The 230,686-nt window shown below is 59.0% G+C and carries 164 protein-coding genes, 3 tRNA genes and 2 rRNA genes (1 of these 169 running past the window's edge); 101 read left to right on the forward strand and 68 right to left on the reverse strand.

The window, feature by feature from the left end; translation table 11 throughout:
• Positions 1-2,116, forward strand: the 3' portion of a protein-coding gene (locus TBK1r_RS15980) for an FG-GAP-like repeat-containing protein (protein ID WP_419581398.1). Its footprint begins 953 nt before the window's first position; the window shows 2,116 of its 3,069 coding nt (coding positions 954-3,069); its start codon lies beyond the left edge, outside the window; the stop codon is at positions 2,114-2,116.
• A 63-nt stretch (positions 2,117-2,179) separates the two neighbouring features.
• On the opposite strand, the gene TBK1r_RS15985 is transcribed toward TBK1r_RS15980, so the two are convergent.
• The 6 genes from TBK1r_RS15985 to TBK1r_RS16010 form a co-directional block, all read right to left on the reverse strand.
• Positions 2,180-5,233 carry a CRTAC1 family protein gene (locus tag TBK1r_RS15985; protein WP_145212539.1) on the reverse strand — a complete coding sequence of 1,018 codons (3,054 nt, stop codon included), beginning with the start codon at positions 5,231-5,233 and terminating at the stop codon, positions 2,180-2,182.
• A gap of 10 nt (positions 5,234-5,243) precedes the next feature.
• Complete coding sequence (locus TBK1r_RS15990; protein WP_419581399.1) at positions 5,244-8,240, reverse strand: FG-GAP-like repeat-containing protein; 2,997 nt, start codon at positions 8,238-8,240, stop codon at positions 5,244-5,246.
• A 359-nt stretch (positions 8,241-8,599) separates the two neighbouring features.
• Positions 8,600-11,575 (reverse strand): FG-GAP-like repeat-containing protein, encoded by a 2,976-nt coding sequence (locus TBK1r_RS15995; RefSeq protein WP_145212545.1) that lies wholly within the window; start codon positions 11,573-11,575, stop codon positions 8,600-8,602.
• A 136-nt stretch (positions 11,576-11,711) separates the two neighbouring features.
• Complete coding sequence (locus TBK1r_RS16000; RefSeq protein WP_145212548.1) at positions 11,712-12,995, reverse strand: DUF1559 domain-containing protein; 1,284 nt, start codon at positions 12,993-12,995, stop codon at positions 11,712-11,714.
• Positions 12,996-13,629: 634 nt separating this feature from the next.
• On the reverse strand, positions 13,630-13,827 hold the full coding sequence (locus TBK1r_RS16005; protein ID WP_145212551.1) for a hypothetical protein: 198 nt from the start codon (positions 13,825-13,827) through the stop codon (positions 13,630-13,632).
• 224 nt (positions 13,828-14,051) lie between these two features.
• On the reverse strand, positions 14,052-14,834 hold the full coding sequence (locus TBK1r_RS16010; RefSeq protein ID WP_145212554.1) for a hypothetical protein: 783 nt from the start codon (positions 14,832-14,834) through the stop codon (positions 14,052-14,054).
• A gap of 492 nt (positions 14,835-15,326) precedes the next feature.
• On the opposite strand from TBK1r_RS16010, the gene TBK1r_RS16015 reads away from it, so the two are divergent.
• From TBK1r_RS16015 to TBK1r_RS16035, 5 genes are all read left to right on the forward strand, one after another.
• Positions 15,327-16,436 carry a multiheme c-type cytochrome gene (locus TBK1r_RS16015; protein ID WP_419581400.1) on the forward strand — a complete coding sequence of 370 codons (1,110 nt, stop codon included), beginning with the start codon at positions 15,327-15,329 and terminating at the stop codon, positions 16,434-16,436.
• Entirely contained in the window at positions 16,433-17,881 is a 1,449-nt protein-coding gene (locus tag TBK1r_RS16020) for a tetratricopeptide repeat protein (protein ID WP_419581401.1), read from the forward strand. Before TBK1r_RS16015 ends, TBK1r_RS16020 begins: the two co-directional genes overlap by 4 nt.
• Before the next feature lie 84 nt (positions 17,882-17,965).
• Positions 17,966-19,030 (forward strand): vWA domain-containing protein, encoded by a 1,065-nt coding sequence (locus TBK1r_RS16025; protein WP_145212564.1) that lies wholly within the window; start codon positions 17,966-17,968, stop codon positions 19,028-19,030.
• A 113-nt stretch (positions 19,031-19,143) separates the two neighbouring features.
• Positions 19,144-20,286, forward strand: coding sequence for a glycosyltransferase family 4 protein (locus tag TBK1r_RS16030; protein ID WP_145212567.1), 1,143 nt, complete (start codon positions 19,144-19,146; stop codon positions 20,284-20,286).
• 53 nt (positions 20,287-20,339) lie between these two features.
• Positions 20,340-21,122 carry a class I SAM-dependent methyltransferase gene (locus TBK1r_RS16035; RefSeq protein WP_161501396.1) on the forward strand — a complete coding sequence of 261 codons (783 nt, stop codon included), beginning with the start codon at positions 20,340-20,342 and terminating at the stop codon, positions 21,120-21,122.
• Between the two features lie 103 nt (positions 21,123-21,225).
• Here TBK1r_RS16035 and TBK1r_RS16040 read toward each other — a convergent pair whose 3' ends face one another.
• Positions 21,226-22,509 (reverse strand): glycosyltransferase family 4 protein, encoded by a 1,284-nt coding sequence (locus TBK1r_RS16040; protein WP_145212570.1) that lies wholly within the window; start codon positions 22,507-22,509, stop codon positions 21,226-21,228.
• 251 nt (positions 22,510-22,760) lie between these two features.
• On the opposite strand from TBK1r_RS16040, the gene TBK1r_RS16045 reads away from it, so the two are divergent.
• On the forward strand, positions 22,761-23,822 hold the full coding sequence (locus TBK1r_RS16045; protein WP_145212572.1) for an ROK family protein: 1,062 nt from the start codon (positions 22,761-22,763) through the stop codon (positions 23,820-23,822).
• Positions 23,819-25,618 (forward strand): translation elongation factor 4, encoded by a 1,800-nt coding sequence (lepA, locus tag TBK1r_RS16050; RefSeq protein WP_145212576.1) that lies wholly within the window; start codon positions 23,819-23,821, stop codon positions 25,616-25,618. Before TBK1r_RS16045 ends, lepA begins: the two co-directional genes overlap by 4 nt.
• 107 nt (positions 25,619-25,725) lie before the next feature.
• Here the strand turns inward: lepA and TBK1r_RS16055 are convergent, their stop codons facing one another.
• The gene (locus tag TBK1r_RS16055) at positions 25,726-27,201 is read right to left on the reverse strand and encodes an O-antigen ligase family protein (protein ID WP_419581402.1); all 1,476 of its coding nucleotides are present in this window, start codon (positions 27,199-27,201) and stop codon (positions 25,726-25,728) included.
• A gap of 558 nt (positions 27,202-27,759) precedes the next feature.
• Between TBK1r_RS16055 and TBK1r_RS16060 the strand changes: the two genes are divergently transcribed.
• Positions 27,760-29,076: a transposase gene (locus TBK1r_RS16060; RefSeq protein ID WP_419581403.1), complete on the forward strand. Its 1,317-nt coding sequence runs from the start codon at positions 27,760-27,762 to the stop codon at positions 29,074-29,076.
• 161 nt (positions 29,077-29,237) lie between these two features.
• On the opposite strand, the gene TBK1r_RS16065 is transcribed toward TBK1r_RS16060, so the two are convergent.
• A complete protein-coding gene (locus TBK1r_RS16065; protein WP_145212585.1) occupies positions 29,238-30,542 on the reverse strand; it encodes a replication-associated recombination protein A in 1,305 nt (434 codons plus the stop codon).
• Between the two features lie 100 nt (positions 30,543-30,642).
• Between TBK1r_RS16065 and TBK1r_RS16070 the strand changes: the two genes are divergently transcribed.
• The 6 genes from TBK1r_RS16070 to TBK1r_RS16095 all read left to right on the forward strand — a co-directional run bounded on the left by TBK1r_RS16070 (position 30,643) and on the right by TBK1r_RS16095 (position 39,840).
• Entirely contained in the window at positions 30,643-31,122 is a 480-nt protein-coding gene (locus TBK1r_RS16070) for a DUF1499 domain-containing protein (protein WP_419581404.1), read from the forward strand.
• Positions 31,123-31,198: 76 nt separating this feature from the next.
• The gene (locus TBK1r_RS16075; protein WP_145212588.1) at positions 31,199-34,762 is read left to right on the forward strand and encodes a PSD1 and planctomycete cytochrome C domain-containing protein; all 3,564 of its coding nucleotides are present in this window, start codon (positions 31,199-31,201) and stop codon (positions 34,760-34,762) included.
• Positions 34,763-34,774: 12 nt separating this feature from the next.
• Positions 34,775-36,247, forward strand: coding sequence for a DUF1501 domain-containing protein (locus tag TBK1r_RS16080; RefSeq protein WP_145212591.1), 1,473 nt, complete (start codon positions 34,775-34,777; stop codon positions 36,245-36,247).
• A 20-nt stretch (positions 36,248-36,267) separates the two neighbouring features.
• The gene (locus TBK1r_RS16085; RefSeq protein ID WP_145212594.1) at positions 36,268-37,686 is read left to right on the forward strand and encodes an APC family permease; all 1,419 of its coding nucleotides are present in this window, start codon (positions 36,268-36,270) and stop codon (positions 37,684-37,686) included.
• 153 nt (positions 37,687-37,839) lie between these two features.
• Positions 37,840-38,982 carry a helix-turn-helix domain-containing protein gene (locus TBK1r_RS16090; protein ID WP_145212597.1) on the forward strand — a complete coding sequence of 381 codons (1,143 nt, stop codon included), beginning with the start codon at positions 37,840-37,842 and terminating at the stop codon, positions 38,980-38,982.
• A gap of 21 nt (positions 38,983-39,003) precedes the next feature.
• Positions 39,004-39,840 carry a class I SAM-dependent methyltransferase gene (locus tag TBK1r_RS16095; RefSeq protein ID WP_145212600.1) on the forward strand — a complete coding sequence of 279 codons (837 nt, stop codon included), beginning with the start codon at positions 39,004-39,006 and terminating at the stop codon, positions 39,838-39,840.
• 58 nt (positions 39,841-39,898) lie between these two features.
• Here TBK1r_RS16095 and TBK1r_RS16100 read toward each other — a convergent pair whose 3' ends face one another.
• A complete protein-coding gene (locus TBK1r_RS16100; protein ID WP_145212603.1) occupies positions 39,899-40,597 on the reverse strand; it encodes a hypothetical protein in 699 nt (232 codons plus the stop codon).
• Between the two features lie 487 nt (positions 40,598-41,084).
• Here TBK1r_RS16100 and TBK1r_RS16105 point away from each other — a divergent pair, with 487 nt between their 5' ends.
• A complete protein-coding gene (locus TBK1r_RS16105) occupies positions 41,085-42,365 on the forward strand; it encodes a 6-phosphofructokinase (protein ID WP_095736999.1) in 1,281 nt (426 codons plus the stop codon).
• A 217-nt stretch (positions 42,366-42,582) separates the two neighbouring features.
• Here the strand turns inward: TBK1r_RS16105 and eboE are convergent, their stop codons facing one another.
• Positions 42,583-43,848 carry a metabolite traffic protein EboE gene (eboE, locus tag TBK1r_RS16110; RefSeq protein ID WP_419581405.1) on the reverse strand — a complete coding sequence of 422 codons (1,266 nt, stop codon included), beginning with the start codon at positions 43,846-43,848 and terminating at the stop codon, positions 42,583-42,585.
• Positions 43,849-43,965: 117 nt separating this feature from the next.
• Here eboE and TBK1r_RS16115 point away from each other — a divergent pair, with 117 nt between their 5' ends.
• The 6 genes from TBK1r_RS16115 to TBK1r_RS16140 all read left to right on the forward strand — a co-directional run bounded on the left by TBK1r_RS16115 (position 43,966) and on the right by TBK1r_RS16140 (position 50,136).
• Complete coding sequence (locus TBK1r_RS16115) at positions 43,966-44,421, forward strand: nucleoside deaminase (protein ID WP_372894744.1); 456 nt, start codon at positions 43,966-43,968, stop codon at positions 44,419-44,421.
• Positions 44,422-44,566: 145 nt separating this feature from the next.
• Positions 44,567-46,975, forward strand: coding sequence for a M1 family metallopeptidase (locus tag TBK1r_RS16120; RefSeq protein ID WP_419581406.1), 2,409 nt, complete (start codon positions 44,567-44,569; stop codon positions 46,973-46,975).
• Positions 46,976-46,980: 5 nt separating this feature from the next.
• The gene (locus TBK1r_RS16125; protein WP_145212606.1) at positions 46,981-47,502 is read left to right on the forward strand and encodes a DUF6702 family protein; all 522 of its coding nucleotides are present in this window, start codon (positions 46,981-46,983) and stop codon (positions 47,500-47,502) included.
• A 77-nt stretch (positions 47,503-47,579) separates the two neighbouring features.
• Positions 47,580-48,857: a competence/damage-inducible protein A gene (locus tag TBK1r_RS16130; protein ID WP_145212609.1), complete on the forward strand. Its 1,278-nt coding sequence runs from the start codon at positions 47,580-47,582 to the stop codon at positions 48,855-48,857.
• On the forward strand, positions 48,854-49,627 hold the full coding sequence (locus tag TBK1r_RS16135) for an RluA family pseudouridine synthase (RefSeq protein ID WP_145212612.1): 774 nt from the start codon (positions 48,854-48,856) through the stop codon (positions 49,625-49,627). Before TBK1r_RS16130 ends, TBK1r_RS16135 begins: the two co-directional genes overlap by 4 nt.
• Positions 49,624-50,136 carry a putative molybdenum carrier protein gene (locus TBK1r_RS16140; protein ID WP_145212615.1) on the forward strand — a complete coding sequence of 171 codons (513 nt, stop codon included), beginning with the start codon at positions 49,624-49,626 and terminating at the stop codon, positions 50,134-50,136. The genes TBK1r_RS16135 and TBK1r_RS16140 overlap by 4 nt, the downstream gene beginning before the upstream one ends.
• A 22-nt stretch (positions 50,137-50,158) precedes the next feature.
• On the opposite strand, the gene TBK1r_RS38595 is transcribed toward TBK1r_RS16140, so the two are convergent.
• Positions 50,159-50,305, reverse strand: coding sequence for a hypothetical protein (locus tag TBK1r_RS38595; protein ID WP_419581407.1), 147 nt, complete (start codon positions 50,303-50,305; stop codon positions 50,159-50,161).
• Positions 50,306-50,346: 41 nt separating this feature from the next.
• Here TBK1r_RS38595 and TBK1r_RS16145 point away from each other — a divergent pair, with 41 nt between their 5' ends.
• The 4 genes from TBK1r_RS16145 to TBK1r_RS16160 all read left to right on the forward strand — a co-directional run bounded on the left by TBK1r_RS16145 (position 50,347) and on the right by TBK1r_RS16160 (position 56,478).
• Entirely contained in the window at positions 50,347-52,518 is a 2,172-nt protein-coding gene (locus TBK1r_RS16145) for a tetratricopeptide repeat protein (protein WP_145212618.1), read from the forward strand.
• Between the two features lie 8 nt (positions 52,519-52,526).
• On the forward strand, positions 52,527-53,681 hold the full coding sequence (gene ribD / locus TBK1r_RS16150; protein WP_145212621.1) for a bifunctional diaminohydroxyphosphoribosylaminopyrimidine deaminase/5-amino-6-(5-phosphoribosylamino)uracil reductase RibD: 1,155 nt from the start codon (positions 52,527-52,529) through the stop codon (positions 53,679-53,681).
• A 614-nt stretch (positions 53,682-54,295) separates the two neighbouring features.
• The gene (locus TBK1r_RS16155; RefSeq protein WP_145212624.1) at positions 54,296-55,294 is read left to right on the forward strand and encodes a hypothetical protein; all 999 of its coding nucleotides are present in this window, start codon (positions 54,296-54,298) and stop codon (positions 55,292-55,294) included.
• A gap of 278 nt (positions 55,295-55,572) precedes the next feature.
• Positions 55,573-56,478, forward strand: coding sequence for a DUF1571 domain-containing protein (locus tag TBK1r_RS16160; protein WP_145212627.1), 906 nt, complete (start codon positions 55,573-55,575; stop codon positions 56,476-56,478).
• A 24-nt stretch (positions 56,479-56,502) separates the two neighbouring features.
• On the opposite strand, the gene TBK1r_RS16165 is transcribed toward TBK1r_RS16160, so the two are convergent.
• Positions 56,503-57,864 (reverse strand): adenylate cyclase, encoded by a 1,362-nt coding sequence (locus TBK1r_RS16165; protein WP_145212631.1) that lies wholly within the window; start codon positions 57,862-57,864, stop codon positions 56,503-56,505.
• Positions 57,865-58,193: 329 nt separating this feature from the next.
• Between TBK1r_RS16165 and TBK1r_RS16170 the strand changes: the two genes are divergently transcribed.
• Positions 58,194-59,603 (forward strand): Gfo/Idh/MocA family protein, encoded by a 1,410-nt coding sequence (locus TBK1r_RS16170; protein ID WP_145212634.1) that lies wholly within the window; start codon positions 58,194-58,196, stop codon positions 59,601-59,603.
• Positions 59,604-60,095: 492 nt separating this feature from the next.
• On the opposite strand, the gene TBK1r_RS16175 is transcribed toward TBK1r_RS16170, so the two are convergent.
• Positions 60,096-60,515, reverse strand: coding sequence for a hypothetical protein (locus tag TBK1r_RS16175; RefSeq protein WP_419581408.1), 420 nt, complete (start codon positions 60,513-60,515; stop codon positions 60,096-60,098).
• 414 nt (positions 60,516-60,929) lie between these two features.
• On the opposite strand from TBK1r_RS16175, the gene TBK1r_RS16180 reads away from it, so the two are divergent.
• The 3 genes from TBK1r_RS16180 to TBK1r_RS16190 all read left to right on the forward strand — a co-directional run bounded on the left by TBK1r_RS16180 (position 60,930) and on the right by TBK1r_RS16190 (position 64,146).
• Positions 60,930-61,322 carry a hypothetical protein gene (locus TBK1r_RS16180; protein WP_145212637.1) on the forward strand — a complete coding sequence of 131 codons (393 nt, stop codon included), beginning with the start codon at positions 60,930-60,932 and terminating at the stop codon, positions 61,320-61,322.
• Positions 61,323-61,793: 471 nt separating this feature from the next.
• Complete coding sequence (gene epsC, locus TBK1r_RS16185; protein WP_095738117.1) at positions 61,794-62,765, forward strand: serine O-acetyltransferase EpsC; 972 nt, start codon at positions 61,794-61,796, stop codon at positions 62,763-62,765.
• Positions 62,766-63,003: 238 nt separating this feature from the next.
• Entirely contained in the window at positions 63,004-64,146 is a 1,143-nt protein-coding gene (locus TBK1r_RS16190; RefSeq protein ID WP_145222688.1) for an iron-containing alcohol dehydrogenase, read from the forward strand.
• Between the two features lie 275 nt (positions 64,147-64,421).
• On the opposite strand, the gene TBK1r_RS16195 is transcribed toward TBK1r_RS16190, so the two are convergent.
• From TBK1r_RS16195 to TBK1r_RS16205, 3 genes are all read right to left on the reverse strand, one after another.
• Positions 64,422-65,165, reverse strand: a complete 744-nt coding sequence (locus TBK1r_RS16195; protein ID WP_419581409.1) for an ABC transporter ATP-binding protein — start codon at positions 65,163-65,165, stop codon at positions 64,422-64,424.
• Positions 65,166-65,248: 83 nt separating this feature from the next.
• Positions 65,249-66,835, reverse strand: a complete 1,587-nt coding sequence (locus tag TBK1r_RS16200) for an ABC transporter permease (RefSeq protein WP_145212644.1) — start codon at positions 66,833-66,835, stop codon at positions 65,249-65,251.
• Between the two features lie 248 nt (positions 66,836-67,083).
• Complete coding sequence (locus tag TBK1r_RS16205; RefSeq protein WP_145212647.1) at positions 67,084-67,719, reverse strand: cytochrome c oxidase subunit 3; 636 nt, start codon at positions 67,717-67,719, stop codon at positions 67,084-67,086.
• Positions 67,720-67,891: 172 nt separating this feature from the next.
• Here TBK1r_RS16205 and TBK1r_RS16210 point away from each other — a divergent pair, with 172 nt between their 5' ends.
• From TBK1r_RS16210 to folP, 6 genes are all read left to right on the forward strand, one after another.
• Entirely contained in the window at positions 67,892-68,845 is a 954-nt protein-coding gene (locus TBK1r_RS16210; RefSeq protein ID WP_145212650.1) for a hypothetical protein, read from the forward strand.
• Between the two features lie 2 nt (positions 68,846-68,847).
• Positions 68,848-69,183 carry a hypothetical protein gene (locus TBK1r_RS16215; RefSeq protein ID WP_145212653.1) on the forward strand — a complete coding sequence of 112 codons (336 nt, stop codon included), beginning with the start codon at positions 68,848-68,850 and terminating at the stop codon, positions 69,181-69,183.
• Positions 69,184-69,942: a DNA repair protein RecO gene (gene recO, locus TBK1r_RS16220; protein ID WP_145212656.1), complete on the forward strand. Its 759-nt coding sequence runs from the start codon at positions 69,184-69,186 to the stop codon at positions 69,940-69,942. It abuts the gene before it with no gap.
• A complete protein-coding gene (locus tag TBK1r_RS16225) occupies positions 69,939-71,333 on the forward strand; it encodes a tetratricopeptide repeat protein (protein WP_419581410.1) in 1,395 nt (464 codons plus the stop codon). Before recO ends, TBK1r_RS16225 begins: the two co-directional genes overlap by 4 nt.
• A gap of 824 nt (positions 71,334-72,157) precedes the next feature.
• Positions 72,158-72,658: an LPS assembly lipoprotein LptE gene (gene lptE, locus TBK1r_RS16230; protein ID WP_419581411.1), complete on the forward strand. Its 501-nt coding sequence runs from the start codon at positions 72,158-72,160 to the stop codon at positions 72,656-72,658.
• A 69-nt stretch (positions 72,659-72,727) separates the two neighbouring features.
• Positions 72,728-73,591 (forward strand): dihydropteroate synthase, encoded by an 864-nt coding sequence (folP, locus tag TBK1r_RS16235; protein WP_473772514.1) that lies wholly within the window; start codon positions 72,728-72,730, stop codon positions 73,589-73,591.
• A gap of 277 nt (positions 73,592-73,868) precedes the next feature.
• Here the strand turns inward: folP and gyrA are convergent, their stop codons facing one another.
• The 5 genes from gyrA to TBK1r_RS16260 all read right to left on the reverse strand — a co-directional run bounded on the left by gyrA (position 73,869) and on the right by TBK1r_RS16260 (position 82,374).
• Positions 73,869-76,598, reverse strand: coding sequence for a DNA gyrase subunit A (gene gyrA, locus TBK1r_RS16240; RefSeq protein WP_473772520.1), 2,730 nt, complete (start codon positions 76,596-76,598; stop codon positions 73,869-73,871).
• Positions 76,599-76,984: 386 nt separating this feature from the next.
• Positions 76,985-78,289, reverse strand: a complete 1,305-nt coding sequence (locus TBK1r_RS16245; protein ID WP_145212659.1) for a 3-keto-disaccharide hydrolase — start codon at positions 78,287-78,289, stop codon at positions 76,985-76,987.
• A gap of 90 nt (positions 78,290-78,379) precedes the next feature.
• On the reverse strand, positions 78,380-80,815 hold the full coding sequence (locus tag TBK1r_RS16250; RefSeq protein ID WP_145212662.1) for an ABC transporter permease: 2,436 nt from the start codon (positions 80,813-80,815) through the stop codon (positions 78,380-78,382).
• Positions 80,812-81,816 carry an ABC transporter ATP-binding protein gene (locus TBK1r_RS16255; protein ID WP_145212665.1) on the reverse strand — a complete coding sequence of 335 codons (1,005 nt, stop codon included), beginning with the start codon at positions 81,814-81,816 and terminating at the stop codon, positions 80,812-80,814. Before TBK1r_RS16255 ends, TBK1r_RS16250 begins: the two co-directional genes overlap by 4 nt.
• A 111-nt stretch (positions 81,817-81,927) precedes the next feature.
• On the reverse strand, positions 81,928-82,374 hold the full coding sequence (locus tag TBK1r_RS16260; RefSeq protein WP_145212668.1) for a hypothetical protein: 447 nt from the start codon (positions 82,372-82,374) through the stop codon (positions 81,928-81,930).
• Between the two features lie 313 nt (positions 82,375-82,687).
• On the opposite strand from TBK1r_RS16260, the gene TBK1r_RS16265 reads away from it, so the two are divergent.
• From TBK1r_RS16265 to TBK1r_RS16275, 3 genes are all read left to right on the forward strand, one after another.
• Positions 82,688-83,623 carry a sensor histidine kinase gene (locus TBK1r_RS16265; protein ID WP_145212671.1) on the forward strand — a complete coding sequence of 312 codons (936 nt, stop codon included), beginning with the start codon at positions 82,688-82,690 and terminating at the stop codon, positions 83,621-83,623.
• Positions 83,624-83,705: 82 nt separating this feature from the next.
• Positions 83,706-84,473, forward strand: coding sequence for a response regulator transcription factor (locus TBK1r_RS16270; protein ID WP_145212674.1), 768 nt, complete (start codon positions 83,706-83,708; stop codon positions 84,471-84,473).
• An 839-nt stretch (positions 84,474-85,312) separates the two neighbouring features.
• Positions 85,313-85,534 carry a BON domain-containing protein gene (locus tag TBK1r_RS16275; RefSeq protein WP_145212677.1) on the forward strand — a complete coding sequence of 74 codons (222 nt, stop codon included), beginning with the start codon at positions 85,313-85,315 and terminating at the stop codon, positions 85,532-85,534.
• Positions 85,535-85,757: 223 nt separating this feature from the next.
• On the opposite strand, the gene TBK1r_RS16280 is transcribed toward TBK1r_RS16275, so the two are convergent.
• A complete protein-coding gene (locus TBK1r_RS16280; RefSeq protein WP_145212679.1) occupies positions 85,758-86,543 on the reverse strand; it encodes a TIGR00282 family metallophosphoesterase in 786 nt (261 codons plus the stop codon).
• Between the two features lie 257 nt (positions 86,544-86,800).
• Here TBK1r_RS16280 and TBK1r_RS16285 point away from each other — a divergent pair, with 257 nt between their 5' ends.
• Both TBK1r_RS16285 and rpmA read left to right on the forward strand, forming a co-directional pair.
• A complete protein-coding gene (locus TBK1r_RS16285) occupies positions 86,801-88,078 on the forward strand; it encodes a glutamate-5-semialdehyde dehydrogenase (protein WP_145212682.1) in 1,278 nt (425 codons plus the stop codon).
• Between the two features lie 144 nt (positions 88,079-88,222).
• Complete coding sequence (gene rpmA, locus TBK1r_RS16290; protein WP_095738091.1) at positions 88,223-88,468, forward strand: 50S ribosomal protein L27; 246 nt, start codon at positions 88,223-88,225, stop codon at positions 88,466-88,468.
• Positions 88,469-88,549: 81 nt separating this feature from the next.
• On the opposite strand, the gene TBK1r_RS16295 is transcribed toward rpmA, so the two are convergent.
• Entirely contained in the window at positions 88,550-89,731 is a 1,182-nt protein-coding gene (locus tag TBK1r_RS16295) for a Gfo/Idh/MocA family protein (RefSeq protein WP_145212685.1), read from the reverse strand.
• Positions 89,732-90,109: 378 nt separating this feature from the next.
• Here TBK1r_RS16295 and TBK1r_RS16300 point away from each other — a divergent pair, with 378 nt between their 5' ends.
• Complete coding sequence (locus tag TBK1r_RS16300) at positions 90,110-90,892, forward strand: LuxR C-terminal-related transcriptional regulator (protein ID WP_145212688.1); 783 nt, start codon at positions 90,110-90,112, stop codon at positions 90,890-90,892.
• Positions 90,893-90,956: 64 nt separating this feature from the next.
• On the opposite strand, the gene TBK1r_RS16305 is transcribed toward TBK1r_RS16300, so the two are convergent.
• The 3 genes from TBK1r_RS16305 to TBK1r_RS16315 all read right to left on the reverse strand — a co-directional run bounded on the left by TBK1r_RS16305 (position 90,957) and on the right by TBK1r_RS16315 (position 94,650).
• Positions 90,957-92,432: a sulfatase gene (locus tag TBK1r_RS16305; RefSeq protein WP_145212691.1), complete on the reverse strand. Its 1,476-nt coding sequence runs from the start codon at positions 92,430-92,432 to the stop codon at positions 90,957-90,959.
• 317 nt (positions 92,433-92,749) lie between these two features.
• Positions 92,750-93,667 (reverse strand): DUF58 domain-containing protein, encoded by a 918-nt coding sequence (locus TBK1r_RS16310; protein WP_145212693.1) that lies wholly within the window; start codon positions 93,665-93,667, stop codon positions 92,750-92,752.
• The gene (locus TBK1r_RS16315; RefSeq protein WP_372895906.1) at positions 93,664-94,650 is read right to left on the reverse strand and encodes an AAA family ATPase; all 987 of its coding nucleotides are present in this window, start codon (positions 94,648-94,650) and stop codon (positions 93,664-93,666) included. Before TBK1r_RS16315 ends, TBK1r_RS16310 begins: the two co-directional genes overlap by 4 nt.
• A gap of 391 nt (positions 94,651-95,041) precedes the next feature.
• Between TBK1r_RS16315 and TBK1r_RS16320 the strand changes: the two genes are divergently transcribed.
• Complete coding sequence (locus TBK1r_RS16320) at positions 95,042-97,354, forward strand: DUF4159 domain-containing protein (RefSeq protein ID WP_372895903.1); 2,313 nt, start codon at positions 95,042-95,044, stop codon at positions 97,352-97,354.
• Between the two features lie 158 nt (positions 97,355-97,512).
• Here TBK1r_RS16320 and TBK1r_RS16325 read toward each other — a convergent pair whose 3' ends face one another.
• A complete protein-coding gene (locus TBK1r_RS16325) occupies positions 97,513-98,604 on the reverse strand; it encodes an extracellular solute-binding protein (RefSeq protein WP_145212698.1) in 1,092 nt (363 codons plus the stop codon).
• On the opposite strand from TBK1r_RS16325, the gene TBK1r_RS16330 reads away from it, so the two are divergent.
• From TBK1r_RS16330 to TBK1r_RS16340, 3 genes are all read left to right on the forward strand, one after another.
• Positions 98,595-99,971: a hypothetical protein gene (locus tag TBK1r_RS16330; RefSeq protein ID WP_145212700.1), complete on the forward strand. Its 1,377-nt coding sequence runs from the start codon at positions 98,595-98,597 to the stop codon at positions 99,969-99,971. The genes TBK1r_RS16325 and TBK1r_RS16330 overlap by 10 nt on opposite strands.
• 248 nt (positions 99,972-100,219) lie before the next feature.
• A complete protein-coding gene (locus TBK1r_RS16335) occupies positions 100,220-102,121 on the forward strand; it encodes a S8 family serine peptidase (RefSeq protein WP_145212702.1) in 1,902 nt (633 codons plus the stop codon).
• Between the two features lie 197 nt (positions 102,122-102,318).
• Complete coding sequence (locus TBK1r_RS16340) at positions 102,319-103,194, forward strand: hypothetical protein (protein ID WP_145212704.1); 876 nt, start codon at positions 102,319-102,321, stop codon at positions 103,192-103,194.
• 10 nt (positions 103,195-103,204) lie between these two features.
• Here TBK1r_RS16340 and TBK1r_RS16345 read toward each other — a convergent pair whose 3' ends face one another.
• Positions 103,205-104,281, reverse strand: a complete 1,077-nt coding sequence (locus tag TBK1r_RS16345; RefSeq protein WP_145212706.1) for a M42 family metallopeptidase — start codon at positions 104,279-104,281, stop codon at positions 103,205-103,207.
• 897 nt (positions 104,282-105,178) lie between these two features.
• Between TBK1r_RS16345 and TBK1r_RS16350 the strand changes: the two genes are divergently transcribed.
• The 3 genes from TBK1r_RS16350 to TBK1r_RS16360 all read left to right on the forward strand — a co-directional run bounded on the left by TBK1r_RS16350 (position 105,179) and on the right by TBK1r_RS16360 (position 107,794).
• Entirely contained in the window at positions 105,179-105,751 is a 573-nt protein-coding gene (locus TBK1r_RS16350; RefSeq protein ID WP_094412462.1) for a response regulator, read from the forward strand.
• 277 nt (positions 105,752-106,028) lie between these two features.
• The gene (locus TBK1r_RS16355) at positions 106,029-106,544 is read left to right on the forward strand and encodes a cyclic pyranopterin monophosphate synthase MoaC (protein WP_145222697.1); all 516 of its coding nucleotides are present in this window, start codon (positions 106,029-106,031) and stop codon (positions 106,542-106,544) included.
• 110 nt (positions 106,545-106,654) lie between these two features.
• Positions 106,655-107,794 carry a polyprenyl synthetase family protein gene (locus TBK1r_RS16360; RefSeq protein ID WP_145212708.1) on the forward strand — a complete coding sequence of 380 codons (1,140 nt, stop codon included), beginning with the start codon at positions 106,655-106,657 and terminating at the stop codon, positions 107,792-107,794.
• A gap of 235 nt (positions 107,795-108,029) precedes the next feature.
• Here TBK1r_RS16360 and TBK1r_RS16365 read toward each other — a convergent pair whose 3' ends face one another.
• Positions 108,030-108,638: a glycosyltransferase family 2 protein gene (locus TBK1r_RS16365; RefSeq protein ID WP_372898418.1), complete on the reverse strand. Its 609-nt coding sequence runs from the start codon at positions 108,636-108,638 to the stop codon at positions 108,030-108,032.
• A gap of 196 nt (positions 108,639-108,834) precedes the next feature.
• Here TBK1r_RS16365 and hisI point away from each other — a divergent pair, with 196 nt between their 5' ends.
• Entirely contained in the window at positions 108,835-109,236 is a 402-nt protein-coding gene (hisI, locus tag TBK1r_RS16370) for a phosphoribosyl-AMP cyclohydrolase (protein WP_419581412.1), read from the forward strand.
• A 6-nt stretch (positions 109,237-109,242) separates the two neighbouring features.
• Here the strand turns inward: hisI and TBK1r_RS16375 are convergent, their stop codons facing one another.
• Positions 109,243-110,400 (reverse strand): outer membrane protein assembly factor BamB family protein, encoded by a 1,158-nt coding sequence (locus TBK1r_RS16375; protein WP_145212715.1) that lies wholly within the window; start codon positions 110,398-110,400, stop codon positions 109,243-109,245.
• Between the two features lie 229 nt (positions 110,401-110,629).
• Between TBK1r_RS16375 and aroE the strand changes: the two genes are divergently transcribed.
• On the forward strand, positions 110,630-112,123 hold the full coding sequence (gene aroE, locus TBK1r_RS16380; protein WP_145212718.1) for a shikimate dehydrogenase: 1,494 nt from the start codon (positions 110,630-110,632) through the stop codon (positions 112,121-112,123).
• A 19-nt stretch (positions 112,124-112,142) separates the two neighbouring features.
• Positions 112,143-112,691, forward strand: coding sequence for a GNAT family N-acetyltransferase (locus TBK1r_RS16385; protein ID WP_419581413.1), 549 nt, complete (start codon positions 112,143-112,145; stop codon positions 112,689-112,691).
• An 80-nt stretch (positions 112,692-112,771) separates the two neighbouring features.
• On the opposite strand, the gene TBK1r_RS16390 is transcribed toward TBK1r_RS16385, so the two are convergent.
• Positions 112,772-114,766, reverse strand: coding sequence for a redoxin domain-containing protein (locus TBK1r_RS16390; protein ID WP_419581414.1), 1,995 nt, complete (start codon positions 114,764-114,766; stop codon positions 112,772-112,774).
• A gap of 346 nt (positions 114,767-115,112) precedes the next feature.
• Here TBK1r_RS16390 and TBK1r_RS16395 point away from each other — a divergent pair.
• The 5 genes from TBK1r_RS16395 (at position 115,113) to TBK1r_RS16415 (ending at position 121,777) form a co-directional block, all read left to right on the forward strand.
• Positions 115,113-115,186: transfer RNA gene (locus TBK1r_RS16395), tRNA-Ile, on the forward strand.
• 87 nt (positions 115,187-115,273) lie between these two features.
• Positions 115,274-115,346, forward strand: a tRNA-Ala gene (locus TBK1r_RS16400).
• Between the two features lie 763 nt (positions 115,347-116,109).
• Positions 116,110-118,957: ribosomal RNA gene (locus tag TBK1r_RS16405) — 23S ribosomal RNA — on the forward strand.
• A gap of 116 nt (positions 118,958-119,073) precedes the next feature.
• A 5S ribosomal RNA gene (gene rrf / locus TBK1r_RS16410) occupies positions 119,074-119,182 on the forward strand.
• A gap of 867 nt (positions 119,183-120,049) precedes the next feature.
• Positions 120,050-121,777, forward strand: coding sequence for an Ig-like domain-containing protein (locus tag TBK1r_RS16415; RefSeq protein ID WP_145212721.1), 1,728 nt, complete (start codon positions 120,050-120,052; stop codon positions 121,775-121,777).
• Positions 121,778-121,922: 145 nt separating this feature from the next.
• On the opposite strand, the gene TBK1r_RS16420 is transcribed toward TBK1r_RS16415, so the two are convergent.
• Positions 121,923-122,504: a hypothetical protein gene (locus TBK1r_RS16420; protein ID WP_145212724.1), complete on the reverse strand. Its 582-nt coding sequence runs from the start codon at positions 122,502-122,504 to the stop codon at positions 121,923-121,925.
• 537 nt (positions 122,505-123,041) lie between these two features.
• Here TBK1r_RS16420 and katG point away from each other — a divergent pair.
• The 5 genes from katG (at position 123,042) to TBK1r_RS16445 (ending at position 129,217) form a co-directional block, all read left to right on the forward strand.
• A complete protein-coding gene (katG, locus tag TBK1r_RS16425; protein ID WP_419581415.1) occupies positions 123,042-125,399 on the forward strand; it encodes a catalase/peroxidase HPI in 2,358 nt (785 codons plus the stop codon).
• A gap of 444 nt (positions 125,400-125,843) precedes the next feature.
• The gene (locus TBK1r_RS16430; protein WP_145212727.1) at positions 125,844-126,170 is read left to right on the forward strand and encodes an ArsR/SmtB family transcription factor; all 327 of its coding nucleotides are present in this window, start codon (positions 125,844-125,846) and stop codon (positions 126,168-126,170) included.
• Between the two features lie 71 nt (positions 126,171-126,241).
• On the forward strand, positions 126,242-126,613 hold the full coding sequence (gene arsD, locus TBK1r_RS16435; protein WP_145212730.1) for an arsenite efflux transporter metallochaperone ArsD: 372 nt from the start codon (positions 126,242-126,244) through the stop codon (positions 126,611-126,613).
• A 21-nt stretch (positions 126,614-126,634) separates the two neighbouring features.
• Positions 126,635-128,434 carry an arsenical pump-driving ATPase gene (gene arsA, locus TBK1r_RS16440; RefSeq protein ID WP_145212733.1) on the forward strand — a complete coding sequence of 600 codons (1,800 nt, stop codon included), beginning with the start codon at positions 126,635-126,637 and terminating at the stop codon, positions 128,432-128,434.
• 153 nt (positions 128,435-128,587) lie between these two features.
• Positions 128,588-129,217 carry a low molecular weight phosphatase family protein gene (locus TBK1r_RS16445; RefSeq protein WP_145222705.1) on the forward strand — a complete coding sequence of 210 codons (630 nt, stop codon included), beginning with the start codon at positions 128,588-128,590 and terminating at the stop codon, positions 129,215-129,217.
• A gap of 152 nt (positions 129,218-129,369) precedes the next feature.
• Here the strand turns inward: TBK1r_RS16445 and TBK1r_RS16450 are convergent, their stop codons facing one another.
• Positions 129,370-129,681: a winged helix-turn-helix transcriptional regulator gene (locus TBK1r_RS16450; protein ID WP_095741905.1), complete on the reverse strand. Its 312-nt coding sequence runs from the start codon at positions 129,679-129,681 to the stop codon at positions 129,370-129,372.
• Between the two features lie 707 nt (positions 129,682-130,388).
• Here TBK1r_RS16450 and TBK1r_RS16455 point away from each other — a divergent pair.
• The 5 genes from TBK1r_RS16455 to TBK1r_RS16475 all read left to right on the forward strand — a co-directional run bounded on the left by TBK1r_RS16455 (position 130,389) and on the right by TBK1r_RS16475 (position 139,000).
• Positions 130,389-132,752, forward strand: coding sequence for a DUF1592 domain-containing protein (locus TBK1r_RS16455; RefSeq protein ID WP_145212739.1), 2,364 nt, complete (start codon positions 130,389-130,391; stop codon positions 132,750-132,752).
• Positions 132,749-133,996: a DUF1552 domain-containing protein gene (locus tag TBK1r_RS16460; protein ID WP_145212742.1), complete on the forward strand. Its 1,248-nt coding sequence runs from the start codon at positions 132,749-132,751 to the stop codon at positions 133,994-133,996. Before TBK1r_RS16455 ends, TBK1r_RS16460 begins: the two co-directional genes overlap by 4 nt.
• A 52-nt stretch (positions 133,997-134,048) precedes the next feature.
• Complete coding sequence (locus TBK1r_RS16465; protein ID WP_419581416.1) at positions 134,049-136,418, forward strand: hypothetical protein; 2,370 nt, start codon at positions 134,049-134,051, stop codon at positions 136,416-136,418.
• Positions 136,419-136,427: 9 nt separating this feature from the next.
• Positions 136,428-137,720 carry a DUF1501 domain-containing protein gene (locus TBK1r_RS16470; protein ID WP_145212745.1) on the forward strand — a complete coding sequence of 431 codons (1,293 nt, stop codon included), beginning with the start codon at positions 136,428-136,430 and terminating at the stop codon, positions 137,718-137,720.
• Between the two features lie 83 nt (positions 137,721-137,803).
• Entirely contained in the window at positions 137,804-139,000 is a 1,197-nt protein-coding gene (locus TBK1r_RS16475; RefSeq protein WP_145212748.1) for a sialate O-acetylesterase, read from the forward strand.
• Between the two features lie 22 nt (positions 139,001-139,022).
• On the opposite strand, the gene TBK1r_RS16480 is transcribed toward TBK1r_RS16475, so the two are convergent.
• Positions 139,023-139,403 (reverse strand): Na-translocating system protein MpsC family protein, encoded by a 381-nt coding sequence (locus TBK1r_RS16480; protein WP_095741932.1) that lies wholly within the window; start codon positions 139,401-139,403, stop codon positions 139,023-139,025.
• A gap of 682 nt (positions 139,404-140,085) precedes the next feature.
• On the opposite strand from TBK1r_RS16480, the gene TBK1r_RS16485 reads away from it, so the two are divergent.
• The 10 genes from TBK1r_RS16485 (at position 140,086) to sugE (ending at position 149,280) form a co-directional block, all read left to right on the forward strand.
• On the forward strand, positions 140,086-140,565 hold the full coding sequence (locus TBK1r_RS16485; protein ID WP_145212751.1) for a Na-translocating system protein MpsC family protein: 480 nt from the start codon (positions 140,086-140,088) through the stop codon (positions 140,563-140,565).
• A 103-nt stretch (positions 140,566-140,668) separates the two neighbouring features.
• Complete coding sequence (locus TBK1r_RS16490) at positions 140,669-140,944, forward strand: GlsB/YeaQ/YmgE family stress response membrane protein (RefSeq protein WP_145212754.1); 276 nt, start codon at positions 140,669-140,671, stop codon at positions 140,942-140,944.
• A 46-nt stretch (positions 140,945-140,990) separates the two neighbouring features.
• Positions 140,991-141,437 carry a hypothetical protein gene (locus TBK1r_RS16495; protein ID WP_145212757.1) on the forward strand — a complete coding sequence of 149 codons (447 nt, stop codon included), beginning with the start codon at positions 140,991-140,993 and terminating at the stop codon, positions 141,435-141,437.
• A gap of 37 nt (positions 141,438-141,474) precedes the next feature.
• Complete coding sequence (locus tag TBK1r_RS38600; protein WP_419581417.1) at positions 141,475-141,762, forward strand: CsbD family protein; 288 nt, start codon at positions 141,475-141,477, stop codon at positions 141,760-141,762.
• A gap of 73 nt (positions 141,763-141,835) precedes the next feature.
• Positions 141,836-143,611: a phosphoenolpyruvate--protein phosphotransferase gene (gene ptsP, locus TBK1r_RS16505; RefSeq protein ID WP_145212760.1), complete on the forward strand. Its 1,776-nt coding sequence runs from the start codon at positions 141,836-141,838 to the stop codon at positions 143,609-143,611.
• Positions 143,608-144,678, forward strand: a complete 1,071-nt coding sequence (locus TBK1r_RS16510) for a glycoside hydrolase family 130 protein (RefSeq protein ID WP_145212763.1) — start codon at positions 143,608-143,610, stop codon at positions 144,676-144,678. The genes ptsP and TBK1r_RS16510 overlap by 4 nt, the downstream gene beginning before the upstream one ends.
• Positions 144,679-144,708: 30 nt before the next feature.
• Positions 144,709-147,036 carry a glycosyltransferase family 4 protein gene (locus tag TBK1r_RS16515; protein WP_145212766.1) on the forward strand — a complete coding sequence of 776 codons (2,328 nt, stop codon included), beginning with the start codon at positions 144,709-144,711 and terminating at the stop codon, positions 147,034-147,036.
• Positions 147,026-148,471, forward strand: coding sequence for a glycoside hydrolase family 130 protein (locus TBK1r_RS16520; RefSeq protein WP_145212769.1), 1,446 nt, complete (start codon positions 147,026-147,028; stop codon positions 148,469-148,471). Before TBK1r_RS16515 ends, TBK1r_RS16520 begins: the two co-directional genes overlap by 11 nt.
• Before the next feature lie 305 nt (positions 148,472-148,776).
• A complete protein-coding gene (locus TBK1r_RS16525; protein ID WP_419581418.1) occupies positions 148,777-148,956 on the forward strand; it encodes a redoxin family protein in 180 nt (59 codons plus the stop codon).
• A 12-nt stretch (positions 148,957-148,968) separates the two neighbouring features.
• Positions 148,969-149,280 carry a quaternary ammonium compound efflux SMR transporter SugE gene (gene sugE / locus TBK1r_RS16530; protein ID WP_145212772.1) on the forward strand — a complete coding sequence of 104 codons (312 nt, stop codon included), beginning with the start codon at positions 148,969-148,971 and terminating at the stop codon, positions 149,278-149,280.
• Here the strand turns inward: sugE and TBK1r_RS16535 are convergent.
• The 3 genes from TBK1r_RS16535 to metH form a co-directional block, all read right to left on the reverse strand.
• Positions 149,277-149,699 carry a GreA/GreB family elongation factor gene (locus TBK1r_RS16535; RefSeq protein WP_145212775.1) on the reverse strand — a complete coding sequence of 141 codons (423 nt, stop codon included), beginning with the start codon at positions 149,697-149,699 and terminating at the stop codon, positions 149,277-149,279. The genes sugE and TBK1r_RS16535 overlap by 4 nt on opposite strands.
• A gap of 105 nt (positions 149,700-149,804) precedes the next feature.
• A complete protein-coding gene (locus tag TBK1r_RS16540) occupies positions 149,805-150,038 on the reverse strand; it encodes a hypothetical protein (RefSeq protein WP_145212778.1) in 234 nt (77 codons plus the stop codon).
• A 90-nt stretch (positions 150,039-150,128) separates the two neighbouring features.
• Entirely contained in the window at positions 150,129-153,818 is a 3,690-nt protein-coding gene (gene metH / locus TBK1r_RS16545; protein ID WP_145212781.1) for a methionine synthase, read from the reverse strand.
• Between the two features lie 341 nt (positions 153,819-154,159).
• Between metH and TBK1r_RS16550 the strand changes: the two genes are divergently transcribed.
• Both TBK1r_RS16550 and TBK1r_RS16555 read left to right on the forward strand, forming a co-directional pair.
• Positions 154,160-154,375, forward strand: a complete 216-nt coding sequence (locus TBK1r_RS16550) for a hypothetical protein (RefSeq protein WP_419581419.1) — start codon at positions 154,160-154,162, stop codon at positions 154,373-154,375.
• Between the two features lie 171 nt (positions 154,376-154,546).
• Positions 154,547-155,128: a c-type heme family protein gene (locus TBK1r_RS16555; protein WP_145212784.1), complete on the forward strand. Its 582-nt coding sequence runs from the start codon at positions 154,547-154,549 to the stop codon at positions 155,126-155,128.
• A gap of 185 nt (positions 155,129-155,313) precedes the next feature.
• Here the strand turns inward: TBK1r_RS16555 and TBK1r_RS16560 are convergent, their stop codons facing one another.
• A complete protein-coding gene (locus TBK1r_RS16560) occupies positions 155,314-155,739 on the reverse strand; it encodes an RrF2 family transcriptional regulator (protein ID WP_145212787.1) in 426 nt (141 codons plus the stop codon).
• Between the two features lie 88 nt (positions 155,740-155,827).
• Positions 155,828-156,040, reverse strand: a complete 213-nt coding sequence (locus tag TBK1r_RS16565; protein WP_145212790.1) for a DUF542 domain-containing protein — start codon at positions 156,038-156,040, stop codon at positions 155,828-155,830.
• A 237-nt stretch (positions 156,041-156,277) separates the two neighbouring features.
• Here TBK1r_RS16565 and TBK1r_RS16570 point away from each other — a divergent pair, with 237 nt between their 5' ends.
• Positions 156,278-156,559: a hypothetical protein gene (locus tag TBK1r_RS16570; RefSeq protein WP_145212793.1), complete on the forward strand. Its 282-nt coding sequence runs from the start codon at positions 156,278-156,280 to the stop codon at positions 156,557-156,559.
• 42 nt (positions 156,560-156,601) lie between these two features.
• On the opposite strand, the gene TBK1r_RS16575 is transcribed toward TBK1r_RS16570, so the two are convergent.
• From TBK1r_RS16575 to bktB, 13 genes are all read right to left on the reverse strand, one after another.
• Positions 156,602-157,747 carry a sodium ion-translocating decarboxylase subunit beta gene (locus TBK1r_RS16575; RefSeq protein WP_236649867.1) on the reverse strand — a complete coding sequence of 382 codons (1,146 nt, stop codon included), beginning with the start codon at positions 157,745-157,747 and terminating at the stop codon, positions 156,602-156,604.
• Positions 157,744-158,139, reverse strand: coding sequence for an OadG family protein (locus tag TBK1r_RS16580; RefSeq protein WP_145212795.1), 396 nt, complete (start codon positions 158,137-158,139; stop codon positions 157,744-157,746). The genes TBK1r_RS16575 and TBK1r_RS16580 overlap by 4 nt, the downstream gene beginning before the upstream one ends.
• 3 nt (positions 158,140-158,142) lie before the next feature.
• Positions 158,143-158,532 (reverse strand): biotin/lipoyl-containing protein, encoded by a 390-nt coding sequence (locus TBK1r_RS16585; RefSeq protein WP_145212798.1) that lies wholly within the window; start codon positions 158,530-158,532, stop codon positions 158,143-158,145.
• Complete coding sequence (locus tag TBK1r_RS16590) at positions 158,529-160,082, reverse strand: acyl-CoA carboxylase subunit beta (protein ID WP_145212802.1); 1,554 nt, start codon at positions 160,080-160,082, stop codon at positions 158,529-158,531. Before TBK1r_RS16590 ends, TBK1r_RS16585 begins: the two co-directional genes overlap by 4 nt.
• Positions 160,083-160,123: 41 nt before the next feature.
• Positions 160,124-161,131 (reverse strand): methylmalonyl Co-A mutase-associated GTPase MeaB, encoded by a 1,008-nt coding sequence (gene meaB, locus TBK1r_RS16595; protein WP_145212805.1) that lies wholly within the window; start codon positions 161,129-161,131, stop codon positions 160,124-160,126.
• Positions 161,132-161,143: 12 nt separating this feature from the next.
• On the reverse strand, positions 161,144-163,348 hold the full coding sequence (gene scpA, locus TBK1r_RS16600) for a methylmalonyl-CoA mutase (RefSeq protein ID WP_145212808.1): 2,205 nt from the start codon (positions 163,346-163,348) through the stop codon (positions 161,144-161,146).
• Positions 163,345-165,480, reverse strand: a complete 2,136-nt coding sequence (locus tag TBK1r_RS16605) for a methylmalonyl-CoA mutase family protein (RefSeq protein WP_145212811.1) — start codon at positions 165,478-165,480, stop codon at positions 163,345-163,347. The genes scpA and TBK1r_RS16605 overlap by 4 nt, the downstream gene beginning before the upstream one ends.
• Before the next feature lie 133 nt (positions 165,481-165,613).
• Positions 165,614-166,027 (reverse strand): methylmalonyl-CoA epimerase, encoded by a 414-nt coding sequence (mce, locus tag TBK1r_RS16610; RefSeq protein WP_145212814.1) that lies wholly within the window; start codon positions 166,025-166,027, stop codon positions 165,614-165,616.
• Positions 166,028-166,042: 15 nt separating this feature from the next.
• Positions 166,043-167,578, reverse strand: a complete 1,536-nt coding sequence (locus TBK1r_RS16615) for an AarF/UbiB family protein (RefSeq protein ID WP_145212817.1) — start codon at positions 167,576-167,578, stop codon at positions 166,043-166,045.
• Position 167,579: 1 nt separating this feature from the next.
• Positions 167,580-168,689: an alpha/beta fold hydrolase gene (locus TBK1r_RS16620; protein ID WP_372894854.1), complete on the reverse strand. Its 1,110-nt coding sequence runs from the start codon at positions 168,687-168,689 to the stop codon at positions 167,580-167,582.
• A gap of 11 nt (positions 168,690-168,700) precedes the next feature.
• A complete protein-coding gene (locus TBK1r_RS16625; RefSeq protein ID WP_372894855.1) occupies positions 168,701-169,057 on the reverse strand; it encodes a hypothetical protein in 357 nt (118 codons plus the stop codon).
• Between the two features lie 79 nt (positions 169,058-169,136).
• Positions 169,137-169,880, reverse strand: a complete 744-nt coding sequence (locus TBK1r_RS16630; protein WP_095741929.1) for a 3-oxoacyl-ACP reductase family protein — start codon at positions 169,878-169,880, stop codon at positions 169,137-169,139.
• Between the two features lie 52 nt (positions 169,881-169,932).
• A complete protein-coding gene (gene bktB / locus TBK1r_RS16635; RefSeq protein ID WP_145212823.1) occupies positions 169,933-171,114 on the reverse strand; it encodes a beta-ketothiolase BktB in 1,182 nt (393 codons plus the stop codon).
• Positions 171,115-172,316: 1,202 nt separating this feature from the next.
• On the opposite strand from bktB, the gene TBK1r_RS16640 reads away from it, so the two are divergent.
• Positions 172,317-173,600 carry an SDR family NAD(P)-dependent oxidoreductase gene (locus TBK1r_RS16640; RefSeq protein WP_419581420.1) on the forward strand — a complete coding sequence of 428 codons (1,284 nt, stop codon included), beginning with the start codon at positions 172,317-172,319 and terminating at the stop codon, positions 173,598-173,600.
• Here TBK1r_RS16640 and TBK1r_RS16645 read toward each other — a convergent pair.
• Positions 173,597-174,094: a polyhydroxyalkanoate synthesis regulator DNA-binding domain-containing protein gene (locus TBK1r_RS16645; RefSeq protein WP_145212826.1), complete on the reverse strand. Its 498-nt coding sequence runs from the start codon at positions 174,092-174,094 to the stop codon at positions 173,597-173,599. The two genes, TBK1r_RS16640 and TBK1r_RS16645, sit on opposite strands and share 4 nt — an antisense overlap.
• A 134-nt stretch (positions 174,095-174,228) precedes the next feature.
• Here TBK1r_RS16645 and TBK1r_RS16650 point away from each other — a divergent pair, with 134 nt between their 5' ends.
• From TBK1r_RS16650 to TBK1r_RS16670, 5 genes are all read left to right on the forward strand, one after another.
• The gene (locus TBK1r_RS16650; RefSeq protein WP_145212829.1) at positions 174,229-174,660 is read left to right on the forward strand and encodes a hypothetical protein; all 432 of its coding nucleotides are present in this window, start codon (positions 174,229-174,231) and stop codon (positions 174,658-174,660) included.
• 24 nt (positions 174,661-174,684) lie between these two features.
• Positions 174,685-175,515, forward strand: a complete 831-nt coding sequence (locus TBK1r_RS16655) for a biotin--[acetyl-CoA-carboxylase] ligase (RefSeq protein ID WP_145212832.1) — start codon at positions 174,685-174,687, stop codon at positions 175,513-175,515.
• A 62-nt stretch (positions 175,516-175,577) separates the two neighbouring features.
• Positions 175,578-176,978: a class III poly(R)-hydroxyalkanoic acid synthase subunit PhaC gene (phaC, locus tag TBK1r_RS16660; protein ID WP_419581421.1), complete on the forward strand. Its 1,401-nt coding sequence runs from the start codon at positions 175,578-175,580 to the stop codon at positions 176,976-176,978.
• Between the two features lie 57 nt (positions 176,979-177,035).
• Complete coding sequence (locus tag TBK1r_RS16665) at positions 177,036-178,568, forward strand: acyl-CoA carboxylase subunit beta (RefSeq protein ID WP_145212838.1); 1,533 nt, start codon at positions 177,036-177,038, stop codon at positions 178,566-178,568.
• 20 nt (positions 178,569-178,588) lie between these two features.
• Entirely contained in the window at positions 178,589-180,586 is a 1,998-nt protein-coding gene (locus tag TBK1r_RS16670) for an acetyl-CoA carboxylase biotin carboxylase subunit (protein WP_145212842.1), read from the forward strand.
• A 204-nt stretch (positions 180,587-180,790) separates the two neighbouring features.
• On the opposite strand, the gene TBK1r_RS16675 is transcribed toward TBK1r_RS16670, so the two are convergent.
• From TBK1r_RS16675 to mdoH, 7 genes are all read right to left on the reverse strand, one after another.
• Complete coding sequence (locus TBK1r_RS16675) at positions 180,791-182,356, reverse strand: sialate O-acetylesterase (RefSeq protein ID WP_419581422.1); 1,566 nt, start codon at positions 182,354-182,356, stop codon at positions 180,791-180,793.
• A gap of 130 nt (positions 182,357-182,486) precedes the next feature.
• Positions 182,487-183,359: a hypothetical protein gene (locus tag TBK1r_RS16680; RefSeq protein WP_145212845.1), complete on the reverse strand. Its 873-nt coding sequence runs from the start codon at positions 183,357-183,359 to the stop codon at positions 182,487-182,489.
• Between the two features lie 242 nt (positions 183,360-183,601).
• Positions 183,602-184,174 (reverse strand): hypothetical protein, encoded by a 573-nt coding sequence (locus tag TBK1r_RS16685; protein ID WP_145212848.1) that lies wholly within the window; start codon positions 184,172-184,174, stop codon positions 183,602-183,604.
• A gap of 29 nt (positions 184,175-184,203) precedes the next feature.
• Positions 184,204-184,713 carry a GNAT family N-acetyltransferase gene (locus TBK1r_RS16690; RefSeq protein WP_419581566.1) on the reverse strand — a complete coding sequence of 170 codons (510 nt, stop codon included), beginning with the start codon at positions 184,711-184,713 and terminating at the stop codon, positions 184,204-184,206.
• 664 nt (positions 184,714-185,377) lie between these two features.
• A complete protein-coding gene (locus TBK1r_RS16695) occupies positions 185,378-185,926 on the reverse strand; it encodes a hypothetical protein (protein ID WP_145212854.1) in 549 nt (182 codons plus the stop codon).
• A gap of 82 nt (positions 185,927-186,008) precedes the next feature.
• Positions 186,009-186,383, reverse strand: coding sequence for a hypothetical protein (locus TBK1r_RS16700; RefSeq protein ID WP_145212857.1), 375 nt, complete (start codon positions 186,381-186,383; stop codon positions 186,009-186,011).
• A gap of 219 nt (positions 186,384-186,602) precedes the next feature.
• Positions 186,603-188,819, reverse strand: coding sequence for a glucans biosynthesis glucosyltransferase MdoH (gene mdoH, locus TBK1r_RS16705; RefSeq protein ID WP_145212859.1), 2,217 nt, complete (start codon positions 188,817-188,819; stop codon positions 186,603-186,605).
• Between the two features lie 1,164 nt (positions 188,820-189,983).
• Here mdoH and TBK1r_RS16710 point away from each other — a divergent pair.
• From TBK1r_RS16710 to TBK1r_RS16730, 5 genes are all read left to right on the forward strand, one after another.
• Positions 189,984-191,633 (forward strand): glucan biosynthesis protein, encoded by a 1,650-nt coding sequence (locus TBK1r_RS16710; protein WP_419581423.1) that lies wholly within the window; start codon positions 189,984-189,986, stop codon positions 191,631-191,633.
• 528 nt (positions 191,634-192,161) lie between these two features.
• On the forward strand, positions 192,162-192,350 hold the full coding sequence (locus TBK1r_RS16715; protein WP_419581635.1) for a type I restriction-modification system subunit M N-terminal domain-containing protein: 189 nt from the start codon (positions 192,162-192,164) through the stop codon (positions 192,348-192,350).
• Entirely contained in the window at positions 192,343-193,209 is an 867-nt protein-coding gene (locus TBK1r_RS16720) for a DUF488 domain-containing protein (RefSeq protein WP_145212865.1), read from the forward strand. The genes TBK1r_RS16715 and TBK1r_RS16720 overlap by 8 nt, the downstream gene beginning before the upstream one ends.
• Positions 193,209-193,409: a hypothetical protein gene (locus tag TBK1r_RS16725; protein ID WP_145212868.1), complete on the forward strand. Its 201-nt coding sequence runs from the start codon at positions 193,209-193,211 to the stop codon at positions 193,407-193,409. Before TBK1r_RS16720 ends, TBK1r_RS16725 begins: the two co-directional genes overlap by 1 nt.
• Before the next feature lie 5 nt (positions 193,410-193,414).
• On the forward strand, positions 193,415-193,795 hold the full coding sequence (locus TBK1r_RS16730; RefSeq protein WP_145212871.1) for a hypothetical protein: 381 nt from the start codon (positions 193,415-193,417) through the stop codon (positions 193,793-193,795).
• A 375-nt stretch (positions 193,796-194,170) separates the two neighbouring features.
• Here TBK1r_RS16730 and TBK1r_RS16735 read toward each other — a convergent pair.
• Positions 194,171-194,243 (reverse strand) — tRNA-Arg (locus TBK1r_RS16735).
• Positions 194,244-194,415: 172 nt separating this feature from the next.
• Between TBK1r_RS16735 and TBK1r_RS16740 the strand changes: the two genes are divergently transcribed.
• From TBK1r_RS16740 to TBK1r_RS16750, 3 genes are all read left to right on the forward strand, one after another.
• On the forward strand, positions 194,416-202,197 hold the full coding sequence (locus TBK1r_RS16740) for a tetratricopeptide repeat protein (protein ID WP_145212874.1): 7,782 nt from the start codon (positions 194,416-194,418) through the stop codon (positions 202,195-202,197).
• Positions 202,198-202,647: 450 nt separating this feature from the next.
• Positions 202,648-205,608 carry a phosphoribosylformylglycinamidine synthase subunit PurL gene (purL, locus tag TBK1r_RS16745; RefSeq protein WP_145212877.1) on the forward strand — a complete coding sequence of 987 codons (2,961 nt, stop codon included), beginning with the start codon at positions 202,648-202,650 and terminating at the stop codon, positions 205,606-205,608.
• Positions 205,609-205,612: 4 nt separating this feature from the next.
• A complete protein-coding gene (locus TBK1r_RS16750; protein ID WP_145212880.1) occupies positions 205,613-206,653 on the forward strand; it encodes an ATP-binding protein in 1,041 nt (346 codons plus the stop codon).
• 52 nt (positions 206,654-206,705) lie between these two features.
• Here TBK1r_RS16750 and leuS read toward each other — a convergent pair whose 3' ends face one another.
• Positions 206,706-209,540: a leucine--tRNA ligase gene (gene leuS / locus TBK1r_RS16755; protein ID WP_145212883.1), complete on the reverse strand. Its 2,835-nt coding sequence runs from the start codon at positions 209,538-209,540 to the stop codon at positions 206,706-206,708.
• A gap of 168 nt (positions 209,541-209,708) precedes the next feature.
• Between leuS and TBK1r_RS16760 the strand changes: the two genes are divergently transcribed.
• The 4 genes from TBK1r_RS16760 (at position 209,709) to TBK1r_RS16775 (ending at position 223,159) form a co-directional block, all read left to right on the forward strand.
• Positions 209,709-210,326, forward strand: coding sequence for a thymidine kinase (locus TBK1r_RS16760; protein WP_145212886.1), 618 nt, complete (start codon positions 209,709-209,711; stop codon positions 210,324-210,326).
• 371 nt (positions 210,327-210,697) lie between these two features.
• Positions 210,698-212,146: an outer membrane beta-barrel protein gene (locus tag TBK1r_RS16765; protein WP_419581424.1), complete on the forward strand. Its 1,449-nt coding sequence runs from the start codon at positions 210,698-210,700 to the stop codon at positions 212,144-212,146.
• Between the two features lie 77 nt (positions 212,147-212,223).
• Positions 212,224-220,176 (forward strand): cadherin-like domain-containing protein, encoded by a 7,953-nt coding sequence (locus tag TBK1r_RS16770; RefSeq protein WP_419581425.1) that lies wholly within the window; start codon positions 212,224-212,226, stop codon positions 220,174-220,176.
• A gap of 358 nt (positions 220,177-220,534) precedes the next feature.
• On the forward strand, positions 220,535-223,159 hold the full coding sequence (locus tag TBK1r_RS16775; protein WP_145212895.1) for a DNA gyrase subunit B: 2,625 nt from the start codon (positions 220,535-220,537) through the stop codon (positions 223,157-223,159).
• Positions 223,160-223,379: 220 nt separating this feature from the next.
• Here the strand turns inward: TBK1r_RS16775 and TBK1r_RS16780 are convergent, their stop codons facing one another.
• Entirely contained in the window at positions 223,380-224,075 is a 696-nt protein-coding gene (locus TBK1r_RS16780) for a CPBP family intramembrane glutamic endopeptidase (RefSeq protein WP_145212898.1), read from the reverse strand.
• 1 nt (position 224,076) lies between these two features.
• A complete protein-coding gene (locus TBK1r_RS16785) occupies positions 224,077-225,255 on the reverse strand; it encodes a ribonuclease D (protein WP_145212902.1) in 1,179 nt (392 codons plus the stop codon).
• A gap of 177 nt (positions 225,256-225,432) precedes the next feature.
• On the opposite strand from TBK1r_RS16785, the gene TBK1r_RS16790 reads away from it, so the two are divergent.
• Positions 225,433-226,200 (forward strand): (5-formylfuran-3-yl)methyl phosphate synthase, encoded by a 768-nt coding sequence (locus TBK1r_RS16790; protein WP_419581426.1) that lies wholly within the window; start codon positions 225,433-225,435, stop codon positions 226,198-226,200.
• A 52-nt stretch (positions 226,201-226,252) separates the two neighbouring features.
• Here TBK1r_RS16790 and TBK1r_RS16795 read toward each other — a convergent pair whose 3' ends face one another.
• Positions 226,253-226,480: a hypothetical protein gene (locus tag TBK1r_RS16795; protein WP_095739920.1), complete on the reverse strand. Its 228-nt coding sequence runs from the start codon at positions 226,478-226,480 to the stop codon at positions 226,253-226,255.
• A gap of 292 nt (positions 226,481-226,772) precedes the next feature.
• Between TBK1r_RS16795 and TBK1r_RS16800 the strand changes: the two genes are divergently transcribed.
• The gene (locus TBK1r_RS16800) at positions 226,773-227,702 is read left to right on the forward strand and encodes a TraB/GumN family protein (RefSeq protein WP_419581427.1); all 930 of its coding nucleotides are present in this window, start codon (positions 226,773-226,775) and stop codon (positions 227,700-227,702) included.
• An 8-nt stretch (positions 227,703-227,710) separates the two neighbouring features.
• On the opposite strand, the gene TBK1r_RS16805 is transcribed toward TBK1r_RS16800, so the two are convergent.
• Together TBK1r_RS16805 and TBK1r_RS16810 are read right to left on the reverse strand one after the other, a co-directional pair.
• On the reverse strand, positions 227,711-228,406 hold the full coding sequence (locus TBK1r_RS16805; RefSeq protein WP_145212908.1) for a lysophospholipid acyltransferase family protein: 696 nt from the start codon (positions 228,404-228,406) through the stop codon (positions 227,711-227,713).
• Between the two features lie 114 nt (positions 228,407-228,520).
• Complete coding sequence (locus TBK1r_RS16810; protein ID WP_145212911.1) at positions 228,521-228,823, reverse strand: hypothetical protein; 303 nt, start codon at positions 228,821-228,823, stop codon at positions 228,521-228,523.
• Positions 228,824-229,052: 229 nt separating this feature from the next.
• On the opposite strand from TBK1r_RS16810, the gene TBK1r_RS16815 reads away from it, so the two are divergent.
• Positions 229,053-230,582: a tetratricopeptide repeat protein gene (locus TBK1r_RS16815; protein ID WP_145212914.1), complete on the forward strand. Its 1,530-nt coding sequence runs from the start codon at positions 229,053-229,055 to the stop codon at positions 230,580-230,582.
• The last annotated feature ends 104 nt before the right edge of the window (positions 230,583-230,686 follow it).

Here is a 230,686-nt window from a genome sequence, read left to right on the forward strand (position 1 = left end):
GGTTCGCGCCTACTGGGAAGCGACACGTCGTGATTCGAGCAACAGTCTGGCGTGGGATCAACTGCGATTCGCGATCCAACGTCTGCAAGCCGGCGAGTCAGAGTTTCGCGATGCGATTTCAAAGGCACAGCTGGCGGTCGTGTCCGACCATGCGGACGCCTTGCTGACTCTACGGGAACACTTCAATGAGTTCACCGGCGGTGGGTCGGTCAGCCAAACGGGCGCGGCGCAAGTCGCGCGTTCGCTGCTAAACGTGGGTCGAGTCTGGGAAGCGGAAGCCTGGTCCGCGGTGGCGACAACCCTGTCGGAAGATCCCAGCGATCAGCTGAAAACGTTGCGAAATGAAATCGTTCGCCAGCTCGGCCAAAGTCAGGAATGGGTTTCCACGCAGAACGCGTCAGGGCGTCTTGATTTGGCGTTCCTGCCTCCGCCGCAGTTGGGATCCGCATCGGCAGTCGAGTTGCGGTCGTCCGTCATCGCGACGATTCCTACCCACGATCATCTGCGGATGTCGGAACAGTCGCTTTCCTGGGGTTTAGATGCGGTCGGCCAAGGCAACAATCCGACCAACGCGCGGTTGGCAGCGCTGATTCGTTCCACAGGCGTCGGCGGGGGTGCGATCGACTATGACTTGGATGGTCGTCCCGACCTGATGATGATGAACGCGGGCGGGACGATGCTGCAGAATGACTCGATCGCCAACGATTTGATGCGCAACCTGGGAGACACCTTCGTTCGCGTCAGTCCGAGGGCGGGTGTGGCCGACCGTGGCTATGGACAGGGAGTCGCGATCGGAGACTTCAACGGCGACGGTTTTCCAGACCTGTTCTTTGCGAACCTTGGGGCGAATCGTTTGCTGCACAACAACGGCGACGGCAGCTTCACCGACTGCACCGAGCGACTTCGCGACGACCAACCGCCCGCCTGGTCCACCTCCGCAGCGATGGTCGACATCAATGGTGATTCAATCTTGGACCTGCTGGTGACGAACTATTGCAAGACCGTCGAAAATCTGGACAAGGCGTGCCCCAATGAGGAAGGTGTCTTGGGTCCCTGTCATCCGTTGAAGTTCCCCGCCGAGTACGATCAATTTTTCCTGGCAACGGGGACGGGCGAATTTGAAGACGTGACCGACACGTGGATCGACCGATCGTCTCCCGGCCGCGGGCTGGGGATTGTTGCCGGCGCACTCGATGGTCAAAACCTGGGCATCTTTGTCGCCAACGACATGTCGCGTAACGCCTTTTACACGCGTGCTGCCGGCGAGCGGATGAAACTCGACGAAACCGCTTCGGCGCGCGGTGTCGCCGTCGACGCGGTGACTCGGGCCCAAGCATCGATGGGGATCGCCAGCAGCGATTTTGATTTAGACGGCGACCTCGATTTTTACGTCACCGGATTTGCCCGCGAGTACAACGTGTACTACGAACAGATCTCGCCGGGGATGTGGAAAGACGAAACGGGAAAGCTTGGGTTGGTGGAACCGACACTGTCCCAGGTCGGCTTCGGCACCCAAGCGATTGACATGGACAACGATGGGATCGATGAAATCATCGTGACCAACGGACACATCGGCGAGTTTTCCGGACCGGACGTTCCGCCATACGAATTGCCGATGCAGTTGTTCCGCCGCGGTGCGACCGGTCGATTCGAATTGGTCGAAGACGATGCCTGGGGCGAGTATTTCAGGACACCGCACGTGGGCCGAGCGCTGTGGACGACCGACGTGAACCGCGATGGCCGGAACGACGTGATGGTCACGCACACGCACGAGCAAGTCCGTCTGCTGGTCAATGAAACCGAATCCCCAAATCATCGGATCGCATTCCGATTGGTCGGTACCGACAGCAGCCGTGATGCGGTGGGAGCGGTGATCCGTTTTCGCTGCGACGGTCGATCACGAACGATCTGGTCGCTCGCCGGCGATGGATACTTTTGCAGCAATGAGAAAACGTTGATCGCGGGACTCGCCGAGTCCGATCGGGTGACGGATCTGTCGGTGACCTGGCCGGACGGTTCGGTGGATCGGATCGGAACGTTGGCTGCCGATCACGTGTATCTGATCACGCAGGGGCTTGGCGAGGCGTTCTCGCTGTTTGAGTACGGGCGGCCGTGAGAATCATCGCCGGGCGTCCGGACGCGGGCGTGAACCGGCGGACGTCAGACGAAGACCAGCCGTTCACCAACGTTCAAACGGTTCCGGATCGCCTTCGACGATCAACAGTCGGCGATCGGCGGGAAGATTGTTGATTTGCTGACGCCGTCCACTCGGCCAGCGGATCGAGAGTTGGTCGACTTGTTGGCGGTTGCCGAGACCGAACGCCAGGACCGCTTCGTTGCGGCAAAAGAATCCGTCTCCGGCGACGACCCAATCCGACAGGCTGCGGTCTCCGACTTGAACGTCCACTTTGGCGCCGATCGCATCGCGTTCGCTTTGTGTGCCGACCAGTTGAATTTGAAGCCAGTGGTTCTGCGTTGCAGTGCGGTTGATCAGCAGCGCCGAGGTCTCGCCGAGATGCGTGACGACAACGTCCATCTTTCCGTCGCGGTTAAAATCCAGGCGTGCCAGTCCGCGTCCCACGTGTCGACCGCTCCAGTAGCCCGAGGGATCGGAGACGTCGCAAAGCTCGAACCGGTTGCCGAGGTTTCGAAACATTTGCGGGGGTTGCTCAAAGGGATCGGGAATGGCGGCGGACTGTTCGATGTGTCCGTTGGTCACGACCAGATCCAGCGTGCCGTCGTTGTTGTAATCGATCGCTTGGGTTCCGAATCCGAGCACGGAGGAACTGGGTCCGGCCAGTCCGAATCCGACGTTTCGGTCTTGAAACATTCCATCACGATTGAGAAACAGACTGGCATTTTCGTCTTGGAAATTCGTCACGTGAAAATCAAGGGCGCCGTTTTGGTCGAAGTCACCCGCGGCCACGCCCATCGACGCGGTCGGCACGCCGTCGAATCCGAAGGCACAACCGCGTGACATCGCGACATCACTCCAAGGATTTTCATCGGCCCCGCTTCCACGGACCCAAAGTTGATTGGGGTCGGTGTCATTGCCGACAAAGACTTCGTTTCCCGGATGGCGATCATCAAAATCGCCGACGACGACCCCGAGTCCGGAGGCGGCTGCGGTTTCGGGATCACCAATGAGCCGGAAAGACGCTTGCCCCTTGCCATCATTCGTGATCCATCGATCGGTGCCCGGATTGAACTCGGCCGGCTTGAGATAGCCGACGACTTGCCCGAGCTCGTTGACTGCGGGACGTTTGCTGAAGGCGGGGTCGTGCAGATAGTTCAACTCGAACACGTCCGGCAGAGCATCGCCGCTCAAATCCGCCATCGCCAATGAAGTCGTCAGGATCGTTTTGTCATCACGGTCATCGAAGTCGACCGATCGAAAGGTGCCATCGCCGGAGTTGATCCAAAGCGAATTCTGTCCGACGTTGGCAACCACCAAGTCCGCGAATCCGTCTTGGTTCCAGTCACCGACGGTGACACCGGTGGAGTAGCGAGACTGTTGGGCGCCGGCATGCCCCGTGACGTCCACCAGTTTCCCTTCCGTTTGACGATACAAAACGTTGCTTTCGCGACCGACAAAGTCCGGCGGGTCCGCACCACCCTGGGTGAAATAGAGGTCCGCCTGGCCGTCCAAGTCGTAATCGATGACCGCGACGGCACCACCGACGGATTGATACACCGAAAAACCACGATCCTGGCTGGAACTGGCGACGTGAAACGCATGCGTCAGACCGACGTTCGCGGCGACATTCTCGAACGAGGGCTCAACCGACTGGTAAGGTGCGGGGCTCGAACCGGCTGTCGGGGCCGGAACGTTTGTTTCGGTCAGATTCATCGCAGGCAAGGGGAATGCATCGAGTCGCATCCCGCAAAGCTTGACCGCCGTCTCGGGAAAACCCTGCTCGGATTGGACCAACCGCACGAGTTCGCCTTGCAGCCCTTGCAGGACATTGCGTGGGGCCCGCTGGTAGTGCGCTGCCAGTGACTTCCACAAGACGCTTTCCAGTCGACGATCGAGTGACTCGAGTAACGCGGCGAGCCTGAGCATCGATGCGAGATCGGGCTGCGGCGCATCGGCGATCCGATTGTTGACTTGGGACACGTCGCGGAGTGTCTTCCAGCGATCGGACCACTGTTCGGCATCTTCGCCGCGGCCGAGCGCTTCCAGCGCAGCTCGCAAGCGGACGATCGATCGGAAATCCGAGGGTTCACGATCGAGTGCTTCCAACAACGCTCGGGAGGCCTGCTCGGGCTCGCGTTGGGTCCACCAATAGGTCCCGATGGCGGCCCAGTATTCGGAAAACTGTTTCGTGCGCGCATCGACTTTGCCCAGCCACCACTGAAAACTCACATCGTCCTGTGCCTCGGCAGCGGCGCGGCCGAAGAACGCAACGATCGAGGGCGGCTGTTGATCGGCATCGACCGAATCACGCAACACGTCGACGGCCGCTTGGAAGTTTTCGTCCATGAATAACTTTCTCGCTTCGCCGGAGACGCCGATCGGATAGTACAGGTGTTGATCGGGAGCAGCAGGGGTATCGGAGGGCGGGTCGTACATCGCATCGCTCGGCTGCATCAGCGAGTGCAATTCGTCCTGACGCACGTTGCCCTGTCTGCACAGATGGCGGACATGTTCGACGGCTTCATGGCGTCGCCCTTGGCGGTTGTAGAGAAACGCCAGCTTTCGATGTGCCGGAGCGGCTTGGGGGATCTGTTCCAGAATTTTCAGATAGCCACGTTCTGCGTCTTGATAACGTCCCAACTGGAACGACCAATCGGCGGCCTGACCGAGTGCCGGCAGTCCAGATTCAGGATGATCGGCGGGAATGCTTTTCAGCACTTCGATGGCCTCGGCCAGATCACCGCGCCCGGCCGCAAGGTTGGCCATCCGGAACAGGATTTCATCATCGTCAGGGTCGACCAACAACAGAGACCGCAGGACAGACTCGGCACCGCGCAAGTCACCTTGTTGCTCCAGTTGTTCGGCTTTGGCAATCACGCCGGCGCGATCCATTTTGACGTTCGGTGGTGGATCGGTGGCGACGCCTGTTTGCGGCTCAGCGTCCGACGTATCAGCCGATGGCTCCTGCGGCAGCGAATCGCTGTCTTGTTCTGCGGACGTGATGGCCGTCTCGGGATTCCCGCTGTGCCGACACCCGATCGAAAGGGTCAGCACAATGGCAATCGCCGACGTCAGATAGATCGTTCGGTCAGTCACTTGTTCACGCTCAATGAATTTCAATTTCGGGCCAATCGAAATCCGATTGGTTCTCGATCAACAGGATTCGCCGGTCGACAGCGGTCGGGCCGAACTGCTGGTCAACGCCACTGGGCCATTGGACCTGGATCTGATCGACCGAGTTGGCATCACCCAAACCGAACGACACGACGGCTTCGTTTTTGGCCAGGTATCCATCGCCGCCGATCACCCAGCCCGTCAATTGCTGATCCGCCACATGAACCGTGATCTTGGCACCGATCGCATCACGTTCGCTTTGGACGCCGACCAACCGCAGCTGCAGCCAGTGATGAGGCGTCGCCGTTTCGTTCATCAACAGTGCGGTGGTTTCGCCGACGTGGGAAATCACGACGTCGGTCCTGCCATCACGATTGAAATCGAGTGTCGCCACGCTGCGTCCGAGATGCCCGGTGGCCCAATAGCCCGACGGATCGGCGACATCGACGAGTTGGAAACGCCCCGCCAAATTGCCGAACAGTTGCGGCAGTTGCTCAAAGGGACCGACCATCGATTGGTATCGGTCGATGTGACCGTTACTGACCACCAGATCCGGCAATGCGTCGTTGTCATAGTCCAAGGGTTGGGAACCGAATCCCAGTACCGAACGACTGGAGACGCCAAGCCCATATTCAATCGCTCGATCGCGGAACGAACCGTCTCGGTTCAAGTACAGGCAGACGCTTTCGTTTTGAAAGTTGGCGATGTGAAGATCCAACGTTCCGTTCCCATCAAAATCGCTTGCGGCGATTCCCATGCTGGCCGTCGCGGCACCCGACGATGAATAGGCACTGCCGTTGACAACCGCCAGATCTTGCCAGACGCCGGAGTCGCGATCGCGGACCCACATTTGGTTCGGCGATTTATCGTTGCCGACAAACACCTCGTTGCCGGATTGTCCGTCAAAATTTGCGATCACGATGCCCAGCCCCTTGTGCGCGTCGGATGCGCGTCGGCTGATCGGTTGAAACACCACATTGCCTTTGCCATCGTTGCGACCGATGCGGTCCATTGCCGATGTAAAATCGCCGGGACCGACCGCATCGACGACCTCGCCGGATGCATCACGATCGGGCATTCGTGCGATTTCAGGATCTTGGATGTAGTTGAGTTCCACGAGATCGGGGATCTGATCGCCGTCCAGATCCGCCATCGCGACCGAAGCCGGCATCCGATGCGGATCGTCGCTCCCGGCAAGCGGTGACGCCGAAAACGTGCCATCCCCGTTGTTGATCAGCAGCAGATTGGCGCCGATGTTGGTGGCCACGATGTCCGCAAATCCGTCTTGGTTCCAATCTCCGGCGGTGCAACCGATCGTGTAGCGGCGCTCCGTGACAGCGGCGTCGGCGGTCACGTCGCGAAGCTGCCCGTCGGCCTGGCGATAGAGCATGTCAGAGCGATCGGCTAGAAACTCCGGCGGATCGGCAGCACCTTGGGCACAATAAAGATCCGCCCATCCATCCAAGTCATAATCAAGGACGGCGATCCCACCGCCGGCTTGTTGGTACATCGCAAATCCAGAATCTTGGGGATCGCGAGCCACCGCGTAGGCATGTGTTAAGCCGATCGCTGTGGAGACGTTACGAAAGGCGGCGGGATGCGGCGCCGACTTGAGGGAATTTGGGCTCGGGGGTTGCGCGGCCGGAGCATGGACCGCGATCTCGATGTCGGGAAGTGGATAGGCGCCGAGTTCCATCCCGCACAATCGCGTCTGGCGACTGGGAAACCCATCGCCGGCGGAGACCAATTGCTGACGTTGGGTATTCCAATGCGCCATCACTTCGGCGGGCAGCTTGCGGTAGTAGGCCTCCAGGGATTTCCAGGCAACAGCCTCCAGCTTGCGATCGATCGCGAACAACTGGGACGCCAGTTCGTCGATCGCATCGACATTCGGTGTCTGGGCATTCGGTGTCTGGGCATTCGGTGTCTGGGCATTCGGTGTCTGGGCATTCGAAATCGAATTGTTTGCCGTCAGCACTTGGTGCAACGCTTTCCAACGTTGTTCCCACTTTGCATAACCCTCGGCGTCGCCCAGGATTTTGAGCATGTACAGCAAGCGGTTGATCGTCAAGAAATCGGTGGGATCGCGATCGAGTGCTTCCAGTGCGGCTCGAACGGCGGCGCGGGGCTGTTGCTGTCCGGCCAAGTACGCGGCCCATGCGGCCCAGTACTCCGAGAATCCACGCACGGCATCGTCCGTTTGGCTGATCCATCGCCGAAAGCCCTCATCGTCTTGCGCCTCGGCGAGTGACCGGCCATACAACGCCACGACCGAGGGTGGGGCGGTGTTTTCGGCCACGCTGTCACTCAGTAGCGCCGCGGCCTCGGAGAAGCGTTGTTCGGTGAAGAGCACGCGCGCCCGTCCCGCCGGGCCGATCGGGTCATAGCGGATCGCCCCATCGTCGGTGCTTGGGTCATCGGAGGCCATTGCATCGCTCAACACGATCAGCGAATGCAATTCGTCTTGTCGAAAATCTCCCAACCGGCACAACTCTCGGACGTGCACCGCCGCTTCGTGACGCCGTCCCTGGCGATTGAACAGGTAGGCGAGTTGCCGATGGGCCCGACTAGCGTCGGGGATCAGTTCCAGCAGACGGGAATACTTGCCTTCGGCGTCGGCGTACTGTCCGATTTGGAACGACCAATCCGCAGCCTGGCCGAGTGCCGGTAAACCGGCCTCGGGATGGTCTTCGGGGATCGAGTCAAGAAACTCGATCGCCGCCGACAGGTCACCCTCATTGGCCTTGGCGAGTGCCAATCGATAGATGACGTCCACGTCGTCAGGGTCGGCAACCAACAGGCGTTTCAGCACTGTGACGGCCTCGCCAAGCTGGCCCGCTTCGGTCAGCCGATCGGCCTGCTGGAGTTGGTCATCGCGAGACGGTGCGGGTGGTGGCTCGGGTGATCTGTCCGATTCAACCGTCGGTGTTTCGCGCGGTTCGGATTCTTGAACCGTTTCCAGCGATGGCCCACATCCGATGATCAGCATACCCAACAACCATGCAAACCAACGAGCGCACCGCGACGATGTGGTTTGACGAACAGGGGTGGTCGTGGAGTTCATGAAGTTCGGGCTAGCCCAAGGAGTGCTTGATTGGGAGTTGCTGGCTGCAACGTTTTCGATGTCTGTTTCTCGGGTAACGGGTTAGCGGTAGGGCGCGAGCCCAATGCCACTTACATTGGCGCCAAACGGGGGACTTTTGTTAGCGGCAGGGCGCGAGCCCTCCGGTCTTTCAAGGTCAAACCGGACGGCTCGCGCCGTTCCGCTACCGACAGTGAATGCAGCATCAAGTTTAACACGGAGTGTCGCTGGGCGGTCGTCTCGGCCAACGGCCCTCCACCAAGCTCTCACCACCGCTGTTCCACTTCCGGTTGGCCCTCAACGACCAGGTACCGATGATTCGCCTCGATCGCGCCGACGTCTTGGACCAAACCCGATGGCCAATGCACTTGCAGACGGACGATTGCATCGGGTCGAGTCGGCGGAAATGCAAATTGAATGACGGGTTCGTCGCTGCAAAAGTATCCGTCGCCGGCGGTCACCCATTCGACCAATGGTGTGTCGTCGACCGTCAACGAGAGTTTGGCGCCGATGGCATCGCGTTCGCTGGTGGTCCCGATCAGTTCGACTTGAATCCACTGGCCATCGGCACGTGTTTCGTCCCGCAGCAGCGCGACCGGTTGATCGAGGTGTCCGACCAAGAAATCGGCCGCACCGTCACGGTCATCGTCCAACATGGCGATCGTCCGGCCCAGGTACGTCTGGTCCCAGTAACCGGATTCGTCTTCGACGTCGGCGAGAGTCAAACCGCGGCCATCGGACATCAGCACTTGCGGCGCCATCTGGTACGGTTCCCCCTGGTCTCGGATGTCAAAGATGTGCCCATTGGTGACGATAAAATCCAGGAAGCCGTTTCGATCAAAGTCGACGGCCTTGGTCCCGAACCCGACGTAAGGATTCGTCGCCGCGGCGAGTCCGTATCGAACGCTATAGTCGGTGAAATCTCCCGATTCGTTTTGGAGATACAGGTTGGCCGGTTCGAGCGAGTAATTGGCGATCTGCAAATCGAGTCGGCCATCGCGATTGAAGTCACCTGTCGCGATCCCCATGCACCCGTTGGCCGCACCGCTGAATCCGTTGGCCAACCCGTTGGTGTCGGCCACGTTGACGAACGAGTTTTCGCCGTTTTGGACCAACAAATGATTCGGCCGCACGTCGATCCCGACGAACACCTCGTTCTTTCCGTCGGATTGGAAATCGGTCACGACGAGCCCCAGCGAGGTTCCCGGACTGGCGATCGAGCGGGTGATCTCATGGAGTCGGAATGCACCGTTGCCCAAGTTTTCGAACCAGCGATCGGATTCGGGATAGTGCGACAGCGGAGTGGGTGAGATCCATTTGCCATCCGGCCCCTTTTTGGGCAGTGCAAACCCGCCTTCCATCTCGATGTAATTGGATTCGAACAGGTCCGGAAGTTGATCGCCGTTGAGATCCGCGATGGCGACCGAAGCGGTGAACCGATCTGGAAAGGTTCCCAGCCCTGACGTCTGCTCCCGAAAGGTTCCATCGCCGTTATTGATCAACAAACGGTTGTGCCCCAGGCTGCCCAGGAACAGATCGGGAAAGCCGTCTTGATTGACATCGCCGGCGGCCAGCCCGGAGGAATAATGAAAGTCTTCCGCATCCGCGGCGACGGTCTGGTCAACGAACCTCAACGACTCGCGACGGAACAACACATTGGAACGCGTGCATTGATCGGTTGGCGGGTCGCCTGATCCTTGCGCGAGGTAAACATCGGGCCGACCATCCAGGTCATAGTCCAGCACCGCGATCCCGCCACCGAGCGATTCATGGATAGGAATGGTGGCCAAGTCGATTTCCACGTCCTTGTACCACTGGAAATTCAATCCCAGCTCGCCGGCTCGATTGACCAAACGCGGCGTGGCGGCGACGTCACGTGCCGGCGTCGACGTCCGCGGTTGTTCCGACGGCGTACCGACCAACAGCTTTTCTCGCTGAGATTTCATCTCAAAGTCCGAGGGGGCGAGTCCCAGCAAGGAGACTTCGACCGTCATGTCCGCCACCGACGGGTCTTGCAAAAGCTGGGCGCGCTGTTGAGAAACCATTTGCCGCGGCCCGATCGCGTCGGCGGGCAAGAGGGTCGAGGTCCAGCCGAGTGTCTCAAAGGGGCGTCCGAGTTCCATCAGGTAGCGCGCCAGTTGAGTTCGTTTTTCCCTGTTCGCCGAAGCTTCGCCCACCTCCTTGGCCAGCCGTTCGGTCTGTGCGATTTCCACGCCCCGGTTTCGAAACTGCGCGCTGTCCTCGGGACGATCGAGTGCCGCCAGGACTTTCCCGAGACGCTGATAACAAACTCGGTCGGTCGGATCGCGAGTGATGGATTCCAGCAGCGCCGCGGCCGCGGCTTCGTGAGCCCGGCTGTCGATAAAAAAGACCCCCAGGGCGGACCAGTAGTCGCTGAATTGTTCCACCTCGGGTGAAAGACTTGCGTGCCATTGCCCGAACGCCTCCCATCGCTGCGTTTCGGCCAACAGCCGTCCATAGAACGCTTGGGCGGCCACACTTTCAAAGCCCTCGCGGCTTTGGTCGGCGAGTTGCTCGAGGGCGCGGTCATGCTGATCAAGGCTAAAGTACCAGCGGGCTTTTCCCAGTCCCGGCGCGAATTGGTTCTCCGGCGGTTGGCCTTTGGTCAGCAGGACCTTCATCAGATCGGGTGTCGGAAAAGCCAGGCGACGACCGATCAGGGAGAACAATTCCGGCTCGCTGGCCAAGCCCAAGCGGCACAGTGTCAGGGCCTGATCGCAAGCTTCCTGTCGGCGTCCGACGAAGTTCAACAGCCGCCAGGCTTCGTGACGCCACCGCGGTTGGTCTTGCTTGGTTTGGAGCGCTTGCAGCAGTGTGTCGGCGGCTTCCGAGGGGCGCCCGAGCTTGGCCAGAACTTGATAACGCAGATCGATGACGGCGGGCCAGACGGACGAATCGGGGTCGACCGAGCGTGAAATGTCGACGGCGGATTCCAGGTTGCCCCGAGCGGCCTCGACTTGGGCGGTGAGCGTCTTGGCATCGTCGTTGTCACCGTGACGAATCATCAAGGCATACAGCGTTTGGGCGGCCGCGTCATGATCGCCGCTCTCGGCCAGCGCCCGCGCGTCCTTCAAAGCAGACTGCAGGTCCGCAGTATTGTCCGCCGTGACGGATGCCTGATCCGAGTCGCGAGTGGCGTCTGGATTTGAATCGCGCCGGCATCCGACCAGCAGAAAGGTCACCGCGAGGGTGAAGATCGAAGCAAAAATCCGCTTGGACACGTTTGGAAAATGGGTAGGGGTTGCCGCTCGTTGCCGCCAAACGGCTGATGGTTGCAGGTGACAAACTCGTACAAAAAAACCTCGCCCGCGGACTACACGGACGAGGTGTCTTGTTCAGCAGAATCGTTCTACGACACTACTGGTTCAACTGTTCTTCGATGGTTTCCTTCGAAGCCCGGCTGCCGAGCGATCCCCACAGACCATACACACTTTTCTTGCCGGTCTTGTAGAGCGCACCGGGTGCTCGTGGCGAATCCCAGGCACCGTTGGTGGGCGAGTTTTGGTCGCCGGATTCGACCGAATCGGTCATGAAGATCACCGCACCGTCACCCATCAAGATGTGGGCACCACCTTGGTGGCGGCTACTCGGCGGAGCCGAACCGACGTTGTCGTGCCAGCCGTTGAAGCAGACTTCCGAGTTCGGCGGTCGGATGGTGTTGACCATCGTCATGCCCATCGAGGCCCACGCCCAGTTCATGCCACGACCGTTGGTGTTCTCGGCGACAATCGGTGGCGGCGTGCATAGCGTTGCATCGTCACACCAAAACAGCGGCGAGTCGGGCAGAAGCTGATTGGCTTCGACGCAGTGCAGCGGGTTCTTCTCGACAACCCAACCACCGTTGGTGATCGAGAGCGAACTGCGTCTGTCGCGGTCGCCCAAGTCGGTCACGATTTCGGCCATCGCGATGGTGTTGGACAAGCCGTCCAAAACGTCGCGGAACTTGGTTGCCCGCTTGCGCGAGAAGTAACCGCGATCTGCGGCGCTAAACCAAATCGGGCGCCAATCATCTGGCGGCGGAGACAAGTTGCCTTCTTTGGGACCGTTGTCCCAAACCTGGCTGAACGAGTCACCGACACAAGCGGCGTAGTTGGTTCGTCCACGACCGGGACGTCCGGTTCCCGGATCGCTGGGGCAGCGAAGGGTGGGGATTTCGGTCGCCCAGGGAATGAATCGGTCGGTTTGGTCACCGCGGTCATGCCGCGGGTTGGGTCCCATCGGAGACCACAGACCGGTCGGCGTGTTCGGTGTCGAACCGTCCGTTGTTGCAGATCCACCCGCGGTGATCTGGTCCCAGATCGGTTGCTGCTCCATGAACGGCGTCAAGCCGACCATTGCGCTCAACTCTTCATTGTTGGTGGTCACCGAGCCTTCCCACCAAGAACCGACTCGCGTTCCACCTGCATTGTGACCCAGCCCGGTACCGCCGTTGTTGACGGGATTCTGCTTGTAGGCAGAGTGATAGTTCTGCAGCGCCAAGCCGATTTGCTTGAAGTTATTGCTACAGCTCATACGACGTGCGGCTTCGCGAGCCGCTTGGACTGCTGGAAGCAGCAGACCAACGAGAATACCAATAATGGCAATGACGACCAACAGTTCCACAAGCGTGAAACCACTCGTCAACGATTTCCGACGAACCATTTACGGTCTCCTGGAAAAGAGAGAGAGGGGAAAAGGAAAAAGGGATGATCAAATGACACTAATTGTGTCTAGAGCAGGCCACTTTACCCCTATCTCGCGGAATCGGAGTGAAGAATAAGACATCAATTGTTCACAATTCGCGAAAAAAACGGCAAAACAGTGGGTAGCCCAAAGCCCTGCAGAGGGGCGAATTTTTCACACACCCCTCCACTTTTGCCCTGCATCAACGCATTCACACGCTCGCGGGCTATCGATTTAGTCAACGTGATGAATTCAGCGCGATGTATTTAGCCCGGCGCCTGAGCGAGGGGCGCCGCGTGGCCCCTTGCTCACACATGCAGGCATCAATCGACAGCCCGCTCGCGTCATTCGTCCACTGCTAAGATAAGTCGCGACCGATTTCGAGTCGCAACGAACCGCTTCGATTTGGCCCGTCTAAACGATTCGCCTGATCATCGATTGACTTCAGCCGCGATCGAGCCGGCGTGGGGACGTCCCCATCGCCATGAGATCAAGAAGGGCCGTGAAATCAACAAGGATTGACACGGCCGCCGTCTTGGGGCGCTGTCTTGGGGCCACCCAAGGACTCGGTTGGCAAAAGAGACCAAGACAGCGTGACGACGAAACCGCGTGCCTACTTACTTTTTGGAGCGGTCGCCCGCGACGACCCGCCTTTACGCATCATTTCTTCGTATTGACGTTGCTGGTCGGCACTCATTGCGCCGTCTTCCTCGGTCACCGGTTCAATCACGGTTGGAGAGCCCGAACCACAACCGACCAGCGCGGGAACGGACAATCCGAGCAGCGCAACAAGGACAAGTAACTTCTTCATTTTGATTCCCTGATGAAAATAAACGGCCAATGAATGCCTGGTAGAAAAGGAAGACCCGCGATGCGCAAGAAGGATCTGGGCACATCGCCGCTCAGTCTAAGACGCCTTTATCCCCCCGTAAAGGAACTTTCACCCACAAAGCCACAAGCTACAGGGTGGACCAGTGAACCCCCTCGCCCTCTCGGATCCGCCCCAACGGACAGGACTTTTCCCGCGCTGGGTGACTAAAACCCTGCGTGGGCGGCGCCGTGCAGCTCGGCGAGTTCCGCGTCGGTCAGCCCCGCGATCCTGTCGGAATCAAACAGATGATCACGGGTCAGATGCGTTCGAAAGGTCATGCCACTGACGAGCGCCTCTTGGATCTCCACTTTCGCAAGCCAGACCCTGATCTCGCGGGTCGTCAGACTGCGCAGCCATTGGCTCGGTGGTCGACCATGACGGCCGCGCCGCTCATCACTCGAACGACCGGCGTCACTTTGCGAGCGGTCGCCGAATTCGACCGGCATTGTTTCTGGGTCTTGAATTTCAAAGACCAGATCGGCCAGCGAGGGTTTCATCGTAACCTGTCGATCCTGCCATGAATCGATCGCCACCAAGGGGCGTTTCAACCGTTTGCGATCGGCCGGGATCAAGATCACGTCGGGCACCAGGCTTTCGTCGAGGTACCCGGTTTGCCCGGTGTAGGCGTTCCCCGTTTCCCGGTGAATGGGAATGGTCACACCGGTGGTTTTCCAGTCGCCGCGGACGAGGTTCTCACGTTCATACCAACGCCAGGACGTGTTGTGCTCGATCGACCAGTGTTCGGCGAGCGACTCTCTCACAACCCCATCGGACGGACTCGGATTGTTGGGAAGCAGGTCGATTCCATCACTGCCGGCAATCGACGTCGCCACCGCAGTCAGATCATCGAGCGCACCGACCCTGATCCGCTCGCCGAGCGAGAGCGCTGCGAAGCCGAGCCAAAAGGCAAAGCGTCGCCGAGAATTGATGCCGGTGGTGGAATTCATCAGGGGAGGCCCGAGTGCTAAGGCAACGGACGATTCATGAAGGGTCGTTTGCTCTGGCCGAGGCCCGTAGGCCCCACGTCAAACGGCTGATCATCAATTGACATCAGCCGGTTCGCGCCAGCGTGAGGCCGCCGCGTCGTTGAGGTTCACTGAGCAGGCGTTGCGATGAAGGATTCGTCGGAAATGGTCCTCAAGCGACGCGTGCAGAGGCATTCACCACCGGTGGGTGACGTCCGCAATGGGCTGACCGCTACAACCGCTGTGACCTGACCGGGAATTGAGGACCAGGATCCGATCACCACCAGCGGAACGTCCACCGAAAATTCTCGACGGCGTCGTCCCTTCGGGGTGACATGCGAGCCGCGTCCCGACCGATTTCGGCGTAAAAGGTGACGAAGCGGTGTCGTTATTTCTTGTGGGGACAGTCAAAATGTCAGAGACTGACTGGTGCTGCCGATCGTCATGGCGCTGCCGAATCCCCAGGAGTCTGTTTTGAATCGTATCCCCGTCGCGGCCGTGCTGATCGTCTTGGTCGCGCTCGGCAGCATGGTCTCAAGGCACGCCCCACCCGCCGTCGCCCCCGCGGTAAAGGCGGCCGAACCGACGTATGTGGGTCGTCGAGTCTGTTTGGAATGCCACAGCGAGAACCATCAGCTGCACAGCCACCATGGCCACGCCACGACCTTTCGCAGCACCAAGGATCCTGAAGTGGCCGGCAAGTTTGTCGGCAAATCGTATGACGCCGGGGAACCGTTCGGCACGTACACCTACCACGCCGACGATCAAGGCTTGTTCGTCCGCATCCCAGAGAAGTTTGGAGATCAGCCGTTTCGCCTGGAGTACGCGCTCGGTCACAAGTCGATGACGCTGCTGTCCTTGTTGCCCGACCCGGACGAAGGAACGGTGGCGTTGGAGCATCGAGTGTCTTGGATGGCGGCGGCCGACTCATTGGGCAAAACGCCCGGCCAACATGACGGCATTCCGGAAACGGCGGCCGAACTATTCGGCCATCGTCACGAAGGTCGAATCATGCGCAAGTGCGTGTACTGCCATGTCACGACCGGCGAGATCGTCGATCAGCAGATTGTCGACCTGACTGCCAACGTGAACTGCGAGAAATGTCATGGGCCGGCGAGCGAACATGTTCGTCTAGCACGAGCCATGAAAACACCTCCGCCGTTCTCCGTCGGGCGCGCCGATTGGGATGCCGAATCGGAGCTGCAACTGTGTGGCGATTGCCATCGGATGCCGCGTGACATCTCGCGAAAGCAATTGCGTGAGTACCCGGATCTGTTGGCACGTTTTCAACCCGTCGGTCTGCTTCGCAGCGAGTGTTTCGTGCAATCCGGCGGACGACTGAAGTGCACGACCTGTCACAACCCTCATCAAACCATCTCAGCAACGACTCCGCGGGAACACGAACAAAACTGCCTTGCCTGTCACGCGGAGATGTCGGAGACCAATCAGGCCGCTGCGTCGCATGTGGTCTGTCCGGTTTCACCGACGACGGGATGCATCGAGTGTCACATGCCGGCGCTGAAGTTAGACGGATTGGGCGACGGCTTTCACGATCATTGGATCCGCGTGCGCGACGACAAATGAAATCGACACCCAACCTTGCTGCTGGTCTGCTGTGCGTCACCGTGTTGCTACTCGTCGGCTGCCGCAACGATGCGGCGACGATCGAAACTGGCCAAACAAGTTCCAACCCTGCGACGGACGTGCCGGGCGTCGCAGACGTTGTGGTCTCGCCTGGCTCGACCGATCGAGTTCCCGAAATCGATCGCTCGCCTGTTGAGCCGACGGGCGATCCGGCGAGTGAGTCGACACCGGCGTCGGCTGCCGTGGACGAACCACAGTTAGAGCCTGCGGAATTGCATGACGCGGCATTGACGGCGCTCGAATCGGATGATTTAGATCGCGCGTTTGCGTTGGCCCGCAAGGCGACCTCGGCGGCACCGGACGATCCACAATCCACGTTCTTGATGGCGCGAGTGCTGGCCGAGCGCAATCGGTTTCCCGAAGCCGTCAAGATGCTCGATGACTTGTTGGTCGAGCTGCCCGACGCCCGATTACCCATTTATGGTCAGACCGCAGATTGGTTGGTCCTGCAAGGCCGCTATGACGAAGCGGAAAAACGTTACCGCGAGATTTTAAAAGAAGTCCCCGACGCCAGCATGGCTCAACGAACACTCGCGCAACTGCTGTTGCGCCAAGGGCGGCGATCGGAAGCGGCCACGTATCTTCGTCAGTTGTGCCAAAGCGGTGTCGTCGAACCATCCAACCTCAGGTCGCTGTTGCGGCTGGCTTATCCGTTTGCCGCAGACGCCAATACCGACGAACTGGAACCGATCGGTCTGCTGGGCCGAGCGAGATTTGAAATCAGCCAAGGCAACTGGCAAGACGCGTTGCAGACGCTCAAGCAGACCGACTCAAACGATCCAGATCTTGATGCGCTCGTCGGACGTATTCACGCCCAAATGCACCTTCAAGGACAGGACAGCGAAGCGCTCACCCGATGGGCGCAATCGTCGCGGTCGACGCCGAACGATGCATCGGATTACTGGTTCGCGATGGCCACCCATCATGCCAATCAGGGTGAGCATCAAAAAGCGGTCCGGTGTCTTTGCAACGCCATCATGCGCGACCCGACCGATGCAGCGTCCTATCGGCTGATGGCTGAATCATTCCATGCATTGGACTTGGATGACCGAGCCGCCGAAGCATCCCGCCGCGCCGAGCTGATCGCCGAGACGCATCAGATCGGCGAGCAAATGGCTTCCGATCCAGACATCGACCTCGACCAGGTCTCGCGTTTGGCCGAGTTGTTGGACGAACTGGCTCGTCCGTTGGAAGCGTTGGCGTGGCGCACCGTACGGGTCGCGCTGGAACGTTCGCGTGGGACGCTGTCCGCCCAAGAGGCATCGCAGGCAATTGCCGAAATCAATCGCGACCGATTGCAGCGTCTGCAGTCCGGCGTGGCGAAATCGACCGAAGCGTTTCATGCATTCTTGTGCAGTGGACACGATGGAACAAGTTCCCAATGATAAGCATCCAATCGCGGACGACTTCACCCAATTGCGAAAGTTTGACTGCCACTCCAAGCCGCCGTCTCGGGTAAGATAAATGGCATGCGAGAGGAGACCGGAATCCAGCCGAAAGCCGGGGTGGCGGAGGACGACGAGGTCGTCGACGAGTTCCTGCGTCGCGCCCCGGCGGCATTGGTCAGCTTGATCGTCCATTTGGTCGTGCTGATTGGTCTGGCATTGCTTAGCTATCGCATCGAAGTCAACGAACCGTTTGTGATCGAGATCGGTGAACCGATCGATCAGAAACCGCCCGAGATCCAGTCGATCGTGATCGACAAGATCGAACTGGATGTCGAACCGGCCGTGGAAGACGTCGTCGCCGTGCCGATCGAGCTGGACGCCATTGAGATTCAGGGGACAAACGTCCAGCCAGACGTCGACGTGGAAATCCTGTTCAGCGGCGCGTTGAAGGGCTATTCGCGGGGGTTCTCCAACCGGATTCGCGATGCGCAACTCAACGGCATCGACATCGCGGTGGTGTTTGATAGCACCGGCAGCATGAAAAGTGAAATCCATGCGGTCAAACGACGGATCAGCGAGATCGGCAAGGTCGTCTTGGAAAAGGTCCCCAAGGCGAGGTTTTCTCTGGCGACCTATCGGGATTTAAACGAAGCCTATCTCGTCCGCGGCATTGAACTGGATAGCGACGTCCAAAAGGTGCAAAGTTTCGTCAATGCCGCGGACGCCCAGGGTGGGGGCGACCACCCCGAAGCCGTTCAGGCCGGGATGGCGTGGGCGCTCCGGACCAACCGGTTTCGCCCACAAGCTCAGAAGGTGATGCTGGTCTTTGGAGACGCGCCGCCGCATCGGTCCGACGTGCAAACCTGTCTGGACCTGGCCAAGGAGTTCCACGGCTATGACAAGGGACGCGTTTACACCGTGACGTGCCGCAGTGCCACACCAATGCCCGAGTTCTATTTGATCGCCCAGGCCGGCGGTGGCGAAGCGTTTGTGATGAAGGACAGCGAACGGTTGATGGAGTATCTGTTGGTGATGGCGTTCGGTCCCGAACATCGCGAACAGGTGTTGAAGTTCTTTCAGATACGAAACACCGATCGTCGGCAGCGTCCGGGGGATCGCCGATCACGCCGCCGCGGCCGAATTTAGGAGTTTCACAAACTCTCTTTTCAGCGACGGCCAGAATTTGGTACAGACCGTCGGTTGATGGATTCGGGCGGTTGCGGTTCGATTGGGCAATAGGTTTGCGAGTGTGATCCAAAATGAGAGTTTTATACGAAGGCGCGATCTTCCAGATCCTGCGTTGGGGCGGTGTGGCCCGTTACTTCAGCGAGCTGATCCACCACTTGCCAACCGATTGCCAGCCGGCGGTGGTCGGTCCGGCCGCTGACGAGCCTGAACTTTGCAACCCACAATTGCGCTATCACGGGGTGCAAACGGAGCCATCGGTTTCCTGGCTGAGAAAACTGACGCGTGATCGCATGCAGCGTCAAATCACCCAGCAATTCGACGCCATCGACGCCGACGTGGAGCATTGGACGTACTACAGCGGCTTGTGTCGGCGGGCGATTCGGCGGGGCAACCGTCCGCTGGTCGCGACGATTCTGGACTTTGTGCACGAGGCCGTTCCGTCGCTCGATCCGACCGGCAAACACATCGCCCTGAAATACGATGCGATTGCGGCGGCGGATCATCTGATTTGCATTTCCCAGGCGACCCACGATGAGCTGTGTGATCGCTTTCCCGATTGTCGCGGCAAGGCATCGGTGATTCCGCTCGGGACCTCTCTGTCGGACATCACGCCCGCGCCGCTGCCGGATGTCTTGACGGACAAGCCTTACGTGTTGTTCGTCGGTCGTCGCAACAGTTACAAGAACTTTGAAGTCGTTTGGAACGCGTGGAAACGATTGCGCGGCACGTTGCCCGAGGAAGCTAAACTGGTCGTGGTCGGACCGCCGATGAAACGTCGCGAGGCGGCGCAGCTGGAGTGGCGGGATGACGGCTCGGCCATTTTGATGCCGAATGTTCCCGATGCGTTGTTGCGGACGCTGTACGAGCATTCCCGTGGATTCTTGTTTCCGTCCCGCGCCGAAGGGTTCGGGTTGCCGTCGCTCGAAGCGATGTCAGCGGGTACCCCCGTGATGGTTTCCGATCTGCCGGTGATGCGTGAAGTGGTCGGCGAGTGCGGGTACTACTTTGATCCCGACGATGTCGAAATGGTTGCCCAGATGATGCGTTCGGCGCTGACCGATGCGTTGCCGATGCAGCAGGAGATCGTGCAGGCGGCGCGACAGCGGGCGGCGAGTTTCACCTGGCAGACCACGGCACAGCGCACGGCCGCGGTCTATCGAGGATTGGTGGAGAACGCCAAACCGTCCCGCGACCGATTGTTGTGTGCGGTCTAGCTCGACTCTCATCCGCAATTCCTTTTCACCGGTCTGCAAAAGAAACAATGACGATGGACTGTCTGGTATGTCGCCACAATGCCGATTCGTTCGCCCACGCGACGATTTTGGGCAAATACGAAATTGAATACTTCCGCTGTCGGGATTGCCACTTCATTCAGACCGAAAAACCGTATTGGTTGGAAGAGGCCTACGGCGATGCCATCATTGCTTCCGATGTCGGACTGATCGCACGCAACGAACGGTTCGCTCGGATCACCGATCTGCTGCTGCGATTCATTTATCCCAAGGCCTTTCATTGCCTGGACTATGGCGGCGGCTACGGGATGTTCACGCGAATGATGCGTGACCGCGGACACCATTTTCTGCATCGTGACCCGTACTGTCAAAACCTGTTTGCCGCGGGGTTGGAAGCCGAATCGTCTGCCAACGGATTTGATTTTTTGACAGCGTTTGAGGTTTTTGAACACTTTGAAAATCCGCACAGGGAATTGCAACGGATGGATGCGACGGCCGATCACTGGCTGATCTCCACCGAGCCGGTTCCCGATCCCGCCCCGCAACCCGATCAGTGGTGGTACTACGTCTTGGACGGCGGCCAACACATCAGTCTGTGGTCCAAGCGGGCGTTGCAGACCGTCGCGGCGCACTATGGGCGTCAACTGGTTTCCTATCGCGGGATACACCTGATGAGTCAATCAAAGATCAACCCGCTGTGGGTCACCCAGATCTTGAGAGACAAAGCCAGCCGAGTCCTAACCCCATTCCGGCGGCGAAGGTCCTTGTTGCAAGACGACTTTCAACGGGCCGTCGCCACGGTACGTCGCGCGGCGTGATGCGGCGTAGGGCGGATTGTCCTTCGTGTCTGCTCCTTTCACGACCGCGACGCCACGGCGGTGACTCTTGACGATTTAGCGGGATTGCCTCCGAGCCCCGTGGTTACCGCTTGATCAAATCCGCCAACTCCTTGGCGGCGGTGGCGATGGAATGTTTTTCGTCGACGCCGCGCCGGCCGGCTTCGGCCAGCGCGCGTCGTCGGCTCGGATCCGCTTTCAGTTCTTCGATCGCGGCGCAGAGGGCATCGATGCTGTCCGGGGCGACCAACACACCGCCGCCGGTGGAACGAACCAATTCACCGAAGGCACCGTGGTCGGGCATCACGACCGGTGTTCCGGCCGCCAAAGACTCCAACACAAACAATCCTTTGGGGTCTTCGTATTCGGTGGGCACGCTCAACAGATCGATGCTTTGCAGGAAACGCACCTTGCCGGCCAAATCGGGGCTGCCGTGATAGGTGAACCGGTCGGCCAGTCCCGCATCCTGTAAACGTTTTTGGAGCGAGCGCAGGTAGGGTTCGTTTCCGTTGCCCAGCCAACCGGCCGCGTGCAATGTGATGGTCGGGTCGTCGGCGGCGATGCGTTCAAAGGCTTCGACCAAGCGATGCAATCCTTTCTCCGGTGCGATGCGGGCCAGGTATCCCAAACGAAATTCGCCTGCGGACGGTTCGTTGGGTCGATCGCTCGTCCTAAACGGTGCCGGATCGATCGAGAGCGGCGTGATGACCAGTTTCTCGTCGGGAATCTCGAACAGCGCGCCCATTTTTTGGGCGTAGAACTGGCTGTGGACACAGAAGTAATCCACGTACCGGACCAGGTGGGTGCAAAGTTCGATCGCCGCACTGCGGGCCGCTTGGGGGAGATGATCGAGAAAGATGTCATCGCCCTGCAGCACCACGATCAACTTGGCGTCGGGCAACCGCTCACGCAGTTGCGGCAGTCCTCCGCCGATCAAAAGATTCGTCAGCACGACGGCGTCGGGTTTAAGCTCCGTGGTGATCCAGTCGGTCAAACGATTGAATTCTTCGGCTTGGCGGCCGTCGGCTCCGCGCAACATCGAAACAGACAGCTCGCCGAGTTTGGCCGGATCGACGCCGCCGGCACGCCGCGTCGCCCAGCGGACCAGCATGGGAGCATCCAACAGGCCGCGGACCGGGCGGGGCAGGAACCGCAACCAGGGCATCTGTTGCAACAAATAGACGTGAATGCCGCCAAGAAACACCTTCCCAACGGCAACACTTTCTTCGTCCGTCCGAATCGGCGTGTACACCGGCTGCAGAATGCACTCGACGTCGATGGAGGCCAATGCCCGGGCAATCGCATTGTCGTGCATGCAACTGCCGCAAAACATTCCTGCAGCTCCAGCGGTCAAATACACAACTTTCATGGGGGGGGTACGGATTGGGGGGAAACTGTAGGAAAACGCTCGTTGTGACTATAGCGGACCGTTTCTATACTCCGCCCTGTCAGATCCAATCAACTGTCAGATCCAATCAACTGTTAGTCCCACCCCACGGGCATACCCAATTACCTGGCGGTCGCGATGAAGCGGCCGCCGCGATCAACCGGCGACAACCGTAACCCACTGGAAACCCTAGGGGCGATGCGTCGGACCGTTTCTCACCCCAAAACGCAACTATGAGTCTTTCCAGCGACCCGGCGCCCGTCACGTCGTCTCAAATCCACCCCATTGAGCAGTCGAGTGCACCGTACTATTGGGGCATCGACATTGGCGGCACCGGGATCAAACTCGGTTTGGTCGATGAACAGGGCTACACGGTCGCTTATGAGAAAATCCCGACCCGTGAGGGCGAGGGAGCTCCGGCGGCGATGCAACGAATCGCCGACGTGGTCTCGGAGGTCGAGAGCCGTTTGGGTGTCGTCGGACAGGTTCCACACATCGGCTTGGGCGCCCCCGGGCCGATGGACCTTGCCAACGGACTTTTGGTCGCCCCGCCGCAATTGCCTTCCTGGTGGGGATTTGCAATTGTTGATGCACTCAAGGCGTTGCTCGGACGTCCGATTTCGTTCTTGAACGACGCCAACGCGGCAGCATTTGGGGAATTTTGGATCGGGACGGGACGGGATTCGAACTCGATGATTCTGTTGACCCTGGGCACGGGCGTCGGCGGAGGAATCATCGTGGACGGCGAGTTGGTCAACGGAGTGAACAGTTTCGGCAGCGAATGTGGGCACATCCTGGTGGATCCGTCGCCGAAAGCACGGTTGTGTGTCTGGGGCGGGGGCCGCGGGCAACTGGAGGCCTATGCCAGCGCCAGCGCCGTGGTGGACCGCACCCGCGAACGGTTGACCGCGGGCGCCGAGAGTTCGCTCAGTGGCCTACTGGGGGGCAGCAACAGCGAATTGACGGCGAAAAAGGTTTACGAGGCGGCCGATGAAGGAGACGCCGTGGCACTTGAAATCGTGGACGAAACGGCACAATGGCTGGGGATCGGGATCACGTCATTGGTGCACGCACTGGACCCCGGCGTGGTAACGCTGGGCGGCGCGATGAACTTTGGCGGCAGCGGTTGCCCGATCGGAGAACGGTTTTTGTCCGGCATTATCGAAGAATTCAAAAGCCGGACGTTTGAAAATGTATTTGACGGCACCTCCATCGCATTCGCGAACTTGGGTGCCGACGCGGGATACCTCGGATTGGCCGGGTACGCGCGAAAACAAGCAATGAAACAATCATGACCAAACAGATTCGAAACTTCTGCATCATCGCCCACATCGATCACGGCAAGAGCACGCTCGCCGACCGACTGCTCGAGGAGACGGGGACGGTCAGCACACGACAGATGAAAGAGCAATTGCTGGACGATCTGGAACTGGAACGTCAGCGAGGCATCACCATCAAAGCCCGCGCGGTCGCGATGCGCTACAAACGCGGGAACGTGGACTATGAATTGAACTTGATCGACACGCCCGGCCACGTCGACTTTCAATACGAAGTGTCGCGATCGTTGGCCTGTTGCGAAGGCGCCTTGCTGTTGGTCGACGCCTTTCAGGGAGTGGAGGCTCAGACAGTCGCCAATGCCTACGCAGCGATGGAGCATGACCTGCACATCATCCCGGTCATCAACAAAATTGATCTGACGCACGCGCGGCCGGACGAAGTGGCCGAAGAGATGATGCACTCGCTGGGAACCGATCCGGACGACTGCGTTCGGGTCAGTGCCAAGACCGGCGAAGGTGTCGCGGCGCTGGTCGATGCGATCGTCGATCGGATTCCCGCCCCGACCGGTGACCCGCAAGCAACCCTGCAAGCGATGGTCTTTGATTCCAACTACGACGACTACCGCGGCGCGATCACTTACGTTCGCGTGATGCAGGGAACGGTACGCAAGGGACAGAAGATCAAATTCCTCCGCGCCGGAACGGCTCATGAAGTCGTCGAATTGGGCCAGTTCGCGCCCCAGCGTGTCGCTCGCGACGAATTGGTGGCCGGCCAAGTCGGCTATCTGATCTGCAACATCAAAAGCATCGGTGACGTGCACATCGGGGACACCGTCAGCATCGCCGGCGACAACCCCGCCCCGGCACTGCCGGGCTACGCCCGTCCCAAGCGGATGGTTTACTGCGGGCTATTCCCCAGCGACGGACAGAACTTCAGTGACCTCCGCGACGCCTTGGAGCGGTTGGCGGTCAATGATCCCAGTTTCGAATTCGAGCCCGAGACCAGTGACGCGCTGGGGTTCGGATTCCGCTGCGGATTCCTGGGGCTGTTGCACATGGAGATCATCCAGCAACGGTTGGAGAACGAATCGGACATCGACCTGGTGCAAACCGCGCCCAACGTCACCTACGAGATCGTCAACAAGCGTGGCGAGACGAAGACGGTGCACAAACCGCAAGACGTCCCGGATCCGGGCGACATCGAAGAGTTTCGTCAGCCCATCGTGCGATGCAACATCATCGTCCCGACCGACTTCATCGGTGCGGTGATGAAACTGTGTCAAGAACGACGCGGCATTCAGAAGTCTCAAGAATACCTGGGTGCCCAGCGGGCGATGTTGACCTACGACATCCCGTTGGCCGAAGTCGTCTATGACCTGCACGATAAAATCAAAAGCTGCACCCGCGGCTACGGAACGTTGGACTACGAGATGGTCGGTTACGAAGCCGCCGATTTGTGCCGCTTGGACTTTTTGGTCAACGGCAACCGGGTCGACGCGTTAAGCATCGTTTGCAACCGGGCCGATGCCGACCGACGCGGACGCGCGGTCGCCAAGAAGCTGAAAAGCGAAATCGACCGGCACATGTTCGAAGTCGCGGTCCAAGCCGCCGTCGGCAGTCGCGTCATCGCCCGAGAAACCGTCCCGGCGATGCGAAAGAATGTGACGGCCAAATGCTACGGCGGTGACATCACGCGGAAACGCAAGCTGTTGCAGAAACAGAAAGAAGGCAAGAAACGCATGAAGGCGGTCGGCAACGTCGAGATCAGCCAAAAAGCGTTCATGGCCGTGCTGAGCGAAGCCGAGGGAGGTTGATCCGCGGTCGCTTTTCGGCGGATCGGGTAAGAAGATTTCGGGGGTAGGAAAATTGTGAAAAACACCCTCCATTGAACGAAGCGAATCTTCCTGCCTGCAAAATTTTCCTACCTCCCCACCCAGCCGCGGTGTCCAATTGCGTTGGTGGGAGCCAGTGCCCGCTTTGCCTCCGCTTCGTCTTTGACGAAACCGTTTTCGTAGACCGCGACGACCACGCCGCCGATTCCCAGCAAGAAGACCTGCACCATCGGGATGATGGTCATGTTGTGGAACATGGCGTTGGGAAAGTAGCAGGCCAGAATCCCGACCGTCAGGAGTCCGACCCGGCGCCGGTCCAGTGGCAAGGAACCATCGGTGGCCATCCGCCATCCGTAGCCGGCCAGCGTCACGAGGACCACCAGGAACAGTCCCAATCCGATCAGGCCCGAATCGACCAGGAACGCCAGAAAGACATTGTGGTGGCTGTAGGATCGAACGCGTTCCAACGGCAGACCATAATCCCGAATCGTGTGGTACGCATCGTGACGTTGGAAGTACTGTCCGTATCCGTGACCGGTCAACGGTTTGTCTTTAAACATCTCCCACGCGACGGTGGCCAAAAGGGGGCGAAGCTCAATCGACTTGGCGGCATCGGCGGCGGAGAGCGCTTTGTCACGCTTGAATGCCATCAGTTGTTCTTTCAAACCCATCGCCATCGCCCCGGCCAATAGCACGATGGCGGCCAATCCGATCACTCGCACCCAACGGGGACTGTGGACCATTGCCACAATTGCCACCGCGCCGGCGACCCCCAACCAGCAACTGCGTGTCAGCGTCGCGTACCCGCCGACCAACAGGATCACGCCGATCGCGGCGTAGATCGCTTTGGTCCGGCGATCGCTGCCGATGAAGCAGGCGGCGACCGCGGCCATGGCGACGCCGATGATGAATCCATTGCCCGCTGGGTTTAACAACGGTCCGCGACCGCGGCCGAGAAACATCCAAACGTCCGGGTCGAGGATGTGTTTGGGATACACAAAGGCGTGCCACCCTTTGACTTCACAAACCGCGGTGAAGGAAAGATAGACCCCCAATCCGATCAGCGCGTGCAGCAACCACCACAAGTCGCTTCGGCGGAACGGCGTGACCCGCGCGACGCAGTAAACGGCGATCGGCATGAAGATATAAAACAGCCAGCGGGCGGTCGGATCGACCAGCGTCTCGCTCAGGTCACCACCGCGGCTACGTTGGAACAGGTAGACGACGAACACCAACAAGCAGACATCGACGCGATTGACCGGCGACAGTTTCAGTTTGCCGAGTCGCCACTGGACGGCGGCCAAACCGATCAGGAACGCCCACAGCATGCGGTCCAAGCTGATCTGGATCGGCCCGTCGAAGGCCAGGAAGGGAGGTCCGAACACGGTCCCGGTCAACAACAGCAGCGTCAGCATGCTGGCCAGACGCCCGTCTTTGATGAGCGGGACCAGCCAGACGACGACGGCGAGTGCGAACAGGAGAGCCAGTAAGTTCATCGGAAACACGAAGGAAGCGGGCGTTTGTCGCTCGGCGGTGATCGCCGAGAGTTTGTTCGGTGCAAACAAGTGACAACGGGTTCCCAACCATAGGTGCCAGATGCATCTCGCCCGGCGGAAATTCGAACGCAATCCCATGCGGCCGAGGGTGTCCCAGAGCGTTTCGCCGGCGCATCGGGAACAACCGCTACCAGGTCACCCCGGTCGGCAAACCAAACCGTGAATCGCCAGCGCACGAGCATGAGTGTTGGTGTGCAGGCTTCAGCCGCCCCGTTTCGCTGCGTAGCAGCGACAGCGAATCGCCTAAAGAGACCGTCCAGCTTACGAGCGATATTTGCTGGCAAAAAAAATGGCCTCGCCGCTATAGGAGATTCGCACTAAATGTGCGAGTGCTTTCTTCTCCAAACGACAGGCCATTGGCAAGGATAGCCATGATTCGCGTTCAAAAAAATAGCATTCCGCGAGAATCCGCTCGGTCCGGGAGACCCGAAATGGGAAAAACTCCGAGAGAGATTCGCTGACGATAACCATGTCCAAGCGGTTTTAAGAACCATCGCCGTAGTCGATATTGACTCGCTTCACGCGGCGTATCGCGGCACTGGATCGAAGCCATTTCGCCCTGAATGTTTGCTTGCCATTGCCTTGGTCGAGACTCTTAAAGGCGTCACTTCACCGGCGGCATGGCACTCGGATGCCAGCACTCGCGATCAGTGTAAGTTCGTTGGCAACGGCGTCTGTCCTTCACGTACCGCCTGGTACGATTTCCGAGATCGATGCGGGAAGTTTATTGATGACGTTCATCAATCTCTTGTCACCGACGCGATCAACAAGGAACTGATCGATCCACACGAATGTTCGATCGACGGTACCTTTACAGCCGCCGCCGCTTCGCGTCACAAAATCTTCAATCTCAAACAAATCAATCGTCGCCTAGCGAAGCTCAAACGCATCATCCGAGAGCTCGACGATCCCGATCAAACAGCTTCTTCGAAACGCGTCAAAGCCATTCCGAATTGGGTAGGCAAAACGCCCGTTGGTCGCCAAGACCAGCGCCGTCGGCTTGCCGATGCGAAACGTCGAATGCTCGAAAATATTGGGAAAAATCGACTCAAACCCAGCCGCTACCGGAAAGATGAGTCGCGAATGGTCATCAGCCCCGCTGATATCGACGCCGTGATTGGCAAAGACAAAAAAAAGGTGGTTCGTCCACTTTACAATGTTCAGTACATGACGGACTGTGCCAGTGACGTGATTGTCGCTTATGGGGTTTGGGCGCAGAACAACGACAATGGAACGTTAGTTCCGATGATTCAGAAGACAAAAGCAATGACCGCTGGGCGACTTCGTAAGGTCCATGCTGACTCGGGATACTGTTCAATACTCGATCTTCAAGACTGCACCAACGAGAACATCGATCTGTTCGCTCCGGTTCCGAACAACACGGCAGCATCCCGCAAGCTTCCTAACGGTGAGATCCAGATTCCATCGAAAGACTTTTGCTTCGACGAATCCACACGCACGATGACTTGTCCCAATGGAAATGAGATGAGATTCGTCAAAGAGGTCCAAGTTCCGCGTGCATGTGGTCGCACCGTTGGTGAATTGCGTTTTGAGCAATCTGCTTCGGTCTGCTCGGCTTGCCCGCTTGCTTTTCGGTGCATCGGTGGCAAGTCAAAGCGGCGCACAGTTGCTCGCCAAAGTCAGCAAGGAGTTCTTGATGCCCAAAAAACGAAAATGGAGAGCGAGCAAGGCAAACGGAGCGGTCGACTACGTGGCCAAGTAATCGAACGGCGGTTCGCTGATGGAAAATTACATCGCAATCAGGAGCCCCAAAACGGACGTGGCCTGCACCGAGTGCGCCCCGAGGTGGGACTCCTCGCGGTTGCGCAGAACACCCTGACCCTGTACAACCTCGAAAAACGCGGGCCAAAGCCCGCCACCTAAGCTGGACGGTCTCTAAAGGCTAGACACCAACGATGGCTGAATCGCACAAGCATGAGTGTTGGTGTGCAGGCTTCAGCCGCCCCTTTTCGCTGCGTAGCAGCGAAAAGGAATCGCCTAAAGGCTAGACACCAACGATGGCTGAATCGCCTCAAGGCTCAACACTAGGGTTTCAACCGCTTGCTGATCCACGCCTTCCGCTCACGCAGTTCGCGTTCAAACCCTCGGTCGACCGGCTGGTAGTAACAACGATCGACACCCAAGTACTCTTGGGCTGCGATTCCGTGGGGGCTGTCGTGGCTGTAGAGATACCCTTCGCCGCGACCTTCACGCTCGGCCGAGGCGGAATGCGAATCGCGCAGGTGTCGGGGCACGGGGACAATTTTTTGATCGCGAACGTCTTTGCGGGCCGCGCCGATGGCCACCGTGGCGGCGTTGCTTTTGGGAGCCAGCGCCAAATAGGCCACCGTCTGGGACAGCATGTATTCGCTTTCCGGCAATCCGACCCATTCACAGGCCTGCATGCAAGCGACCGCCATCGGCAGCGCGGCCGGGTCGGCATTGCCGACATCTTCGCTGGCCAGGATGACCAGACGTCGACAGAGGAAACGCAGGTCTTCGCCGCCTTCGAGCATCCGCGCGAGCCAATAGATTGCGGCGTCGGCGTCGCTGCCACGGATGCTTTTGATCATGGCGCTGATCAGGTCATAGTGATCATCGCCGGTGCCGTCGTAGCCTGCGATCCGGGTGCCGATCGATTCGGCTGCCGCGTCGCGGGTGACCAGGGGGGGCTGCTGCGGCGAGCTGGAGACAGCGATTTCGAGTGCCGTGAGCGCCCGTCGCGCGTCGCCTTCGCAAACATCCGCCAGGAACGCGATCGCTTCGTCGTCGGCGCGTGCTCCCGTTGCCGCCAGCCCGCGTTCGCCGTCGGCCAGCGCCCGATGGAGCAACTCGGTGATCTCCGTCGGGGAGAGCGTTTCCAATTGGAACACCTGGCTGCGGCTGATCAGCGCCCCGTTGACGGCGAAATAGGGGTTGCTGGTCGTCGCACCGATCAGCGAAACGATGCCGGCTTCGACGTCCGGCAGCAACGCGTCCTGCTGGCTTTTGCTAAAGCGATGAATCTCGTCGATAAACAACACCGGCCGGGGCTCACCGCTGGCGACCAAGTCGGTGGCCCACGCCAACGCTTCACGCACCTCCTTGACCCCTCCGGTGACCGCACTCAGCCGGCGGCAGCGGCTGCCGGTTTCCTGGGCCAGCAGATGCGCCAGCGTCGTCTTGCCCGTTCCGGGTGGTCCGGACAAGATGACCGACCCCAACCGCCCGGCATCGACCATCCGTCGCAGCAGTTTCCCTGGCCCTAGAATGTGCTGCTGACCGACGTATTCTTTCAGCGACGTCGGACGCATCCGCGCCGCTAGCGGTTTGGCGTCTTCCAAGAAGTCGTCTTCTTGGGATTGGAACATCGAAGGCGTATGAGCCATAACGCAATGCAATGGGTGCGAGTTGGGGAGCGTGTGGCGAATTGTCCGAACGATCAGGCGACAAGGGAACCCCTAAACCAAGATGCGGAAAAGCAAAATGATGGGATGGATCACTCTGGGCGTCGCGCTCGCCATCACGGTCGCGATCATCGGTTCGGTGGTGCTGCGGATCGACGATTGGGGACGTGACTGGACGCAAAACCGAGCGGCCCTGGATCCCGCTGCCCCGCGTCCGGAGCTTCGGCCGGTCGAACTCGACGGCAGTGTCCAAGACGCCGCGGATCGCATTCGACAATGGACCGAGACGAATTCCAAGTGGGATTGGGTGTCCGAGGAACAAGCCGGTGGTGACCGGCGGCGGATTCAATTGACCCGCACGACGCCGGTGATGAAATTCGTCGACGACATCGAAGTCGAACTCACCGCCCATCCCGCCGGGCAAGATGCCACCAACCAAAGCGTGATCGTCAACGCCACCAGTCAATCGCGGGTGGGCAAAGGTGATCTGGGGCAAAATCCGAGGAATCTGATCGAGCTGACGACGGCCTTGAGAGATCGATGAAACGGTGGCGGCCCATTCTCGGTTGATCGAGTATACTTGTGAATCCTTCGTTTCTTTCCCGCCTTGTGTCCCTCCGATGCCGATTCGATTCTTTTTCGCCGCGGCGGTCCTGGCCCTTTGCGGATCGCCGTTTGTGCGGGGCGAATCTCCAGCCGATTCTGCTCCCGATTTTTCTCGCGATGTCCGGCCGATCCTGTCGGACCATTGTTTCGCCTGTCATGGACCCGATGAACATGAGCGACAGGCAGACTTGAGGCTTGACACTGCCGACGGAATCTTGTCGGTGGTCCAAGCCGGCGCGGTCGACGAAAGTGAACTCGTTTTGCGGTTGCGGAGCGATGACGACGACGTGTTGATGCCTCCCCCGGCCTTCAACAAACCCCTCACCGAAGCACAGAAAAAAACGCTCGAAGCGTGGGTGGCTGGCGGAGCGGAGTATCGTGGCCATTGGGCGTACGAGCCCCCCGTCAAAGTCGATGTCCCGCCCACTGCGTCGCACCCGATCGATCATTTCATCGACGCCAAAGCTGTTGCGAAAGGTCTCACGCTGGGCGGCCTCGCCGATGATGCGACGTTGATGCGACGACTGTGTTTGGATTTGACGGGTTTGCCGCCGACGCGTGACCAGATCGATCGACTCGCCGCAGGCAAACTGGACATCGATCGATTGGTCGACGAACTGCTCGCCTCGCCCGCCTTCGGCCAACATTTCGGACGCTATTGGTTGGACCTGGTCCGTTACGCCGACACCCACGGCTTGCACTTGGACAACTATCGCGAGATGTGGCCGTATCGCGATTGGGTCATCGATGCGTTCAACCAAAACATGCCGTTTGATCAATTCGTGACCGAGCAATTGGCCGGCGACTTGCTACCCGATGCGACGCTGTCACAGAAAATCGCCAGCGGATTCAACCGATTGAACGTCACCACAAACGAGGGCGGATCGATTTATGACGAGGTGTTCGCCCGCAACGTGATCGACCGCACCGATGCGTTCGGAACCGTCTTCCTGGGAATGACCACGCAGTGCGCGGTCTGTCACGATCACAAGTTCGATCCGATTTCCCAGAAAGAGTACTACTCGCTGTTCGCGTTCTTCAACAGCCTGGACGGAAGGGCGTTGGACGAAAACAAAAAGGATCCGGCGCCCGTCATCCGCGTGCCGAATGACGCACAGTCCGCGGAACTTGCCGCGTTGGACCAGCAGATCGCGGAACTGCGTCGCGAAATGCGTGAGCCGATCGAATCGGTCGATGCCGCCCAGCGGATTTGGGAAGCCGGCTTGAGCGGGAAGGACGAGGACGAACTTTCCCCCCGAATCGAATTGCTCTCTCCGAGCGCAGTGGACTCCAAATTCGGCACTGAGTTGGTGATCGAAGCCGACGGCAACGTTCGTGTCGGTGACACCGTTGCCGACCGAGACGTGCAAACCATCACCGCCCCGCTGGCCCCGTCCTTGGCCGGCGGTCATTGGCAATCGCTGCAATTGGAAGTCTCCCCCGATCCCAAGACCGATCGCGCGGGCGTCTCGCCCAACGGCAACGCCGTGCTGACGGAGATCGAAGTGGAAACACGGCAACGATCGTCGGAGAGCGAGGCCGAATGGGACCCCTTGCCGATTCGCTCGGCGCTGGCTGACATCGAACAGCAGGACGGCAATTTTGCGGTCGGCCTGGCGATCGACGGAAACCGACATGCGACCGAGGGCTGGGCGATCGCCGGGCACCAACAAACCGGAGGCCGCAACGCGTCGTTCGCCATTGCCGACCTGGCCGAGCGAATCGAACGCGGCCACGACCAGATTCGAATTCGGCTGGAGTACCTGTCACAGTTTGCCAAGCATCAGTTCTATGCCGTCCGCTTCCAGTTGTCCGAAGCCGCAGTCTCGGTTCCGATCAAGGACCAGATCACCGTCGGTGATCTTCATAGCGTCGGCCCGTTCCCCGTGGAAAGTTCCAACCCGGGCATCTACCGCAGTTTCGGTTCCCAACAAGAGGACTTCAAAGCCGAGGAAACTTTTCAATACGAAGACAAAACGTACGGCTGGGAATTGCGGAACGATTGGACCCCGGTTGCGATTCATACCTTGCCCGTTGCCGGCGAGAGCGTCGCAGTCAACTTAATCCACCAAACGTTGCAATCGCCCAAGAAACAGTCGATCGATCTGCTACTGGGGACCAGCGACAGTCACGTCGTGTTCTTGAACAAGAAACGGATTGCGCAGTCCGAACGCACCGGTCCGATCAACCCGCTGGCCAAGACGTACACGTTGGAGTTGAAGAAAGGGCACAACGACTTGTACATCAAGACCGTCTCGCTCGGTCGCACCGCGCAGTTCGCCTACGCCTATCGGTCCGCTGCGATCCCGCTGCCAAAGGGAATCGTGGAACTCTCGTCTCAGAAACCGAGTGAACGAACACCGGAGCAAGCGGCATCGCTACGTGCCTACTATCGTGAAGTCCAATGCACGCACCCGGATTGGTTGGTGCTGCAAGACATGGTCAAGGGCGCCGAAGCGGAGAAAGAAAAGCTGGAAGGCCAGATCGCGACGACATTGGTTTGGAAGGAACTGGACCAACCGCGTGAAGCCAAGGTGCTGGTCCGAGGCCAGTATGATCAACCGGGCGATACCGTCTCGCGACGTGTCCCCGAGTTTCTGCCGCCGATGGCCGACGACCTGCCGCGCGACCGATTGGGTTTAGCCACGTGGCTGGTCACGCCGGAGCACCCGTTGACGTCGCGTGTCGCGGTGAATCGTTTCTGGCAATCGATCTTCGGCAGCGGATTGGTCAAGTCCAGTGAAGATTTCGGCAGCCAGGGTCAGCCGCCCAGTCATCCCGAGCTACTCGATTACCTGGCGGTCGATTTCATCGAAAGCGGTTGGGACACCAAGCGGCTGGTCAAATTGATGGTGACCAGTCGCGCCTACCGACGTGACGCCGCGGTCAGTCCGGAGAATCTTGCGATCGATCCGGAGAATCGATTTCTGGCACGCGGTCCACGGCATCGCCTGGACGCCGAAGTGCTTCGTGATCAGGCCTTGGCGTTGGCAGGACTGTTGAATCCGCGACTGGGCGGTCCGAGCGTCAAACCGCCGCAACCGTCTGGGCTGTGGTACGCCGTCGGTTACACGCGGAGCAACACCGCGAATTTCAAAGCGGACGCGGAACTGGAGAAACAGCTTCGCCGCAGTGTTTACATCTTCTGGAAACGCACCAGTGCCCCGCCGCAGATGTCCACCTTCGATGCGCCCAGTCGCGAGTCGTGCACGGCGCGGCGGGAACGGACCAACACGCCGCTGCAAGCCTTGTTGCTGATGAACGAGCATCAATACTTGCAGGCGGCAAAGCACTTGGCGGTTCGCGCCCACGTCGAGTGTGATCTGGAGGATCCGTCGGACAAGTTGGCTTGGTTGTTCGAAACGGTGACCGCCCGAAAACCTGTCGCCGCGGAAGTCCACGAGTTGGTTTCGCTGCTGGACAAGGTGCAAAAACACTACCGCGACGACACGTCCGCTGCGGCGGATCTGTTGTCGGTCGACGAAATTAAATTCGACAAGATCGAACCGAGTGAGCATGCGGCCTGGATGATGATCGCCAGCACGCTGTTGAACTTGGACGAAGTGGTCAGCAAGTAGGAGAACTGAACGATGAATGCTAAGCAACGATTGATCCGCTTGAATCGACGTTCGCTGTTCTCGCAATCCGCGGCGGGATTGGGCGCCGCGGCGTTGGCGTCGTTGGACACCCGCGCCGAAGCCGCGCCCAGGGTATCGGATTATCGGTCCGAGACGGCCAAGGGCGGACTGCCCGAATTGCCGCACCACGAACCCAAAGCGAAACGGGCGATCTATTTGTTTATGTCGGGGGCACCCAGCCAGATGGATCTGTGGGACCACAAGCCGACCATGGCCGACTGGTTCGACAAGGACCTGCCGGATTCCATTCGCCAGGGTCAGCGGTTGACGACGATGACCAGCGGGCAAGCTCGATTTCCGATCGCGCCGAGCATCTACAACTTTTCGCCGCACGGTGAAAACGGAACGATGGTCAGCGAGTTGTTGCCACACACGGCGAAACACGTCGACGAAATCGCGTTGATCAAATCGATGCACACCGAAGCGATCAATCATGACCCCGCGATCACCTACATTTGCACCGGCGACCAGTTGCCGGGCAAAGCCAGTTTGGGGTCTTGGCTCAGCTACGGCCTGGGAACCGAAAACGAAAATCTGCCCGACTTCCTGGTCATGACTGCATCGTGGACCGGACGGAAAGAGGCCCAAGCGCTCTACAACCGGCTTTGGGGAAGCGGTTTCTTGCCCAGCAAGTATCAAGGCGTGGCGCTGCGCAGCGCTGGTGATCCGGTCTTGTATCTGTCCAACCCCAAGGGCGTCGATTCGAAACTGCGTCGCGAGATGCTGGACTCGTTGGCGCGTTTGAATCGAGTCACCGCCGAATCGATCGGCGACCCGGAAACCGACGCCCGCATCGCACAGTACGAGATGGCGTTCCGGATGCAGACCAGTGTGCCGGATCTGGCCAACATCAGCGACGAGCCGAAGTACATCTTGGACATGTACGGTGATGACGTGACCACGCCGGGAACGTTTGCCAATTGCTGCTTGATGGCTCGCCGAATGGCCGAACGCGGCGTGCGTTTCACCCAGATCTTTCATCGTGGCTGGGACCAACACGGCAACCTGCCCAAGGATTTGCCCAATCAGTGCAAAGACATCGACCGCCCCTGTTCGGCACTGCTGAAAGACCTTCGCCAACGCGGCATGATCGATGACACGCTGGTGGTATGGGGCGGCGAGTTTGGACGAACGATCTATTGTCAAGGAAGCTTGACCAAAACCAACTACGGCCGAGACCACCACCCCAAGTGTTTTTCCGTCTGGCTGGCCGGGGCGGGGATCCAAGGCGGCGTGGTCCACGGCGCGACCGATGAATTCAGTTACAACGTGACCGAGAATCCCGTCCACATCCGTGATCTCAATGCCACGATCTTGCATCTGATGGGAATCGATTCGGATCGATTCACCTATGCGTTCAAGGGACTCGATCAACGTCTGACCGGGGTTGAAGGTGGCGACGTCGTCCGCCAGGTGTTGGCGTAGACCGTCATAGGAATAGATCTTTGTCGCATCCCAAAATGAACGCGCCTTCGGCGGCCGCTGTCGTAGCGGCCAGCATGATCGGCGCCGGGGTTTACACGACCAGCGGGTTCACGCTCGGTGACTTGGGTGAGCCGCAGTACGTGATCGCGGCCTGGGCGATCGGCGGAGTGATCGCGATTTGCGGCGCGTTGTGTTACGGGGCACTTGCCCAGCAGTTCACCGAATCGGGTGGGGAATACTTGTTTCTGGCCCGCGCGATCCATCCCGCTGCCGGCATGATGGCCGGATGGGTTTCGCTGTTGGCCGGATTCACCGGCGCGATGGCGTTTGCCGCAACGACGTTTGAATCGTTCGCGCGGGGAGCGGGGTTTGGATGGCTGGACTCATTGCCCGATCGAACGATCGCCATCGTGTTGGTCTTGCTGGCGGCGATCGTCCACAGTCTGGGGCTCAAGCGTGGGACGCACATTCAAAATGGCGTGGTGATTGCCAAACTGGTTTTGATCGGGCTGTTCGTGCTGATCGCCTACAGCACGCTTTCGACGTGGCAGGGGACCAACGTCGCTGCTGCGTCCGAGGCAGGGGTAGACGCTGGGACCGAGGCGACGTCAGGCGGCGACTGGGCGTTTGCGTTGGTGTTCGCCAACGCGTTGACGTGGATTTCGCTCAGCTACAGCGGATTCAACGCGGCGGTTTATCTGACCGACGAGATCGAGCAACCGACGCGGAATGTGCCGCGTGCGATGCTGTTTGGCACGGTGGCGGTGGCGGTGCTGTACCTGCTGTTGAACATTATTTTCGTCTACGCCCCGCCGGCGGCTGATGTCGCCGGGCAGCCCAACGTGGCGACGTTGGCGGCCGAATCGGTCGGTCGACAGATCCAGGCCCGCGGATCGGTTTGGGGGTCATGGGTCAGTCCCTTGGTGCGAATTGCGATCCTGGCGGGGTTGGGAACATCGGTGTTGGCCCTGATGCAGACCGGGCCCAGGGTCTATCAAAAAATGGCGGCCGATCGCCTGTTGCCGCGTTGGTTGATCGGTCGCCGCGGCGGACACACTGGCGCCGCGACCATTACCGGACCGGTCGAATCGCTGCCGACGATCTGGATCCAAGCCGGCTTGGCGATCGTGGTGATTTGCATCAGCACGCTTCGTGAACAACTGGACTATTTGGGGTTTACCTTGTCGATCTGCGCCGCCCTGTGTGGGTCGCTGGTTTTCCTGTTTCGCAACCACGGCGTGCATCCGGTTCGGGTCTGGGGCTACCCGTGGGTGCCGTTTATCTACGTCGTGGGCACATTGGGGATCGCGACATTGACGGCGATTCGGGTTCCGTTGCAAGCCACGGTGGGTTTGGGCACCCTTGGGATCGGGATCGCGGCTTACTTGGTGTCCCGATTTCTGTGGGGTAGTCGGGCCTTCGTTGATCGACGAAACTAACGCACCTGCCCGCAGCAACACGAGACGCGAGTCTTGGCAAGCGGGGTGGGGAGGCTTACCACGGAAAGTGAGAATGCCCCCCGCAATGAGTTCACCGGTCGAGCGACTTGCCTGACCACCTTTTCACTGAAACCTCTCGAAATAGACGCGACTATGAGATACGCATTTCGCTTGGCTGAACTGTTGGGCCACACCCCGGACCGTCGCAAACGTCCGGGGACCATCAAATCGATTGTGGAACACACGGGTTTAGACCGTCACCAAGTCGCTTCGCTGTTGAAGAATGAGGCCAAGTACATCCCGCTGGATGCCCTGTCGCGTCTGTGCGATTACTTGATCGACCAGGGGCATGCGACCGCGGACCAATTGCCCGGGGCGCTGTTTGCGGTCAATCCGGAGAACTTTTGGGAGCTGATCGCGCGGCGGAAAGAAATTGAAATCATCGTGGGGGTTCGGGCGACCGATGCCAACGCGACTCCCGAAGGAGCTTCGGTGGTCGCCAGCGATTCGGTTCTGGTCGGCGAAGTCCTCAGTGGCGTGTCGACACTCGGCGGCGTCGCCAAGCACAAGGAGCAGGACGGCGACGAAGGATCCGGACGCGAAGTCCCCATGCCCGACCGATTCCAACAGACACTGGTCTGGAGTCCGGGCCAGGTCGATCCGACCGACGTGCGAGAGCGGGCGGACGAAGTCTTTGACGGGTTTGTCGATGCGACGGGCGACCGCGGCATGATCTGCATCGGCAGCATCAAGAGCAACCCGGTCGTCGAACTGCTGTTCTCCGACGTGTTCGGCTGCACGCCGTTTGTGACCGAAGACGACGTCGATGATGTGTCGGCACGTTCCTGTCCGTTCTTTCTGCGCTACCGAGATTCCGACCCCAAACCCGACAGCGCTTCGGCGGGCACGCGGTTGAGCAAGAACGAAGACGCGCCCGAACCGGGTTTCTACTACGAAAAAGACGACGGAACCTGGGAATTTGCCGGCGGCACGAACAAGGACACCGCAATGGTGTTCTACATTTACCGTGAAGCGCTCGGTCGACTCGATATGGTGCTCAGCGGATTCTCCGGACGTGCGACGCGGCTGTTGGCCCGGACGTTGGCGATTCGCGGCGAAGAGTTCTGGCCGCCGGTCTACGAGAAAGGCGGCGACATCATCGGCGCCTACCTGGTCACCTATGAGCAACCCGAAGACGAACAGACCCGAGACGACGCGCTGTTCAATCCCAGCGGCCCGGCTGAGATCATGCCGCTGCCGACCAAGGCGATCTCGCGTCGACTGGCGCGGCGATAATCCCACCATTGAATTGACAACATGGCAAAATCAAAATCCAAGTCGTCGCCCACGATGGCGGCGACGGCGGACAAGTTCGACCTCTATCAACAATCGGTACAGACCCCCGAACATGAGGTTGAATTCTTTGAACAAGCCTATCGCGAGGCCTATAAACGCAAACCTCTGACGCTTCGTGAAGACTTTTGCGGCACCTTCGCGGTGTGTTGCAAGTGGGTCGCGTCGAGCCCCCGCCGCACCGCAGTCGGCGTCGATTTCTGCAGCGAAACGCTGCAATGGGGACGCGATCATAATCTGGCCCAATTAAAACCGGCTCAGCGGAAACGCGTCACGCTGCTCGAACAAGACGTTCGCGACGGCAACACCGAACCGGCCGACGTCTTGGCCGCCCAGAATTTCTCGTTCTGGATCTTTAAAACCCGCCCCGAAGTCGTCGAGTACTTCAAGATCGCCCGTTCTCACCTGAACGATCAGGGCATCATGGTCATGGACATGATGGGCGGCGGTGAATGCTTCAACGAAGACCACACCGACAAGCGGACGATCAAAAAAGGCAAGAAAGGGTTCGACTATCACTGGAAACAGGAATCCTTCAACCCGATCACCGCCGACGCGAGTTTTTCGATCTCATTCAAGTTCCCCGACGGCAGCAAACTGAAACGGGCCTTTGAATACCATTGGCGGTTCTGGACGATTCCCGAAGTCCGCGAGATGCTGGCCGAAGCCGGATTTCGGGAGAGCCACGTTTATTGGGAACGCGAGAACGAAGACGATCCGGAACTCGATGGCGGATGGTATCGCTGCGGGGCAGCCGACAGCGACCCCAGCTGGATCTGCTACATCGTCGCCATCAACTAACCAGTGGCGTCAGCTTCCAGCTTGCAGCTGAGGGGACGCAAGCTGGAAGCTTACGCCACTACCTCGGTTTCGCCCGGGTCAATTGCTCAAGCGACTCAAACAACGAGTCGACTTGACGGTCGGTCGGGTCGGGGGCGATGGCGGTGTAATAGCCGGCGTGGATCCCGAGGGCGGCACGCATGGCGGCGGCGCGCTCGGGCGGGGCATCGATCATCACGTTGACCATTTCGAAATCGCGGTCCCAGAGGACGCGGTCGGCCAGCATTTCGACCAGCCAGCTCCAACGATCGACCTCCAGCGAATCCACCTCGATGTCAAACACCGATTTCTGGTCGGCGTCTTGCAAACGCTCTTCCTGACGTAGCACGTCGTCGTCTTCGTTTTCCAGAAAGGCGTCCAATGCGGCTTGTCGCCAGCGGCATCGGAATTCCTCCGGCGAGACCGGATGCAATTCGATCTCAAGCTCGATTTGCTGGATGATATTTTGATAGACCGCCGCGACGGCCGCTTCGTTGATGCCGCTCAACTCAAGTGTCTGGTCGGTTTCCTGCAACAGATTGGTGGCCAACAAATCGAGCACCGCGAGTTGCTGTTGCCAAGTCAATTCATCGAACAACGTGACGCCATACGCCCACGGCTCTTCCTCGGTTTCGCGACAACTGGCCAGTTCCTGAACCATGGTTGCGAGCGAGTCACGCACCAACTCCGCCTCCTCACCAACCAGATACCGGTCGCCAGATGGAGTGTGCCAAGTCATCGTGAGTATCCGGATCGTGCCAACCGTGCGAAAGAGAAGGATGCCGCGTCACGCAATCGGCCCGGCCGGATCGGCAGGTCGACGTGATCGAGGCAGGGGAGATCTTGATTGATCCGGCGCCGGACTGCAAGCTTTTAGCGCGACGCGACAACGAAGAAGCCGAATCGGCTGGGGCACCCTTTTTTTTGTTTGCCTATTCTTCGCGTTTTACGCGCCAATCGTTGAGAATTCAGCTCGAAAGCGGGGCAGGATGGCTCAAACGCGGTAATCTGGGTGACTTTTCCGTCCCTCAACCCCGGTTTGTCGTGTCGAAAGCCGCCGAATCGCCTTAACGGCTTGGCGTTGATCGCGGCATCTCTAAAATCTCCCCCTGACGACTTCCCTTCCCAATCCCGCTTTGACGGTCCGAACCGCCCCATCGATGGAATCTGCGTCGGCCCCTTTTGCATAGAAACAACCCTCCCTTCCCTGTCGAGTAATGAACACCATGCCAGACCATCACACCCTGGATATCAAACGCGTTGCCATTCTGTTTGCCGGAGGCCCCGCGCCGGCTGCCAACGCGGTGATTTCGACGGCTGCGTTTTCATTCCTGGAAGAAGGCTCGCAGGTTTTCGGGATCAAGCACGGCTACAGTCGTCTGGCCGATTACACCGCCGCAGGCCCGCTGCAAGAAGGCGTCGACTACTTACGCTTCACCCACGAATCGCTGACCCACGCCCGCAGCAGTCGTGGCATCATGATCGGGACCGCCCGCACCAACCCCGGAAAACATGTCAGCAGCCCCGAGCACTTGAAAGACCCCGAACTGGTCGCGCCGCTGCGACGTGTTTACGAAGGCCTGTGTTCCCTCGAAATCGACGCGTTGATTTCGATCGGCGGTGACGACACGCTGAAGACGGCCAACAAATTAAAAATGTTCCAGGACAACCTGCCCGGCGACGCGCGGCGGTTCCCGGTCATCCACCTGCCCAAGACGATCGACAACGACTACAGCGGAATCGATTTCACGTTCGGGTTCTTCACCGCCGTGGAAACGTTGGCCGAAGAGATTCGCAACTTGAATTACGACGCCGCAGCCGGAAAGGCGTACTTCCTGTGCGAAGCGATGGGACGCAGCGCGGGCTGGTTGGCCTATGGCGCGGCGATCGCCGGTGAAGGCAGTTTGGTGATGAGCGTCGAAGACATCGCCGGCGACTTGGCAGCCGAAGAGGTGGATCCGGAAACCGGCAAACCACGCAAGATCATGGTGCTGGACAAGGTGATCGACAAGATGGTCGACATGATGGTCGCCCGCGAACGCGAAGGCCGCGAGTACGGAACCATCGTCGTCGCCGAAGGCCTGGCGGAATTCTTGCCCGCGAAATACTTGGAAGGCGTTTCCCGTGATGACCACGGACACATCAACATCTCCGCGATCAACCTGGGCGCATTGCTGAGCGGACTGCTCGCGAAAGCCTACACGGCGCGAACCGGCAAAGCACGCAAGGTCAACGGCCTGCAACTCGGCTATGAAGCGCGCTGTGCGCCGCCCCACGCTTACGACGTGATGCTCGGCTCGCAACTCGGCGTCGGTGCGTACCGTGCCCTCGTGGAAGAGAAACTCAACGGCGTGATGGTCTCGGTCTCCGGTCAACTGGACCTGCACTACGTGCCGTTCAACAAGCTGGTCGATCCCCAAACGCTGGTCACGAAAGTTCGCTTCATCGAACCCGGCAGCGACTTCCACCGTCTGGCTCGGTTCCTGGAAACCTGCACCGACAGCTGATCCAGTCGGCTACCGAAGACCTCCCCCTTTCGATCTGCCGGCGGCAAGGCCGCCGGCAGATCGAAAGGGGGAAAGAGGGTCTGGGCTTTCTTTCCTGGGGTGGCGGTCACTCCGCTGCGCTCGCTCCCTTACCCCAGGCTATGTTGTCAATGCCCGTTGGGCAAACGCCGTGGAACGGTTTCCGCAGCGCATGGAGTTGCAGCGAACTCAATTGCCGTCACCCCAGCTGGTCCAGCAACCACTGCATTTCACTGGCGATGTCTTCGGCCAAGCCACGTCGCCGCATCGCTTCGGGCAAGACGGTCCAGGCGTACGTCTCGACTTCCAAGTGCCCCGTGAAGTCGACGTTGATCGTGTCATCGTCCAGGGCCTGCAAACATTCGATCACCGCATCCCGGCTGGTGGTCAATTGGCCGACGCGTTCCAAGAAAATCGGGACGTGAAAATGGATCACCCAGCGGAGGATCTCGTCGAGGTCGCCCGCTCGGGTTTGCTCTAGCAGTGCGGGCAAATCATCGGCCAATTGGAAGGAACCGTCGCGTCCGACCTGACCCGTCTGATGCAAATATCGGTCTTCGGCGAACGCGCCGAGCTGTTCCAGGGTCGCCCGAACCTCGGCGGCGGCGATCGATGCCCAATCGGCCACGATCGCGCTGCTGACCTGGACCTTGCCGATCGTGATTCCGGCATCGGCATAGGCCGTCACCACCGAACGTTGCGGTTCGTTCATCACGGCGCTGTGACAGATGTCGTGACAGACTGTCAGATAACGTCGGTGCGTCGGATCGGGTAGGTGTACGTCGAAGAAACCGATCAGATCACCGACCGTGTCGATCACGCAGCCGGGCTCCGGTTCGATCGCGACCACGATCCGTTTCCCGGTCTGATCCTCCAGCCGTTTCAGGAACGCCGCCAGTTCCCGCAGCTTGGCACCGGCGATTGCCACGTCATCGAGACCGGAGCGATCGTCTGCAAACGGGTTGTCGGGCCAACCGATCGGCAGCGTGCTGATCGATCCCAGCGGCTGATCCTCGTGAAGCAACCGCGACAAGACCGTGGCCAGCCGCTGCGTGTACTCCAACCGCTCTGGCTCAGCCCACGTCGGCAAGTACACGCGTTGCTTGACGTGATCGCCGTGGAAATTCGCGAACGGAAACCCATTGATCGTGAAGGGCTGCAATCGACTGGAATCCAGAAATCCACGAAAGGCGTCCAATTGACCGGCGGCCAGTTCACGCGAAGCCTGATCGGGGATCCACAGTCCGACGCCCAACGCGTTCAAACCGTGTGTCTGGGAAAGTTGTTGCTGGACCGGTACCGCGTACTCCTGCAGATTCGCCCGGATCGAGGTCAAATCGATGCCGACATGAACATTCGTGCAATAGCCGATCTGACGGTCGCGATGGCGGAGTGGATCTGAATCGTTGATGTTCAATGTGCTAACATGACGGAGGAAATGAACGGCCGTGCGGGAGCAGGTCATCGCTGTTGTGCCCGATGCCTGCGGTCGTCAGCCTGCACGAATTGCCCCCACCCAAGACGACCGTCATCAGGATAACGGCAACACGCCACGGAATGAACGGTGCCATCCCCCGAGTCTATGATGCTGAACCAAACGGATCACTATTTGCTGCGACGCGCTTACGAGGAAGCCGTGACCGGGTTCAACGAGGGTGGCTGCCCGATCGGATCACTGCTCGCGCGGGGGGACGAGGTCTTGGCCAGTGGGCGAAACCAGCGAGTCCAACAGGGCGACCCGATCGCGCACGGCGAAATGGATGCGTTGCGCAAGGCCGGGCGTCAATCGACCTATCGCGACACGACACTTTACACCTCGCTGAGCCCCTGCATGATGTGTAGCGGGACGATCGTCCAGTTCGGCATTCCGCGTGTCGTGATCGGTGAAAACCAGAACTTTGGTGGCAACGAAGCATTCCTGCGCGAGCACGGCGTCGAAGTCGTGATCGCCAATGACCCGGGTTGCATCGCCCTGATGGAGCGATTTATTCGCGAAAAGCCTGATCTATGGGCGGAGGACATCGCACAGGAGACATAACGTCGACAGACCGCAATCTGCCGAATTAAGATTGTCGCGTCATCCTACGTCGCCCCGTCCGCCCGAGTCTCGCACCCTGAGCCCCAGTACTGTGATTCCGCTCTGCCGTCGAAGCTACTTGTTCGTGCCCCTGGTGTCGCCTCGATTGGCGACAATCCTTTTCCTCGCCTTGCTGACGGCCGTGTCGGGCGTCGGCACCGACGAGGTCTCCGCCCAATCACCGGAATCGGCCAACCGAAAACACTCCGATCCCCACGACCCCTTCGCCCAACTGGACCCCTGGTGGCCGACGCCGGGTGCGACGCGAATCGCCTCGGGTGCTCCCGGCCCCGCCTACTGGCAACAGCGCGCCGACTATGAGATCGACGTCACGCTCGACGACGACCAGCAGCAGATCAACGGCGTGGTGAAGATTCGTTATCACAACCAATCGCCCCACACGCTGCCGTATCTCTGGATCCAGTTGGACCAGAATCGATTCCGCCAGGGATCGGACGCCTTGGAAACCACGACCGCGCCGTCGCTGTCGCCGCGGATCTCGTTCGGCGCGATGAAGTCCATTTTGGCCAGCCGTCGCTTTGACGGAGGCTACCGCATCGCATCGGTCACCGACGGCGCCGACAAACCGCTCCGCCACACCGACATCGGCACGATGATGCGGATCGATCTGTCGACGCCGATCGCGCCGGGCGAACAGACCGAAGTGGCGATCGAGTACTCGTACAAGATCGTCGATGCGAAAGTCATTCGCGCCCGTGGCGGCAAGGAGTATTTCGAGGACGACAAAAACTACATCTACGAAATCGCCCAGTGGTTCCCCCGAGTCGCCGCCTACACGGATTTCGGCGCCTGGCAACACAAGTCGTTCTTGGGCCGCGGCGAGTTCACGCTGGAACTGGGCAATTATCGCGTCCGGATCACGGTCCCGTCGGAAATGGTCGTCGCGTCCACCGGAACCTTGCAGAATCCGGATCAGGTGCTGACCGATCAGTGGAAACAACGGTTGGCCAAGGCAGAACAGGCTCCAACGCCGGTGTTCATCATCACGCCGGAGGAAGCCGAAGCGAACGAAAGCGTGAGAACGGAAACGACAAAGACGTGGGAGTTTGACGCAACGAACGTGCGCGACTTCGCCTTTGCCGCCAGCCGCAAATTCATTTGGGATGCCCTGGGGGTCAAGGTCGGCTCGCAAACAGTGATGGCGATGTCCTATTACCCCAATGAAGCCGAACCGTTGTGGAGCCAATATTCGACCGAGGCGATCGCGCACACGCTAGAAGTCTACGGCCGATACTCCTTTGAATACCCGTACCCGGTTGCGATCAGCGTCAACGGTCCGGTCTATGGCATGGAATACCCGATGATCTGCTTCAACGGTCCGCGCCCGGAAGACGATGGAACGTACAGCAAAGCGACCAAGTACGGTTTGATCTCGGTCGTCATCCACGAGGTCGGTCACAACTTCTATCCGATGATCGTCAACAGCGACGAACGGCAATGGACCTGGATGGACGAAGGGCTCAACACGTTCCTGCAATACCTGGCCGAACAGGAATGGGAAGAAGATTACCCGTCGCGACGCGGTGACCCCGAAAAGATCACCGGCTACATGCGGGGTAACAACCAACGTCCGATCATGACAGGCAGCGAAGAGATCCTGCAGTTCGGCAACAACGCCTATGGCAAACCCGCCACCGCGCTGAACATTCTTCGCGAAACCATTCTCGGCCGCGAATCCTTCGACTTTGCCTTTCGTGAGTACGCTCGGCGTTGGAAATTCAAACGCCCCACGCCCAGTGATTTTTTCCGCACGATGGAAGACGCCTCGGGCGTCGATCTGGATTGGTTCTGGCGGGGCTGGTTCTACGGAACCGACCACGTCGACATCGCCATCGACGACGTCCAGCTGTACAAGATCGACTCGGGCGATCCGGATGAACAAGCCGAACGAACGCGGCAGGAAAAGGACCGTGAAGAAGACACGATCACCGAGGATCGCAATCAAGGCATGCGACGGCGGATCGATTGGCAACCGGGGCTCAAGGATTTTTACAACAGCCCCGAGTACGACGAGTGGAAAGTCGAAGAGGAGGACCGCAAGTCGTTTCAAAAATTCTTGGACGGTTTGAGCAGCGAAGAACGGGCGATCCTGCGCCGAACCACCAATTTTTACGTCGTCGATTTTCGTAACGTGGGCGGCTTGGTGATGCCGATCCTGATCCGCGTCCACTACGCCGACAACACCAGCGAAATGATGACGTTCCCGGCCCAGATCTGGCGCAGCAACAGCAAACGCGTCAGCAAGTTGATCGTCACCGACAAAGAAATCGTCCGCCTGGAACTCGATCCGAAACGCCAGACCGCGGACGTCGACGAAGGCAACAACCACTGGCCCGAAAAAATGGTGCCCAGTCGTTTCAAGTTGTTCAAGGACGAAAAGAAAAAGAACCCGATGCAGAAAGCCGCCGATGATCAAAACGACGATCCGAAGCAAGACGCAGAGGACGAATCATCGGACGAGAAAGCCGAGCAAGAACCGGCCAAAGGAAAATGATCCACATGACCTCCGTTCTCGTCGCCCTCTGGTCCACGCTGTTGATGCACCCGGTCCATGAGACCGTTTGTGAAATCGAGTGGAACGCGGAATCGCGTCGCGTCGAAGTCGCGCTGCGGATCGACGTGCTGGACGAACAATGGATGGCCCGCTCGATCCAGGCCGACGCCGACGAGGATTGGCAGGGCCAGTACCTGCGTTCCAAATTGTTCTTTGATCCCCAAGTCGGGCAAGGCGAACGAGCCGAACCCGAGGCTGCCAAACCCGAGGCTGTCAAACTCAGCGGTCGCCCGATACGCTGGGTCGGACGCAAACTCGACGGCGGCCACGTTTGGTGGTTCTTCGAAGTCGTCTGCCAAGACGGCCAGCCACCGACATCGATTCAAACGCGACTGTTGTTTGACCGGCAACGCGATTACCAACATCGCATCGTGGTGCTCGGAAAACCGGTCGCCGACGACGGCAAGCGAGTCTCGATCCTGCTGACCGACCAAAAGCCTTCGGCGGCATTGACGTTGGTGCGTTGATCGTCAGCCAGGGCCTGTCCTGGCCGACCGCTGCAACCTGTCCCTGGAACCTCTTACGACGCGACCCATCCTTCTCGATGCAAAACGAATCGCTCACCGCCGAAGTCGTCTCGATCGGCGACGAAATGACCAGCGGCGCTCGGCTGGACACCAACGCCCAATGGCTGAGTCGGCGGCTGGGAGAATTGGGGATTGAAGTCACCTTCCACAGCACCGTCGGCGACACGCTGCAGCACAACATCGACGTCTTTCGTACCGCCGCGCTGCGGGCCGATGTGGTGGTCTGCACGGGCGGGCTGGGACCGACACGCGATGATCTGACGCGTCAAGCGCTGGCGGCCGTGCTCGACCAACCGCTGGAATTGCGACAATCGGCGTTGGACCACATCCACCGATTGTTCGCCCGCCGCAATCGCGAAATGCCCCAGCGCAACGAGGTCCAAGCGATGTTTCCCGTCGGCAGCCTGGAGATCGTCAATCCACAGGGCACGGCTCCCGGCGTCGATGCGACGTTCCAGCGGCCCGATGGTTCCACCAGTCGGCTGTTTGCGTTGCCCGGTGTTCCGGCAGAAATGAAACGGATGTTCGACGAGACCGTCGCGCCGCGGATTTTAGAAAGCGGTGCCAACACACGTCGGCACATCGAACATCATGTGATGAAATTCTTCGGCGTCGGCGAAAGCGACATGGAACAACGCTTGGGCGAGATGATCGCCCGCGACCACGTGCCACGCGTCGGCATTACGGTCAGCTCCGCGACGATCTCGCTGCGGATCAGCGCCATCGGCGAGTCGCCACAGGAATGCCACCGCCAGATCGAATCGACGCGTGCCGAAATCATGGAACGCGTCGGGGAACTGCACTTCGGTGACGGCGAAGAGTTCGAACAATACCACGCGGTGGAGCGGATGCTGGCCGAACGGGGCGAAAGTTTGGTGAGCGTGGAATTTGGACGCTCGGCGGTGCTGGCCAATTGGTTTGCCTCGCTCGGCGAATCGTCCACGTATCGCGGCGGATTCTGTTTTGCCAAGCTCGGTGAATTGGCGACGGTATTGGATGTCGATGCGGATTCGGCCCTGGAAACGCTTCGTCGCCGCTGCGACTCGCAATGGTTGGTCGCTGTGGACGAGTACCCGTCGTTGGAATGCAGCGACGACCAACCGCTGCCGGCCGCCGAGGTGACCTTGATCGTCATCGATCCGACCGGGACGGTGTTTTCGACGACCAGCCGACTGGGCGGTCATCCGTCGATCATTTACGAACGGATCGGCAAAGCAGCCCTGGCGTGGCTGCGACGCGTGCTCACCGAACCGCGGGCCGACCGGCATGACAACCCGACGGCGGCGGCGCGATGAAGGTTCTGTATGAAGACAACCATCTGTTGGTCGTCGACAAGCCGGCCGGGATGCCGACGATGGGAGCCGAACCGGGCATTCAAACCGTCCACGGCTGGGCGACGGATTATCTGAAACGTCGCTATCAAAAACCGGGCAACGTGTTTGTCGGCGTCGTCAGCCGGCTCGACCAACTGACCACCGGCGTGCTTGTCCTGGCGCGAACCAGCAAAGCGGCCTCGCGGCTGGCGATTCAGTTCGGCGGCCCTGGCAAAAGCAAGAAAGTGTCTACCCGGGCGAGGAAATTGTATCTGGCGATGGTCGCCGGGGATTTGGAGAAAGATTCCGGGTTGCCGCGATCAGGCACATTGACCGATTCAGTTTTCAAAGACGACGCGGCGCATCGCATGCGGGTCGCCCGGCACCCGCGATCGGACGCGCAAGACGCTCGTTTGAACTACTGTGTGATTGACCGATCGGCGGCGCGGACACTCGTCGCGGTGCGGTTGTTGACCGGCCGCAAGCATCAAATTCGCCTGCAATTCGCCGATCGAGGGCACCCCATTCTGGGCGACACCAAATACGGCTCGCACAGCCGTTTCCCCCACGGGGTTGCCCTGCACAGCTGGCGTCTTTTAATAGAGCACCCGACGAAATCCGAAAGGCGACTGTTCGCCGCGCCTCTTCCCGGCGTATGGCAGGAGCCCCCGTTTTCGGTTCCCAGTGAATCATCGATCGAATCGACGCTGATCGCCGACGCTGATTGGTACGACGAGGAGAGCAAGATTTGACGCAGCGTTCATCGAGCCCCCGTGGTGAGCCACCGTTTCTTCCCAGCCGCATCGTCTCCGGTGGGCAAACCGGCGTCGATCGCGCCGGATTGGAAGTGGCGATCGCCTACCAGATCCAACACGGCGGCTGGTGTCCCAAGGGGCGGTTGTCCGAAGACGGTTCGATTCCCAGCCGATATGAGTTGGTGGAAATGGAGACCGCCGAATATCCGCCTCGGACCGAACAGAACGTGATCGACAGTGACGCCACGCTGATTTTGTATGAACAGCGTCTCAAGGGCGGCACGTTGCTGACGCGTCGTTACGCGACACGTTGGAGCAAACCGTTTCTGTCGGTGGCGATGGATGCGTCGTCCCCGGTCGCCGTCCGCGTTTGGTTGGACCAAGTGCGGCCGCAAACTTTGAATATCGCCGGCCCACGCGAAAGCAGTTTCCCGGGGATTGGGGAACGCGCGCTGGCGTTCTTGTTGGAGGCATTCGCGGCCAGCGCCACGGAGGTGTCTGGTTAGCTCGGGCAGTCCATTTCGCATCTCATACTTGTTGACCCGTCGGCGGCTGGTCCGGCGCCACAGCGACGGCTCGTTCCCAGGCGGAACCGGGGAACGAAGGGAACGAGCGAAAATCCGCCGCGGCACGGTCCAGCGGGGCTTTGGCCAGATGCACCGATCGTGGTAACATTCTCGGCTCATCTCCCCCCATCCTCGATCTCGGCCCGTTCTATGTCTGTCGATCTGTACGCCGTTTGCCCCTGTGGGAACGGCAAAAAAATCAAGTTCTGCAAGTGCAAGGACTCCGTCGGCCAGATGGACCAAGTGCTGACGATGATCGAGGGCGGTCAGGTCGTCCCGGGATTGGATCGATTGAAATCGATTCTGGAAGAGCACCCCGATGCGGCGTGGGCGTTGGCGATCCGCGGTCGACTGTTGTTGGATCTTCGCGAGTACGATTCGCTCAGTGAGAATGCCGAACGATTCATTCGGCTTCAACCTTCCAATCCACTCGCCCTGACGCAACGCGCCGCCGCGCTCGTGTTCAGCCAGGACGTCCAGGGCGCGACCGATTCGTTGTTGGAAGCACTCAATGAAAGCGGCCAGGAAGTCGACGCGTTCTTGATGGATGTCGCGTTGATCGTCGCGATGGGACTGGCCCAAAGCGGTGTGATCCTGTCGGCACGCGTCTACGCGCTGCTCGCCATCAGCTCACAAGGTTATGAAGCCGAACAGGCCAACGCGTTCTTGGCACAGTTGGACACCTCACCGGGCGTCAATCATCTGCTCAAAAGCGTGCCGCAATTGATCGAGCGTGACGCCGACGCGGATTGGGGCGAACGCTATGACGAAGCGGTCGGGTTGCTGCGCAGCAACAAGGTGCTGCTGGCGCAAGACAAATTTGAATCGTTGCGACGCACCGCCCCGAATCAAGCGCCCATCCTGTCGGGCTTGTTCCACTGTGCGGTGTGGCGTGGTGATTTGGAACGCCAAACCGAAATGGCCAACCAACTCTCGCAAGTCGACGCGCTGGATCTGTTGACGCGTCAACGTTACCGTGCGATCAGCGGACTGCTTTCGCCGATCGGAACCCTGTCGGTCAACGCCCAAACGATCCACGTCGAATTCGACGACATCGATCAAGCCGAGATGGCGTTGATCGCGAGCGACCGAACCGAACAACTCTCCGCCCAGCGGTTGTCCCAGTTGCAAATCCCCGAGGGCGAAGTCCGACCCCGGAGTGCGTTTTTCGTTTCCGACCGACCGCTGGAATCGAACGATCAAGACGTACCAGCGGCCCAATGCCCGGCGTCGATCGCCCTGGTCGCGGTGTTCGGGCGACAGACCGATCGGAGCGCCCAAGCGATTGCGTTTGATGTCACCGAAGACCGCGTCGAAACGGTCAAGGGCATCCTGCTGGCCGCGATCCCCGATGGCAAAGTCGTCTTGGATGAACCCCATCCGATCCCGATGACGTTTGCCCTGGATGATCGGCCGATTCGTCAGGTGCAACCCAAATCGATGGCCGAACTGGCACGATTCAATCGCGAGTTCGCGGCCAGCCACGACGGCAAGCGAGCCTGTGAGCTGCCGTTGCCGATGCTGGCCGGCAAATCGTTGGCCGCCGCCGCCGATGACGACGCGCTGGCGATGGAGCGGGCCACGGTCGTCCGCGTTCTCGAAGGCCACGAGCGGATCATCAGCTTGGCGGGCGCGCTTGCCGACATCTATCAGATCTCCAAAGTCGATCCGTTGCCGGAACTGAAACCGAGCGACGAAACACTCGGCGACTTGTCCGCCGCCGATTTCTTTCGCGTCAATCCCGACGAACTTTCTCCGATGCAGTTGTACGTCTTGGCCAGCAACGCACGTGCGACCGGCGGCATGACCGCCTGCAACCGGTTCGCCGCAAAGCTGGTCGAAAAGACTGCCGCCGACGCTGCCAACGAGCAGGAAAACCGGATGGCGATGGAAGGTTACATCCTGTGGATGATGTCGACACCGGAACCTGGCGAGTCGATTGCGATCAGCGATCGAGCGATCCAATTCGCCAAAACACACAAGCTGAACTTCGCCTCCATCTTGCTCGCACGGCTTGAGCTTTGTTTGTCGATGTCCGATCAGGACGGTTTCCGACAAACGATCATGGACATCGAAAAGAACTACGGAAACGATCCCTCCGTGATGGCACGCGTGCAGCAGCTGCTGATGCAATTGGGGATCATTCGCCCCGATGGATCGTTACGCGATGGCCCCGGCGCACCGGCGGCAGCCCCGACCGAATTCACGCCGGCGGCACCTCCGGAAGAGCGTTCCGGCGGGGTTTGGACGCCCGACTCGCCGGCCGCCCCCAATCCATCCGGTGGTGAAGGCGGCAAGCTTTGGGTCCCCGGAATGGATTGAACGGTCGCATGACGTCGACCCACCATCCTGACGATGAACACTGGATGCGACTTGCCCTGGACTTGGCCGTCCGAGGGCAAGGTTACGTTGAACCGAATCCAATGGTCGGTTGTGTGCTCGTCAAAGATGGGGTCTGCATCGCCCGCGGTTATCACCACGTGTTCGGTGGGCCGCACGCGGAAGTCGACGCCTTGCAATCACTGCGGTCACCGGACGAGGCCGCCGGTGCGACCGCCTACGTCACCTTGGAACCCTGTTGTCACCACGGCAAGACGCCGCCCTGCAGCGAAGCGTTGATCCGGGCCGGCGTCACACGTGTCGTCGTTGCAATGCGCGATCCCTTTCCCAAGGTCGATGGCGGTGGGATCCGTCAACTGCGTCAGGCAGGGATCGAGGTCACGCTGGACGTCTTGAAGGCCGATGCCGAAGCATTATTGGCACCGTATTTAAAACGTGTTCGCACCGGCACGCCGTGGGTGATCGCCAAGTGGGCGATGACCGCAGACGGTCGCATTGCCACCGTGTCTCGCCAAAGCCAGTGGATCACGGGAGCGGAATCGAGGCGTCGGGTGCATCGGTTACGCGGCCGCGTCGACGCGATCATCACAGCGATGGGCACCGTCGAGGCGGACGATCCGATGCTCAACTCGCGATTGATGGACGCCGACGGAACACCGATGACTCCACCACGCGTTGCCAAACGTGTCGTGTTCTGTCGTCGCCGGCTTCCCGCGCTGCAGTCCAAGCTGATTCATACGGCAGATGCCATTGAGACTTGGTTGTTCACCTCGCCGCTGGTCGACGGCGAACGCTTGGCGGCGCTGCGCCAACGCGGGGCAAGGGTGTTTGCATTGGACTCGGATGACCCACAGTCGATGGTTCGTCAAACGCTCCAGCGACTCGGCGAACAAGACATGACAAACGTGATGATCGAAGGCGGTGCCGCATTGCTGGGCAGTTTCTGGGATCCAACCTCGGGCGAGTGCCTGGTCGACGAATTCCATGTCTACATCGGGGCCAAATTGTTCGGCGGCGTTACAGCGCCCGGCCCCATCGCCGGAGCGGGACTCGGCCCCATCGACTTGGCAACCAAGCTAGCACTTAGCCAGGTAGACCGTTTCGAAGACGACGTGCGTTTGGTTTATCGGCGTGCGTTAGGCTGATCAGGGGTCCGAATGGAAGGTGTAGACGCGCTGGTGTGCAGGCTTTAGCCGCCCGGTTTCGCTGCTTCGCAGCGAGCAGAAGCGCCTAAAGGCTGGACACCAACGGCGCTGGTGTGCAGGCTTCAGCCGCCCATCTTGCTGCTTCGCAGCGCGTCCTGATGCGCCTCAAGGCTGGACACCAACATGCGCTGGTGTCCAGGCTTTAGCCGCCCGGTTTCGCTGCTTCGCAGCGAGTAGAAGCGCCTAAAGGCTGGACACCAACGGCGCTGGTGTCCGGGCTTTAGCCGCCCATCCTGCTGCTTCGCAGCGCGTCCGGATGCGCCTCAAGGCTGGACACCAACGGTTGCTGAAGCCCGACCATTGGTTCCTGAACTCGTTCTCGCTTCAAAAACTGCACGACCTGCAATTGGCAGAGAATTCACGCTGTTACGGCACAGTAATCTTCCCTAAACGTGCGTTAATCACACCTCCGGGTAAAGATTGGTTGAAGTGCCCTTTCGGCATCGCCGATATTCAACTATCGAGCACTTAGGAAAGATCGGAAACGTTCAATTTCGGTCTTCGAATGTGCAGATCTTCACGTGGTCATTCGCGTGAAAAGGATCGGTGAAGCGATGAGGTACCCTTACCTGATTGCATTGGCCATCTTGATGGCGATGCCGACCGTGTCGACTCCTGCAGACGAGCCGACCGCCGATCAACGTCTCAAGGCGACCGGGTCGCCAGCACCTTGCCGCAAGAAACAGCGGGCCAGACGTCAACCGCCCGGCGTGTTTTCTGAATCCGGACTGGCCCGATTTCGGCTTCGCTCCGGGCGTCTCGAAGTCGACCCGATGCGGTATCGAAAAGGCTCGCAACAGCACCAGACCGATCGGTTCCGCGAATCGATTACCGTTTCGTCGTCGTCGGGAGTGCCCTCGGTCTATTACAGCTACGCGGACGATTACCAACGTGTCCAACTCGTCGCCGAACACGGCAAGAGTTTGCGGATGGAATCGACACTGGTTGCCACCGGTGAGCAAGCGGTCTTGGAACAGCAGGAGCCCGGCGCGATCCAATGGCACGTTCGCCGCGATCCGGCCGCCGAGAGCGATCTGGATCGTCATGTCAGCGGCCCGACGTTGCTGCACATCGTGGGGCAGGACGAAGCCGGGTTCCAGATTCATTTCGATATTCTGATCTCACGCATGCTGTTGGGCCGCAGTGTGATCGAATTGACCCGCCGAACCGAAGCCTTCTTGCAAGACAACGCGACCACCCTGGCCGTCGTTTCATCGGACGATGTGGACCGATTGATTGACCAGCTGGGGTCGGCAAAACATTCCCAACGTCGCGGCGCCGCGGTCGAGTTGGCCGGTTTGGGGACCAGCGCGATTCCATACTTGACCACCGCACTGACGCGCACTGACCTGGATGTGGAGCAGCGGGCGCGGATTCACATGCTGATTTCACGCTGCCCGCGGACCGACGAAGACACGCCTTCGTCACTGGCTTGCCTGTTGTCGACCGACCGCGATCATTGGCAGATCATGGCCAAAAAGATGAACCAGACGCAGTGGATTGCGGCCAACGCCCACATCCGCCGCTGTGGCCTGGACGCACTGACGCGATAGGCGGATTTGGGCCCGTTGCGTGCCCCTGCCGGTCAACACGCTGTTTTGGGCCTTGGTGGTGACGGGGCTTTGCCGTTAGAGTGGTTGCTTCGATGGCGTCGCGAAATCCGCGGCCAGCGGCCTATCGATTGAATCCCACACGCGTTTGTAAAGGCCCACCCGGCGCCCCTGGCTGACGCGTTCGGGCTAAGATCATCGAGTTGATTTCGGAACCTCGATTCAATCGACAGGCCGCGATCACCGTCCGGCTCCCGTTCGTTCTCTCCCCCCGAAAAGATATGGCACCTTCTAAATCTCGACGCGGCTGGGTTCTGCTGATCCCCGCACTGCTTGTGGGCACGGTCGCCTTCGCATCGGTGATGCGCAGCAAGCCCGATGTCCGCCAGGATGTGGCGCCGACCATCATGCAAGAGCCGGCGGATGACGCGACGGACCAAACGCCGCGGACCCGCCAGTCGTCGATCGCCGAAGTCCTGGAGCTTGCCGATCGAGCGTTGGCGTCGATGGACGATTCACTGGAAGACTACACCGCACGGTTCATCAAACAGGATCGCAGTGAGTCGGGCGTGTTGAACGAGCGCAGCGAGATGGAGGTCAAGATTCAGACACGCCATCGAAACGAAACGAATGACGCCCCGATTCGAATCTATCTGAAATTTCTGGCACCCGAAGCCACCGCGGGTCGGGAAGTGATCTGGGGCAAAGATCTTTACGACGGGCAGATGGCCGTCCACGAAGTCACGGTGTTGCTCAGTTGGAAAACCCTTTGGCTGGATCCGACCGGGATGCTTGCCATGGCCGGCCAGCGTTACCCGATCTACGAAATCGGGATCACAGGCTTGGTCGAGAAACTGATCGAACGCGGCCAAAAGGATTTGGACAATCCCGATGTCACTGTGACGATCACGCGAGACCATGAGTTCGACGGCCGGATGTGCGACCTGATCAAAGCCCAACGCAGTCAACCCGGCGGCGGTGAAGATGACTTTTCACTCGCCGAGATCGTTTATGACCCCGAGCGGTTGTTGATCCTCAGCTACCGCAGTTTCGGTTGGCCTGATCCCGATGCTCCGGACGATCAACTGCCGTTGGTCGAATCGTACGAGTACCGAGATTTGAAAACCAACGTCGGCCTGACCGACAAGGACTTTGACATCACCAACGAAAGCTACACGTTCCCGTAGGCTCTGTCGGTTATTCGAAGTCGGTTATTCGAAGTCGATGATTTGCAACGACTCGTTTGCCTCTTCCAGCTCATCGAGCGCGTTGTAGCTGATGTTGGTGTTGGCCACATTTAATTTCTTCAGATTCGGCAGCTTGCCCAACTGGATGAACCCTTCGTCGGTCATCTGTTGAACGCCGGCGACATTTAGATCCTTCAGTTTCTGGAACTTCAAAATCGTCTCGACTGCGGCATCGCTCAGGTCGGTCGCTTTGACGTCCAGGGTTTCCAAGTTGACCAACCCATCAAGTGCGGCGAACGCGTCGTCGTTGAGTTTGGTTTCCCAGAAACCCAGGTAGGTCAGACCGGTCGCGACGCCGAGTTGTTTGATGCCCTCGGGGGTGATCAAGCGACATTCCCCGAGGTCCAGATACGTCAGCTTGGGATACTTGGCGATGATCGTCAAACCCTCGTCATCGACCGAGGTGTCACGGAGTTCCATTCGCGTCATTTCCTTGGCACCGGCGATCTGCTTGATCCCTTCGCCGGTCACATCGCAGCCGCGGATGCGAAGACGTTTCAGTTTCTTCAGCCCCGCCAGCGATGCCATGCCTTCATCGTTGATCTTGGTGTAGTCGAGTTGGATTTGCTCGAGCGTGGGGATCTTGGCGAAGACATTCAGAGTGGTGTTGGTCAACGAGGTGCAATAGTTGGCGTTGAAGGATTTCAGGGGCAACCCGGCCAACTCTTTGACTCCCGTGTCGGTCACCTTTGATTTTTCCAGCTGCACGTCTTGCAGCGATTTCAGCTTGGCGAGTGCCTTCATGCCTTCGTCGCTAATGTTGCTGTTGCGCAAATCGATCGCGCGCAGCTTTTGCAGCGGCGCCAGTTTTTGCAATCCTTCGTCGGTCACGCCGACGCGACGCAGAAACAGCACTTGCAATCCGGGCAGCTTGGCGACGACATCGAGTGTGTCGTCGGTGATCGCCGAATCGGTGAAATCCAATCGCTCCAGACGCTTCATTTCGGCGAGCACGCCCAACCCCTCGTCGGTGATCCCGGGACCGCTAAAACGGGCCTCCTTCACGTGGGGCAGCTTGGCCAAGCTGGCGAACGTGTCGCTGACGTCGGTGTCGCTGGCGACTGAGATGGAGACGACCGCACCGTCGCTGTTCTTCTCCAGCAGGTAGCCGGCCGCTTCCAGTTTGGCCACTGCGGCCGGATCGTCTTTCTCCACGACCGGCTTTTTGGCGGTCGGGGCGGCGGCTGGTTTCTCTTCCGCCGCTGCTGTGGTTGCCACGTCCGGTTCGTTGGGCGGCATGACATCGGGGCCGCATCCGATCAGGCCCAGGCTCGTCACCGCGAGTCCGAGCGTGCAAGACAGTCGGGAGGGAAGGCTGCGTTTCATGGTCTTCAGGGGGTTCGTAGGGCGGGCGGATGAACGTGGCGGATTCCTGTTCGATCCTCCAATGTGACAAATGAAGCGAGAATTGACAACGAACACGCACGATCTCAACGCCGGGTGGCCGGGGGAGCACAAGGGGGTGGGATGTCCGCCCGCGAAACGGACTTGCGATCGTTGTTTGTTAGCGGGCTTCAGGTTATCCTTGCGGGGCTGTTAAGTCTTTCATCATGCGCATTCGGGAGCGTTGTGTCGGGGAAGATTGTTCTTCGCCCCCAGCGCCGATCGCTTTGTCGCTTCGCAATCAAGTCATTTCCAACTGAAGGAATTTTTGCATGACCAAACGGACCAATCGCCGTGGTTTCCTCGGTCGCACCGCTGCTGCCGGTGCGGTCGGTGTCGGGTACTGGACGGGCACCAGCCCCGTCCTCAAGGCTCAAGAATCGGCTCTGCAGGGCCTCAGTGCCGGCTGCATCGGCGTGGGCGGAAAAGGCGGTAGCGATACCAGCCACATCGCCGAGAACGGGGTCAACATTGCGGCCTTGTGCGATATCGATGGCGACACCGTGAACAAGAAAGCCCGCGAATTCCCCAATGCGGAAAAATTCAGCGACTTCCGCGAAATGCTCGACAAGGTCGGCGACAAGATCGACATCGTGACCGTCAGCACGCCCGACCACACCCATGCCGCAGCCGCCGTCCGCGCGATGCGGATGAAGAAGCACGTGTACTGCCAAAAACCGCTGACGTGGTCGATCAGCGAAGCCCGATTGATGCGGGAAACCGCCGAGCAGATGGGCGTCGTGACGCAAATGGGCAACCAAGGCACCAGCGAAGACGGGCTGCGAACCGCCGTCGAAGTGATCCAAAGTGGTGCGATCGGCGACGTTTCCGAAGTCCACGTCTGGTCCAACCGCCCCGTTTGGCCGCAAGGTCAGGGACGCCCCGCAGGCGAAGACCCAATCCCGGAAAACCTGAACTGGGATGCCTGGATCGGACCGGCACCGATGCGTCCGTTCAAGAGCGGCGTGTACCACTCGTTCAATTGGCGCGGCTGGGTCGATTTCGGAACCGGCGCCCTGGGCGACATGGCCTGTCACACCACCAACATGCCCGTCATGGCACTGAAGTTGTGGGACCCGGTCGCCGTCACCGCCATCAAGAACCCCGGGATCGTCGAAGGCGAAACCTTCCCGGCCAGCAGCGCGCTGATGTTCGAATTCCCCGAACGCGAAGGTTTGCCGGCCTGCCAATTCTATTGGTACGACGGCGGTGAATTGCCGCGCGAAGACCTGATCAGCAAGCTGCCCAAACGTTTCCAAGAACAAATCGCCAAGCAGCGTGAAGGCGGCCGCAAAACCAGCGGCGCGCTGGTCGTCGGCAGCAAAGGCATGGTGTTCTCGGCCAACGACTACGGTGCCCAGTTCGACATCTTGCCCCAAGAAGATTTCGAGGACTACGAGAACCCCGAACCGTGGCTGCCGCGAATCCCCTTCAAGGCCGGAAACGACCAGCGACAAAAGTGGGAGTTCGTCAGCACCATCAAGGGCGAATACGAACCCGGCACGATGTCTAACTTCGGTTACGCCGGACGTCTGACCGAAACGATCCTGGTCGGCAACCTGGCCCTGCGTGCCGGTGAAGGCAAACGCATCGAATGGGATGCGAAAAACCTCAAGAGCACCAACGTTCCTGAAGTCAACGAGTTCGTCGGCCGCGAATATCGCAGCGGCTGGGAACTGTAACGGATCGCCGCACGCGTTGCGTTTCTAAAGATGCTTGCGCGACCCTCCTGCCGGAGAGGAGGGCGCGCAGCCGTTGATCGCTCAGGGCTTTCGTCACTCTCCCTCTGGGCATCGGGGATCTACACAAGTCGCTTTTGGTCCAAAGGGCATGCATGTCCCTAGCCTGGGGCAAGCGAACCGAGCATTTGCGAGGGTTGCGCCGCCCCAGGAACCGCATCGCAATGAGTAAAAGTTGGCCAACGGCCATGCACAACACTCGCGTTTGACCAGGCATCTGTGAATGGCCGTTGGCCAATCGCTCTCGTTCTCGTCTGCCGACCTTGGGCGATGCCCAAGGCTATGGATGTAAACGGCCGTTGGCCGAAACCATCCACTCAGAACAGATCTGACATGCAAACGAGGTGTAGCTACCAATGCCCTCTGGGAGGCTCGAGCGGAGCGAGGAGAGGGTTTGTCGTTTAGGCCTCGCTCGAGGTACCGCGGCTTCCGCGATTACCGATAACGCGAGTCGCGGATCGCGCGGGCTGCCGAGGCCCCGTTGCGGGCCACGATCTCTTTGAGCGTCGGCACCGCGACGCCCCGCTTGGCCGCTTCGACACGCAGCGCCCGCTCATACACGGGCAGCGGAAAATACGGGCTCTTGCGGCGTGCGTAACGCTCCAACGCCAACACCAACCGTTTCTCCAGCTTGTTCTGGTCGACCAGCTTGACGATCTCGCGAACGTAATAGCGTTGATCGTCAGTGGTCGCGCGCAGACGGCTGATCAGGTAATCATCCAGCGCCGCCCCTTGAGTCGGCGCAACGATCGCAGTGTTGGTGATGCCGGTTTGTGCCGCGACGCTGGGAGCGAGTCCGGCAATCGCGAGCAGCAGTGCCGAGGCGATCACGGTCATCCTGAGTGACAGTTTCATCAATCTTGCTGGGGTTCAAGGAATCAAGTGGCCGGTCGTGGCTACCAGATTTGTCCCCTGCGACACAAGACAGACTCGAAACCACGATGGCCTTCGGGCGGTTTTCGCAGGTGTCCAGGCACCGCATCTCAGATTGCTAGCAACACCTGGGTAATTTACGGGTTTTGTTCGTTTGCGATTTTGAAACCCTGGTACGGGTCGCAGGGATTGTGTGCACCGAGCCGATCGCAACGTCGATGGAAGACGTGTGCCAGATAATCCCGCTGTGGGCGGCAAGGGTGAAGCATCCGTGGATGGATCACCGGAGCGGCCTGCGAATCTGGTCAAACACATCAGAGGGCGTCGTCAGATCTCGAATCATGTTTCGTGACTTTGGCGCAGCCACACAAGCAAGATGCCCAAAAGGACTCGGCGATGAACCGTTGGCTATGGATTGGATCGTTGGCCGGTTTGCTCATGGTAAGCACCGGATGTTTACACAATCAAACACGCAAAGGTTGCTCGACCGGTGCCTGCGGCTCGGGCGCTTGCTCCAGCGGCACCGGCTTGCTCGGCAAGATGAATGTCGGCGGCTGCAATTCGTGCGGCACCGGCTGTCGAACCGGATGTGTGCCTGGCAAACTCGGCTGGCAGCAGGGCGGGCTCGACTACAGCTCGCATCTGGGATCGGGAATGTTGGGCAATCGCGCCAACGCGACGCAGACGTTCACCCCCGGTCCTCCGACCGGTCAAACGGCCTATCCGTACTACACCGTGCGAGGCCCCCGCGACTTTTTGCTGAACGATCCGCCGACGATCGGTCGCTAGGCAGCGGGCTGGACACCAACGGTTGGCTGCCCGAACAAGACCGCTCAATCGACGTCGATTGAGCGTCCGGGCGGCCGGCGAGCTTGCCGCGAAACCCGGTTGAAACGCCCGACCGCACGGGTCGAGAGACGCCGCGCGGGGTCGCGGCAGTCGCCAAATTGGTTCACGACCCTACAATAAAGCGCCGGCAATGGCGTTCCGGTGAGGACGCTCGGGCCAGGACGGCCTGGGCAATGACGGCAGGGGCAATGAATCGTCAACGATTCGTAGGCAACCGGTCGCAGGAACGCGGCGGTGGTCGTGCGACGATCGGGACCTGCCCGGTCGATTCCGCCCGAGACATCCGCTAACGTACCGCCTCGTGGGTCCAGCGAGATTGTCGCGAACCAGATTGCGAACCATGCGTCACCGCGGGTCCTCCTGACCCATTGGCGTGGCCCCTTCGATTCCAAGCACCTTCGAGACATTGTTGTGGCATCCGACGTCCGATTAAAAGAACAGCTGCCGCGCTTGACTGAACGTATTGTCGCGACTTACACGCCCGATGATGCGATCAATCACCTCGGCCATTGTGCGCTTCCCAGTTATGAAGCGATCATTGCGATCCTGTTGGACATCAAGGACATCCTTTACCCGGGCTATCGGCGCAAGGTCGGATTGCATGCCGGCAACATCGCTTACCACGTCGGCAGCACGATCGATTCGCTGCACGACCAGCTGACGACACAGATCGCTCGGGCATTGCGTCACGAAGATCGCGTCCGCAACAAGCACAACGACTGCGAGAGCGAGACGGATTTCGAAGCCAAGGGCCAGACCATGGCGATCGAATTGCTGGAGCGGATCCCGTCGTTGCGCAAGACCTTGGCCACCGATGTTCAAGCAGCCTACGAAGGCGACCCGGCCTGCCAGACGACCGATGAAGTCGTTTTCTGTTATCCCGGCATTGAAGCGATCACGGTCTATCGGATCGCCCACGAACTGGTGCGATTGGACGTGCCCTTTATCCCGCGGATGATGACCGAGTGGGCGCACAAGCAAACGGGAATCGACATTCATCCCGGTGCCACGATCGGCGAGTACTTTTTCATCGATCACGGAACCGGTGTCGTCGTCGGCGAAACCTGTCAGATCGGGAACCACGTCAAGCTCTATCAAGGGGTGACGTTGGGTGCCCTGAGTTTCAAGACGGATGACAGCGGCGAATTGATTCGCGGCCAAAAACGGCATCCGACGATCGAGGACGGTGTGGTGGTTTATGCCAACGCGACCATCCTGGGCGGTCGTACGGTGGTGGGGCACGATTCCGTGATCGGATCGAGCGTGTGGATCACCCGCAGCGTCTCACCCAACACCACCGTGGTGCTTGAGCAACCGTCGTTGCGGGTTCGCGGCGGTGTCTCCGCCGACTCGGTGGACGAGCACGCCAACTATCAGATTTAGCGCTGGCGGGTTTCCCTTGGCGGGTTCAGCATTGGCGGGGCTGACCCGGAAAAAGGCATCCTTTCGATGACGGGATGCCGAAAATCCGTGGGTCCGCGCTGCCATCGTTGGGCTCCTTCGACAGCCACAAACCGAAAACCTTGAAGTTGACGCGGCGCCGGGGTTACCCGATCGTCTAAAATCCTTCGAGTCGTTTTTTGCCGCCCTTTCGCCGATTCGCCTGAGATCGATGACCAAACTGACACCCTTTGACGCCACCACACGCACCCGCATTGTTTTTGGGCAAGGCGTCTTTTCACGGATCGGTGAGCTGGCGGCAGGGTTTCGGCCCAAATGTGTGTTGGTCGTCAGCGACTCCGGCTTGGTCGATGCCGGCCACTTTGGCCACGCCGTCGATTACCTGCATGCGGCGGGACTGCACGTGGAATCGTTTCATGACTTCGCCGAAAATCCGACCTGCGCGATGGTCGATGCCGGTGTCGCCAAGGCGGCCGAAGTGAAACCGGACCTGTTGATCGGGCTGGGCGGCGGCAGCAGCATGGATTGTTGCAAAGGGATCAATTTCGTGTATTCCGGTGGCGGCTCGATTCACGATTACCACGGCGTTGGTAAAGCGACGGCGGACATGTTGCCGATGATCGCCGTGCCGACGACCAGCGGCACCGGTAGCGAGGCACAATCGTTTGCCCTGATCAGCGACACCGACACGCACGTCAAAATGGCTTGCGGTGATCCCAAGGCCGCGTGCAAGGTCGCGTTGCTCGATCCGGAACTGACGCTGACCCTGCCCCGCAACGTGACGGCGTTGACGGGCATCGACGCGATCTCGCACGCGATCGAAACCTATGTCACCAATCGGCGCAATCCGATGTCGATCACCTATTCGCGCCGTGCCTTTGGGTTACTGGCCGAAGGGTTTTCGCGCGTACTGGAAGCCCCCGACGACATCGACGCCCGCAGCCAAATGCAACTCGGTGCCTGTTTCGCCGGGATGGCAATCGAAACTTCGATGCTCGGTGCCGCCCATGCGACCGCCAACCCACTGACCGCACGGCACGACATCACCCACGGCCAGGCGGTCGGGCTGATGTTGCCCGCCGTCATCCGGCTCAACGGCCAGCAGCATCCCGACTGGTATGCCGAACTGTTGCGTGACGTGGATCCGACGGTGACCGAATCGGAGGCGCCCGATCGGCTCGCATCGATGGTCACCCGCTGGCTGGAACAGGCTGACTTGGCGACCAGCTTGAATGCGCTGAAAATCCCCGCCAGTGGGATCGAGAGCTTTGTCGAAGAAGCGCTCAAGCAATGGACCGGTACCTTCAACCCCGTGCCGCTGGACAAAACCAACGCCGAACTGCTGTATCGCTCCGTCGCCTGACGCCAGCTCGTGACGCCAGCTCGTGGCGTCAGCCAGTGACGCCAGCACGTGGCGTCAGCCAGTGGCGCGTGTCGGCGCTGAGTTCCCCACGCCCCGCTCGTTGACCGGTATGTCGATTCAATCAGCCGTTTGGCGCGAGCCTACTGGCGCCGGTGAGTTTACTGGGAGATCGACGCCCGTACGCTCGCGCGATACGGCTCATCCCACGTGTGATCCGATTCCACGTGTGATCCGATTCCACCAACAAGCGTTCCCCCGCTGGAAGGCACTCCGTGCTACGCGGCGTGAGTGGCGAAGGCCGGCGTCTCCTCGACGCCAGGTTCGCTGTGAATCAAACCGTCTTGCATCCGCCAACAGACATCGGCCGAGGCGGCGATCTCGTCGTCGTGGGTGATCATCAGGATCGTCAGGTTGTCGCGTTCTTTCAGATCGGCCAACAGACGCAAAATCTCTTGACCGGTCTCGGTGTCCAAGTTGCCCGTCGGCTCGTCGGCCAACAACAACTTCGGATCGGTCATCAGCGCTCGGGCGATCGCGACCCGTTGCATCTCTCCACCGCTCATTTCACTTGGACGGTGCTTGGCGCGATGCAGCAATCCGACGCGATCGAGCATCGCTTCGGCACGGCGACGATTTTCTGATCGCGATTTGAAGTAGCTCCAAACGCTCTGCCCGATCATGGCCGGGGCGAGCACGTTCTCGATCGCCGAGAGTTCGGGCAACAGATGGTAGAACTGAAAGATGATGCCGATTTCGTGATTGCGATAGCGATCGCGGACGGCGCGTGGGGCGTTATCGATTCGATTGCCCCGAAAGAAAACTTCGCCTTCGTCAGGCCGGTCCAGCGTCGCCAACAAGTGCATCAGGGTACTCTTGCCGCTGCCACTGCGGCCGACCAATGCCGTGACCAGACCCTGTCGGACTTCCAGATCCACGCCCCGCAAGACGGGGACATCGATGCGGTCCTTGTGGTAGCTCTTTTTCAATCCGCGCGCGGTCAGAACGATAGGGGTGGGCATCAAACGGTCTCAAGGCAAGGAAAGAGAGTGAAGGCAACGCAAATTCGACAAACTATCAAAAAGGTGTCGGACACCTTTTTCGCTCATTCGAAACGCAGCGCTTGAACGGGGTGCATTCGCGCCGCCCGCATGGCCGGCAACACGCTGGCCATCACGGCGATGCCGACGGCACCGCACATCACCCAGACCAGTGTGAAGGGATGCACGATCGTGGGGATTTCGGTGAAGTAATAAACCGTCGGATCGAACACTTCTTGGCCGGTAAACATCTCCAGCAACTCGGCGATGTCGTTGATGTAGTGCACGAACACGAGCCCACCGATCAACCCGGCGCCGCTGCCCACGAATCCGAGCAACAGCCCGTAGGTCATGAAGATGCTGCTGACACCGCGGCCGGACGCTCCCAATGCTTTGAGCGTTCCGATGTCACGTGTTTTTTCAACCACGATCATGAAGAACGTGGCCAAGATTCCGAAACCGGCGACGGCGATGATCAGGAACAGCAAGATGTTCAAGATCGTGGTCTCCAGTCGCACCGCAGACAACAGCGGGCCTTGCAGGTCGCGCCAGGTCTGGATGTTGTAGGCGTACAATTCGGGCGGAAAGCGATCGCGCAGTGCGTCGCGAATGACGTTCAGGTCGGTGCCTTCGGCGAGTTTTAATTGAATCGTGGTGACGCTGCGGACACCGGTCTCCGGATCGATCATGCCGCGAAATTCTTGCAGTTGATCCAAGCGGACGAATGCGAACGTGCTGTCGTATTCGCTCATCCCGGATTCATACAAGTCGACGACGGTGAACTTCTGGTTGATGACTTTCGTTTCACCCGCGGCGTTGGGAAAGATCATGCGAACGTCGTCGCCCGGTTGGGCGTAGTAGTGGTCCTTGACCTCGCCGGCCTCGTCGCGGTGGCGGACGCTGCAGGTTGAGATCCCCAAGATGATGCCGGGAAACTGTTCGGTCATCGGATCCACGGCGGCCACCAGCTGGCCATCGGAACCGGACATCAACTGCTGGGAGAACGAGGGTCCGAAGGACGGTCCCTTGGCGGCGCTTGCAGCGGCGTCGTCTTGTTCGGCCGGCTCGCTTTGGCCACTCGCCTTGCGATGCAACTCGGCCATCATCTTTCGCTCTTGGGCGACCATTTTCTCGATGCGGCGTTCTTCGCTGACACGGTCACGGCGGTGCCGCCAACCGGCCGCGGCGAGTTCCTTGCGGTCGGGGGCATAGCCCGATTCGCGCAGTTCAAAGCTGGCCGATTCTTGATTTTCCGGATGCAGCAGGTATTTGCCGAAGTCGCTGACACTGTCATAGGTTGCCGGATCGAGTCCGATCAAATTGACGTGCCGGCCGATTTGCTGGCCGCGGAAGTCGATCCCCAACATCGACGGGACGCTGACGCTGACCGAGGACCCGACCAGTGCCGGCCCACAGATCCGCTCGATCTCGCGCAAGTGCGCGTCGGGATCGGGCATGCCGCCGGTGGCATGGCATTCGATCATGACATCCGATGCCAGACCGTGCAGCCGCTCGTGCATTTCGGTCGAGAATCCGCTCATCACGCTGTTGACGACGATCAACGTCGCCACGCCCAGGGTGACACTGATGATCGACGCCAGTGCGATGTAGCGTGTTTTGAGATAACGAAAGCAGAGTAACCAGCGATACATTTAGCCCATCCTTTGGCTCGTGTCGGTGCTGCGGCATCCGTTTGACCGTTTGCCGCCGGAGTCTAAGGGACCGACGGGATCGGCGTAAAGATGAAGTCTAGTGCTCGGTCCAGATTGGAATTTGGGGTTGCGTTTATCGAGCGGAAAAGGGGTCAGGTACCAAAAACCAAATGGCCCAACGGGTGCTTCGCATTTTTGGTACCTGACCCCTTTTCCGCGGCACCCTCAATCTAAAAGTTGACGGAGCACTAGAACCCGAATCCGCCCGTGGTCAGCCAGAACGTGACGATCATGCAGACCCAGACGAGATCGAGAAAGTGCCAGTAATGGGCGGCGAAATCGACCGGCCAGTGTCGTTCGTGGTCGTACATCCCGATCCCCGATCGGGTGGTAACGATGCCGAGCGCGATGATGCCCCCCAGCACGTGCAGTGCATGCAAGACGGCCAGCACCACGACCATCCCCGCCACACCGCGACCGGGTCCTTCAAAGGTCGCCGGTCCGAGCAGGATTTCGGTCATCGCAAGGCACTGGATGACGGTAAAGATCACCGCCGCGGCGGTGCTGATCCCCAGCAACCAAGCCGTCGCGTGAAACCGATCGCGACGCACCGTCCGCGTCGCCGCGTGGACCAGAAAACTGATCACGATCAGGCAAACCGTGCTGACCAGAAAGGTCTTGGGAAGCGGCACCAGTTTCAGCGGATCGTCGCTTCGTGAGACCGCGTAAATGGCATAGAGCAGCAACGTGGCGCCGAAAAAAACGAACAGCGAAAGCAAAAACAGCCACCCCCCCTGCTTGACCCGTCGGTCTACCGGTAGCAAGGGGCGAGGAGGACCTCCGCGGTCGTCGAAGGAGTCGGTCACGCTAATTTCTGCAGCCATGTGTCGTGAACGCCGGTAACGTTTTTCGTGTGCAGGCGGTATGCTTGGCAATGATAGTCTGGCGGACACTGTTCCGCTGCCCGTTGCGCTTTAGCATCTCACTTCCCGCCCTCCTTTCCAACCGCATATTGCCTCCGGCAGACAACTCCCCCACGAGGCAGCGTTGCCCCCCATGAGCGAAGTACGCGACTTTTGCAATGCCGATTTACCCGGGCTGGCCAGGGTCTGGAGCGAGCATTGGACGGCCGCCCAGTCGCCGCCGCCGATCAGCTCGACCATCATCGAGCGCGCGATCTTGTCGCGCGCCTTTTTCTCGCCCAAAGATCTATTGGTCGCGACCATCGACGGCCGCGTCGAGGCCTGGTGCCATTTCAGCCGCCCCGGGGACCATGGTGATGAATGGTCGGGCATGCCGGCCGGTGACGTCGCGATCCTTTCGGCGATCTGTTTCACCCACGCGGGACTGAAATGCTGTGACGACCTGCTGAAGGCGGCCGAGAAACGGATCCGACAAGAACGGTGTCACTCCATTTTGGCAGGTCCGATGCGGGATCAGCAATGTGGCTATGTCGGCTTGGCGCCCATCGGTCACGGCATCGGGATCCCGGATGTCGATGTTCGCGCCGCCTCGTTGTTGAGTCGTCATGGGTACTCACCGGAAAACAGTTTCCAACGGATGGTGGTCACCACGGCACCCTATCGCCCGCCCGTCAGCCGCGAAATGATGCAGTTTCGGCGCACCACGCGAGCCGAACGGTCCGCGGTGGTTCCCCAACAAGGTCGTTACGCGTCGGCGATGGCCCACATGGACATCGAACACCATCAATTGATCAACCATCGCAACGGGGATCGTCTGGCCAACGTCCGGTTGTGGTTGAGTGACCCCGAAGCCCAAGTGATGAGCTGCTCCGAGGCGATCTTGGATTTGTCCGTCACCGAAACGCCGGGCGAATTGACTTCGGCCGAAACCTTTCTCGTCGCCGCACTGATCCAGTCGATGGCGACCCGCTGTGTCTTCCGCGTCGAAACGGCGATCAACGGCGAACACTCGGTGCTGAAAGAACAACTCACTTCACTTCAATTTGAAAACACACAGCGCGGCCAGCGGTGGACCAAGGAGCTATAGGCGTGTCACGCAAAGAAAAGATTTTGGCGATGCTCCAGGAAGACCCCACCGATACGTTTTTGCGCTATAGCTTGGCGATGGAATTGCGGACCGAGGGGGATCACCCGAGCAGCCTGGAGAAGCTCGACGAACTGACGCGCGACACGCCCCCCTACGTGCCGGCTTTTTTTATGGCCGCCCAGCAACTCGTTGATTTGGGACGCGTCGATGAGGCGCGGACGCGTCTGCGGAATGGAATCGACCAGGCGCGAGCCCAAGGCGATGGGCACGCCGCGGCCGAAATGAGCGAATTGCTGGCAACGCTCGGCGAGCTGGGCGAAGAAGAAGACGAGCTGTAAATGGCCGCCGAGCAAACCACGGCGGTGGTCCTGCGGACGATCGAATTCAGCGAAACCAGCCTGGTCGTCACCCTGCTGACCCGTGATTTTGGACAGGTCTCCGCGCTGGCCAAAGGCGCTCGCCGTCCCAAGAGTTCCTTCGAAGGTTCGCTTGACCTGTTGGCCGTCTGTCGTGTAGTGCTGATTCGGAAATCCTCCGATGCGCTCGATTTGTTGACCGAGGCAAAGCTCCAGCGTCGTTTTCGCGGAGCGGAAAAGTCGTTGGATCGCGTTTATGCCGGATACTATATCGCCGAAATGCTTCGACTGTTGACGGACAATCACGATCCCCACCCCGGGCTCTACGACCTGACGCTCAGCGCGCTCGGGCAGATCGACGGGACGGGCAATACCGCACTGGCGCTGCTCGGTTTTGACACCGCGGCGCTGCGATTGCTCGGCCATGCGCCTTCGACCCGCGGCTGTGTCGACTGCGGTGGCCCCGTCAGCGGAACCCCACGGGTCGCGTTCGCACCGATCGCCGGCGGCGTCGTGTGTCGCGATTGCCGCTCGCGTCAACACAGCCTGCTGACGGTCAGCCGCGGAACGATTGAACACCTGGAGCGTTTGCTTGCACCCCACACGCGGCTGCCGATCGAAGTTCCCTCGGAGGTTTATCGGGAGATGCGTGGCTTGATCAGCCGATATATCCAAACAATCCTCGGCTCGATTCCGAAAATGCAACCTTACCTGCCCGCCCGGATGGAACCGGTGGAATGAATAAAAAGAATCAACAAATGGACCGATCCCGTCGCCTCGCCCGTTGGGTGTTGCGGCCGAGTTTAGGCGCAAGCCTGTTGGCAGGCACGTTGCTGGCAACCACGACCGGATGCCAAACCTCCGGCGCCTCGGCGTCGCGCAGTTGGCTTCCCAAGCTGCCGTTTCGCTCGGTCGCGACCAGCGAAACGGAGCCGCCCGAGCCGGTGCAGGCGGAGGAAACCCCTCGCGTGGCTTCCAACCCGGTCACCAACGCCGGCGGCAAACTGGGATTGCCCAGCACCAATCGGCTGGTCGGCTACGTCACCGGTAAAAAGCACGAAGACATCCCGCGTGCGAAAGAGTACTACCGCCGCGGTGACGAACTGTTCCGACAAGCCGCACGGGCTCCCAAGGCGACCCGCACCGGCATGTTCGCCGAAGCGGCCGAGTTGTTCGAAAGCGCCGGCAAGGAAGCGCCGGGATCGGGATTGCACCAAGACGCTCTGTTCATGCAGGGCGAGTCGTTGTTCTTTGCCAACGATCTCAACGGCGCACGCGACGCCTTCGAAAAACTGCAAAAGGACTTTCCCCGCAACCGTCACGGGGATCGCGCCGCAGCCAGATTGTTTTCGATCAGCAAGTACTGGATCGACGTTTCCAAATCCGGCAGCGACGCCTGGTACTCACTCAACTTCTTCGACACCACGCGACCGCTGCGTGATGCCGACGGACACGCGATCAGGGTTCTGGACCAAATCCGTTACGATGATCCCACCGGGAAACTCGCCGATGACGCCACGATGGCGGCCGCGGCAGAGCACATTCGCAACGAGCAGTACGAAAAAGCCGATGAATTCCTGACGGACCTGCGCGAGACATTCACCGACAGCGACCACCTGTTCTTAGCTCACCTGTTGGGAATTCGTTGCAAGCTGGAAATCTACGGCGGACCGGAGTACAGCGAACTGGTGTTGGACGAAGCCGACGAGTTGGTCAAACAAACCCGGCGTCGCTTCCCCAGCGAATTGCGTGAGGAAAAGTACAACCAACTGCTCGCCCGCGCGGCGGCGGAAATCGCCTACCACAAAGCCGAGAAGCTGGCCTTCCGCGCCAAGTATCGCGAACGCAAGAAAGAGTTCGGCGCCGCGGCGCAGTTGTATCGCAAGATCCTGCGTGATCATCCCACCACGCCCCAAGCCGATCGGGCCCGCGAGGTGCTGGCCGAGATCGAGAAACTGCCCGCGACACCGACGCAGAACGTCGCCATTCGCGCCATCGCCAAGGCGTTCCCCTCGTCCAAACGATCGACACCGCTGATCACCGTCGACTCCCTGCAAACCAGCGATGAAACTCCGGCCGAGTCTCCCACGGAAACTCCCTCCGAAACGACCGGCAAAAAGCTGCTTCGCTAAAGGCACCCTCCCCGATGGACACTCCAACCAACCCCATCCCGCCCCAACAGAACGGCACGGGCAGACGCGTTGGTGTGCAGGCTTCAGCCGCCAACCCTTGCTGCACAGCAGCGACCGGGAATCCCCTCAAGGCTAGACACCAACGGTTGACCAAAAAAGAAAGCACGGGCAGACGTGTTGGTGTGCAGGCTTTAGCCGCCAACCCTCGCTGCACAGCAGCGACCGGGAATCGCCTCAAGGCTAGACACCAACGGTTGACCAAAAAAGAAAGCACGGGCAGACGTGTTGGTGTGCAGGCTTTAGCCGCCAACCCTCGCTGCGCAGCAGCGACCGGGAATCGCCTAAAGGCTAGACACCAACGGTTGACCAAAAAAGCAAGCACGGGCAAACGCGTTGGTGTGCAGGCTTTAGCCGCCCACTCTCGCTGCACAGCAGCGACCGGGAATCGCCTAAAGGCTAGACACCAACGGTTGACCAAAAAAGCAAGCACGGGCAGACGCGTTGGTGTGCAGGCTTTAGCCGCCAACCCTCGCTGCACAGCAGCGACCGGGAATCGCCTCAAGGCTAGACACCAACGGTTGACCAAAAAAGAAAGCACGGACAAACGCGTCGGTGTGCAGGCTTCAGCCGCCAACCCTCGCTGCACAGCAGCGACCGGGAATCGCCTCAAGGCTAGACACCAACGGTTGACCAAAAAAGAAACCACGGGCAGACGCGTTGGTGTGCAGGCTTTAGCCGCCAACCCTCGCTGCACAGCAGCGACCGGGAATCGCCTAAAGGCTAGACACCAACGGTTGCTGAAAACGGTTTCGGACACCTTATTGGTGGTTTGGGTAACGATGCTTTTGGGCGGATGTTCGGCGTACCAATTCGGAGCCGCGGCGCTTTATCCGCGTGACATTCGCACGGTTCATATCCCGGTCGTTCGCAACGAATCGTTTCGCCATGACTTGGGTCCCCAATTGACCGACGCCTTGGTCAAGGAAGTCGAACGACGGACGCCTTACAAAGTCGTCAGCAATCCGAACGCCGATTCGGTCCTGCGCTGCAACATCACCGCTCAGTCAAAAGTCGTGCTGACCGAAACCAGCAGTGACGACCCGCGAGCACTCGATAGCGCGATCACGGTCGGAGCCACCTGGACGGCACGCGATGGGCGTCGGTTGATGCAAAACAGCTTGGCCAGCATCGATAGCGACAGCACGGGGTTCAGCCAAAGCGTTCGATTTGTCCCCGAAGCCGGTCAGTCGATCGATACGGCCAACCAAGAAGCCATCGATCAACTCGCCCGTCGGATCGTTTCCCAAATGGAATCGCGCTGGTAGTGCTGCGACACACGTTCGTTTAATGCTACTGCAGCCCCCCCGCCCCTTTCTCGTCGGAAGTATCCAGTCGTGCCAGAGAGCCAAACCCGATCGACCAAGGTTTGGGACATCGGTCAGCGTGTCTTGACGTTCGAACATCGGCCGCTGGTGATGGGAATCCTGAACGTGACGCCGGACAGTTTTTCCGACGGCGGACGACACAATGATCCCCGCGCTGCGATCGAGTTGGCGTTGCAAATGCAGACCGATGGGGCGGACATCATCGACATCGGTGGCGAGAGCACGCGCCCCTACAGCGATCCGGTTGCCGCCGACGAAGAACTCGATCGCGTGTTGCCGGTCATCGCAGGGCTGGCCGGACAACTGTCGATTCCGATCAGCATCGACACGAGTAAAGCCGCAGTGGCCAAGTCCGCGATCGATGCCGGTGCGGAGATCATCAATGATGTCACCGGGCTAGAAGGCGATGCGGCGATGGCAGCCCTGGCCGCCGATGCCCAAGTCGGCGTCTGTGTCATGCACATGAAAGGCACACCGCAGACAATGCAGAACGATCCCACCTACGGCGACGTGGTCGAAGAGATTTACCAGTACCTGCGACAGCGGATGGAGTATTGTCTGGCTGCGGGATTGCGGCGGGAACGCATCTGCCTGGACCCGGGAATCGGGTTCGGGAAAACGCATGACCACAACGTGCATCTGCTGCAGCGGACCGCCCGGTTTTGCGAACTGGATGCACCGATCCTGATCGGTCATTCACGCAAAGGCTTCATCGGGAAACTGCTGGGCGATAAAACCGCCGATCGAACCGCCGCGACCCTCGGCGTGTCGCTCGCGGTGGCCGCAGCCGGGGCCGACATCATCCGTGTCCACGATGTCAAACCGACCGTCGATGCGCTCAAGCTATTTCGAGCGTGCGGCGGAATCGATTGATCGCGTCAGACGGTTGTCGCTGCGATCCCCTCCGAGTACTGGCGTTGAGCCAATACCACGAAGTTAACAGCAATGAGGTGCCCGGACGCTGGCGCGAACCGGCTGATATCAAAGGAACATCAGCCGTTTGGCGCGAGTCTACGGGCCCGGCGCTGGTCAAAACCTTGTCGATTGAGTGGTATTGGGCGCGCGGCCTACCGCTAAAAAGTGCTTCACAGCGTTGCCATTCGGGTTCCTGCGAGCGATTTCAGAGCCGCCGCAGGCCCCGCGCCAACGATCACTCGTTGGCGTCGTCGGACGATTCGTCCTCGCCGGTTGGTTCAGGTCCAGCTGGTTCAGGGGCAGCGTCGACGTCTTCGGTCATCCCTTCGGACTCGACCGATTCGGTGGCGACCGCGGCGGGCTGCGGGGAGGTCGGTCCAGAAACCACTTCGCCTTCTTCGGCTTCTTCTTCTGGCGGGATGCGGACCGCGGCGATCAATGTGTCGTCGGCGTCGACGCTCATGATGCGAACGCCCTGGGTGTTGCGTCCGATCACGCTGATGTCACGAGCGGCGATGCGTTGCAGCTTTCCCTTGCCGGTCATCAGAAAGACTTCGTCGTTATCATCGACACGTGCGATGGCGATGACCTTGCCGTTTCGGCTGCTGGTCTTGATATCGCGTAGTCCTTTGCCGCCACGACGCTGGGTTCGATAGCGGGCTGACGAGGAACCGTTTTCGGCTTCGGTTTCTTCGGCACCGTCATCGACGATCGCGTTAGGTCCAAATGGCGTCCGTTTCCCGTAGCCGTTTTCACAAACGGTCAACAACGTCGCCTCCGGTTCGGCGACGACCATGCCGACGACGGTGTCATCACCGACCAACGAGATGCCTTTGACGCCGGAGGTGTTTCGTCCCATCGGGCGGGCATCGGATTCTTTAAATCGGATCGCCATCCCGGACGCGGTGACCAGGATCACTTCGTCGCCGGGGCCGATCACATTGGCAGAAACCAGTTCGTCGCCTTCGCGCAGTTTGATCGCGATGATGCCGCCGCGTTTGGGGCGACTGTATTGCTCCAGCGGCGTTTTCTTGACCAAGCCGCTGCGGGTCGCCATCACGACATAGTAGCCTTCCTGGTTGAAGTCACGGACGGCCAAACAGGAAGCGATCTTTTCGCCCTCTTCGAGCGACAGCAGGTTGACGATCGCGCGGCCCTTGGCGTCACGCGGCAATTGGGGCAGGTCATAGACCTTTTGCCAGCGGACTTTCCCGGTCGTGGTCAAAAACAGCAGGTAGGCGTGGGTGCTGGCGACGAACAGATGTTCGATCGGGTCTTCGGTGTCCGTTTTGGCACCCTTGAGTCCCTTGCCGCCGCGCCGCTGGGTGTTGTAGACACTCGACGGCGTGCGTTTGATGTAGCCTTCGTGGCTGATCGAAACGACCATCGTCTCTTCGGTGATCAGATCTTCCAGGTCGATGTTGCCGAGTTCTTCGTTGCTGATCTGGGTACGGCGGGGCGAACCGAATCGCCGCTTCATCTCTTCCAGATCTTCCTTGATGATGCCGTAGACCCGTGCCTGGCTGCCCAGGATATCCAGGTAGTCGGTGATCTCTTCGAGCAATTGCTTGTGCTCGTCGGTCAACTTTTCCTGTTCCAAGTTGACCAATTGCCCCAGCCGCATCTTTAAGATTTCGTCGGTCTGGACACTGGTCAGGGTGTAGGTGTCCGACTCGCCGCGTTCGAGTTGGAATTGACGAAAGCCTTCGTCGCCGAGCGCCCGTTGCATCATCGATGCAGGACATTCGATGCCCATCAAACGTTGCTTGGCTTCCGGTTGTGTCCGGCTGGTGCGAATCGTTTTGATGATTTCGTCGATATTGGCCAATGCCAACAACAGGCCTTCGACGGTGTGTTTTCGTCGCCGTGCCTTGGCCAGCAGGAATTGGGTTCGTCGCCGAATCACGGTGATGCGGTGGCGGATGAATTCCTGCAGCATCTCCTTGAGCGTCAATTCGCGCGGCTTGCCGTCGACAAGCGCCAAGAAGATCATCGAGATCGTGTCTTGCAGTGGCGAGAATTGATACAGCTGGTTCAGGATGACATCGGGATCTTCGTTGCGTTTGAGTTCGATCACCAAACGCACGGGTTCCTTGAGGTCCGATTCGTCGCGGATTCCTGAGATGCCTTTGATGCGGTCGTTGTTGACCAATCCGGCGATCCGCTCGACGACCCGGTCACGATACTGTTGATAAGGAATCTCCGACACGATGATGCGGTGCCGGTTGCCTTTCATCTCCTCGATGCGACATTTGGCGCGGACGATGATCGTGCTGCGTCCGGTCTTGTAACCGCGACGGATCCCGGCGCGACCGCAGATGATTCCGCCGGTGGGGAAGTCCGGGCCGGGAACGATTTCGCACAGTTCGTCGATCGTGGTTTCCGGTTCGTCGATCAGTTTGATGACCGCGTCGCAGATTTCGGTCGGGTTGTGTGGCGGAATGCTGGTCGCCATCCCGACCGCGATCCCGCCGGACCCGTTGATCAACAGGTTCGGGTACTTGCTGGGCAAGACGGTCGGTTCGGTCCGCGCCTCGTCATAGGTCGGGATGAAATCGACCGTGTCCAGTTTCAGGTCATCCAGCATCGCCGCGGCGACGGCCGACAAGCGGGCTTCGGTGTACCGCATCGCCGCCGGAGGCAGCCCGGCGATCGATCCGAAGTTCCCCTGTTTGTCGATCAACAACGAACGCATGTTCCATTCTTGGGCCATGCGAACGAGCGTCGGATAGATCACCGATTCACCGTGGGGGTGATAGTTACCCGACGTGTCGCCAGAGATCTTGGCGCATTTGACCCGCTTGCTACCCGGGCCGAGGTTCAGGTCATTCATGGCGACCAGAATCCGCCGTTGGCTGGGCTTGAGCCCGTCGCGGACGTCCGGCAGGGCACGGCTGACGATCACGCTCATCGCGTACGTCAGATAGCTCTCTCGCAATTCGTCTTCGATCGGCAGATCGATCATCCGCAGGGCGCCCTCGCCCCCGATATCACCACCGGTGCGACCGCCATTCTCGCCGTCACCCTGAGGCTCCGTCGCCCCCCCCGAACCGTTCTCTTCGTCTTGGCCGTTTTCGTCGTTTTCGTCTGCCACGTGGTGTCCTAGCGGAGAGGTAGAAAACCGCGGAAATCCCGGTAAATCACGGGTTCGCGCAAGCCAGAGAGTCTACCACTTGGACGCCTGATTCACAACGGTGGCAAGGCCGCCGCGCAACGGCCGGCCCATGCCCTCTCGTTTGACACAGAAGAAGTTCGCGGAACGGCCCGAGCGGCCTGTCGATCTAAGCCCGCATGCGCGAGCAAGGGGCCACGCGGCGCCCCTCGCTGACGTGTCGGTCGTGACGATCGGGCTTACAGCTCGCGGATCGAGAGTCCACGGAACTGGACCGCGTCACCGTGACCGGCGAATCCGAAGTGTCCCTTCTTTCGGTCCTTGCCCGGATGGGCGCTGTCGGCCATGTAGTCGGTGATCTGCGACAGGTCCGTCTTCAAGATCACGGTGCCATTGAGTTCGACCGTGATGGTGCTGCCATCGACGGTAACCTCTTGAAAATTCCACTCGCCGACCGGACGCAAGAATCCTCGTGTCGCCGCCGCCATGCCATAGGCCGAACCGTGGTATTGGCGTTCGTCCAGCTTGGCATACTTAGGATGCGTGTTGTCGAGCACTTGCAACTCACACATCGCCTGGTAGGCCGGGTTGCCTTCCAGCGGTGCGCGAATCGCCAGTCCGTTGTTGCCGCCGGGCGGCAAGCGGAATTCGAGTCGTGCGACGAAGTTGGCGTACTCGTTTTCGGTCAACAAGTTTCCGCCCTTGCCTTTTTTGCAACCGATCGCTCCGTCGACGACTTCATAGTTGTCGGTCGCTCCGACCCAGCCGGTCAGATCGCTGCCGTTGAAAATCGATTCGAACTGATTGGCGTTTTTTGCCGCAAGCGTATTGTTGGCCTCTTGGGTGCTCAGTTCTCTGATTTTCAGGTTTCGCCAACGAATCTCACCGCCGTGCGTTTGCAATTCGATCGGACCGCTGACAAACAGCGGCGATTGGCGGTCCCAAAAATTCTCCATGATCGCATGGTCGACGACCATCTGATCGTTCAGCCAAACCGTCGTCCGCGCACCGATCTGCAGAACGCGAACCGAGTTCCACTGGCCGAATGGTTTGTCGGCATGGACCAACGGATCTTTGCCCGGGGCACCCGCGCTGTTATTCCAAAGCCCACCGCTTCCCTTGTCGGCACCAAGTTTGAACTTGGCGGTTTCGGTGGAGTCCCAGATTTGAACTTGCGGGGTTCCCTTCAAATAGATTCCGCTGTCGGCCAGCGGGACGGTCTTGTACTCCAGATACAACTCATAGTCACGGTAGTCTTGATTGGTGACCAGGTAAGCGCCGTGTCCGTCGTTGACCAGTTCACCGTTTTCGACGCGCCAGTGCTTTTCGGCATCGGCTTGCCACTCGGCCAGCTTTGCGCTGCGCTCTTCCTCGGACATTTCGGCCAACTTGATCGGGCTGAAATGGGGACGCCCGTGCCAGCCCTCCAGGTTCTCGCCGTTGAACAGCGGCTGGAAGGCATCGGGAGATTCGGCCTGTGTGACCGGTGGCATCGTGACGAAGGCTGCGATCGCGGCAGCAAAGACCAGGCGGGTGAGTTTCATGGTGGGATTGATGTCTAGCGGGTAGAGAACTGGAAGGTCGATATAATAACCAAACTTCACGTCAACAGTCCGAGCTTCAACGACAGGGCGTTAAAAATCGCGTCGTGCGAAGTAAACGCACGAAAGCGTTAGCATAACGGCCAAGAACAGGCTGCAACTGACGACCGGGCGAACGATTTTCAGCTGCACCACCTCCTGCTCGTCGTTGGCCACGTCGCCGATCGCGAAGGACGTCTTACCGCTCACCAACGCCGCGACGGTCTGGCTCAATTCCCCCGTCTGCGGTGTCAGCGTTCGCAACGGCGTGATGACGTATCGATCAACACTCCGCCAACTGGTCAGGGAGGGGCGAACGGCCCGTTCGATCGTCACGGAGGCTGTGGCGTCGGGGCCGATTGCGGCAAAGTCGATCGAATCGATGTGGTGCGCGATCGCCAGCCGACCGGATTGCTGGTCGTACTTGATGGCCGTCACTTCGCTCTGAGGCAGGGTGACCCACTCCACCCGATCTCCGCTGCGCGTCGCGACCCGGACGCTGCCGTCGGTCGTCAGCAAAGCGAATCGATCGGTCGCCCCCAATCCCTCTGCGGCCACGACCGTCTGGTCGTCCGGCGAGGGGAACTCGGCCAACAACGCCAGCGAGTCGGCCTGGTACCAACGGACCGGCTCGTCGTCACGGGCAAGCAACACCGACCGGCCCGCCGCCGCCATCGTCGCCCGCGCCGCGTCATTGTCGTCCAACATCAGATCCGCGGCCAACGTCGCCGTCGCCCCTTGCGCGTCGTCACCGCCACCACCGCCGCCGCCACCGGGCAACTCCAGTCGCATCAACCGTCCGCGGGCGTAAACGACCAGCGACCGGCCATCGGGAAGCACATCCAGTCGCACCGGATCGGTCAGCGTGACTCCCTTGGGCAAGATCACGCGAAAGGCTTCGGTCGCACCGCCCTGCATTCGAATCAAGTCGGTGATCCAAGCCGTGACCCCGATGTTGGACACCTCGATGTCCGGCGATCCGTCTTCCGCTTCGGAATCAGTGCCCGAGTCAGTGGTTCGATCGTCGGACGTTTGGTCCGGTTCGTCATCCTCGATCCCCGATTCGTCTAACACTTGCTGAATGGTCGTCGCCATCAGCCCGGTGTTGTTCAATGCGATCAGGCGGTTGCCGACAACCAGCAATCGACGCGTGCCGTTGGGCAGTCGCAATCCCGGGTTGGGCTTCCAGTCCTTGGACCGATCGAGCACCAACAAGTCCAGCGATCCGCTGCCGTACAGATTGAATCGGCCACCCCGGATGCGCGCCGTCGCGATCTTTCCGGGGGCGATGCGAACCGGAGGCACGATCAAATCACGGCGTCGGAAATCGCCTTCGATTACATCGGCCCATTGATTCGATTCGCTGTCGAACCGCTTCAGTTCGCCGCCACGCGTCGCGATCACGATGTCTTGACCATCAAAGGACAGCTGCGAGATACGGTCGGGTGCGCGAACGAGTGCGTCAAAGTATCCGCCGATCAGTCCGATCACCAACACGAAGGCGCCGAACATGCAGGTCACACCGATCGACAGAATCGGAGAGCGCCAGCGCAGCCCGGCGAGCAAGGAGACACTGAAGAACACCGCAAACAAAAACACCGCCACCGGGATGCACCACAACACCCGCGCGTTCCAAATGTCCAGCCGAAAGCCGGAGATCAACCACAGGCCGATCACCAATTGGCTGACGCAGAGAAAGACGAACGCACAACCGCCGATGAACTTTGACAACAGCAACATCGTTCGCGAGATCGGCTTGCTCAACAACAGGTGCAACGATCCCGGTTGCAGCATGTCGGGAATGATCGACGCGGTGACCAAGATGCCTAGAAAGATCAACGCAAAACCGAGCAACCAATCCATCATGATCGGGACGACAAACTGATTGATCAGCGAAACGAATTGTTCTTTGCCGATCAGAAAGAAGGCCGGAAAGTCGAAGCCCGCGTAGGACAGGGTGATGGACCGCGCCGACATCGCGGTGAAGACGCCCGGCAACGCCGCTTCGATCCGCAACCGCGCCCGTCGGCGACGTTCCGGTTCACTGATTTCATCGTCCGGGATCTCGTCCAACTCGCGAAGCTCGCGCAGCCGGACCGTCGTTCGCCACGCTTCGGCATCGTACCAGTCTTCGTTGTCCAGGGACTCGTTGAGAGAATCGGCCAGCGCCCCCTTGTCGATCCGAACGTCTTCGCCGCGGGCGACCTGGCGAAGCTTCCGTTTGATGTCTTCGGGAAAGGTACGGGCAAGTCGCCCCAGGGCCGTTTCTGATTCCTCGGGATCGACCAGCCCCCGCGCGAGCATCGCCTTCATCTGCGTCCCGTTGTCCAAGTCGAACCAACGAAACGTCGTCGTATAATCCTCGTGGTATCCGATCGGTGCCAGCGCGGCCAAGAAGATCCAAATCGCCACCATCGCGATCCAGAGGATCCGCGACGAAAGTGCCGAATGAAACGAGTCCGCGATCACGGCCAAATAAGGTTTGATCATGACAGCACCTCCTCGCCGGCAGCCTCCTCGCCGACAACCTCCTCGACTGAGTCCGTTCCCACCAGACGCATGAACGTTTCCTCCAAGGACTCACGACGCACTTCCAATCGAGCGATCGATTGATCGTTTCGCCGCAGTTGGTCCACGATCGCATTGATCTGATCCTGGTCAACGACCGCGATCGACAAACGGAACGCCTCGCGAACTCGGGTCGATTCGATGTCGACCGTGATGGAGTCGCCGAAGATCGCCTGCCAATCCGGTTCGACGTCGCCGGGCACTTCGACGATCAGCTTTTGTTGGTCGCGGTGCGCCAGTTCATCGATCGGTCCGATCGCTTTGATTTCGCCCTTGGCCAGGATCGCCACTCGCGTGCAAACCATCTCCACTTCCTGCAGGATGTGGCTGTTGAGGAAAATCGTCTTGCCGCTGTCACGCAACCGATCGATCACTTTGCGGACTTCGTTGCGGCCGACCGGATCGAGCCCGTCGGTCGGTTCATCCAGGACCAGCAGATCGGGGTCATGCAGCAGCGCCTGGGCGAGTCCGAGACGCTGGTACATTCCCTTGCTGAACCGACGGACCGACTCGCGATCACGTCCTTCGAGCCCGACCAGTTTCAGCAACTCGTCGCTGCGCGAGTGGATTTCGGCCGCGGTCATGCCACTCATTCGGCCGTAGTAACGGAGCGCCGATCGCGCCGAGTGATGGCGATCGACGCGTAACGATTCCGGCAGATAACCGACGCGCGAGCGGGCGGCGGAGCTGCCGATCGGTTGCCCGAGCAATCGGGCATGGCCGCCGGAGGGTTTGACCACGCCCAACAGCATTTTGATCAGGGTCGTCTTCCCGGCGCCGTTGGGGCCGAGCAAGCCGAACACCTCGCCCGGAAAAGCTTGCAGCGAAACGCCGCGAACGGCATCGATGCGGCGGCGTCCGGTCAGCGACAGACTGCGATACGTTTTTCGCAGCTGATGGACATCAACGATGGGGTCTGGCACGGCGGATCTTCAATGAGTGGCGGCGTGCCGACCAGTATAACGCCGGGTCTTGAAATCCGCCCGGGTGCCCCGACAACGACCCGCACTAGCGAGGCGCCGCGTCGCGGACGTTTATCCGGAAACCGAGCTGATCATCAGATAGCCCAGCCAAACGACGGATACGGCGATCACGGCGGCAGCCAACAAACGGTGCCCCGGGTGACGCCAGTCCGGGCGTTGGACTTCGCGCTCATACAGGCTGCGAAACCGCTCACGCTGGTTCTCCGTCGTGAACACCCCGTCTTCGACCAACTCGTTCAAGCCGAATTGAGTCGAGTACTCCACGACTCCATAGACGCGGTGACGGCGATCCAGTTCGTCGACCCCGACGCCCTCGAAGTACCAGAGTTGGTTACCGAACTCGGTCTCCGTCTCGGCGCGGTTGTCGATGCAACGCAACTGCAAGATCTCGCTGCGTTGGGGGCAAAAGCGAGCGCGGATCATGGCACGATTGCAATCGAGCCTGACCTGGCGGATGGTCGCTTCTGAAAACCGGATGACCTGGACGTGGCTATTCATAGATCCCTCTCTTCATTTCCCGCCTAGTGGAAACTAAATTCACTTAATCCGATTATTGCCGGGAACCTAAGTTCCGTCATGGTCAGAAAACCAAAAAAGCGGACCGAATCTTGATTTTTTAAGATGGGTCGCTTCGGCGTCGGTCAAACTGGCGGATCCTCGTCGTCTTTGTCGGTTCAAAATCGGCCTTGAATGAACACGTGCACAGACTTTTTGCGGCTCCCCGAAATGGGGTGCGGTTAGCACAAAGACGTCGGGCGTTAAACTGGCCCGCGACTCCGGTTTCTTCTCCGCTCCCCCTTTCCGACTAGACATGCTCGAACGTCGTTCCCTGCGGGCGCCCGTCACACTGGGCGTCGTCCTGATCGTCCTGGTCGTGATCCTCGGTGCGATCTGGGCGATCTCCAGCTTCATCGGATCCGAACGCAGCGGGCTGTTCTGGACGCTGTTTATTCTGGGCAGCCTGTTGCTGCTGAGCATCCTGGCCGGCGTGATCGTCTACCTGACGCTGACTATCAAAGCCGTCCGCTTGAATCAACGGCAATCCAATTTCATCGACTCGGTCACCCATGAATTGAAAAGCCCGATCGCGTCGTTGAAGCTGTACCTGCAGACCATGTCGCGACACAGCGTCGATGAGTCGCAGCAACGCGATTTCCATCGCATCATGTTGGATGACGTCGAGCGACTCGACGCCCTGATCAACCACCTGCTCGATGCGGCGCGGATCGATCGCGGCAACGAGCCCGAGGACGACGAGGTGTTCCGGCTTGACCAATTACTGGCCGAATGCGGCGAAGCGGCGTGCATGCGTTACCGGTTGCCGGTCGAAACGGTTCGAATCGATTGCCCGCCGGTGACGATCCGCAGCCAATCGGTGCAGCTGGAAATCCTGTTTCGAAACTTGATCGACAATGCCATCAAGTACGGCGGTTCGCCTCCCGAAGTCATCGTGTCGATTCGCCCGGTCGAAGGCAAAGAGGATCAAGTGGTCGTCTCGATCACCGACAACGGCGCGGGGATTCCGTACGACAAACGCCGCAAGATCTTCGGGCGTTTTGTGCGGCTGGGCAACGAGCTTGAACGCAGCACGCCCGGCACCGGCCTGGGGCTCTACCTGGTGCGGACGGTCAGTAAAGCCGTCGGGGCGAGCGTGCGGATTCGCGGCCGACGTGAAATCGATGGGGTCGCCGGAACCGTTTTTGAAGTCACAATGAAACAAGCGGTCTCGGACGTGCCGACGGAATGACACGGCACCAAATGCCCCGCACCAGGATGGCCGCCCGACCAGACGCGTTTCCCGTTCTCGTTTCCACGTAGTTATTGTCGCCATGCGCCCGCATATCCTTGTCGTCGAAGATGAAAAGCACTTGGGGGTCGGGATCAAGTACAACCTTGAAGCCGACAACTATCGTGTCACGTTGGTCGAAGATGGGCCGACGGCGTTACGCTTGATCGATGCATCCAACGAACCGATTCATTTGATCGTCTTGGATCTGATGCTGCCCGGGATGAGCGGTTACACGGTTTGCGAGACGATCCGAGACGCTGGCGTCACCACCCCGGTCCTGATGCTGTCGGCCCGCACGCTGGCCGAAGATCGCGCCCGGGGTTTTGACGTGGGGGCCAATCAGTACATGAACAAGCCGTTCGAACTGGATGAATTACTCAGCCGGGTGAAAAACCTGCTCCAACACTCCCAGGCATCGTCGGCAAACGCGTCGCCGCGCCGCATCCGCGAGTCGATCGAACAGATCGCGTTCGGCGATGTCTCGGCGCACTTCCTCAATCACGAAGTCACCGTCGGGGGCAAGTCGGTGCCGATGACACCCAAACAGTTGAAGCTGCTGCGGTACTTCGTGGAAAACCCCGACCGCGTGATCAGCCGCAGCGAATTGCTGAGCGAAGTCTGGGAGATCAGCGGGAATCTGCAAACCCGCGCCGTCGACCAAACCGTCGCGCAGCTACGCAAGATCATCGAACCCGATAGCAGCCAACCGGTGCACCTGCTGACGATCCGCGACGCGGGGTATCGCTTTATCCTGGGGCCGGCGAATGCAAAGCAGGAACAAAACGTCGAAGAAGAAACAGACCAGTAACCGCGGTCGCTGATGCGTTGCCCGACGTGGGGTCAGCTTCCAGCTTGCCTGCCTGGAAGCGTCAGCTTCCCGCTTCTGCGAGGCACACTCGCAACCGCCAGCCTATAGGCTTGTTCATTGAATCAGCCGTTTGGCCACGGGGCATCACAGACCGAGAGCGTGGTACGACAAACCGATCGAGCAGGACCGGCGCATAAAAAAAAGCCCCCGGTCCAGTACGAGATCCTAGGGGGGCGGAGGATAACGCGCTATGGGACCGGGAGCCGGTGGATTTTCGGGTGAGTGGATTGCCACTCGATTCGGTTCGACGCGGTCCCTTGCTTCCTTGCCGGGACCTGCCGAACGCTTGCCAGTTTCTCGCCGCCTTCACCGCCACACAAGATTCGATCCGTCGAATCCGTGCCGTACGATTTGTCCGCAGCTACCGAAGAATCGATCAATGAATTCCAAGGTGCCAGTGCAGGATCACGCCAGCGAGTCGCTTCGATCACCGGGCTTTGGCTTGGCTCACGGCCAAGTGTCCCAGCGATGGGCGGAAGATACGGGCGCCCCTTCGCAGCGGTCAAGGCGGATCATGCGCGGATCAGAAATTGTTTTCTTGAATGTATTTGCTAGCAATTTGCGGACTGTCCGTCAGCAGCCACCGACGGCATCGCCTGCACGCGTCAAGCCTGTTGCGATCGTTCGAGCAAGCGTTTGGAATGTAACAATTCGTCTCAAATCGACTTGTCAGATGATGTTTGGAACGTTCGATTTTTAACAAATTCCTGTAGGCAATTTCCTTGCTATGTGTGATATTTGATTATTCAGCCAATCACCACTGACGACAGAATTCATTCATGACAACGATGCAAGCCCAAGAGATCGTCACAGCGGCTTCAGCGCTTCTCGCGAAGAGCTCGGTCCAGGAACTTCGTTCACTCCGCGTGGATGAAGATGCCAATGAGCTGCGGCTTCGCGGCAAGGTTCGCAGCTTCTATCACAAGCAGTTGGCCCAAGAGGCGGTGCTGCCCGTTGCCGGGTCGTTGCAAGTGGTCAACCACGTGGACGTTCACAACTAGTCAAACACAGCTCAATTCCCAAGTAGTGGACGAGGCGACGAGTCCCCGGTTTCCAAGTAGTGGACGAGGCGACGAGTCCTCCGTAGTCGGCACACTGGCGACCGCCTACCCGAAAACGAACGTGCCGCAGAAACGCGGTCAGGTGCCAAAATTGCGAAGCACCCTTGGGTGCCATTTGGGTTTTGGTACCAGCCCCCTTTTCGGCGCCTTTTATCGGCGCCTTCTAATTGACGATCACGCGCTGTTCGAATCGTTCGATCTTCACCGCGCGGCCTTCGGCGTCGGATTCGACGATCGCCCCACACAGGCGGACATCACCGGTCGCGACGTGAAAGTGACAGGGCTCAGCGGTGCGAGTCGTGTGAGTGACCCGTTCGATGTCTCTTCCGATGATACTTTCGTAGGGACCGCACATCCCGACATCACATTGAAACGCGGTTCGGCCGGGCAGGATGCAGGTGTCCGCGGTGGGGACGTGGGTGTGCGTGCCAAGCACGGCGGTGACTTTTCCGTCCAGGTATCTGCCGAGGCACTGTTTGTCGCTGGTGGCTTCGGCGTGCACGTCGACCAAGATTTGATCGGTATGCGGTTCGATCTCGGCGAGCACTTCATCGAGTGCTTTGAAGGGACAGTCCACCGGCCGCATGAAAACGCGTCCCATGATGGAGACGATCGCCAAGGGTCGGCGTCCGCTTCGTTTGATCAGTGTCCAGCGGCGGCCGGAGGCTTCGTCGGGGTAATTGGCCGGTTTGACGATGCGATCACTTTTTTCCAGTGTGGTGACGATCTCTTTGCGGCGGAAGATATGATCGCCGAGAGTGACCCCGTCGATGCCGCTGTCGATCAACCGCTCAAATTGTTTCGGCATCAATCCCGAACCGTCCGAAGCATTTTCGGCGTTGGCGATCACGTAATCCAGGTCCAACTCTTCGCGGATCCGCTGGGTATATTGCAGCACCGCATTCATGCCGGGTTTTCCTACGATGTCTCCAAGGAAGAGGAATTTCATACCGGCCGAATCGTTGCAGGTTGGAAAAGGCGGACGTCGATTGCACGGCAGGGGGCCGCCCCTCCCGCACGGTCAAACGGTATCGGTGTCGCCGCCAGTCGTCAACGAGCAAGACTCCAAGTGACAGCGGTGGCGACCTGCGACGAATCGACGTGTCGGCCAATGGAGGTTCCTTCTCGGCACAGTTTGGCTATGGTGATAGTGTCCCGAGCACCCCTGCGTGATCCATTCCTTACTTTCATCACATTTTCACGTCCATGAACACGGCCGCGCCAACTCTCGACCTCGCCGCTTACTGCCGCGACACTGCGCAACGCGCCAAACAAGCCTCCGCGGAACTGGCCACCCTGGATGCGGAGATCAAGAACCGCTGGTTGAACGAATCGGCCGACGCCTTGGTCGATTCGGCCGACCAGATCATTGCCGCCAACGAATTGGATCTGGCCGCCGCGCCGGGATACGGATTGACCGATGCGGCCGTGGATCGATTGAGGCTGAATCCGGACCGCATCGGTGCGATCGCGACGGCGCTTCGCGAAATCAGCATGTTGGCCGATCCGGTGGGCGAGGTTTTGGACGGGTTCACCCGCCCCGGAGGGCTGCAGATTCTGAAAAAACGCGTTCCGCTGGGCGTGGTGTTCTTCATCTACGAAAGCCGGCCCAACGTCACTGCCGACGCCGCGGCGATCTGCGTCAAGAGCGGCAATGCGGTGATCCTGCGTGGCGGCAAAGAAGCGATCCACAGCAGCCGCGCGATCGTCGACCTGCTGACCGCCACGGCGGAAACCTGCGGCTTGCCCGCGGCGGCTGTCCAATTGGTTTCGACGACCGATCGGGCCGCGGTCGGCGAATTCCTGTCCCTTCATGATTCGATCGATGTGGCCATCCCCCGCGGTGGCGAGGGGCTGATCCGCCGCGTGACCGCCGAGGCCACGATGCCCGTGATCAAGCACTTCGACGGAAACTGCCACGTTTACATCGACCAGTCCGCCGACGTCGACATGGCCAGCAACATCGTTCACAACGCCAAATGCCAACGGATGGGTGTCTGCAACGCCTGCGAGTCGCTGCTGATCCACGAGTCGATTGCCCCCTCGGCACTGCCGGTCATTGCAAAACGTCTGCAAACCGAATCGGTGGAAATTCGCGCCGATCAGGCGGCCGCGGCATTGATCCCCGACAGCGTGCCCGCCACCGAAGCCGACTGGGGGACGGAGTACCTGGGGCCGATCATCAGCGTTGCCGTCGTCAAATCCATCGACCAGGCGATCGGGCACATCAATCGGTACGGCTCCCATCACACCGATGCCATCGTGACCCGCGACCTGGCGGCGGCCGAGGCGTTCACCGCAGGCGTGGACAGTTCCGCCGTGATGGTCAACGCGAGCACGCGTTTCAACGACGGCGGCGTGTTCGGGTTGGGGGCGGAGATCGGAATCTCTACCGACAAATTCCACGCCCGTGGACCGTGCGGATTGCGCGAGTTGACGACTTACAAGTACATCGTCAAGGGCGATGGCCAGATCCGCACGTGAGACAAACCTCCCCTCGGGCGGGGTGCTATAGACGCTCCATCGGCGAAATCTGCGCCATTCTGCCCCCGGAAACGGGTTGAAGTCCCGGGGAACTGTCGATATTCTCCTGGACCCCCAAAAAACTCAACGATTCAGGTCAATCAGATGGCACATAAGAAAGGTCAGGGATCCAGCCGCAACGGCCGTGATTCCAACGCGCAACGTCGTGGCGTCAAAAAATTCGGCGGCGAAGCAGTCAACGCAGGCAACATCCTGATCCGTCAGTGCGGCACCCGCTGGCGTGCCGGTCGCGGAGTCGGCCAGGGTAACGATTACACCCTGTTCGCTCTGGTCGACGGAAAGGTCGAATTCGACCAGAAAGGTCGTCGCATCAACGTCGTCTCGGCGTAGCAACGAGCGAAACCAAAGTGAGCGAGGCTTCCAGCCTGTCGACACCGAGCCGACAGGCTCCAAGACCTCTCTCACGACCACCTATCCTGCTCCATCTTCGCCTGCGACATCGACCCATCGCTGCTCGCGATGGCTCTTCAGAATCGCTTCGCAGAGCAGGATTTCGCGGTGCCCCTCCTGGAATGTCGGGTACGGCGCCGGCCCGGACACCTCACCTTTGGCGATCGAACCGTAGAAGCAACGAAACAACTGCTTAAAGGTATCGGGAAATCCTTCGTTGTGACCGCCGGGATAACTTGAGATCGCCGCGGCCGAAGCATCCATCAGTGCGGGGTCGCGAACCATGCATTCATTGGGCTGATCTCGGCTTCCGATCTCCAACCGATTAGGCGACTCGCTGTTCCAGGCCAAGGACTGTTTGGCCCCGGCCAGTTCGTAGCGGAGGCAATTCTTTTTGCCGGCCGTCGTTTGTGAGACCCACAGGCACCCGTTTGCCCCGCCGGCGAACCGCAACAGAATCGCGCCGCAATCTTCCGTCGCGATCTCCACCGGTTCGCTTGCCGCCGCAGTTGGTCCATCGTCGCTGTTCGCGCCACCGGAATAGGTCTCCACTGAGCCGGTGGGCCGCTGCCGCGTCGGGTGGACCGTTCGAAGATCGGCGCAGACGGATGTGATGTGCCGGCCGGTGATGAACTGGATCAAGTCCAGCCAGTGCGTGCCGATGTCCGCGACGGCTCTCAATTCCCCGCCGTCGGCAGCCAGCACGCGCCAGTTGAAATCGGTTTCCTTGAGCAGCCAGTCCTGGACGTAGGAACCGGTGACGTGCAACAGGTTTCCCAACGTGTCGTTGCGGACCCGCGCGGCCGCTTCGTGACACAGCGGATAGAACCGGATGTTGTACGCCACCGCCGCGGCCCGCCCGCTCTGTTTGGCCAGGCGCACCAGTTCGCCAGACTCGGTCGAGTTCATCGCCAGTGGCTTTTCACAGACGACATGCTTGCCCGCCCGCAACACCGCTTTGGCTTGATCGAAGTGCAACCGATTGGGCGTCGCCAGATGGATGCAATCGATCGACGGATCAGCCAACGCCTCTTCAAACGTGCCGAACTCCGTCGGCAGCCCCAGACGCTCGCACGCCGCCCGTGATTTTGCCGGCGTCGACCCCACGATGCCGTCAACCTGCACCCCGGCGCGGCGCAACGCTTCCACATGAACCGGCCCGATGAAGCCGGTCCCTACCACCACCGTTCGAAACGTAGCCATCGGTCACCCGCAACGCGTTGGAAATAAAAACCACGCGACACAGTGTGTCGCATTGACGTCATGGGTTCCAGGTGAGGGGACGGCAGAAAACGGGGGGGCTCAGGACTCGCATCTCAGTGCTCGCAATGCAGACCGACCGCTCCGTCGCCAGTTGAATTTTGCGCTGTTTGCGGCGACCCACATGCGTGGATCACGCATGCGTGTTTGACACTGCGTGATGTGCGCGTGTGCCAAATAACACCCGCGTATGACACGCCCTCGCGGTGGGTGAGGGCGAACGCTCATACCAGCCGATGCAACTGGTGATGAGCAAATTCCTTACGCGGTTGTGAATGTTTTCCGCCGCCACCACCGACGCCAACGCACGAAGGCGAATTGATGATGAACCAACACGAAACCCCGTTGGGTCTGCCCCCCGCTCCCCGCCCGGCCGTCTACGCGGCCAGCAAGGACGCCGGCTGGCTCTCGAAGGTCGGACAGGCGGCTCAAGCAGAGAACTGTCGTTTCCAAACCTCCTCTTCGATCACCTCACTGATCAATCAGGCCGCCGCCGATAGCGATGTCGCTTGCGTGCTGTTGGACTACGACCCGCGCATTCAACAATGGACCAGCATCGAGCAGTTGTTGTTCGAAAAGAACGTGGTCGCGCCGGTCGTCTTGGTCTTGGATGAATCGAGCGGCATGGCGGCCTCGGAAGCCGTCGCGCGGATCGCGCACGTCGTAGCGATCAACTCGATGGAACTGCCCGAGATCATCGAAACGATCCAGCACGCGATCGGACTCAGCACGCTCGTCGAGCATCAGTTCGACGTCTTGCGATGCCATCGGCTGTATCAAGGATTGCCGGATCGTCAGCGACAAATCGTCGACTATGTCGTCGAAGGCGCTCCGAACAAACAGATCGCGACGAAGCTGAAGGTGTCGGTCAAGACGATCGAGCGTGAGCGACAAAAAGCGTACCGTCAGCTGAACGTGCGCAGCACCGCGGAGATGACTCGCGTGGTGATTTTGGGCAGCCTTCATGACGTCGTCTTCCCCGCGGGCAAGCCGGCCAAACCCACCGGTGGACTTCGGCTCGACTCACGCAGCAACGGGGCTAGCCCCGTTGCCCCGATCACGACCAAGCCGACGAACGTCTTCAATCCGCAGATGCCGCGCTGACGCGCGGTCAGGTGGGATCAGCTTCCAGCTGATCAGATCGCAAGCTGGAAGCTTACGCCACTCCTTAGAGTCTGGTGGGATTGACGGGGACGCTGGGGATTTTGCCGCTGGCCTTCATCCGCAACTCCGCTCGCAACCTCTCGATCACCGCTCGGTGCCTTGCATCGGGCTCGATGGCCAAGTTCTCGAACTCCAACGGGTCGGCGCGATGATCGTAGAGTTCGACGCCGGCGGCACCTTCGGCCCATTCGGTGTAGCGATAGCGGCTGGTGCGAATGCTGCACCCCATCACTTGTGTGGCCAACCGATCATCGGCAGGGCGCAAGACTTGAGTGATCGCTTGGCCGTTCCATGTCGCCAGCGGATCGTCCAGCAACGTGGCCAGATCTCGGCCGGCCAGTTTCGGCGGCGCCTCGATTCCCGCGGCCGAGACAACCGTCGGGTAGATATCCACAAACTCGATAATGCGTCGGCACGGCTGGCCATTGCCCGCAGCTCCGGGAACACGAATGATCAGCGGTGACCGGGCCGATTGTTCGAACAAGGTTCGCTTTTGCCAGATCCCGTCATGCTCGCCGAGGTGATACCCGTGGTCGCTCCAAAACACCACGATCGTGTTCTCGGCCAATCCCAATCGCTCGACCGCATCGAGCAGCCGCCCCACTTGCGCGTCGACAAACGAAACGCACGCATAATACGCCTGGGTGGCTTTGCGGAGCGTCAGGGGATCAAGGTTGTAGTTGGGGATCGGGCAATTGTGGGCGAAGGCAGCGGTCGGGATGTCGTCGCGATCACCCGGAGGTGCATACGGCAGCGACACCGTGTCGAGCGGATACATGTCAAAGTATTTTTTCGGCGCGACGTAGGGTGTGTGGGGCCGAAAGAAGCCGACGCCCAGAAAGAACGGCTTGTCGCGGTTGGCCTCCATCAATCGAATCGCTTCGCTGGCGATCATGCCGTCGGTTTGCTCTTCATCGCGGCCGTCGGCGGCAAGCCATGAGAGCGCCGCGCTGATCTTTCGGTGCGGTTCGGCGTTAATGATCAACGCTTCATCGGTCTTGTCGCGGCCTTTGGGATTGACGGTCAGGTTCCAGGACGGCGGATCATCGAAGCCGTCGGTGCCGATCGATGCGGGGACGTTGTAATGATAAATTTTGCCGACGCGTGCGGCCAAGTAATTTCGCTTCTGAAAGGCTTGGGGCAACGTCACCACATCGGGCAATTGGTCACGGAAGTGGCGGTCCAAATCGTAAACGCCGATTTCATCGGGTCGCCGCCCGGTCATGATCGACGCCCGCGTCGGATTGCACAGCGGCAACTGGTTGTAGGCGTTTAAAAAGCACACGCCCGATGCGGCCAGCCGGTCGATATTCGGCGTCTTGGCGAACGGATCGCCATAACACCCCAGCGTCGACGCCAAGTCATCGACCGCGATAAACAGAACATTGGGCGGCTCGGCGGCTTGCGATCGATTCGCAACTCCGACCAACAGCAGTGCGGCGATCGCGAAGGCTCGACCGAGCGTGGTGAATGCGTTCATGTTGGATGGCAGAATGAGACGGGGCAGAATGATGAAGAGGCAGAATGAGCGGATAAGGTTGATCTGGCGCGTCGGCGCGGACACATCCTACTTCGTCAACGAGGGTTCCGCCAAACCCGAGGGGTGTCTGGGCACGCAGGGGACAGAAGAGCTGGCAAAACGATGGGGGCAAAACAATCTGTCTCCTTTAGCATCCTCGCCCCCACTCATCTCTCCACATCATTCTGCCCCGTATCATTCTGCCAAATCCCCCCCCATCGTTTTGCCCCCATCGTTTTGCCACCATCGTTTTGCCACTCCCTCCGCGTCTCAGCCAGCTAAAACCGGCTCTGCCGCTGCGTCAGATACTCGGTCAACGCGGTGTCAAACGGCATGCTGGTATCCAGCGGGACGTAATCGATTTGCAGTTGATTGCAGCCGTCGCGGTAGGCGTCGCGAAACTCGGCCAGCGCCGCCAGATAGTCTTCACGGAACCCGGTCGCATCAACGGACACCGATTGGCCGGATTCCGAATCGGTGAACTGCACCGGACCATCATAAGGGAATTCAACTTCGGCCGCGTCCAGGATGTGAAAGACGATGACGTCGTGTCCGGCGTGCCGCAGTCGCGCCAATGCCGAGACGACTTCTGCGATTTGTTCTTGCCACGTTTTTTCGTCATCTTCACTGGGCCACAAATCACTGAACAGCATCACCAGCGAGTGTTGTTTCAACATCGCGGCGACTTGTGTCAACGATGCCGGGACGTCGGTCGCGCCGGCGGGCTTTAGGTTCGAGAGTCTGGCGATGACGTCGCCCATGTGTCCGCGGCGGGAACGCGCCGGCAGCGAGGCGTGGACTTTCTCGTCAAACGTGATCAGCCCGACGGGGTCTTGCTGCATGATCATCAAGTACGTCAGCGCGGCGGCTAAACACGTCACGTACTCGAATTTCGTCATCGACTGGTTTTCGGTAAACCCCATCGACTTGGACAGGTCGATGACCAGGTACCCGATCAGGTTGGTTTCCGATTCAAAGCGTTTGACAAAATACTTGTCGGTCTTGGCGTAGACCAACCAATCAATCAGCTTGGGATCGTCGCCGCGGTTGTAGCGTCGGTGTTCGCTGAACTGGACCGAGAAGCCGTGAAAGGGGCTGCTGTGCAAGCCTTGCAAGAACCCCCGCACGACCATCCGGGCGCGCAAGTCCAGCCGTTTGATACTCTGCAACGCTTCGGGCGAGAGCAGGGAGCTCATTTGGCCAGCTTTTCGGGTTGCGGCGGTCGGATGTCATCGAGCAATCGCGTCACGAGCGAGTCGCTGTCCATCCCTTCGGCAGTCGCTTGGAAATTGGTCCCGATTCGGTGCCGCAGAACCGGCAGCGCAATCCGCCGGACGTCATCGACGTCGACACTGAACCGGCCTTCCATCGCCGCCATTGCTTTGGCGCCGGCGATCAAGTTTTGGCCGGCTCGAGGTCCCGCGCCGAAATCGACCAACTCGCGAATGTAGTCGGGTGACGTTTCGTCCGACGGCCGAGTCGCGCGGACGATGCTGGCGACATACTTGATCACGAACGGGTTGACCGCCACGCTGGTGACGAGTTGTTGGACATTCAAGATCGCTCGTGCGGACAAGACCTTGTTGACCGTCGCGGTTTCGCCGCGGGTCGTCGTCGTCAGAATTTGTTCTTCTTCAGCCGCCGAGGGATAGTCCAGTTTGATGTTGAACATGAACCGGTCGAGTTGGGCTTCGGGCAGCGGATAGGTGCCCTCCTGCTCGATCGGGTTTTGGGTGGCGATGGTGAAGAACGGTTTGGGCAGGGCAAAGGTTTCGCGCCCCACGGTGACCTGGCGTTCCTGCATCGCTTCGAGCAATGCGGCCTGGGTCTTGGGCGGGGTGCGGTTGATCTCGTCGGCCAGCAAGATGTTGGCAAAGATCGGGCCTTCGACAAAACGGAAACTGCGTTTACCGTGTTCGTCTTCTTCCAGGACTTGTGTCCCGGTGATGTCCGAGGGCATCAGGTCGGGTGTGAACTGAATCCGTTTAAACGACACATCCAGAATGCTGGCCAGCGTGCTGACGATCAGGGTCTTGGCCAATCCCGGCACGCCTTCGAGCAAGCAGTGGCCGCGGGTGTAGATCGCGGCCAACAATTGTTCGATGGTTTCGGATTGTCCGACGATGACTTTGGAAAGTTCGCTGCGGATCGTCGCTTGATGGTCGGAAAACTCACGCAGGACGTCGCCGAGGTTGCGTCCGGGCTGGCCGCCAGGTTTGCCGGCCGGCGGATGGGGTGGAGTCGGGGCGCTCACGATAGGGCAGCTACCTTGCAATGTGATTGGGAAGAATGTCTCGGCACGGACCGAAAGCTGAAAAGCGCCAACGAAGGGCAGTTTCTACCGGATCAGTCGAACGATATCAGTCCCGCGGCGTAATCCCAAGTCCGTAAAATAACGGACGGGCACTGCCGCTGCGGACATGCTCTGCCGCAATCAGCCCGTGGCAAACCGCCGAGGTTCCAAATGATATCAGCCGGACTGCGACAGCGTACGGGCATGACCATCGCTCGCACCGACCAATCAGTGTAAGATGCAGACCTGGGTTACTGGTAAGGGGGGGGACCACCAATTGTTACGCTGCATCACTCTGTTTTTGTCGCTCGTGGTCGCGTCGGCCGCCGTTCCTTCCAAAGTCCACGCCGAGGTGGATGCTGCGGCGGTGAATCGCGCGATCGATCGCGGCGTTACCTATCTTCGCAGCGCCCAGAACGATCGCGGCGGTTGGGATGAGTTTCAGGGCCAGTCGTGCGGCCTTTCTTCGCTGTGCACCCTGGCATTGCTCAATGCCGGGGTCTCGCGTGATGATCCCGCGATCAAGAATGCGATGACGTATCTGCGGGCCACGGTTGCCGAGAGCACGTACTCGGTCGCGCTGCAAACGCTGGTGTTTTGTCAGCACGGATCGGCCAGCGATCTACCGCGTATTCGCAACAACGTGACTTGGTTGACCGAGGCTCAGACCGCCACGGGGGCGTGGAGCTACGGCGGTAAACGACAATTCGGCGGCGACCCCTCGAACGCGCAGTTCGCACTCCTCGCTCTTGGGGCGGCCCAAGACCGTGGCGTGGCGGTCAAGCCGGAGGTGTTTGAACAAGCGATCGACTATTGGGAATTGCAGCAGAATCCCAACGGCGGATGGAGCTACACCGGCGGTGCACCGACCGGAAGCATGACCTGTGCCGGGATCGCGTCGCTGATCATCGCCAACGGCCGCCTGGGCAACGCCAGTTCATCGGTCAAGGACGGCAGCATCGAATGCTGCGGAGGTGATTCCACGAAACAAGATCCGATCGCGCGCGGCCTCGATTGGCTGGGCAAACGATTCAGCGCCGAAGTCAATCCCGGCGGCAGCGCCGACACCTATTACTACTATCTGTATGCCATCGAGCGGACGGGGCGACTTTCCGGACGCCGCTTCTTTGGCGGTCACGATTGGTATCGCGAAGGCGCCGAACGACTGATCCGCCAGCAGGACGGTTTTCAAGGGTTTTGGGAAGGCGGACAATGGGAACGCCCCACCGTCGCCACGTCGTTCGCGTTGTTGTTTCTGTCCAAAGGCAAACGCCAGGTCGTCGTCGGGCAACTGGAACGCGACAAGACGGACCAACGGGAATGGCAACCCCACCCGGACGCGTTGCGGCAACTGGTGCGGCATGTCGAACGGGCTTGGGGGCGCGACCTGACTTGGCAAACCGTCCAGCTGGAAAACGCCGGCTTGATCGACTTGTTGCAAACACCGGTGTTGGTCATCAGCGGCAAAGAAACGCTGTCGTTGAGTGCGGAGAAAAGCGAGCTGCTGAAGGATTACGTGGACCAGGGCGGCACGATTGTGTTTGACGCCAGCGGCGACAGCGGCTGTGGTAACGCGGCGAATTTTCAAAACAGCGTCGCCAACCTCTGCGCCCAGTGGTACCCCAATGCCCCGCTGGAACGCTTGCCGACATCACATCCGGTGTGGAACGCCGAACGCAATGTCGATATCACCGCGATGCCCAACGGGTTTTGGGTCTATGGCGTCCAAGCCTGCTGTCGTACCGCCGTCTTTTATGTTCCGCAAAGCCTGACCTGTCGTTGGGAATTAGGCGACCGGCTGTTTCAACGTGGTGAAACCGACGATCCGGTTCGACGCCAAATCGATCACTCCATCCGTATCGGACAAAACATCATCGCCTATGCGACCGGGCGTGAATTGAAAGACAAGCTGGACGCCCAGATCGTGCTGCAGGCCGACGCGATGGAATTGACCGAGCGGGGCACGACGCGCATCGCTCGGCTGGACGTCGGCGCCGGCGGCGAAGACGCGCGGCGCGCGCTGCCCAACGCATCGACCATCATCCGCAATCAAACGCAGGTTGCGATCAGCGTGCCCGAAGACCCGGTCCGGTTTGACGAGCAAGCCTTGGCCGAAGTGTCGGTGCTGTGGGTCCACGGTCGACGCGACTTTGTGCTGTCCGCCGAGCAGCGTGACGCGCTGCGCCAATTCATCGAACACGGCGGCGTGATTTTGGGCACCGCGATCTGTGGCGACGAAGCATTCGCCCAAGCGTTTCGTCGTGAGTTGGCCGCGGTGCTGGGCCAGAACTCGCTGCAATCGATGCCTTCGGACCATCCCATGCTGACCCCGCAGTACTTCGGTTACGATTTGCGGTCGGTCACCATCCGGCGGATCGGTCGCGGAGCCGGCGGCCAACAAATCCGTCGGCAAACCTCACCACCCATCCTGGAATACGCCGAAGTCGATGAGGTGGTCGCGGTGGTGTTTTCGCCGCTGGACATCAGCTGTGCGCTCGAAAGTCAAAACTCCGTCCAATGCCCCGGTTACGGAACCGAAGACGCCGCCAAGATCGTCACCAACGTCGTGCAGATGGCGTTGAATCAGTAGGGTATGCCGGCGGAAATCATTCCGTAGCGTTTGCCCCAAAAGCAGACCTGGGGTTACGCCCGGATTCGCTGGGGCTCATCCGGTCTCACCCCAGGCTATGTTGTGGATCGCCGTTGGCGAACCGAGCATTGGATTCTGCTTCGTCCTGCATCAGATTGTCAATCCGGGAATACCGCCATCACTTCTTCGGCCCACTCGGTCCAGCCCTCCGCGGCGGCTTCGAAATCGACTTTCATCCAGCGCACCGGTTCTTTCGGCATCACACGCGGCCGGTACTCGCTGTCACGGCTGATCGGCAATTGGCTGCTGTCCCCCATCGCCAACCGGTCTTCGGTTTGAGCAGAAACCAGGTAGTCGGCAAGCGATTCCGCGGCGACGGGATGGGGAGCGTCCTTCAAGATCGCCAACGTGTTGGGAATGCGTAGGGTTCCCGGTTGATCGGATTGCTGATCGGGGAACACGATCGCGACGTTTCGCAATTGATCTTTCTCGATGATCGCGTCGTCGGTGTCGGTCAGCCCCCAGGCGACTTCGCCCGACGAGACCGCCAAGGCGACTTGCTTGTTGCCCGACAACACCACCGCGTTGTCGTGAATCTGTTTCAAGAACTCAAGCGTTTCATCATGACCGTCGCGGACACGGAGCACCGCAAAATGCGTCGCCGTGGTGCCGAACAACGGTCGAGCCATCGCGCAGTTGTGTTTCCATTTCGGATCGATCAGATCGGCCACACTGCTCGGGTAGTCGCCTTTGGAAGGAATCTTGTCGGTGTTGATCAGCAACACGCGCGCCCGGGCAGCAAATCCACACCACGTACCGTCGCTGGCGATCATGTCGCTGGGCCAACCCGGGGCAACGGCCCACGTCCGCGGTTTCAACAGACCGAGCTTTTGCAATCGAACGGTGTGCATGATCTCGTTGTTCCAGAACACGTCACAAACCGGCGAATTCTGTTCAGCGAGAATTTGATTGACCAGGCCGACGGTTTTCGTCGATTCGACATCAAATTTGCCGACGATCCCGGTCTCGTAGTCCACACTTCGTTCATAAGCGGCAAAAATCGGTGTCGCAAACTGCTCGTCGAGCGCCGAGTAGACCACCACGTCCCGCTCCGCCTTCGGAACACATGCCGCAGTCGAAAACACAAGTGGGCAGATCAGCAGCGGCCAATTCAGCAGCCACAACCGCGACCGAGCGAAGGTGAATCGTCGTTTCGCGACCGGCAGGTTAGAATGGTGCAATGGTTTCATTTTTTGAAGATCGTTTGGTCCACGTCGAAGGGTGCTCCGACCCGGCACCTGTTGGTGTGTTGCCGCGCAAGCTTGCCATGCAAATGCGTGCCCGTTGCCGGAGCGGCATTCTAACACTGATCGCCATGATCGGCATCGCGGCGCAGAGTGCTACGGTCGCATCGGCGCAAACGCCACCCCCAATGCAAGTGGTTGAGGGAAAGCACATTGTCCTGAAATCCGATTCGGGGTCACGGGAATCGCTGGTCGAGTTGGCCGAATCCTATGACGCCGCGGTGCCCCAGTGGGAACGGTTTTGGCAACTGCCGCCTGGGACGTTGGATCGATGGCGGGTCGACGCGTTTGTGATGGCCGATCCCCAGCGGTTTCGTGACAGCGGAGATCTACCGCCGGATTTGAGTTTTCCGTTTGGCTATGCCATCGATTCGAACATCTGGGTGATCCGCCAAAAAAGCGACTACTACACCCGGCATTTGTTGTTGCACGAGGGCGTGCATGCATTGGCGATCGAACTGTTCGGCGGCACGGGACCGTCATGGTTCGCCGAAGGGCTGGCGGAAATGCTGAGCGTTCACCGCGGCACGGGCCGTCAGGTCGAAGTCAACGTGGTGCCGGAATCAACGCAACTGGTTCCCTACTGGGGACGTTTCAAACTTCTCTCTCAACGTCGCGATGAGCAGCGGATCCCGACGCTCGATGCCGTGCTCCAGTACCCGCCCGATCTGAAAAGCGACGTCGAATCGTACGGTTGGAGCTGGGTCGCGGCGATGCTGCTCACCGAGTACCCCGAGTATCGACCGGCCGTCTTGGCCGAAGCCAAAAATGGCAGTCTGAGAACCGTCGCGTTTTCGACTGCGTTCAAACGGCGATTGAGTCAACAGTGGCCGATCGTGCAAGCCCGCTGGCGGATGCTGACCAACACCATCGACTATGGATTTGATTGGTCGCGCGAGCGAATCGACTTGGCGATCCGCGACAAACTTTGGCGCGGCAACCCGATCGAAACGACGATCCAGGCTGATCGTGGCTGGCAGAGCGTCGGTGTTCGATTCGCCCCCGGCATGCGCGTCAACGTCTCCCCGCGCGGACGATGCAGCCTGGACGACGATCCGAAACCCTGGATCAGCGAGCCTCCCGGGGTCACGATTCACTACGCCAATGATCGACCGCTCGGGCAGCTGCTGGTGTGTGTCTTGCCCAACAAGACCGACGAGCAACGACAACTCGAACCACTGCTGATCCGCAGCGTGGAATCCGACACCGAAATCATCATCGACGAACACTGTTGGTTGCTGTTTCGGATCAACGACGACCTCGGCGATCTGGGCAACAATCGTGGCGGCTACACCGTGTCGATCCGGAGGTAGGGTGCACGTGATGGATTGGTCAAAAAATTGATTGGTCAAAAAATGGGGTGGTTGAAAAACGCTCCGGGTCCGGCGCCTTATTTTTTGACCAACAAATTTTTTGACCATTTCTCCTCCCCAAAATCGACGTTGCCGTCTTCAACCACGTTGCAAAATTGAACCTGACCCGGCTCACCGGTTTTGATACGGTCGGCTCGAACTCGCTGGGTTCCCCGTTCTAATTCTTGCCAGTGTGTGGTGGGTCTGTGATGCGTCGACGAAAAGGATTTCGTGGTGGTGTTCATTTTGCCAGTTGCCGACGGCTCGGGGTCGAATCCCTCGAAACACGTCGACTGCTTGCCGGCGATTCACTGTCTCTGTCACAGCATCCGATTGATGACAGCCCAGCAATCGAAAGCGTCTCCCAACAAATTCAAGACCTTGCTGGCAATGTCAGCGCCTCCGACGCCGCCGGCGATACTCTGCAAACGGCGGCCAACTTTGGCGTGGTCGATGGAACACTGCAGCGTGCCGGACGGCTCAGTTGGTTCGACCGGATCGATGTGGTTCGTTTCGAAATCGCCGCCGATGCCAAGGTGCGGATCACGTTGGATCAACTCAATCGCGACGCGAATCTCTATGTTCTCGATCGCAACGGCAACCTAATCGGTTCTTCGACGCGTTCGTCCAATCGCAGCGAATCGCTTTCGGGGTCGCTGCCCGACGGCGAGTACTACCTCGCAATTTCCTCGGTCGATTATCGAAGCATTTCCTATCGACTAACCTTGGACGTTCAGACATCGCCATCGCAACCGACGGCGAGTCCCCCGGCGGCACCGACGCCGGTACCCCAGCCGTCACCGCCGCCTGAGCCGACCACGGTGACGCCGCTGGCGGAAGTGGCCTATTACGGCGGCAGCCGGGAATGGAATCTGAATGCCGTCGCGGCACCGGAAGCGTGGGCGGCCGGCTACCGTGGACAAGGCGTGACGGTTGCCGTGATTGACACCGGAGTGGATTTGGATCACCCCGACTTGGCCGGCGCCCTGTACGTCAATCCCGGCGAGATCGCGGGCAACGGGATCGACGATGATCGCAATGGATACGTCGATGACGTTTCGGGTTACGACTTCGTCTCCGGTGATGCGATTGCGGACGACGGCAACGGACACGGAACCCACGTGGCCGGCACGATCGCGGCGGGCGATAACGGTTTCGGCGTGACCGGAGTGGCTCCCGATGCCAAGATCCTGCCCGTTCGAGTGCTCGACGATTCCGGCAGCGGAACCGATGGTGGCGTCGCTGCCGGCATCCGCTACGCGGCCGATTTAGGCGTGCAAATCATCAACCTCAGTCTCGGTGGCGGGATCAGTTCACGGATCGCCAGCGCGATCGACTACGCCACGTCCTTGGGCGCGCTGGTGGTGGCTGCTGCAGGAAACGAGTCGGCGGCCAGCCCGAGCTATCCGGCGCGGCACAGCGCCGAATCGACCAGCGTGCTTTCAGTCGGCTCCTTTGACGCGTCCGGTCGCATCGCAGGCTTTAGCAACAACGTGGGCGGCAGCGGGGCGGTTCAAGTCGACGCGCCGGGCGTGAGTGTCTACAGCACCTATGTCGGCGGCGGTTATCGGTCTCTCAGCGGCACCAGCATGGCCAGTCCGCACGTGGCCGCCGTCGCCGCGCTCACGCTGTCGGCCAACCCGCAACTCACGTCTTCGCAATTGCGGGAACTGCTCTCCAGCGGAACCGTCGGACAAGCCGCGGCGAGTGATTCGATCGGCAAGGTCAGCACGTTGAATTCGGTCGCCTTTGCCGCCGCGGGACTAACGTCGGCCGGAGGCATCACCGGTTCGGACTTGGCAACCTCGTCCACCTCTTCGACCCAAGTTCGCGCCGCGCGAGGAATCATCCTGCCCACCCCAACGGACGCGATCGCCCCGCACACACCGAAAGTGGCAGAGCGAACGGAGGAGGGCGTCATCCCCTCGCCCGTCGAAGGGTCTCGCACCAAGAAAGTCGGCTTTGCCGAATCGATGTCATCACAGGCCATCGACGATGTGTTGGCGGACGTTGACAACGATTGGACGGATGCCGCATCAGGGCGTTGCGATGCTGAACCAAGGGTCGAGCTGCGAGCGGGTTTGAATGCGGCGGAGATCATGTGGGGATAATCACCCCCGACTGCTCTCGATCGATGACCAGCTGAGCTACAACTCAACCGGCTTGATCGGCTAGAATGCTCGCAACCCTCGCACCTAACGCTGCGAAGCATTTATCCGCTGTGTTTGACGAGGTTTGAGCGGAAGGGCGCAAGCCCAATACCGCTAAGAAATGCTTCACAGCGTTGCCTTCCACCGTGAGCTTCAGGATGACGCATCGGCAGACCAACACCAGGAAAAAAATACGCCACCGAACCGGCAAGACGCGGGCGGTGACGCCAAGCGTGCACCCGGCAGGGCCTTCGCCGCGTGATCCCGAGGTTTTGGGGCGACTGGCCGGCGAAGTCGCGATTCGAACGTTTCCCGCATCGCAGCGTGATCAATGGCGACGACAGATCTATGAGCAGATGCTGTTGACCAGTCGCTGTATCGACGGGCCGAATTTCCAAAAGGTCTCGCCGGAAGACGTTTCCAGGATGATCCGGTTGTACGACGACCGCTTCTTCGACGGCCAAATCCTCAGCGCCGCGTCGGCCGAAGGAATCTCCTTTCAATTGTCATCCCGAATGACCAGCGTCGGCGGCAAATTGGTCACCCAATACCCCGAAGGCAATTATGACGGGCGGCGACAATTTGAACTGGTCCTGTCCAGCACGCTGCTGTTTCAAACGTTTGAAGACGTCTCGCGGCCGATCGAGGTGGCCGGGTGTGTTTGCCATGACCGCCTGGAGGCGATGCAACGGATCGCCGAACACGAATTTGTGCATCTGATCGAGATGCTGATTTGGAATGACGGCAATTGCAGCGAAGCCCGCTATCAGTCGATCGCCCATCGGTACTTCGGCCACACCGACTATCAACACAACTTGATCACCCAGCGTGAACGCGCCGCGGTCCGCTTCAACATCCGCGTCGGCGACGACGTGGTGTTCCATCACGAAGGGCACCGCATGCAAGGCCGCATCAACCGCATCACCCGCCGGGCGACCGTGCTGGTCCCCAACCCCGCCGGGCAAAAGTTCAGCGACGGAAAACGCTACTCACGCTACTACGTCCCGCTGGAACGGCTACGCCGGGTTGAATAGGTTTCAAGTTTCAAGTTCCTGGCGTAAAGTCATCGTCAGACTGAAGCGCCGCGGCGAAGTGGGCGAGAAGTTGCGCGACGTGATCGATGTCGTCCAGCGAAATCGCTTCGACGGCAGAGTGCATGTAGCGATTGGGGATCGCCACCAGCCCGGTGGCAACGCCGGCACCGTGGAGTTGCAAGACGTTGGCATCGTTGGGGGTCGCCCGTCCGATGGCGGCCAGTTGGTAGGGGATGTTGTGGGCTTCGGCCAGTTCGATCAGCCGCGTGGCGACTTTGGGGTTGATGTTGGGTCCGCGAAAGATCACCGGTCCGCCGCCGAGGCGAATGTCGCCTTGTTTGTTTTTGTCGATGGTGGGGCAGTCCGAGGCGTGGGTCACATCGACGGCGATGGCGACGTCGGGATCGATTCCACCGGCGGCGGTTTTGGCGCCACGCAGTCCGATTTCTTCTTGAACGGTGGAGACGCTGTGCAGGTGGCAGCCGATCCCGCCGGCGCCGGCCAGTTCGTTCGCGCGTCGCAACGCTTCGATCACCGTCCACATCCCGGTCTTGTTATCCATCCCGGGACCGCTGACGAGTGAGTTCATCAACGGGCGCAGCTGCAGGTCCAACGTGATCGGGTCGCCGATGCGTATCTGCTCGCGCGCCTGTTTGTCGTTGTTGGCACCGACGTCCAACCACATTTCGTCCAGTCCGACAACCTTTTTGCGTTCGTCGTTGTTGAGCAGGTGAATGGGTTTGCGGCTGATGACCGCGGGGACTTCACCAGAGTCGGTCCAGATCGACATGGCTTGCCCGATCAATTGTTGGGGATCCCAACCGCCAATGGTTTGCGCGTACACAAAACCGTTTTCATCGATGTGGGAAACCAACATCCCGATTTGATCGCAGTGTCCGGCCAGCATCAAACGCGGTCCGTCACCGTTGCCGACTTCGGCGATCAAGTTGCCGTGCACATCGATGCGCACGCAGTCGGCATGGGGCGTGATGTAATCTCGAATCAGTTTCTGGATCCGCTCTTCATATCCCGAGGGACTGGGCGTGGCGATGGCTTGTTCAAAGAAGGCGCGAGCGTTGTCTTGCATGTTGGTTGCAGTGGTGGCGGTGAGGCGTGAAGGTGCGACTGATTTTGCGGCCAGATGACTCGTCGATTGGCATGCTGTCTAGACCGATTGGGAGCGAAAATGAACTTTATAAAAAGTTTTTTTTCTTCGCAAATCGTCTGTTTCGGTGCAACAGAATCCGTGCCTTTGGTGTCTAAAGTCCCGGAAACACGGGTGTTTTGCATCACCGGCATCGATCCGGACGTCCCGATTGATCCGGTCAAGGACCGTCACAGGGGCCATGACGCTTGTTCCCTTCCAAACGCCCTAAAGAATTGGGGCGGTTTTGCTCGACACTAAGTCTCGGATCGACAGTTTTCGACTGGGTTCTCTCGCGGAGAACGGTTTTCACCGTCTCGAGGCAGGAGGGCTGGTGGCAGCCGAGTTGTGGATCCGCCCAGGGGGGGATTCTGGGAAAGCAATCGAGTCGAGGGCGTCGCGTTCGTGACACCTCTCCTTCTCGAAGGCAGATGGCGACTATAGCCGAACGTTCCTGTAAACATCGGCATGATGACAACACCCATCATCATGTCAGCCGTGTTTCACCAATGGAACGTTGGGCGTTGGTCGCCGGACGTCACAGCATCTACCCCGACCAAAGCGGAGTGATCCGTTTGTAAACGTTTGAAACCTAGCAAGTGATCCCGTTCGGTAAGCGTCACAGGATGTGAGCCGGGTGGCCTGACCCAGCTTTCGGTTTGCAGTACACGACAGCATTCAGGTTCGTAAGACTTTGTCTCAGCGATCAGGACCGGTGAGACAGATGAAACGAACGAGAAGGCGTGCGGCACAACTGATCGACCAAGGCCATGAGAACATTGGGTACCGACGCACCATTGTTCGAGGGAATAATCAACGAGGCGTTATGGAGAGCCTGATATGAAGGTCTTTACGACTGGACAGGTCGCCAAGATTTGCAAAGTCGCACCCCGAACTGTTTCAAAATGGTTCGATTCGGGGCGTTTGAAAGGCTACCGAATCCCAGGATCACAAGATCGTCGTATTCCACGTGAATACCTGATCAAGTTCCTGAAGGAGCACGGCATGCCGTTGGGTGACTTGGAGGACGAAGCGATGGCCAAGTGCCTGATCGTCGCCCAAGATCAAGTTTTGATCGAGAACTTGAAGCGAGAATTACCGCCGGAAAAATCGTTCAAGGTCGCAGTTGCGGCGAGCGGTTTCGAAGCCGGAATTCAAGCCGAAAGCTTCACGCCAGACTGCATCATCGTGGACTTTTCGATCGGCAAGATCGAAGCCGTACAGATTTGCCAGAACCTGCGCAAAAATGCGGATTTCACCGATGTCATTCTGATCGCGCTGTTGCCCGATGACGGCCAGCCGATGAGTTTTGATCGAAGCAGCATCAACGAGACGTTCAAAAAGCCGTTCGACGCCCATCTGTTGGCTGAACGACTGAGAACACTCGTCGGAGCAAAGAAAGAACTGGTGTGAACGGTTCCTGCCCCGGCTCAGGCCGCCGCAGGATGCACGCTTCACCACCGACCACAACGAGAACGCCACACATTTCCCGCAAATGTGTGGCGTTTTTTTTATGTTTCAAGTTTCAAGTTTCAGGTTTCAAGTTGGCGGCAGCGGGTTGCGGAGTGGAGAGATTTCGTTACAGAATCGCTCCGACGGCCATCGGCAACAAACCTTTGGAACCTGGAACTTGAAACTTGAAACTAAGAAAATGCCTTCCAACCACTTCGACGCCGATGGCAACGTCCACATGGTCGACGTCTCCGCCAAATCGGTCACCAAACGCATCGCCACCGCCTCGTCGCGGATCTCCATGAACGCCCAAGCGGCCGAACTGGTGCGGCAAGGGACCAGCCGGAAAGGCGATGTGCTGGCGGTCGCACGGCTGGCCGCCATCGCGGCGACCAAGTGGACGCCCCATCTGATCCCCCTCTGTCACGCGATCCCGATCGAGTCCGCGGAAGTCGACTTCGAGTGGGCGGACGAACAGACGGCTGACGAACAGACGGCTAAGGAAACCGAATCGCCGCAGCCGACCTCGCAGCCGACCTCGCCCCCGCAGCTGATCTGTCGCGTCACCTGCGCCACGTCGGGGAAGACCGGCATCGAAATGGAAGCCCTCACCGGCGCCAGTGTCGCCGCGCTGACGGTTTACGACATGCTCAAATCCGTCGATCGGGCGATGCAGATCGGTCCGACACAATTGGAAGGGAAAGAAGGTGGCCAGTCGGGGACGTTCGTGCGAAATCCCGGCACGCATTCCTGATGCGACCAATCGTCCCCCTTTGATTTCGTTATCCCTGGTTTCTAATTGCGGTTTCGTTTCTATTGCAACCGATCGCCCCGTTCCCCCTTCCTGCTGACACGCGTAAGAAAATGGACGCTTCTGAGACGTTTCGAGACCGCTCCGACACGGTACAGGTCGACTCCGACAGCCGAGTCAGCGGCACACGCAACGGTGTGGCGCAGAGCGAATCCCGCCGATCCCCCCCGACGGGCGATCACACGGTCCGCGTGTCCAAGAACAGTGCCGCCCCCTCGGCCAATCCACTGTTGCAGCGACTTTATGGTCCCATCGCCAAGCCGTTGGCCGATGTCGAAGCCACCCTGCGTTCACAATTGCAAAGCCCCTTCGAAGGCGTTTCGGCGTTGCTGCGCCACGGAGTCGCGCTGGGGGGCAAGCGTCTGCGGCCGGCCGTGCACTTGCTGATGGCCGAAGCCCTCGGGGGCGTGAAGCCGAGCAACATCACCATCGGAGCGGTTCTGGAGATGGTCCATACGGCGACGCTGGTCCACGACGACGTGCTGGACGAAGCCGCGACGCGTCGGCATGTCCCCACCATCAACGCCCAATGGAACAATCACACCAGTATTCTGCTGGGCGATTATTTGTTCGCCCAAAGTTTCCAATTGGCTGCGACACTCGACTACACCCGCACCTGCCAGTGGGTCGGCCAAGCCGCACGCCTGGTTTGTGAAGGGGAGTTGCGTCAAGTGCTCGGCCGCGACGATCTCGAAATCGATCGCGACACCTATTTCGAAATCATCCAAGGAAAAACCGCCGAGCTGTGTCGCGTCGCCTGTTCGCTCGCCGCCGCGGAAGCCGGTTGCGATGCGGAAACGACCGATCGACTGGCCGAATACGGCAACAGTCTCGGGATCGCGTTCCAAATCGCCGACGATTTCCTGGACCTGTGGGGCGACGATGAAGCGGTCGGCAAAACGCTGGGAACGGATCTGGAACAGGGAAAAATCACGCTGCCGATCATCCGTCTGCTGGAAACAGCAACCCCCGAGCGACGAAACGCCATTTTGACGGTCCTCAACGGCCCGGCCGCCGACCGGATCTCACAGATTCGCAACTGGCTCGATCAATCCGACGCCAGGGAATTCACCGTCGCAACCGCAGCCGAATTCAAGCAACGCGCCCTCGACGCGATCGCCGATCTGCCCACCGGGACAGCCAAAAACTGCCTGATCGAAATCGCCGAGTTCTCGATCCAACGCTCGTTCTGATTGGGATGTTGAATCGTTACAGTAGCGTCCCGGTGAATCGCCGCTCAAGGAACGACAATGAGGGGCCGCTCGCGCTGGCGCGAACCTAATGCCACCTACTTTCAAACCAATCGGCGTGTTTCGTGTTAGCGGCAGGGCGCGAGCCCTCCGGTCTTTGACGGTGTTTTCGAGCTGAAACCGGACGGCTCGCGCCGTTCCGCTACCCCCTTCAGAGGCAAAGTAGCGGTAGTGAGCGCTAGCGGAGCCTTTGCCCGACTTTCGTCCGTTCGATCGTCTTGATGCGATCGGTCTGACCTTCCAGCCAGTAACGTTTGCCTTTGGGGGCCGAGAGACGCTGCAGATGGGGTCGGCGGATCATTTGGACCGAGCAGGGTGCGCTGGCGTCGGAGCGGATTTCGACCGCGGTATGTTTGTCGGTGCCCCATTGTCGCAAACGCCTCAACAGCGGCGGGGCGAGGGGCTCTTGGCGACTCTCTGCACGTGCCGCGACGACCGACTCGTCTTCGCTCATCACCAGCAGCCGACGGAGATCTTCCATCCGCATCTCGGCGTTCGATTCCTGGATGAACACCAGTTCTCCGGTTGCCCGTTCCAGTCCGGTTTGTCCGGCCGCTTCCATCCCGCGTGGCCGGTCGTGTCGAGCGATCCGAACCTGGGGGTACTTGGCATGCAGCTCTTCCAAGACGTCCCGCGTTTCATCGCGGCTGCCGTCGTCGACGACAATGATTTCAGCGACCTCGTCGGTCAGATCGACCAGGCCTTCCAGGACGTGCTCGACCCGCTGAACGATCTCATGTTGCCGATCGCGAACCGGCAGAACGATCGATAGTTTTGTCGGTGACATGGCGGAAAACCCCGAAACAGCAACCATTGGACAAGAAAGTGTAGGTTGCTTATCGTCCGCGCCGCGGCAGTGCCTTCAGCGGCCGGGCCCGGCGAAACGATTCGGCCAGGGCGGCGTGTCAGTCGTTCCGTTTACTACGAATCTGCCTATAATCCTCGCTGCAGACCTGACCCTCTTTCCCCCCGGACAACTTGCCGTGATCGACGTCTCCGCCGCAGTGGACTTTTCTCGGGGCGCCGACGGTTTATTGCCGGCGATCGCGCAAGATGCCGACAGTGACCGCGTTCTGATGATGGCCTGGATGAACGAAGACGCGTTTCGAGAGACGCTGGCGACCGGTCAAGCCGTCTATTACAGCCGCAGTCGTCAAGCCCTGTGGCGCAAGGGTGAAACCAGTGGGCATCGTCAGAGCGTCAAAGAGATCCGAGTGGATTGCGACCGCGATACGATTCTGTTGCGAGTCGAGCAGGTCGGAGCGGCCTGTCACGAAGGATTCCAGAGCTGTTTCTTTCGAGCGGTCGATCCCGACGACGCCTCGCTCTCGATCGTCGACCCCCGACTCGTCGACCCCAACGAGGTTTACGGGAAAAAAAAGTAGGGCATGCTACTTGCCTCGGAAACAGCGGACCACGCCGTCATCATCAGCGACGAACAGTTCGGTATCGGTGACGGCGACCCCGGCGACGAAGCTGCCGCGAATCTCGTAGCTCCACTTCAACGTCCCGTCGGCCAGGGAGAGTCGCAGCAGCCGTCCGTCGGTCGCGGGAATCCACACGTCGTTACCGGCGATCACCGGAGACGCATCGGCGAACCGCCGCAAGGTGTGTCGCCAGATTCGCTTGCCCGTCTTCAAGTCGATCGCATCGACTTGTTTTCGCTGGCTGCTGACGACGGCGATTTCCCCGGAGATCGCGGCACTGTTGCGATACTCCTGGGCTTGCAACGGGTCTTCGTACCGCCACAACTGTTTCTTGTTCTTCCAATCAAAGGCGAACACTGAACCGTCGTGGGTCGGCAGGATGGCCAGCTCACCGCGGACGGCCGGCGTGCTTCCGGTTGGGCCTTCCAGCGGCATCCCTTCCCCATCGGCCTTGCCGGTTTTTAAATCGACCACGTGCAGTTTGGCATCACAACCGCCCAGGAACGTCCGATCGCCCGCGATCGTGGGGGAACATTGGATCTGGTCTTCGGCGGCATAGGTCCATACCGGCTCTCCGGTCGCCAGCTCGAAACAGTACAGCTTGCCGTCCTGGCAGGCGACCAGCACCTTGTCCTCGTAAATCGCCGCCGAGCCGCTGATCTCGCCGTCGGTCGTTTGGGTCCACAGCTCACTGCCGTCCTTGACTGACAGGGCGTACACGTTGCCGTCGTAGTCGCCGATGACCAGCCGGTCGCCGGCGATCACGGGCGAGGCCAGGAATCCGGTCTGGTAATCTTTCCGCCAGCGTTCCTGTCCGTCGCGACGAGCCAGGCAGTAGATTTTCCCCATCACATCGGCGACGAACACCTGGTCGCCGATCACGATGGGAGTCGACTCAATCGCCTCATCGGCCTTGAATTCCCACGCCACCTGCAGTTCGTCGGGCAGCTGTGCCGTGGTCGCCCCCGACCCGGCGGCGTCGCCACGGGGGAAGGCCCAGTCCGAACCCTGCGCAGCCCCCCGGCTCGCGGTCCCCCCGATCACGACGCAAATCAGTCCGATCACGGGGATTCGGATCGAGGAGGGCAAAGCGAACATCCATCGCGTTTTCGAACTCATCATTTATGACCTGCTGTGTGCTTTGTCCGTGCTGTATTTGTGGCAGAAGCGTTGGATCGACCCGACCGGCCATTCCTCAGGGGAATTAGACTACACCCCTGCTCGTTGCATTCGGTGCGATCTATTATACGCGGGCGGCACTCCGGGCAGTAAACTCGTCATGGAGCCCACCTCCCGTCGCCGAGGCCGCTTCCGGCAATCCACCACCACTTTCCTCGTACTTCAATACCCTATGATTTGTGTCAGTCTCGGTCGCAGTCGCCACACTCGGATGATTGGCGAACACAAGCATTTGGTCGAACAAGGCGCCGAACTTGTGGAATTGCGGCTGGACTATGTCGGTCGAGCCGTCAATCTGAAACGCCTGATGGACAATCGTCCCGGCCCGGTCGTGATGACCGTTCGACGCCGTCAAGACGGGGGGCGTTGGACCAAGAGCGAACAAGACCGACTGATGCTGCTGCGATCGGCGATCGTCGCGGGTGCCGAATACGTCGACATCGAAGCTGACGTGGCATCCCAGATTCCGCGGTACGGCAACACCAAACGAATCATCAGCTACCACGATTTTTCCGGCACCCCGGACAATCTGGAAGAGTTGCATGCGGCGATGGCCGAAGAAGATGCCGACATCGTCAAAATCGCCACCATGGCAAACTCGTTCGCCGACAACGTGCGGATGTTCGACCTGATTCGCAACGCCAAACTCCCCACGATCGGGATTTGCATGGGCGAGATCGGCACCATCACGCGAATTTTGGCCAACCGTTTCGGCGCCCCCTTCACCTATGCGACCTACAGCACGGACAAGAAGATGGCGCCCGGCCAGCTGAATTGGAAAGAAATGTCCAATTTGTACGACGTCAAAAACATCAACGCCGAGACCGAGTTGTTCGGCGTGATCGCCGATCCGGTCGCCCACAGCTACAGCCCCTTGGTGCACAACACGGCGTTCCATGCCGAAAAGATGAACGCGCGGTACCTGCCGCTGCGCGTCCCGCAAGACGATCTGCATCACTTCATGGACAGCGTCGACAAAATCGGACTCCGCGGCATCAGCATCACCATTCCTCACAAAGAGCGGGCGTTGGACTACTGCACCCAAGCCGAATCGAGCGCCAACGGGATCGGTGCGATCAACACCATGGTGTTTCATGAAGGCGATCGCCTGGGCTACAACACCGACTATCGCGCCGCAATGGATTGCATCATCGAAGTCATGGAAAAGAAAGACGTGCCCCGCGAGAACGCACTTCAGGGTGTCACCGCGATGGTGCTGGGCGCCGGCGGAGTGTCCCGCGCGATCGCTTGGGGGCTGCGGCAACGCCAGGCCGACGTCGTCATCGCCTCCCGCACCGAAGAGCGGGCTCGACTGTTGGCTTCGGAGATCGGTTGCCGCGTGGTGCCCTGGGAAGATCGACACAACCAAAAGGTCCAGCTGCTGATCAACGGAACGCCCGTCGGCATGCACCCCGACGTCGACAAGTCCCCCTTCAAAGCGTCGGCGCTGAATCAATTCATGGTGGTCTTCGATACCGTTTACAACCCCGAGAACACCCTGCTGGTAAAATACGCCAAACGGGCACAGTGTCGGATCATCACCGGGATCGATATGTTTGTCCGCCAGGCGGCCTATCAATTTAAGTTGTTCACTGGGAAAGACGCTCCGGCGATGTTACTGCGAAAAACCATCAAGCAAGCGACCAATCCGGTCCAGCTTCACTGACCAGGGTTGGGCCACTGCATTGAACGATCTTCCGCCACCCGACCCCACGCCGCTGGTTCTCCCGCAACTCCGACAGGCACTGCCCAGCGATGCCGCGGCAATCCATGCCTTACTGCGTCCCTTTGTGATGCAACGGCTGCTGCTCTCGCGAACCCATGCCGAACTGATCGAACTCACCCGGCACGGTTTCGTCGCAATGGTCGACGAAGTGTCAGAGGCCCCGGCGCCCGACATTCCCTCACCGAGTGACCCGACACCGAGCGACGAAGTCACCCCCGAGGAGCCGGCCCAGCGCTGCGTCGGGTTTTCCGCGGTCGAGGTCTACAGCCCCAAGCTCGCGGAACTGCAATGCCTTGCCGTGCATCCCGACTACCAGCGGTTCGGCGTCGGAAAACGCTTGGTCCAGATGTGCGTGGACCGGGCCAGAGACCTAGGCATCATGGAAATCATGGCCATCAGCTCGTCCGACCGCTTCCTGGAAAACTGCGGCTTCCACTACTCGCTCCCCGATCAGAAGCGAGCTCTGTTCCAACAACTTCGGCCCCGACCGTACGAGGATCGGAGTTAGGAGTTTCAAGTTTCAAGTTTCAAGTTTCAAGTTTCAAGTTGCAGCCAACCTGGAACCTGAAACCTGGAACCCGAAAAACTTTACTTGACCATTTCTTCGATCACAGCGTCCAGTTCGGCGGCGCGAACGTTGTGTCGCACCACGGTGCCGTCTTTGTCGACCAGCATCATCGTCGGCAGCGTTTGCACGCCGAAGGCTTTGGAGAGCCGGCTCGATTCCAAACCGCCCTCTTCGAACAACTGAATCCACGGCAGTCGGTTCTCTCGGAGGAACGCTTCGGCATCGCCACGCCGTGCATCGACGTTGATGCCGACCAGCGTCAACCCTTCTCGCTTGTAGCGGCCCTGCAGACGGCTGAGCAGTTTCATGTCTTGCTTGCAGGGTTCGCACCAGGTTGCCCAGTAGTGGACGACCACCGGTCGACCGCGAAGCTGTGAAAGCTTGAACGATTTGCCGTCGATGGTCGTGCCGTCGAGTTCGATTTTGCGTCCCACCGACTCCAGCCGCCGAACGGCGCCGGCGGCCTTTTCGCCGGCCTCGGTGCCTTTGTATCCGTCACGTACTTTGCGGTAGTACGCCAACGCTTCTTTCTCGTTGTCTTCGAACTCTTTGGCGAGCGCCAATTGAAGCATCGCTTGTGCGGATTCGATCGTCTGGGGGTGGGCATCGACGAAGGCGGCGAGCGTTTCCAGGTACCACATTTGGACCTTCTCAAAATCCGCATCCGGCGTTTGCTTGAGCACGTATTCGGCTTGGATGGCCTGGTAATCGGCATAGGCCGCCAACGCGTCATTGGCCCGGGCAAATTTGCCGGCCACGCGTTTCAGCCGGTCCAGCCCGTCGGGGTATTGTCCGCTCTGCACCGCGACACTGACGGTGTCGACCAACTGACGTGTCCAGGTCGCCCGGTCCTCGTCATTGCCAGAGCCCGCGATCAGTTTTTCGACTAGATCGGCGCGGGCGGCGTGCAGCGCCGGCAGCCCCGCTTCGGGGGCCGACGCCAGTTTCTTGTCGAGCGATTCGAGCTGGGTGACCAGAGCCTGGAGCCCTGAATCGGACGTCGGTGACAAAGCGGTTGCCGCACCACCGGGGGTAAAGAACAGGCCGCTGGACTGGGTCAACGCACCGTCGTCGCCGACGTTAGGCAACGAGACCATCCGCCAGCGATCACCGACCTGGACCAGCGTACCGACCATCAATTGTCCGCTTTGCCCACCGTTTTCGTACATGGCGACGACATTTTCGTAGACCACCAGGTCCTTCGTGCTGCCGTTGGTGCCTTCGGGAACCAGCCCGGGAGCCGGGGCTGCAAATTGAAGCCACTCCGTTTCGGGACCGATGGCGGTTTGTGATTTTGCCAGATCGGCAAAGTTCCGCGCCGCCAGCTTGGCTTTCATTTCAAGTTCCGCCAGCTTGGCCTCCCCGAGCCCGAGGGACGCCAGTTCCGCGGGGGTGGCCAGCAAACGGGCGAAACGACGCGGGTCCTTGTCGCGGAGCGCAGCGACGACTTCGGCGGAAACCTCTTCGGCGGAGATTCGTCGCCAGGCATCGATACGGCCGTCTTCGTCCTGATCCACCCCCCAACGGGTGCCCGTGTTCCCGAGCCACCGATACTGGTCGGCTTTGCCGTTGAAATCCGCATCGATGTCGCGGTAGGCCTCCACGCCGTAATTGTAATACGACCAAAGGTCGATCTTTTTGTCGCCGTTGGTGTCGACGAAGCGACGCAGCAGGTGGCCGTCGGGTCCGGTCACTTCCCAGCCGTTTTGGCCGTCTTCGGTGATATCGCTGACCGTGCATTTGGCCACTTGCTCGGCAGGAACAAGCTCATAGTTGGCGTCTTGCTGCAGCGGTTTAAGAGAAAGTGCCTGGGCGGCGGTGGGGCTTTGCGCGACGGCGGGGTGGGCCAAACCGGCCTGAATCGCCGTGGCAGCCGCGAAAAGCCCCGCGCCGAGCCACTTGGGAAGCCGCGTGTTGCGGAACATGGGCGTCACGAAACACGCATCCCAAGCATGCCATTGGCGTCGAGCGTTGACGTTAACCAGGGCAGGTCGCCGAGTGGAACGATCCATCATCTTCACAGGTGTCCATAGAGTGGGAGAGTTGATACGCCGACTATTTTGACCGAACCCGGGGCTTTGTTGGAATGTCGATTTAAGTGAAATGGTCGTTGTGCCGAATAAAACTGGTCCACCGGCAAACAAATCTCGTCCGAGGATTGCTTTGGCGACGGTCGTTCCGGCGGTTGGTGAGGAATCAGAGAAGCTTTTTTCGCTTAGAATGCCAACTTGGCTTTGACAGCCATTTTGGTTTGCGTAAACTTCTCGCTCGCCCGGCGGGACTTGCCGTGTGGGACAGCTCTGGCTGGACACTGGTTTGAAAGCGTTGCTTTCACTGCAGATTGTGTTGCCGGGCAAACAAGGGCGTGTAGCTCAGTTGGTTAGAGCGCGTCGCTGATAACGACGAGGTCCCAGATTCGAGTTCTGGCACGCCCACTCGGTTGCTTTGCAACCAAAATCGAAGTGAAGTGAAATTTCAACTTTGAAATTTCGGATCTGAGATGCACCCACCAGGGTGCCCTCGGGGGTATAGCTCAGTTGGGAGAGCGCCTGCTTTGCACGCAGGAGGTCGTCGGTTCAAGTCCGTCTACCTCCACTTCGGTTCGACGGGAATGAAGGCCGGCCGGATTGACAACCACGTCAAGCCGGACCGACCAGGGAAAACGCTCGCCCAGCGCGAGCAAATGTCATGCCGGCATCGCCTGCGTGTGACCCGCAAGGCGGCCTCGGGCCGTGATTGACGGCGGGTCCAAACGCAAGACGTGCCGCCTGGCAACCCAACCTTTCCACTCCTGCACGAGGAAAACCTCATTGCAGGACCGCGGTAGGCCGCGGCGGAAGGCTAAGAAAAAGTTTTCTTGGTTTTCCGATGAAGAACGGTTGACGGCCACGGCCGTCGGCTCTATCTTCCCGCCTCGCTCGTGAGTGACCGCCCGCCGCAGAGTTCTGCGGCGGGCGGCTGCTAACGCAGCGTCCTTCGATTGCACCCTGTCGGGGTGCGGTCGGAGAACTGATTTTTGACAATTTGGTTGTTTGGTAATTGGCATCAGTAATCTGCCGGTCAGTTCTTTGAATTGATCGGCGACTACAAAGTTCTTCGGAATAAGCGTTGCCAGTGTCGTCCATCGGGCTCCTTAAGCCTGGTGTGATCGGTGCTGGCAGATAGAAGCGAATCTGACAGGATTCTGTGCGAATACTGAGTTGAGACGTTGTGGCATTGCGATGCAGTGTTGTGACCGATCAATCCAGTCATGTGATATCGTTATGGTGATTAGCATCAACGACGAATTGCGATTCTTGGCGTTGAATTGGCTTGGCTTCGGCCGGGTTGATTCGAGTCTTGAGTTCGGGATTTCGTTGGCCAATCTACCAAGGGCACATGGGGGATGCCTTGGCATTAAGAGTGTGGGCGTGGAAGTCTGCGAAATGCCTGGGGGAGTTGACAAACAAGCGATGATCCCGGGATACCCAATCCAACCTGGTGAACTGAAACATCTAAGTAACCAGAGGAAGAGAAAGAAAAATCGATTCCGTCAGTAGCGGCGAGCGAAATCGGAACAGCCCAAACCGGAAGGGTTTCCCTTCCGGGGTTGTAGGACTCCAATATCGAATTGTGTGTTGTTAGTGGAAGGTTCAGGAAAGTTCCGCCACAGAGGGTGACAGTCCCGTACACGAAAATAAACACACATCGTAGGAGCACCTGAGTAGGTCCAGTCACGTGAAACCTGGACTGAACCCGCGGGGACCATCCCGCAAGGCTAAATACTCCTTAATGACCGATAGCTAACCAGTAGCGTGAGTGAATGGTGAGAAGAACCCCTGCAAGGGGAGGACAGTGAACCTGAAACCATGTGCCTACAAGCGGTCGGAGCCCGATTTGAACGGGTGACGGCGTGCCTTTTGCATAATGATCCGGCGAGTTGTGGTATGCGGCTTGGTTAAGTTCCTCCGGAACGAAGCCCAAGGGAAACCGAGTCTGAATAGGGCGAAATTGTCGTATGCTGCAGACGCGAAAGCTGTGTGATCTACCCATGGGCAGGTTGAAGCGTGGGTTAAACTGCGTGGAGGACCGAACCCACTTAGGTTGAAAACTGAGGGGATGACCTGTGGGGAGGACTGAAAGTGTAATCAAACCAGCAGATAGCTCGTTCTCTCCGAAATATCTTGAGGGATAGCGTCGAGCCACTATTTACCGGGGGTAGAGAGACTGAATCGGATGGGGGCCCTTCCCGGGGTACCCCACCGAACCAAACTCCGAATACCGGTAAAATTATCTCGGCAGTCAGTCCCTGGGGGATAAGCTCCAGGGTCGAGAGGGAAACAACCCAGATCGCCTGCTAAGGTCCCTAAGTAATACTTAGTCACTAAGGAAGTTGAAGTGCTGTGACAGCTGGGATGTTGGCTTAGAAGCAGCCACCATTTAAAAAGTGCGTAACAGCTTACCAGTCGAGCATTTCTGCGCCGATAATGAACGGGAGTAAGTATTACACCGAAGCAGCGGGCTTGTGCTTAGCACAAGCGGTAGGAGAGCGTCGATGATCAGATACGAGCCATACGGTAACGAGTGGTGTCGGGGTCATCGAGTGATTATGCCGGAATGAGTAACGATAAAACAGGTGAGAATCCTGTTCGCCGAAAGCCTAAGGTTTCCTGGGGAAGGCAATTCCGCCCAGGGTTAGCCGGTACCTTAGTCGAGGCCGAAAGGCGTAGACGATGGACAGAAGGTCAACATTCCTTCGCCGGTTGTGTATTCGATGCAGGGACGGCGTCCAGAAAGTGAGCGGTACGAATAGAAATGTCCGTAGCGAAGGCCGAGTTGGCGGGGGTTAAATGACCCGCATAATACAAGGCATAGCTCGAGAGCACTTAAGTTCTCGAAGTCATTGGAAGGACGTCCAAGAAAAGCTGCTAGGTTAAGCAACTGACCGTACTAAAACTGACACAGGTAGGCGAGATGAGTATTCTAAGGCGCTCGGGAGAACGGTGGTTAAGGAACTCTGCAAAATGGCCCCGTAAGTTCGCGATAAGGGGCGCCTCCGATGGTTCACGCTGTTGGAGGCCACAGAAAATCGGCTGTAACGACTGTTTATCAAAAACACAGGTCTCTGCTAACACGCAAGTGGATGTATAGAGACTGACGCCTGCCCGGTGCTGGTAGGTTAAGGAAGACTGTTAGCGTAAGCGAAGCAGGCGACCGAAGCCCCAGTAAACGGCGGCCCTAACTATGAGGGTCCTAAGGTAGCGAAGTTCCTTGTCGGGTAAGTTCCGACCTGCATGAAAGGCGTAACGATTTCAGCACTGTCTCAACCACCGACCCGGTGAAATTGTAGTCGTGGTGAAGATGCCACGTACCCGCGGTTAGACGGAAAGACCCCGTGAACCTTTACTGTAGGCTGATATTGGGTTGAGATATGTCTTGTGTAGGATAGCTGGGAGGCTTTGAGCTCGGCACGCCAGTGTCGAAGGAGCCGTTGTTGAAATACCAGCCTGGTCATATTTTAATTCTAACTTTGATCCTGTGAATCCAGGCAAAGGACAATGTCAGTCGGGCAGTTTGACTGGGGCGGTCTCCTCCCAAAGAGTAACGGAGGAGTGCAAAGGTACACTCAGCCTGGTCGGCAATCAGGCGTAGAGCGTAAAGGTAGAAGTGTGCTTGACTGCGAGAGCCATCACTCGAGCAGGAACGAAAGTTGGCCTTAGTGATCCGGTAATCCCGAATGGAAGGGTTATCGCTCATCAGATAAAAGGTACTCCGGGGATAACAGGCTTATCGCATCCGAGCGTCCACAGCGGCGATGCGGTTTGGCACCTCGATGTCGGCTCATCACATCCTGGGGGTGTAGAAGCTCCCAAGGGTTTGGCTGTTCGCCAATGAAAGTGGTACGTGAGCTGGGTTCAGACCGTCGTGAGACAGGTCGGTCCCTATCTGCCGTGGGCGTTCGAAACTTGAAGAGATTCAACTTTAGTACGAGAGGATTTAGTTGGACGAAGCTCTGGTGTACCAGTTGTCGCGCTAGCGGCACGGCTGGATAGCTAACTTCGGAAAGGATAAACGCTGAAAGCATCTAAGCGTGAAGCCCGCTCTAAGATTAGGTTTCGTAGACAACTGTCGAAAGTCCCCTGGAAGACGACCAGGTTGATAGGCCGGATGTGTAAGCGCCGTAAGGTGTTCAGCTAACCGGTACTAACGGACGAAGGGTTGGCCATCGATATCCCGCACTCATGATTCTGTCATGCGTCGCTTCGGATAACGCTTGAGCCGAACGAACTGCCATTACCAAACAACTGGCCGTGTGCTGGGCGAAATATCCCTCACACGGTCCTTTGGCGACCATATCGGAAAGGTCCCACCTGTTCCCATCCCGAACACAGCAGTTAAGCTTTCCGAGCCGATGATAGTGCCCACCAGCGTGAAAGTAGGTCTCGCCATTTTTTAAAAAACCCTTCGATGGATTTCCATCGAAGGGTTTTTTCATGCGGCCAAACAAACGGGCCGGCGATGCCGGCAACGCCGCTCGCAGATCGCGGGGCGCCAGTCGCCGGTCGCGGGGCGGCAGTGGAAATAGGACCAATGGGACAGATTGGACCTATGTGCCCCATACGTCGCATGGGTCCCCTGTCCCCAGCTGTCCCCGATAGCCCGGGGTCTGTCCCCGATAGCCTCTTCGATTTTTTGACCAACAAATCTTTTGACCTGATCACCCCAACGAGAGCGCAGCGTTCGGTGGTGACGCCCTGTTCTGCGTCACGTCTCTGGGAGACAGCAGCGGAGTTGTAGGTCAAAAAATGAGATACCCGGGGTCTGTCCCCGAAGTCCTATGCCGAGGCCTGTCCCCGATTCCCTCTCCGATTTTTTGACCAACAAATCTTTTGACCAACATCCCAAGGAGATCGCAGCGTTCTGTGGTGACGCCCCAGCTCCGCTCCACGCCTCCTTGGAATCTACAGTGGAGGGATTGGTCAAAAAATGGGTTGGTCAAAAAATGAAAAAATGAGATACCTGGGGCCTGTCCCCGAAGTCCTATGCCGAGGCCCGTCCCCGATTCCCTCTCCGATTTTTTGACCAACAAATCTTTTGACCAACATCCCAAGGAGATCGCAGCGCTCTGTGAGATACCCGGGGCCCCTCCCCGAAGTCCGTCCCCCAAGTCCCAAGTCCTGTCCTCCAAATCCTTTTTTTGAAATTCTTCCAGGATTGACGAGCAAATCAGAGCTCGCCAACACTCCGCCTGATGTGCACGCTCGCTTCGGTCTTACTGAGACTGCACCGGTGACTTCGATGACGCAGAGGATGGAACAATGAAGGACGCGTTGGGTATCGGATTGATACTTTGCCTTGCACTAAACCTTCATTCGGTTTGTGCACAGAATCCATCCCCCGATCCTCCGTTTTCCGTCTTGGGCAATTCGTCTGGCCCGGCGCTTCAATCGACCGAGACATTCAAACTCCGTGTGATTGACGCCGAAGGTGCTGCCATCGCCGGTGCCCGCGTGACACCGTGGGCGCTGCGCAGCAGCCAAGGACACGGCAGCTGGACGAGTGACGGCGAAGATCGCTCGGAAACCATGCCGACGTCGGCGCTGACTGACGAACACGGCGTCGCGATCGTGAAGTACCCGAGACTCCGTGATGTGGGCGAACAAACGAAAACGATCGGAGTCTCCGTCTGGATCGACCACCCCGACTATGTCCTTGAAGGTTCCGTCCATCTTGATCTTCCGCACGATCTAACGACGGCCGATCCGGTGACACTCAAACGCGGCACGGACCTGTTTGTCCGCCCGATGATTGATGGCCAACCGGCTGCCCCAAAGCTGATCGTCGCCAGCTGGTCCGACAGCCGCAGTTGGAAGGATCCCGGCGTGATGGAAGTGGTCGATTCGGAAACGCTGAAAATCCCGTCCATCAAGATCGGTGATGCGAGTGTGCTGTTGATGCGTGTCGAAGATGGTCAAATCACTCACTCCAGCCGGATCGTCGACGTGACGCTCTACGCCGATCAGCGCAACGAGATCACGGTTGATCTGAAACCAGTCGTCCCGATCAAAGGTCAACTGGACCCTGTGGTGCCGCGACCGATCCGCAATGGACGCGTGGCATATGAAACGCTGAATACTTCAATCGATTACGATCGCGCCGGATTCATCTCGTGGGCTCCCGTATCCGAGAACGGCGACTTTGTGATCCCGGTGTGGCCGACGGGCGAAGCGATCCAGCTGGCGGGCATCTGTGACGGGTACATCGGCTTGTCGGGTGAAGCACCGCCTGAGGTCTCCAATCCACGCAATCCTGATCCCTACCTACGCGCCCAAGTGATACGTCCGGATCGAGGTGCCCCGGTCGTCTTGCAAATGGAACCGTTAGTCCCCTGTGACATCACCGTTGTGGACGAGCAAGAGCAACCGGTCGAAGGCGTCGAGGTCAGTTCTTGGCCCAATATCCAATGGTGGAACAACGGATCTCAAATCTACTGTGGCACGTTATTGCGTGGCGAAGACATGATTCGCGTTCGCGACCGCAAACGAGATTACGAGGCGTTTCTCAATGAAGAATACGGCTATCCATTTGAAATCCAAACCGATCGCAAAGGCAATGGCACATTGATGCTGCCGAAGGGATCTCAAAGCCTGACGGCCGAAGACGATCGGTACGAGATGCCGGCCTTTCTGGGGCGGCGGTACACCAAGATAGAAATGGTCCCCGGTGAACGCACAAAGATCACGTTGACGGTTCAACAAAAGGGGACGGATCACTTGGGCGAGTGGGACAAACTGGCCGGCGTCGTCTTTGGATGTTCCACACGCGAAGGCCGAAGAATCTGTGCATTGCCGGAAGTGCGTGAGAAGATGGACGAATTCGCAAAAACCTTTCGCGAAGGCAAGAACCGCCAAGACCCCAAACTGCTGGCCGAAGCCTTCACGATCGTCGCCGACGCGTTTGTGAAAGCGGGTGACCTCAACGAATCGATGAAATGGCGAAAGAAAGCTGCCGAGCAGCAGGACAAGGTCGCCAAGGACACGCCCTAGTTATTCAGCATGGGCCGATGGGAAGAGGACCGATGGGACAAAAGACGACTTATGGGTCGCATTCGTCCCATTTCCCTGGCCAGCGATCGACGAACGATCATCAGCGGCGACACGAGCAACCCAATCATTCCCCGCCGATCGTTCGCTACGCGACTGACATGATCTTGAAGAACTCTCTGACCCACGGTGATGTTTGCTGCTGATAGGCGACCAGGTAGCGCCGACGCGTGAAGTAATAAATCGCGTTTCCGCCTTGAAAGATCACGCTGAGCACGATCACGCTTCCATAGACCGCAACGTTCAGCGTTTGGTAAAGCTGTTGACCGTCAGAACCGAGCAACCGGGAAAGTTCGGGGTTGGCGCTGATGTCCGGCACGTCCCCCAGCAACATCCACAAACAATAAGCAACGATCAGAGAGAGAAAGCCGACCTGGTTCCAGCCGAGCCAGGAGGTCGCCGATGGATCAAGTTTCAATAGCTTGCGGCGCCCCCAAAACTCAAAGAAGCAAACGGTCGAAAGCCCAGCCGTAATCGCCATCCCGTCCGCGCCGAAGAATGCGAACGGAAACGAGAGCGCCGCAATGACTCCCGTCGTCCAGCCATTGAACGCCGCCACGCGCGCAGCGCGACGAATCGGCCTGATCAAATTCGACGCCGCCATCAACTCACGATAATGAGCTTCGTTTAACGGCCCGCCCGACGGGGACGCGATCGGTTCAGCTTCCACGGATCCCGGTCTCCCTGAAATTCCTCGGCTTCGTTCATCTGGGACCTGGAGGTTAAGGGGCGCAGCGGGTGAAAGCAAGCATCTCGACGAATGATCCGGATACAGTCGACGCTCTGTTTCTGGTCAAAAAATGGGTTGGTCAAAAAATGGTTGCAGTAGTTGGGCTGATGGGGTTCCGGGGAAGTCTCCATGCAACGGCGCGAGAACGCAACACAGAGATTCGGTGAGAGCCCCATCCAGCCGTCGCTGTTTCATCTTTTGACCAGCCCATTTTTTTTCCCATTTCCCACTGACGCAGGGGGGTGCGGGCCTGCCGCTGGCTGTCTGCCCCATTTTTCAAGGACTGTCCGCGGTCGTCGCTTGAGCATCAATCGCCTTGATGCACCCCGTGCATGACCGGCATGACGGGAATGCATTGGATTCATCGAGTCGATCAAGCGAGAATTCCAGACCTTCGACTAGCCGGATCGTCATACTAACAGAATCCAACGATTCGAAGTTTCACGCGTCGAAATCCCCCCCACCCCAGGAAAACTCATGACTTCGATCACTCATTTCGCCCGTGGGATGACAGGCGTTGCGGCGCTCTGCATCGGCACCAGCGTGTTTGCTCAAGATTCTCCGCCCGCCGACTCGTCGGACGGACAGAGCAACGCGATCAGCAAGTGTCCGGTGATGGGCACCGTCCCTGAACCGGGCCAACGGCATACCGCAGCCGGCGTCTACTCCAACCGTGACTGGTGGCCCAATCAGCTGAACCTGCAGATCCTTCACCAGAATTCGCTCAAGAGCAATCCGATGGGTGAAGGTTTCAACTACGCCAAAGAATTCAAAAAGCTGGACCTGGAAGCGTTGAAGAAAGACGTCAATGAATTGATGACGACGTCGCAAGATTGGTGGCCGGCCGACTACGGCCACTACGGTCCGTTCTTTATACGCATGGCTTGGCACAGTGCCGGCACCTATCGCGTTGCCGATGGCCGCGGCGGTGCCGGTTACGGGACGCAGCGGTTCGCTCCGCTGAACAGTTGGCCCGACAACGGCAACCTCGACAAGGCGCGGCGGTTGCTCTGGCCGATCAAACAGAAGTACGGACAAAAAATCTCCTGGGCCGACCTGATGGTCTTTGCCGGAAACTGCGCCCTCGAATCGGCCGGGTTTGAAACGATGGGATTTGCCGGCGGGCGCGCAGACGTTTGGGAACCGCAGCAAGATGTCTATTGGGGTCCCGAGACTGAATGGTTGGGAGACAAACGTTATTCGGGTGACCGTGAATTGGAAAACCCACTCGCCGCCGTGCAGATGGGACTGATCTACGTGAACCCGGAAGGCCCCAACGGCAAACCCGATCCGCTGGCAGCGGCGAAGGACATTCGAGAGACGTTCGGCCGCATGGCGATGAACGACGAAGAAACCGTTGCGTTGATCGCCGGCGGACACACGTTGGGCAAGGCGCATGGTGCGGCCGATCCGAGCAAGTTTGTCGGTCCCGCACCCGAAGGCGGCAGCCTGGAAGAGCAGGGATTGGGCTGGAAGAACACGTTCGGCAAGGGTAACGCGGAAGACACCATCACCAGCGGTCTCGAAGGCGCTTGGACGTCCACGCCGGCCACTTGGTCGCACGAGTACTTAGACAATCTGTTCTCATATGAATGGGAATTGACCAAGAGCCCAGCCGGTGCACACCAGTGGACGCCGAAGGATGAGTCCGCGCAGGGCATCGTTCCCGATGCGCATGATCCGTCGAAGTCCCACGCACCAATCATGTTCACGACCGACTTGGCGCTGAAGATGGACCCGATCTACGGTCCGATTTCGAAACGGTTCCACGAGAACCCCGACGAGTTCAACAAGGCATTCGCAAAGGCTTGGTACAAGCTGACCCATCGTGACATGGGCCCCGTCTCCCGCTGCCTCGGTCCCTGGGTTGCCGAGCCGCAACTGTGGCAGGATCCCGTCCCCGCGGTCGACCACGAATTGATCCAAGCGGACGACATCGCGACATTGAAAACCCAATTACTCGACTCGGGCCTTTCGATCTCGGAGTTGGTGGAAACCGCCTGGGCATCGGCGTCGACGTTTCGCGGCAGCGACAAACGTGGCGGAGCCAACGGCGCACGGATCCGTCTGGCACCACAAAAGGATTGGCAGGTCAATCAACCAGAAGAACTGGCGAAGGTCTTGAAGACACTTGAGAAGATCCAACGAGACTTCAATGACGCGCAGACCGGAGACAAGAAAGTTTCATTGGCGGACCTGATTGTGCTGGGAGGATGCGCCGCGGTGGAAGAGGCCGCGAAGCAAGCCGGCCACGAGGTTCAGGTTCCGTTTTCACCCGGCCGTACCGACGCCTCGCAAGAACAGACTGATGTCGAGGGTTTTGCGGTGCTGGAGCCCAAGGCTGATGGATTTCGAAACTACTTCGGCCACAAACTGAACCGACCGGCGGAGGAATTGTTGGTTGATCGTGCAAACTTGCTGACGCTGACCGCTCCGGAAATGACAGCGCTCGTCGGCGGCTTGCGGGTCCTCAATGCGAACGCCGACAATTTGAAACTGGGCGTCTTCACCGAGCGTCCGGGGGTCCTGACGAACGATTTCTTCGTCAACCTGCTGGACATGGGAACGACATGGAAAGAGTCTGCCATCTGCGAGCATTTCTATGAAGGCCGCGACCGGGAGAGCGGAGATATCAAGTGGCGTGCGTCGTCCGTTGACCTGGTCTTTGGATCAAACTCGCAACTGCGCGCCATCGCCGAGGTGTACGCCAGCGAAGACGCACAGCGAAAGTTCGTCAACGACTTCGTGGCCGCCTGGAGCAAGGTGATGAACCTGGACCGCTTTGACCTGGATCCGGCTCAGCGAAGCGGTGCGGCGGAACTGGCGGTCCGTTAACACGATTCGCCAGCGGCCAATCTCCGCGGGACGCGTCAGCGCGTGGTATCTGGTCGTTCCCAGGCTCAGCCTGGGAACACCCTGCCTCAGACGGCCCGCGGCCTGCGACGAACCCCTGTGGTGTGTTGTTTGTTAGCAACAGGGCACGAGCCCAATACCGCTCAATCGACAAGGTCTTGACCAGCGCAAGGCCCGTAGGCTCGCGCCAAACGGCTGATCATCAGTTGACATCAGCCGGTTCGCGCGAGCGTCCGGGCGCCCCTCAATGTCGATTGAGCGGGGTTGGGCCCACGCCGCTCCGCTAACCGGTGAAATGCCAAACCGGTCGTCCCCCGGATGCGCCACGGCGAAAACGAAAATCTCCGCGCGCACTTGACCGAGTCGAAAATGCCGCTTAAGATTCAATCGTTGATCGACGATATACGTTAAAGCGGATGAAACTCGATGGCTAAAAAACAGTCCAAGAAGAAATGCGATACCTCATCGGTGAAGCTGAAAGCGGATCCGATGGCGGAAGAGCTGGCGAAGCTGGCGTGGGCGATCGCGCACCCGGCCCGGGTGCAGATCGTGCGTCTGTTGATCGGACGCGATGCGTGCATGTGTGGCGAAATCGTCGACTGCTTGCCGCTGGCCCAGTCGACCGTCTCGCAGCACTTGAAAATCCTCAAGGAGTCGGGGTTGATCCAGGGCGAAGTCGACGGCCCGAAGGTCTGTTACTGCGTCAATCCCGAACGACTCGAGCAACTCAAGCAGTGGGTCGCCGCCCTCTGACACCGTTTTTTTTTGCCTGATCGTTCGCCGATCATCGATAGTCGATAACTTTTTCCCGTGGAGGCTTTCCAATGAGTACGATTCAAATCTACGACCGCGCCATGTGCTGCAGCACCGGAGTCTGTGGCCCCCAGGTGGATCCCGTGTTGCCCAAGTTTGCCGCGGACTTGGACTGGTTGACGGCCCAGGGCCATGAGGTCCAACGTTTTAACCTTGCCCAAGATGCGACCGCGTTTGCAAACAACCCGGCGGTTCAAGAAATGCTTGGTCGCGAAGGCGTCGATTGCTTGCCGCTGATCTATGTCGATGGCCGGATCGTCAGTCGTAGCGATTACCCGAGCCGTGAAAATTTGGCGTTGTGGACGGGGACGTCGCTCAAACCCGCGCGGACGCTTCCGGTGGCAGGTTCCGGTGGTTGCTGTGGCGACACCGGTTGCTGCTAAGGATCCAATCAGGAGAGAGAGATGGAGTTTTTAAAGACACCGACACGGAATCTGTTCTTCACCGGAAAGGGCGGTGTCGGCAAGACCTCGATGGCTTGTGTCAGTGCGATCGCGTTGGCGGATCGAGGCCTGCGCGTGCTGCTCGTGTCCACCGATCCGGCGTCCAACCTGGATGAAGTGCTGGCAACGCAGCTGAGCAACAAGCCGACTGCGGTCGGCTCGGTGGCCAACTTACAGGCCATGAACATCGATCCGGAACAGGCCGCTCGGGAGTACCGTGAGCGCATGGTGGCTCCCTACCGGGGCGTGCTACCAGACGCCGCGATCCAGAGCATGGAAGAGCAGTTCTCGGGATCCTGCACGCTTGAGATCGCCGCTTTCGATGAGTTTGCCAAGTTGCTCGGCGACGAGCAGGCGACCGCAGACTTTGATCACATCATCTTCGACACCGCACCGACCGGCCATACGCTGCGACTGTTGACGCTGCCGTCGGCCTGGTCGGGGTTCATGGAAACCAACACATCGGGAACGTCGTGCCTGGGCCCCTTGGCGGGGCTGCAGGCGCAGCAGACGCTCTACGGAAAAACGGTCGACGCGCTCAGCGATCGGCAACGGACGACGCTGGTCTTGGTCACGCGCCCCGAGACATCGGCATTGCGAGAGGCGGATCGTACCAGCAGCGAACTCCAGACGCTGGGCGTGACCAATCAGCACCTTGTGGTCAATGGCGTGTTCCAAGCCAGCGATGCGTCGGACCCGATCGCCGCGGCGATGCAATCCCGTTGCGATCAAGCCATCGCAGCGATGCCAGCGGGGCTGGAGGGTCTCGATCGCACGTCGGTTCCACTGGCCGGGCGCGGCTTCATCGGCATCGATGCGCTGCGGCAGTTGAGCACCACGCATCCGGCCGATGCCGCATCGATCATCACGTCCGTAAACGATTCCGCACAAGGCCGAGAAACCGACGCGACGCTTGCGACCGATGTGTTGATCGATGCTTTGTCGGCACAGGGCCATGGGGTCATCATGACGATGGGCAAGGGCGGCGTCGGCAAGACCACGGTGGCCGCCGGCATCGCCGTTGCAATGGCGGAAAAGGGGTTCGCCGTGCATTTGTCGACCACCGATCCGGCCGCCCATGTCGCCGCGACGATGGCGGCCGACCAGATCGCAGGCCTGACGGTCAGTCGCATCGATCCGGCAGAAGAAATCCGTGCTTATCGCGAGGAAGTGATGCGCACCGCCGGAGCCGAACTGGACGAGCAGGGGAGAGCGTTGCTGGAGGAAGACCTCCGCTCCCCGTGCACCGAAGAGATCGCCGTCTTTCGAGCCTTCGCCCAAACGGTGGCTGAAGGGGAAGACCGTATCGTGGTGCTCGACACGGCACCCACCGGGCACACGGTCTTGCTGCTCGATTCCGCACTCGCCTACCACCGCGAAGTGACGCGCCAATCCAGCGAGATGCCCGAGTCGGTTGAAAAGCTGCTACCTCGGCTGCGCGATCCGAACTTCACAAAGGTCTTGGTCGTGACGCTACCCGAGTCGACCCCTGTGCACGAAGCCGCCCACCTACAGGACGACCTTCGGCGCGCCGAGATTGAACCGTTTGCTTGGGTGATCAACCAGTCACTTGATCCGCTACAGTTGAGCGATCCTGTTCTGCGGAGCCGGCAAGCGAGCGAAGGCGTCTTTATCCAAGAAGTTGTCTCCCAGCACGCCAAGCAAACCACGATCCTTCCCTGGCAGGCATCGCCGCCCACCGGCGCCGAAGGGCTTCGCGAGCTTTTTCTCGTCTCGGCGGCGGGCACTGCTTCCCCGTGATCACCTCGCGGCGGCGCTTCGAATTTCGAAACGCTGGCGTTTGATGCCCAAACGCTCCTTCAACATGGACGCGATGAGCCGGTAGCAGCGGTCTACATGATGAACAAAAGAAGTATTACTAATAACACAATCAACTAATGGCACGTGAATTATATGAAAGGTATCAGTTTGTATCCTGAACTGTCTCGCTTTATTGACCAGCGAAAGACGGAATTTGACCAAATCCCCGAGTCGCGAAAGAAAGAACTTGAAGAAGTCTCCGCCTACGTTCGCCGGCGGTTGGATGTCGCGGGAGCGGCGAAGTTGACCTTTATTTGCACCCACAATTCGCGACGAAGTCACTTTTCCCAGATCTGGGCCAAAGTGGCCGCGGATGCCCATGGCTTGGACGGAGTCACGACGTTTTCCGGCGGAACCGAAGCGACGGCGATGAACGCCCGAGTCGTTGATTCGCTGCGGCGAAGTGGCTTTGTGGTCGACGTCGACCATGCCGGGGCAGACAACCCGACCTACCGCGTGCGGTATTCAGACGAAACGGACCCGCTGGAATGTTTTTCGAAGGTCTTTGATCAGGCTCCCAATCCGACCGCCGATTACGCGGCCGTGATGACCTGTTCGAGTGCAGACGAGGCATGCCCGATCGTGCGGGGATGCGAGTTAAGGGCGCCGATCCGTTACGAAGATCCCAAGGTTGCCGACGACACGGCGGACGAGGCCGGCGTCTATGACCAGCGATCACGGCAGATTTGCCGCGAGATGCTTTACATGATGTCAAGGGTCTGAGCGGCGAGCGAATGAGTCCGTGGAGGCGCCGATATGATTCCTTCGCCGCCCGTGTTCCCGGGCTTCGCCTGGGAACACACTGTCATGGAGGCTCTCGCCTGCTGGCCGCCGGCAGAGCCGGCGAGGGTGGCAAGCAGGATGCTTACCCCACTTTACTTGCGGGCGATTTCTAGAACGCGGGCAGCGTCATCGATCGCCGCTTTCGCCTTGTTTGCGTCACCGCATGCCTGGATCAGCTGAATCGCCGGCTCCAGACGATCGATGACCGATCCGCCGCTCGACTTGGTCGCCTTGCGTATGGCCGATGCCTTGGCCGAACGCTTCGTCATGCCGGCTTTTCGTTTCGCCGCCGAGACGGTTGGTACGGAAACCCCACATGCCTTGGCGGTGACCGCGATCGTCGCGCCGGGGTTTTTCTTCAAGTAGTCGATTACTTTCTCTTGCTTGTTTGCTTTTTTCGCCATCGGTGAATTGTCTGTGGGGGAATGAAGAAGACAAGATGATTGCATGCGTTCACATCAAACTGAACAACACTGCAATCAATGATTTGCTCAGCCTACATTATCAGACATTATCGTTCGCGTCTTAAAAGACGTTAAAAGGAAAAAAAGATTCGCTTAATCTTATAGCAAGAGAAGTCCCACACGACCAATTGCCCCCCAGGCTGGCGAAAACCCGCCAAAGCATCAGGCGTCGCCGACGACGATCGCCCACAAGGCAATCGCGGTCCGCTTAACAATCACCCTAAAACCCCCGACTTCCGGTGCGAAACGGTGATCGCCAGACGGAAACGCCACACTCAGGAAAACACCACGACCACACTTGTTGCGCGCTCGCTGCTGACCAGGATGTTCATTCTTTCAACCCTGTGTAAAGCATCTCGATCACCTTGGTGAATGAAACAAAGCACCAGCGCTATCGGCTCAATGGGTGTCGATGCAACCTGATGCGCTACATTATCAGCTTGCAACAGCCTCGCCGCAGAGGTAACACCCACCCCCTTTCGCAACGACCGCACTCAAGTCATGCGATGGACAATGAACCATGATGAATGAACGCACATTCAATCCTCGGCATCAGGCGATGACACCGGCCTTGGCTATGACGCGCCCCCTTTGATCAGAACCGAGCGACGCGCAGGGCACCGTACAAGGCGTTAGAATTGGCAATTATGAGACGAATACTGTTAATTATTGCCATGGTTTCGGGCCTGTCGATCACCGACGCCGCGGGGCGGGCCGAAACACCGACCCAATGGGCCGCGTTCACCGAAGCCCATTGCGTCGGTTGCCACAGCGGCGAATCCCCCGAGGGCGATTTCAGCTTCGACCGGTTGGACTTTGATCTTTCCAGCGAAGAAACGGCGCGGCGCTGGATTCGCGTTCACGATCGCGTCGTTGCCGGCGAAATGCCACCGGCCGATGAAGCGACACCGGATGCTCGCGAGTCGGCCGCCTTCACCACTGCGCTGGCGAATGAATTGGTCGCGGCCGAATCCCGCCGCAGCGACGTGGTGCTGCGGCGTTTGAATCGTCACGAATACCAAAACACCGTGTCTGATCTGTTTCAAATCCAAGTCACGGTGAATGGATTGCCCGACGATTCCTCGACCGGCGGATTCGACACCGTGGGCGAAGGCCTGGCGGTTTCCGCCGAAGCGATGGCCGCCTACTTGGAAGCCGCCGATCAAGTGCTCGATGCCGTGTTTGGCAGCAGTGCTCCACCCAAGCGGATTCGCCACGAAACGAACCTGCTCGAACAAGTGGACTGGCGGGGCCGTCCGCAATTGGAGAACCAAATCGGCAAGATGTTTCGCCGCACCGACGACGGCTTGGTGATTTTCCAGTCGGGCTATTGCCCCACAAACCTGGTGAACTTCGCGCGTTTGCGTGCCCCCGCGGGAACCTATCGCGGCACCATGCGGGTCCGGGCGGTACAGAGTGACCAACCGGTCACGTTGCGAATCTATGGTGGCGATACAATTGTCAATCGCGCTGAACGTCACCTGGTGGGGTACTATGACGTCGCGCCCGGACAGTGGACGACCATCGAATTCACCGATCGTTTGGTGGAAGACGGAGGCACCTTTCAGCCCAAATGTTACGGCACGCGCGACACGCGAAAAGACGCCGACACCTGGCCCGAACCGGGAATCGAAATCGGCGACATCGTGATCGAAGGTCCCCTGGACGAATGGCCGCCGCCGGGACGCGTCCGATTGCTCGGCGATCTCGATCTTGAATCGGCCGGGCGAGACGATGCAGAACAGATCTTGCAGCGGTTGTTGCCGCTCGCGTTTCGACGCCCGGTCGAGCCGACCGAAGCGGATGCCTACTTGGATTTATTCTCGTCGGCTCTCGCCGACGGTCGGTCTTTTGAATCCGCATTGCGGGTCAGTTTGAAAGCCGTCCTCTGCTCGCCCGACTTTTTGTTTCTCAATGAACCGGGCACATCGCAGATCAGCCCGCACGCGTTGGCAGCACGGTTGTCGTACTTTTTGTGGAGTACGATGCCGGATGACGAATTGATGAGACTCGCCGACGACGGTTCACTGCGGCAGAGCGACGTGCTCGCGCAACAGGTCGAACGGCTGCTGGCATCGCCCAAGGCGTCGTCCTTTACCAAGAATTTCACCGGACAATGGCTTGATCTACGCGAGATTGATTTCACCGAGCCGGACGCGAATCTGTACCCGGAGTTTGACGAACTGTTGCGGATCTCGATGGTGCAGGAGACGGAACGGTTTTTCGACGAAATCCTGACGAACGATCTCAGCCTCGTGAACTTTGTGGATTCGCAATTCAGCTTTCTCAATGGACGGCTTGCCAATCACTATGGCATCGAGGGTGTCGATGGTCAGACGTTTCGCAAAGTCCAGCTGCCACCGGACAGTCCACGCGGTGGATTACTAACGCAGGCCAGTGTGCTAAAGGTGACCGCCAACGGAACGTACACCTCGCCGGTGCTGCGTGGTGCCTGGATTTTGGAAAACATCTTGGGTCAGCCGACGCCGCCACCGCCGGACAATGTCGGATCGATCGAACCGGATATCCGTGGCGCGACGACCATTGGCGAACAGTTGGCCAAACATCGCGACGTTCAATCGTGTGCCGCCTGTCATCGCCAGATCGACCCTCCCGGCTTCGCACTGGAGTGTTTTGATCCGATCGGCGGTTATCGCGATCAGTACCGAACGATGTCACCGGACGCGCAACGACCGAATCTGAAGCAAGCGCCGTTCACCTATGCCTGGGTGCGGTACCGGATCGGATTGCCCGTGGATGCGACAGCGCAGATGCCGGATGGGCAAACAATCCAAAGCGTCGACGACTTCAAGCGGATCCTGGCCGCGAACCCCGATCAGCTGGCCCGAAATCTGGCCGGCAAAGTGATGACGTACGCGCTGGGGCGTAAGATAGGATTTGCCGACCGCCGCTCGGTCGAAGACATCGTCGGTCAAGCACGCCGCCAGAACTACGGTTTCCGTTCGCTGATCCATGCCATCGTGCAACACCCCACCTTTCAAAAACCATGACACAACCCAATCGCCGTACGATCCTGCGCGGCTGCGGCGTGGCCTTGGCACTGCCGTTTTTCGAATCCACGACCTCCGCCGCTGCGGCCAAACGTCCGCGACGGCGGATCGTTGCGATCGACGTCGGGCTTGGCCTGCACGCCCCCAACATGATTCCGCAGCAATCGGGGCGAGACTATCAGTTGCCAACCTACTTGAAGTTGTTGGCCGAGTTTCGAGATCATTTCACCGTGATCTCGGGCGTGTCGCATCCCGAAGTCGGCGGCGGACACTCGTCCTACAAGTCCTACCTGACCTGCGCGCCCCATCCCAACAGCGCGGGATTTCGCAACACGATTTCGTTGGACCAATTGGCTGCGGCCCAGTTCGGCAGTGAAACACGTTTCGCGTCGCTTTCATTGAGCAGTTCCGGTCCGGGACTGTCGTGGTCGCGGAGCGGTGTTGAAATCCCGACGCTGACACGACCGTCGTTCGTCTTTCGAAAACTGTTTCTCGCCGGAAAAGCAGACGAGCAAGCCAGGCAGATGCAACGATTGCAAGATGGCCAAAGTGTTCTGGACGTCGTGATGGACAAAACCAAACGCCTGCAGAGAAACCTGACCGGTCGCGACCGCGAGAAATTAGACCAGTATTTCGAAGCCGTTCGGGAAGCCGAGCTGCGTTTGGCCAAAGCCGAAGCCTGGGAACAAAAGCCCAAGCCACACGTTGATGCAAAACCGCCGCGCGACGAACCGGACAGCAAAAGGATTGTGGAATGCATGCGGCTGATGTACGACGTCATGCACCTGGCACTGGAGACTGATTCGACGCGTTTCCTGACGTACAACATTTCCGGAATGAACGCGGTCCCCGTGATTCCCGGTGTCGACGCCGACTATCACAACCTGTCGCATCATGGCAAAGACCCGGACAAAATCGCTCAGCTAACGCTTGTCGAATCTGCACTGATCCAGGAGCTCCGAGGTTTCCTGAAGAAACTGCAGGAGAGTACGGAGGAGGAAGCATCGCTGCTCGATTCGACGATGGTGCTGTTCGGTTCGAACTTGGGAAACGCCAGCAGCCACGATACAAAGAACATGCCGATGCTGCTTGCCGGCGGTGGATTCCGCCACGGACAACACTTGGCGTTTGACCGCGACAACAATTACCCACTGCCCAACCTGTTTGTCTCCATGCTGCAACGACTGGGCATGGAAACCGACACGTTCGGGACCGGCAGCGGCACGATGACCGGACTTGAATGATTATCCTAGTATCGGGGTGTAGGTGTCGGCGATTGCACAGACAGGTGTTCGAATGAAACCATTTCTTCCCGCTCCCGTGTTTTTCAGGATGCTGTTGATCGGCACAATGATTGCCACGTTGCGGTTCACGGTAGGGATCACTTCATGTGTCGCTGCGACCGACCAAGACGGACCGGCGTGTTTCGTTGCCGATCGATGGTTCGCCGACGAAGTCTGGGAAAAAGTCGGCAAACGAACTTGCTTGAAATGCCACAACGCCTCTGGCGATGCATCCGAGAGTGCCTTTGTGCTGCAGGACCCCGATCGGGATCGCACTCGGCGCGATGCCGTCCTTCGTAAGAATCGCCTTGCATTCGAAGACCAACTCGAAGCTGACGTCGATGGCGAATCACGCCTGTTGCAAAAGGTGGTCGGCGGCCTGGATCACGGCGGCGGAGAAGTCCTGCAAGCGGGCTCGACCGGTTATCGAGTCTTACAGCGATTCGTTCGTCGCCTCAATGGGAAACCCGATCCACTGCCGTCCGAAGTCGACGACGATCCGGTTCCGTTTTTTGACGGATTGGTGATGATGCCGCCTCGGCAATTGTTGCGTCGCGTGACCTTGTCCTTGGTCGGCCGCCTTCCTTCGCACGAAGAGCTTTCCAAGGTTGAAACCGAAGGGCTGTCAGCCTTAAGCCCCATCCTGGACGACGTCATGCGCGAAGACGCGTTCTACGAACGTCTCCAAGAAGCCTTCAATGATATTCTGTTGACGCGAGGGTACGACGGGGTCGCCGAAGGAGCGCTCTCGTACGAGCACTTCAAATCGCGATTGTGGTATCAGGAACTCGACCCGAACCGCGATCGCAAATCGGATGAAAAACTCAAGTACTCACACCCGGAGATGATCGCGTACACGAAATTGGTCCGCGATTATCGCGAAGCGATGCTTCGTGAGCCGCTGGAATTGATTCGATACATCGTCGGCAACGACCGGCCGTTCACGGAAATCGTCACCGCCGACTACACAATGGTGTCTCCCTACACGTCCAGGGGCTATGGCGTTTTTGAACAGGTCCGGGGCAAATTCAAGGACACCGATGATCCGTTCGAATTCGTCCCCACGAAAATCCCCGCACTGACGTCTCGAAACGGCAAGGTCCAGGAATCGAAAACCGGCTTTTATCCCCACTCCGGTCTGCTCAGTTCGTTCCAATACCTGATGCGTTATCCGACGACCGAAACCAATCGAAATCGGCTGCGCGTGCGGATGTTTTTCCAGCACTTCTTGGGTGTCGACCTGTTGGAGTTGGCTCCGCGGACGAGCGATGCCGCAGCGATCACGGCCGAGTACGACGTGCCGACAATGCAGGCGTCTGATTGTGTCGTGTGCCACAAGATCATGGACCCGGTCGCGGGTCTGTTTCAGGATTATTACGTCGTCGACGCCAAAGGGGTCTATGGGCCACGCAAAGAGGGCTGGTACGAAGACATGTTCGTGCCGGGATGGGGTCAGGAAGCGTTGCCGCCGGAAGAACGCTGGCGTGCGTTGCAGTGGTTGGGTCAGCGAACGGCCCGTGATCCGCGATTCGCCACCGCCATGGTTGAACACGTCTGGTACATCTTGTCGGGACGTCAGCCCCTGTCGCCGCCGGAGGACATTGACGACCCGATGTATTCGGCGAAGCATCGCGCCTATCGAGTCCAACGAAACGAAATCGAACGGATCGCAGATCGCTTCATCGAGGCGGATTTCAATCTGAAAGTCGCCTTCAAGGAATGGATTCACTCGGATTTCTATCGAGCCGATGGCCTGGCGACTGAGGAAGACGACCCACGACGTCGGGTCGAACTGGACGACGTTGGACTGGTCCGTTTGCTGACTCCCGAACAGTTGGAGCGAAAGTTGATGGCGATCTTCGGCAAAAAATGGGGACGTTTAACCGATCGTGAAGCGCAGTTGAACATCTTGTACGGCGGAATTGATTCTCAAGAGGTGACCGAGCGGATCACCGATCCCAGCGGCGCGATGGGAGCGATACAACGCATTTTGGCGAACGACCTTGCCTGTCGACACGTCGCCGCCGACTTCTCGCTGCCTGCCGAAGAACGGCGCTTGTTTCCCGGCATCGAAATCGACGTGGTCCCGGGAGGAAGCGACGAGGGGGACCGGCGGATTCACCAAGCGATCGTCCATCTTCACGCGTTGATCCTGGGCCGGAACGACGCCCCGGACGATCCCGAGGTGCAACGCACGTTCGATCTGTTCGCGGGAATCGTCAGCGATGCAAAGTCGCGTCCGGAAATCGATCCGACCGAAAGTTATTTTTGCCAGTCTCAGCGAGAGGTTACGCCCCGCGATCCGGATCCACACTACACCATTCGTGCTTGGCGAGCCGTAGTCACCTACGTGCTTCGACAGCACGAGTTTCTCTATGAATAAGGTGTCTTGATGCGCCGTCGTAACTTTCTACAACTTTGTGCCGCCGCCGGACTGGGTTTCTCAACGCCGGTTGCCGCTTCGGCGACCGCAAGTGCCGATGAAGCCGATCGCGAGCTTCCCTCATACGACGGTCCCTACTACATCGTGTTCAATGCGTCGGGCGGTTGGGACACGACGTACCTGATGGACCCCAAAGGCATCAACGAAATCAATCGTCTGTACAAACACGGCGACATCCTGACCGAGGGAAACCATCGCTTCGCGCCCAACGCGAAGCAGATTGAAGCGGGCATCAGCAACGAGACGTTTTTCGCGAAATACGGCAAGGAACTGCTGGTGATCAACGGCCTGGACTATTCGGTCAACAACCATTCACCCTGCTCGCGCTACATGGCGACGGGCAAACTGGACAGTCTAGCCTACCCGACGTTTGCAGCCCTCGTTGCGGCGTGCAACGGCCCCGATGTTCCACTGGCGTTCCTGACGTTCGGAAACTATTCGGCGACGGGAAACTTGGTGCCCCTGTCGCGCGTGCCGTACCTGAATTCGCTCAATCGACTGGCCAACGCCGACGGTGTCGACGGAAGTACCCGGCATTCCTATCACGACGACTTCGTCAGCGACCGCATCGAGCGAGCGCTGGAAGCACAAATGCAGGCCCGGATTGAATCCAATCGTCTGCCGCGTGTGGAACGATCCCAAAGCATGCTGTATGCGGCGCAGTTGAACTCAAGAGCACTCCAACGTGTAACGCCATTCATTCCAAAATCGTCACCGAAAGAAAGGCTGTCGCGACAGGTGGATATCGCTTTGGCATCTTTCCGAGCCGGCATTTGCGTGTCGGCCAATCTGTCCATCGGCCAGTTCGACAGTCATGCCAACAACGATACCGACCAAATGAAACTGATCCCCGAATTGCTCGCGGGCGTCGACTACCTGATCACCAAGGCGGAACAATGGAAGATCCGCGAAAAACTGGTGGTGGTCATGCAGAGCGAAATGGGACGGACGCCAACGTACAACAAGGGCAACGGAAAAGACCACTGGTCGATCGGTTCGATCATGTTTATGGGGGCAGGGATTCAGGGAAACCGCGTGATTGGTGCGACGGACGAAGAACAATTCCTGGTCCCCATCAACCCTGAGACGCTTGCCACGGACAAACAGGCGGGAATCCGAGTCCGTCCGGAACACATCCATTCCGCCCTCCGCGATTTCGCCGGAATCTCGACGCACCGTTCCTGCGATAACTTTCCGCTGAAAGTGGCCGAGGAGGAACGTTTGAAGAATCTGTTCGGTTAGATCCGGTGTAAGTTTGGCACCGATACCACCGTGGCTCGCCTGCACTTGTTCACACGCCCGTCTTCCGTACCGAATGGATCATCATGAGCCGTCGTCGAATCAAACTCATCGTCGCTTTCACCGTGGCGGCGATCACTGCGTTCTCCTTCCATGCCGTTTCGGCTGCCGGGCCGTTGAAGGTGTACATCCTGGCCGGGCAATCCAACATGCAGGGCTCGGCCCATCAAAGCACGTTCTCGGCGATGCGGGATGACCCGGCGGCCGCAGAACTCCTGGACGTGATCCTAGACCAAAATGGGGATCCGGTCGTGTGCGACAACGCCTGGATCGCGTACCGGACGGGCGGACGCGACGGGGAGACGGTGCGGCAAGGCAAAGTGGAAATCGGCTACGGGTTTGACGATCAGCGGATCGGTCCCGAATACGGTTTTGGCATCTTCATCGACCAGGCGATCGACGAACCGGTGTTGATCATCAAGACCGCGTGGGGCGGGAAGTCACTGGCCGTGGACTTCCGCCCGCCCGGCGCGGGACCTTACCAGCCCAGTGCAAACGAGAAAGAACGTGGCAACGTCCCCGAGGTGGAAAGCGTGGGACACTACTACCGCGAAATGATCCGGTTCGTGCAGTCGACGCTCCGGGACACCGAGGGTCTCACGAAGTTGGTGCCGACGTACGATGCAAGCCAGGGCTATGAACTTGCCGGTTTCGTCTGGTTCCAGGGCTGGAACGACATGTGCAATCGGCATCACATCGACCAATACACCGAGAACATGATCCATTTCATCCGCGATGTCCGCCAGGAATTCGATACGCCGACGCTGCCGTTCATCGTGGGCATCTTGGGAGTCTACGGCACGGACCCGGACAGTAGGAAATTTGACAAAGGGTTGCCGGTCAGTGACTTTCGCAAGGCTCAATTCGCAGCCGTCGAGCAATACGACCAGAAGGTCGCGGCACGCTATCGTGGCAACGTCGTCGCGGTCGACAGCGGACCGTATTACGAACTCGGGCTGAGCGACATCTACTGGAAACGGCGGCTGACCGGCAATTGGAAGCAGCGGGTCAATCAGGGTCAGATGACGCCGGAGCAGTTTCAAGCCGAATGCGACCGGTACGGATTCGGCGACGGTGAATTAACCGCGCAAGAGCAACGCACTTGGGATCGCTGCGCATCCAACGCCGAATACCACTACCTGGGAAGCGGCAAGACCTTCATCCGTTTCGGCAATGCACTCGCCGAGGCCATGTTGCAGTTGGAGAAGCAGCGACCTGTTTGAGGAAATCGACGAAGCTGTTTCCCTATTTCCTTTTCGACTCGCGACAGGCGGGCGCCTGTTCGAGGGTGAAGACGACGATCTCTTCGCCGGTATGCGTACTGATATCGTGATGCAGGCTGACCGGCTTGATGCCGGTGATCTCGTGAATCACCAACTCCAAGGTTGGGCGCGCCGTCTCGATCAATTGGGTTCGAACCTGCTTCAGCAGGTCTCGCCCTTTTTCAGCCGGCAGCGTGGTCACCAAATGTTGTTCGGCCGCGGTCAAGACACCTTGCAAGCGAACAACGAGCAGATCGCCGATCAAATGGGCGCGAATGTCCTTCGGCCCCCGCCCCATGTACTCCTGCTCGAAATGGGACATCCCTTTGCAGACGGCGGCTTCGATTTCTCCGTGTGTTTTCACCGACCCGTTCCAGTTCAACGATCAATTGTCTACCTCGCTCCGTTTTTCATCACCTCATTGGCGAACGTACGGTCAAACGATGCGAGAGTAGCCAATTTACCACACTCCTGGCAGGCAACGCCGCAGCGGATCGTTTTCCGAAGAAATCTGACATCACCACTGGTCATCAAGGCTGTGGGGCATTGATTTGCGGTAGGGCGGCGAGCCCAATGCCACTTACTTTGACGTCAAACAGGGGACTTTTGTTAGCGGCAGGGCGCGAGCCCTCCGGTCTTTCAAGTTCAAACCGGACGGCTCGCGCCGTTCCGCTAACTCATTCAGTGCCAAAGTAAGTGGCATTGGGCGCGAGCCCTCTGGTCTTTCAAGGTGTTTTCATCAAGCTGAAACCGGACGGCTGATGCAAAGTCAGGGGTACGCCCTTGTCTTTTCCATCAGTCGGCGTAGGATGAATTCGTTGAGGGAACGGTTTAGCCGATTTCTCTCTTCAACAATCCGGACGACAAGATAAAGAGCAATCTGGCATTCCCCAGCCAATGGGATTCCAAGAGGGCTCGTTAAAAAGTAAGCCGATGTGGCAGAACACCTTCGTGTGTGTTCTACCCCATCGGCTTTTTTTATGCGCAGGATTCAATTTCAGAATACCTGAAACCAACCATGTCCACGTGGTACAGGAAGAGACACCATGGATCAAGCCACGTCGACCATGACGCAAACGATCGCCCTGATCGCGAAAACGCTACAGCAGAACAGAACGGGAGTTGCCCCGACGTCCGTCAGCGCGGTCCTCAACGAGAACACTTTGGTCGTGACGATGGAAGGTGCCCTCACACCGGCCGAGCAGGCCTTGGTCCGTACGACGCAGGGCCTCGCCCAGGTCCAAGAGTTTCATCGTCAGTTGTTCGCCAGTTCATCCGACCCGATGCAACAGAAGATCAAGACAATCACCGGTCGGGATGTGCGAGAAGCAACCGCAGCACTTGATGCGGGTACCGGCATGATCACCCATACCTTTCGGTCCGGTGCGATGGTGCATGTGTATTTATTGACCCCTGAAATCGAAGCCTGCAAAAGCGGTGATCGTGCATCGATGGAACGCGCCGGTGACGACGGTTTCCATCCGCCGGCACAAGACGATCGTTCAGACTCAGCTGAAACAGATTGACGATGAAATACTGATTGAATGTTGGTCATTCACCGACCCGGTCAACCTTGACTCGGGTCGCGAAATCGAATGACGCTATTCCGAACGCCTTTAGGAGGCTGTCATGGGAATTCTACTGTGGATTGCAATGGGACTTTTAGCCGGAATCCTCGCCAAGTGGATCATGCCGGGGGCCGATCCTGGTGGACTCATCGTTACGACGCTGATCGGTATTGCGGGTGCGATCGTCGGCGGGATGATCGGAACGGCGTTTGGCTTTGGAAGCGTGACCGGTTTTGACGTTCGCAGCTTGGTGATTGCAACCGGTGGCGCCGTCCTGTTGCTGTACGCCTACCGGGTCGTCTCGCCCCGCATGTGGGCAACGTCCCGTGGGGCCTAAGACGAAAATACGACCAATCGAGAAACGACAGAACAGGGTTTCAATCATGAATGCGCTCCAAGCCAACACACCGTGCTATGTCTTGCTCGACGGCAAGCAACGTCTCGCACCCAAACTCATCGCCCCGGATTCAGGTCCCCAGTGCGTGGCAATTTATGGGTTCTCGGACAAGCAACCGTATGACCTGTTTATCGCCAACAGCAAACTCGCATTAACACCCTACCCATTGGTGAAGGGCTACCTGAAGAACCAAATCACCGAATCCAGCGATGTCATCCACCTGGTCGTGATCGATGCTACCGGACCGCAGCAATCTCCATTGAATGCGGCAACCGTGGACTGCGTCCTGCAAGCCCAGCAACAAAACGCGAATCAGGTGAGTGTCTCGTTCCGGCTGACGCTCGATGGCGATGCAAAGGCGTACCGCGTCGAGAAGGCTTCGCCAGGCTTGGACGAGACGAGCCAATCAGTGGAAACGCAAAGCACAGCGTAATCATTCGTTTTAGAAAAACAAATCAGGAGCAACACAGATGAATTGGGATCAAGTGACACGCGATTGGCTGTCCGTCAGCCAGCAAATCAAGCTCAAGTGGGGCAAGTTCACAAACGATGACCTCGCCATGATCTCTGGCGGTCGAGAGTCATTTGTCAGGCTGTTCGAACAGCGATACGGAGACGACAAAGCGACGGCGGAGAAGAAAATTGACGCGTTTGTCGCAGGATTGAAGTTGCCTCAAGAGCGGGGCAACCTCCTCTCATGGTCGCAACATTGCTGGAAAAACATCAAGAGTTTTGCCCGCATCCGCCCCCGCATCTAGCGCGTTGGCGAAGGTTGCAAGCAGCGAGAAAACGGTCGAAGCACATCATTCGAAGAACGAACAGGAAAAACGAATGAAATCATTGGAGGGGAGGCCCATTTCACCCGGTTTAGCCGTGGGGACTGCGGTCGTTTACGACTATGAAATTCAACGAACGTTGCTGAGCGAGTTGGAGCGTGATATTCGCCACGGTGATGTGCAGTCTGAATGCGATCGAATCGATAAGGCATTAGAGCGGTGCAATCGTGAATTGACGATTGCCACGCAAGTCGTCGGCGGAGACCCGCAGCTCGTCGACGCCGCGGCGTTGTTGTCCGCACATGCCACGATGGCTGCTGAGATCGCGGCGACCGTGAAGCAGCAGATCGGATGCGACCTCGTCAACGTGGAACTGGCGCTTGATTCAGTCATCCGCGATTGGATCAGCCGTTTGCAGAATCTTGACAACGAGTACCTTCGCCAACGCGAACAAGACGTCCGCGACGTCGGCCAGCGGATGACTCGCAATTTGACAGAGGGGATCCAGTACAGCTTTGATTTGGTGCCACCGGGATCCGTGATCGTGGCCCGCGAACTGCTCCCTTCCGAAGCGGTTGGGCTTGTCAATAGCGGTGTGGTCGCGATCGTTTCCGAATACGGAGGCAAGTTCAGCCACACGGCGATCGTCGCCGCGGCTTTGGGAATCCCGGCAATTTCGGGCATCACGGACGTGACCAAACTGATTTCGTCTGGCGAAACGTTGCTTGTCGATGGCTTGTCTGGAACCGTTGGGATTCAGCCATCGGAATCCGATAAGGCGGAGTTCTCGGTTCGTCAGCTCGCGCACGAGCGGCTCATTGCATCACTGGCGTCCGAGGAAGAACAGCCGTGTAAGACCCAGGACGGCGTCGAGATTTCACTGCTGGGCAACGTCGGATTGCCGGTCGAAGTCGATCAGATCGCAGAACATCACTTGGCCGGCATCGGACTGTTTCGTACCGAGTTCTTGTTCATCGACTCCTACACCCGTCCGAGCTTCGACTTGCAATTGGAAGTCTATGGCGAAATGGCAAATCAGTTGGCCGGTTTGCCGATGGTGATTCGAACCTTCGATCTCGGCGGCGAAAAACTTCCACCCTTCCTGTCATTGGATCGGCTGAGAAATCGCTCAAGTCTGCATCTGCGCGGACTGCGATTCTCATTGTCGGAGAAGAATCTGCTTGACGCTCAATTGCGGGCGATAGTACACATCGCGCAGACCGCGGACGTCCGGATCTTGTTTCCGATGGTGATTGGGAGTCACGATTTTTCGTTGGCGATCGAGGCCGTTGATCGTGCCGTGAAGCAACTTGACGTGCTGCGTCGACCTCCCGTTGGAGCCATGATTGAAACACCTGCGGCATTGTTCGCCTTGGATGAGATCCTTGAGCTGGCAGACTTTGTCGCAATCGGCACCAACGATTTGACTCAGTATATGTTGGCAGCCGATCGTGATTTGTCCGCGGGGACGGACGATTGCACCGCGATGCACCCGGCAGTGCTGCGCGCGATCAAACAAATCGTCCAGTCGAGTCAACAGTGGAGTCGGCCGGTTTGTGTTTGCGGCGAAGAGGCGGCAGACGCCGACTTTGCCCGCCTGCTCGTGGGTCTCGGTATCCGTGAATTGAGCCTTGGGCCAATTCGTGCCGCGGCAACCCGTCGGGCGATCCGCGGAATTGACTGCTGTCAGGTGACTCAGCTCGCCGAACTCGCGCTTCAATGTCGAAGCCCTGCGGAAGTTCGCCAACTCTTGACGGCATCATTCGGTGTGGCCCCGTCATCGAGCGAATCCCCGGGCCCCGTGTCTCAGCAATCCGTGGAGGTCCAATGATTCCACGGCTTTCCCAATCGCGACTGCTTTGCCCGGCTCAGCTGGCGCCGTCGCGAGCTGATCTCGAAGTGATCGGTGTCTTCAATCCGGGTGTCGTCCGGATCGAAAATGACGTGGTCATGCTCGTGCGGGTCGCAGAAAGGCCTCGTGAGAAACGTCCCGGACTGATGGGATTGCCGCGGTGGGAACCCGACGGAACCTGTGTCATCGACTGGGTGGGTGAAGCGGACTTCGGAGCAATCGATCCCCGCGTCGGTCAACTCAAATCCAATGGTCGGTTGCGACTGACATCGGTCTCGTCTCTGCGTGTGTTGCGCCAGCGAGACGGAAGCTCCGATGGCTGGTTGCCTGGACCTGCACTGTTGCCGGAAATGGCGATCGAGGAATTCGGCATGGAAGACGCACGAATTACGAAGATCGATCAGACGTATTGGATCACGTACGTGGCCGTTTCGCGACAGGGAGCGGCAACCGCACTGATTTCCAGCGAGGACATGCTGACCTTCAAACGGCACGGATTGATTTTTTGTCCTGAAAATAAAGATGTCGTTCTGTTTCCACGACAGGTCGATGGACAATACGTGGCCCTGCATCGCCCGAACCCGAATTCACATTTCAGTCCGCCACAAATTTGGATTGCCCGATCTCCTGACTTGCTGCATTGGGGTGAGCACCAGAGCCTGTGTGGCGGAGAACAATGTTGGGAAGGCGATCGAGTCGGTGGCGGGACGCCCCCGATGTTGATCGACGAAGGTTGGTTGCATCTTTATCACGGCAGCCGACGGACTCAGCGCGACGGTCGCGTCGGCGAATATTCGGTCGGGGCATTGCTATTGGATCGAGACGATCCGTCCCGGGTGCTGGCACGCTCCGGCCAACCGATGATGGCTCCTATGGCTGAGTACGAGCGAAACGGTTTCGTACCCAACGTCGTCTTCCCGACGGCCATGATCCCCGCAAGTCTTGACCAGAGCGATGACCGAATGAGCGTTTACTACGGCGCGGCCGACACTGCGATCGGCGTCGTCGATTTTTCCAAACAGGATATTTTGAAATCACTTCAGTGATCTCGCCATCCGCCCCCCGAGGAGTTTCCCATGGCCAACTCGGCCCTCACCAGAATCGCTTTTGTCGGCGATTATCTGCCGCGCAAGTGCGGCATTGCCACGTTCACTCACGATTTACGAAGCGCGGTTGCCGATGCTTCGTCGGCAACCTGTGTGGTGGTGCCTGTGGACGACATTGCAGAAGGCTACGAGTATGGGTCGGAAGTGAGTTTTCAAATTCCCGAACAGGAGATTGACGCCTACCGTTGTGCCGCCGATTTCTTGAACTTCAGCAACGTCGATGTGGTCTCGCTACAACACGAATTCGGCATTTTCGGAGGCCCCGGTGGAAGCCACATTCTGACTTTTTTGCGCGACATACGGATTCCGGTCGTCACGACACTGCACACGGTCTTGTCCGAACCCGACGCCACCCAGCGGCAGGTCATGGATCAGCTGACCAAGCTTTCCACCCGGCTGGTGGTAATGACGGAGCGAAGTCGCGAAACGCTCTGTGAGACCTATGCCGTCCCCGAATGCAAGGTCGATTTGATCGCCCACGGCATTCCCGACGCACCGTATGCAAATTCCAGTGAATTCAAAGAACAGTTTGGCGTGGCAGGCAAACAGGTCGCGTTGACGTTTGGGCTGCTCTCTCCGAACAAGGGCATCGAGTACGTCCTGAAGGCGATTCCCGAGGTCACGAAGAAGTTCCCCGATTTCATCTATTTGATTCTGGGGGCAACACATCCCAGTTTGAAACGCAGCGAAGGCGAACAGTATCGGATCAGCCTGGAGCGGATGGCAAAAGACTTAGGGATCACCAAGAACGTCAGTTTTTACAATCGATTTGTCGAGCTGGACGAGTTGACTAATTTCATCGGCGCCGCGGATCTTTACATCACGCCGTATCTGAACGTGGCCCAAGCCGTCTCGGGGACGCTTGCCTATGCGTTCGGTTGCGGACAAGCCGTCATTTCGACACCCTATTGGCATGCCGAAGAATTGCTCGCCGACGGCCGGGGAGTACTCGTTCCGTTTGCCGATCCGGACGCCATTGGCCGAGAAGTGATCGCTCTGCTAAGCGATGACGAGCGGCGACAGACGATGCGTGATCGAGCCCACCTCTTGGGCCGCGAGATGCTCTGGGATCATGTGGCGGAACTCTATCTGCAATCTTTCCGTGATGCTCAGGCGAACTTCGGAAGCGAACGCAGCCCCCTGGCGGTGCGAACATTGGATGAGCAGCCGCTGGATCTGCCGCGAATCAATCTGGAACACCTGCATCGCATGAGTGATTCGGCCGGAATCATTCAGCACGCCTGTTACTCCATTCCCAACCATCATGAAGGCTACTGCACCGATGACAACGCAAGGGCGTTCATCTTGACGGTCTTGCTCGAGGAACTGGGCAAAGACACTCCAGAATTGCACGCCTTGGCATCGACGTACGCGGCGTTTCTGAATTATGCCTTCGATCGAACGAGCGGCCGTTTTCGCAACTTCATGAGCTTCGATCGGCGCTGGCTGGAACGAGACGGTTCAGACGATTCACAAGGCCGCGCGGTCTGGGCACTGGGCACTTGTGTCGGTCGGTCCCGAAGGCTGGGCTTTCAGACCTGGGCGATGGACTTGTTTGCCAAGGCATTGCCCGCTTGTGAAGACACCACTTCGCCACGCACCTGGGCGCTGGCATTGCTGGGGATTCACGAATACCTGCGTCGCATGAGCGGTGACCGCGCCGTCAGTCAGACCGGTCAACGATTGACCGAAAAACTCGTCGACCTGTACGACCGAACCGCCACAGACGATTGGCCGTGGTTTGAAGATGTCGCGTCTTACAACAACGCCCGGCTCTCCCAGGCTTTGATTCGCAGTGGGTGTTGGGGTGAGAATCCGCGTGTGACGCAGATCGGTATCGAATCACTCCGTTGGTTATGCGAGAAACAACGCTCTCCCGAGGGCAGGTTCCGTCCGATCGGGTGCAACGGGTTCTGTCGCCAAGGTGTGCCGACCGCAATCTATGACCAACAGCCGATCGAAGCCCACGCGATGGTGTCCGCCGCGATCGAGGCCTTTGATGTCGCCAAAGATCCATTCTGGCGCGAGCAAGCACACCTGGCATTTGACTGGTTCCTGGGACGCAACGACCACGGGTTACCGATCTACAACGCGTCAACGGGCGGTTGCTACGACGGGTTGGCGGAGCATCAGGTCAATCAAAACCAAGGTGCGGAATCGACGCTCGCTTTCCTGCTCTCACTGGCTGAGATGCAACGACTCGAAGGATCATCGCCAACATTGCGAACGCCCCGTCCCGCTGCCGCCACTGTGCAGCGTCCCCACCACGCCCCCGTAAGCAGCACCTATGCTCGTTAAACGAACAGGAATCGTCCTTTCGCCCAACAACCGACGGGTCGTGTTGCGACCGTTCGAGATGCCCGATGCGGGCCGAAAACTTCGGATCATCGCACGTGTGTCGACGCTGTCCGAAGAGCAAGTCGATGCGCAATTGGATCTTGTATTGAAGGAGTTTCATGGACGACATCAACGGCCGCGCGAATTCTTCCTGAGCCGTTTCGAGGCCATCCGTCGGTACCTGTTGACCGACGCTCCGATGAGTGAAAACCGTCAGCTCTTGCTCGGCGCCTACTTCACGCAAGAGTACGCGTTGGAATCGGCGGCGTTGTTCAATCCATCGATCGTGTGGCACCCCGACCAGTCCAACCTTGCCGACGGTTCGCGACGTTTCGTTCTGAGTCTGCGCGCGGTCGGTGAAGGACATATTTCATCTGTCACATTTCGATCAGGAGTCATTGATGCGGAGAACCGATTGTCCATCGATGAACCGACCGGTTACGTGACGACGCCCGAATTTGTGCCCGACGCTCTGTATGAAAAAGAACTCTTTCTTCGCAAGTTGATCGAACTCGCGTTGGAGAGCCCCTTCACAGACTCGGTGTTTGCCGGCCTGGGGGACGAATTCAATTTGAGCCAACTGGAAAACGCGCTGAATCTTGGCATGCGTGCGTATGGGGCCCGCCGCCGCGAATTGGCGACAACGGTTGAACAGGTCGTCATGCTCGCAAAGTCAAACTATGAAATCACCTATCTGCCCCAACACGATCTGTCCGAACGCCTGATTTTCCCGTTCGGCCCAACCGAAACCAATGGGGTTGAAGATGCCCGCTTTGTCCAATTTCAAGAAGAGAATGGGGACTGGCGCTACTACGCGACCTACACCGCGTATGACGGAAAAATGGTGTTGCCCCAATTACTCGAGACACAAGACTTCCTGCATTTCAAAATGCACACGCTCAATGGTCCAGCTATCGTCGACAAGGGCCTGGCCATGTTCCCGCGAAAGATTAACGGCCGGTATGCCATGGTGTCTCGGCAAGACGGCGAGCATCTGTTCTTGATGTATTCCGACATGCTGCATTTCTGGCACACCAAACAGATGATCGTGAAGCCCACGTACCCTTGGGAGTTTGTGCAGATGGGGAATTGTGGTTCGCCCATCGAGACGGACGCGGGATGGCTGGTGCTCACGCATGGCGTCGGGCCGATGCGCAAGTACTGCATCGGCGTGATCCTGCTGGACTTGGATGATCCGTCACGTGTGATCGGTCGCTTGAAAGAGCCACTGCTGACGCCAAACGAAAATGAACGCGAAGGCTATGTCCCGAACGTCGTCTACAGTTGCGGCAGCGTGATCCACAACGGACAGTTGGTGCTTCCCTATGCCATGTCGGACTACGCGACGACCTTCGCAACCGTCTCTGTCGACGAACTGTTGTCCTTGATGGTCTGAACCAACGGTGGTTGCCGTGCACGCCTCTGACGTTGTTCATTCCCGGCGCGGGTGTCGCCGGCCGCGTGGTCAATCTACACGAAGGGTTCGAGGGACAGAACCGGCAAGAGGTGCGCCGACCGATGCGCCATCTTTGGCGGACAGGACATTGATTTAGCAATCAGCGTGAGATTGGCGACGTTCATTGCCCGATGGCAACGTCGTCTTTCCCGATCTGTCGTGACTGAGGTATAAGTTGATGAAGACAAATCGACCGGCATGCCGACGATTTCCTGCATGGCACGACGTCGCCCAAACCGCTAACGTTGTTGCTTGATCCCGACCACTCGTTTACCAATGCATACGGATTGCGTTGGAACGCCCCCCATGAGACCGCCTCCCCGACCACCATCGTCCTTGATGATACGGGCAAGATCATGTTCGTGAAGATCAGCGAGACTCACGGGGGACGATCGGCGGCCGAAGAAGTTTTGACAACCTGGTAACCTCATCCCGTTATGGCATGGATCTATTTGCTGATCGCCGGCTGTTTAGAAATCGGTTGGGCGATCGGCTTGAAATACACCGAAGGCTGGTCACGATTTTGGCCGAGCGTGCTGACCCTCGTGACCATGGTCGCCAGTTTCTATTGCTTGGCACTGGCGGTGAAAGAAATTCCGATCGGCACCGGCTATGCGATTTGGACCGGCATCGGAGCGATCGGGACGGCCACGTTAGGGATTCTGTTGTTTGCCGAACCCGTCTCCGCGATGCGCATCGTCTGCATGGCGTTAATCATCGCGGGGATTGTCGGATTGAAGCTGAGCTAGTAATAGTGGAGCGCTCCGGCCCGTTCGGGTTGAAAATAAATTCGTTCGACTCGCTTTTGCGTTTTTCGATTCAGCAGGGGCAAGGTCACGCTCTGGCCGATCCGGCGTCCAAAAATCTCCGCGCCCAGCGGCGACAGAATCGAGAGTTTCCCTTCGGCAATGCATGCTTCGTGCGGATACACCAAGGTGTAGGTTTCCGCATCATTTGAATCCATGTCGCGCAATTCGACCGTCGAGTTCATCGTCACCACGTCCGGCGACATTTCCTCCGGCTCGACCACGGTGGTGCAGTCAAGTGCCTTGTCCAGATCCGCCAGATGAGACCTGCCGCCACTGAGCGCACACGCAAACTCGCTTTGCAAAAGCTTGCGTAGTTGTTGTAAGTCGGTTCGGGTGACGGAAACAATTCGAGAGGTCATGATGGTGTGTTAGGGTAGATTCCAAGAGACAGCGTCCAAGGGACAGAGTCCAAGAGACAGAGGGCGCACCGCGGCGAAGGACCGACGTCGATGTTTGCCCCGCCTTTAAGACAACGTGCGCAGCACGATTGCGAGAGCGAAGAGGGCGATCAACACTAATTGCCCAAACATCATTTCAAGAGAGGTGGAGGCAACGTGAGGTTCGCCGTGACCGGTTGAGTCGTCGCGCTGACGAGGAACCGCATGCTCTGGGTTGTGCGTGAACATGATCGAGACCACTTCATTGGGGAAAAGACGGAACACCTTCCTGGCGACACGAGGTCTTTGCCATTGAAGCATTCCGCATACCAATGAGTCTTTCCACGCAACGGAGCCGGAAATCGCGTCAACGCGGGGTTCCGTGTCAACCTGAGTTGACGCCGCGGAGCCTCAGTAGGCCAGATTCGGCCCCAGCCAGCGTTCGATCTCTTCGATCGGTTTGCGTTTGCGTTTGGCGTAGGCCTCGATCTGGTCTCGGGTCATCCGCTCGACGGTGAAGTAACGCGCCTCGGGATGACCGAAATACAGGCCACTGACGCTGGCGCCGGGCGTCATGGCGAAACTGCTGGTCAGCTCAATTCCGGCATTTTCCTCGGCGCGGAGCAAGTCGAACAGCGTGCGTTTTTCGGTGTGATCGGGGCAGGCTGGATAGCCGGCGGCAGGTCGGATGCCGCGGTACTTTTCCGCGATCAAGTCTTCCTGGGAAAGCCCTTCGGTTTGGCCGAACCCCCAGTCGCGGCGGGCGCGTTGATGCAGCATTTCGGCCAGTGCCTCGGCGAATCGATCGGCAACCGCTTGCACCATGATCGCTTTGTAATCATCGAGTTCGGCTTTGTATTTCATCGCCAACTCCATCGCTCCGATGCCGGCGGTGACGGCGAAGCCACCGAGGAAATCCTCGCGGCCAGAGTCCCGCGGTGCGACGTAGTCGGCCAGTGAGCGAAAGTCCTTTTGCCCCTTGCGTTCCCACTGTTGTCGCAAGAAATGCAGCCGCGTCAATTCATGCTTCCGAGTCGAGTCGGTGAACAGAATCACGTCGTCGCCATCGCTAGCGGCTGGCCAAAACCCGTAAACAGCGTTGGCGGTCAGTGACTGGTCGCCGATGATCTCGTCGATCAAACGGTTCGCGTCCTCGTAGAGTTCTCGGGCTTGCGCCCCGACCACCTGGTCATCAAAGATTTTAGGAAACTTGCCCTTCAATTCCCACGTGCTGAAAAACGGAGACCAGTCGATGTAGGATCGAATCTGTTCTAGCGGAATGTCTCGCAGGACGCGGGTGCCGGTGAACGACGGCGCATCGATGGGAATGGAATTCCAATCGGTGACGAATCGTTTCTCCAGGGCTTCGGCATAGGGCACGAGTTTCTGCTTGCGATCGCGGAAGCTGTCGGCCAGCTTCTTTTGCGTCGAGACATTCTCGGCGACGAATGCGTCACGACCGTCGCTGAGCAAGCGTTCGACGACGTTCACGCTGCGACTGGCATCGAGCACGTGCACTACGGGACCGTCGTAGGCCGGAGCGATTTTGACGGCGGTGTGCTTGGCACTGGTCGTCGCGCCACCGATCAACAGCGGCATCGTCATCCCGGTGCGTTTCATCTCGCGAGCGACGTGTGTCATTTCATCCAGCGACGGCGTGATCAAGCCGCTCAGCCCGATCATGTCGACGTTCTGCTTGGCCGCTTCCTGGAGAATCGTTTCGGCGGAGACCATCACGCCCAAGTCGATGACTTCATAGTTGTTGCATTGCAACACGACGCCAACGATATTCTTGCCGATGTCGTGCACGTCACCCTTGACCGTCGCGATCAGAAACTTGCCGCGAGCCGCTTCGTGCAATGTTCCCGCCAACCGTTTCTCTTCCTCCATGAAGGGTTCCAGGTAGGCGACGGCCTTCTTCATCACGCGAGCCGATTTGACGACTTGGGGCAAAAACATCTTGCCGGCGCCGAACAGATCCCCGACGACCTTCATCCCATCCATCAACGGGCCTTCGATCACTTGGATGCAGCGATCAAAATGCTGGCGGGCGTCCTCTGTATCCTGGACGATGTATTTGTCGATGCCCTTGACCAACGCGTGGGTCATCCGTTGAGCCACCGGGGCGTCACGCCAAGCCAAGTCTTCCCCCGACTTTTTCTTTCCATCGCCCTTGACCGTCTCGGCGAATTCCAGCATCCGCTCGGTCGCGTCCGGGCGGCGATTGAGCAGCACGTCTTCGACGCGTTCGAGCAAGTCTTTGGGGATTTGCTCGTAGATTTCCAACTGACCGGCGTTGACGATGCCCATGTCCAGCCCGGCGTCGACGGCATGGTACAAGAACGCGCTGTGGATGGCTTCGCGGACCGGATCGTTGCCTCGAAAGCTGAAGCTGATGTTGCTGACACCGCCGCTGGTCTTCGCGCCGGGACACACCTGTTTGATTCGCCGCACGGCGTTGATGAAATCGACGGCATAGTTGTTGTGCTCGTCCATCCCCGTGGCGATCGTCAAAATGTTGGGGTCGAAGATGATGTCTTCGGTGGGAAAGTGCAGCTTTTCGGTCAACAGGTCGTAGGCCCGTTTGCAGATCCGAACCTTGCTTTCTTCGTCGGCAGCCTGGCCCTGTTCGTCAAAGGCCATCACCACGGCGGCGGCACCGTATTGACGCACCAATGCCGCCCGGCGCAGGAACTCGGTTTCGCCGTCCTTCAATGAGATCGAATTGACGATCGCTTTGCCCTGCACGTTGCGTAGCCCCGCTTCGATCACCTCCCATTTGCTGCTGTCGATCATCACGGGAACCGATGCGGCGACGTGATCTCCGGCGATCAAACGCAGAAAGCGGGTCATCGCTTCGACACCATCGAGCATCCCTTCGTCAAAGTTGACGTCGATGATGGTGGCCCCGTTTTCAACTTGCTCGCGCGCGATCTCGACGGCCTCTTCATACTTTTCATCGCGGATCAGGCGGGCGAACTTTTTGCTGCCCATCACGTTGGTGCGTTCACCGACCATCGTGAAGGGCACTTCGGGACGCATCACCAGCGGCATCTGACCGGACAATCGCGTGTAGACCGGGCCGGGTGAGTCTTGCTTGGGCCGGCATCCTTTGACGCGATCGGCCATCGCGCGGATATGGTCGGGCGTCGTGCCGCAGCAACCGCCCAGGATGTTCACCCAACCGTTGTCGGCGTATTCACCCACCTTGTCCGCCATCGCCTTGGGGCCGAGATCAAATTCCCCCATTTCGTTGGGCAATCCGGCGTTGGGATGGCAGGAAATCGGGATTTCGGCAACTTTGGCAAGTTCTTCGATGTGAGACCGCATCACGTCGGGCCCGAGTGCGCAATTCATGCCGACCGAAAGCAACGGAAAGTGGTTGATGGCCGTCCAAAAGGCCTCGACACTTTGTGCGCTGACAAAGGTCCGTCCGCCATCGCCAAAGGTGCCGCTGGCCATCACGGGAACCCGACGACCACCGGCATTGAAAAAGTCGGCGATCGCGAACAAACACGCCTTCAAATTCAAGGTGTCGATCGCGGTCTCGGGCAGCAGCACGTCGACCCCGGCGGCAACCAGCGATTCGACCTGGGCCCGGTAGCTGTCCACCATTTCCTGGAATGTCGTGCCGCGATACGCCGGATCGTCTTCGGTGCTGATGGCCAATTGCTTGGTCGTCGGTCCGATCGAACCGGCCACAAAACGCGGTTTGTCGGGTGTGCGTTCGGTCCACTCCTGGGCCGCGGCACGTGCGCACGCGACCGCTGCATGGTTGATTTCATCGACCAGGTCAAGCGGCAGACCAAACTCGACCATCCCAACCGGTGAAGCGCCGAACGAGTTCGTTTCCACGATGTCGCTGCCGGCCTGAAAGTAGGCCCGGTGGATCTCGGTGATCTTGTCGGGATGCGTCAGGCAAAGGATGTCGGAAAAGTTCTTGAGGTCCTTGTGGTGATCGGCAAAACGCTCACCCCGCACAGCCGCTTCGTCCAATCCCAGGCGTTGGATCATGGTTCCCATCGCGCCATCAAGAAGCAGGATCCGTTCCCGCGCGAGCGCACCAAGGATGGACGTGTCATGTGGTTCGGCTTGAATCATCGGGGTCGGCCAGGGTTGGTCGGGTAGGTTCAGGACGGGATGGGCGAGGGCGGGCGGATCACACGTATCGATTAGCCGTCTCGCGCGAGCGTACGGGCCTCGACCACCAAGGAAACGCACCGAGGCGAGTAGGCTCGCGCCAAACGGCTGATTCAATCGACAAACCGCCAAGGCTTTCGGCCGTTCGACGACGGATCCGCTCTCGCACCACGCAAGGTTGACAGGGGGAAAGCCGATCCCTACAAACATGCACGAATCATACATGTTTCAAAGCGTTGCGTTAACCCGCGTCATGAGACGACACCCATGCCGCCCAAAAGCCGAAAAAGTCAACGGTCGAATTGATCAAAGAAGCCAGTGTTGAGCTGCGTGGCAGCCTCCCCGACGAACTGGCCGACGCGACCACCAAGTTGTTGACGTTTCACGGCACCGACCAACAAGACGACCGTGACCTGCGCAAACCACGCCGCAAAGATGGACTCGGCAAGGCGTATTCATTCATGGTCGGCGATCGCATCGGCGTGGAAGCGTTGGCGAAGGTCGGGCAAGCGGCCTGACGGGCGCCGAACCAGCGGCCAGGCGCGACGGCCATGCCGGCAGCCGCGGCGACTGGATCGTGAAAGCGAGTATCGAAAAATTGACAACGGTCTTCCTGGACCCTAAAACTATACTCAGATATACACATTTGAAATTCCCCTCCGTTGCATCTCCCCCTTCAGGAAACTCCCATGAAACGCCTTCCCCTGTCTGCCTGCTTTGTCGCGACACTGGCGGTCTCGCTCGCCTGCGGATCTTCATTGACGATCCGGTCGGCGCACGCCCAAGAACCCGCGGCGACCGCGCGGGCTGATGCCAAAAAGGCTGAGAAGAAACCGGGCAAGAAAGCAATCGAGCGATCGCGCAAGACGGTGCAAACGCTGGACAACATCTTCAAGCAAACGATCGTGTTGGTGACCGACAAGTATGTCAACGACGATGACGATTTTGCTGCCGGTAGCGCGGCGGTGTTGTTGTTCAAGAAGATTTCCGATGGCAGCGACAACACGATTCGATTAATCGACGCCACGGGCGATCCCTATGAATCCGAAAATGTCGCCAAAGATGACTTCGAAAAGCAGGGCATCAAGAAGTTGAAGGCCGGGGCGAAGCGTGTCGACGAGGTCGTCAGCCTGGACGGCAAGCACTACTTGCGTGCATTGACACCGGTACCCGTCGTCATGCAAAAATGCATCATGTGTCACGCACACTACGAAGATGTCGCTGAGGGCGAGCCGATCGGAGCGATCAGTTACACCGTGCCGATCGAGTAGATGCGTTTTTCCTGCCGATTCTGGCACAGCGAACTGCTGCGTCGCGGACGGCGAAGTCCATGGCCCTGCCAAACCGGATGAAGTTGCCATCGCCGTCGGTGTTCAATAACCGAGCGGTTCGGCATTACCCCAGAAGCATCGCGTCAGATCCGACCGCCGAACCATTCGAGCGGGGCGGGTGTCGCTCAGGACCGTGAAACGCGATTGAGTTGTCGCCGCGTCGGGATCACATCGGCGAGCGTGACGCCTCCGAGAAACTCCTGCTGAATGCGTTCGGCTTCTGCCAGGACTCCCTTGAGCTTGCAGAACGAATGGATCACGCAGGAGTCATCGCTGCCGACACAGGAGAGCAGGTGCGTGTCGGTTTCCATGGTCGCGATCACATCCCCGATCACAATGTCTTCCGGGGAATGCGCCAATTCAATCCCGCCGCCGATCCCGCGTGTGCTTTGCACATAGCCCGCACGGGCCAGCAGGTTGACGACCTTCGCAACGTGATTCGCCGAAATGCCGAACAGCGCTGCGACATCGGCCACGTTGGCGCGCTCGCTGCGTGTGGCCAGAAACATCAGCGTTCGCAAGGCGTAGTCGGTCTGCGTGGTGAGCTTCATGAGATTCGCAACCGAACGGCGCCCCTCCCGCTCTCCGACCGAGGCTGCCAAAGCTGTCCAAAAGAGACTTGTTTCGATAAGCCTAAGGCTAGCGGGCATTTCGGTCAATGGACAACGAGCCAGCGATGGCGGCTCGCAGTCGCTCAATCACTTCCGGCGGACTGAGGCCTTGATGGACGCAAACGTACCGCAGCGATTTGCCCGCACAACCGATGTCCAATCCCAACTCGCTGAACACCCGCGTCGTTTCCGGATGCTCGATGATCCATTCGGGAATACTGCTGTCGAGGTCGCAATTCATGTTTGAAGTGTAGCAGAATCCGCCCCCCAGCACGTGGCGTCAGCCAGTGGCGCGGGGTGCTTGATCCCGAAACCACCACGCGCCGCTCGCTGACGCGTCCCGCTGGGGTGGCCACCCAGGTTGTCGGCGTCAACCTGGGTTGACGTTTTTTGCGCGTCAAACGTGGATTTGGCCCCCACCTCGCCGCCGGCCCGAATGTTGCTCCTGTGATTCGGGTAACCATGTGAGGGCACTTCGATGATTTATGCACTGATCAGCAATTGGCGTTCCAAGCCCAATCCGCCAACTCGACCAACGACGATGCATCCGTCGTTGGATCAATCGCTGCGGGCCTCCCGATCCGTTCACGCAGACAACCCGGACAACAAGGGGCTGCTCAGCCGCGAAGAACTGCGCATTGTCTTGCTGTTGCTGCCGCTGTTGATCTTCTCCCTCTCGCCGCCGATCGTGCTGTTCGTCTTGCACTGGTTCTATCCGGAACTGATCATTATCGAGGCGACACCGCGTCCAGAGTCTTGATCATTCTGCCCCGTATCATTCTGCCATCGTTCTTCTCGACCGCTAATTCGCCAATTGTGACCACAACACGCCGGCGGCGATGGCCGAACCGATCACGCCGGCGACGTTGGGTGCCATCGCGTGCATCAACAAATAGTTGCCCGGGTCTTCTTCCTGCCCGACCAATTGCACCACGCGCGCCGATCCGGGGACCGCGGACACGCCAGCGGCACCGACCAGTGGGTTGATCTTTTCTTTCAAGAACAGATTCATCAGCTTGGCGAACAACACGCCACATCCGGTGGCAATGGCGAACGAAACGGCACCGAGTACGAAGATCAAGATCGACTCACCTTTCAGGAAGTACTGTGCGGTCGTGCTCGCACCGACGCAAAACCCGAGCAGGATGGTGACGATGTCGATCATTGCCGTGCGTGCCGTCAGCGCCAGCCGGTCGGTCACCGTGCATTCTTTCAGCAGGTTCCCGAAGAACAGCATCCCCATCAGCACGATCGAACCGGGCGCCAACAGGGTGCAAATCAAGAACGCGACGATCGGAAACATGATCAATTCTTGACGCGTCACCTTGCGCGACGGTTTCATCCGAATCAAACGTTCGTTTTTCGTCGTCAGCAGCCTCATGATCGGCGGTTGAATCACGGGTACCAGCGCCATGTAGGAATACGCCGCGATCGCGATCGCCCCCAACAGCTCGGGGGCCAGATTCGACGCCAGGAAAATCGCCGTCGGGCCGTCGGCACCGCCGATGATCCCGATCGCGCCGGCCTGTTGTGGCGTGAAAGCCAGACACAGTGCGCCCAGGTACGTCAGGAAGACGCCGACTTGTGCCGCGGCACCCAACAGCACCAGTTTGGGGTTGGAAAGCATCGTGGAAAAATCAGTCATCGCGCCGATGCCTAAAAAGATCAGCGGCGGGTAGATTTCTTTTTCGACCCCGAAATACAGAAATCGAAGCACGCTGTCTTCGCCGTAGACCAGCGGCACACCGGACTCGGTCGGCATGTTGCCTACGATGACACCGAAACCGATCGGGATCAGCAGCAGGGGTTCGTAGCGTTTGGTGATGGCCAGATAGATGAACCCCAGGGCGATCACCATCATCACCACGTTGCCCAGTTCCAGCCCCGCGAAGGCCGTCGTCTCGTACAGCTGGACCACTTTCTGGCTCAGGTATTCCATGACGTTCATTTGGGGTCTCGATGTTGAATGCGGTGCGACATGTGATGCTTCATGCGTCCTTCCAGGGACCACGCATATCCGCCGGCTCCCAGCCCACGGATCTTGACGATCCGATGCGGTCGATCCAACGCCTCTGCGACCGCGGCGGCGATGACCACCAAGATCTCTTCGGGCAGCTCGTCATCGTGAGCGAGCGGCGAGGCGGCCTGGGGTGCGAGTTCGGGCTGGATGAAGGGGGCAACCAGACGCGGCAGGACGGTGATAAAAATGACGATCAGCACCAGCGCCGAGAAGACCACGACGATGCCCATGATGGCCATCGGAATACCATGCTCTTCCGTCAGGGGCGCCAGCGAAAACTCGATCAGCCGTTTGCTTTCCTCTTGAGCGAGCAGCGACATCACTTACTCCAGTACGACGAGGGTTTGGCCTTCTGCGACGGAATCACCCTCCGCAACATCGACACTTTTCACCGTGCCGGCGACCGGCGCGGTGATTTGGTTTTCCATCTTCATCGCTTCCAGGATGACCATGCCCTGTCCGCGTTCGACCGCGTCACCGGGCTTGACCAGGATCGATCGAATGGCGCCCGCCATGGGGCTGGTGACCGCGCCGCTACCGGCGGGCGGCTGGGCCTTCGTCGGCGTCTGGCGGGCGATCGCCGCTGGCGGTGCAGCGTCTGACGGCTGCGCGGGCACAGGGCGTGTCGGAACGGGATACGCTTCGGTCTCGCTGAGATCCTCCACGGTGACGTCGTAGGATTTATTTCCGACGGTGATACGTAATCTTTTCATAGCGGAATCAAACCATGCTTCTTTGGAGGACGGGTCTCGCTTTTGTTCAGCGTGTTCTGCAGTGCAAGTGACACGACCGCTCGGGTCTGCGCCGGGTCGATCACATCGGTGATCATGGCGTGGGAAGCCGCCAGATAGGGCGACGCAAATCGGTCACGGTATTCTTGGATGAATTGCTCGCGCAGCGCCGCTTTGTCATCCGCCGCAGCAAGCTCTTTGCGGTAGAGCACGTTGACGGCGCCTTCGGCGCCCATCACGGCGATCTCCGCGGTCGGCCAGGCAAACACCATGTCGGCTTTTAAATCGCGGCTGCACATCGCCAGATACGATCCGCCATAGGCCTTGCGGATGATGACGGTGATCTTGGGCACGGTCGCCGATGCGTAAGCGAACAACATTTTTGCACCGTGACGAATGATGCCACCCTGTTCCTGACCCACCCCGGGCAGAAATCCGGGCACATCGACCAACGTCAGCAGCGGAATGTTGAACGCGTTACAAAACCGAATGAAGCGGGCGGCTTTATCGGACGCGTCGATATCCAGCGTGCCCGCTTTCACGTTGGGTTGGTTGGCAATGATGCCAACAACCACGCCATCGACGCGTGCGAAACCGACGATGATGTTGGGGGCAAACTCGCGATGGACTTCCAAAAAGCAATCCTTGTCCACGATCCGTTCGATCACGGCGTACATGTCCATCGGGTCTTTAATATTCTCCGGAACCACATCGTTCATCGACAGGTCTGGATCCAGACACAGGTCTTCCACCAGGGCGTGCGGCGGGTTCTCCGCGTTGTTTTGGGGCAGGTAGGACAGCAGTTGCTGGACGATTTGCATGGCGTGCTGATCATCATTGGCGACGAAGTGAACGTTGCCGCTGATGCTGGAGTTGGCCGACGCGCTGCCGATCTCTTCCATCGTGCAATCGACGCCCGTCGCCGCCTTGATGACTTGCGGCCCGCAGATGAACATGTTCGCGTTCTCGCGCGTCATCACCAAAAAATCCATCAGCGCCGGCGAATAAGCCGCCCCGCCGGCACAATTGCCGGCGATCACGCCGATTTGTGGGACGCAGCCGGAAAGCATGACGTTGCGGTAGAACACTTGACCGTATCCCGACAGCGAGTCGACGGCCTCTTGGATCCGGGCGCCCCCGGAATCGTTGATCGCCACAAACGGCATTCCGCTTTCGAGCGCGTAGTCCATGATGTCGCAAATCTTCTTGGAGTGCCGCATGCCCAACGCACCGCCGCCGACGGTTGCATCCTGGCTGAACGATGCGGCCGGTCGACCACCGACCCGTCCCACGCCGGTGACCACTCCGTCACAGGGCATGGGTTTGTTCTCCATCCCAAATTCATGGCAGGAATGATCGACGTGCATTCCCCACTCTTGAAAGGTGTTGGCGTCGAAAAAGACATCCAGCCGCTCGCGCGCCGAGAGCATTCCCTTTTCTCGGCGTTTGGCGTGCCGGCTTTCGCCACCGCCCAAACGCAATGTGGCGCGGCGTTCTTCTAGCCCAGTCAAAAACTCTTTTCGAATACTCATGGTACTGCAGTTCTTTTTCCGTCAGGTCTCAGTTAAACGCCTCAATCTTCGTGCATGCCGAATGCCTGCAGGATCTTGCTGGCCGCTGCTTCGGGCGGCAGGTTGCCGGCAAGCACTTCGGATTCGAGTCCTTCGCGGATGCTCCGGACGCCGGGGTGCTTGCGAAGGGCTTGCTTCATTCGGTCTTCGATGATCGCCCACAACCAGCGGACTTGTTGTCGACGTCGTTTCGCGGCCAAGTCGCCGCTGGATTTCATCGCCTCGTAACGCTGTTGGACGGCTTGCCAGACGGCGTCGACCCGCTCGTTGTGCAACGCGCTGCAGGTCAACACCTGCGGCGGATGATCTTGTTTTCCTAAAATGGAATGGATCGCCATCTCATATTGGTGGGCGGCCAGTTCGGCCGCTTTCAGTGTCGCCGAGTCGGCCTTGTTCACGGCGATCACATCGACGAGTTCCAACAGCCCGCGTTTGATTCCCTGCAAGTCGTCTCCGGCACCGGGCAGCATCAACGCCAAAAAGCAATCCGTCATTTCCGCCACCATGGTTTCGGATTGCCCCACGCCGACGGTTTCCACCAACACGACTTCGTAACCGGCCGCTTCGCAGACGAGTAAACTTTCACGCGTCTTGCTGGCCACGCCGCCGAGCGTTCCGGCCGAAGGTGAAGGTCGGATGTAAGCGTTGCGTTCGGCCGCCAGTCGAGACATGCGGGTTTTGTCACCCAGAATGCTGCCACCACTGATTCCGCTCGATGGATCCACCGCCAAGACCGCAACCCGTCGCCCCTGGGCGATCAATTGCAATCCGAGCGCTTCGATGAACGTGCTCTTGCCTACTCCGGGGGCGCCGCTGATGCCGACCCGGATGGCGTTGCCCGTGTAAGGCAACAATTGGGTCAATAGCGTCTCGGCTTGCCGCTGGTGCTCGGCATTGTTGGACTCGATCAGCGTCAACGCTCGCGGCAGTACCGTGATGTCGCAGTTGCGGACACCGGCAAAATAATCCTCCGTCGTCAATTGACGACGTCGTGGAACATCACGCTTCATGCTGAATTCCGATCAGGCATCTTGAGTCTCGACTGTTTCATCGACCGAGAACCCGAGTCGATCGGCGAGGTCTCGAACCACTCGAATCGCCGCCTCACTGATGACCGTACCGGGGCCGAACACTTCGGCGGCGCCGGCCGCGTACAACGCCTCGTAATCTTCGGGCGGGATCACTCCGCCGGCGACAATCATGATGTCCTCGCGGCCCAAATCTGCCAACGCTTTGCGGAGTTCCGGGACCAGTGTCAGGTGACCGGCCGCCAACGAGCTGACGCCCACCAGGTGCACGTCGTTTTCAACCGCTTGCCGCGCCGTTTCGGCCGGCGTGCGGAAAAGCGGGCCGATGTCGACATCAAAGCCCAAGTCGGCGAACGCGCTGGCGATAACCTTTTGTCCACGGTCGTGACCGTCTTGCCCCATCTTGGCGACCAAGATCCGCGGCCGACGGCCTTCGTTGCGTTCAAACGCCTCCACGATCTGGCCCACTTCCGTTGTCATGGATTCACTCTCAAGTGCGGCGGCATAGACGCCGCGGACAGATTGCACGGGCGCTTCGTATCGATTGTAAACCTTTTCCAACGCCGCGCTAATCTCCCCGACCGTCGCTTTGGCACGTGCCGCGTTGACGGCCAGTTCCAACAAGTTGCCTTGTTCGCTGCGCGCCGCTTCGGTCAACGCATCCAATGCCGCATCAACCTCGGACGCATCACGCTCGGCTCGGAGTTGTTTCAAGCCCGTGATCTGTGCCTTCCGCACCGCCGAATTATCGACGTGCAGCACACGCATGTCATCTTCGGTCGCCAGCCGATACTTGTTGACACCGATCAGGGTTTGTTGCCCGGAATCGATGCGGGCTTGGGTGCGGGCCGAAGCTTCTTCGATCCGCATCTTGGGAATCCCGGCTTGGATCGCCTGGGTCATCCCGCCGAGTTCTTCGATTTCAACCAAATGGCTCCAGGCACGCTGGGCCAAATCGTGGGTCAAGCGTTCGACGTAGTAGCTTCCGGCCCAGGGATCGACGACCTTGCACGTGTCGGTTTCTTGTTGCAAGAACAATTGCGTGTTCCGCGCGATCCGCGCCGAAAAATCGGTCGGCAAGGCAAGGGCTTCATCAAGCGCGTTGGTGTGCAACGATTGGGTGTGTCCGTGCGTCGCCGCCATCGCTTCGATGCAGGTCCGCGTGACATTGTTGTAAACGTCTTGAGCGGTCAAACTCCAGCCGCTGGTTTGGCTGTGGGTCCGCAGCGACAAGCTCTTGGGATTCTTGGGGTTGAACTGTTTGATCAGTTTGGCCCAGATCATGCGGGCGGCCCGCAGCTTGGCGATTTCCATGAAATAATTCATGCCGATCGCCCAGAAGAACGACAGTCGTGGGCAAAAGGCGTCGACGTCCAAGCCCGATGCGATGCCCGTGCGGACATACTCCAGCCCATCGGCAAGGGTGTAGGCCAATTCCAAGTCCGCGGTCGCCCCCGCTTCCTGCATGTGATAACCGCTGATGCTGATGCTGTTGAATTTGGGCATCCGCTGGCTGGTGTACTCAAAGATCGAAGCGATGATCCGCATGCTCGGGGCGGGCGGATAAATGTAGGTGTTGCGAACCATGAACTCCTTCAGGATGTCGTTCTGGATCGTGCCGGCAAGCTGTTCCGGTTTCACCCCCTGTTCTTCGGCGGCGACGATGTACAACGCCATGATAGGAAGCACCGCGCCGTTCATCGTCATCGAAACACTCATCCGATCCAGCGGGATGCCTTCGAACAGCGTCCGCATGTCTTGAATGCTGTCGATCGCCACACCGGCCATGCCGACGTCGCCGCTGACGCGGGGATGATCCGAATCGTATCCGCGGTGCGTGGCCAGGTCGAAAGCGATGCTCAAGCCCATCTGGCCCGCCGCCAAGTTGCGTCGGTAAAACGCGTTGGAGTCTTTGGCGGTTGAAAATCCCGCGTACTGACGCACCGTCCAGGGACGCTGCACGTACATCGTCGCATAGGGACCGCGCAAGAACGGCGCCAGCCCCGGCATCGTGTCCAAGTGGTCCAGTCCCGCACGATCGGCCGAGGTGTACAACGGTCGGACGGGGATCTGCTCCGGCGTCTGCCAACGCAGTTCGTCCGCATCGCCAGCGACCTTGGCTCGCCAGTCGTCTAACGAACCCGCCGCGCGGTTTTCGCTTTCCAACGGCACATCGGAAAAGTTTGGAATCAAGGTCATCGTACCGGCTCTCCTTCTTCAATCACACCGACTTGAGTCAACAGACTACGCAGCGTCTCGAGCACATCACAACGCATGAAGATAAAGCGGTCGACGCCCGCTGCTTTCCATGCCTGTTCGTTGTCGCCCGGGTTTCCCGCCAGCACGACCGAGCTGGCTCCCGCCTGTTTTAGTTTGGCAGCCGCCGTGGGAACCACGTCGGCGTATAGTTTGTCTGAGGAACAGATCACCGCGATCGACGCGTCGGCTTGGCCAAACGCCTTCGCGGCAGCGTCCGCGTCCTCAAAGCCTCCGCGGTCGATCACGTCGAAACCGCCCGCTGCAAAGAAATTGCTCGACCAGGTTGCCCGGCCGCTGTAGTGCGACACGGGACCGAGGTTGGCCAAGAACACGCGTGGCCGTTTCCCCTGGGCATCTTGCCACGCGTCGCAGGCGTCACGCAATTGATCAAACGGCTCGGCCAGGCGTTGGGGCTCAATGGCGGCGATCGTTGCACTTTGGCCCCGTCCCAGTCCGAGCGCGGCGGCGATCTGTCCCAGCGTCGCTCCGTCGGATGCCGCCGCGACCGCCGCGGCAACACGGTCCTCCGCCGCATCAAGCGACAGTGTTTCTTGCTCGGCCGATCGAACACCCCGAATCCGATCGGCGGCTTCCCCGGCAAGGGATTCCAGATCCGGTGCATCGCGAATCACCGCCTCTTCGCCGACGTTAGCGAACTCGCTGACGCCCGTGATCCCGCGTTTGCGAGTGGCGACATCCTTGGCCCGCGCCGCAGCCGTGGTCGCAATTTCGTTCGCAACCCACCCGCTGGTCAAAGCCGACAACATACCACCCTGGCGTTCGGTTTCTTGGAAGATTTCCCACGCCTTGCCAGCCACGTCTTCGGTCAGCTGGTCCAAAAACCAGCTACCGCCGGCCGGATCGATGACGCGATGCAGATGCGATTCCTCTTGCAACACCAGCGCGCTGTTGCGTGCGACGCGGCGGCTGAAGTCGTTGGACAATCCGGCCATCACATCAAACGGTACCGATGTGATCGCATCCGCACCGCCGATGCCGGCGGCAAAGACGGCCACCGAGTTGCGTAACAGATTGACATAGGGATCGTGTTTGGTCAGCACGCGGTTGCCGGTTCGGGTGTGAATCCGCATCGACCGCGAGTCTTCCGACACGCCGCACGATTCCAGCACACGAGACCACAGCCATCGGGCGGCCCGCAGTTTTGCGATCGCTTGAAAGTGCTCGGTGCCCACGCTGACGCGAAACTGAATCTGTTTGGCCGCCGCTGAAACGTCCATCCCCGCAGCGGTCATCGCTCGCAAGTATTCCACTCCCGTGGCCAGACTGAGCGCGATGTCCTGGGCCGCGCTCGCGCCGCCGTCGTGGTACGGCGAGCTATCTACGCCGACCGAGGTGACGTGCGGATAATGCTTGGACGTCCAACTGGCTAAATCGGACATCATGGACAGAGCCGACGAGGGTTCCAGCGGCAACGTTCCCCGGCGTGCAAGCTCACCCAGCGGATCGGCGTTCAGCGCCGCTTTCGCGGTTTCCGGCGAGACGCCGCGCCGCTTCCAGGTTGCCATCAGGGTCGCCGCGGCGGGAAAGAAGGCCGCGCCGGCGTCCAACGCAACCGTGACCATTTCCAATTGAACATCGCCGAGCAGTTTGTCCATGTCATCCACGCCATAGACCATCACGCCATCGCGACCGACGCAACCGGCGCTTGCCGCGTGATCGGGATCCAGTCCGTTGCGTGCGGCTTGGTCCAGCCGGATCTGGATCGATGTCACACCGCCGCTCAAGTCCGCCAAGATCGCCTGATTGCAGGCAACCGGGCAGGGCGCGGTGAACTCCTGACGCAAATCCCATCCGGATTGGACCGATCCCAGCGGACGTCCCCCGCGAACCCGGTTCGCCAAACCCGGGAACCCCATCGGATCGTCTTGGCCACTGTCATCGCGGCGACTGTAGAGCGGTTCAATGGCGAGCCCGTCATATGTCTTTAAGACAAGCTTCTTTTCAAAGGGCGCTCCGGCGAGCGCCTTTTCGACCAGCGTCCGCCATTGATCGTAGTCGACCGGAGGGAAATCATCTTGAATACTAAACTCACGGGGAAACGTGACCGTCATCGTGCTTTCATTCAATACGAGTAAAGTGGCCTTACCTTCCAAAGTGGCGTAAGCTTCCAGCTTGCGAACAGTGACGTAAGCTTCCAGCTTGCGATCTTCGAGCTTCCAGCTCGCCCATCACAGACCCCCGCCATCAGCTTCCGCCGGCCGGTTCACAAAGTTCGGTCAGCACACCGCCGGAACTTTTTGGGTGCAGGAACGCGATCTGCATGTGATGCGATCCGCCACGCGGTTTTTCATCGATCATCCGCAAACCGGAATCTTGCAATTCGGCGATACGGGCCTGGATGTCTTCGACGGTGTAGGCCAAATGGTGCAAGCCTTCGCCGCGTTTTTCGATGAACTTGGCAACTGTGCTGTCGTCCGACGTCGGTTCGAGCAATTCAAGTCGAACGTCGCCGGCACGAAAGAATGCGACGCGCACCTTCTGGCTTGGCACGTCCTCCAGCCCTTCGAATTCCAATCCGAGTGCCCCTTCGTAGAACGCCTGGTGGGCATCGATGGACTGCACCGCGATGCCGATGTGATTGAGAGACTTGACCGCCATTTTGATCATCCGTTGTTAATGGGAAACATTCATCGTGTTGGATGCCTTGCCTTGGCAACTTTCAATCGCGTCCAGCGCGTGGCCGGTCAAGAAACTTGCCAGCGCGGTGGGGGCGCCGAGCAGGGCGTGGGTTATATCGAAATTCGAAACCTGTGTGGCGAATCGATGTGAGAATGGTGGGTGGAACCAACGCTGGGGCAGTTCGACCGCGAAGTGTCGCATGAATTCCATGTTCAGTGTCCGATCGATCAATCCCGTCCGATCGCCGACGTCCATCACGACACCCTCGAGCGCCAACAGCGATTTACGGAACAGCATCAAGTCTTCGGGGACTCGCAATTTGGCTTGCTGGACCGCCTCGTCGAGCATCGCGACCAGCCAACTCAATCCGGGGAATCGACCGCGACGGACGCATGCGACCCATTTCTCGGCAACCGCCTTGAGGGCTGTTTCATCGGGCCGTTGCGGCGCGGCCAGTTCCGCCGTTCGCAACGCGACGCCGCGTGCATCGAGCACCACGGCGGCCAACGAGATTTGCACGATCATTCGCCTGACGTCGGCCCCCAATCGTCCGACCAGACTCCAATCCAGAATCCCCAGTCGGCCGTCGTCGGTCAGAAATAAATTGCCGGCATGTGGATCGCCGTGAAAAATCGGATCCTCGCGTTTGGAAAATACCGGCGCCGCGATCAACGCTTCACCGAGCAACGCGGCAAGCTCTCGTTTTTGTCGCCCGCCAAACAGTCCGTGGTCGGTCACCTTGCCGCCGCTGAGACGTTCCATGCAGGTCACGCGTTTGGTGCAGTGCTCCAGCAATTCAGGGGTCTGCACCCGTGGTTCATCAGCAAAAAACGCTTTGGCTTCCACCAGATGTCGCTGTTCGTTCTCCAACTGCACTTCGTCCAGCAGTTTGACGTGCGCCTGGCTGAAAGCGTCTTCGTAATCCAGCTCGGGGATCTGCAACGCTTGGCAGCGTCGGTCCAATTGCTCGCCGACCTGCGTCAGCAGCCGCAGCTCGTGATCGAGTTGTTGTTCGATACCGGGTTTGAGAATCTTGAACACGCCCGCGGTCGTCGTCTGGCCATTCGAGCTGGGACCGCTGGACGATTGATTCCGATCAAACGGCACGACCACCGCCACGCTCGCTTCGGCGATCGCCGGTCCGAGTGTGATGCCCAAGCGATCGAGCGGTCCGAGTTCCTGGGCGATTGCCTGCTCAAGCACCGGTTGCGAAACCACCGGCGGAAGACTTTCCAATTCGCTCAAGTAGAGCCGCAGTTCTAGCGGTAGACGTTTGTCACGCGCCAGAATCTGGCCGACCTTGTGCAACACCGGCGAGCTGCGGGCGAGAATCCCCAGCCGCTGTGAGAACGACGCCGACGCCGGCAATTGGGCTTGAGCCCGCACAATCGACACCTGTTGTTCCGGCGGCAGACCACCAAGAAACAGACTCAACCCCTCCCGAATCGGACGCGCAAATCGCGCGTGTTCGGGAGGCAGGATCGACTGAAACGCGGCTTCATCGAGCAGGAATTCCCAAGGGGGAGTCATCTCAGCCACCCGACCTTTCCGATAGCCAAGCTTCCATGTGCGGCCAGGTATTTTTCTCGGCGCCGCGTCCGGCCATGATGCCGATGTGCCCACCTCGCACTCGAAACAGTTCCTTGTCTTCGCTGCCCACCAAGTCCATGATCGACTCGGATTGGCACGGGGGTGTGATGTGATCGGCTTCGGCAATCACGTTGAACAGATTGGCTTTCAGCTTTTTCAAGTCGACCGTTTCGCCGCGCAGTTGCAGCGTTCCTTTGACGAGCTTGTTTTCTTTGTAGAGCTCATTGATCAACTGCTTGTACGCGCCACCGGCCATCGGGATGATGTCGCGGACCCAGGTGTTCATGGCGTGCCAGGCTTCCACGGTTCCGGGGTTTTCGATCTTGTCCCACAACATGCTGTAGCTGCCAAAGTAATTTTCGATCGGCTTGAGCATCTTGGCACCCGAATCGATCATTTCACCCGGGACGTTGCCCAGTTTTTCGACGATCGTGTCGGCATTGAACGCCGGGTTGCTGGACCAACGCGTGAACCCTCCGGCCTCTTGGTCGCTGAAGTCCAACGGGGCCGTCAGCAGCATCAGATTCTTCAGCCCGTCATCGGGTCGCAGCGCCGCGTACATCGTGCTGATCAAGGCGCCCAAGCACCAACCCAGCATGCTGAACTCCTCCGCCCCCGAGACGCTTTTGAACTTGCGAATCGCACGGGGCAGGTATTCCAGCGTGTAATCATCGAAGCACATGTTCTTGTCTTCGGGCCCGGGTTCACCCCAGTCCATCAAATACAGATCGTAACCGTGCCGCAGCATGTACTCGACGAAACTGTGGCCGGGTCGCAGATCCAGCACGTGCGGCCGGTTCATGATGGCAAACACCATGAACAACGGCACCGGTTTGCGATCCTGTTCCGGTACGACCGGGATGTAGTGATACAGTTTGGCCTTGTTGAGTGTCCAAACCACTTCCTTCGGCGTTTGGGCGATTTTGGCATCGGTGGTGAGCATCCGGTTGAATCGGTCAAGATTCTCGGTGGCCCGGTGCCAGCCTTCGCAGACATCCGAGAAGGAAGGCATGCCGTTGTCCACCGCTGGGGTCGATTCTTTCGTGGTCATGTGATTCCCCTTCAGTTGGTTGTTTGCGTGTCGTTGGATTGAGCCCCCTCGCTCAGTCGCGCGTCGAGATCATCCAACCGCATTTCGATATTGGTCAGACGCTCGGCCAGACGCGTGATGTCATCACGAGTGGGCATGTTCAGTTGAGCCATGGCCTGAGCCATGCTGGATTCCATGGCTTTGCGAAACGGTCCGCTGGTCGTCAGCCAGGCGTCCAGCATGGCGCCGGTTGATTCGGCATAGGCCTCGGTATTGACGAAGTCCGTCATGATCTTCGACCACGTTTCCATGTTGGAATCGCGCATTTGTTTCAGCATGCCCGTCGGATCGAAGGGGTCGAATGTTTGATTGTCTTTGGATTGCGACATCTTGGTTCTATTGGCTCCTGTAAACGTTTCGAAAAAACCTCTTCGATCGTGGCGTCTTGTCCGACGCGCGCGGTCGGCCTTACATGAAGGCTCCACCATTGACGTTGATTTGTTGCCCGGTGATGTAATCGCCGTCGGCGACCAGAAAGGTCACGGCTTTGGCAATTTCTTCGGGATGGGCAAATCGTCCCATCGGGATCCCACCGCGGATCTTCGCTTGAATCACCGGCGGGACCGCTTCAAACATGTCCGTGTCGGTGTATCCCGGCGCGATCGCGTTGACCGTGATGCCCGAATGCACCAACTCCGCGGCGGCCGTGCGGGTGAACGCGATGATCCCACCCTTGCTGGCGCTATAGTTCGCCTGCCCGATCGCCGGCAATTGACCATTCATCGAGCTGATGTTGACGATCCGGCCATAACTTTGCGACGTCATGATCGGGATCGCGGCCGAGGTGCAGAAAAAGCATCCGCCCAAGTTGGTTTGAATCACTTCCATCCATTGCTCATCGTTCATGCGGGGCAACATCGCATCGCGGGTGATCCCCGCGTTGTTGACCAGAATGTCCAGATGGGTGAATTCATCGGCGATCTTTTGAACCATCGCCCGTGCCTGTTTGGGGTCACCGATGTTGGCTTGCGCCAACAGACACGTTCCCCCTTCGCGACTGATTTCGTCGGCCACCTCTTGGGCCTTGGCCTCGTTACTGGAGAAATTGATGGCGACCCTGGCCCCCTCGCGGGCGAGTTCTAACGCGATCGCGCGTCCGATCCCACGTGACCCGCCGGTGACCAATGCCGTTCTTCCGTCGACCCTTCCCATTGTCTCATGCTCCGTGTCAATTCAATTGTGATGTACAGTTTCAGTGATGCCGTTAGATGTGTTCAAAAATGGCCGCGATCCCCTGTCCGCCGCCGATGCACATCGTCACCAAGGCGCGTTTCTTGCCGGTACGATTGAGTTCGTACAGCGCCTTGATCACCAGGATCGCACCGGTCGCGCCGATCGGGTGACCGAGCGAAATCCCGCTGCCGTTGGGGTTCGTGCGGTCCATCGGCAATTCCAATTCGCGGCACACCGCCAGGGCTTGCGAGGCGAACGCTTCGTTGACTTCAAAGACATCGATGTCGTCGAGCCCGAAACCGGTCTTTTCGAGCAGCTTGCGAACCGCCGGGACCGGCCCCATCCCCATGTACTTGGGATCCACACCGGCATAGGCGTAATCCACCAACTTGCCCATCGGCTTCAGCCCGCGGCTCTCGGCGACCTGTGCATCGGCCAAGACCAAGGCGGCCGCGGCATCATTGATGCTCGATGCGTTGCCGGGCGTCACCGTCCCTTCCCGATCAAACACCGTGGGCAGACGCGCCAGCTTTTCCGTCGTCACGCCGTAACGCACCGTTTCGTCGACTTCAAAGGGAACCACGTCGCGTTTGACTTTGATGTCGATCGGAACAATCTGCGCTTTGAAGTATCCGTGATCGATCGCGGCTCCCGCACGGCGGTGACTCTCCACCGCGAACGCATCTTGGTCTTCACGCGAGATCTGATATTTCTTGGCCACGTTCTCCGCCGTGACACCCATGTGACAATCGTCAAAGGGGTCGCTGAGCGCACCGACCATCATGTCGACCAACGTCGTGTCGTTCATCCGCGCCCCGAAACGCATCGCGGCAGAACTGTACGGCGAGCGACTCATGTTCTCGGCACCGCCGGCAACGGTGACGTCCGCATCGCCCAACATGATCGCATGGGCCGCCGTGATAACCGCCTGCAACCCGCTGCCGCAAAGACGATTCAATGTCAGCGCCGGCGTCTCATGCGGCAAGCCGCCTTTGATCGCTGCGACGCGAGCCAGATAATGATCATGGGCATCGGTATGAATAATGTTTCCAAACACCGCATGTCCGACATCGCTCGGCTTCACGCCCGAACGCTTCACCGCTTCCTTCACACACTTTGCGGCCAAGTCGCACGGCGGGGTGTCTTTCAAGCTGCCGCCGTATCCTCCGATCGGTGTTCGCACGCCACTGAGTACCACCACTTCACGCGTCATCTCGCTGGCTCTCCTCTACAACACGTTGATTAATACGGCACCTTGAAGAATTCGCACCGAGTGCGGGAACAAGGACACCAGACTTGCCACTTCAAAGATTCAACTCCTCGGTGGGCAATGGCGTCAGCCGGAGCAAACGCTATACCAATCATGGGGGACGCCCCGTGCCCGGGAGTGTGAAACGACGACGGGCAAACCCACAGACACCAGCGATCTGCAAACACGCAATCAAGCGCACTGGCGCGCGGAATCATCCCGACTTTCTGGCCGTCGATCAGTCCCTGCTTCAGACTGATTCCAAACGAACTGTGCGGTGGTGTAGCACTTGCAGTGCAAGACGCTCCACTTTGTGCGTAGTCGCTCGTTTCGTGACACCCTTCGCACGTTCGTGACGTTCGCTCTGCGAACCGCCTTCGCCAGCGATCCATGAAGTGAACGCTGACAACCAACGCAGCGTTCCTGTCAGCGGCAGGGCGCGAGCCCTCCGGTCAACGCAGCCGTTCCTGTCAGCGGCAGGGCGCGAGCCCTCCGGTCAACGCAGCGTTCCTGTTAGCGGTAGGGCGCGAGCCCTCCGGTCAACGCAGCGCTCCTGTTAGCGGTAGGGCGCAAGCCCTCCGGTCAACGCAGCGTTCCTGTTAGCGGTAGGGCGCGAGCCCTCCGGTAACCGCAGCGTTCCTGTTAGCGGTAGGGCGCGAGCCCTCCGGTCAACGCAGCGTTCCTGTTAGCGGTAGGGCGCGAGCCCTCCGGTCAACGCAGCGTTCCTGTTAGCGGTAGGGCGCGAGCCCTCCGGTCAATCTCGTGTTCCTGTTAGCGGTAGGGCGCGAGCCCTCCGGCCCCGCCGGCCGTAACCGGACGGCTCGCGCCGTTCCGCTATCTCCTACCGCTATCTCCATCGGCCAAAGCGGCCGCGGTCCACTTACAACGGCGCGCTGGCAGCAATCTGAACTTTTTACTCCACCGGAAATCTTCGACCGTCCCGCCCCAGCGGGCAGGTCGCCGAAGGTGGGCGGAATGCCACATTCAAGTGTGCATCCGCACACGTTTGACGCAGCTGCACTAGATCGACTAGCCGTTTTACCTTGTTTTTTGCGGTGGTACGGCGTTTGCATGCTGCCACTTTGCTGCGATTGCAGCAATCGGGCGTTGCAAGGAGCCTGTTTGTCCTTGGAATAGCACCACCATTCAATCTCGGAGGCTCTCCTATGTTCAAAACAGACAGCAACGTGCTTGATTCGATGCTCCAGGGCGTGCGTCAAGCCACCGAAGCGAACTTCAAACTGCAGCAGGATCTGTTGCGGGGCTGGACGCGTTACTGGCCTGGCTTCACGGCACGGCCGGTTGCTCCGATGGTGGATCAAGAGAGCGGGCTTTCCAATCCGATCTCCGCAGCCGCCCTGCGTCTGGCCAAGACCCAACACCAGCGGGCGATGCAACGCTATGACGGCGCGCTGGCTGCATTGGACTCGGTGCTGGGGATCACCCAAGAGGCCGAGGCGGACAGTGCTTCTCCGGCAACGGAAACGCCAACCAAGGTTGCAGTGCCACCGTCAGGTGCAGTGCAACCACAAAAAGAAACGATCAACACCAGCCAACAGGGACAAAGCGAGATGATTACCAAAGCACCCGAACCAGAATTGCAAGAATCCGCCGAACTGCCGGCGGGCGTCTACAAGAACATCCGCGAAAAAGTCGCCGTCGTGACCGGTGCGGCCAGTGGGATCGGCGAAGCGGTGGCGCGTGAATTGGCTGCCCGCGGCGCCAAAGCGGTGATGTTGGTCGACCGCAGCGACAGCGTCCAGGAATTGGCTAAATCGATCAACCAGAAAGCCGGCCGTGAAGTGGCCGAAGCAATGCTCGGTGACACGACCGACGAGGCTTTCCGCAAACGCGTCTTCAACGAGGCGGCTGAAAAATATGGCATCGTCAGCATCTGTGTGCCGGCAGCCGGGATCACCCGCGACGCACTCGCCGTGACGATCAACAAAGAAACCGGCCGGGCTCAGATCTATCCGACGGAAACGTTCCGCCAAGTCACCGAAGTGAACTTGATCGCGCCGATCTATTGGGGCATCGAGATGGTGGCCCGGATCGCCGAAGATCGACGTCAACGTGGACTGAAACGTTGGGATCCGGACGAGCTGATCCAAGGCGTGGTTGTCTTCCTCGGTTCGGTGTCGTCGCAAGGGAACAAGGGACAGATCTCTTACGCCGTCGCCAAAGCGGGCTTGGAAGGGGCCGCCGCGACGTTGACCAAAGAAGCGATTTTCCACGGCGTCCGCTGTGGCATCATCCACCCCGGGTTCACCGACACGCCGATGGCCAGGGCGTTGGGACAAGATTTCTTGGACAAGAACGTGTTGCCCTACACCCAACTGCGACGTCTGATCAAACCCGAAGAGATTGCCGATGCGATTTGCTTCATGATCTCCAACTCGGCGGTCAGCGGCGAACTTTGGGCGGACGCCGGATGGCACGGCCCCGCCTAGTCGTCATCCGATTCCAACTGTTCGATCCGCTCTTCGAGTTGCTTCACGCGAAGCGCCAGTTGAGCGGATTCGGACGACGGAGGATTGGCCGGGTCGGCCTTGCTGGTCGCGGAAACGTTGTCCAGCCAAGACTTAATCCATTGCATGGGGGCAAGTGATGTGGCGGCAGGATTGTGCCGCCGCAAATAATCGAGATAGGAAAGAGAGTGACGAAAGTAATCGCCGAAAAAGCCCGACATCAGGTCATTGGACCGGAGAATGAAATGCAACATCTCGGCGGGAAACAACGAAATTTTATCCGGGTGCCGCTCCATGATGATTTGAATCAGAACCGCTTGAGTCATGTCCTCACCCGACTGACTGTCACGGATCTCCACCGTGTGGCCGTCAATCACCATCTCTTCGATGTCCCTGAGCGACACGTACTTGCTGGTGTGACTGGCGTAATAACGGCGATTGGGATACCGCTTGATCAAGATCGGATGGTCGGTCATGAGAACCGTGATCCTCCCGGACAACAAAGCCACTTAAAAAAACTGCAGCGTTGTTACCGCTGCAGGAACGTCCGCCGGACCGATCGTCCGACAGACACCCGTTTGGAACCGACGCTTACATAAGGAGCGAAACAATGACCACGAAAACAGAAACGAACGTGTACGATCAAGTCTTTGAAAACATGAAGAAGGCAACCGATGCCGGACTGAAGATGCAACAGGAGGCCATCGCCCAATGGACTGCATTATGGCCGGCCATTCCCTCGCCGCAATCCGTGTGGGTCGACAAAGTGCGTGAATTCCAAAAGCAGTGGGGCGCGGTCCTCTCTGAATTGGCGCACCGACATCGCACCACTTTGGATCAGCAGTACGAAGCCGCGCTGGAATCCTTCGAAGAAGCTCTGCAGATCGGCGAGTCCAGCGATCCCGAAGAATTCCGCAAACGCACCGAGCAGTTTATCCGAAAGACGCTCGACTGCATGCGTGAAGCCTCCGAAGCTCAAATGAAAGAGTACCAGGAGGCAATGGCAAAACTGAGCGAGCTGGTCACCAAAGCAGGATCGTAGCGGTCAAGACGCGAAGGAAGAGCGATGCATCGAGGTATCAAGACGCAGGACGCCCCCGCGCGGGAATCTCCCAGACGGGAAATTCTGTTCTCGGACGCCGACTTGGATCACCTGACCAAGTCGACGTTCGTGGAGCGGGTCGATTTCCATCCCGAGATTGATTCTACCAATCGTCGCGCGATGGAACTTGCCCGCAACGGGGACGCCGCAGGCCCCGTGTTGATTCTGGCCGAGTCACAGACCGATGGTCGTGGCCGCGGCACGAATCACTGGTGGGCCGATTCGGGCGCACTTACCTTGACGCTGTTGCTCGATACCGGGCTGCCCCAGCGGCGGTTGCCCCAAGCATCCTTGACCGTCGGACTGGCCGTCTGCGAGGCGATCGAAGGGATCGTTGAATCCTCCGACATGCAACTCAAATGGCCCAACGACGTCTACTGCCGGCAACGCAAACTGAGCGGCATTTTGATTGAAATGCCAACGGCCCATCCCCAGCTGTTGGCGATCGGCATCGGGATCAATGTCAACAACTCCCTGTCTCGGGCACCGGACGAATTGCGGACGACCGCGATTGCCCTGTGTGACGTCGCAGGGCACCCGTTTCCGCTGACCGATGTGCTGATCGCGGTGCTGAATCGACTGCAGCATCGGCTGGAATGCATTGGCTGCCGCGACGATGAACTACGAACCAAGTGGCGAGAACGATGTTTACTGACCAACCGCACCGTCCAAGTCGACCTCGGGACCCGCTTCGTTTCGGGACGATGTCGGGGTATCAACGACGAGGGTGCTCTGGTCATCGAAACCCCTGCCGGGTTAGAACCATGTTACGCGGGAACGGTTACTCTGTTCTAAACGGCAATGCCGTGCAGCCATTCCGCCAACGCGTGCGAAACCACACGCAGTTCGAGCCGTGCATGAACCAACCAATCGACGAATCGAATGCGACGGATCGAACCTGGCCGCCCCTGGTGGAATGTTGGACCCAAGCCGTCAAGCACGCGGCTGAGAACGCGCATCAACTGCAACGGGCGTCCCATCCCAATGCAGACCCGACGACGCACCGCCGCCAGTGGTTTGACCTGTGGGGGCAGGCAACCGAATCTTATCTCCGCAGTTCCGAATTCTTGAAACTGTTGAAACGACACATCGATACCCTGATCGCCGCAAAGCTGGCCGGCGACTTCGACCCGGCGGACGCCCGCGCGAAAGGGAAGACGTTGAGCGACGATGTCCGGGCACTGTCGATGAGTTTTGGGCAACTGTTTCCGGAAACGAAAGCCTTGCCGAACCGAATCCATACCGGCGACGCGTGTGCCGCGACACCGGACGCACCAGGGAACGCATCGAAATGGGCGACATCGTTTGAGGTGGTCTACGAAGAAACGCCGCTGAAGTTGCTGCACTTCAAACCCCGCCACGCCCGCTTCGCCGAACCCGTCCTGATTTGTTTCGCGTTGGTCAATCGCCCCTACATCCTGGATCTAAAAGCCAACCGCAGCGTGGTCCGGCGGTTGCTCGACCGCGGTTTTGACGTTTATGTGATCGACTGGGGCAGCCCCGACGAATCCGATTCGGCGTTGCGGCTGGAAGATTACGTCTGTTCGATGTTGAACAACGCGGTCGACTTCGTTTGCCAGCGATCCCGCACCCCACGGCTCAGCCTGCTCGGTTATTGTATGGGCGGCACGATGTCGACACTCTACGCGGCGTTGCATCCCGAGCGGATCGGGAACCTGATTCTGATGGCGGCGCCGATCGAGTTCGATGGGGAGGACGGATTATTGAATTTGTGGGCACGCCCGGAAACGTTCGACGTCGATGGACTGATCGACGCGTTTGGAAATTGCCCCGGCGAATTTCTGCAGTTCGTGTTTCAGTTGATGAAGCCCGTGCAGAACTTTGCGGAAAAGCAACTGTCGTTCATGGAGAATGCGAACGATGCGCAGTTCTTGGATGATTTTGCAACCATCGAGCGTTGGTCCAACGACACGATCCCCATCGCCGGGGAGACGTTTCGCGACTTCGTTTCGATGCTTTATCAAGAAGATCGCCTGGTGAACAATCAAATGGTTCTCGCCGGTGAAACGATACGATTGGCAGCGATCGCGTGCCCGATCCTGTTGCTGGTCGCTCAACGCGATCACTTGGTTCCGCCAGAATCGACACTGGCGATCAAAGAACGTGTCAGTTCCCAAGATGTCACATCATTGTCGATCGAAGCCGGGCACATCGGTTTGGCCGTGGGCTCACAGGCCCAGCGAAATCTCTGGCCCCTGGCGGCGGAATGGATAGCAAGTCACTCAACCAAGCGGTGAAAACCTGGTCACGCGAACGCCTTCACCAGCGTTCGACGCAATCGAACGAGAAGCATCATGCAGGATATAGTCAAACGCCTTGAAGAAATGCGCAAGGCCGCCGAAATGGGCGGCGGACAGAAACGGATTGATGCGCAGCACAAAAAAGGCAAGCTTACGGCGCGGGAACGGATCGAACTGCTGTTGGATCCGGGGATGTTCGAAGAATGGGACATGTTCGTCGAACATCGTTGCAAAGACTTCGGAATGGACCAGCAAAGCATTCCGGGCGATGGCGTGGTGACGGGCTACGGGACCATCAACGGTCGCGTCGTGTTTGTCTTCAGCCAAGACTTCACCGTCTTCGGAGGCTCGCTCTCCGAAGCCCACGCCGAGAAGATCTGCAAGGTGATGGACCATGCGATCAAAGTCGGCGCGCCGGTCATCGGCATCAATGATTCCGGAGGCGCGCGGATTCAGGAAGGCGTGGCGTCACTCGGCGGCTACGCCGATGTCTTTCAACGCAACGTACTGGCCTCCGGCGTCGTGCCGCAAATCTCGTTGGTGATGGGCCCCTGCGCCGGTGGCGCCGTCTACTCGCCGGCCATGACGGACTTCATCTTCATGGTCAAAGACAGTTCTTACATGTTTGTGACCGGTCCCGACGTGGTCAAAACCGTGACCCATGAAGAGGTCACGCACGAACAACTCGGCGGAGCGGTGACCCATTCGACCGTGTCCGGCGTTGCCGACCGCGCGTTCGAAAACGACGTCGAAGCGCTCGCGATGGTGCGGCGTTTTATCAACTATTTGCCGGCCAACAACCGAGCCGACGCGCCGCACCGCCCCACCCCCGATCCGTCCGATCGCGTTGAACCCTCGCTCGATACGCTGGTTCCCGATTCGCCGACCAAGCCGTATGACATGAAAGAGTTAATCCTCAAGATTGTCGACGACACGGATTTCTTTGAACTGCAACCCGAGCATGCAAAGAACATCGTCGTCGGGCTGGCCCGGATGGACGGGTATCCGATCGGTGTTGTCGCCAACCAACCGTTGGTGTTGGCCGGATGCTTGGATATCAAGTCGTCGATCAAGGCGGCACGCTTCGTTCGTTTCTGCGATGCGTTCAACATTCCTATTTTGACCCTGGTCGACGTCCCCGGATTCATGCCGGGAACCGCCCAGGAATACGGCGGAATCATCAAGCACGGTGCGAAGCTGTTGTATGCCTATGCCGAAGCCACCGTCCCTAAGGTGACGTTGATCACCCGCAAAGCCTACGGTGGTGCCTATGACGTGATGTCGTCCAAACACCTTCGCGGTGACGTGAACCTGGCATGGCCGAGTGCGGAGATCGCCGTCATGGGTCCCAAGGGCGCGGTCGAGATCATCTTCCGCAAGGACTTGGGCGATCCTGAAAAAATCGCCGCGCTGACCGAAGAATACCGTGTCAAGTTCGCCAACCCGTTCATCGCCGGACGGCGAGGATTCATCGACGACGTGGTGATGCCGCGGATGACACGCAAGCGGATTTGCCGATCGTTGGCCATGCTGCGCAGCAAGAAACTGGAGAACCCTTGGCGGAAGCACGGAAACATTCCGCTTTAAAAGATTGGTCATTCAAAATCATGTTCACTAAAATACTGATCGCCAATCGCGGCGAGATCGCTTGCCGCGTCATCAAGACCGCCCGCAAAATGGGCATCCAAACGGTCGCCGTTTATTCGGAAGCGGATCGCGATGCGCTCCACGTCTCGATGGCGGACGAAGCGGTGTTGATCGGCCCACCGCCGTCGGCCGAAAGCTATCTTGTGATCGACAAACTCGTCCAGGCCTGCCGCGACACCGGCGCTCAGGCCGTCCACCCCGGTTACGGATTCGTCTCCGAGAACGCTGCCTTCGCCGAACAGTTGGCAGCAGCTGGCATCGCGTTCATCGGCCCCAACGTCCATGCGATCAAGAACATGGGCGACAAGATCACGTCCAAGAAATTGGCGCAAGAAGCCGGCGTGAACACCGTCCCCGGTCACGCCGACATCATCGAGTCCCCGGACGTTGCCGTCACGATTGCCCAAGAAATCGGGTACCCGGTGATGATCAAAGCCAGCGCCGGCGGAGGCGGCAAAGGGATGCGGATCGCCCGCAACGATGACGAATGCCGTGACGGATTCCAACGCGCCAGCGGTGAGGCGAAAACATCCTTCGGTGACGACCGCGTGTTCATCGAAAAGTTCATCGAACAACCGCGGCACATCGAAATCCAAGTGATCGCCGACAAACACGGCAACGTGATCCATCTCGGTGAGCGCGAATGCTCACTCCAACGACGCCATCAAAAGGTCATCGAAGAAGCCCCCTCGCCCTTCCTGGACGCCCAAACCCGTTCGGCGATGGGTGACCAGGCGGTCGCGCTCGCCCGCGCGGTCCAATACGAGTCGGCCGGAACCGTCGAATTCATCGTCGACAATGACCGCAATTTCTACTTCCTGGAAATGAACACCCGGTTGCAGGTGGAACACCCGGTGACCGAATACGTGACCGGGTTGGACCTGGTCGAATTGATGATTCGCAGCGCAGCCGGCGAAGTGTTGCCGTTGTCCCAGTCCGACGTCCAACTCAACGGATCGGCGATCGAATCGAGGGTCTATGCCGAAGATCCGCTCCGCGGTTTCCTGCCATCGATCGGTCGACTCGTTCGCTATTGTCCGCCGCCAGAAAGCGACGTGGTTCGCGTCGACACCGGTGTTTACGAAGGTGCAGAGATCTCGATGCACTATGACCCGATGATCGCCAAGTTGATCACGTACGGTACAACGCGTGACGCCGCGATCGGACACATGCGCGAAGCGCTCAACGAGTTCTACATCCGCGGCGTGTCGCACAACATCAGCTTCCTGGCCGCACTGATCGAACACCCGCGTTTCCGGGCCGGCAACATCAGTACCAATCTGATCGCCGAGGAGTATCCCGACGGTTTCCATCCGTCGGACTTGGTGCACGAGAACCCGGCGTTGCTGATTGTCGTCGCCGCCGCCATCCATCGACGCTACATGGACCGGGCCGCCGGGATCAGCGGCCAGTTGCCCGGCTACGAACGCAACATCGACGATCACTGGGTCATCATGCTCGACGGCCAGCAGTCTCCGGTAGCCATGCGCCCGCTGCCCGGTGGCCATGAAATCACCTACGGGACGGACACCTATCAAGTGATCAGCGACTGGCAATTCGGCCAACCGCTATTCCGAGGCACGGTCAACGGCGAAACGGTTTGTATCCAGGTCGAACGCCGCAACATGCATTACAGTCTGTTCCACTGGGGTTCCCAAATCGACATCATGGTCTTGACCCCGCGCGCCGCTGACCTGCTCGCCTGCATGCCGTTCAAAGAACCGCCGGATATGAGCCGCTTCCTGCTCTCGCCGATGCCCGGCCTGCTGACACAACTGAGAGTCGAAGAGGGGACCGAAGTGCACGCGGGTCAGGACTTGGCGGTGATCGAAGCGATGAAGATGGAAAACGTCCTGCGGGCCGAACGCGAAGGACGCGTTTCAAAGATCACGGCCAGCATCGGCGACACGCTGGCAGTCGATCAACCCATCCTCGAATTCGAACCGCTGGCGGATTGACGCGGTCGAGGGCAAAACAATGAGTTGGCAGAATGATGGAGTGGCAGAATGATGAGAAACAGTCACTTCCGTCTGCTGTTCCGACCTTAGTTCAAGATCATTCTGCCCCGAATCATTCTGCCATCCCATCGCCCAACAACATTCTGCATTCCTCCAACTCCCATCGTTTTGCCCCCATCGTTTTGCCCCGCCCTTCGTCGAACCTCACTTCGCCGGCATCGGATTCTTCCCGGCATCGTACGGCATCAGCTTCCAATCGGAACAAAACGGTGACGCCGACAACCCCTTGCGCGAATACAGATTCCAAGGTTCGCCCGCTTTCGCTTCCGGATGACACGCATAGCGGACCGCGATCGGCTGCGCCACATCGGGGCTCGACACGACCACCGTGTCCCCTTCGATCCGGGCATTCGCAGCCTGCCACCGCCCCTCTCGCCCGATCAATTCGAACCCGTTGAGCCGATCATCGTGACTCGGCTGGATCGACTGCACGCCCGCGACACGCCCCACCATCAGGCCCGATCCGGCATACTCGAATGAAACGGTCACCGTTGCTTCGTGGATCTTCGCCTCGCGAAACATCGGCCCACTGGCTTCGATCGCACGCCCGTATTCATTGGCCAACGGCCACCTCGCCAATCGCTCGCCGACGTCGATCTTGTTGGGCGGGTGGATGTCATTGCCGTTGTCCAAATCGATGGTCACGACCATGCCGGTGTGCGGCAGACTTTGGGCACGCCGCTGTTCCTCCCGCAGGTACGTCCACGCGTAACTGGACCATTGTGGCAACTGAACAAAGTAGACCGGCAAACGGTCGCGTTCCCAGACGCGCCGCCAGCCCTCGACCAACGCTCGCATTTTGTGTTCATAGTCACGCGGATCCTCGCCTCGGCCACTATTGGATTCTCCCTGGTACCAAATCGCCCCACGAATGGCGTAAGGCACCAGGGGCGCGATGCGTCCGTTGTAAATCGTGCCCGCCAGCCAGCTGGAATTGCGAACGTACGTTCCGCCGGGCATGGCCTGGATGCCTTCGATATCGCCCGCTTTTGCCCGCGCAGCCAGTTCAACCAGGGTGGGATGGCCGACGAAGGCTTCCACCGGAATGAACGGTTCGATCGGCTTGCCGCCCCAGGAACAGTCAATGACACCGATGGGAACTTGCAATGCTTGGTGCAATCGCCGCGCGAAGACAAAGGCCACGGCGGAATGCTGGAGCACGCTTTGCGGCGTGCAGACATCCCAGCGAGCGACCGTGGGAAGGTCGTCCAGCGGCAGGGGGGAATCCGGTTCGTTGATTCGACAGAATCGAATCACGGGAAAGTCGGCGGCTGAAACCAAGTCTTGTCCCTCGGCGAGTCGACTTGCCATCGCGCCTGCCGTGTACGCCATGTTCGACTGACCCGCTGCCAACCAAACCTCACCGACCAAAACGTTCTTGCGAACCACTCGATCGCCTTCAGACTGCACGACCAACTCGCGCGGAGACGCGGATGCCGACATCGCCGCCAGCGTCACCCGCCAGCGCCCCTGTTCATCGACGATCGTCGTATGGGACTGGCCATCGAACGCAACCAAGACACTCGCCCCCGGTTCCGCAGTCCCCCAGACCGGGACAGGCAGTTCGCGCTGCAGCACCATCCGATCGGCAAACACATTTGCCAGATGAACGTCTGCAAAGGCGACGCTTGATCCGACCAGTTGAAGAACAAGGATCAAGACCAAACCGAATCGGCCGAAACGAAGCCGGAAATCTCGCCGAAAATGCATCTATTAATGTCCCGCAAATGGTCATGAAACGCGATTGAAGCACGTCGTCCACCCCCTGTTCCCCTGGAAACAGGTTCCTCTCAATCTTGGCACCGCGGAGCCACAGACGACGGAGCACTCAACGTCACATTCAGTAGTCAAGACTTGCGCCGAAATCCGGCGTCTCTCCGTTCTCCACCGCTTCAGTCCAGGCATCCAATCGATCAACGCCCAGCTTCCAGAATTTTCGGCAAAGATCAAAGTATTCCAAGACGACTTGCTTTTCGTTGGCGGCAAGAAGTTCTTTGGCCAGTTGCATGTTGGGGCCAAACGAATTCATTTGCGGTGACCCTTGACTATCGACGGACGCCAGCAGACGTTTTTTTGCTTCGGCGATGTCGCCCGTTGCAAGGGCGAGACGCCCCAGCACTTGATTCCCGTCCTGGATGGCGTTGCCGTAGTTCCAGTCCTCGCGTTGTGTCTGGGCGCGTCGCAACAGTTCTTCGGCGAGCTTCCGAGCTTCCTCCGTCTTTCCATCTTTCAACGCATTCTTCGCAGCCCGGTTCAACGCATAGAAACGCTCGGTCTCGTTTCTCGCCGCATCCAGATCACCCCCGACAAGATCCATCATGCGTTTCCGTTCCGCAGGCGACACCGCGGCTTCGGCTCCTTTCCGTTCGACTTCCGCGGGCGCTGAAAGAAGGACGAAATTCAAGGTCGAAACATTGGGTAGGCGTACCTTTTGTGCCATGAACTGGATGGAGTCACCCGCTTGGAAATCACTGCGGGCCAACGGGTCACTCACGATCACCTCAAAGTCCTTCCATTTGACCAGGTAGGCGACGAACCGATGCCCGTCTTGTTCCGCGGAGAACACTTTCACGACCGCTCCTTCCTCCGTCTCAAACTCACTTTCAACGCCTTTCGGCAAAGCAGGCGTTTGGGCGAAGACTGGCGATATCCCGACCATCGAGACGCTTGCCAGCAATCCAGCCCAGAGCACTGTAAGTAAGTTTCTTGTCATGGTCCTGTCCCTATTCAGATTCGACGAACGATCTCGACGGAGTCACACGGGGTCTATTCTAAGGTCGAATCCGTTAGAACGGCCGACATTCTTGTGTTTCGCGCAAAGTCGACGACGATTGATCGTTCAACGACCGTTTTGGTGCACGCATCACGCGTTCGCAGTCGTCAAGTTTTGGCATCCGTCAACGTTCACGAATCGATGTATACCGGTAAGTATTATGGCGCTGCTTTCTTACGCCTCTAGTCAAAACGTTTGATGCGGCGAAAGGTCAACGCATCTTTGACCAGGTACCAATCCGAATACGCTTCCGATGAAAACACGGGTTCGGTCAACGGTGAATCGGCGTAAATCCGCACGGTGTAATTGGAGTTCTTTCGCGGAAGGACATTCCCGGCGAGCTTTCCGGCTTCGACTGCCGTGCGGAACTTTGCAGCGTCAGGCACCAACATCTTGAACTGAGTCTGCCCATTGAGTTCAGGTTCCCGTATGATCCGAACGAACCCTATGTCCTGCGGGTCCTCATGGGCCAAGAAGTAGATCGCTTCGCCAACTTTGCGGGCATCAATCACAGAATTCGCCGCTCGATGTTGTTGTCGATCGTCATCCCATGAAATGGAGCCCATCACCAGCTTTTGGTCGTTCGTCAGCCTCAACTCGAAGACGTCGGACGCGTCATTGATCCAGCGTCCCACGAAAGTGGCTTTCTCAGTTTCCATTAAAGGGTCGCCAATCGGCCCATCGAGCGTCACCAAATCGCATCCAACGGAACCGGCGACCAACATGGCGACGACGAGAAAAGGTGATCGGTTCATCGAAATTTCCCTTGCAGAACGGGCCCGTTCTACCGTCGTTTGGCAAAACGCAAAACCTTCATACCATCGTAAACCATATCGCCCTCGGGTTGCATGCCAACCTTCTCCAGCACACGAATGGATGCGGCATTATCGGGAAGCACCAATCCGACAATCTGATCGAGGCGGAGCTCGCGGAAGCCAAACTCCAGATTGGCCCTGCAAGCCTCTGTAGCAATACCCTGTCCCCAAAATTCGGGAAGGAATCGATAACCGAGATCAACCGCGTCGAGATCGGGCAGGTATTTCAGCCCGCAGAATCCGATGACGGTCTGCGTTTTCTTGAGTACGCAAGCCCATCGTCCGTACCCGACTTCGTCGAAATCCGGATAGCCTGCAATGGCTTCGATCGCCACCTCCAGCGACGGGACCAACAGCTCCCCGGTAAACCGCATGACGTCCGGGTTGCTGTTGAGCACAAAAAACGCTTCGGCATCGTCAACCGTGAAGGCACGATGATGGAGCCGTTTTGTCTCAGGTCCAGTCCTGTAGTGCTTCATCACGCCCGTCGATGAGTCAGTGGAATTTGGCTTGATCCATCTTCGTTCATTACAGTCACGTCGCGGTTTGTGGTTTCTGTCAGATAATGAATTGTGATCGATCCGCGCATGCAGAGGAACGGAGATCGATCGGACGCCAGAACTTTGTCTGCCCTTCACGTGGGCCGGTGATCGGACTCGATTAGAATGGATCCAGCCAGAGGGTGCCAGTTTCAAGAGTCAACGACTCGCGATACCAAGCCGGACAAGCCTCATTGCTGGTGCGAATAACGGCCGTCCACGATTCTCTCCCTCTGGGAGAGACGGCGTTTGCGCAGCAAGCAAACGCCAGAGAGGGCTCACGCTGCAAAAGTCTTGGCGTCTTCCGCTTCGATCAAATCCGTCACTTAGACAATCGACGTCCCACGGGGTTGAACAACACGGTTCACCCGACCCGCGGTGCCCATTGCGCCGTCCAACACGCCGCATCGTCTGTTGATCCCCGATGGCCAACGCTGTGAAGCATTTTTAGCGGTAGGGCGCGAGCCCTCCGGTGTCTCGGGAACGATGGGGGACCGGAGGGCTTGCGCCCTGCCGCTAACACCTCGTCAAACGCAGGGAATAGATGACCACACGACGCCAGTCACCGGGAAGTCCGCCGCTGCTTGATCACACCTTGGGTCACTTACCTATCCGTGGTTTCGGTGCCGGACACTTGGTGCTCGACTTCAGCGTCGTTTAACCGGAAACTTGCCAAGAAATGTTCGACTAAACGTCTCGGGCGTGCGCCGGTCCGATAATGAGCCTTGGCAGTGATTGCTTTTTGGCCCACGACGAACATGTATTGATCAAAAATAATGGAACCGGTGTCGATCAGCTGATGCCTTCCCTCGTAACCATCGGCAATCACGGGGACGCTACTCATGACGTACCCATCGTATTCGGACGCCAGGCCGACGGCTGAGTTCTCGATCAAATTTAATTGCTCGCGTTTGGTCCGAAGCTCGACCGGGATGACGGCGATTGAGTAACCGCTCTCTTCCAGCCATCCGCTCCACTCACGAACTGGAAATTGGGTGCTTTGGCTTGCAATCTCTCTGTATTCCACCTTCCGCGGAAGCACTCCCGTGCACAGCCCTTCGTCAATGACGACAGCGTGCCAGGTTTCTCCACCTGGACCAAGGCCGACACCAACTCGCGCATAGAAGTAGGTGCCCAATGCACCAGCGGACATCGCGATCAGAAACAGAACGATTTTCAGTCGTTGTGAGGGCAACTGGGGTATTCCAAAACGGGTTTCATTCCATCGGGTAACCCTAGCCGTGTTTGGCGAGGCTCGATCCCCACTGCGCAACCCGGTATTGGTACCGCCCTGGGTCACCCTCCGGCAGCAGGTTCGCGGCGATCAATCGCTGACGAACGACGACGCCAAGGAAGTCATACTCTTCTTCGTCATCGGTAGGAAAACGCTTCAAGATCTCTTTGAACTTGTCGAGCACCTCGCCGGTAATTTCGCAAGTCCCCTGCTCGACGCAAAAGTCCGCAAACTCCTTTCCACCAACGGTCGCCAGATCTGAATCAAGATGCGAGTAATCGTCTTCCGTCCAGAGATTTCCGGTTTTGCCAGTCGGCGGTCCAACATCAATTACATTCGATGGTTGTCCGAACAGTCGCTTGATAAAGGAGAGCATCGTTGAAATCCAGTTAGGCTGTTCGCGGCGAACAAACTGTGAAACAAATTGCGATTGACCCGCGAGTGCGGAAGAAAAGACATCGACCGGCCGCCAGACGTTCGTCGGCCTCAGGTGGCCCGGCGTTGGGGCTCCATTAGAACGGATCCGGGCAGAGCGTGCCAGTTTCAAGATTCAACGTCTGGCGACACCAGGCTGGCCACAGTTCGTCGACGTCGTTCACGCATCGATGTTTTCCGGCAAGGGTTGCCAATCCTGCACCACATCCAAGTGCAATTCGCGAAACGCTTCGTAGTCCAACAACACGGCTCGCCGCAACGGCTGGGGAATCGACCGCACGCCGCCCAGATCGATCGACTGGCGCAGCTTAATCGCGTCGTCAGGATGCATGGTCACACTTGCATCGCTTGCGAGCTGGATCTGTTGGTGCAAGGAATGCAGCGACGGATCGCAAATAAATCGCTCGAACAACTCGTCGGTCCGCGCAGGTTTCTCCTCCAACCGATCCAGGGCGAGGCGGTGAGACCGTATCACGTCGCAGGGGACAGACTCTTGAGGAGTCAGCAGCAATCCGGCACGTTTCAGTGCTCGGCCCACCGTTGTACTCGCCGCCAGCTTTGCCAACGGAATGGACACGACCAGTCCAATCAGCACCGGTGAAAACCAGATCAGCAAAGTAGGCATCCACCATGCGATCAAAGCGGTCAATGCGATACCGATCACGGTGAAGCCCCAAAACTGCCGTGCGACGTCTTTCCACGCCAAACAATGTTCGTTGCGATTCTGCGTCGCCCAACTGACACTCGTTCCGGTCAGCGCCGCGACGACGAACCAGCTGTGATAGAGAGCCATGATCGGGGACAACAAGACGGAAAAGATCGACTCCACAACCGTACTTAAAACCAGACGCGTTCGCCCGCCGACCGCCCGGACTCGATCGCGGTCGGTGAAGACATGGATCACGCTCCATAGCTTGGGCAAGAACAACAGGCACATGGAGATGCAAAACAGCACGATCACCCCGACCGTTGGGACATTGTCGCCGATTGATTCGGTGGGGTAGGTCCAGCTGTCATAAAGCATCCCGGAGAGACACAGCATCATGAACACAATCCAAATCGGTGACGCGGCGTAAGACAACACACCGCTAGCGAAGTGGAATCGACTGAGCATTCGATACTTCTCGGCCGCCAGCAGTTTGGCGTGCTGTAAATTCCCCTGACACCATCGTTGATCGCGTTGGGCATAGTCGGCCAGCGTGGTCGGACATTCCTCAAAGCTCCCTTCCAAATCCGTCGCGACCTGAACCTTCCAGCCCGAACGCACCATCAACGCGGCTTCGACGAAATCGTGACTGAGAATTTCTCCCCCCAAGGGCTCTTTCCCCGGCAACACCGGCAAATCGCAATGCTCCAAAAAAGCACGCACACGGATGATTGCATTGTGCCCCCAGTAGTTTCCGTCATCGCCCGCCCACTTGGCGAATCCGGCGACAAAGATCGGACCGTACGTGTGCGCGGCAAACTGTTGCAACCGCGCGAACAATGAATTCCGACCGACCGGCGCCGGGGGGACTTGAAGGATTCCCAACTGGCTATCCGCTCGCATCCGCGCGACCATCTCCAGCATCGTTTCAGCCGACATCAAACTGTCCGCGTCCAAAACGATCATGTACGGATAGCTCGCGCCCCAGCGGATACAAAAGTCAGCGATATTGCCTGCCTTTCGTGACTTGTTGTGCGGCCGGTGCCGATAGAAAACTCGGCAGTCGGGAACGCGCTCAACAAACTGAGACCACGCCAATTCCTCCTGCAACCAGACTTCTGATTGCGTCGTATCGCTGAGCAGATAAAAGTCGAACTGATTCGTCGCGTGGTGAGTGCGCAGATCGTCAACCATCGCTTCGATGCCTGCAATGACGCGTTCCGGTGCCTCGTTGTACACCGGCATCAAGACCGCAGTGCGCTGCGGTTCGCCGATCGCTGGTTCAGCCCCTTGCGGATCGTGGCGATCAGAAAGCTGTTGCTCGGCCGCAAGTTGTGACGCGTCTGGCGGGTGATGTGGTGAAGCATTGATCGTCCGTGGTTTACCAGGTTTTAGCGGCAGGGCGCAAGCCCTCCGGTTCCCCATCTTCACCACGACACCGGAGGGCTCGCGCCCTACCGCTAATAAGTGCTCCCCAGCGTTGTTTGGCGGAGCTAACGTCCTCGACATGCGACGTCGACTGTGCAGCGTGAGAAATCCGATGGTTGCGAGCACAAACGAAAACGCTATCCAACCGAACAACAATGCAAAAATCGCCGCACTCAATGCTTCGAACAAATTGATTCCGCTGCTGCGATCGACAACCACCAGGTAGCTAGCCGTCGCGATCGCCGTCAATCCGAGCGACAACAGAATCACCGTGACACGAACAGATGAACTGGAATGTTCCATTGATTGATCCAATCTTCACGTAGACCGAGAGACCTAGATAAACGCCAAAGCCGTCGATGCAAGAATGCTATCGGGCACCCACACTCGCAGACGCTGCGAAGCGGTACGACTGAATCAAACCCGACCACCAACTCAGCCGCAGCGGGGCGGCCCGGCGAACAGGTTGTGCCGGTTGCATCACACTACGTTGCGGCGACGGTACGACGTCCCGGTTCCCGGTGCTGGCCACGTGGTCGGCGGCCATTCGAAGTGCGGTACGGATCAGATCACCGTGTTCACGACAAAGACATCCTGCGCGTTCCGAGATCGCAAGGGCGACCAGGTGGTTCGACTGGTTATCGACAGATCCGCTGGCACGAAGATAGCGCTCGACCACTGGGACGAGAGAACTCGGTTGTTGATCCTCTGCAGGGTGGCCCGAAAGAACGAAAGGTTGAGTTAGTGGCGTCGTTTCAAAAACAACGGACATAGGTTCAGTTCCAATAGGAAGACAAGAGAAGCATGTCCACCGATCGACGGGGACATGGATCGAAAAGTTCAAGACACGGGTTGCCCACACCTTCAAACGCTGTGCCGATCGCGAGCATTGAATTTGTTTCCGCGTCGCATCGGCTGACGTCACAGGCCCACACGAAAGAGAGTTGGTCTTGCTAGGGGGAATGAAGTTCCCGTCCGACCGATTGCAGCGAAAGAGTAAACCGGACGAAATTTTTTTGCCCGAGCGGGCGTCCTTTCCGGTTCATCGAAACGAGATCGATTGCTGATGGACGGGCCGTGCAGAGTGGACGACAAACGAGCAACACTTGCTCGAAACTCAACCAGTCTCCTTAGGTTGAGTGAGCATGCAAGTTCATTTTGCGGGGGCGTTTCAGTCCATCACTTTGGCGATCGACGAACATGCCAATGGTTCCGCCGCGGACAATGGTTCCGCAGCCGACTGTAGAGTGCGTTTAACGGCGGGAACCGTGGATTGAACGGCATCGAGCGTTCGGTCGATCGGCATCGGTCGCCTGGACGTCGGCACAGGGATTGCAAGCTGCGGGTGATTCACAATCTTTAAAAACCGATTCAAATGCCGTTGGCCCATCCGAATCAGGCGGACGGTTGACTGAATCGGGTTCGCCAACGCAATGCATTGGCCGCGCACCTCTTATGGAGTCTGATATGGTGGTTCTGCGTTTTGTCTTGGTCCTGCTTCTCCTCTTGGTCGCGATCTGTTGCACCGGCATGTCTGAAGCGTCCGAACAACCGTCCGAAAAACCGGCTGACCAATGGACACAAGTTGTCGACTACGACAGTTTGTGCGCCCTCGCTCGGCAGGTGGCTGACCGTCCGGCAGAACCTCGGTCGGTCCTACCGGAGGTTTTGGCGCGCATGCAGTACGACGACTATCGGCGGATCGCGTTCCGGCCCAAGCATGCCGTCTGGTGGGACGAACTACCGACGTCACTGGAAACCTTTCACCGCGGATTTGTCCAACGGGACAAGGTTCGTATCTTCACGATCTGCGATGGCGAATCGAAGGAGGTGATGTTTTCGAAGTCTGATTTTCAGTACCAGTCACCGTTGAATCCAGACGCGATTCCCAGCGACGCAGGACACGCAGGGCTGAAGTTGGTCAGCACCCTCGATGAAATGAGCGGCGGTCAGGAATTGTTGACCTTTCTTGGGGCGAGTTATTTTCGCGGCCGTAGCGGTGCAACTCGCTATGGGACGTCCGCCAGAGCGTTGGCCATCGACGTCGCGATGAACCGCGAGGAAGAGTTCCCTTTCTTTCGCGGCTTTTGGGTCGTCCGACCCAAGCAAGACCAACGTTGTGTGACCGTGCTTGCTCTGTTGGACAGCCCCAGCGTGGCGGGTGCGTACAAGTTTGAACTGACACCGGGAATGCACGAATCTCAATTGCAAGTCGAATCAGTGCTTTACTTTCGCAGCGTCCCGGACAAGGTCGCGTTGGCCCCCTTGACCAGCATGTGGATCTGGGGCGACGGGCTGGACGGTCCGCCCAAGGATGCTCGTCCTGCCGTCCACGACAGCGATGGGCTGCTCGTGCAGCATCGCAACGAAACCGCCGCTCCCCGTCATTCCGGTCAGCCTAGTCGCGACGGTGCTTCCTCAGGAGAAACGAGCGAGTGGACCTGGCGTGCCTTCGCCAGGCAAAGTTACCCTTCGGTCAGCCGGATCGCCGTGGACCAATTGATCGGCTTTGGATTGATGCAACGGAATCGATCGTTTTACCACTATGACGATCACAATGCGCGTTATGACCTTCGCCCCAGCGTGTGGGTAACGACCGACCAGCCATGGACAGACGGCGTGATTGAATTACTGGAGTTGCCGGGGGCGCATGAAGGCGTCGACAACATCGCCGCCTACTGGATCCCCGATTGCAAACCGACCGTGGGCGAGCCGGTCAAATTGAAATACACGGTGAGTTTTTTTGCCGGCGACTACGGCCGTCAAGTCAACGTTGCCCGCGCGACACATTTTGATGTCCAGCGTGATGCCGATGGACAAACGATCGACATGACGATCCGATTTTCGGGAACGCCGCTCCACAAAACCCATCTGCTCGCCAACATGGGAGTGGACGTTCAACTGATGCGTGCTTCACTGTTGCGCAAGTCAATGGAGCGAACCGAGTCAGGCGACCTGCTGGTCGGCTTGACGTTCCAACTGGACAGCGACGCGCCGCCAGAACTGGCAGTACAACTCGTCGAGGATGGAAAACCGTTGAGTGAACGATTCACCTATCTCTGTCCGCCCCAAGAGCCAGAGTTTGTGTACCCTGCTGTGTACACGCGTACGGAGTGAGTCCGATCATCCATCTGCGTGCATGCAAGTCGGCCGTCGGGAAACACCCTTGGCGTTGATGGGGCGACGCCATCGATCCAGACGACGCGCGGCGATGCAGATTTTGGCGGAGATGGCAGAAAAAGAGCGGGCAGAAAAATGGGAGGTCAGGTCGAAGAAATGGTTAGACAGGAAAATGGGTGACAGGAAAATGAGTTGCCCAAACCAGACGGACGGCCGGCCGGCGGGACGGGCATGGGGACGGAAAACAATTCAGGGCATGATCACGCCATTTTCCTGTCTCCCATTTTCTTGTCTTTCCGTTAACACCCGCCATCCCCAGCACCTTGGGGCCGAAGGCCGGTCAGTTCCTGGATGCGTGCCCCCTCTGATGGCCGGACCCTCGTGGACGCGTTACATTGGTCGATTCCTGGGCTGCTTCGTTCGATCGCCTATCGACGAATCGGTGAAACAAGAGCCCCGACCCCGAAATAGCGAATGACCACTCGCGAAGCATGAATGGATCCCGTGACGCCGTATGGAAATTCAGTGAATCAAGACAAAATCACACTCGGTCAACTCGAATCGTTCCTGCTTAAGTCCGCTGACATCCTGCGCGGCAAGACGAACGCTTCCGAGTTCAAAGAATGCATCTTTGGAATGCTGATGAAAGAGTTACTCACGGGCGAGAAGCCACTGTTGGTTTCTGACGTAGTAGAGGACGCTATTCATGCTTAAACGTCAACGTGTCTTGTTGCGATTGTTGCACCAAGCCGACCGAAAAACCGTTTCAAGGATGGAACTCACCAAGTGGTGTTTTTTGTTGCGTCAAGAAACACCGTCGTGTGGCGGATCGGCGTTCTACGACTTCGTGCCCTATCAATACGGTCCGTTCTCATTCTCGATCTATCAAGAACTCGAGAAACTGGTCTCACAAAGCTACATCGAAACGCCCGATGATCAGACGCTTAAACTAACGGAACTCGGATCCGCCGAAGCGACCGTTCCCGCCGATGTTTCTCGCGACGTCAACCGTATTACGCGTCGATTCGCCGGTTGCTCGACGGGGAAACTACTCGACTATGTCTACGAATCCTATCCGACGTTCACGGTCAACAGTGTTCGCAAACAACTTGTGAAACGCCCGAAAACGGACACTCGGGTTTATACCGCCGGTTATGAGGGGTGCAGCGTCGACAAGTTTTTGTCGTTGCTGGTTGAAAGTGGCATCGAGCGATTGATCGACGTTCGGATGAATCCCATCGCTCGGCGTTACGGTTTCCACAAGAGCACATTAAACCGATTGTGCGGCAAACTGAATATCGAATACGTCCACGTTCCTGAGCTTGGGATCCGCAGCGACAAGCGCCAGGAACTCGACACCCAGGCCGACTACGACGCCCTCTTTGCGGACTATGAACGCACGACGCTGAAGAAGGAATCAGGGGCAATTCAGAAGGTCGCCGCGTTGATGCACGAAAAGCCTAGCGTGTTGGTTTGCATGGAAGCGGAACCGTGTTGCTGCCACCGTTTGCGATTGGCTAATTCCGTGGCGTCGCTGACGGGCCTCGAGATTGTTAATTTGAGGGCGAAGTAGTGGGGCAAAGCGAAAAGGTTCTGATCACGGTAATGACGTACCCGCATCCATCAGAGAAGTACCGCGAAAGCGTCTGTACGGCCGGCGTGTCGGAATCGGGCGAGTGGATCCGGCTCTATCCCGTTGATTACCGCTATCAACCGAGATCGAATCAGTTTCGCAAGTATCAGTGCTTGGCGTTGTACGCCCGTCCAAAGTGACCGACTTGGAGATCCGACCCGCCGAAGAAGAGTGGAAGCCGAAGTGGCAAAACCTGTTCTCGCAAATGTTGCTGTTTGGTCCCCAACAGAAACCGTTGACAAAGCTCCCGTATAGTTTTCACTATGTCTTTGAGTGCGAAGACTCGGAGAAACCGCACACGGCGATGTGTGAGGACTGGGAACTGGGGGTTCTGTTCCTTAACGAGAAGGCGAGACTCGGTTCGGATGAATTGGCCGCCCAGAGTGTTCGCAAAAAGTTTCTCGGCGAATTGTGTCGGAATGACAAAGACACGCGGTTCTTCATGGGAACCAAATTCCCTTACAACACTTGGCTTGTGCTGGGCGTTTTCTGGCCGCCCAAAGATCAACAGGGGACGTTGTTTTAACTAGCGTTCGTGCCGCACACAAACGACTAGCCGAACCTTAATTGTTTCGACACCCCACGATGGACGAACCCGAGCTGCTCGATAGTCTCTTCAAAGAGAAATACTCTTAGCGTTGGGTGGGCGACGCCATCGATCCAGACGACGCGCGGCGATGCAGCTTTTGGCGGAGATGGCAGACAAAGAGCGGGCAGAAAAATGGGAGGTCGGGTCGAAGAAATGGTTAGACAGGAAAATGGGTGACAGGAAAATGAGTTGCCCAAACCAGACGGCTGCCCGGCGGAACGAGCATGGAGACGAAAAACGATACAGGGCATGATCACGCCATTTTCCTGTCACCCATTTTCTTGTCTGTCCGCTGACACCCGCCATCCCCAGCACCCCCGGCAGGATTCGAACCTGCGACACCAGCTTTAGGAAAGCTGTGCTCTATCCCCTGAGCTACGGGGGCGTGTTGGTCGTGTTGCACGTTTTACCTTGGCCAAGATGCCAGGAAAACCAGCCTCCGCAATTGGCGCCCTTTCTTTGCTGGGAATTCGCCCTGCCTTGCGCCCCCTCCGTCCGTGGGTCCGTCATACTGGTGGTGGATGCGATAACGATTCCTCCCCGGGAGTATAGAGAGCGTGATTGCAGAAATTCGTTCGCCGCGTGTTTGGGTTTTCTTCGTTTGCACCCTGGTTTTTGCCTTGGATCCCTCGGGGAACCCTCCCGCCCGGGCGCAAGATCCCAATCCCGCCGAACAAACGCGGCTGTCCGAACAAGAACGCGCGATCGCCGAGAAGTTTCTGCAGGTACTGCTGCGCCGCCCACGACCAGGGACCGCGTTGGATCGGGTCTACGGATTCCACGTCCAAAACGGGACGCTGGACGAATTCATCGCCTCGCTGGATGTCTCCGACGATGCTCCAAACGCCGGCCAACAGCGGATGATTCTGGGGTTGTTGCAGGCTCAACGCGGCCGCCAGGCACTCGCGGCCGAGGCCTTTGCCAAAGCCGAATCCCTGCTGAGCGATGACTACGCCAGCAGCTACTTGCTGGGGCGATCGCTACTCGCGGTCGGCCAGACGGAGAAAGCGGCCGCGGCACTGGAGCGGGCGATCGAGCGAAAACCCGCTCGCAACGAAGTGTTACCGATCTTCACTGAACTGGGCCGAATCTACAGCCGCGCCGGACAAAACGAAAAGGCACTTGAGGTTTGGCAAAAACTGGAGGCATTGTTTCCGGGCGACACGCGGGTCGGCAGCCAGATCGCCAGCACACTGGCCGACGAAGGCAACGTCCAAGAAGCCCTGCAACGATTCGAGCGTCTGTCCAAGTCCGCGCGCAAAGACGACGAGAAGATCGCGTTCGCGGTTCAGGCCGCCGAAATGCGACGTCGACTCGGGCAGACCGAACAGTGCACCGCAGCCCTGGAAGCAATCCTGGCAAGGCTGCGCCCGGGCAGCTGGCTGTACAGCGATGTCCGCAACCGGATCGAACAAGGGTTCTTGAAATCCGGTGATTACGACGCGTTGGCAAACTACTACAAACAAAAACTCGCCGACTCGCCCGATGATCTCGCCTTGCAGGTTCGTCTGGGACGCATCTTGGTTTCCGCACAACGCATCGATGAAGCAGCCGAGACGTTGAGCAAGGCCGTCGAACGCGCGCCCGACGACGCCGACGTGCGATTGGCGCTGATCGATGTCTTGGTCAACAAGGCCGACATGGCCGCCGCCGCCGATCAATTCGAACAGCTTGCCGAACAAGATCCCGACAACCCCGACTACTTGCTGCGGTGGGGACAGACCCTGCTGGAAGACGACACGCGGCCACTCGCGGCGCGACGAATCGCCGCCGCCGCGGTGTGGCATCGGCTGGCGGATCGCCGCAAGGATGACGCCGTCACGCTGTCCCAGATCGCCGATCGCATGCGTGCAATCGATCGCAAAGAAGACGCCATCGGGCTGTACGAGCAAGCCATCAAAGTGGAACCCGATTCACCACAGTATCGAGAGTACCTGGGTGAATACCTTTATCGGTTGGGCCGAAAAGACGAAGCGATCGAGACCTGGAATTCGATCGCCGAGGGTGATCGACGCGGTCGAGACTCACTGGTCCGCCTCGCCGAAATCTTCGCCACCTTCAAAGAAGACGAACGGTCCCTGACGGCTTGGCGAGAGGCATCGGAACTGGATCTGACGTTTCCCCAAGAATTGCGGTTCGCGCAAAAACTGCGCGACGCCAAACAATTCGACGAAGCGATCTCTCGGCTCGATGCGGCGGCGAACATCGCCGAGACGCCCGACGAGCAGGAACAGCTGCTGAAAGATCGGATCGCGACGTTTCAGCAAGCCGGAACCCTGGATCAACAAATCGCACTGCGACAAGCCGCCGAGCCGACCGTCGAAAACTTGCGAACCCTGGCCATGATGCATGCCGCAGCGAGCCAATTGGCCGATGCCGAGGCGGCGATCCGCGGCGCGATCGAACAACAACCCGATGACCCGAACGTGTTGTTGGTCGCCGCGGAAATCTCCGAACGCCAGAATCGTTTCGCCGATGCCGCGGCAACGTTCCAAAAACTGGCTCGCGTCGACGTTCGCTTTCAGACCAATTATCTGCAACGCGTCGCGGATCTGCAGATGCGGTTGGGCCAAGTCGACCAAGCGATGCTGACCTGCGACGCGTTGATCGACGCCAATCCGGCAAGCCCGGAATCGTACCAGTTTCTGGCGCGGCTGGCCTTGCGAGCCGGACGCGACGACCAGGCCTTCACGGCGCTGCGGCGTGCGATGAACGTCGCACCGCGTGACAACGGGCCACGCCGCATGCTCGCCTCGGCCTTCGCGGACCGCTACCGCACCGAAGAAGCAATTGAGCTGTATTGGCAAGCGATGCGGTATGAATCCGAAGCGGACGCCCGAATCGCGTTGGTCAAACGACTGGCGCCGCTGTACGACCGCCAGAACGAGATGGACGCGTTGATCGAGCGGATCGACCAAATGGTACGCGACGACGTCGACGAGCGTACGGTCCAACTGATGGTCGCGGCGGGGCACGAAGCGGTTCAGGATTTCGGAGCCGCGCGACAAGCCATCGATCGCCTGCTGGCCGCCCAGCCGCGTGATGTCTCGCTTCTTGAAACGATGGTCCGCTTGAGTGACGCAGCCGACGAGGTCGTGGTGGCCGCCGAATTCCAAGAACGCGTCGTCGCGATCGCCGACACCCCCGAGAACCGTTTCAAACTGGTTCAACTGCAGCTTGACGCCGGCATGATCGACATCAAGTCGGCGCTCAGCGACCGAATCTCACTGGCCGCCGATCCGACCCGGTTGGGATCGATGATCCGCTCGGCGGTTCGTCGAAGTGATCGGTCGACGGCGCTCGCGATCTGCGAAGAAGCCGTCCGCCGGGATCCCGGTTTGTGGGACGTCAAACTGATGCTCGCCCAGTTGTTGCTTTACGAACGAGGTGACGATGAAACACAAGACGGCGACGAAGCAACTTACCCTGCGCCGCACCGCCGCGCGATTGAACTGGCCGGCGAGATTCGTCAGTTGGATCTGCCACTGGATGCGTTACCGCCAACGACAAGAACGCGAGCCACCAGCACATCAACCAGCACGTCACGTCCGCCAGGTTATGCCACCAGTCCGAGTCGTTGGACGGGCAGCTCATACACGTTGGCGCGAAACTATCGCGTCGGTCGCTACGCCAGCAGCAGCTACTCCAGCATGTCGTCCAGTTACTCGACCATCGACCCGTCCTCGTTCGGGCACGCTCGGGTCTTGGCCGCCACCGTGGAAATGGTTGCGATCGCCAAACGTTTTCCGGCCGATGAAGCGAAAACGAGAATCGATGCCTTGATCGAACGCACCATTGAACTGCCAGCGGTCGACCAAATCGAAGACGCCAACCTGATTTGGGAGCACCGGGCACTCCAGTCGCTTGCGGGTGCTGTGACCTCGACGACAACATCCAGACCAGCCAGTGGGGACGACAAAGAACTCACCGAAAAGCTGAATTGGCGACTGGCGGAACTGGACCCCAAGGAGGGAGCGGTTTCGGTGCGCGGCATGTTGATGGGGAAGATCCGCTCGGCTGCTCAAAACGAATCCGACAGTGACAACGCTGCCCCCGCCGACACGGCCGGCTTGTTGACCGAGCCCCAATTGCGGCTGATGCTGGATCTGTACGAACAAGCTCAAGTCGACGCGGCATCCGGTAGCAACACCGCCAGTTCCACCTCATGGTCGACGCTTGCGGATTATCGCGTGATCCTGTCGAACCACTTCAACGCCGTGGGCGACACGGCGCGGGCGAAACAATACTCCTTGCAAGCGCCACCAGCAGGCGCGTCGCTGAAGGATCTCTTGAGCGCGATGTCGTACTATTTAAACCTCAATCAGGTCGACCAGGCTGACGCCTTGGTGGAACGATTGATGCCCGCGGTGCGTGACGACACGACGGGAAAATCAGTGACGTGGAGTACGGTGACGGGGACGGCCGGCCATCTGGTGACGTCCGGACGACACGGGGCCGACTTTGTCGAGCGTCATCGCATGACGCTCCTCGACGCAGTGCTCGCCCAAGCGATCGAGCACAATAGCTTCGCGGCGCGACGCAGCACCGCACTGTCCAACGGAACCCTCAGCACGTACGTCCGCAGTTCGCAGAACAGCTACTATTCGTTCCAGGTCAAAGCCCCCCTGTCGTTGCAACTGTTGAACCAACAGATCATCAACGAGCTTTCCAGCCTGATGCCCAGCTCGGAAAGCGACGGCCAGCCCCGTGGCATCAACGTCAGCGACGAAGTGATCGCACACTTGGATCGCCCGTTGGCGGGAGCCCCGGTGCAAGAACAAAAAGCACGCCGTGTGTTGGCCGCGTTCGCCTGCTGGTGGACGAAGCGTCCGGAGGAATGCTATTCGCGACTCAGCCAGCTTTGCCGCGAGTTCCCCGATGACGTCGACTTGCGAATCGAACAGGCCCGGCTTGCCAGTGAGCTTGCCCAACCGCGCGTCGCCCTGGAGGCGCTCGACTCGTTCGATCCGCTCGACAGCGGGATGTTAGTTCGTAAAGAAATGGCGGCGTTGAACTTGGCCTCACAACTCGGCGATGTGGAACGCGCCAAGCAGGCCGCCGAGCGTCTGTTCGGATTGCGGATGGATACCAAGACCCAGTTGGCCTTGGCCGATCAGCTCCGCCGACTCGGGATGAATGACAAGGCCACCGCGGTGTTGCGGCGATTACGCGGAGGGCGTGCCCGTGATGAGCGAACGGAATTACAGATCGCCGACGCGTTTTTGGCCAACGACGACCAGGAGGCCGCTGCGGAGGTCGCCTACACGGTGCTGCGAAAGTTGAATAGCGGTCGGGGAGCATCGAGCAATTCGGCGTACTACCGCCGGCAAGCCGTTTCGATTCTGCAAAACGCCAAACGCCTTGACCCGCTAATCGAACAAGCGAAACGACGCGTCGCTGCGGCCCCCGCTTCGGTGCGGGCCAGGATGGAGTTGGCCGAACTGTACACCGCGGCGGGCAAACAGCGGGACGCCGAAGCGTTGTGGAGTGAGATTGCGAAATCCAAACCGAACGATCCGAACCAATTGCTCGCACGGGCAAGTGCACTCTACAAAGCCAAACAATACAAGGAGTCGGCGGAGTTGTACCTGGACGCGTTTGAAAAAGAACCGCAACTGCTGAACCGGCATGTCTATGAAATGACCCGTGCGGTGGAGCGGAGTAGCGATTTCGACCCGATGTTCGAGCGATTGCTGAAATTCGATCCCGAAGCCATTCAAAGCTACCGACTCGACACGTTGCTCAACGTCGGGCGACGCAAGCCCTACACCGACGCCAAGCGGAGGTTCGTCGCCCACGCGTTGAAGAACTCGCAGTTCAAACGAGACTTCTATCGGTACATCGATGCGATCCCGGTGCCGGACCGAGAGAAGATTCCGGAAATCCGCCAGGCCATGATTGACGTCATCTGCGGCGACGATGCGTTTAAGACGGGATCGACGACGTGGCGGGTGACCAGTCGCTCGTCCGGCGGAACGGCAAACGGTCCGTTGAAAGACATCTTGACGTTGCTCCGAAGCGACGAAGAAGCGCGGGAGCGATTCGAGGAAGCCGCCAAGAAGGCGATTCAAGACAAGACGCTCGCCCCCTCGTCGCGGTTCTTGTCGGCGCTGGTCGACGTGGCCGACGACGCCAAACGTGACGCGGCCGTCGAGTCGATTCGTGAACTGATGGATTCCGACGCGGTCGCCGCGGCAAAGGGTGCCGACACGTTGGCCATCAGCGGCGGATTGTTATGGCAGGGCGGCCAGGTGCTGGAATCGATTTCCGAGATCGATGACAAGACATCCCTGCTGGTTTCGATCTATCAAGCCGCCGCGGTCGATCCGAGTGTCTCCAGGACCGACATGCGGTTTTCGGTCGGCGCGCGACTGGTCAACGCCCTCGCAAAAGATGGTCAAAAGGCCCGGGCCCGAAACGTCTTGCTCGATGCCTACGCGAAAACGGACCATTCGGCCGAGGACCAATACAACCCCGGCTACGGCGACTATCAGGAGATCCAAGCCTACCAATCGATCGCCGAAAAATTGAATGAGATCGGATTTCCGATCGACGCCTGGATCATCTTTCAACAGTTGATCGCCAGCCCGGAACAGTTCGCCAACGCGAAACGCTGGGGCGGCGGCCTGTCGATCGACGATGCGAAAAAGACTGCCGAGCAGGTACGGAAGAAAATCACACCCGAGTCGTCGGCCGAGTACCTGGACATTCGCCGTCAATCACACGACGCCCCCAACGATGACCTGGCCATCCGATTGCTAGATCTGCCGCTGGAGATGATGCTCGTCGCCGATGCCGAACCGGGATTGCAAATCGCCATCGATTCGGCATCCCAAACCGACCCGGGCCGCGAGACACTCGAGGCGTTCTACCAGTCGTTGGAATCCGTTTCAGCGAAACGATCGAAGGATTGGTCGATTCCCGCGGCACAGCTGTTGGTCGCGATGAAGATTCGCCCGGACGATGTGGATGGCTTGCATGACACGCTGAACGAACGCTTGCCCGATGTCGCAACGATTCGTGAAGCGTTGGACACACCCCGAGCCGCCACGCTTGAACCGCTGACGGGATTGCTTGCCGTTGCATCGGCCGCAGCGACAAGTGACTCCGCCGCGGCCGAAAGAATCAGCAAGAACGTCGGCAATTACCTTCGCGTGTTGGCGGACTCGCTGCAGAAACCCGGCCTGGAACTTGCGGTCGCCTCGCTGGGTGGAGACGACGCGTCGCTTGCGGCTTTGTTGGATTCGATCGAGACGTCATCGGAGTCGGGGGTATCACTGATGAAGCCTCAACTCAATGCGTGTTTGAAAATCGCGATGATGGTCGCCAAACGCGGTGACATTCGAAATTCGGCCAGGGCGTTGAAACTGGCGCTGCAAAACGGGCCGCCGATCAGCTCCATTGGCAATGGAACGGACGCGTTCGCGATCAATACCAATCAAAACGTTTCCTCCACTTCCGTCGATGACGGCGTCCATGAACTGACACCGCGATTGTTGGACCTGGTTGATCTGTATTCCGATCTGACGGGCGAACAATTGGGGCTGCGTGAACCGAACGCCGACCTGGCATTGGATGCCGATGAAATTGATCAAGACATGTGGCAATCGATCGATCAAGCGTTGCGTGCGGTCGTCTTGCCAAGCGGTCAGCCGGGCATGGTCTATCCCTATGCCAAGCGAATCGCCTCGCGCACCAGCTACGATAATTATTCCAGCGATGATGACCTCCGTCCCCACTCGGTCTCGATCGCGATGGCGCGCGTCGCCGCGATCGCCGGCACCTCGGACACGCTGCTGGACTTGATTGCGTCACGGCTCGAGTCCGCGGCCGACAAGAAGGAGGCGGCCGCCGTCCTGGTCGATGCGGCATTGGCGAGTGTGGACCAAGGTGAGGGTGACGGCGGTGCGCTGACCGAAGCGTTGGAGCGTTTTGCCGAGTCCGTCGACGCGATCCTGCCGAGCGTCGAAACACCGGCGACCGAACCCGAACAGTTGTCGACGATTTCAGGCCAGGTTCAACAAGAGTCGTATCAGAAGAGTGACATCGTCGATCTGATGGTCCGCACGCTGGCCCCCCTGGTCGGGACCACCGACGGCGTCACGGAAGAGCATCGGGGCAAGGCAGCCGAGCTGTTCGAGAGAACAGCGCGATTGATTGATTCGGACAGCTACACGGCCAATCGGCATCGCGAAATCGCCCGGCGGATTCGCGAAAAGGTTATCTCAGGGCCAGAAAAACCAGAGGGTCACTCGGATGCGCAGCACGCCGAGCCAGAAACCGTGTTGGGCCAGCAACTCGATGCGATCAAACGATGGTTTTTGGGCGGTGGTCATTGATGCACAGCGTCCTGATGCACAGCGTCCTGACACCACGAGTTTCTCAGCCACAATGAGATCCTGCCGTTATTAAGTCGTTGAACACAAAGGGTTTTCGTCGCTCTCCGTCTGGGCATCGGTATCTGCACATCTTTTGCATGCCAGATCGGTTCTGAGTGGATGGTTTCGGCCAACGGCCGTTCACATCCATAGCCTTGGGCATCGCCCAAGAGGTTCCTGGGGCGGCGCAACCCTCTCAAATGCTCGGGTTGCTTGCCCCAGGCTAGGGATATGCATGCCCTTTGGGCAAAAAGCGACTTGTGTAGAGACCGATGCCCCCTCGGCCAGTTTCGCGTTTGAATTTCGATCCGCTCGGCCCGTTCTCGGCAATCGCAACTGATTTCGATACACTTCGTGGCACGCTGAGTTTTCTTCCCCGCACCGCTTTCATCCCCGCACCAGGACACGACGATGCCGCTGTGGCAGATTGACATTTATCCCGCCGAAAACGAGATCGACCGTGAGGGCGCCCGCACCAGCGAGGAAATTCATGAATTGGGCATCGGTGACGACGTCCCGGTGGTCTTCGCACGCGGTTTTTTGGTCCAGGGCGAAATCGACGGCGAACAGGCCCAGCAGATCGCCCAGACCCTACTGGCCGACGCGGTGACCGAGCGGACCGTCGTGGCGGTCGCCGGCGATGCGGTGTTGAGCCAGCCGCCGGTCGATTCTAACGACATTCGACTGGTCAACGTGTTGCCCAAACCCGGCGTGATGGACCCGGTCGCGGCCAGCACGATCGGGGCAGCCCGCGATTGTGGGTTCGACGTCCAGTCGGTCCGCACGATGCGAAAGTATTGGATCAGCGGGGTCGACGAGCCGACGTTCCAAACGATCTGCCGCCGCGCGTTGTCCAACGATTCGATCGAGCAGGTGATCGCCGGGCCGCTGGAAATGGAGCAACTCGATGTCGGCACGGCCTACGAATTCGAGCTCGTCCGCGTCCCGATTCGCAGTTTGAGCGATGACGAATTGGAAACGCTTTCGCGCGAAGGCCAGCTGTACTTGACGCTGGTCGAAATGCAAACGATTCGCGACCACTTCGTCGCGCTCGATCGCGATCCGACGGACATCGAGCTGGAGACGATCGCGCAGACGTGGTCGGAACACTGCAGCCACAAAACGCTGGCCGGTCGCATTCATTACCGCGGGGTCGGCGCCGACGGAACGCCCGGCGGCGACGAGCGGCAATACGACAACATGCTCAAAGAGACCATCTTTGCGGCGACCCAAACGATCCGCAAGAACTTGGGCGACGACGATTGGTGCGTCAGTGTGTTCAAAGACAACGCCGGCGTGGTGACCTTTGACGACCAATTCCATGCCTGTTTTAAAGTCGAAACCCACAATCACCCTTCGGCGCTGGAACCCTACGGCGGTGCAAACACGGGTATCGGCGGGGTGATCCGCGATCCGATGGGGACGGGCATGGGCGCCAAACCGGTCTGCAACACCGACGTGTTTTGCTTTGCACCGCCAGACACGCCTGCCGACCAATTGCCCCCGGGCGTGCTGCATCCGCGCCGCGTGATGAAGGGCGTCGTCGCGGGGGTCCGTGACTACGGCAACCGGATGGGCATCCCGACCGTCAACGGCGCGGTCTATTTTGACAAACGCTACTTGGGCAACCCGCTCGTCTATGCCGGCAACGTCGGGATGATCCCCGTCGGCATGGAAGACAAGCAGGTTCATCCGAACGATCTGATCGTTTCGATCGGGGGCCGCACCGGACGCGACGGCATCCACGGCGCCACGTTTAGTTCGGCGGAATTGACCAGTGAATCGGAATCATTGTCCGGCGGCGCCGTCCAGATCGGCAACGCGATCACGGAAAAAATGGTCTTAGATGTCTTGATGCAAGCCCGCGACCGGGGACTGTACAACGCTGTGACGGACTGTGGTGCCGGCGGGTTTTCCAGTGCCGTGGGCGAAATGGGCGAGGACGTCGGCGCGGAAGTTTGGCTGGAAAAGGCGCCGCTGAAATATGACGGTTTGTCGTACACCGAGATCTGGATTTCCGAAGCCCAAGAACGCATGGTGCTGGCCGTGCCACGCGAAAAGTGGGATGAACTTCGAGAGCTGTGCGAAAGCGAAGGCGTCGAAGCGGCCATCCTGGGTGAATTCAAACCGACCGGCCAGTTGCACCTGACCTATCACGGCCAAACGGTCGGAAACGTCAGCATGCAGATGCTGCACGACGGACGACCGCCGGTGATCCGTGATGCCGTGTACGAACCGCCGGCCGTGGTGCCGCTGGATTTGCCCGCGTCGGTTTCGGCGGAGGCGAATCAACAGACGCTGCTGAAGATCCTGTCCAGTCTGAACGTCGCCAGCAAACACTGGGTGATCCGTCAGTACGACCACGAAGTCCAAGGCGGCAGCGTCGTCAAACCGCTGGTCGGACCACAGTGCGACGGTCCCGGTGACGCCGCGGTGATCCGCCCACTGCTGGGCAGCAACCGCGGTCTGGTGATTTCCTGCGGGATGAATCCACACTATGGCGACTTTGACACCTATCACATGGCCGCTTCGGCGATCGATGAAGCGATGCGGAACGCCGTGGCGGTGGGGGCCGCCCCCAGCAAGATCGCGATCCTGGATAACTTCTGCTGGGGTTACACCGATCGCCCCGAGACGCTCGGTTCCCTGGTACGTGCGGCGATCGCCTGCCAAGACGTCGCCGTCCAGCTGGGCACTCCGTTCGTCAGCGGCAAGGACAGCTTGAACAACGAATTCAGCTATTTCGACGACAGCGGTGAAAAGCAAACGATCTCGATCCCGCCGAGTCTGTTGATCAGCGCGATGGGCCAAATCGCCGACATTTCGTTGGCCGTGACGATGGACGCCAAGGAGTCGGGCAACGCGGTTTTCTTGATCGGGACGACCAAAGACGAGCTGGGCGGTTCGCATTATTGTCTCAGCCAAAACCGATCCGGCGGCCAGGTGCCGACCGTGGATGTTCCGGTCGCCAAGGCCACGTTTGCCGCGGTGCACGAAGCGATTTCCGCCCGTCTGCTGCGAGCCTGTCACGACCTCAGCGAGGGCGGACTGGCCGTCGCGGCGACCGAAATGGCGATGGCCGGTGGCTTGGGAATGCAGCTGGACCTGGATGCCGTCGCTGACATTTCCGCACCTGGACTCTCCGACGTCTCGCTGTTGTTCAGCGAATCCAATTCGCGGTTCCTGGTCGAATTGCCGGTGGAGTTGGTGGATCAGTTCACACCAATCTTCTACGCCCACGGCGTTCAGGCGGCCCGAGTAGGTACAATAACCGACGACGGAAAACTGACCGTCACGCGATCCGGGGCCAACGTGCTGGACATTGAGATCGCGGCAGCGAAAGATGCTTGGCAACGACCACTCGACTGGTAAACGGATGATTTCCCCCAGCTCTCAAGCCGATCCGAACAAGACCGCCACCTGGACGGTGGTGGTTTCGCGCGGACAATCCCGCAATCCCGCCAAACGGTCGCTGGAACAATCGATCGCCGACGCGGCCTCGACGCTCGAAGACGCCGACGTGTTGGTGGTCCCGCACCTGTACGATTTGCCCAAGGGCGGGGAGTCGCTACAGAAACTTTCCGAAATCGAAGGGAATCTGATCGTCGTCTCGTGGATCTTTCCCCGCGCCGCCCACTGGGTGCTGGACCGAAATGGCATCCGGGGCCAGTTCGTTCCGGTGGCAATCGGCGACGCGGAAGACGAGGACCAGGATGAGCCCTCCGCCGAGCAATCGGAAAACGATGTCGATCGCGTCGCCGACCTATACCCGCGGCCGGATCGTCAAATCCACTGCATCGACCTCAAGGCCGAAGAGAGTCTGGATCGGTTCACCGAAGAAATCCGTCGGTTGGTGCTCGGGGAAACCGACGGCGGCAGAGAATCCGGCACCGCAGCGACGACGAATGAAACCTCTTTGCCGATCGTCGGCGGCCGGATCGTGCAAGTCGAAGAAACGACGGCGCGGCGCTGGTACCCGGTGATCGATTTCAGCCGTTGCACCAACTGCATGGAGTGCGTCGACTTTTGCTTATTCGGTGTCTATGGAGTCGACGCGGCCGAAACGATCCTGGTCGAACAACCCGACAATTGCCGCAAGGGATGCCCGGCCTGCAGCCGCGTCTGCCCCGAGAACGCCATCATCTTTCCCCAGCACAAGGCACCGGCGATCGCGGGTGCCGAAACGGGCGGAAGCGAAGGATTCAAGATCGACCTGTCCAAGCTGTTCGGCGCGCCCGACGGCGGAGACGATGCGATCGCGACGGCGGCGCGAGAACGCGATGAACAGTTGTTGCTGGCCGGTCGCACCGCGGTCGGCATCGACGAGCAACTTCAGCGTCGTCAGCAAGACCTGGTCGCCCAACCCAAGGACGACCTCGATCGATTGATCGATTCGCTGGACGAACTCGACCTGTAGTGTCGCAGGGCATGCTGTGCATGCCACACGTCACGCGCGGGACGCCCGACGGTCATCCCTTGACCACAAGGTTCACCAACCGGCCGGGCACGGCGATCTTCTTGACGACGTTCTTGCCCTCGAGCATCGATTGAACCCGCTGGTCCGCCATGGCGGCTTCGATCATTTGGTCGGGTTTCGCATCGGGCGCGACTTGAATCTTCGTCTTCACCTTGCCGTTGAACTGCACCGGTACTTCGATCGAACTTTGCACCAGCGCCGACTCGTCCCACTTCGGCCAGCTCTGCTGCGCGATCACGCCGTCTTGGCCCAGGATCTTCCATAGCTCTTCGCACAAGTGCGGTGCGTAGGGCGACAGCAGAATCAGGAACGACTTCATCGCGCTGATCGGACGTTTTTCCGCGCGGGTGAAGAAATTGGTGAACTCCATCATCCGCGCGATCGCGGTGTTAAAGCTCATCGCGTCGGTGTCCTCGGTGACCTTTTTGATCGTCGCGTGGAGCATCCGGTTCTGTTCTTCGTCGCAGGGCTCTTCGGTGAGCGCCGACTGCAGCGCGTAGTCGTCCTCTTGATCGTCGACGATCATCCGCCAGACGCGATCCAAGAAATTGCGGACACCTCCGACACCGGCCATGGACCAAGGCTTGGTCGCTTCCAGCGGCCCCATGAACATCTCGTACAACCGCAGCGAGTCGGCACCGTACTCGCTGACGACGACGTCGGGATTGATCACGTTGCCGCGGGCTTTGGACATCTTGTGGGCTCGGCTGTCGACCTTGATCGACGGATCCGATTTCAACACAAAGCCTTCGCCCTTCTTTTCGACGTCTTCTTCCGGGACCGTCTTTGACGCCACGACTCGACCGTCTTTGGATTGACGCCCGCCGTCGGGACTTTTTCGCACCTCGGCGGCGGAGACCGGATTGCCGGCTTCGTCAAAGAAGGCGCTGTATTCGACATCACCCAAGATCATGCCCTGGTTGACCAACCGGACAAAGGGTTCGGGCGTCGACACGTGGCCTCGATCGAACAGCACCTTGTGCCAGAACCGCGAGTACAACAAGTGCAACACGGCGTGTTCGGCACCACCGACGTACAAGTCGACCGGCATCCACTCGGCCTGCTTTTGCGGATCGACCAGCGCGGTATCGTTCTTGGGGTCGATGTAGCGCAGGTAGTACCAGCAGGACCCGGCCCACTGGGGCATGGTGTTGGTTTCGCGGCGATACCGTTTGCCGTCGATCTGGACGTACAACCAATCGTCATCGGCCTTGCCCAGCGGCGGTTCGGGTTTTCCATGGGGTTTAAAATCTTCCAACTCGGGCAGACGCACGGGCAACTCCGCGGGGTCGACGCCACGCATTCGACCGGTCGGATTCCCGTCGTCGTCGAGTTCGTGCAGGATCGGAAAGGGTTCGCCCCAGAAGCGTTGCCGGCTGAACAACCAGTCGCGCAGTTTGTAGTTGACGGCGGCCTTGCCCAAGCCGTCCGCTTGCAGCGAGGCGGTGAGTTCCTGTTTGACCTCCTCGGTCGACTTGCCGTTCATCGGTCCGCTGTTGATCGCGATGCCGACCGCGTCGTAACACGCTTTTCCGGCCAGGATGTCGTCTCGGTTTTCGGCGTCCGCGGGCGGGTCGACGACGGCGATGACTGGCAATTCGTACTTGACCGCGAATTCAAAGTCGCGTTCGTCGTGCGCCGGGACGGCCATGATCGCACCGGTTCCGTAGCCGGCCAAGACATAGTCGGCGACCCAGACGGGGATCGGAGCGCCGTTGACGGGATTGATGGCGTGGCTACCGGTGAACACGCCTGTCTTTTCGCGGTCGCCCTCGGTGCGTTCACGATCGGATTTGAACGACGCTTTCTCGCAGTACGTTTTAACCGCTTCGGATTGTTCCGCCGTGGTCAATCGATCCAGCATCGGGTGCTCGGGCGAGACCACCATGTAGGTCGCACCGAACAGCGTGTCGGGGCGCGTCGTGTAGACACGCAGCGCGTCGTCACCGGGGCTGGCCGGCAAGGGAGCCTTGGACCGCTCGGATTTCCACGCTTCAAATTTTGCGGCGTCGCCGATGAAGAAGTCGACTTCGGCGCCGGTGCTGCGTCCGATCCAATCCGACTGTAACTTTTTGATCCCGACGGGCCAGTCCAACGCGTCCAGTCCGTCCAGCAATCGCTCGGCATAATCGGTGATCCGCAGCATCCACTGGCGCAGCGGGATGCGTTTGACGGGGTGGCCCCCGCGTTCGCTCTTGCCGTCGATGACCTCTTCGTTGGCCAGCACGGTGCCCAGCTTGGGACACCAATTGACCAGGGCGTCGTCCAAATAGGCCAGCCGGTGCGCGTCGATGTAGTCGGCGACGGCCGATTCGCCTTGTGCTTGGATCTCGTCGGGGATCGGCAGTTCGGCGATCGGGCGACCTTTCTGGGCGTCGTGGTCAAACCAGGTATCGAACAGGACCAAAAAGATGAACTGGGTCCAGCGAAAGTACGCCTCGTCGGTCGTCGCCAACACGCGATCCCAGTCGTAGCTGAAACCGAGCATCTTCAACTGCCGCGTGAAGTTGTCGATGTTGCGTTGGGTTTGAATCCGCGGGTGTTCGCCGGTTTTGATCGCGTGCTCTTCGGCAGGCAACCCGAAGGCGTCGAATCCCATCGGGTGCAATACGCTTTCGCCACACAGGCGGGCGTAACGGCAGACGATGTCCGTCGCAGTGTAACCCTCCGGGTGGCCGACGTGCAGCCCGTCACCGCTGGGATAGGGGAACATGTCCAGGACGTAACGTTTTTTGGGACCCGGTTTCTCGGGCGTGGCAAACGTTTTATGTTCTTCCCAGTAGGCTTGCCAACGCGGTTCGATTTCGGCGGGATTGTATCGCGGCATAGGAGTCGAGCAAAAAAAGGGGGAAATCGGCGTGTCAGACGCGTGCAGAGCGAAATTCTAAGGATTGGCGGATTTGACGTAAGTCTTGGCCGGAAAATATGTGGGATCGGCGTCGATCGCTCAAACGCGTTAAAAACTCAGCAACGAGCGGATACGAGAGCGGGATTCATGGCAAAACTGTACTTCTACTACTCGACGATGAACGCGGGGAAATCCACGACGTTGCTGCAGTGCAGCTACAACTACCAGGAACGCGGGATGAAGACGTTGATCTTGCTGCCCGAAATCGACACCCGCGACCAGGCCGGCAAGGTCACCAGCCGGATCGGACTGGCGGCCGACGCGGTTACCTTCAACATCGCCGACAATCTACTGTCCCTGGTTCGTCACCGTCACGATCGCGAAATACTGCACTGTGTCTTGGTCGACGAAGCACAATTCCTGACCGGTCGGCAAGTCAAACAATTGAGCGATGTGTGCGATCAACTGGACGTCCCCGTGATGGCGTATGGATTGAGGACCGATTTCCAAGGAAACTTGTTCACCGGTAGCGAAGTGTTGTTGGCTTGGGCCGATACCTTGACGGAAATCAAAACGATCTGCCATTGCGGTCGAAAAGCGACCATGGTGCTGCGGATCGACGATGAGGGGCACCCGATCAAGGACGGCCGGCAGATTCAAATCGGCGGGAACGAACGTTATCTCTCGGTCTGCAGGAGGCACTTCAAGGACGGCATGTGTGAACGAACCGCCGACGAACTTCCGTTACTAGATGTACTGGAGTGATCGTTTTGACCGTTTTTCATGCGATAACGATCAGCTGTTGACCGATTGAATCCATTTTTAAACAGAGGGGGGGCGTAGAAAGAACGGGCGTAAGATGCACGCTTGCAATGTATCGCGGCGGGCTGCGAAGAAGGCCCTGCCGCAAACAGAGCGGTTGCTCATTCTTTAATGCATCTGGAACTATCGTGTTTGTTTTTCACACCTCGTCTTCGCACGCGAGCCTACCGGCACGAAAGCCACCAAGCCGTCCGACAAGACAGCCACCAAGGCTGCCCGAGCATTTAAAACTGATGTTAGTGACCGGGCTCCTGGTAGCCACGGCGTCTCAAGTTCGAGGCGAACCCCCGCTGTCCCCCGCCTTCGAATTTAACTTGGAGACGTTTTCAGATACCGACAATCTGCCGCTTACAGAAGTCATCGAAGAAGAAGAATTGGCGTCGTGGTTGTTTGAGCAGCGTGACCCGGCGGTTTCAGAATCGGACCAAACCTCAGTCGTCGCAGCAGCCGTCAGCAATACCGTGGCCGAGCAGTCGCCGGCGATCGAAATTGAAGCCTCGCTCGCGTCGAGCCGACGAGTGACCGAATCGGTACCGGAGGCGATGAAGTTAACTCATGACATCGACCATCATTCTGGAGACCTATTACCAGAATGGCCGGCGTTGCGTCTGGGCGGCTGGTTCGCCCAAGGCTTCACAGGCAACGTCAATCGCCCGTCAAACGGACTGAATCGCCCTGTTGTGTTTAACGACTTGGCGAACAAGTTCTCGCTTCACCAAGCTTATCTTCATGCACGTACAGACCTCTACAGCCAAGGCAACGACTGGAGCCTGATCGCGGGCTTGGATGTGAATTATGGTTACGATTCCCAATACTTGACGGTTCCCGGACTAGAGCGTCATCAAGACGGAACACGCAAACTTAACTCTGAAGATAGCGACTACGGACTCAGTTTCCCTCAATTGTTTTTTGAGCTCCGAACGAAACTTGGCGACCGACCTCTCACTTTAAAACTCGGACGCTTTCTTTCGCTGACCAGTTCCGAAAGTCTGGCGTCACCGGCCAACGCCCTCTACTCGCATTCGTACTCGTTTTCATATGCGAACCCCTTTACTCAATCCGGCGTCTTGGCGGCTTATCAAACGAGCCCCGGGACGACGTGGTTCTTAGGCTATAACCAAGGTTGGGACAATTGGCGCAGTCGGTCGAACCGGTGGGGGATTCTGTCCGGCATTGCACTTCAAGACGCGGCAGACCATCACGAATTCAGATTCTTCGCACACCTTGGCGAAGACCTAACGAACGCCCTGACAAATTCGACGCCGATCACGGGCAGCCGAAACTCGTTCCACGCAACCTATCGCCGAGCACTCCATCGCCGGCTTCGATACGTCGTTGATGCGGTTGCCGGATCACAAGAGGACGCGGTCATCGTCGTCCATCCAGCGATCTCACAAGTCAGCTTTCGGACCGCACGATGGTACGGGCTGACACAGTATTTACATTGGACTGCATCCGATCGCACCCGAGCATCGCTACGCGTTGAATGGTTCCGTGATGCTGATCATAGCCGCATCGGGACGCCGGTTGAGTTCGACCCGGGCGGCCTCGTTCTCAACGGCGGCGACTATTTTGGATTGACGGCGGGATGCCAAACCAGACTCTTCCCCAATGTACTGCTCCGCCCGGAAATCCGTTGGGACTGGTCGAACACTCGCGGCAGCGGCACCGTTCCCGGAGGCGATCCAAGTGTACGTGCCTTCGGCGACCGAACCGACGCCGAGCAACTGACGCTCGCTGCGGACTTTATCATTCAATATTAGCAATGCGTCGGTCGGCTCGATCCGCCTCACTCACGACGCAAGCCATCAACTCACGCTCTCTCAAGAAAGGACTCTTGATGCCTAGGAACCGCCGAGCTCGACGCAACGGATTTGAAGCATTGGAACGACGGCTTCCCCTTGCGATCGACACCTACTTCGTGGACCTGTCGGGAATCGGACCGACAGATATTTTTGGACCGACAGCTGGTGGCGAGGTTCAGGAAGTTTTTGTCAACCACCCCAAGAGTGATGGTGGAGTGATCAGCACGTCTTATGATCATGAACGGCAGAACCAGCCGCCCCGACTGACCGACCCGCCTGAGTTTGAGTTTGATTTGGGAGACGGCGATCATTTCGTTTCCTACCCGCCACCGGGTCTGCTCTGGACCGTATTCGATCCCGAAGGCGGGCAAGTCACGATCGTACCAGGCGAAGTGATCAGTGTCCTCGGCGCGACGGTGACCGTGTACGTCGACGGCAGCTTTCTTTATGACCCCTCGACCAGCGAAGCGATCTTGTCACTTCAATCGGGAGAAGTGGTGGAGGACCAATTCGACTACACGGCAGTCGACCCTGAGGGATTGACGACGACGTTCACTGCGACAGTTCGTGTGACCGGGACGAATGACGGCCCTTCGCTCAATACATCCGTCATCGCAACGGTAGGTGAAGGCCGATCGTCTACTCTCACCGCCGAAGTGCTCGACGGGTCAGATCCAGACACTCCCACGGACCAACTGGTCTATCATGTTTCCACCACACCGGCGCATGGACAACTCGAACTCACCGGTCAGGTCGGAATTCAAGTCTCGACCTTCACCCAGGCCGACGTCGACAACCATCGTGTGATCTATGTTCACGACGGCACCGAGACGACTGCGGATCAGTTTGCCGTAACGCTTCATGACGGTGGACTTGACGGAACGGTTCCGGCGACGGGGACGGTCGACATCGCAATTTTCCTGTTGAATGACGCTCCGGGAAGAACCGGAGCCTGGCCGAGCACCATCGACGCCCCCGAGGATGGATCCGCCTACATTGACTTGAGTGCGATCGAGGTCTTCGACGCCGAAAACAGTGATCTGACCCTGATGCTCGAGACGGCGGGCGGAATGTTGATGTCAAACCCACAAGACGATGTGGTGGTCAATGGCAGCGGGACGTCCCAGTTGACCATCGCGGGTCGCCCCGACGATTTAAACGAATTCCTGGATCTTTCGAATGGAATCTTGTACTCACCGCCGCAAAATGCCTCCGGCCCCGAAGCCGATCGTCTGACCGGCTCTTTGTCTGACGATCAATCAACCACGACTTTGGGTACCGCGACGATCCGCATCGAGAATGTCAACGATGCAGCACAAGTCATCTCCTTAGAGACGACCGAACTGAGCTTTCAGTCCGGGGCCATGCCGGTCACCCTCAGCCAAACCATCGACGTCTTCGATCCAGACCACTCAACCATGACGGGTGCAGTGATCGCGTTCTCCACGTTTTATGTTGCCGGTGAAGACGAACTGACGTTTAGCAACCAGAGCGGGATCTCAGGCAACTTCGATGCAACCACCGGCACGCTCACGCTGGCGGGGGCTGCATCCAAGGAAGACTACGTCGCTGCCCTGCGAACGGTGCACTACAGCAACGACAGCACTTCCACGACCCCGGGTAAGCGAACCGTCGCCTTCTCGATCGATGACGGCACCGGTCTGGGCCCGCAACAAACGCGCAACATCGCAGTCTCCGTAGGCCCCCCGCCGTTGCTGACCCTGGACGCAGACAACTCCGGGGGAGCGTCGCCAGATGTCTATCGGACGTTTGTCGAAAACTCCAGTGTCCTCCTGCTCGCCAATCAAAGCGGCATTTCCGATGGCGATGACCTTCAACTGGAAGGGGCAGAGATTTTTCTCACCGAAACATTTGATGGCAGCGACGAAGGCCTGACGCTCGCCGGAATGCTCTCGCCGGACATCATCGTCGATTCGAGCTCTAATTCTCAACGAATTGTGCTTCGAGGTACCGCGTCACTGGCATCCTACGAACAGGCAATCGATGCGGTGGGCTACTACAACACCTCCGAAAACCCGAACACGACCGAGCGACGTATCGAATTCACGGTCAACGACGGTGGATCCGACGGGCCGACCGTCGCGGCGCTGGTGTCCATCGAGCGCACCAACGACCTGCCTCGCAATGCCGGTGGACTACCGAGTGAATTCCTCGTGACTGAAGACGTCCCGACCTACATCGACTGGGGAAGCTTGTCTTTGGTGGACGACGATGACGACCCGCTGACGCTGCAATTGTCCGCCGGCTCCGGCACTCTCGCTGCCGTCTCCGGCAACGGCGTCATCGTCAGCGGCAGCCATACAAATAAACTCTCGCTCTCTGGAACCGTTGACGACCTGAATGCCCTCCTCGATCAGCCCAATCGCATCGAATACCTGGGCGCAAACAACCTCTACGGAAACAAAATCGATTCCATCACCGCCTCGGTGGTCGACTTGGATAATCTGGTGGTCATCGGGTCGGCCGATGTGACCATCAATGCAGTCAACGATCCGCCGGCACTTGCGACCAACAACCCCGCTACAGTCGACGAAGGCGACACCGTCGTAATCAATGCGACCAACTTGGATGAAAACGATCCCGATGATGAAGGTTCCGGAATCCACTACAGCATCCTATCGGGCCCCTCCAATGGACACTTCGAATTCACGGCGATCCCACTGACCCCCATCAGCTCATTTACCCAAGACGACGTCAATAACGGGCGTGTGACCTATCGACATGACGGCTCGGAAACGGCGTCGGATCTCGTCCGCCTCGCCCTGGCCGATGGCGGAGAGAACGGGGCAATGACCGTCGAGTTCGACTTCATTGTCAATGTCTCGGCTGTCAACGACGACCCGTACAACGACGGCGGGACTTTTTCGGACGCGGCCGTCACCGAGGACATGGCAAGCCCGATCAACCTCAGCGTGCTGAATCTTGTCGACCCGGACGCTCCGGTCAGCAACCACCAACTGACATTGAGTGTCGAAGACGGCTCACTCCTTCTCACCGGCGTACCTACCATTGACATCCTCGGAAACGGTACCGGAACGGCCACGCTTGTCGGCTCGCTGAATGACCTCAATGCATACTTGGACAACCCGTTAAACCTGAACTACCTCGGCGGACTCAATCTGTTCGGTGACGATGCCGACCTGCTGACGGTCACGATCAACGATGGAGGCAACTCCGGAAACGGTGGTGGCGACGATGTCGCTTTGGCTTCGATCAACCTAGACATTGCGGCGGTCAACGATGCTCCAACCAATGTCGGTGCATTGCTAACCGATCTGAACGTCATTGAAGACTTGCTGAGCCCGCTGAATCTGAGCGGGCTGGAGATTGCAGACGTCGATGTGGCGACCAACGACCTGACCGTTACCATCAGTGTGGCCAATGGAACCCTGCAACTGGTCGTTGATCCGTCCGTCGTCCTGACTGGCAATGGAACCGGGACGGCGACGTTGACCGGAACCTTGACCGAACTGAACAGTTACCTCGACGTTCCGACGAACATCCATTTCCTTGGGGCGCTCAACGCCGCCGGCAACGACGCAACGCTGCTCAGTGTGACCGTCAACGATAATGGAAACACCGGCAGCGGTAGCGGCAGCGATGTCACCCTCGCATCGGTCAACCTGGACATTTCGGCCGTCAACGACGCCCCCACCAATGCCGGATCCACACTTTCAGACCTGAACGTCACTGAAGACGTGCTCAGCCCGCTTAACTTGAGCGGCTTGCAAATTGCCGATGTGGATGCCGGCACGAACGACCTGACCGTCACGGTCAGTGTCGCCAGCGGAACGTTGCAACTGGTCGTCGATCCGTCCGTCGTCCTGACTGGCAATGGAACCGGGACGGCGACGTTAACCGGAACCTTGACCGAACTGAACAGTTACCTCGACGTTCCGACGAACATCCATTTCCTTGGGGCACTCAACGCCGCCGGCAACGACGCAACGCTGCTCAGTGTGACCGTCAACGATAATGGAAACACCGGCAGTGGCAGCGGCAGCGATGTCACCCTCGCATCGGTCAACCTAGACATCTCCGCCGTGAACGATCCCCCCACCAATGCCGGATCCACACTTTCAGACCTGAACGTCACTGAAGACGTGCTCAGCCCGCTTAACTTGAGCGGCCTGCATATTGCCGATGTGGATGCCGGCACGAACGACCTGACCGTCACGGTCAGTGTCGCCAGCGGAACGTTGCAACTGGTCGTCGATCCATCCGTCGTCCTGACTGGCAATGGAACCGGGACGGCGACGTTGACCGGAACCTTGACCGAACTGAACAGTTACCTCGACGCTCCGACGAACATCAGTTTCCTAGGGACGCTCAACGCCGCTGGCAACGACGCAACGCTGCTCAGTGTGACCGTCAACGATAATGGAAACACCGGCAGCGGTAGCGGCAGCGATGTCACCCTCGCATCGGTCAACCTGGACATTTCGGCCGTCAACGACGCCCCCACCAATGCCGGATCCACACTTTCAGACCTAAACGTCACCGAAGACGTGCTCAGCCCACTTGACTTGAGCGGCCTGCATATTGCCGATGTGGATGCCGGCACCGACGACCTGACCGTCACGGTCAGTGTCGCCAGCGGAACGTTGCAACTGGTCGTCGATCCATCCGTCGTCCTGACTGGCAATGGAACCGGGACGGCGACGTTGACCGGAACCTTGACCGAACTGAACAGCTACCTTGACGCGCCGACAAACATCAGTTTCCTAGGGACGCTCAACGCCGCTGGCAACGACGCAACGCTGCTCAGTGTGACCGTCAACGATAATGGAAACACCGGCAGCGGTAGCGGCAGCGACGTCACTCTCGCATCGGTCAACCTAGACATCTCCGCCGTGAACGATCCCCCCACCAATGCCGGATCCACACTTTCAGACCTGAACGTCACTGAAGACGTGCTCAGCCCACTTAACTTGAGCGGCTTGCAAATTGCCGATGTGGATGCCGGCACGAACGACCTGACCGTCACGGTCAGTGTCGCCAGCGGAACGTTGCAACTGGTCGTCGATCCATCCGTCGTCCTGACTGGCAATGGAACCGGGACGGCAACGTTGACCGGAACCTTGACCGAACTGAACAGTTACCTCGACGTTCCGACGAACATCCATTTTCTTGGGGCACTCAACGCCGCCGGCAACGACGCAACGCTGCTGAGCGTCACCGTCAATGACAATGGGAATACCGGCAGCGGCACTGGCAGCGATGTCACCCTCGCATCGGTCAACCTGGACATCTCGGCGGTCAACGACGCCCCCACCAATGCCGGATCCACACTTTCAGACCTAAACGTCACCGAAGACGTGCTCAGCCCACTTAACTTGAGCGGCTTGCAAATTGCCGATGTGGATGCCGGCACGAACGACCTGACCGTCACGGTCAGTGTCGCCAGCGGAACGTTGCAACTGGTCGTCGATCCATCCGTCGTCCTGACCGGCAACGGCACCGGGACGGCAACGTTGACCGGGACGTTGACCGAACTGAACAGTTACCTCGACGTTCCGACGAACATCCATTTCCTTGGGGCACTCAACGCCGCCGGCAACGATGCAACGCTGCTGAGCGTCACCGTCAATGACAATGGGAATACCGGCAGCGGCACTGGCAGCGATGTCACCCTCGCATCGGTCAACCTGGACATCTCGGCGGTCAACGACGCCCCCACCAATGCCGGATCCACACTTTCAGACCTAAACGTCACCGAAGACGTGCTCAGCCCACTTAACTTGAGCGGCCTGCATATTGCCGATGTGGATGCCGGCACGAACGACCTGACCGTCACGGTCAGTGTCGGCAGCGGTACGTTGCAACTGGTCGTCGATCCATCCGTCGTCCTGACCGGCAACGGCACCGGGACGGCAACGTTGACCGGGACGTTGACCGAGCTGAACAGTTATCTCGACGTTCCGACAAACGTCCAATTCCTCGGCGCACTCAACGCCGCCGGCAATGACGCAACGTTGCTGAGCGTCACCGTCAATGACAATGGGAATACCGGCAGCGGTACTGGCAGCGATGTCACCCTCGCATCGGTCAACCTGGACATCTCGGCGGTCAACGATGATCCAACCAACATCGGATCCACACTTTCGGACCTGAACATCACCGAAGACACACTCAGTTTGCTTGACTTGAGCGGGCTCGAAATCGCGGACGTCGACGCCGGGACCAACGACTTGACGGTTACCGTCAGCGTCGCCAGCGGAACATTGCAATTGGCCGTCGCCCCATCCATCCTTCTGACAGGAAATGGTACCGACACAGCAACGTTGACCGGAACGTTGACCGAACTCAATAACTACCTCGATCTCCCTACCAACATCAGCTTCCTTGGCGCGCGCGACGCCTCCGGCAACGACGCGACGCTGCTGAGTGTGACCGTCAACGACAATGGGAACACCGGCAGTGGCAGCAGCAGTGACGTCACACTGGCGTCGGTCAACCTGGACATCGCTGCGGTCAACGATGCCCCGACCAACGTCGGCGCGACTCTTTCTGACTTAAGCGTCACCGAAGATTTACTCAGCGCACTTAATTTGAGCGGGCTCGAAATCGCGGACGTCGACGCCGGGACCAGCGATCTGACGGTGACCATCAGTGTCGCGAGCGGAACGTTGCAACTGGTTGTCGATCCGTCCGTCGTCCTAACCGGAAATGGGACCGGGACGGCAACCTTGACCGGAACGCTAGCGGAGCTCAACAGTTACCTTGATGTCCCGACAAACATCGGTTTTCTCGGGGCACTCAACGCCGCCGGCAACGATGCGACGCTGCTGAGTGTGACCGTCAACGACAATGGGAACACCGGCAGTGGCAGTGGAAGTGACGTCACACTGGCGTCGGTCAACCTGGACATCGCTGCGGTCAACGATGCCCCGACCAACGTCGGCGCGACTCTTTCTGACTTAAGCGTGACCGAAGATTTACTCAGCGCACTCAATTTGAGCGGGCTCGAAATCGCGGACGTCGACGCCGGGACGAGCGATCTGACGGTGACCATCAGTGTCGCGAGTGGAACCTTGCAACTGGCTGTCGATCCGTCCGTCATCCTGACGGGCAACGGCACCGGGACGGCAACCCTGACCGGAACGCTAACGGAGCTCAACAGTTACCTCGATGTCCCGACAAACATCGGTTTTCTCGGGGCGCTCAACGCGGCCGGCAACGATGCGACGCTGCTGAGTGTGACCGTCAACGACAACGGGAACACCGGCAGTGGCAGCAGCAGTGACGTCACACTGGCGTCGGTCAACCTGGACATCGCTGAGGTCAACGATGACCCGGTCAACGTCGGCACGCTCCCATCAGATTTGAATGTAGTGAGCGGTTTGCTCTCGAGTCTTGATATCGGGACGATCCAACTGGTCGATGTGGACGCCGCGGGTGGAACCTTGCGTGTCACCATCGAATCATCGCTAAGCCCGCTGACCGTGTTGGCGGGCGGGGGAGTGACTGCGTCGGGTAGTGGTACCAATGCGGTTACCCTGGAAGGAACGGTGGATGACCTTAACACCTACTTCGACGCGCCTGCCAACATTTCACTGTTGCCGCTGTTCGGATTACTCGGAGACAACCAAGACTTGCTTACGGTCAAGGTCAACGACGGCGGCAACACGGGCACCGGTGGTGGATCCGATCTCACCCTCGGCACGATCAACATCGATGTAGTAGCCAGTCCTCCCCCGATCGCCGCTTTTTCATCATCGCCCGATGAGGAGGGGGAAGACGACGAATCGTCGCTGCAGCCTGCGGCGAAAAACTCTTTTGCAGCAGCAAATTCTACAATCAGCCAATCCGCCCCAGGCACCACTAACACGGTCGGTAGCGACCAAGACACGTCAAGTTCGGACTGGATTTTTTCGGCTCCACTTGAGGACCATCCTATCTCAGAATCGCTAATTTCGCTGCTCGCGGACACTCGTCACGGCAATGACAGCGTCGGCGAGACTTAAAAAACTATCGAAGCTCGTTTGCGACGTCCGGCAAATCACGCGATCGGCCGGAACTGTAGAGGCATTCGCCGCCGCAAGGTGAACGCGGCGGGGCAAGGAGGCAGCGGATCGAACGCGTGTAGGACTCCCCAAAGCAGTGAAAAACGAGGTAATTCCCACAATTTAAAGGGCTTAGAAGGGAGGCGACCGACGTCCGATCAGGCCCTCCGTTGCGGCCTTTCGAGAGATCCAACCGCCTCGCGAAAGTCGCCGGGAAATGGTAGAATTCCGCCTTCTGCCGCAGGCGGTTCTGGGATGACCAGGATTGGGAACCATCCCTCGAAATGCGGCCTACTTTTACGCCCCGTTTCAGGTCTCAATGAGCGACGCCCCCTCTTCGGATCTCCCGGAATCTGACGCCCCAGACTCGCCCGATCAGAGCGCGCAGGAAAAAGGCTCCCAGGAAGAAATGGACGCCCAGGAACGCGGCCCCGACGTGCCGGTTTCCTCGATTCCCGCCGCGAACCAGAAATACACCGACGAAGACCTCAAGCACCTTTCGGACTTGGATCACGTCCGAAAACGCCCGGGGATGTACATCGGCGACACCGCGACACGCGGGCTGCACCACCTGGTCTACGAAGTCGTCGACAATTCGATCGATGAAGCGATGGCGGGCTTTGCCAGCAAGGTCTCCGTGATCGTCCACACCGACGGCAGCGTGACGGTCGAGGACGACGGTCGCGGCATTCCGGTGACCAAGCACCAAGAGCTTTCGGCCGAACTGGATCGCGAAGTCAGCACGCTCGAGGGGGTGATGACGGTCCTCAAATTCGGTGGCAAGTTCGAAAAAGGTGCCTACCAAACCTCCGGCGGCCTGCACGGCGTCGGCGTCACCGTCGTCAACTTCCTCAGCCAGTGGGCCGAAGCCGAAGTCAGCCGAGACGGATTCACGTGGAGCCAAGAGTACGAGCGCGGCGTTGCGACCGGTCCGGTCAAAAAAGGACGCACGACCAGCAAGACGGGCACCAGGACCACCTTCAAGGCCGATGCGCAGATCTTTTCGGTCACCAAATTTAACTTCGACACTCTCTACAAACGCCTGCAAGAACTCGCGTTCCTCAACAGCGGTGTTCGCATCACGTTCTTGGACGAACGCAACGGCGAGGGTGGCGATTTCAAATACGAACGCGGGATCACCGAATTCGTCGAACACCTCAACCGCGCCAGCGACCCGCTGCACAGCGATGTGATTTCGATCGTCGGTGAAAAAGACGGCTGCCAATTCGAAATCGCACTCCAGTACAGCACCGAATACACCGAAAACGTTCAGTCCTACGTCAACAACATCCACACGATCGAAGGTGGAACGCACGTCTCCGGATTTCGTTCGGCACTGACGCGGACACTGAACAACTACGGCAAGAAAGAAAACCTGCTGAAGAACACCGCGTTGGGTGGGGACGACATCCGCGAAGGTATCACGGCGGTGATCAGCGTTCGTGTGCCGCATCCCCAGTTCGAAGGCCAAACGAAAACCAAACTCGGCAACAGCGAAGTCGAAGGCATCATCAACGCCGGCGTCGGCGAGCAGCTGTCGAAGTACCTGGAAGAGAACCCTCGCGTCGCCAAGTCGATCGTGCGCAAGGGATTGCTCGCCTCGGAAGCTCGCGAGGCGGCTCGCAAGGCCAAGGACTTGCTGCGAAAACGAAAAGACGCGCTCGGCGGTGGCGGATTGCCTGGCAAGCTGCGCGATTGCATCAGCAAGCAGATGGAACGCTGCGAACTGTACCTGGTCGAAGGTGATTCGGCAGGCGGTTCAGCCGAAGGCGGGCGAATGCGCGACTTCCAAGCGATTCTGCCGCTGCGTGGTAAGATCATCAACGCCTACAAGAGTCGCGAAGACAAGGTGTTGGCCAACGAAGAAGTCCGTTCGATGATCCAAGCGATCGGAACGGGCATCGGCGCCGACCAAGACATCTCCAAGCGGCGTTACAACAAGGTCGTGATCATGACTGACGCCGACGTCGACGGCAGCCATATCCGCACCTTGTTGCTGTGCTTCTTCTATCGCCAGATGTACCAACTGGTTGCCGACGGGCACGTCTATGTCGCACAGCCGCCGCTGTTCCGCGTCACCCACGGACGCAGCCGCTACTACGTCCAGACCGACGAAGAAATGAAGGGTCAGTTGCTCGATCGCGGTCTCAACGACACCGTCTTCGAAGCCGAAGACGGGCGACGGATCGAAGGCGAGGACATGCGAAAGCTGTGCGGTTCACTGGCCTCGATGGAAGACGCGATCGTGGCCCTGGAGCGTCGTGGCGTCAGCTTGCGCGTCCACGCCGTGCGGATCGATCCGGTCACCAACAAACTGCCCTCGTGGTTGCTGACCTACGGGAACGAGGAACACTGGTTCCACAGCACCGACGAAGTCGAAACGCATCTCAACCAGCACAACCTGGTCCTGGATGACGAGGCGGCCGCCGAAGAAATCGACGAAGCGGCCGAGGGCGCCGACGGCACGACCGATGCCTCGTCGCAAGCGGCCAGTAGCGAGCCGACCAAGACGATCGCCCACCTGGCTGAGCTGCACGAAGTCCGCACGATCAACAGCGGACTGAAAGAACTTTCCGAACTCGGGTTCTCACTCGAAGACCTGATTCCGGCCGATCGAACCGGCATGACCACCCCACGCTTCGAATTGGTCCGCGGCGAAGACACCCGCCGCCCGATGGTCGACCTGCGTGACCTGCTGCCCGAAGTCCGGGCGGCCGGTGAAAAGGGGCTGCAAGTGACTCGCTTTAAAGGGCTGGGCGAAATGAACGCCGAAGAGCTTCGCGAAACGACGCTCGATCCGGCCAACCGAACGCTGATCAAAGTGAACATGAAAGACGCCGGGGCGGCCGATGAAATGTTCCGCCTGCTGATGGGCGACAAAGTCGAACCGCGACGCGAATTCATCGAGAAGCACGCCCTGGACGTCCGAAACCTGGACGTCTAAGCAACGGGCGATTCATACGTGTCGTGGATCGCTCGGGACATCGATTGTATATCGGCAGCTTTTGGCAACCAATTTAGATTCTCTCCCTCTGGGAGAGACGGCGTTTGCGCAGCAAGCCAACGCCAGAGAGGGCTCACGCTGCTAAAGTCTTGGCGCCTTCCGCTACGATCAAATCCGTCACCGATACAATCGGCTGAAGCCTTGGAACGAGCAGGCGGCGTTACGCCCCCGCCGCCTCGGCCTCGATCTCGCGTTTGGCGATCAGGAACTGTGCCGCATCGTAGACCGCGTGCGCGACGATCGGGACGAGCAAGCTATCGGTCGCGATCATCAGCGCGGCAAAATAAACGCCCATCAAGGACGCGATGAAGACGTAGAGCTTGGTGATCGGATGCAACAAACCGAAACCGATCGAGGAGACCAGGACTGCCGCGACGAGCACCCCCGGAACAGCCACGCTAAAACTATCCCCGACTTGGAACGGGTTGTCGATCTGGCCGGTCGCGTCCTGCACCGCGGTCAACCAAGGCAACAGGCAACCGCGAAAGGCGAGTTCTTCACCGATGCCCGCACAGATGCTGACCGTCAACAACTCTGCGGGAGAGAGCGACAACAAGGCCTTCATCGTCGGTGCATCGCTGAGTCGTTTGAGGGCGTCGATCGCTTCGTGCGGAATTTTCATCAGCAGCGAAATGGCAACCAACATCGGGATGGACGCCAGTGCACCGATCCCCAATTCGATGGCCACGCTTTTCCACGCCAGTTTGTCGATCCGCCCCAAGTACGCACGGGCATCGACACCGAGAAACCACGCGAGCAGCAGCCCGGCCAGACCGATGGCGAGCTCGAATCCGCACGCCCAGACGAACAAGAAATCGTCCGGGACGTCTTCAGGGGGTGGCGTTTCTTCGTTCAAATCAATCCAGCTCGACGAATTCTAGCGGCTGTTCTTTGCGGACGTCCGCGACACGGATGGCCGCGTGACCGCTGAGCAGCTTTCGAAAGGTCTTTCCAACAATCTCGCCGCGCCATCCGGTCAGCAACGAGGGTATCTTGTCGCCTTCCTTGGGGTCCAATTCAAAACCGAGCACTTCCTTGACGTCGTCGGCGTTGCCGACGATCGACGGGGCCAGTTTGTTCTGACGACTGATGCAGGCCATGGACGTCGATAGAAACTGGCTAAGCATCGGGGAAATGACACCGCGTGATTTCCGGGTCCGCCGCGGGAGTTGGTCGTCGGGCACCTCAAGCGCGGCCTGGATCGCTGCGGAGATGTCGTCATAGTGTGCACTGTAACCGCGCCAATCCATGCCGCGGATGTTGCGGATTTTTTTGATCTCGGCCGATCCGCGTTTGGCGAGTTCGACCATCAGATCGTCACGCATCACGCGTCGCACCGGCCGATCGAGCGTCGCGGCGCGTTGGTCACGCCAACGCCAGAGGTGGCGGATGATTTCCAGTTGCCGCGGCGTCATCCCGGCACATCCGCTGACGCGCCGCCAGTTTTCGCTGGTTTCGTGTTGAATGACTTTCTGTTGGCGGATCTCGGTTTCCTCCTCCAACCAGGCACGGCGATTGAGCTTTTCGATCGCGTCGCGCTGCATCCAATACATCGCTTCCAGGTCGGTCACGTCTTGCAAGGCATAATTCAGCTGGTCACGCGAGAGCGGCCGATGCCGCCAATTGGTGCGAGACTCCCCCTTGGCAAGCGTTTTGCCGGTCAACCGATTGACCAGATTGCCGAGCGAAATGGGGAACTCCATGCCGCTAAATCCGGCCGCCAATTGCGTGTCAAAGAGCCCCGCGATCGGCTGATTGGTGAACTGGTAACAGAACCGACATTCCTCACGCGCCGCGTGGGCGATCACCGTTCGTCCGGGCTGGACCAGCAGATCCCAGAACGGGGCGGTGGTGTGCATCGCCAAGGGATCGATGATCGCCAACCGGTCTCCGGCAGCGACTTGAATCAAACACAACTGGGGTCGATAACGGTCTTCGGAAACAAACTCGGTGTCGAAGGCAATGATCGGCGCATCAGCCAGTTCATCACAGAATTGACGAAGATCGTCGATCGCACTGATCGATTCGTATTCCAAGGGTCGTTAGACTCTCTGCATCAAAATGGGAGGGACGGTCGCCCCGGGTTGCCCCACTGGCCACCCCCGACGTTCTTTCTTTTCGGCCATCACTCTAACCGCCCGGCACCCGCACGACCATCCTGCATGCCACCGAACGCACCACTGAACGCACCATCGAGCCGACTCCGGGACCCCGTGAAAACGCCTCCCGCGATCGCGAAACCTCAATGGCTGGTCAGCGTGCGTGATCTGGTCGAGGCGACGCGAGCGGTCGAATTCGATGTCGATATTCTGGACCTCAAGGAACCTGACCGCGGCGCTTTGGCTCCCGTTGGCGTCCAAATCTGGCAACAGCTCGCCCGCCAAACTGCCTGCTGGTCGACCGCCGGCAAGGACGCCCCCATGTTATCGGCAGCGCTGGGGGAATCCGATCAGGCGGTGGGGCTGGCCGATCAAGTCCCGCCCCAATTCGCCTTTGCCAAAGCCGGCCCGAGTGGGTGCAACAAGCCTGACCAGATCAGGGGCATGTGGGAGGCCGTCGAAAAACGGATCCCCGACCCGGTGGAATTGGTCGCGGTCGCTTATGCCGACCATCGGTCCGCCGACTGTCTGCCGGCCGAAGCGATCCTGGATCTGGCCGCCCGCCATGGTTTTCGACGCATTCTGCTCGATACGTTCGAAAAGAACGGCCGCTCGTCGATCGACCTGATGACTGCCCAGCGGCTATCGAATTTCGGCCGCCAAGCCTACCGGCGGCAACTGTGGTGGTCGCTAGCCGGTTCGATCACGTTGGGGCACGTCAGCGGAATCGCCGAGCTGATTCCGCCCCCCGAATTTCGGCCTAATTGCTTCGCCGTCCGTGGAGCTGTCTGTGACGGTGATCGAACCGGAACACTGAGCCCCGACAAGATGCGACAGTGGATGCGGGTGCTCGGCGAGTGCGCCGGCGACGTTCAACCTTGACGCAGCAATCCAGCTATTTTCCCGGGCTATCCATCAAAAAGCTGACGCAGCACTAGACCCAATCGAGCCCGGTCAGTTTCTGAAGACGTTCCTCAAAATTGCCGATCAGCCCCCCCACGAGTGTCCATTCGCCTTTGTTGCGAAGTTCGATTTCACCGAATCGATTGATCCGGATGATCGAGTCGCTCGTCACGCCCGCTTGACGCAGTTCGTTGAAATCGACTTCCCCCTCGTTGATCACATCAAGCAACGTTTTTCCGGTCAGTTCAATGAATTCCATGACTTCCTTTCTCAGCCCGTGGCTGGACTACATTCGATCGACGCCCGCTCCCTTTCTAAGCGGTTGACGAATCCTCGGCAACCATAGTCAACGACGCGATGGGGACGCCAAGAATCGGCCGCGCACGCCGAATCACTTCTGCCCAACCAGCCAGTTTGCTCACAACGGTGGTGTAGTTCAAGTTGCCGCGATCTGGATTGAGCGCTATGCTACGGTAGGTTCGTTTGTGCTCAACGAGCTTGTCGATTGTGAGAATCGAGCTACAAATCGCCTCCAACCCAGGCACCCCCCTATGCGTTTGTTCCTCTTCGCCCTGCTTGTCGTCCTCGCGCTGGCCAACCTGTTTCTTGAAGCGGCCACCACTGTCGCTCAACCGGCAACGGCGGAGGCCCAACCCAAGGCCCAAGCCGAGACGTCGGAAACGGAATCACCCGAAGCGGCCTATCTGCGGATCAAGAAAGACGAAAACGGCCGCAAAGTCGCGTTGCAGACCGCGATCGTTCGCTATCGCGGCAAGCCCGGCACGCGCTACGACGGTGCGATCGTCGACTTGGTGGGCGTCGTCCACATCGGCGAAAAAGAATACTACGTGGACCTGAATCAACGGCTGTCGAAATACGATTCGGTGCTGTACGAGCTGGTTGCCCCGGACGGCACCCGGATCCGGCCCGAAGACTTGAAGGAACGCCGATCGCTGGTCGCGTCGATGCAAACCGGCATGAAGGACATGCTGAAACTGGAATACCAGCTTGAATTGATCGACTACATGGCGACCAATTTCCGACACGCCGACATGAGCCCCGAAGAGTTCAGCGAGGATCTGCAGCGACGCGGTGACAGCGTGCTGAAGATGATTGCCCGAATGATGGGCGCCGGTTTGGCGACGCAATCGAAAAGCGGTGGCGACCTCGGCGTACTGATGGCATTGTTCAGCCAAGACCGCTCGACCGCAATGAAAAACGCGATGGCCAATCAGTTGATCGACATGGAAGCTGTCACGGCGGGGCTCAACGATGCCAACGGCGAGAACACGCTGATCAAGGGACGCAATGCCAAAGCGTTTCAAGTGTTGCGCGAAGAACTGGCTGCGGGCAAGCAAACCCTGGCCGTGTTCTACGGTGCCGGTCACTTGGCCGACATGGCCGAACGGTTGGAAAAAGACTTCGGCATGAAAGCCGAAAAAACAATCTGGCTCGACGCTTGGGATCTGGACGGCAAGTAACGCCTTGACTACGCCGCCCGTTTCATCGACTCGCGTTTCTCAGCCAACACCTGCTGCAACGCGGCGTGAGTCTTTGCGGCTTCGCTCGGATCGTAGGCTGCCTCCAGACGCAACAGCTCGTCCTGGATTCTCTGGGTGAACTCCGCGACGGACTCTCCGTCACGCGGGTACATCGGATCGCCGAAGATTCCGTCGATGCGGCAAAACGGAAGCGGAATCTGGGTGCGATCCCAGGTCCGTGACAACACGATCCGCTTGGTGGGAATCAGCGACATCGGCAAGACCGGAGCCCCTGTTTTCTGCGACAACATCGCGATTCCGGGACTGGCGATCCCGCGTGGCCCTTTCGGCCCGTCAACGGCCACACACGCCGGCCGGCCGCTGGAGACATGGGCGACCAGCGCCCGCAACGCCGTGACACCGCCTTTGCGGCTCGCACCGCTGCTGCCGCGAATCGGAATCACCCCGGTCTTCTCAAGCGTCCGGGCGATCAAATCGCCGTCTTTGCTGCGTGACACCAACGCGCCCGCGCCCTTTTCGGCGTGGACCACCATGGCGATCTGCTGGCCGTGCAAGCCGGCATAGAGATACGGCTGTCCGGCCGCGCGAAGCCGATCTCGAGAATCATTGACCGCGCGGACGCGGCACGTGGTTCGTATCAGCCAGATAAACCCTGTCACCAAGAAGGGCAGCACTCGATTCATTCCCAGATTCCATTCTGTTTGCAGTCAAAACGTTTCGCGTGTCGTGAAACTCCGCAGCCCCCTAAATAGGCTCGCCAGCCCCGGACGGCAAGATCGATTGCATCAACAGGCCGCTCAATCGCCGCCGGCGGGGTTTTCAATCCAGACCTGAAAGCAGGGCGAACACAGCAGCAGTCGCCGGCGACAGTGCACCTGGTTCTCGGCATCGACCTGTGGCGTCAATTCGAGCTGCTCGATGACCTTGCCCCATTGAGCATCCATCTCCTCACGATCGAGCGTCGAGGGGGAGTCCAGGATGGGAGGCGACGAATCGACGGTGGCCTGGATGTCGATTTCGTAAAACTCGCCCCGACCACCGACCAGTTCCCTCAAACAGCGATCACACAGGCTGGGAGTATCCGATTCAAAGACATCCATCACGCTGACTCAATGCACGAAAAGGAGGAGACGAGAGGGTCACGTCGGAATCCCCAGTTTAACGCATCACAGACGTCCCTGTTCGCAAAAGGTGTCCGACACCTTTTTGGCAAACTGGGTAATTGCGAGCGTGTGGCGGACTGTGACGGGCCGGCGGACAGGGTGGTATGCTGTGTGAAGGGGCGCGGTGTGTGGGGGGTGCAGTGCACGACAATGAGGAGGACGAGTGATGGCGCATCAAGTGATCATTGCCCCTGATTTCGAGACTTCGCAAATGCAGCAATTGCCGACGGATTGGCGGCCAGGCGTGCGGGTGTCGGTCGTCACGATCAAAGCATTTCCGCTGGGCGCAGCGTCGGTCGTCATTGCCGTTTTGCTGGTGGGCCTGATCGCCTGCAGTGGCGTCGTGGGCACGATCAACGGCGCAGGCATGACGGGGCTGATATTCGGTGGCGTCATCGCAGCCGTGCTGGCAGTGTGTTACGCCGCCTTGGTGCTGGCCATTGAGTTGCTCTTGCCGGAAGTCGAGACGGTGGTTGACTGGACGCAAAACACCATTGTCCATCGCCGAAACCGCTCCCAAGAAACCTTTCCGTTGGATCAACTGACAGAACTCCGCATCACGCCATTGCCCGAGCCGAACCAGAACTCCGTCGAGCTCCAATTGGTTGTCGGCGACCGGTCGATCCCATTACTGACGACCGACCGCTGTGAATCGACCGAACAGGCTTGTCGATTGGTCGCCGTCGCAGGCCGACACCTTGCGACAGTGACCCACACACGCCTTGTCGCTCCGCCGGAGATACCACTGAACGACATGACGCGCGATGCTCGAGCGTGGTCGGATGGCTATGTCAGCACCGGGGCCACCGCAGTGGCGATGATGCGAATGGCAGAAAACGCCGGCAACTCTGACGAAGCCGAACGTCACCGACGCGAAGCGATGGACTACTTTGATATCGCCAACCGCATCGACCCCGACAACCCCGCACCGCTGTTAAAACTCGGTGAACTTTCCGGTGATGCCGACGCCGGCAAGCGAGCGGTCGAACAGGCCTTGGCCGCAGATCCCGATTCGCCCGATGCCTTGATCCAACTCGCGAAAATCCAAGATCGCGACGGTGACACGGACTTGGCCAAGCAGAACTACGATCGAGCGGTGAGCATCGACCGATGTGTCGAGACGTTGCAGGCGCGAGCTTTGTTCTTCCAAATCCATGACCGCTTCGACGAGGCGGTGAACGATTTTGATGATGCGATGGAGCGGGTGAGCGACGACGACGAGCGGGCGTCGTTGCTGGACATGCGGTCGGACTGTTATCGCGATTGGTTTCATTCATCCGACGATCGACGCCACCTTGAACGGGCCATCAAGGACGCTCGAAAAACCGTCTCCTTGCATCCGGATCACTCCAGAAATCTCGCCAGCCTGCTGATCGACGCGGAAGAATACACGGAAGCCATTGCGATTCTGGATGATCAGATCATGAATGAAGAAGAGGACTCCTATGTGTTCGGCTTGCTGGGGCGGGCATTTTTGCAGCAAGGCATCGACATGGATTCCGCCATCTTTCATCTCACCCGCGCAATCGAAATCGAAGAGGCCGCGCCACCAACGAGCACACCCCAATGGCGCGACATCCAACGTCGAAGTCTGTCGTATCTGTATACACTCAGGAGCGAAGCCCACAACAGCAACGAGGACGTCGAAGCCTCACGCCGCGACATGGAAATGGCGAGAGAACTGAATCCGCCATAGCCGTTGTCGGTCCGCTTCGTCAGGCCGGGGGTCGCACGAGGGCCTGGGCTTGCGGAATGGTGGGACGGAAGGGGTCAAAAAATGGGTTGGTCAAAAAATGAAGA

The sequence above is a fragment of the Stieleria magnilauensis genome, assembly GCA_007753675.1.
Lineage (GTDB): Bacteria > Planctomycetota > Planctomycetia > Pirellulales > Pirellulaceae > Stieleria > Stieleria magnilauensis.

Bases quoted from the DNA above. Each gene is read 5' to 3' on its own strand.
- TBK1r_RS15990 (WP_419581399.1), bottom strand. From the start codon at position 8,240: ATGCTGATCATCGGATGTGGGCCATCGCTGGAAACGGTTCAAGAATCC.
- TBK1r_RS16000 (WP_145212548.1), bottom strand. From the start codon at position 12,995: ATGGTTCGTCGGAAATCGTTGACGAGTGGTTTCACGCTTGTGGAACTG.
- TBK1r_RS16005 (WP_145212551.1), bottom strand. From the start codon at position 13,827: ATGAAGAAGTTACTTGTCCTTGTTGCGCTGCTCGGATTGTCCGTTCCC.
- TBK1r_RS16010 (WP_145212554.1), bottom strand. From the start codon at position 14,834: ATGAATTCCACCACCGGCATCAATTCTCGGCGACGCTTTGCCTTTTGG.
- TBK1r_RS16020 (WP_419581401.1), top strand. From the start codon at position 16,433: ATGAAATCGACACCCAACCTTGCTGCTGGTCTGCTGTGCGTCACCGTG.
- TBK1r_RS16025 (WP_145212564.1), top strand. From the start codon at position 17,966: ATGCGAGAGGAGACCGGAATCCAGCCGAAAGCCGGGGTGGCGGAGGAC.
- TBK1r_RS16030 (WP_145212567.1), top strand. From the start codon at position 19,144: ATGAGAGTTTTATACGAAGGCGCGATCTTCCAGATCCTGCGTTGGGGC.
- TBK1r_RS16035 (WP_161501396.1), top strand. From the start codon at position 20,340: ATGGACTGTCTGGTATGTCGCCACAATGCCGATTCGTTCGCCCACGCG.
- TBK1r_RS16040 (WP_145212570.1), bottom strand. From the start codon at position 22,509: ATGAAAGTTGTGTATTTGACCGCTGGAGCTGCAGGAATGTTTTGCGGC.
- TBK1r_RS16045 (WP_145212572.1), top strand. From the start codon at position 22,761: ATGAGTCTTTCCAGCGACCCGGCGCCCGTCACGTCGTCTCAAATCCAC.
- lepA (WP_145212576.1), top strand. From the start codon at position 23,819: ATGACCAAACAGATTCGAAACTTCTGCATCATCGCCCACATCGATCAC.
- TBK1r_RS16065 (WP_145212585.1), bottom strand. From the start codon at position 30,542: ATGTTCCAATCCCAAGAAGACGACTTCTTGGAAGACGCCAAACCGCTA.
- TBK1r_RS16070 (WP_419581404.1), top strand. From the start codon at position 30,643: ATGCGGAAAAGCAAAATGATGGGATGGATCACTCTGGGCGTCGCGCTC.
- TBK1r_RS16075 (WP_145212588.1), top strand. From the start codon at position 31,199: ATGCCGATTCGATTCTTTTTCGCCGCGGCGGTCCTGGCCCTTTGCGGA.
- TBK1r_RS16080 (WP_145212591.1), top strand. From the start codon at position 34,775: ATGAATGCTAAGCAACGATTGATCCGCTTGAATCGACGTTCGCTGTTC.
- TBK1r_RS16090 (WP_145212597.1), top strand. From the start codon at position 37,840: ATGAGATACGCATTTCGCTTGGCTGAACTGTTGGGCCACACCCCGGAC.
- TBK1r_RS16095 (WP_145212600.1), top strand. From the start codon at position 39,004: ATGGCAAAATCAAAATCCAAGTCGTCGCCCACGATGGCGGCGACGGCG.
- TBK1r_RS16100 (WP_145212603.1), bottom strand. From the start codon at position 40,597: ATGACTTGGCACACTCCATCTGGCGACCGGTATCTGGTTGGTGAGGAG.
- TBK1r_RS16105 (WP_095736999.1), top strand. From the start codon at position 41,085: ATGCCAGACCATCACACCCTGGATATCAAACGCGTTGCCATTCTGTTT.
- eboE (WP_419581405.1), bottom strand. From the start codon at position 43,848: ATGACCTGCTCCCGCACGGCCGTTCATTTCCTCCGTCATGTTAGCACA.
- TBK1r_RS16115 (WP_372894744.1), top strand. From the start codon at position 43,966: ATGATGCTGAACCAAACGGATCACTATTTGCTGCGACGCGCTTACGAG.
- TBK1r_RS16125 (WP_145212606.1), top strand. From the start codon at position 46,981: ATGACCTCCGTTCTCGTCGCCCTCTGGTCCACGCTGTTGATGCACCCG.
- TBK1r_RS16130 (WP_145212609.1), top strand. From the start codon at position 47,580: ATGCAAAACGAATCGCTCACCGCCGAAGTCGTCTCGATCGGCGACGAA.
- TBK1r_RS16135 (WP_145212612.1), top strand. From the start codon at position 48,854: ATGAAGGTTCTGTATGAAGACAACCATCTGTTGGTCGTCGACAAGCCG.
- TBK1r_RS38595 (WP_419581407.1), bottom strand. From the start codon at position 50,305: ATGTTACCACGATCGGTGCATCTGGCCAAAGCCCCGCTGGACCGTGCC.
- TBK1r_RS16145 (WP_145212618.1), top strand. From the start codon at position 50,347: ATGTCTGTCGATCTGTACGCCGTTTGCCCCTGTGGGAACGGCAAAAAA.
- ribD (WP_145212621.1), top strand. From the start codon at position 52,527: ATGACGTCGACCCACCATCCTGACGATGAACACTGGATGCGACTTGCC.
- TBK1r_RS16155 (WP_145212624.1), top strand. From the start codon at position 54,296: ATGAGGTACCCTTACCTGATTGCATTGGCCATCTTGATGGCGATGCCG.
- TBK1r_RS16160 (WP_145212627.1), top strand. From the start codon at position 55,573: ATGGCACCTTCTAAATCTCGACGCGGCTGGGTTCTGCTGATCCCCGCA.
- TBK1r_RS16165 (WP_145212631.1), bottom strand. From the start codon at position 57,864: ATGAAACGCAGCCTTCCCTCCCGACTGTCTTGCACGCTCGGACTCGCG.
- TBK1r_RS16170 (WP_145212634.1), top strand. From the start codon at position 58,194: ATGACCAAACGGACCAATCGCCGTGGTTTCCTCGGTCGCACCGCTGCT.
- TBK1r_RS16175 (WP_419581408.1), bottom strand. From the start codon at position 60,515: ATGAAACTGTCACTCAGGATGACCGTGATCGCCTCGGCACTGCTGCTC.
- TBK1r_RS16180 (WP_145212637.1), top strand. From the start codon at position 60,930: ATGAACCGTTGGCTATGGATTGGATCGTTGGCCGGTTTGCTCATGGTA.
- TBK1r_RS16195 (WP_419581409.1), bottom strand. From the start codon at position 65,165: ATGCCCACCCCTATCGTTCTGACCGCGCGCGGATTGAAAAAGAGCTAC.
- TBK1r_RS16200 (WP_145212644.1), bottom strand. From the start codon at position 66,835: ATGTATCGCTGGTTACTCTGCTTTCGTTATCTCAAAACACGCTACATC.
- TBK1r_RS16205 (WP_145212647.1), bottom strand. From the start codon at position 67,719: ATGGCTGCAGAAATTAGCGTGACCGACTCCTTCGACGACCGCGGAGGT.
- TBK1r_RS16210 (WP_145212650.1), top strand. From the start codon at position 67,892: ATGAGCGAAGTACGCGACTTTTGCAATGCCGATTTACCCGGGCTGGCC.
- recO (WP_145212656.1), top strand. From the start codon at position 69,184: ATGGCCGCCGAGCAAACCACGGCGGTGGTCCTGCGGACGATCGAATTC.
- TBK1r_RS16225 (WP_419581410.1), top strand. From the start codon at position 69,939: ATGAATAAAAAGAATCAACAAATGGACCGATCCCGTCGCCTCGCCCGT.
- gyrA (WP_473772520.1), bottom strand. From the start codon at position 76,598: ATGATCGATCTGCCGATCGAAGACGAATTGCGAGAGAGCTATCTGACG.
- TBK1r_RS16245 (WP_145212659.1), bottom strand. From the start codon at position 78,289: ATGAAACTCACCCGCCTGGTCTTTGCTGCCGCGATCGCAGCCTTCGTC.
- TBK1r_RS16250 (WP_145212662.1), bottom strand. From the start codon at position 80,815: ATGATCAAACCTTATTTGGCCGTGATCGCGGACTCGTTTCATTCGGCA.
- TBK1r_RS16260 (WP_145212668.1), bottom strand. From the start codon at position 82,374: ATGAATAGCCACGTCCAGGTCATCCGGTTTTCAGAAGCGACCATCCGC.
- TBK1r_RS16265 (WP_145212671.1), top strand. From the start codon at position 82,688: ATGCTCGAACGTCGTTCCCTGCGGGCGCCCGTCACACTGGGCGTCGTC.
- TBK1r_RS16270 (WP_145212674.1), top strand. From the start codon at position 83,706: ATGCGCCCGCATATCCTTGTCGTCGAAGATGAAAAGCACTTGGGGGTC.
- TBK1r_RS16275 (WP_145212677.1), top strand. From the start codon at position 85,313: ATGACAACGATGCAAGCCCAAGAGATCGTCACAGCGGCTTCAGCGCTT.
- TBK1r_RS16280 (WP_145212679.1), bottom strand. From the start codon at position 86,543: ATGAAATTCCTCTTCCTTGGAGACATCGTAGGAAAACCCGGCATGAAT.
- TBK1r_RS16285 (WP_145212682.1), top strand. From the start codon at position 86,801: ATGAACACGGCCGCGCCAACTCTCGACCTCGCCGCTTACTGCCGCGAC.
- rpmA (WP_095738091.1), top strand. From the start codon at position 88,223: ATGGCACATAAGAAAGGTCAGGGATCCAGCCGCAACGGCCGTGATTCC.
- TBK1r_RS16295 (WP_145212685.1), bottom strand. From the start codon at position 89,731: ATGGCTACGTTTCGAACGGTGGTGGTAGGGACCGGCTTCATCGGGCCG.
- TBK1r_RS16300 (WP_145212688.1), top strand. From the start codon at position 90,110: ATGATGAACCAACACGAAACCCCGTTGGGTCTGCCCCCCGCTCCCCGC.
- TBK1r_RS16305 (WP_145212691.1), bottom strand. From the start codon at position 92,432: ATGAACGCATTCACCACGCTCGGTCGAGCCTTCGCGATCGCCGCACTG.
- TBK1r_RS16310 (WP_145212693.1), bottom strand. From the start codon at position 93,667: ATGAGCTCCCTGCTCTCGCCCGAAGCGTTGCAGAGTATCAAACGGCTG.
- TBK1r_RS16330 (WP_145212700.1), top strand. From the start codon at position 98,595: ATGGTTTCATTTTTTGAAGATCGTTTGGTCCACGTCGAAGGGTGCTCC.
- TBK1r_RS16325 (WP_145212698.1), bottom strand. From the start codon at position 98,604: ATGAAACCATTGCACCATTCTAACCTGCCGGTCGCGAAACGACGATTC.
- TBK1r_RS16335 (WP_145212702.1), top strand. From the start codon at position 100,220: ATGCGTCGACGAAAAGGATTTCGTGGTGGTGTTCATTTTGCCAGTTGC.
- TBK1r_RS16340 (WP_145212704.1), top strand. From the start codon at position 102,319: ATGACGCATCGGCAGACCAACACCAGGAAAAAAATACGCCACCGAACC.
- TBK1r_RS16345 (WP_145212706.1), bottom strand. From the start codon at position 104,281: ATGCAAGACAACGCTCGCGCCTTCTTTGAACAAGCCATCGCCACGCCC.
- TBK1r_RS16350 (WP_094412462.1), top strand. From the start codon at position 105,179: ATGAAGGTCTTTACGACTGGACAGGTCGCCAAGATTTGCAAAGTCGCA.
- TBK1r_RS16355 (WP_145222697.1), top strand. From the start codon at position 106,029: ATGGTCGACGTCTCCGCCAAATCGGTCACCAAACGCATCGCCACCGCC.
- TBK1r_RS16360 (WP_145212708.1), top strand. From the start codon at position 106,655: ATGGACGCTTCTGAGACGTTTCGAGACCGCTCCGACACGGTACAGGTC.
- TBK1r_RS16365 (WP_372898418.1), bottom strand. From the start codon at position 108,638: ATGTCACCGACAAAACTATCGATCGTTCTGCCGGTTCGCGATCGGCAA.
- TBK1r_RS16375 (WP_145212715.1), bottom strand. From the start codon at position 110,400: ATGATGAGTTCGAAAACGCGATGGATGTTCGCTTTGCCCTCCTCGATC.
- aroE (WP_145212718.1), top strand. From the start codon at position 110,630: ATGATTTGTGTCAGTCTCGGTCGCAGTCGCCACACTCGGATGATTGGC.
- TBK1r_RS16390 (WP_419581414.1), bottom strand. From the start codon at position 114,766: ATGATGGATCGTTCCACTCGGCGACCTGCCCTGGTTAACGTCAACGCT.
- TBK1r_RS16415 (WP_145212721.1), top strand. From the start codon at position 120,050: ATGAAGGACGCGTTGGGTATCGGATTGATACTTTGCCTTGCACTAAAC.
- katG (WP_419581415.1), top strand. From the start codon at position 123,042: ATGACTTCGATCACTCATTTCGCCCGTGGGATGACAGGCGTTGCGGCG.
- TBK1r_RS16430 (WP_145212727.1), top strand. From the start codon at position 125,844: ATGGCTAAAAAACAGTCCAAGAAGAAATGCGATACCTCATCGGTGAAG.
- arsD (WP_145212730.1), top strand. From the start codon at position 126,242: ATGAGTACGATTCAAATCTACGACCGCGCCATGTGCTGCAGCACCGGA.
- arsA (WP_145212733.1), top strand. From the start codon at position 126,635: ATGGAGTTTTTAAAGACACCGACACGGAATCTGTTCTTCACCGGAAAG.
- TBK1r_RS16445 (WP_145222705.1), top strand. From the start codon at position 128,588: ATGAAAGGTATCAGTTTGTATCCTGAACTGTCTCGCTTTATTGACCAG.
- TBK1r_RS16450 (WP_095741905.1), bottom strand. From the start codon at position 129,681: ATGGCGAAAAAAGCAAACAAGCAAGAGAAAGTAATCGACTACTTGAAG.
- TBK1r_RS16455 (WP_145212739.1), top strand. From the start codon at position 130,389: ATGAGACGAATACTGTTAATTATTGCCATGGTTTCGGGCCTGTCGATC.
- TBK1r_RS16460 (WP_145212742.1), top strand. From the start codon at position 132,749: ATGACACAACCCAATCGCCGTACGATCCTGCGCGGCTGCGGCGTGGCC.
- TBK1r_RS16465 (WP_419581416.1), top strand. From the start codon at position 134,049: ATGAAACCATTTCTTCCCGCTCCCGTGTTTTTCAGGATGCTGTTGATC.
- TBK1r_RS16470 (WP_145212745.1), top strand. From the start codon at position 136,428: ATGCGCCGTCGTAACTTTCTACAACTTTGTGCCGCCGCCGGACTGGGT.
- TBK1r_RS16475 (WP_145212748.1), top strand. From the start codon at position 137,804: ATGAGCCGTCGTCGAATCAAACTCATCGTCGCTTTCACCGTGGCGGCG.
- TBK1r_RS16485 (WP_145212751.1), top strand. From the start codon at position 140,086: ATGGATCAAGCCACGTCGACCATGACGCAAACGATCGCCCTGATCGCG.
- TBK1r_RS16490 (WP_145212754.1), top strand. From the start codon at position 140,669: ATGGGAATTCTACTGTGGATTGCAATGGGACTTTTAGCCGGAATCCTC.
- TBK1r_RS16495 (WP_145212757.1), top strand. From the start codon at position 140,991: ATGAATGCGCTCCAAGCCAACACACCGTGCTATGTCTTGCTCGACGGC.
- TBK1r_RS38600 (WP_419581417.1), top strand. From the start codon at position 141,475: ATGAATTGGGATCAAGTGACACGCGATTGGCTGTCCGTCAGCCAGCAA.
- ptsP (WP_145212760.1), top strand. From the start codon at position 141,836: ATGAAATCATTGGAGGGGAGGCCCATTTCACCCGGTTTAGCCGTGGGG.
- TBK1r_RS16510 (WP_145212763.1), top strand. From the start codon at position 143,608: ATGATTCCACGGCTTTCCCAATCGCGACTGCTTTGCCCGGCTCAGCTG.
- TBK1r_RS16515 (WP_145212766.1), top strand. From the start codon at position 144,709: ATGGCCAACTCGGCCCTCACCAGAATCGCTTTTGTCGGCGATTATCTG.
- TBK1r_RS16520 (WP_145212769.1), top strand. From the start codon at position 147,026: ATGCTCGTTAAACGAACAGGAATCGTCCTTTCGCCCAACAACCGACGG.
- sugE (WP_145212772.1), top strand. From the start codon at position 148,969: ATGGCATGGATCTATTTGCTGATCGCCGGCTGTTTAGAAATCGGTTGG.
- TBK1r_RS16535 (WP_145212775.1), bottom strand. From the start codon at position 149,699: ATGACCTCTCGAATTGTTTCCGTCACCCGAACCGACTTACAACAACTA.
- TBK1r_RS16540 (WP_145212778.1), bottom strand. From the start codon at position 150,038: ATGCTTCAATGGCAAAGACCTCGTGTCGCCAGGAAGGTGTTCCGTCTT.
- metH (WP_145212781.1), bottom strand. From the start codon at position 153,818: ATGATTCAAGCCGAACCACATGACACGTCCATCCTTGGTGCGCTCGCG.
- TBK1r_RS16555 (WP_145212784.1), top strand. From the start codon at position 154,547: ATGAAACGCCTTCCCCTGTCTGCCTGCTTTGTCGCGACACTGGCGGTC.
- TBK1r_RS16560 (WP_145212787.1), bottom strand. From the start codon at position 155,739: ATGAAGCTCACCACGCAGACCGACTACGCCTTGCGAACGCTGATGTTT.
- TBK1r_RS16565 (WP_145212790.1), bottom strand. From the start codon at position 156,040: ATGAATTGCGACCTCGACAGCAGTATTCCCGAATGGATCATCGAGCAT.
- TBK1r_RS16570 (WP_145212793.1), top strand. From the start codon at position 156,278: ATGATTTATGCACTGATCAGCAATTGGCGTTCCAAGCCCAATCCGCCA.
- TBK1r_RS16575 (WP_236649867.1), bottom strand. From the start codon at position 157,747: ATGAACGTCATGGAATACCTGAGCCAGAAAGTGGTCCAGCTGTACGAG.
- TBK1r_RS16580 (WP_145212795.1), bottom strand. From the start codon at position 158,139: ATGTCGCTGCTCGCTCAAGAGGAAAGCAAACGGCTGATCGAGTTTTCG.
- TBK1r_RS16585 (WP_145212798.1), bottom strand. From the start codon at position 158,532: ATGAAAAGATTACGTATCACCGTCGGAAATAAATCCTACGACGTCACC.
- TBK1r_RS16590 (WP_145212802.1), bottom strand. From the start codon at position 160,082: ATGAGTATTCGAAAAGAGTTTTTGACTGGGCTAGAAGAACGCCGCGCC.
- meaB (WP_145212805.1), bottom strand. From the start codon at position 161,131: ATGAAGCGTGATGTTCCACGACGTCGTCAATTGACGACGGAGGATTAT.
- scpA (WP_145212808.1), bottom strand. From the start codon at position 163,348: ATGACCTTGATTCCAAACTTTTCCGATGTGCCGTTGGAAAGCGAAAAC.
- TBK1r_RS16605 (WP_145212811.1), bottom strand. From the start codon at position 165,480: ATGACGGTCACGTTTCCCCGTGAGTTTAGTATTCAAGATGATTTCCCT.
- mce (WP_145212814.1), bottom strand. From the start codon at position 166,027: ATGGCGGTCAAGTCTCTCAATCACATCGGCATCGCGGTGCAGTCCATC.
- TBK1r_RS16615 (WP_145212817.1), bottom strand. From the start codon at position 167,578: ATGACTCCCCCTTGGGAATTCCTGCTCGATGAAGCCGCGTTTCAGTCG.
- TBK1r_RS16620 (WP_372894854.1), bottom strand. From the start codon at position 168,689: ATGACCACGAAAGAATCGACCCCAGCGGTGGACAACGGCATGCCTTCC.
- TBK1r_RS16625 (WP_372894855.1), bottom strand. From the start codon at position 169,057: ATGTCGCAATCCAAAGACAATCAAACATTCGACCCCTTCGATCCGACG.
- TBK1r_RS16630 (WP_095741929.1), bottom strand. From the start codon at position 169,880: ATGGGAAGGGTCGACGGAAGAACGGCATTGGTCACCGGCGGGTCACGT.
- bktB (WP_145212823.1), bottom strand. From the start codon at position 171,114: ATGACGCGTGAAGTGGTGGTACTCAGTGGCGTGCGAACACCGATCGGA.
- TBK1r_RS16640 (WP_419581420.1), top strand. From the start codon at position 172,317: ATGTTCAAAACAGACAGCAACGTGCTTGATTCGATGCTCCAGGGCGTG.
- TBK1r_RS16645 (WP_145212826.1), bottom strand. From the start codon at position 174,094: ATGACCGACCATCCGATCTTGATCAAGCGGTATCCCAATCGCCGTTAT.
- TBK1r_RS16650 (WP_145212829.1), top strand. From the start codon at position 174,229: ATGACCACGAAAACAGAAACGAACGTGTACGATCAAGTCTTTGAAAAC.
- TBK1r_RS16655 (WP_145212832.1), top strand. From the start codon at position 174,685: ATGCATCGAGGTATCAAGACGCAGGACGCCCCCGCGCGGGAATCTCCC.
- phaC (WP_419581421.1), top strand. From the start codon at position 175,578: ATGAACCAACCAATCGACGAATCGAATGCGACGGATCGAACCTGGCCG.
- TBK1r_RS16665 (WP_145212838.1), top strand. From the start codon at position 177,036: ATGCAGGATATAGTCAAACGCCTTGAAGAAATGCGCAAGGCCGCCGAA.
- TBK1r_RS16670 (WP_145212842.1), top strand. From the start codon at position 178,589: ATGTTCACTAAAATACTGATCGCCAATCGCGGCGAGATCGCTTGCCGC.
- TBK1r_RS16675 (WP_419581422.1), bottom strand. From the start codon at position 182,356: ATGCATTTTCGGCGAGATTTCCGGCTTCGTTTCGGCCGATTCGGTTTG.
- TBK1r_RS16680 (WP_145212845.1), bottom strand. From the start codon at position 183,359: ATGACAAGAAACTTACTTACAGTGCTCTGGGCTGGATTGCTGGCAAGC.
- TBK1r_RS16685 (WP_145212848.1), bottom strand. From the start codon at position 184,174: ATGAACCGATCACCTTTTCTCGTCGTCGCCATGTTGGTCGCCGGTTCC.
- TBK1r_RS16690 (WP_419581566.1), bottom strand. From the start codon at position 184,713: ATGAAGCACTACAGGACTGGACCTGAGACAAAACGGCTCCATCATCGT.
- TBK1r_RS16695 (WP_145212854.1), bottom strand. From the start codon at position 185,926: ATGTCCGCTGGTGCATTGGGCACCTACTTCTATGCGCGAGTTGGTGTC.
- TBK1r_RS16700 (WP_145212857.1), bottom strand. From the start codon at position 186,383: ATGCTCTCCTTTATCAAGCGACTGTTCGGACAACCATCGAATGTAATT.
- mdoH (WP_145212859.1), bottom strand. From the start codon at position 188,819: ATGGAACATTCCAGTTCATCTGTTCGTGTCACGGTGATTCTGTTGTCG.
- TBK1r_RS16710 (WP_419581423.1), top strand. From the start codon at position 189,984: ATGGTGGTTCTGCGTTTTGTCTTGGTCCTGCTTCTCCTCTTGGTCGCG.
- TBK1r_RS16720 (WP_145212865.1), top strand. From the start codon at position 192,343: ATGCTTAAACGTCAACGTGTCTTGTTGCGATTGTTGCACCAAGCCGAC.
- purL (WP_145212877.1), top strand. From the start codon at position 202,648: ATGCCGCTGTGGCAGATTGACATTTATCCCGCCGAAAACGAGATCGAC.
- TBK1r_RS16750 (WP_145212880.1), top strand. From the start codon at position 205,613: ATGATTTCCCCCAGCTCTCAAGCCGATCCGAACAAGACCGCCACCTGG.
- leuS (WP_145212883.1), bottom strand. From the start codon at position 209,540: ATGCCGCGATACAATCCCGCCGAAATCGAACCGCGTTGGCAAGCCTAC.
- TBK1r_RS16760 (WP_145212886.1), top strand. From the start codon at position 209,709: ATGGCAAAACTGTACTTCTACTACTCGACGATGAACGCGGGGAAATCC.
- TBK1r_RS16770 (WP_419581425.1), top strand. From the start codon at position 212,224: ATGCCTAGGAACCGCCGAGCTCGACGCAACGGATTTGAAGCATTGGAA.
- TBK1r_RS16775 (WP_145212895.1), top strand. From the start codon at position 220,535: ATGAGCGACGCCCCCTCTTCGGATCTCCCGGAATCTGACGCCCCAGAC.
- TBK1r_RS16795 (WP_095739920.1), bottom strand. From the start codon at position 226,480: ATGGAATTCATTGAACTGACCGGAAAAACGTTGCTTGATGTGATCAAC.
- TBK1r_RS16800 (WP_419581427.1), top strand. From the start codon at position 226,773: ATGCGTTTGTTCCTCTTCGCCCTGCTTGTCGTCCTCGCGCTGGCCAAC.
- TBK1r_RS16805 (WP_145212908.1), bottom strand. From the start codon at position 228,406: ATGAATCGAGTGCTGCCCTTCTTGGTGACAGGGTTTATCTGGCTGATA.
- TBK1r_RS16810 (WP_145212911.1), bottom strand. From the start codon at position 228,823: ATGGATGTCTTTGAATCGGATACTCCCAGCCTGTGTGATCGCTGTTTG.
- TBK1r_RS16815 (WP_145212914.1), top strand. From the start codon at position 229,053: ATGGCGCATCAAGTGATCATTGCCCCTGATTTCGAGACTTCGCAAATG.